We start from the raw sequence: 224,729 nt of genomic DNA, 5'->3' as shown, positions 1-224,729 counted from the left end.
GCTTGCTGACCGGGGTCTGCTCGATCGCTTCCAGCTGCCACAGCGAATGCACCACGCACCACAGGTCATGCTCGCTGATCAGGGCCAGTTCGCTGGCCTCGAAGAACCCTTCGAGCAATAGCACCGGGGCCTTGATGCCCGCCGCACGCAGCTCCAGGGCTTCCTCGATGCAGGCCACGGCAAAGCCATCAGCCTCGGCCTCAAGCGCCAGGGCACAACGTACCGCGCCATGACCATAGGCATCGGCCTTGATCACGGCAAGGGCCTTGGCGCCGGATAACTCACGGGCCAGACGGTAGTTGTGACGCAGGGCTTGAAGATCGATCAGGGCACGGGCGGGACGCATGGCGGCAGCCTTTTGGCAGTTCTGGTTTGAATAAATCCCCGGCACGGCAGACGGGGGTAGGTGCCACCGCGCCGGGGTGAGGGAACGGGTTACGGCAGTGCGGCGACTACCGACAGCTCAACGAGGATTTCCGGCTCGCACAGCTTGGCTTCAACCGTGGCACGGGCCGGGGCGACGCCTTCTGGCAGCCACTGGTCCCACACTGCGTTCATGCCGGCGAAGTGCGCATCGATGTCCTTCAGGTAGATGGTCACCGACAGCAGGCGAGTCTTGTCGGTGCCCGCCTGATCCAGCAGCTTCTCGATGCTGGCCAGGGTTTCGCGGGTCTGCTGTTCGATGCCGACGCTCATGTCGTCAGCCACTTGGCCCGCCAGGTAAACGGTGCCGTTGTGGGTGACGATCTGGCTCATGCGCTTATTGGTGAGCTGGCGCTGGATTGCCATGCTTGGCGATCTCCTTGTTGTTGCCGTAACGGGAAATATCGAGGCCTTCGGCACTGATTTGCGGCTTGCGCCGGGCAATCAGGTCGGCCAGCAAACGGCCGGAGCCGCAGGCCATGGTCCAGCCCAAGGTGCCGTGACCGGTGTTGAGGAACAGGTTACGGAACGGCGTGGCACCGACGATCGGCGTGCCGTCCGGAGTCGCCGGACGCAGGCCGGTCCAGAAGCTGGCCTGGCTCAGGTCGCCGCCGCGAGGATAAAGGTCGTTGACGATCATCTCCAGCGTTTCGCGTCGACGCGGGTTCAGCGACAGGTCAAAACCGGCGATTTCAGCCATGCCGCCGACGCGGATGCGGTTGTCGAAACGGGTGATGGCGACCTTGTAGGTTTCGTCGAGAATGGTCGAGGTCGGGGCCATCGCCGGGTCGGTGATCGGCACGGTCAGCGAGTAGCCTTTGAGCGGGTAGACCGGCGCCTTGATGCCCAGCGGCTTGAGCATCTGCGGCGAGTAGCTGCCCAGCGCCAGCACGTAGCGGTCGGCGGTTTCCAGCTTGCCGTCGATCCACACACCGTTGATCCGGTCGCCAGCGAAGTCCAGGCGCTGGATGTCCTGGCCGAAGCGGAATTCGACGCCCAGCTTGATCGCCATCTCAGCCAGCTTGGTGGTGAACAGCTGGCAGTCGCCGGTCTGGTCGTTGGGCAGGCGCAGGGCGCCAGCGAGGATATCCTTCACCCCGGCCAGGGCCGGTTCGACGCGGGCGATGCCGTCGCGGTCGAGCAGTTCGTAGGGCACGCCGGATTGTTCGAGCACGGCGATGTCTTTAGCGGCGGCGTCTACCTGGGCCTGGGTGCGGAACAGCTGGGTGGTGCCCAGCGCGCGGTTTTCATAGCTCAGGCCGGTTTCGGCGCGCAGCTCGTCGAGGCAGTCGCGGCTGTATTCGGACAGACGCACCATGCGCTCCTTGTTCACCGCATAACGGCTGGCGGTGCAGTTGCGCAGCATCTGCGCCATCCACAGGTACTGATCGACGTCGCCAGTCAGCTTGATGGCCAGCGGGGCGTGGCGTTCGAGCAGCCACTTGATGGCCTTGAGCGGCACGCCTGGTGCAGCCCAGGGCGAGGCATAGCCGGGCGAGATCTGGCCGGCGTTGGCAAAGCTGGTTTCCATGGCCACCGCTGGCTGGCGGTCGACCACCGTGACTTCGAAACCTTGCCGGGCCAGATAGTAGGCACTGGCGGTTCCGATTACACCGCTACCAAGTACCAGAACTCGCATCGTTTATCCCTCGCACGCGGCGCACCGCAGTCTTTTGTTGATATGGCATGGATGCGCGCAGTATAAGAAGGACAAGCCAGTGCATTTCACTATATAAAAGCCTATATTTGGCGACAATTCTTGGCAAAGTGGCCTTTTACGGAGGGGCATCCCCTATGAGAACCCAGCATCAGAGCAAGCGTGAACTGGACAAGATCGACCGCAACATCCTGCGGATCCTGCAGAATGACGGGCGTATTTCCTTCACCGAACTGGGCGAAAAAGTAGGGCTTTCCACGACCCCTTGCACAGAACGCGTGCGCCGTCTGGAGCGCGAGGGGATCATCATGGGCTACAACGCCCGGCTCAATCCGCAGCACCTTAAAGGCAGCCTGCTGGTGTTCGTCGAAATCAGCCTGGACTACAAGTCGGGCGACACCTTCGAGGAGTTCCGCCGCGCCGTGCTCAAGCTGCCGCATGTACTCGAATGCCACTTGGTTTCGGGCGACTTCGACTACCTGGTGAAGGCACGGATTTCCGAGATGGCCTCGTACCGCAAGCTGCTGGGCGACATCCTGCTCAAGCTGCCGCATGTGCGCGAGTCGAAGAGCTATATCGTCATGGAAGAAGTCAAAGAGAGCCTGTGCCTGCCGATTCCCGACTGAGGCTGCTCAGACCAGGACCTGGCGCGTACTGGCGATGAACTGGTGGACCAATTGCTCGGCCTGCGGGTCGATGGGCTGCTGCGGCCCACGCCCACGTGGGCAGGCCATGCGCGGGGTGGTGCCGAACAGGCGGCAGATCATTGGCCGATCTTCGTAGACCGTGCAGCCTTGCGGGCCTAGGTGCACGCAGTCCAGGCGCTCGAGAGCGGCGTCCTGCTCGGCCTGGGACTTGCGCGGTAGCTGGGCCATTTCTTCTGCTGAAGTGGTGACCGGACCGCAGCAGTCGTGGCAGCCGGGCTCGCATTCGAACGAAGGAATGAGCTCGCGCAGGAAGTGGATCTTGTGGCGATTGCAGGACATGGCGGCGCTAGAATCAAGAGGATGTGCTCAATTATAGGCCCATTCGCGGGGCAAGCCCGCACGTAGCGTATACCTTGGTAGCCTACACCTGTGGTCACGTAGGAGCGGGCTTGCCCCGCGATAGCGCCGGTTGCCGCACCACCCACCCCAGCTTATCCTCGCATCCCTCAACAAACACCCAGGGCCGAGCCAATGATCCACAGCGCGCAGCACGCCGCCTCCTATTACGCCGCCAGCAGCGCGCCACAGCCTGACTACCCGGCCTTGGAAGGCGACCACAGCGCAGACGTGTGCATCGTCGGCGGCGGCTACTCGGGCCTGAACACCGCCATCGAACTGGCCGAGCGCGGCCTCTCGGTGATCCTTCTCGAAGCGCACAAGATCGGCTGGGGCGCCAGCGGGCGCAATGGCGGGCAACTGATCCGCGGCGTTGGCCATGGCGTCGAGCAGTTCCTCCCGATCATCGGCGAGCAAGGCGTGCGCAGCCTGAAACTGATGGGCCTGGAAGCGGTGGACATCGTTCGCCAGCGGGTCGAACGCCACGCGATCGACTGCGACTTGACCTGGGGCTACTGCGATTTGGCCAACAAGCCGGGCGAGCTGCAAGGTTTCGCCGAAGACGCCGAAGAGCTGCGCAGCCTGGGCTATGCCCATGAGCTAAAACTGGTGTCGGCTGAACAGATCCATACCGTGGTGGGGTCCGAACGCTATGTCGGCGGCCTGATCGACATGGGCTCGGGCCATCTGCATCCGCTCAACCTGGCGTTGGGTGAGGCGGCCGTGGCCAGCCAATTGGGCGTGAAGCTGCATGAGCAGTCGGCGGTGACTCGCATCGACTACGGGCCGCAGGTGCAAGTGCACACTGCCGGCGGCCGGGTTCGGGCCAATACCCTGGTGCTGTGCTGCAACGCCTATCACAACGATCTGAACCGCGAGCTGGGCGGCAAAGTGTTGCCCGCTGGCAGCTACATCATCGCCACCGAGCCCCTGGGTGAGGAACGTGCGCGCTCGTTGCTGCCGCAGAACATGGCGGTGTGCGATCAGCGGGTGGCGCTGGACTACTATCGGCTTTCGGCCGACAAGCGCCTGTTGTTCGGCGGCGCCTGCCACTATTCCGGGCGTGACCCGAAAGACATCGCCGCCTATATGCGGCCAAAGATGCTCAAGGTGTTCCCGCAGCTGACGGATGTGCGAATCGACTTTCAGTGGGGCGGGATGATCGGCATCGGCGCCAACCGCCTGCCGCAGATCGGCCGCCTGGCCAGCCAGCCGAATGTCTATTACGCCCAGGCCTACTCCGGGCATGGGCTGAATGCCACGCACTTGGCTGGGCGCTTGCTGGGTGAGGCGATCAGTGGCCAGCAGAGCGGGCGCTTCGATCTGTTTGCGCAGGTGCCGCACGTGACCTTCCCGGGGGGTAGGCATCTGCGTTCGCCGTTGTTGGCGTTGGGGATGCTTTGGCATCGGTTGAAAGAGTTGGTTTGATCCTGGGGCTTTGTTGCCAGAGCTATTTTTGGGGCTGCTTTGCAGCCCATCGCAGGCAAGCCAGCTCCTACAGGGACCGCGCCAGCCTGTAGGAGCTGGCTTGCCTGCGATGGGCCGCAAAGCGGCCCCAAGAATCCCAACCGTCAATCAATCCTTCCAGAACGGCTTGCGCCCTTCAGTGCGCGCCTGCTCCCAGGTCAACCCAACATCGCGCAACTGCGACTGATCAAGCTGCAACAGCGCCTTGCGGGTATTCCAGCGATGCAGCATCAAGCCCAGTCGCCCAAGCCCAGCTGGGGCACTGTAGACCCGCTGCTGCTGCCCCTCTTCAAGCGCTTTGCCCAACAGTTGCAAGCGCACATCGCTCAAGCCACCCATCGCTGCTTCCTCCCGATCAGCTCATACCGTGCAGAAAGCATGCGCGTGCGCAAGCATGACAATACAGACCCAATACAGGCTTATTATTCCCATACAGAATTAGCTGAATAACCGCTGAATGCTGTATTTTTCAGCGATCTGTACTGGTCGTTCAGAACCCTGAGCGCAGGAGTATGCCGTGACCCTTTACCTGAACCTCGCCGAGCTACTCGGGGCCCGTATCGAACAGGGCCTGTACCGTCCTGGCCAACGCTTGCCATCGGTACGCTCGTTGAGCCTGGAACACGGCGTGAGCCTGAGCACCGTACAGCAGGCCTATCGCATGCTCGAAGACAACGGCCTGGTCGCGCCACGGCCCAAATCTGGCTATTTCGTCACTGACCACCGCAGCCTCCCTGCCCTGCCCGCCATCAGCCGGCCGGCGCAGCGGCCTGTGGATATCTCGCAGTGGGAACAGGTACTGGAGCTGGTACGCAGCACCCCGCAAGCAGACGTGATCCAGCTCGGCCGTGGCATGCCCGACGTCAACAGCCCGACCCTCAAGCCGCTGCTGCGCAGCCTTGCGCAGATCAGCCGGCGGCAGGACATGCCCGGCCTGTATTACGACAACATCCACGGCAATCTCGCCCTGCGCGAGCAGATCGCCCGGCTGATGCTCGATTCCGGCTGCCGGGTGAGCCCTGCCGATCTGGTGGTGACCACCGGTTGCCACGAGGCGTTGTCGACCAGCATCCGCGCGGTCTGCGAGACCGGCGATATCGTCGCGGTGGACTCACCCAGCTTTCACGGCGCCATGCAGACGCTCAAGGGCCTGGGCATGAAGGCGTTGGAGATCCCCACCGACCCGATCACCGGGATCAGCCTGGAGGCGCTGGAACTGGCCCTGGAACAGTGGCCGATCAAGCTCATCCAGATCACGCCCAGCTGTAACAACCCAATGGGCTACATCATGCCCGAAGCGCGCAAGAAGGCCTTGCTGACCCTGGCCCAGCGCTATGATGTGGCAATCCTCGAAGACGATGTGTATGGCGACCTGGCCTACACCTACCCGCGCCCACGCACGGTCAAGTCGTTCGATGAAGATGGCCGGGTGCTGCTGTGCAGCTCCTTCTCCAAGACCTTGGCGCCAGGCCTGCGCATCGGCTGGGTCGCGCCCGGGCGCTACCTGGAGCGGGTGCTGCACATGAAGTACATCAGCACCGGCAGCACCTCAGCCCAGCCACAGCTGGCCATCGCCGACTTCATCGAGGCGGGCCACTATCACCCGCATGTGCGGCGCATGCGCAGCCAGTACCAGCGCGGCCGCGAGCAGATGATCGATTGGGTTACCCGCTACTTCCCGCCTGGCACCCGCGCCAGCCGGCCGCAGGGCGGCTTCATGCTGTGGGTCGAATTGCCGGAAAGTTTCGATACGCTGCGGCTGAACCGCGCTTTACTGGAGCAAGGGGTGCAGATTGCAGTGGGCAGTATCTTCTCGGCCTCAGGCAAGTACCGGCACTGCCTGCGGATGAATTACGCCGCGCGGCCCACCCCGCAAATCGAGGCAGCGGTGCGCAAGGTGGGTGAAACCGCCCTTCGTCTACTGGTCGAAGAACACAGCCCAGCGTAACTTTGCGCCGCCCTCCATGGTCCATAGCTCATAGGCCTTTGCTGTACAGGACGACCCTTACTTGAGACTCCAGCGAGCTCTGCCTCTCTTGCTGGCGCTAACGCTCGGCCTTGCCGGGTGCGCCAGCGTCGGAACCCCGCGTGAAGTCAGCCAGGCGCTGCCGGCCAACGACTCGGCCTTCGGCCGCTCGGTGCTGCGCCAGGCGGCGCCTTATGAAGGCCGCTCGGGTTTTCGCCTGCTGCCCAACAGCAACGAGGCCTTCCGCGCCCGGGCCGAGCTGATTCGCAACGCCCAGGCCAGCATCGACCTGCAGTACTACATCGTCCATGACGGCCTGAGCACGCGGGCGCTGGTCCACGAACTGCTGCGTGCCGCCGACCGCGGCGTGCGCGTGCGCATCCTGCTCGACGACACCACCAGCGACGGCCTCGATACCCTGATGGGCACCCTCGCCGCCCACCCGAACATCCATATCCGCGTATTCAACCCACTGCACCTGGGGCGCAGTACCGGCGTCACCCGCGCCATGGGCCGGCTGTTCAACCTGTCGCGCCAGCACCGACGCATGCACAACAAGCTATTCCTGGTCGACAACAGCATGGCCATCGTCGGCGGGCGCAACCTGGGCGATGAGTATTTCGACGCCGAGCCCAATCTCAATTTCACCGACATCGACCTGCTCGGCGTCGGCCCGGTGGCCGAGCAGCTTGGGCACGGTTTCGACCAATACTGGAACAGCGCCCTGAGCCGGCCTATCGGCGATTTTCTCTGGCGCGAGCCGGATGCCGACGACCTGCGCGCCAGCCGCCATCGCCTGGAAGTGTCCCTGGCCGAAGCGCGGATCAAGCGCAAGGCGCTGTATGACCGGCTGATGGCTTACCAGTCCCAGCCGCGCCTGGATGTCTGGCGCAATGAGCTGATCTGGGCGCACAGCCAGGCCCTGTGGGATGCGCCAAGCAAGGTCCTGGCTCAGGACGAGCCAGATCCGCAGCTGCTGATGAGCCAGCAACTGGCGCCGGACCTGAACAATGTCGATCACGAGCTGATTCTGGTGTCGGCCTATTTCGTCCCCGGTGAGGACGGATTGCTGTACCTGACCAGCCATGCCGACGCGGGCATTTCAGTCAAATTGCTGACCAACTCGCTGGAAGCCACTGACGTACCGGCCGTGCATGGCGGCTATGCGCCCTACCGCCGCGCCCTGCTGGAGCATGGCGTGCAGCTGTATGAGCTGCGCCGCCAGCCGGGCGACCCGAGTGCCAGTCGTGGCATCAACTTCCATGGCAGTTCGGATTCCAGCCTGCACAGCAAGGCGATCGTGTTCGATCGGCGCAAGACCTTTATCGGCTCGTTCAACTTCGACCCGCGGTCAGTGCTGTGGAATACCGAGGTCGGGGTGTTGGTCGACAGCCCGGAGCTGGCCGAGTACACCCGCGACCTGGCGGTGCAGGGCATGGCACCAGCGCTCAGTTACCAGCCGACGCTGGTGGCTGGCAAGTTGGTGTGGGTAACCGAGGACAATGGCAAACGGCACATGCTCACCACTGAGCCAGGCGGCATGTGGCGCAGGTTCAATGCCTGGATCAGCAAAGCCGTGGGGCTGGAGAAAATGCTCTAGGGCCAATCGCGGGGCAAGCCCGCTGCCACGCTTGCCAGTACCTAAACATTCGGCGTGGGAGCGGGCTTGCCCCGCGATAGCATCGGCTCAGACCGACGCCGGCTCAAAGGCGCCCCGCCGCCGCGTCAATAGCACCAACCCAGCAGCCCCCACGGCCATCAACAGCGGCAACGCATGGCCACTGATCCACTGGCTCCCCGCCCCCGCCAACAGCGGCCCGAGCAGGCAACCGATGCCCCATAGCTGCGCCACGTGCGCATTGGCCCGCACCAGCGCATCATCTCGATAACGCTCGCCGATCAAAATCAGCGATAGCGTGAACAAGCCCCCGGCACTGGCGCCAAACAGCACCCACACCGGCCAGATCAGCGCAGTATCCAGCAGCAGCGGAATCGCCAGGCTGGAGACCAGCAAGGTCAGCGCACAACCACTGAACAGCGTCTGTCGCGACATCTTGTCGGCCAAGGCGCCAATCGGCAGCTGCAACACCGCATCCCCCACCACCACGGTGCTGACCATGAACAGCGCCACTTCCGCTGTGAACCCCTGTTGCAAGCAGTACACCGGCAGCAAGGTCAGGATCATCGCCTCGAAGGCAGCGAACAGAGCAATGGCCCAGGCAATTACCGGCAGGCGTCGGCAGAAGGCGAACAGGTCCCTGAAGGTGACGCTGTAGGCTTCGGTGGTCGGCGCGCCGCCACGCCCCAATAGCACCAGCGGCGCCACGATCAACAGGGCGGTCGCCGCCCAGAAACCGAAATCGTCATCCGAACCCAGAAAGCCCAGTACCAGCGGCCCGGCCAGCTGGCTCAAGGCGTAGCTGCTGCCATACAGCGCTACCAGCCGGCCACGCCACTGCTCGACGACCAACTGATTGATCCAGCTTTCACCGAGGATGAACACCACGGTCAGCGACATGCCGATCAGCAAGCGCAGGGCCAGCCACAGTGGATAGCTTGGCAACAGCGCTAGCAGCCCGATCGACAGCGCCCCGCCCCACAGGCACAGGCGCATGGCCGCAGGCACCCCGACCCAACCGGCCAGGCGGCTGGCCAGGCTGGCACCGAGCAGCACGCCAATAGCGGGCATCGCCGCCATCACGCCGATGGCAAACCCGCCGTAGCCCCAGCCTTCCAGGCGCAGGGACACCAGCGGCATGCTCACGCCGAGCGCAAGCCCGACGCTGAGCACCGACGCCAGTACGGCAAAGTAGGTTCCCCAACGCATGACAGCCTCCTAGGCAAAATTTGTGAATCGCAGAGACGACACAGCCGGGACGGCATAGCGCCGGCCCGGCTGGTTCAGGATCGATCGCGGGGCAAGCCCGCTACCACGTCAACCCGGGCATTACGCTGGCTGCGTGGGAGCGGGCTGGCCCCGCGATGTCTACCTGGGATTACAGCTTGATCCAGGTCGCCTTCAGCTCGGTGTACTTCTCCAGCGCATGCAGCGACTTGTCACGGCCGTTGCCCGACTGCTTGAAGCCGCCGAACGGTGCGGTCATGTCGCCGCCGTCGTACTGGTTGACCCAGACGCTACCGGCGCGCACGGCACGGGCAGTTTTGTGCGCCTTGGAGATGTCGGCAGTCCAGATACCTGCGGCCAGGCCGTACGGCGTGTCGTTGGCGATGGCCACGGCTTCTTCGGCGGTGTCGAAGGTAATCACCGACAGCACTGGGCCAAAGATCTCTTCCTGGGCGATCTTCATGGCATTGGTCACGCCGTCGAAGATGGTCGGCTCGACGTAGGTGCCGCCAGTCTCTTCGAGGATGCGCTTGCCACCGGCCAGCAGCTTGGCGCCGTCCTGATGACCTGCGTCGATGTACGACAGCACGGTGTTCATCTGCTGGGTATCGACCAGCGCACCCACGGTGGTCGCCGGATCCAGTGGGTTGCCTGGCTTCCAGGCTTTCAGCGCCTCGACTACCAGCGGCAGGAACTTGTCTTTGATCGAGCGCTCGACCAGCAGGCGCGAACCTGCGGTGCAGACTTCGCCCTGGTTGAAGGCGATGGCGCTGGCAGCGGCTTCGGCAGCGGCCTGCAGGTCAGGCGCGTCGGCGAAGACGATGTTCGGGCTCTTGCCGCCAGCTTCCAGCCAGATGCGCTTCATGTTCGATTCGCCAGCGTAGATCATCAGTTGCTTGGCGATCTTGGTCGAACCGGTGAACACCAGGGTGTCGACGTCCATATGCAGGGCCAGGGCCTTGCCGACGGTGTGGCCGTAGCCTGGCAGCACGTTGAGCACGCCAGCCGGGATGCCGGCTTCGATCGCCAGTTGGGCGATACGGATGGCGGTCAGTGGCGATTTTTCGGACGGCTTGAGCACCACCGAGTTACCGGTGGCCAGGGCCGGGCCGAGTTTCCAGCAGGCCATCAGCAGCGGGAAGTTCCACGGCACGATGGCGCCAACCACACCCACTGGCTCGCGGGTCACCAGGCCGAGCTGGTCGTGCGGAGTCGGCGCGACCTCGTCGTAGACCTTGTCGATGGCTTCGGCATTCCAGTGCAGGGCTTGCGCCGCGCCTGGTACGTCGATGCTCGAGGAGTCGCCAATCGGCTTGCCCATGTCCAGGGTTTCCAGCAGCGCCAGCTCTTCTACGTTCTTACGCAGCAGCTCGGCGAAGCGGATCAGTTTGGCTTTACGCTTGGCCGGAGCCAGGCGCGACCAAACGCCGGAGTCAAAGGTGGCGCGGGCGTTTTCCACAGCGCGGTTGGCGTCGGCCAGGTCGCAGCTGGCGACCTTGGCCAGGAAGCGTCCGTCCACCGGGCTCAGGCAGTCGAAGGTTTCAGCGGATGCGGCGTCGGTGTACTCACCGTTGATGAAGGCGCGGCCTTCGATCTTCAATTGCTGGGCACGCTGTTCCCAGTCCGCACGAGTCAGGGTGGTCATACGAAACTCCTCCTCTTGTTAAGGTGCAACGCCGCACTGGAGACTCACGGGCGCTGTCAGAAATTCTGGCCGGGCGACAAGCGCACACTGGCACCCGTCACCCTAAACCAGCCAGTGTAAACTATCAATATATTTGACACGGAAGGCTCAAAAGCCTACTGATGTGCATTTTATTAAACAACAAGAGGGGAGAACCATGACTATCACCGGCATTATCGACTTCGCCCAAGTGCTGACCGAGGCTGAACGCTATCGCCCGGCGGCGGAGAAAATCCTCAAGGGTGAGCCGGACCAGGCTGTCTACAACCACTACTCCAGCCCCTGCGGCCAGTTCGCCGCGGGCGTGTGGGAAGGCGAGGTCGGGCAGTGGACCGTCAACTACACCGAACATGAGTACTGCGAGATCGTGCAGGGTGTCTCGGTGCTGCGTGATGAGGCCGGGGGCGCCAAGACCCTGCGTGCCGGTGATCGGTTCGTTATCCCGGCTGGCTTCAAAGGCACCTGGGAAGTGCTGGAGCCGTGCCGCAAGATCTACGTGATGTTCGAGCAGAAATAACAGCCGAGCTCGCTATCACGATCGGCGTGGGAGCGGGCTTGCCCCGCGATGAATTTCCCAGGCATAAAAAAACCCGCTTCCGTGAGGAGGCGGGTTTTTTCAGGTTGCCGATCAATTACTTGATCTTGGCTTCCTTGTAGGTCACGTGCTTACGGACGACCGGATCGTATTTCTTGATCTCGATCTTGTCCGGGGTGGTGCGCTTGTTCTTGTCGGTGGTGTAGAAGTGGCCAGTGCCAGCACTCGATACCAGACGGATCAATTCACGCATGATGCTCTCCCTTAAACCTTGGCGCCGGCACGGCGGATGTCAACCAGAACGGCATCGATGCCGCGCTTGTCGATGATACGCATGCCCTTGGCGGAAACGCGCAGACGCACGAAACGCTTCTCGGATTCAACCCAGAAACGGTGGTGCTGCAGGTTTGGCAGGAAACGACGACGGGTTTTGTTGTTTGCGTGGGAAATGTTATTCCCAGTTACCGGACCCTTACCGGTAACTTGACAGACTCTCGACATGCCTCAGCCCTCTAAAACCACATGCCCAACCCGGCATGGGTTGGCCGCTTAATCTCTCAGTCTATGGCGCCAGGCGCCGTGTTTCCGGGGGTCTTATCGACCGTATCCGCTTTCGCGACAGAGCGAGCCCCTAGAAAAGAGCGCTGCTTTATACCAGAAAGACTCGGCTGCAACAACAGAAGATGCGTTTCTGCAGTCGGCCAAGTGAGTGCGGCCAGCATAGCGACAAGGCCGGCGGGCTGTCGACCGCTCGTCGCAGGGTTTGTAAAAAAGGGTGTGGTCATTTATCAACGCTCGCACTAGGGTAGAACGTTTCCAGACTGCACTGGCAGATGGGCCACTGATCTCGCCAAGGAGCTTCGATGCGTGCCGCCGCGCTTTACCTGCTGTTCTCTTCCAGCCTTTTGTTCGCCGGCCTCGCCCAGGCGGCGCCACTCGCTATCTGCACCGAGGCCAGCCCCGAAGGCTTCGACGTGGTGCAGTACAACTCGCTGACCACCACCAACGCCTCGGCCGATGTGCTGATGAACCGCCTGGTGGAGTTCGACTCAGGCCAGGGCAAGGTCGTGCCTAGCCTGGCCGAAAGCTGGACGGTCTCGGCCGACGGCCTGATCTACGACTTCAAGCTGCGTAGCGCGGTGAAGTTCCACACCACGCCCTACTTCAAGCCCACCCGCGAGCTGGATGCCGACGACGTGCTGTTCAGCTTCCAGCGCATGCTCTACCCGGCCCATGCCTGGCACAAGACTGCGTCCGGCGGCTATCCGCACGCCCAGTCGCTGCAGCTGGGCAGCCTGATCAAGTCGATCGATGCCCCAGAGCCGCACACCGTGCGCTTCACCCTGACCCACGCCGACGCCACCTTCCTGGCCACCCTGAGCATGGGCTTCGCCTCGATCTATTCTGCCGAATACGCCGACAAGCTGCTCAAGGCCGGCACCCCGGAGAAGCTCAACAGCCAGCCGATCGGCACCGGTCCGTTCGTGTTCCAGCGCTTCCAGAAGGACGCCGTGGTGCGCTATCGCGCCAATGCCGACTACTTTGCCGGCAAGCCTGCGGTCGATCCGCTGATCTATGCGATCACCCCGGACGCCAACGTGCGCCTGCAAAAGCTCAAGCGGGGCGAGTGCCAGATGGCCCTGTCGCCCAAGCCACTGGACATTGCCGAGGCCGGCAAGGATGGCAACCTCGAGGTCGCCACCACGCCTGCCTTCATGACGGCTTTCGTCGCCATCAACAGCCAGCACCCACCGCTGGACAAGCCTGAAGTGCGCCAGGCGATCAACCTCGCCTTCGACAAAACCAGCTACCTCAAGGCCGTGTTCGAAGACACCGCTATTGCGGCCAACGGCCCCTACCCGCCCAATACCTGGAGCTACGCCAAGGACCTGCCGGGTTATCCGACAGACCTGAAAAAAGCCAAGGCCCTGCTGACCAAGGCTGGCCTTGCAGATGGCTTCAGCACCACGATCTGGACCCGCCCTTCCGGCAGCCTGCTCAACCCCAACCCAAGCCTAGGCGCGCAGATGCTACAGGCCGACCTGGCCAAGGTGGGCATCAAGGCCGAGATCAAGGTGATCGAATGGGGTGAACTGATCCGCCGTGCCAAGGCCGGCGAGCATGACCTGCTGTTCATGGGCTGGGCCGGTGACAACGGTGACCCGGACAACTTCCTCAGCCCGCAGTTTTCCTGCGCGGCGGTCAAGTCCGGGACCAATTTTGCGCGGTTCTGCGACAGCCGCCTGGATCAGCTGATCAGTGCCGGCCGCACCACCAATGACCAAAGCGTGCGCAGCCGGCTGTACCAGCAGGCACAGGCGCTGATCCAGCAGCAGGCGCTGTGGTTGCCACTGGCGCACCCCACTGCCGCCACATTGCTGCGCCAGGGGGTCGAGGGGTATCAGGTGAACCCGTTTGGTCGGTTGGATTTCAGCAAGGTTTCGGTGACTCGCTGAGGCTCGGGGTCATAGCCATATCGACCAGCGTGGGAGCGGGCTTGCCCCGCGATAGCGTCTCAAGCTCTGACGCTATCGCGGGGCAAGCCCGCTCCTACGAGAGCTGAATCAGCCCGCTATCCACCCTTGCTCGACCATCGACAACGGCTCGCCATCGCCGACGATGACATGATCGAGCACCCGCACATCGATCATCGCCAACCCGCGCTTGAGCGACAGGGTCATGTGCACGTCATCCTGGCTCGGCTCGCAGTTGCCCGAAGGGTGGTTGTGACACAGGATCAACGCCGCTGCGTTGTGCAGCAGCGAGCGCCGCACCACCTCGCGGGGATAGATGCTGGCGCGGTCGATGGTGCCGCGAAACAGGATCTCGAAGGCCAATGGCCGGTGTTTGGAGTCGAGAAACAGGCAGCCAAACACCTCGCTGGGCTCATGGCGCAACATCGATTTCAGATACCGGCGAACTGCCTGCGGACTTTCCACGGCGGACTCACGCTCAATCGACATCTCCAGGTTCCTACGACCGATCTCCAGTAACGCCTGCAATTGGCTGTATTTGACCGGCCCAAGCCCTAGTTCAGCCAGAAAATCAGCCCTGTCGGCTTCCAATAACTGTCGCAAACTGCCGTACTTCGCCAATAGCCCGCGCGCCAGCTCCACGACATTGCAACCTCGCACGCCAGAGCCGAGGAACACGGCCAGCAACTCGGCATCCGACAGGCTAGCGGCGCCCTTGTGTAGCAGCTTCTCTCTTGGCCGTTCGTTTATCGGCCACTCCCTGATGTTCATCCCTGCTCCTTGCCTCATACTGCGGCGCGTTTAAGCCCTGTGTTAATCTATTTCGCCTCGTTTAATGCGACGTTCTGCCGCAGGCAGTTTTCATGCGTCGCCGCCCGCTCTCACTGGAAAAAGGCAAGCCTATGCAGCGGCTGTATCGCAAGCGCATCGTTCTCGGCGTGGGTGGCGGCATCGCCGCCTACAAGAGCGCCGAGCTGATTCGCCGACTCCTGGAACACGGCGCGCAGGTGCGCGTCGTCATGACCCGCGGCGGTGCCGAGTTCATCACTCCACTGACCTTGCAGGCCCTGTCCGGCCATCCGGTGCACATGGACTTGCTCGACCCCGCCGCCGAAGCGGCGATGGGGCATATCGAACTGGCCAAATGGGCCGACCTGGTGCTGATCGCCCCAGCCACCGCCGACCTGATGGCGCGCATGGCCCAAGGCATGGCCGATGACCTGCTGACCACCCTGGTGCTGGCCACCGACGCGACCGTGGCCGTAGCCCCGGCGATGAACCAGGCAATGTGGCGCGACCCAGCTACCCAGGCCAACCTTGAGCTGCTGCAAAGCCGCGGCATCCAGGTGTTCGGCCCAGCCTCCGGCAGCCAGGCCTGTGGCGACGTGGGCCTGGGGCGCATGCTCGAAGCCAGCGACCTGGCCTGGTGCGCGGCAGAAAGCTTCAAGCGCCAGGCGCTGACCGGAAAACACGTGCTGATCACAGCCGGCCCGACCCAGGAAAACATCGACCCGGTGCGTTACATCACCAATCATAGCTCCGGCAAGATGGGCTTTGCCCTGGCCGAAGCGGCCGCAGAAGCGGGGGCTAGGGTGACCCTCGTCACGGGGCCTGTGCACCTGCAGACCCCGGATCGGGTCAACCGGATCGACGTGGTCAGCGCACGGGACATGCTCGCGGCCTGCGAAGCGGCGATGCCATGCGACCTGTTCATCGCCTCGGCGGCGGTCGCGGACTACCGTCCGGAAGTGGTCGCCGCGCAAAAACTCAAGAAGGATCCTACGACCGGCGACGGCATGCTGCTGCAGATGGTGCGTAATCCGGATATCCTTGCGACCATTGCTGGCCGGGCCGACCGTCCGTTCAGCGTCGGCTTTGCCGCCGAGACCGAACACTTGCTCGATTACGCCACGCGCAAGCTCAAGGACAAGAACCTCGACCTGATCGTCGCCAATGATGTGGCCAACCCCAGCATCGGCTTCAACAGCGAGGAGAACGCCTTGACCGTGATCGATCGCCAGCAGCACCAGACCCTCTTCGCGCAGACCAGCAAGGGCAAGATCGCCCGTCAGCTGGTTGCCTTCATCGCCGAACGACTCAATCAGGTTCAATAAGTTACATGCACGCTCTTCAAGCCAAGATCCTCGACCCGCGCATTGGCGCCGAATTCCCCCTGCCGCAGTACGCCACCCCTGGCTCTGCTGGCCTGGACCTGCGCGCCATGCTCCAGCAAGACACCGTGCTTGAGCCCGGCCAGACCCTGCTGATCCCAACCGGCCTGTCGATCTACATCGGCGACCCGGGCCTGGCGGCGATGATCCTGCCGCGCTCGGGCCTGGGCCATAAGCACGGCATCGTGCTGGGCAATCTGGTCGGCTTGATCGACTCGGATTACCAGGGCGAGCTGATGGTGTCGTGCTGGAACCGCGGCAACACGCCGTTCACCATCGCCATTGGCGAGCGCATCGCGCAGCTGGTGCTGGTGCCTGTGGTGCAAGCGCATTTCGACATCGTCGAGGCCTTCGACGAGAGCCAGCGCGGCGCCGGTGGCTTTGGCCACTCCGGCAGCCACTGAGCCGATAGCACCGCGTTGACGCCAAGGATGGCGAACTCTCTGGCGAAAGAGCCGTCCAAGCGTTCAGTTTGCGTCTACCCACAAGCCTTTGAAGATTGGAGCTCCCAGAGATGAATGACATGGCCCAGCGGGTACCCGCACTGCCCGAAAGCATCTTCCGCGCCTACGACATTCGTGGCGTGGTCGGCAAAACCCTGCATGCCGAAACCGCCTACTGGATCGGCCGCGCCATCGGTGCGCAGACCCTGGCCCAGGGCGAACCGAACATCTCGGTTGGCCGCGACGGTCGACTGTCCGGGCCGATGCTGGTCGAGCAACTGATCCAGGGCCTGGTCGACGCCGGTTGCCAGGTCAGCGACGTCGGCCTGGTGCCGACTCCGGCGCTGTACTACGCCGCCAACGTGCTGGCGGGCAAGTCCGGTGTCATGCTCACCGGCAGCCACAACCCCTCCGACTACAACGGCTTCAAGATCGTCATTGCCGGCGACACCTTGGCCAATGAGCAGATCCAGGCCCTGCTGACTCGTCTGAAGACCAACGACTTGAGCCGCGGCGAAGGCCGTGTGGAAAAGGTCGAGATCCTCGGCCGCTACTTCGACCAGGTCACCGCCGACATCCAGCTTAAGAAAAAGCTCAAGGTGGTGGTCGACTGCGGTAATGGCGCAGCTGGGGTGATCGCCCCGCAGCTGATCGAAGCCCTGGGCTGCGAAGTGATCCCGCTGTTCTGCGAGGTCGACGGCAACTTCCCTAACCATCATCCAGATCCGGGCAAGCCTGAGAACCTGGAAGACCTGATCGCCAAGGTCAAGGAAGTCAGCGCCGATATCGGCCTGGCCTTCGACGGTGACGGCGACCGCGTAGGCGTGGTGACCAACACGGGCAACATCGTCTACCCCGACCGCCTGCTGATGCTATTCGCCCTGGATGTCCTGGAACGCAACCCAGGCGCCGAGATCATCTTCGACGTCAAATGCACCCGCCGCCTGACCCCGCTGATCGAACAGCACGGCGGTCGCGCGCTAATGTGGAAGACCGGTCACTCGTTGATCAAGAAGAAGATGAAACTGACCGGCTCCTTGCTCGCAGGCGAGATGAGCGGGCACATCTTCATCAAGGAGCGCTGGTACGGGTTTGACGATGGTATCTACAGTGCCGCGCGCCTGCTGGAGATCCTCAGCAAGGCCGGGCAAGACGCCGAAAGCCTGTTCGCTGCGTTCCCGAACGACATTTCCACGCCGGAAATCAATATTGATGTGACCGACGAGGGTAAATTCAGCATCATTGATGCACTGCAACGCGACGCTGACTGGGGCGACGCCAACCTGACCACCATCGATGGTGTGCGGGTCGACTACGCCCACGGCTGGGGCCTGGTACGCGCTTCCAACACAACGCCTGTGCTGGTGCTGCGCTTCGAAGCCGACAGCGACGCCGAATTGCAACGTATCAAAGATGTTTTCCGCGCCCAGTTGCTGCGGGTTGCCCCTGAGCTGCAACTGCCGTTCTGACCGACTATCTGTTCCTTACAGGAGCCCTGCATGACCCTCGATCGCGATGCCGCTTCCCATGTAGCCGAGGTTTTGTCCGAAGCGCTGCCCTACATTCGCCGCTTTGTCGGCAAGACCTTGGTGATCAAGTACGGCGGCAACGCGATGGAGAGCGAAGAGCTCAAAACCGGTTTTGCCCGCGACATCGTGTTGATGAAAGCAGTTGGCATCAACCCGGTGGTGGTGCACGGCGGCGGCCCGCAGATCGGTGATCTGCTCAAGCGCCTGTCGATCGAGAGCCACTTCATCGACGGCATGCGCGTCACCGACTCGGCGACCATGGACGTGGTCGAGATGGTCCTCGGTGGCCAGGTCAACAAGGACATCGTCAACCTGATCAACCGCCACGGCGGCAGCGCCATCGGCCTGACCGGCAAGGACGCGGAGCTGATCCGCGCCAAGAAGCTCACCGTGTCGCGCCAGACGCCCGAGATGACCACTCCGGAAATCATCGACATCGGCCACGTCGGCGAAGTCGTTGGGGTCAACACCGATCTGTTGAACATGCTGGTCAAGGGCGATTTCATTCCGGTGATTGCGCCAATCGGCGTGGGTGCCAACGGTGAGTCGTACAACATCAACGCCGACCTGGTGGCCGGTAAGGTGGCGGAGGCGCTGAAGGCTGAGAAGCTGATGCTGCTGACCAACATCGCAGGCCTGATGGACAAGAAAGGCGAGGTACTGACCGGCCTGAATACCGAGCAGGTCAACGAGCTGATCGCCGACGGCACCATCTACGGCGGCATGCTGCCGAAGATCAAATGCGCCCTGGATGCGGTGCAAGGTGGCGTACAGAGCTCGCACATCATCGACGGTCGCGTGCCGAACGCGGTGCTGCTGGAGATCTTCACCGACAGCGGCGTGGGCACCCTGATCACCAACCGCAAGCGTCATTACTGATAGCCCGGGGCCGCTTTGCGGCCCATCGCGGGGCAAGCCCGCTCCCACGCCAACGCCTGCGTTACTGCGCCTGCGTGGGAGCGGGCTTGCCCCGCGATGAGGCCGGTACAGGCAAAAAAAGGCGACCTGCAAAGGTCGCCTTTTTCATTTCAGGACGGTCAGATCCCGTATTGCGCCCGATACGCCTCGACAGCCGGCAGATGCTGCTTGAGCTGCGGGTCATCGGCGAGGAATTCCAGCACCTGGGTCAGCGAAACGATGCTGACCACCGGAATACCGAAGTCGCGCTCCACTTCCTGGATCGCCGACAGCTCGCCATTACCGCGCTCTTCGCGGTTCAGGGCAATCAGCACACCGGCGGCAGTGGCCTGCTGGGCGCTGATGATCTGCATGACTTCACGAATGGCAGTACCCGCAGTGATCACGTCATCGATGATCAGTACCTTGCCTTCCAGCGGGGCGCCTACCAGGCTGCCGCCCTCGCCGTGGGCCTTGGCTTCCTTGCGGTTGAAGCACCATGGCACGTCGCGCTGGTGGTGATCGGCCAGGGCCACCGCAGTGGCCGAAGCCAGTGGGATGCCTTTGTAGGCCGGGCCAAACAGTACGTCGAAGGGGATCTTGCTGTCGACGATCGCCGCCGCGTAGCAACGCCCCAGTTCAGCCAGGGCAGACCCTGTGTTGAACAGGCCGGCATTGAAGAAGTACGGGCTGGTACGCCCCGATTTCAGGGTGAATTCACCGAAGCGCAAAACGCCCCGATCGATGGCAAAACGAATGAAGTCGCGCTGATACGGCTGCATGAAGAGTCCCAGACACCACGGATTTAGCTAAATGAGTTGAGCTCGGGTATCATACACGCACGAGATTTTTGGGGCCATTTATGCGGATCATCAGTGTGAACGTAAATGGCATTCAGGCTGCCGCCGAGCGTGGATTGCTCAGCTGGCTACAAGCCCAGAATGCCGACGTCATCTGCCTTCAGGATACCCGCGCCTCGGCCTTTGAACTCGACGACCCAGCTTTCCAGCTCGATGGCTATTTCCTTTATGCCTGCGATGCGGAGGTGCCTGCCCAAGGTGGCGTGGCGCTCTATTCGCGGATGCAGCCCAAGGCAGTCATCACCGGCCTGGGCTTCGAGACAGCCGACCGCTACGGACGTTACCTGCAAGCAGACTTCGACAAAGTCAGTATTGCCAGCCTGTTGCTGCCTTCGGGCATGAACGGCGACGAAGACTTGAACCAGAAATTCAAGTTGATGGACGATTTCGGCAAGTATCTGGACAAGCAGCGCCGCAAGCGCCGCGAGTACATCTACTGCGGGTCGTTCTACGTTGCGCAGCAGAAGCTCGACATCAAGAACTGGCGCGACAGCCAGCAATCGCCAGGCTTCCTGCCGCCCGAGCGCGCGTGGATGGACTCGATTGTCGGCGACATGGGCTATGTCGATGCCCTGCGCGAAGTCAGCCGTGAAGGCGACCAGTACAGCTGGTGGCCGGATAACGAGCAGGCCGAAATGCTCAACCTGGGTTACCGGTTCGACTACCAGATCCTCACCCCAGGCCTGCGCCGCTTCGTGCGCAACGCCCGCCTGCCGCGTCAGCCGCGGTTCTCCCAGCATGCGCCGCTGATCGTCGATTACGACTGGACGCTGACCATCTGATACACGTTGGGGCCGCTTCGCGCCCCATCACAGGCAAGCCCGCGTCTACATGAATCGTGTTGATCTGTAGGAACTGGCTTGCCTGCGATGGGGCGCGAAGCGGCCCCAACTCGTTCTACTTGATCGGCCGCCAGATGAAGGGATAGCGATACGCCTGCCCTTCATTAGCCTTGACCCCCGCCAGAATGATCAGGATCAGCACCGCCACCGCCAGAATGGCGAACAGCACCAGCCCGATCAGCACGAACGTCAGCAGGAAGCAGATAAACCCGGCAATGGTCACGCTGATCTGAAAATTCAGCGCTTCCTTGCCCTGGGCATCGATGAACGGATCAAGCTCGCGCTTCCAGATCCACATCACCAACGGCCCCAGCAAATGCCCAAGGGGCACTGCCAGGCCGAGCAGTGCCGAGAGGTGACAGAACATCGCCCATTGGCGGATCTCGGAATTGGGCAGATTGACCGGTACATTCGGATCACTCATGTTCCGCACCTCCTTGGCATTGCGCTCAGTCGGCCAGTGCGGCGTTCTGCAGTTCGTAGATTTCGTTCATGCCCTTCTGCGCCAGCGCCAGCATGGCGTTGAAGTCTTCAGGCTGGAACGGTGCGCCTTCAGCGGTGCCCTGCACTTCGATGAAACCACCGGCGCTGGTCATGACCACGTTCAGGTCGGTCTCGGCAGCGGAGTCTTCCAGGTAGTCCAGGTCGAGCACTGCTTCGCCTTGGTACATGCCGACCGATACGGCAGCGATCATGTGCTTGAGCGGGTCACCGCCCTTGAGGCCGCCGCGCTTCTTGATAACGCGCAGGGCATCGACCAGGGCGACCATGGCACCGGTGATCGATGCTGTGCGGGTGCCGCCATCGGCCTGGATCACGTCGCAGTCGACGTACAGGGTGACCTCACCGAGCTTTTTCATGTCCAGCGCAGCGCGCAGGGCACGACCGATCAGGCGCTGGATTTCCAGGGTGCGACCACCCTGCTTGCCACGGCTGGCTTCACGCTGGTTACGCTCACCGGTCGAACGCGGCAGCATGCCGTATTCGGCGGTCAGCCAACCTTGGCCCTGGCCTTTGAGGAAGCGGGGAACACCATTCTCGACGCTGACCGTGCAGATGACTTTGGTGTCACCGAACTCGACCAGTACCGACCCCTCGGCGTGCTTGGTGTAGTTGCGGGTAATGCGGATCGAGCGGAGCTGATCGGCGGCGCGACCACTTGGACGTTTCATCTGGGATACCTGTACTGGGACTTGAATCTGCCGAGCATTATAGAGCCCGTAGCCCGGCAGGGACATGCCTATTGTCGCGCCCCGGGCAGCCTGTCGCCTTTTCCCACTTGCCGCGTAGGCTGTCGATAGGATGGGTGGATTGGGCGCCCGGGCCGCACTGCGCTACAATCCTGCGCCTTGCAGCCGAAAGGCTTCCCTGTTTCCCATCTTTTGCGAGGTACTCCCCCATGGTGCACAGCATGACCGCTTTTGCTCGCGTCGAGCGCGCCGGCAGCCAAGGCACTCTGGCGTGGGAGCTGCGCTCGGTCAATCATCGTTACCTGGAACCGCACCTGCGCCTGCCAGAAGCCCTGCGCGACCTCGAAGGCGCTGTGCGCGAAGGCCTGCGCCAAGGCTTGTCGCGCGGCAAGGTGGAATGCACCCTGCGCCTGAGTGAAGAGAGCACCGGCAAACCCTTGCAGGTCGATCGCGAGCGCGCCGCGCAGCTGGTTGCCGCTGCCGAAACCATCGCCAGCCTGATCAAGCAGCCGGCAGCGCTCAACCCGCTGGAAGTACTGGCCTGGCCTGGCGTGCTGGTGGGTGATGCCAGCGATCCGCAGGCGCTCAACGCCGAAGCCATCGCCCTGTTCGACGAAGCCCTCAAGGAGCTCAAGGCCGGTCGCCAACGCGAAGGCCAGGAACTGGCCCGACTGATCAACGAACGCCTGGACGGCATGGCGACCGAGGTCACCACCTTGCGTGCCCAGGTGCCACAGATGCTCGCTGCGCAGCGGCAGAAAATCCTCGACCGCTTCCACGACATGCAGGCCGAGCTCGACCCGCAGCGCCTGGAGCAGGAGATGGTGCTGCTGGCGCAGAAGAGCGATGTTGCCGAAGAGCTGGATCGGCTCAATACCCACATCACCGAAGTGCGCCGGGTGCTGAAGTCCGGCGGCGCTGCGGGCCGGCGCCTGGACTTCCTGATGCAGGAACTCAATCGCGAAGCCAACACCCTCGGCTCCAAGGCCTTCGACCCGCGCAGTACGCAGGCGGCGGTCAACCTGAAGGTGTTGATCGAACAGATGCGTGAACAAGTACAGAACATCGAGTAAGGCCACCCCTACCATGAATCACAGCAGCGGCACCCTTTATATCGTCTCGGCGCCCTCCGGCGCTGGCAAGACCAGCCTGGTTACAGCATTGACCCAGGCCGACAAGAACATCCGCGTCTCGGTTTCGCACACTACCCGCGCCAAGCGTCAGGGCGAGGAGCACGGGGTGAACTACCACTTCGTGGCGCATGAAGAGTTCCAGGCGCTGATCGCCAAGGGTGACTTCCTTGAGCATGCCGAGGTGTTCGGCAATTTCTACGGAACGTCGCGCAGCGCATTGCAGCAGACCCTGGATCAAGGCATCGACCTGATCCTGGAGATCGACTGGCAAGGTGCGCAGCAGGTTCGCGAGCTGATGCCGCAGGCACTGTCGATCTTCATTCTGCCGCCAAGCCAGGAAGCGCTGCGTGAGCGCCTGACCGGGCGCGGGCAGGATAGCGAGGAGATCATCGAGGGGCGCATGAAGGAAGCGGTCAGCGAGATGATCCACTATGCCGAGTACGACTACGTCATCATCAATGATGACTTCCAAAATGCACTGGAAGATCTGAAGGCGGTGTTCTGCTCGAATCGTGCCGATGACTCGCAAGCTGCGGCGCGAGCAGAAGAGCTCAAGTTGGAGAGACAGCAAAAACGCCATGAGGCGCTGCTCAAACAACTGGTTGGCTGATCGATTTTTGGGGCCTCTTTGAGGCCCATCGCAGGCAAGCCAGCTCCTACAGGTACCGCGCGAACCCTGTAGGAGCTGGCTTGCCTGCGATGGGCTGCGAAGCAGCCCCAACTACATCAATCTTGCAGCTGCAGAGTGGCTTGCTGCTGCAAGGTAGCCCCAAGGAAGAACGCCGGCAGCCGTAGCCGCGACAGCATCATCAGGCAAATCCCCAGCAGCGAGATGATCGCCGCGATCACGAACACCAGCCCCAAGCCCCCTACATGCGAGCCGCTGCCAAAGTCTGGCGAAGCGCTGTCGATTGCCGTGCGCACGAAGATCACCGACAAAATCACACCACCGAGCAACGGGCACACGCCGCGCATGAAGAAGTGGCGCAGGCTGTCGAACAGGCTGTGGCGGAAGTACCAGACGCAGGCAAACGCCGTCAGCGAATAGTAGAAGCAGATCATCATGCCCAAGGCAGTGATGGTGTCGGCCAGTACGTTTTCGCTCAGGGTCCGCATGGTCACGTAGAACAGCGCCGCAGCGATACCAGCGCAGATCGTGGCGTACTGGGGCGTCTGCGACCGTGGGCAAACCTTGGCGAAACGCTGTGGCACAGCGCCGTAGTAACCCATCGCCAACAAGGTCCGCGCAGGCGAAACGAAGGTCGACTGCAAGGAGGCAGCGGTACTGGCCAATACCGCAATCGACATCAGGATCGCCAGCGGCCCCATCACTGGACCGGCCAGGTGGGCGAACACGTTTTCTTGAATGCGCGGGTTACCCAGGCCCAAGCCGACGTCACTGATACCGGCAAACTGCAAGGTGGCAATCGCAGTGAACAGGTACAGGGCGAGGATCAGCAGCACGGTCCAGGTTGCCGCTTTGCCCGGCACCTCATCGCTACCGACCGACTCTTCGCTGACCGTCAGGCACACGTCCCAACCCCAGAAAATGAAGATCGACAGCGACAGGCCTGCGGCAAATGCCGAGAACGATTCGACGCCAAACGGGTTGAACCAGGCGAAATCGAACTCAAGCGGCGGCGGCGCGGCGGTTTCACCGAACGCGGCAAAGCCAAAGCCGATCAACACCAGCAGTTGTAAGGCCACCAGGCCGTATTGCACGGTCATGGTCGTGCCCATGCCCCGGCAGCAGATCCACACTGCCAGGGCGATGAACACGCAACAGGTGCTGATATTGACCAATAAATTATCAGCCAACGCCGCCAACGACTGGTCGCCGGTAATCTGGCCAAGGAACAAATAGAAGAAGTCGACGGCAACCCCGGCCAGGTTGGACAGTACGATGGTGGTAGCCACCACCAAGCCCCAGCCGCCGATCCAGCCGATCATCGGGCCAAAGGCACGTGCCGACCAGGTAAAGGATGTGCCGCTGTCCGGCTCTGCCGCGTTCAGCTCGCGGTAGCCGAGGGCAACCAGCAGCATCGGCAGGAAACCAACGATGAATACGGCGGGAAGGTGGGCACCCACCTCGCGTACGGTAGGGCCGAGGGCTCCGGTCAGGGTGTAGACCGGGGCAATGGTGGAAATGCCCAGCACCACGCTGGCCAACAGGCCCAGGCGGCCTTTGGCCAAGCCTTTGCTGACGCGCGTGCCGCTGTTGCCTGCATCGGTCGCCACATCGGGTGGGCGGCCGGATTCAGTGTAATTGCTCATGAGTATTCGCCGTCGATATTGGTATTGTTTTCACAGACCATCCGAAGAGGGTCCGCTTTCACTCATTGAAAGCTGCTGCGTGGGGGCGAGTCATCCGAGACCTTCGGGTGACGTCAGAATGCCTTCTGGCGCGAACCCTCCCGTGCAGCGTGGGCGATGCAGGCCTCGCGAAACGCCTGGAATAGACGCAGCGAGACCGGGTTTTCGGCGAAACGCCATTCCGGGTGCCATTGCACGCCGAGCACAAAGCCCGGCGCGTCCAGCATGGACACCGCTTCAATCAGGCCATCCGGTGCCTTAGCCTCGACGCGCAGGCCTGGGGCCAAGCGGTCGATTCCCTGGCTGTGCAGCGAGTTGACCTCAAACTGCTCAGCCAGACCAAAGCGCTCGAACATCCCGCCCGCTTCGATGCGGACAGCATGACGAGGGCCGTATTGCACCGCCAAGGGTGCGTCCTCAGGTTCGCGGTGGTCCAGGTAGCCCGGCAGCTCCTGCACCCGCTGGTGCAAGCTGCCGCCAAGGGCGACGTTCAATTCCTGGAAACCACGGCAGATGCACAGCACCGGCACGCCAGCGGCAATCGCCGCCTGCAGCAACGGCAAGGTCAGTCGGTCACGCGCCTGGTCATGCCGGGTGCCCTCGGCGCTGGGGGCGCCATTGTAATGATGCGGCTCGACATTTGAAGGCGAACCGGTAAAAACAATGCCGTCGAGAATGGCCAGCAACGCCCGTGGGTCGCTGGCGACATCGCGGGCCGGGAGAATTAGCGGGGTCCCGGCAAAGCCGGCCGCCTCCACATACTTATCGCCTACCGTGTGCGACGAGTTCTTCCCCACCTGCTGGCGGCAGGCGCTGACACCGATCAGAGGGACCGCATTTGCGCTCATGGGCTTACACCGTGTGCAGGTACCAGTTGTACTCAAGGTCGGAAATCGACACTTCGAACTCGGCCAGCTCGCTTTCCTTGCAGGCGACGAAGATATCGATGTAGTCCGGGCTGATGTATTGGTTGAGGATCTCGCTGTCATCCAGCGCACGCAGGGCGTCACGCAGGTTGTTCGGCAGGCTCTGCTCCAACTGCTCGTACGAGTTGCCTTCGATCGGCTCACCCGGTTCGAGCTTGTTGACCAGGCCGTGATGGATGCCGGCAAGAATGGCCGCCATCATCAGGTAGGGGTTGGCATCGGCACCCGCCACGCGGTGCTCGATGCGCACGGCGTCGCTGCTGCCAGTCGGCACGCGCACGGCCACGGTACGGTTGTCCAGGCCCCAGCTCGGCGCGTTGGGCACGTAGAACTGGGCGCCGAAGCGGCGGTAGGAGTTGATGTTCGGGCAGAGGAAGGCCATCGAAGCTGGCATGGTTTCCAGCACTCCGGCGACCGCATGGCGCAGCTGCTCGCTTTCGAGCGGGTCGTCACTGGTGAAGATGTTCTTGCCGGTCTTCTTGTCGAGCAGCGAGATGTGTACGTGCAGGCCGTTGCCCGCCTGGCCCGGGTAGGGCTTGGCCATGAAGGTGGTGTCCATCTCATGGTCGTAGGCAACGTTCTTGATCAGGCGCTTGAGCAGGATCGCGTAGTCGCAAGCCTTCATCGCATCGGCGACGTGGTGCAGGTTGACCTCGAACTGTGCCGGGGCGCTTTCCTTGACGATGGCATCCGCTGGAATGCCCTGCTCCTTAGCGGCTTCGAGCATGTCTTGCAGGCAGTCGGCGTATTCGTCGAGGTCGTCGATCAGGTACACCTGGGTCGACTGCGGGCGCTTGCCGGAGATGGGCGAGCGCGGCGGCTGCGGGCGACCGTTGAGGTTGTCCTGATCGATCAGGTAGAACTCCAGCTCGAACGCCGCGCAGATGTCCAGGCCCAGGTCATCGAACTTGCTCACCACCTGACGCAGTACTTCACGCGGATCAGCGAAGAACGGCTCGCCCTCGAGCTCGTGCATGGTCATCAGCAACTGCGCGGTAGGGCGCTTTTGCCAGGGTTCGTCGCACAGGGTGCCAGGGATCGGGTAGCAGATCCGGTCAGCATCGCCGATGTCCAGGCCGAGGCCTGTGCTCTCCACGGTCGAGCCGTTGATGTCCAGGGCGAACAACGAGGCCGGCAGATTGATGCCTTTCTCGTAGACCTTGTGCAGGCTGGCGCGCTCGATGCGCTTGCCACGCACCACGCCATTCATGTCGGAGATCAGCAGATCGACGTATTGGGTGTCTGGATGAGCCTGGAGGAAGTCTTTCATCTCGCTGGAAGAACTGGCGCACGGGGTGACCGACGTCATGGCTGTACATCCTTTGATGTGGAGCGGCGATGTGGGGAGATACGGCTGGCGCCTCACGGGCGACGATGGTTGCTGCTGTTGTTCTTTTCACTGTCCCATCGTGGGGATTTATCGACCCGACCGAGTGCATTGATTCGGGCGGGCCGTTTCACTATAAAATGGCCCCAACGCAACAGACATTGGCATTTCGGCAAGCAGAGCGTGCACCAATGCAATATCAAATCTCCCACGCCGACCTTTCCCTGGTCCTGGCCCTGGAGCGGGGGCGGTCGCTGGCCAAGGCCGCCGAGCTACTCAAGGTCGACGTTTCGACGGTGTTCCGCTCGATTCGCCGACTGGAATCGGCGCTCGGCACCGCGCTGTTCGTCAAAAGCCGCAAGGGCTACCTGCCCACCGACACTGCCCAAGCCCTGGCCGAGCAGGCCGAGCGCGCCGAACTTGCACTGGAGGCAGCGCGGATTGCCCTGACCAGCGGTGAACAAGTGGTCAGCGGCACGGTGCGCCTGACCTGCACCGAGGCGGTGCTGCACAGCCTGTTGCTGCCGGCGCTGGCGACCTTCATGCCCAACTACCCGGCGCTGTCGCTGGAGTTGGGCACCTCGAATACCTTCGCCAACCTCAGCCGACGCGACGCCGACATCGCCCTGCGCCTGACCAATACGCCGCCCGAGCATCTGGTTGGCCGCTGCCTGGGTTCGACCTCCTATGTCATCTGCGGCCACCCCAGCCTGCGCGAGCGCCTGGCCGAGTCGGCCAACAGCGTGCCGTGGATCGCCCCGGACGACTCGATGCAAGACCACCCCACCGTGGTCTGGCGCAACCAGCAGTACCCCGACTTGATCCCGCGCTACCAGTGCAGCGGCATGTCGACCATTGCCCAGCTGGTCAGCACTGGCCTGGGCGTGGCGGCGCTGCCGGACTACATGGTGCATGGCATGGCCGACGTCGAGGCGCTGAGTGCGCCGCTACCGGGTTGCGACACTCAGCTGTGGCTGCTGACCCGCCCAGATTGCCGCGCCCTGCGTTCGGTGCAGACACTGTTCGAGGAGCTGACGCCGCATCTGCGTGGCGCGTTGTTGCGCTAAGGCGTTAACGACTGTTGTGTTCTGGCCTGTGAAGCCGTTATCGTCAGAGGCATAGAGGTGTCTGTGGCGGCCCTTTCGCGGGGCAAGCCCGCTCCCACGCATGCGCACATGGAGGAGTGGACTTACCCCAAGATGAAGTCGGCCGACAAAACAGCCCTTCCCTATTGGCTGGTGATTTTTTAAACTACACAGTCCGCCTGCCCATTCTGGGCTGTACGCCTACCGCATTGCTACTGAGGAAGACCATGGCCCGCGTAACTGTTGAAGACTGCCTGGAACACGTGGATAACCGCTTTGAGCTGGTCATGCTCTCCACCAAGCGCGCCCGTCAGCTGGCCACCGGTGGTAAAGAGCCACGCGTTGCATGGGAAAACGACAAGCCGACCGTAGTCGCCCTGCGCGAAATCGCCGAAGGCATCGTCACCAATGAATTCATCGCAGCCGAAGAGATCGTCACCGAGGATCCGGTGTTCGCCGCGTTCGAGGACGAGTCCAACGAGGCTGTCTGATTGATGCCCGGTCGACGTCGTGCGGCAACAGGACCTCTTCCTCGGCAGGAGGTAAACCCATGCCGAGCATAGACACCCTCGCCGAACGGCTGTCGACCTACCTCGGTCCGGAGCAGGTCAACCTGGTCCGCCGAGCCTACTTCTACGCCGAACAGGCGCACGATGGGCAACGCCGCCGCAGTGGCGAACCCTACGTGACTCATCCGCTGGCAGTCGCCGGCATCCTCGCCGACATGCACATGGACCATCAGAGCCTGATGGCGGCCATGCTGCACGACGTGATCGAAGACACCGGCATCGCCAAGGAAGCCCTCAGCCAGCAGTTTGGCGAGACGGTTGCCGAACTGGTCGATGGGGTCAGCAAACTGACCCAGATGAACTTCGAGACCAAGGCCGAGGCGCAGGCGGAAAACTTCCAGAAGATGGCCATGGCCATGGCCCGCGATATCCGCGTGATCCTGGTCAAGCTGGCCGACCGCCTGCACAACATGCGCACCCTGGAAGTGCTGTCGGGCGAAAAACGCCGACGCATCGCCAAGGAAACCCTCGAGATCTACGCCCCGATCGCCAACCGCTTGGGCATGCACACCGTGCGCGTAGAGTTCGAGGACCTGGGCTTCAAGGCCATGCACCCGATGCGCTCGTCGCGCATCCACCAGGCGGTCAAGCGCGCCCGCGGCAACCGCAAAGAGATCGTCGCCAAGATCGAACAGTCGCTGGCCAACTGCCTGGCCACCGATGGTATCGAAGGCGAAGTCAGCGGCCGCCAGAAGCACCTCTATGGCATCTACAAGAAGATGCGCGGCAAACGCCGCGCCTTCAACGAGATCATGGATGTCTACGCGTTTCGCATCATCGTCGACAAGGTCGACACCTGCTACCGCGTGCTCGGCGCCGTGCACAACCTGTACAAGCCGCTACCTGGGCGCTTCAAGGATTACATCGCGATCCCCAAGGCCAACGGCTACCAGTCGTTGCACACCACGCTGTTCGGCATGCATGGCGTGCCCATCGAGATCCAGATTCGCACCCGCGAGATGGAAGAGATGGCCAACAACGGCATCGCCGCGCACTGGCTGTACAAATCCAACGACGATGAACAGCCCAAAGGCAGCCATGCCCGCGCCCGTCAGTGGGTCAAGGGCATCCTCGAGTTGCAGCAGCGCGCTGGCAACTCGCTGGAATTCATCGAGAGCGTGAAGATCGACCTGTTCCCGGACGAGGTCTATGTGTTCACGCCCAAAGGGCGGATCATGGAGCTGCCCAAAGGCTCCACCGCTGTCGACTTCGCCTACGCGGTGCATACCGATGTCGGCAACAGCTGCATCGCCTGTCGCATCAACCGCCGCCTGGCGCCGCTGTCCGAGCCACTGCAAAGCGGCTCGACCGTGGAAATCGTCAGCGCCCCGGGCGCCCGACCCAATCCTGCCTGGCTCAACTTCGTGGTGACCGGCAAGGCGCGCACGCACATCCGCCACGCGCTCAAGCAGCAACGCCGCTCCGAGTCGATCAGCCTTGGCGAGCGCTTGCTGAACAAGGTGCTGACCGGTTTCGACAGCAGCCTGGACAAGATCCCTCACGAACGCATCCAGCCGATCCTTACCGAGTACCGCCTGGAAGTCGTCGAAGACCTGCTCGAAGACATCGGCCTGGGCAACCGCATGGCCTATGTGGTCGCTCGCCGCCTGCTGTCTGCCGAAGGCGAACAGCTGCCAGCGCCGGAAGGCCCGCTGGCGATCCGCGGCACCGAGGGCCTGGTGCTCAGCTACGCCAAGTGCTGCACGCCGATCCCGGGCGACCCGATCGTCGGCCACCTGTCGGCGGGCAAGGGCATGGTCGTGCACCTGGAAGACTGCCGCAACATCAGTGAAATCCGCCATAACCCGGAGAAGTGCCTGCAACTCTCCTGGGCCAAGGACGTCACTGGCGAGTTCAACGTCGAGCTGCGTGTCGAGCTTGAGCATCAGCGCGGCCTGATCGCCCTGCTGGCCAGCAGCGTCAACGCTGCCGACGGCAACATCGAGAAGATCAGCATGGACGAACGCGACGGCCGTATCAGCGTGGTCCAGCTGGTGGTCAGCGTGCACGACCGTGTGCACCTGGCTCGTGTGATCAAGAAGTTGCGCACCCTGACCGGCGTGGTCCGCATCACCCGCATGCGTGCGTAGTCCGCCAACCGCAAGGAGTCATCATGACCAAGACCGTCATCAACAGCGACAAGGCCCCAGCCGCCATCGGCACCTACTCCCAGGCGATCAAGGCCGGTAACACCGTGTACATGTCTGGCCAGATCCCCCTGGACCCGAAAACCATGGAACTGGTCGAAGGCTTCGAAGCCCAGACCGTGCAGGTGTTCGAGAACCTCAAGTCGGTGGCCGAGGCTGCTGGCGGTTCGTTCAAGGACATCGTCAAGCTGAACATCTTCCTCACCGACCTGAGCCACTTCGCCAAGGTCAACGAGATCATGGGCCGCTACTTCGAGCAGCCCTACCCAGCCCGCGCCGCCATTGGCGTGGCCGCCCTGCCAAAGGGCGCACAGGTCGAGATGGACGCGATCCTGGTCATCGAGTGATGCCCCTGGTGACGGGCGCCCTGCCCGTCACCTTCCCTGCCTCAAGGTTTTCATCATGCTTAAAGCCCTGCCTCTCGCGCTGGCGGCCCTGCTCCTGGGCGGCTGCGCCAGCCATAAACCCGAAGATTACAACGGCACCTGGATCAACCAGGCCGCCATCGATGCCGCCGCAGAAGGTGGCAGCCTGCGCCAGGCCCTCAGAGCGCATGGCCCAGTGTTCGAATGGAAGCTCGACGTTGCCCGCCAGCAGGCCAGCTTCAGCAATGGCTTCGAAGCTGGGGACGGCCAACTGAGCGCTGTGGGGGACGAGTGGGAAGCCAGGTTCGAGCGCAACTACATCGAGCGCATAAAGCTGTCCGGGAAGGCGTTACAGGTCACCGACCCGAACGGCAAACAGCAGGATTTTGTAAAGCCCGAGCAACCCGCACCTGCTGATGCCCCTTTAGGCGGCAGCTTCGAGAAGGCCCTCTATAAAGCGTACCTGGGCGGCGAATGGAAGATCGTCGAGGGTCAAGGTAGCGGCGGCGTGGTGCGCTTCGCCGACAACGGCAGCGTGACCGGCCTACCAGGGCCTGATCGTTACGCGCTGTGCCTGGAAGGTGATTGCGCGACCATGGGGGGAGAGAACGATACCCTGTGGCTGGAACGCAATCAGCGTGGCGGTCCGTTCATCTTCAAACGTGAGGGTGACAAGCTGGAGATCTTCCGCGCAGTCAACACTGCATTGCCCGATGAGATTCCGCAGCTGACGCCGGGCCCGCGGCAGTGGGTGCTGGAACGTAGCTGATCACTGCGAGGCCATCGCGGGGCAAGCCCGCTCCTACACCAGATGCGTCGCCATCTGGATCAACGCGAATCTGTAGGAGCGGTCTTGTCCCGCGATAAGGCCGGCAAGGCCCAGAGCAATAGCTGTATCACTCGCGCCCTTCAAGAATCGCTGCATAGCCCTCTTTATAACTCGGGTACTGCGGCACCCAGCCCAACGCACGCGCCCGTGCATTGCTGCAGCGCTTGCTGCCGGTGCGCCGCACGCGCTGCTCATCCGACCACTCGGTAACCCCCATATAGCCGCGCAGCCAGGCGACCACATCGGCCAGCGGCGCCGGATCGTCATCCACACCGATGTAGCAGTCGTCCAACGCAACCCCGCGCGCATCCGCCTGCAGCAGGTACGCCAGCAAGCTCGCCGCATCCTCAGCATGGATTCGATTGCCATACAGCGGCGGCTGTTCAGCGACGCGATAGCCCTGACGCACCTGGCTAAGCAGCCACTCACGACCCGGACCATAAATACCGGTCAAACGCACCAGGCTGGTCGGGATACCGCTGTGCAGCGCCAATTGCTCTGCCTCAAGCATCACCCTTCCTGAATAGCCTTCAGGCTCGGTCGCAGCGGTTTCATCGATCCACTCGCCATTCTGCTGGGCGAATACGCTGCTACTGGACACAAACAGCAGCCGCCGCGGACGCTGGCCACGCGTTTGCAACCATTCCAGAACATTGCGCAAGCCTTCGACGTAGGCTGCCTGATAGCCCGCCTCGTCATGCTGGCTGGCAGCCACGCAGTACACCAGATAGTCAGGTGACTGTTCTGGCCAGGCAGCGGGAATGCTGCTGTCGGCCAGGTCCGCAGCAACTGGCCTCACGCCTTCAGGCAACTGCTCGACCGACCGGCGCAGGCCGCTGACCTGCCAGCCACAAGCCAGTAACTGACGGGCTAGACGACCGCCTACATCCCCGCAGCCGACGATCAAAGCAGATAAATCCGACATCTCTAAACTCCATTTCTCAAAGGGTCAGGCTAGCCGGATTACGCGATCAGCGGCTAGACAAAGGTGAAAAAAAGCAACCTTATTACTTTTGTTAACAAGAATTACTTGCAATAATGGCGCCCTATCTGTTCTCGGCCTGCCTCGAGGCCGTGGTGAACGTCAACTCATTTTCTTCATCAGGTCCGGCCAGCATGACTCGTACTCAACCTTCCGCTTCGCCAACCACGTCGCGCGCATGGCGCGCCATTGCCGCGCTGATGTTCAGCCTGGTACTGGCCCCGGTCGCCATGGCCGATGAGCCTGTCGCCACGGCGGCCAGCACTCCGGCCGCCGCCGCTGCTCCTGCAGACGCCAGCGCACCTGCCGCAGGCGCAGCTGCCCAGGCCCCTGCCGATGGCGCCGCCACTCAAGCCAGCGTGGCTGATGGCCAAGCCCCAGCAGGCGAGAACGTCGAAGCGCTGGTCGAGGATACCTCGCTGGGTATGGCCCATGACCTGTCCCCTTGGGGCATGTACAAGAACGCCGACATCGTCGTGAAGATCGTCATGATCGGCCTGGCCATCGCCTCGATCATCACCTGGACCATCTGGATCGCCAAGGGCTTCGAGCTGATGGGCGCCAAGCGTCGTCTGCGCGGTGAAGTCGAAGTGCTGAAGAAGGTCGTTAGCCTCAAGGAAGCCAGCGAAGCCTCCAACAAGGAAGGCACCCTGGCCCATACCCTGGTTCACGATGCGCTGGAAGAAATGCGCCTGTCGGCCAACGCCCGCGAGAAAGAAGGCATCAAGGAGCGCGTCAGCTTCCGTCTGGAGCGCCTGGTTGCCGCCAGTGGTCGTAACATGAGCAGCGGCACTGGTGTGCTGGCTACCATCGGCTCCACCGCGCCGTTCGTCGGTCTGTTCGGTACCGTATGGGGCATCATGAACAGCTTCATCGGCATCGCCAAGACCCAGACCACCAACCTGGCGGTGGTTGCTCCCGGTATCGCCGAAGCCCTGCTGGCCACGGCCCTGGGCCTGGTCGCCGCAATCCCGGCGGTCGTCATCTACAACGTCTTCGCCCGCTCCATTGCCGGCTACAAGGCTCAGGTGTCCGATGCTTCGGCACAGGTTCTGCTGCTGGTCAGCCGTGACCTGGACCACCAAGGTGGCGAGCGCGCCGCCCCGCACATGGTGAAAGTGGGGTAAGCCATGGGCCTGCATCTCAACGAAGGTGGCGACGACCTCGCCGAAAACCACGAAATCAACGTCACGCCGTTCATCGACGTGATGTTGGTCCTGCTGATCATCTTCATGGTCGCCGCGCCCCTGGCCACCGTCGACATCAAGGTCGACCTGCCCGCCTCCACCGCCAAGCCGGCGCCGAGGCCGGAGAAACCGGTGTTCGTCAGCGTCAAGGCCGACCAGAAGCTCTACGTCGGCGACGATCAGGTTGCCCAACCCGACCAGCTTGGCCCGATGCTCGACGCCAAGACCAAGGGCGACAAGGAAACCACCATCTTCTTCCAGGCCGACAAAGGCGTGGATTATGGTGACCTGATGGAAGTGATGAACAACATGCGCGCGGCCGGCTACCTCAAAGTCGGTCTGGTAGGTCTCGAGACGGCAGCCAAAAAATGACCAAGACGCGGCACAATCTGGCGCGTTACAGCGGCAGCTTGGCGATCGTGCTGGGTCTCCATGCCGTCGCTGTGCTGCTGACGCTCAATTGGTCGGTGCCCCAAGCCATCGAGCTGCCTCCGGCAGCGATGATGGTCGAACTGGCACCGCTGCCTGAGCCAGCGCCGCCACCACCCCCGAAAGTCGCACCGCAACCACCGGCGCCGGTTGAAGAACCGCCGCTGCCGAAACTGGTAGAAGCGCCTAAACCGAAGATCGCCATCGCCAAGCCGCCCAAGCCCAAGGCCAAGCCACAGCCGCCCAAGCCTGAGAAAAAGCCTGAGCCGCCGAAAGATGAACCTCCGGTTGACCAAGAGGTTGCCGATACGCCGCCGAGCAATGCGCCACCGCAGAAATCGGCAGCGCCAGCACCGAGCATCGCGTCCAACAGCAAGGCCTTGCCGACCTGGCAAAGCGACCTGCTGCGCCACTTGGCGAAGTACAAGCGCTATCCGGAAGACGCTCGCCGTCGCGGTTTGCAGGGCATCAACCGCCTGCGCTTCGTAGTCGATGCCGAAGGCAAGGTCGTGTCCTACTCGCTGGCCGGTGGCTCTGGCAGCGCAGCCCTGGACCGGGCCACCCTGGAGATGATCCGTCGAGCCGGCACTGTGCCTAAGCCGCCGGCAGAATTGCTGAACAATGGCTCGATCGAAGTGGTAGCACCTTTCGTCTACTCGCTGGACAAACGCTGATACTTTGTTTCTGTCACAAAACGGCAAGTCTGATAACGTGCGTCTATCGATTGCACCCGCTATGCTGGGGCCGCAACTTCATGGACGCACGTTATGACCCTCACAGAACTCCGCTATATCGTCACCCTCGCCCAGGAGCAGCACTTCGGTCACGCCGCCGAGCGTTGCCATGTCAGCCAGCCGACCCTGTCCGTCGGTGTCAAGAAGCTTGAGGACGAGCTGGGCGTACTGATCTTCGAGCGCAGCAAGAGCGCGGTGCGCCTGACCCCGGTCGGCGAAAGCATCGTTGCCCAGGCGCAGAAGGTCCTGGAGCAAGCCCAAGGAATTCGCGAACTGGCCCAGGCGGGTAAGAACCAGCTGACCGCTCCGCTGAAAGTCGGTGCTATCTATACCGTTGGCCCGTACTTGTTCCCGCACCTGATTCCGCAGCTGCACCGGGTCGCCCCGCAGATGCCGCTGTACATCGAAGAGAACTTCACCCACGTCCTGCGCGAGAAGCTGCGCAACGGCGAACTGGACGCGGTGATCATCGCCCTGCCGTTCAATGAAGCCGACGTGCTGACCCTGCCGCTGTACGACGAGCCGTTCTGCGCGCTGATGCCGGCCGACCACCCGTGGACCGCGAAAAAGACCATCGACACCGCCATGCTCAATGACAAGAGCCTGCTGCTGCTGGGCGAAGGTCACTGCTTCCGCGACCAGGTCCTGGAAGCCTGCCCGACCCTGAACAAGGGTGGCGAAGGCTCCAAGCACACCACTGTGGAGTCCAGCTCGCTGGAAACCATCCGCCACATGGTCGCCTCCGGCCTGGGCATATCGATCCTGCCGTTGTCGGCGGTACACAGCCACCATTACGCGCCAGGCGTGATCGAAGTACGCCCACTGACTGCCCCGGCGCCGTTCCGCACCGTGGCGATTGCCTGGCGCGCCAGCTTCCCGCGGCCGAAAGCGATCGAGATCCTGGCTGACTCGATCCGCCTGTGCTCGGTAGCCAAGCCGGCCGCCGTGGAACAACCGGCCTGACCCATGAGCGAGCTGTCGAAGGTCCCGGTCACCGAACTCAAAGGCGTCGGCGAGGCGATGGCGGAGAAGCTCGCCAAGGTCGGCCTTGAGAACCTGCAGGATGTGCTGTTCCACTTGCCCCTGCGCTACCAGGACCGTACCCGCGTAGTTCCCATCGGCCAGCTAAGGCCTGGCCAGGATGCAGTCATCGAAGGCGTGGTCAGCGGCACCGATGTGACCATGGGCAAGCGCCGCAGCCTGGTGGTGCGCCTGGGTGACGGCACGGGCGTGCTGAGCCTGCGCTTCTACCACTTCAGCAACGCCCAGAAAGAAGGCCTCAAGCGCGGCACGCACCTGCGCTGCTACGGCGAGGCCCGTCCGGGCGCTTCGGGCCTGGAGATCTATCACCCGGAATATCGCGCGCTCAATGGCAGCGAGCCGGCGCCGCCGGTAGAGCAGACCTTGACGCCGATCTACCCGACCACCGAGGGTCTGACCCAGCAACGCCTGCGCCAGCTCTGCCAGCAGAGCCTGACCCTGCTCGGCCCTCGTAGCCTGCCCGACTGGCTGCCGCATGAACTGGCCAACGACTATCACCTGGCACCGCTGGATGATGCCATTCGCTACCTGCACAACCCGCCCGCCGACGCCGACCTCGAAGAGCTCGCCCTGGGCCATCATTGGGCCCAACACCGGCTGGCCTTCGAAGAACTGCTGACCCATCAGCTGTCTCAGCAGCGCCTGCGCGAAAGCCTGCGCGCGTTACGTGCACCGGTCTTGCCCAAGCCCAGCCGCCTGCCCGCGCAGTACCTGGCCAACCTCGGCTTCGCCCCCACCGGAGCCCAGCAACGGGTCGGCAACGAGATCGCCTACGACCTCAGCCAGGGTGAGCCGATGATGCGCCTGGTTCAGGGCGATGTCGGTGCCGGCAAGACGGTGGTTGCCGCCCTTGCCGCCTTGCAGGCCTTGGAAGCCGGGTATCAGGTGGCCCTGATGGCACCGACCGAGATCCTCGCCGAACAGCATTTCATCACCTTCAAGCGCTGGCTGGAGCCGCTGGGCATCGAAGTTGCCTGGCTGGCAGGCAAGCTCAAGGGCAAGGCCCGCGCCAGCGCCCTGGAGCAGATTGCCGGTGGCGCACCGATGGTGGTCGGCACCCATGCGCTGTTCCAGGACGAGGTTCAGTTCAAGCACCTGGCCCTGGCGATCATCGACGAACAGCACCGCTTCGGCGTCCAGCAGCGCCTGGCCCTGCGCAAGAAAGGCGTCGCCGGCGAGCTCTGCCCGCACCAGCTGATCATGACCGCCACACCGATCCCGCGAACCCTGGCGATGAGCGCCTACGCCGACCTGGACACCTCGATCCTCGACGAGCTGCCGCCCGGTCGAACGCCGGTCAATACCGTGCTGGTCGCCGACAGCCGCCGCTTCGAAGTGGTTGAGCGGGTCCGCGCCGCCTGCGCTGAAGGCCGACAGGCATACTGGGTGTGCACGCTGATCGAAGAATCCGAAGAGCTCACCTGCCAAGCGGCTGAGAGCACCTACGAAGACCTCGGCAGCGCCTTGGGCGAGCTGCGCGTAGGGCTGATCCACGGCCGTATGAAGCCTGCCGAGAAAGCCGCTGTGATGGCCGAGTTCAAGGCCGGCAACTTGCAGTTGCTGGTGGCGACCACGGTGATCGAGGTGGGCGTGGATGTCCCTAACGCCAGCCTGATGATCATCGAGAACCCTGAACGGCTGGGCCTGGCCCAGCTGCACCAGCTGCGCGGACGGGTCGGCCGAGGCAGTGCGGCCAGCCACTGCGTATTGCTCTATCACCCGCCCCTGTCGCAGATCGGCCGCGAACGTCTGGGCATCATGCGGGAAACCAACGACGGCTTCATCATCGCCGAAAAGGACTTGGAACTGCGCGGCCCCGGCGAGATGCTCGGAACCCGCCAGACCGGCCTGCTACAGTTCAAGGTCGCCGACCTGATGCGCGATGCCGACCTGCTGCCGTCGGTGCGCGACGCCGCCCAGGCGCTGTTGGCGCGCTGGCCGGATCATGTCAGCCCGCTGCTCGACCGTTGGTTGCGCCACGGCCAGCAATATGGCCAGGTGTGACGCAGCTCTCGGAATGGATCCAGTCTGTCGGTCAGGCTGGTTATACTTTGCGTTTAAAGAATTTCTTGGATACAGACCATGACTGAAGTTGCCCTGGACACCGCAACCCTACACGCACCGTCTGTCATCCGGCTGTTGCTCGAAAAACTCGGCGTAGCCTACCGCGAAGTGCCTGAGCACCCGTCGTTGCCCGCCGCCTCACGCGTTCAGGCGGTATTGCTCGACGATGAGATCGGCGCCTTGATGGTGCTGTTCCCGCAGAGCCAGCTGCTGGACCTGAATCGCCTGACCGAGCTGACTGGCCGCAAACTCACCGCCGTTCCGGTTGAGCGGCTCAAGCACATGCTCGACAAGCATCAGCTCAAGACCCTGCCAGCCATCCCGGCATTGACCAGTTCGCCATGCCAGTACGAAAAGAGCCTGCTGGATGCCGAAACCGTGCGGATTCACTCCGGGGAAGCGGGCCTGTTGCTGGAGATCGAACAAAAAGACTTCAAGAGGTTACTCGCCAAAGCCAGCGCCAGCAGCTTTGGCCAGGAGCTCAAAGACATTCGGCCAAACCTCGATCGCCCGGACGATGACCGCCATGAGATCACCCAGGCTGTGGAGAACTTCACCGCCCGGCGGATCCAGAAACGTCTCGAAGAGACCATCGAGATCCCTCCGCTGGCCGACACCGCACAGAAGATCATCAAGCTGCGCGTCGACCCCAATGCCAGCATCGATGACATCACCGGCGTGGTCGAGACCGATCCAGCCCTGGCCGCCCAGGTCGTCAGCTGGGCGGCATCGCCCTACTACGCCTCGCCTGGCAAGATCCGCTCGGTGGAAGACGCCATCGTGCGCGTGTTGGGCTTTGACCTGGTGATCAACCTTGCCCTGGGCCTGGCCCTGGGCAAGACCTTGAGCCTGCCGAAAGACCATCCGCAACAGGCAACCCCGTACTGGCAGCAGTCGATCTACACCGCTGCCGTCATCGAGGGCCTGACCCGCGCCATGCCCCGCGCCGAGCGCCCCGAAAGCGGCCTGACCTACCTGGCCGGCCTGCTACACAACTTTGGCTACCTGCTGCTGGCGCATGTATTCCCGCCGCACTTCTCGCTGATCTGCCGCCATCTGGAGGTCAATCCGCACCTGTGCCATACCTACGTCGAGCAGCATCTGCTGGGCATCAGCCGTGAGCAGATCGGCGCCTGGTTGATGAAGCTGTGGGATATGCCAGATGAGCTGCGCACCGCCCTGCGTTTCCAGCACGACCCATTCTACGATGGCGAGTTGTCGGCCTATCCGAATCTGGTTTGCCTGGCTACGCGCCTGCTGCGCTCGCGCGGGATTGGCTCGGGGCCGCAGGAGGAGATTCCGGATGCGCTGTTCGAGCGTCTGGGGCTGAGCCGGGACAAGGCTGAAGATGTGGTCAGCAAGGTGCTGGAGGCAGAGGCGCTGTTGCGCGAATTGGCTTCGCAGTTCCAGACGCCGCACTGAGTTGATAATTGGGGCCGCTTGGACGGCCCATACTCTCAGGCCTTGTTCTTTTTCGGCTTCAGGTACTTCATCAAGCCCTGGAACCAGATCACCAGCGCCGGGTTGCCCTTGATCTGGATGCTCTTGTCCTGAATGCCCTGCATGAACGCCAATTGCTTATTGCTCGCCTGCAGGGTGGCAAAGCCATACGCGGCGTCTTTGAAGGCAATGGCAAACGCCGGCTGCGGGTGCTGGCCGCCCTTGCTGCTGATCCGCTCGTTACTGACCAGGAAATGCCGAGCGACCTTGCCATCGAGCGTCTGCATCTGGAACACCAGCTCCTTGTCGCGCAATTGCTGCTGGAACGCCGGGTTATTGCGACTGGCCCGAGCCATCAGCAGCCCCATGGCCCAGAGAAGAAAACGAAACTTCATCAACGCGCCTCGATTGAAAAATGACTGAGTCGCGCAGTTTATCCTTATCCCGACCTGTTTATGCAAGTTCGCCACAGTTACCGTGTGTAAAGCACAACGGGCGCCACATGGGCGCCCGTTCGGATCACAGTTGAAGCATTAACCAGTGATTACTTTTTCTTTGCGGATTTGGCCGCAGCAGCAGGCGGATTGACGCTGTCTTTCAGGTTCTTGCCGGGTTTGAAGGCAACAGTGTTGCTGGCTTTGATCTTGACCGGCTGACCGGTCTGCGGGTTCTTGCCGGTGCGGGCACCACGATGACGCTTCTCGAAAGTGCCAAAGCCGACCAAGGTGACGGTGTCCTTGTCGAGGGCACCCGTGATGCTGTCTAGGATCGCATTCAGCACCTGATTGGCCTTTTCCTTGGTCAAATCGGTCTTTTCTGCGATGACGGCGGCGAGTTCTGGTTTACGCATAGTGAAGCCTCTTGGACGGGAATTCTTGTTGTTATTGCCGTGCTGCTTGGCAAAGCAGCGCTCAAGGCGCCGCAGGCTCTAAACTGCGGCAGACGCGACTGAGAATGGCACGCCGATAGGGACCGCGCCAGTGTCTGGGCGGCCAATGTGCCTTCAACAACAAGGTAAACCCGACAGAACGCCCGCCGTTTACGCCATGAGTGGCGGTAACTGCCGATTTAGCGCCAGCTTTTCCATCACGGCCGTGCCGGTCAAGGCGTAGCCCAAGAGGTTGCCCTGCGCATCGCGGCACAGCACTTTGAGATCAGCGCCCTGCCCTTCGACCTGCCAGTTACCCTCACGGCCTTGTGGTGGTGGCGAGACTACCAACGGGCAAACCGGGGTCTTCACGGTGACCGGCATTGGCCCATAGGCGACTGCCGTAGGTTTGCCGGACAGGGTTTGCGCTAGAGCACGCGCACAGGTCATCAATGGCATCACGTACAACAGGTTGATCCCCGCGACTTCGGCGCAGTCTCCCAAGGCGAAGATGTTGGCGTGTGAAGTGCGCAGCTCGCGATCCACCACCACCCCGCGATTGACCTGCAACCCGGCAGCGGCGGCCAGGTCGGTGCGTGGACGCAGGCCGATGGCCGAGACCACCAGATCGCAAGCAATTACACCGCCGTCCGACAGGTGCGCCTCCAGGCCATCAGCCACACGCTGCAAACGAGTCAATACCGGGCCCAAGTGCAAACGCACACCCAAGCGCTCAAGGCCAGCCTGGACCGCGCCAGCGGCCGCCGGGTGCAGCAAGGTCGGCATCACCTGCTCGCAGGGTGCGACCAGGTCGACCTGAAATCCGCCCAGGCTCATGTCATTGGCGAACTCGCAGCCGATCAGGCCAGCGCCCAGGATCAGCACCCGACGCTTGCCTGCGGCCGCGGCGCGAAAGCGCGCATAGTCCTCCAGGTCGTTGATCGGGAACACCCACTCGCCAGCATCGCCTTCGATCGGCACCTGTACGGTCTGCGCGCCCCAGGCCAGGATCAGGTCGCGGTACTCGACCGCTTCCTCACCGATCCACAAACGCTTGTGGCCAGGGTCGATGCCGCTGATGCGGGTGTGGGTGCGGATCTCGGCCTTGAGCTGCTCGGCCATGGCGCCAGGTTCGGCCATGACCAGGCCCTCGGCGTCCTTGTCCTTGGCAAAGCCGGTGGACAACATCGGCTTGGAGTAAGAACGACCGTCGTCGGCAGTGATCAGCAACAGCGGCGTTTCGCCATCGAGCTTGCGAAACTCCCGGGCCAGGTTGTAGCCCGCAAGGCCGGTACCAATGATCACCACAGGGGACGTCATGTCGTGCTTCCTCGTTCGTTGAATAGGGTTGCGATCAGCCGATGGCGATCATTTCGAAGTCCATCTTGCCCACGCCGCAGTCTGGGCACAGCCAATCTTCGGGTACATCTTCCCAGCGCGTGCCTGGAGCGATGCCGTCATCCGGCCAACCTTCGGCTTCGTCGTAGATCAGGCCACAGACAATACATTGCCACTTCTTCATCAATACCTCCTCGTCAGGCTCAGGCTTGGCGCCGCCGCTTTGTAGGGCCATCGCGGGGCAAGCCCGCTGCCACGTTGTCCCGAACCACAAGGCAAGCGTGTAGCAGGCTTGCCCGCGACTGCAGATTCTTGGCGTGCGCGGCAGCCAGGGGGCTTTGTACTGGCCCTGCCAGCAGTATGCAAGCAGCACGGGCAAACATGCTAAGCTCGCCGCCTCTCTGGCTGTAACAAGCATACCGACGTGTCGTACGAATCCTCGCAAGCAGCCGCTGTCGCGTGGCTGGCGTATTCACAGCTGGCTGCCGACATCGACCAGCCTACCCTCGACTGGCTCTTCGACGAGGGTTCTCTGACCCGCCGTCTGACCGCCCTGTCCCACGATCACTTCTGCGTCACCCCACTGTTCGAGGGCTGGCAGCCCCTGCGTGACGATGAATGCCAGGCCCTGAACCTTGAGCCAGGCGCGCAAGGCTGGGTGCGCGAGGTGTACCTGCGCGGCCACGGCCAGCCGTGGGTATTCGCCCGCAGCGTGGCCGCACGCAGCGCCTTGGAGCGTGGTGGCCTGGATCTGGAAACGCTCGGCAGTCGCTCGCTCGGCGAGCTGCTGTTCTGCGACCAGGCGTTCGTGCGCCACCCCCTGCAAGTGTGTACTTATCCACAGGCCTGGCTGCCGCCTGAAACTGCCGAGAACGGCCTGTGGGGCCGGCGCTCGCGCTTTGAGCGCGATGGCCTCGACCTGCTGGTGGCCGAAGTGTTCCTACCGGCGCTGTGGCAAGCGGACAAGGAGGACAACCGCTGATGTACCTGCAACTGCTCAAGTCGCTCAACCGCCTGCACCCACGCGCCTGGGACTTCGTCCAACTGAGCCGCATGGACCGCCCCATTGGCATCTACCTGCTGTTATGGCCGACCCTGGCTGCGGTGTGGATCGCCGGCAATGGCTCGCCTAGCGTTGCCAACGTACTGATCTTCGGCCTTGGCGTGGTCCTGATGCGCGCGGCGGGTTGCTGCATCAATGATTTTGCCGATCGCAAGGTCGATGGCCACGTCAAACGCACCGCCGACCGCCCCCTTGCCAGCGGCCGAGTGAAATCGCGAGAGGCGCTGGTGCTGTTCGCGATCCTGGTGGGGGTGAGCTTCCTGCTGGTGCTGTGCACCAATGCGCGCACGGTGTGGCTGTCGTTCGGCGCGGTGGCCTTGGCGTTCTGCTACCCGTTCATGAAGCGCTATACCTATTACCCGCAGGTGGTGCTGGGCGCGGCGTACTCCTGGGGTATCCCGATGGCCTTCACCGCAGCGGGCGGCGAGCTGCCGGCCAGCGCCTGGCTGTTGTACATCGCCAACCTGCTGTGGACGGTGGGTTACGACACCTATTACGCGATGGTCGATCGTGATGACGACCTCAAGATCGGCGTGAAATCCACCGCCATCCTGTTTGGCGAAGCGGACCGGGCGATCATCCTGACCTTGCAGATGCTGTCGCTGGGCTGCTTGCTGTTGGCGGGTAACCAGTTCGAGCTGGGCGGTTGGTTCCACCTGGGGCTGCTAGGTGCGGCGTTGTGCTTTGCCTGGGAGTTCTGGTCAACGCGCAAGCTCGATCGCGACTCGTGCTTCAAGGCGTTCCTGCACAATCACTGGGCGGGGTTGCTGGTGTTCATTGGGGTGCTGCTGGATTACGCGTTGCGCTGAATCCACAGTCCGCGTCTAGGCGTAATGCGTGGGAGCGGGCTTGCCCCGCGATGACGACGCCGGGTTCACCGCCGTTATCGGGCAAGCCCGCTCCCACGCAGCTAAATCGCCAGAAAACGCGCTTCAGGGTTTGGCAACGTGCCAAACGTCCTTCATGCCATCACCCGTGGTCTCCCCTGCCTTCTTGTCCTTGACGAAGGTATACAGCGGCTTGCCGTCATAGGCCCACTGCATGCTGCCATCGTCGCGGGTGACGTGGGTCCACTTGCCTTTGGCCGCTTCATCATCCGGCTTGACCATCAACGGCGGCCAGTTCTTGGCACAATCGCCGTTGCACATGGACTTGCCGCCGGCATCCTTGTCGAACGTGTACAGCGTCATGCCGTCATGGTCGACCCACATGCCATCTTTCTCCATGGCATGGTGGGCAGATGCCACGCCCGGCAGTGCCAGCACAGCGAAAAGGGCCATCCAGTTCAGCGTTTTTCGTGTCATTGGATTTCACCGTTTTTGTTCGGGTGTGGGATTTAAAGCCTAGCTCAGTCATCAATACTTGCCGCAACGGCCCACGACATGTCACACGACTGCAATAATTCCGTTATCTAATGCGGGCCAAGACACCGTATCCAGGAGAGGTTTTGAGCATGGTTGGCAGGAACATTCTGATCGTCGACGACGAGGCACCGATTCGCGAGATGATCGCCGTTGCGTTGGAAATGGCCGGCTACGACTGCCTGGAAGCGGAGAATTCGCAACAGGCCCACGCCATCATCGTCGACCGCAAGCCAGACCTGATCCTGCTCGACTGGATGCTCCCGGGCACCTCCGGCATCGAGCTGGCCCGCCGCCTCAAGCGCGACGAGCTGACGGGCGACATCCCGATCATCATGCTGACCGCCAAGGGTGAAGAGGACAACAAGATCCAGGGCCTGGAAGTCGGCGCCGACGACTACATCACCAAGCCCTTCTCGCCGCGCGAGCTGGTGGCCCGGCTCAAGGCCGTGCTGCGTCGTACCGGCCCCAGCGACAGCGAAGCGCCAATCGAAGTCGGTGGCCTGCTGCTCGACCCGATCAGCCACCGCGTGACCATCGATGGCAAGCCGGCCGAGATGGGCCCCACCGAATACCGCCTGCTGCAGTTCTTCATGACCCACCAGGAGCGCGCCTATACCCGTGGCCAGTTGCTCGACCAGGTCTGGGGCGGCAACGTCTATGTCGAGGAGCGCACCGTCGACGTGCACATCCGTCGCCTGCGCAAAGCGCTGGGTGAGGCCTACGAAAATCTGGTACAAACCGTCCGGGGCACCGGCTATCGCTTCTCGACCAAGAGCTGATCGAAGCCCGAGCGCCTAGCTGCACGCTGCTGTACAAGGACCGTCAATTGAACCAGAACTGGCACGCGACCCTGATTCGTCACCTGCTGCTGTTGATCACCGTCTGCCTGATCGGCGGGTTGATCAGCGGCTATTACGGCTGGAGCCTGGCCCTTGGCCTGGCGCTCTACCTGGGTTGGACCCTCAAGCAGTTGCTGCGCCTGCACGACTGGCTGCGCAACCATCAACCCGACGAAGCACCACCCGACGGCTACGGCTTGTGGGGTGAAGTGTTCGACAGCATCTATCACCTGCAACGGCGCGACCAACGTGTGCGCGGTCGGCTGCAGGCCGTGATCGACCGGGTCCAGGAGTCCACCGCCGCGCTGCGCGATGCGGTGATCATGCTCGACAGCGATGGCAACCTGGAGTGGTGGAACCGCGCCGCCGAGACCCTGCTGGGCTTCAAGACCCCGCAGGACGGCGGCCAGCAGGTGACCAACCTGGTCCGTCACCCGCGCTTCAAGGAATACTTCGAAGCGGAGAACTACCTCGAACCGCTGGAAATCCCCTCGCCGATCAACGACCGCATGCGGGTCCAGCTGCATATCACCCGGTATGGCAACAACGAGCATCTGATGCTGGTGCGCGATGTCACGCGCATCCATCAGCTCGAACAGATGCGCAAAGACTTCGTCGCCAACGTCTCCCATGAGTTGCGCACGCCACTGACGGTGATCACCGGCTACCTGGAGACGCTGCTGGACAACGTCGAAGACGTCAACCCGCGTTGGAGCCGGGCGCTGCAGCAGATGAGCCAGCAAGGCTCACGCATGCAGACCCTGCTCAACGACCTGCTGCTGTTGGCCAAGCTCGAAGCCACCGACTACCCCTCGGACAACCAGCCAGTGGCGGTGGATGCCCTGCTCAACGCGATCAAGAGCGATGCACAGGCATTGTCCGGGCCGCGTAACCAGCGGATCAGCCTGGAGGCGGCGCCCGGGGTTCATCTCAAGGGCAGCGAGTCGGAGCTGCGTAGCGCGTTTTCCAACCTGGTGTTCAATGCGGTCAAGTACACCCAGGATGAAGGCCACATCCGTATTCGCTGGTGGGCGGACGAGCAAGGCGCGCATCTGTCGGTACAAGACTCGGGGATGGGCATCGATGCCAAGCATTTGCCGCGCCTGACCGAGCGTTTCTACCGGGTCGACTCGAGCCGCAACTCCAACACTGGCGGCACCGGGCTGGGCTTGGCGATCGTCAAGCATGTGCTGTTGCGCCATCGTGGCCGGTTGGAGATCAGCAGTGTACTGGGGCATGGCAGTACCTTCACCTGCCACTTTGCGCCGGGACAGCTGGTGTCCAACAAAGCATAAGCGCCAAGCATCGCTGGGGCCGCTACGCGGTCCATCCCAGCGCTTCGGCGCCCCGACCAGCCAGCTCCACCGCAGCATACCCTTTGCTTTTGCGGCCTCAGCCGCTACATTGGCTGTCCTGTGCCAGCCTCTGCTGGCACTTGTTTTTCATCCTTTTTGAAGACGGACCCCGTAAAACCCCATCATGGACCCTTCCCCTGGTATCAGCTTCACCTCTCTGTTTGCCGACTTCGGCATGATTCTTTTTGCGCTGTTCCTGGTCTTGCTCAACGGCTTTTTCGTTGCCGCCGAGTTCGCCATGGTCAAGCTGCGCTCCACCCGCGTCGAGTCGATCGCCGAACTGCATGGCTGGCGTGGCAGCATCCTGCGCAAGGTGCACAACCAACTGGACGCCTACCTGTCGGCCTGCCAGCTGGGTATCACCCTGGCCTCGCTGGGCTTGGGCTGGGTCGGTGAACCTGCGTTCGCCCACTTGCTCGAACCGCTGTTGGCCTACCTTGGCGTCGATACGCCAGAGTTGATCAAGGGCATCTCGTTCTTCGTCGCCTTCTTCGTCATCTCCTACCTGCATATCGTGGTCGGCGAGCTGGCGCCCAAGTCGTGGGCGATCCGCAAACCCGAGCTGCTGTCGCTGTGGACGGCAGTGCCGCTGTACGTGTTCTACTGGGCGATGTACCCGGCCATCTACCTGCTCAACGCCAGCGCCAACACCATCTTGCGCATTGCTGGCCAGGGCGAGCCTGGGCCGCACCATGAGCATCACTACAGCCGCGAAGAGCTCAAGCTGATCCTGCACTCCAGCCGCGGCCAGGACCCTAGCGACCAAGGCATGCGCGTGCTGGCCTCGGCCGTGGAGATGGGCGAGCTGGAAGTGGTCGACTGGGCCAACTCCCGCGAAGACATGATCAGCCTCGATGCCAAGGCGCCGCTGAAGGAAATCCTGGCGATGTTCCGCCGGCACAAGTTCAGCCGTTACCCGGTGTACGACGCCGAGCGTGAGGAGTTCACCGGCCTCTTGCACATCAAGGACCTGTTGCTGGAGCTGGCCGACCTGGACCACATCCCCGGCACCATCGACCTGGAAGACTTGTGCCGGCCGCTGGAGCGTGTGTCCCGCCACATGCCGCTGTCGCAGCTGCTGGAGCAGTTCCGCAAGGGCGGTGCACACTTCGTGCTGGTCGAGGAAGCCGATGGCAAGGTGATCGGTTACCTGACCATGGAGGACGTACTGGAAGTGCTGGTTGGCGACATTCAGGACGAGCACCGCAAGACCGAGCGCGGCATCCTCGCTTACCAGCCAGGCAAATTGCTGGTGCGTGGTGATACACCGCTGTTCAAGGTCGAGCGTTTGCTCGGCGTGGACCTTGACCACATCGAGGCGGAGACCCTGGCAGGCTTGGTGTACGAGACGCTCAAGCGGGTGCCTGAGGAAGAAGAACTGCTCGAGGTCGAAGGGCTGCGGATCATCATCAAGAAGATGAAAGGGCCGAAGATCGTGCTGGCCAAGGTGCTCAAGCTCGACTGACCCGTTGGGGCCGCTTTTTTGCGGCCCATCGCAGCGGTTCGGCGCCCCGACAAGCCAGCTCCTACAGGCAGCCCAGATACCTCGCTGCCTTGCACCAAATGGGGCTGTAAAGCGGCCCCCCATTCTCAGGGGTTACCGGCAGTGAAATTCGGTAGCCCGCCAAGCGGCCGGTCGAACTGATACGGAATCGACTCCAGCGACAACCCGACATTACGCTGCACGACAAAATGCAGGTGCGGCCCGCTGCTGTTACCGGTATTGCCCGACTTGGCCAGGACCTCGCCCTGCCCCACCCGCTGACCTTCCCCCACCACCACCGATCCGCGCATCAGGTGCAGGTACACCCCCATGGTGCCGTCCGGGTGCAGGATGCGCACAAAATTGCCGGAAGGATGGGTGCCGCGTCCGCTCTGGCTGTTCTCAATCTTCACCACCACCCCGCCACGCGCCGCGACGATAGGCGTACCTTCAGGCATGGCAATGTCCATGGCGTAGCGGCCTTTGGCGCCAAAATGGCTGTAGCGACCGTTCGGCCCTTGGGTCAGACGGAATGGCCCACCCCGCCAGGGGAACGGGTAGCGAAACGCCTGGGGGCGCTGCACCGGGTCGCCCATGGCATAGTTCAACTTGCTCTGATAGCCCAGCTTCGCGCCTGGCCGCACCTTCACCACGCTTAGCACCTGGGTCGAGCGCGGCGGTAGCACGCGCCGGACAATACGCGGTGCATTGCCGCCAAGGGCATTGCTCAGGCGCAGCAGTCGTAACTCGACCTCAACAGGTGCGAATAGCTCGTTACGCGCCGAAAACCGAACGCCTCCTGCGAAGGCCTCAGTGTTTAGGCGTACCTGGCCTTCCAAACGTTCGACCATCGGTTCGCGGAAAATCAGAGGTTTGGCGCCCGCGCTCGGCCGCTCGGAATAGGACACCACTCCGAATTCGTCAGTGGTCTTGTAGATGGTCATGCCCAGGCTCGACGCTGAGGCCAGGAGCAAGGCACAAAACAGCAGCAGGCGGCTGGGCATGATAGTGGCTTTTTGACAGGTTAGATCTGTCGAAGCCTAGCAGCCCAGTACCGGGGTGTAGGTGCAGTTGGTCGCCTGGATCAGGCAGTGCGCGCCTCATCGCGGGGCAAGCTCGCTGCCACGAGCTGGGCTTGCCCCGCGATGAGTCCTGAACCGGCGCTCAAGCGCCCGGGGTGAAGTGCTTCTGGGTAGTCCCGCGGGCAATCAGCCGCGACAGGTAGTCGAGCTTCTGCGCATCCTGGTCGACGAACTTGAACGTCAGCTGCAACCAGTCGCTCTCTGGCTTGGGCTCCAGCGCTGCTACGGCATGCAGATAGCCGTTGAGCCGCGCCACCTCGGCGTTCTCACCCTGCTCCAGGTCCAGCACCGCGCCTTCCAACACTTGTGGCAGATTGGCGCTACGACGCACGACCAGCAGCGCCTCCTTGAGGCTCAACGCCTTGATCACGCATTGCTGGGTGCCGCTGGACAAACGCAACTGGCCTTGGCCGCGCCCGCTCTGCGCAGCGGCAGCCGCCGTACGCGGTGTCGGGGCATTGATCAGCGGTTTGGCAGCTGCTGGAGCCGGCGCTGGCGCGACTTTGGCCGCTTCAGGCCGTCCACCGGTCAGGGCGCTGAGCGAATCGTTGGCGAACGCCGAATTGACCCGCGCCGGCCCACCTGCCAGCAGGCTGTCCAGCTTGCCGATCTTGCTCAGCGACTTCTTCACCTTGGTCAGCAGCTGCTCGTTGGTGAACGGTTTGCCGACGAAGTCGGAAACGCCGGCCTGAATCGCCTGAATAACGTTTTCCTTGTCACCGCGGCTGGTCACCATGATGAACTGCAGGGCTTTCATTTCAGGCTGCTGGCGGCACCAGGTGAGCAGTTCGAGGCCAGACATCTCCGGCATCTCCCAGTCGCACAGGACCAGGTCGTAGGTTTCCTTGCTCAGCATCGCCATGGCCTTGCGACCGTTGACCGCGTCTTCGATGACCATGCCGGGGAAGGCATTGCGCAGGCACTTCTTTACCAGGTCACGGATGAACGGCGCGTCATCCACAACCAGCACATTGACTTTACTCATCAACACTCCTCTTGATCCCGACTAGCATACCGCTGACTGATGGCCATTTGCCAAACCACTGGTCACGCCGGGAGTTCTCACATTGTTCGCGGGTGCCTGCTGGCTGCTCGACCGCAAACGAAAACGCCCGGCACAGGCCGGGCGTTCATGCTCGGGAGCAATCCTATTTATCGTCCGATTCAGCCGGAACATTAGCGATTTCAACCTCGACCCCGGCGTTGCCTTCGACTTCCGCCTTCATCCGCTTGAGGCCCAGGTGGCGCACGTCAGTGCCGCGCACCAGGTAGATCACCAGCTCGGCGATGTTGCGTGCGTGGTCGCCGATCCGCTCCAGCGAACGCAGGGCCCAGATCACGCTGAGGACACGCGAGATCGAACGCGGGTCTTCCATCATGTAGGTGACCAGCTCGCGCAGGGCAGTCTTGTATTCGCGGTCGATGGTCTTGTCGTACTGGGCCACCGACAGGGCCAGCTCGGCATCGAAGCGGGCGAACGCGTCCAGCGCGTCACGGACCATGTTGCGCACCTGATCGCCAATGTGGCGCACCTCGACGTAGCCGCGCGGCGACTCGCCTTCCTCGCACAGCTGGATGGCGCGACGGGCGATCTTGGTCGACTCGTCACCGATGCGTTCCAGGTCGATCACCGACTTGGAGATGCTGATGATCAAGCGCAGGTCGGACGCCGCAGGCTGGCGACGAGCGAGGATGCGCACGCATTCCTCGTCGATGTTGCGCTCCATCTGGTTGATCTGTTCATCGACTTCACGCACCTGCTGAGCCAGGCCAGAGTCGGCTTCGATCAGCGCAGTGACCGCGTCGTTGACCTGCTTCTCGACCAGCCCACCCATCGCCAGGAGGTGGCTGCGAACCTCTTCAAGCTCGGCGTTGAACTGCTGGGAGATGTGATGGGTAAGGCTTTCTTTGTTGATCATGCGTTCGCTCCGCGAGCTGCAAGCTTCAAGTGTGTTCGTGTGGGAGCGGGCTTGCCCGCAAAGCAGGCGCCTACGGCGCATGGCATGGGCTTCGCCCTTGTTCGCGGGCCAGCCCGCTCCCACAGGGTCCGAGTCGTTCCTGCGGCCTCTAGCCGTAACGACCGGTGATGTAGTCTTCGGTCTGTTTCTTCGCCGGGTTGGTGAACAGCGTATCGGTATCACCGAACTCGATCAGTTTGCCCATGTACATGAACGCGGTGTAGTCCGAGACACGCGCCGCCTGTTGCATGTTGTGGGTAACGATGACGATGGTGTACTTGGATTTCAATTCGTAGATCAGCTCTTCGACCTTCAAGGTCGAGATCGGGTCGAGTGCCGAGCACGGCTCATCGAGCAGCAGCACTTCAGGCTCGACGGCAATGGTACGGGCGATGACCAAACGTTGCTGCTGACCACCGGACAGGCCCAGCGCCGACTCGTGCAGGCGGTCCTTGACCTCATCCCACAGGGCCGCGCCCTTGAGTGCCCACTCAACGGCCTCATCGAGGGTGCGTTTCTTGTTGATGCCCTGGATGCGCAGGCCGTAGACCACGTTTTCATAAATGGTCTTGGGGAACGGGTTAGGCTTCTGGAACACCATGCCGACCCGCCGACGCAGCTCGGCGACGTCTTCGCCCTTGCGGTAGATGTTGTTGCCGTACAGGTTGATCTCGCCTTCGACGCGGCAGCCATCGACCAAGTCGTTCATGCGGTTGAACGTGCGCAGCAGGGTCGACTTACCGCAGCCGGACGGGCCGATGAAGGCGGTCACGCGCTGCTTGGGGATGTTCATGCTGACGTCGAACAACGCCTGCTTGTCGCCGTAGTACAGGGACAGACCGGGCACTTCGATGGCCACGGTCTCTTCGGCCAGGCGCAGGCTCTGCTTGTCGCGACCCAGGGCCGACATGTCGATGCCGTGGGTGTGGGATTCTTGCTGCATGGTCAACTCCATACGCTATCAATTCGTTTCAAAGCGCCGCCCGGCTCGCGGGCGGCATGCTTGCTAATCAGACTCAGTGGTCGAGCGCCTTGTACTTCTCGCGCAGGTGGTTACGGATCCACACCGCCGAAAGGTTGAGGGTGGCGATCACCAGCACCAGCAACAGCGCAGTGGCGTACACCAGCGGTCGCGCGGCCTCGACGTTCGGGCTCTGGAAGCCGACGTCATAGATGTGGAAGCCCAGGTGCATGATCTTCTGGTCCAGGTGCAGGTAAGGGTAGTTACCGTCCACTGGCAGCGATGGCGCCAGCTTGACCACACCCACCAGCATCAGCGGCGCCACTTCACCGGCGGCACGTGCCACGGCGAGGATCATGCCGGTCATCATCGCCGGGCTGGCCATTGGCAGAACAATCTTCCACAGCGTCTCGGCCTTGGTCGCGCCGAGGGCCAGCGAGCCCTCGCGCACGGTCCGCGGGATCCGCGCCAGACCTTCTTCGGTGGCCACGATCACCACCGGCACGGCCAGCAGGGCCAGGGTCAACGAAGCCCACAGCAGACCTGGAGTCCCCAGGGTTGGCGCCGGCAGGGCTTCAGGGAAGAACAGCCGGTCGATCGAACCACCCAGCACGTAGACGAAGAAGCCCAGGCCGAACACGCCGTAGACGATCGCCGGAACACCCGCCAGGTTGTTCACCGCGATGCGGATCAGCCGCGTTACCGGGCCCTGGCGGGCATATTCACGCAGGTACACCGCAGCCAGCACGCCGAACGGGGTGACGATCACGGCCATGATCAGGGTCATCATCACCGTACCGAAGATGGCCGGGAAGATACCGCCCTCGGTGTTGGCTTCACGCGGGTCGTCGCTCAAGAACTCCCAGACCTTGGCAAAGTAGGTGCCCAGCTTGGTGAAGGTACCCATGCCGTTTGGCTGATAGGCATGCACCACCTTGTCCAGGTTGATCTCGACTTCGCGGCCATTGCCATCACGGGCAACCAGGCTGTCACGGCTGAACTCGCTGTGCAGCGCGCCCAGGCGGTCTTCGATGGCCTTGTAGCGGCTGTTCAGCTCGGCGCGCTCGGCGTCCATGTCCGCCTGAGCAGCGGCGTCCAGCTTGCCGTCGAGCTCAAGCTTACGGCTGTGCAGGCGCAGGCGCTCCAGGCCATGGTTGATCGCGCCGATGTCTTTCTTCTCAAGGGTCTGCAGCTCGCCGGCCAGTTTGCTGGCACGCTTGAGGCGCGCTTGCAGTTCGGTCCAGGCCGCTTGGCCTTCGGCGACGACCTTGCCGTTCTCCTTGACGCTGACCAGGTAGCCGTAGAAGTTGCCCCATTCGCGACGCTCCAGGGCGATCAGTTCGGCGGGGGTGGTTTGATCCACCAGCCAGTCACCGACCACCCAGGTGAAGTCGCTGCCATTGAGGTCGCGGTTGCCGACCTTGATCAGCTCGCGGGTCATGAACTCCGGGCCGTTATCCGGCACCGGCAGACCGGCGCCCTTCAAGCGCGCCAGCGGTACTTCTTCCTTCTGTACCACTTCACCGATGACTACATGATCAGCCTGGCCCGGCACCTTATAGGTGGCCTGGATCAGGTCGGCCGGCCAGAAGTGGCCCAGGCCACGCACGGCGATCACCGCCAGCAGGCCCACGGTCATGATCACTGCGATGGCGACCGCGCCACCGCTGATCCAGACGCCGGGGGCGCCGCTCTTGAACCAGCCTTTGAGGGAATCCTTTTTCACGGATCTCTACCTTTCTATCAAAGCGACGAGTATTTCTTGCGCAGACGCTGACGAATCAGCTCGGCCAGGGTGTTCATCACGAAGGTGAACATCAGCAGTACCAGCGCGGCGAGGAACAGCACGCGGTAGTGGCTGCCGCCGACTTCCGACTCGGGCATCTCCACCGCGACGTTGGCGGCCAGGGTACGCATGCCTTCAAACAGGTTCATTTCCATGACCGGGGTGTTACCGGTGGCCATCAACACGATCATGGTCTCGCCCACTGCACGGCCCATGCCGATCATCAGCGCCGAGAAGATACCCGGGCTGGCCGTGAGGATGACCACGCGGGTCAGGGTTTGCCAGGGCGTGGCACCCAGCGCCAGCGAACCCAGGGTCAGGCTGCGTGGCACGCTGAACACGGCGTCTTCGGCGATCGAGTAGATGTTCGGGATCACCGCGAAGCCCATGGCGATACCGACTACCAGGGCGTTGCGCTGGTCGTAGGTGATGCCCAGGTCGTTGCTGATCCACAGGCGCATGTCGCCGCCGAACCACCAGGTTTCAATGAACGGGCTCATGTACAGGGCGAACCAGCCGGTGAATAGGATCACCGGGATCAAAATCGCGGCTTCCCAGCCATCCGGCACACGCAGGCGCAGCGATTCCGGCAGGCGGCTCCAGGTGAAGCCGGCCAGCAAGATACCGATCGGCATCAACAGGAACAGGCTGAACACACCCGGCAGGTGGCCTTCAAGGTACGGTGCGAGGAACAGGCCGGCGAAGAAGCCGAGGATCACCGTCGGCATCGCTTCCATCAGCTCGATCACCGGCTTGACCTTGCGGCGCATGCCAGGGGCCATGAAGTAGGCCGTGTAGATCGCTGCGGCAATGGCCAGCGGCGCCGCCAGGATCATCGCGTAGAACGCGGCCTTGAGGGTACCGAAGGTCAGTGGCGAAAGGCTCAGCTTAGGCTCGAAGTCGGTGTTCGATGCAGTCGACTGCCAAACGTACTTGGGCTCGTCGTAGTTCTCGTACCAGACCTTGCTCCACAGTGCGCTCCAGGACACTTCCGGGTGCGGGTTCTTCAGGCTCAAGGGCAGCAGCTTGCCGCCTTCTTCGATGAAGATACGGTTGGCGCGTGGCGACAGCGCGAGGATACCCGCACCTTCGGCGGCAGGCTCGACCAGCAGGGTACGATGCGCGGTGCTGTGGAACACGCCGAGCTTGCCGGCGCTGTCCAGGGCGATGAAACCTTTGCGGCGCTCTTCGGCGTCGATCTGCACCACCGGGGCGTTGCCCATCTGGAAGCTGCGAATCAGCTTGAAGCGCTGCTCGCCATCCGAGTCGCGGGCCATGAACCACTGGCTCAGGCCACCTTTGGAATCACCGAAGATCAGCGAGATACCGCCGACCAGCTGGGCACTGGCGGTGATCTCGGCCTGGCCGTCGTCGAGCAGCTTGTAGCGACCGTTGAGGCTCTTGTCGCGCAGGCTGAACACGTCGGCCTGGGCGCGACCGTTAACCACATACAGCCATTGTTGGCGCGGGTCGATGAAGATCGCCTTCACCGGCTCGGTCATTTGCGGCAGGTCGATGCGGTTCTGCTCGCTGGTGACCTCGCCGGTCATCATGTTCTCTTCGCGAGTCAGCTGGGTCACCAGCAGTTGCGAACCGTGCGAACCGGCTACCGTCACGGTTTCGCCGTTGACGTTGACGCTGACGTGCTCAAGCGCGCGGCCCTGCTCGTCGAGCACGAACGGTTCCTGGCCATACGGGAAATCGATGCCAGGGGTAATGGTCTTCTTGTTGTCCGGGTAGGTGATCTTGTAGGTGTGGTGGAACACCACCGCCTGACCATTGGACAAGCCCAGCACGATTAGCGGGCTACCCGGCTGGTCGGTACTGATCGACGTCACCTGGGCACCTGCCGGAACGGGCAGGTTCACGCGATTGATTTCAGCACCGCTCTTGGTGTCGAAAAACAGCGCCTGGCCTTTATCGGACACACGCATGCCGACCAGGTTTTGCTCCTCGAGGGCGATCATCAGCGGTTTGCCGGCATCCTGCTGCAGCCAGGTCGGCTCCAGGGCCTTCTTGCTGGTCAGTTCGGCGCCCTGGAACAGTGGCAGCACGACATAGGCCAGATAGAAGAAGATCAGGGTGATTGCCGCCAGCACGGCAAGCCCGCCCACCAGTACATACCAGCGGGTCAGGCGATCCTTGAACGCACGCATTTTGCGCTTGCGTTGCAACTCGGGCGTATTGAAATCAATCCGCACGGGGGGAGAATTTTGGGTCATGGTGGAGTTGGCCAGATCATTCATGCGCACACCCTAGCGGTCCCGTATTACAAAAACATGACAGTGCATTGACGCAAAAAAGCCCGCCGCTCAGGAGTTCTGGCTTCGGACCGAGAATGGGTGGGAGGGCTAGCCGCAGGCCAGCCCTCACCGGGGTCTCACTTACTTCTTGGCAACGTTACCGTTGTGCGACAGACCGAGGTCCGCCATGGCCTTGTCGACCACTTTCTTCGGCAATGGGATGTAGCCATCCTTGACCACGACCTGCTGGCCAGCTTGCGACAGGACCAGCTTGATGAACTCGGCGTCCAGCGGGGCCAGAGGCTTGTTCGGCGCCTTGTTGACGTAGACGTAGAGGAAGCGCGACAGCGGGTAGGTGCCGTTCAGGGCGTTGCTTTCGTTGTCTTCAACGAACTCGCCGCCTTCTTTCTTGGCCAGGGCTACAGTCTTGACGCTGGCGGTCTTGTAACCGATGCCCGAGTAGCCGATGCCGTTCAGCGAGCTGCTGATCGACTGCACGACCGAAGCCGAGCCAGGCTGTTCATTGACGTTAGGCTTGAAGTCGCCTTTGCACAGTGCTTCTTCCTTGAAGTAGCCGTAGGTGCCGGATACCGAGTTACGGCCGAACAGCTGCACTGGCTTGTTGGCCAGGTCGCCAGTCACGCCCAGGTCGCCCCAGGTTTTCACGTCGGCTTTGCCGCCGCACAGGCGAGTCGAGGAGAAGATCGCATCGACCTGCGCCATGGTCAGGCCCTTGATCGGGTTGTCCTTGTGCACGAATACGGCCAGGGCGTCGACGGCAACCGGGATGGCGGTTGGCTTGTAGCCGTACTTCTGCTCGAAGGCCTGCAGCTCGACGTCCTTCATCTTGCGGCTCATCGGGCCGAGGTTGGCGGTGCCTTCGGTCAGCGCGGGTGGCGCGGTGGAGGAGCCGGCCGCCTGGATCTGGATGTTTACGTTCGGATATTCCTTCTTGTAGGCCTCGGCCCACAGCGTCATCAGGTTGGCGAGGGTGTCGGAACCTACGCTGGAGAGGTTGCCCGAAACACCGGTGGTCTTGGTGTAGGTCGGGATTGCTGGGTCGACAGCGGCTACCGCATTGGCGGTGGCAACGCCAGCGGCGGCGAAGGTAAGGGCCGCCATCAAACGCTTCAGTTTCATGCCTTGCTCCTAGCAGGAATATTTGGGGTGTTGGATGGATCGGGCCCAAGTATCTGCAGGCCGCATGAACACGATATGACTCCAATGTGACAATTGGATGAAAGGCCATCACCGCGAATGCGGGATGGCCTTTCAGGATGTTTCAAGGCTATGCGGTGGTTGGGGCCGCTTTGCGGCCCATCGCAGGCAAGCCAGCTCCTACAGGGGCCGCGCAAGCCATGAGGTTGGCTCAATGCCTGTAGGAGCTGGCTTGCCTGCGATGGGCTGCAAAGCAGCCCCAAATCCTCAAGCCTTACCGATTACTCAGCGCTTGTTCGCCAACAGGTAAAGCCCCACCAACAGACCAACGGCACACAACCCCGCCACATAGTAAGCAGGCGCCATCGGGCTAAGCTTGAGCAACGCAGTCACCACCATCGGCGTCAGGCCACCGAAAATGGCGTAGGCGACGTTGTAGGAGAACGACAACCCACTGAACCGCACCACCGCCGGGAACGCCTTGACCATCACATAAGGCACAGCGCCAATTACCCCGACGCACAGGCCCGTCAGCGCGTACAGCGGGAACAGCAGGTCCGGCCGAGTCGGCAGGCTGTGGTAGAACGTCCACGAGGTCACCAGCAACGCCAGGCTGCCGATCACGAAGACCCGCCCAGCACCAAAGCGATCCGCCAGGCTGCCGGAACCAATGCAGCCCAGGCTGAGCAGCACGATCGCCAGGCTGTTGGCCTTGAGCGAGTCGGTCGGGCTGATGTGATAGAGACTCTGCAGCAGTGCCGGGGTCATCAGGATCACCACCACGACGCCAGCCGACAGCAGCCAGGTCAGCAGCATCGACAGGATGATCGCCCCGCGGTGATCACGCAGCACCGCGCGCAGTGGCAGCTCTTCAGCCAGCGCCTTGCGCTGCTGCATCTCGGCGAACACTGGGGTCTCGTGCAACCAGCGGCGCAGGTAGACCGCGAACAGGCCGAACACACCACCGAGCAGGAACGGAATCCGCCAGGCGTAATCCGCCACTTCCTCGACGGTATAAACCGTGTTGATCAGCGTCGCTACCAGCGAGCCCAGCAAAATCCCGGCGGTAAGCCCGGCAGTCAGCGTGCCGCAGGCGTAGCCGGTGTTGCGCGCCGGCACATGCTCGGAGACGAACACCCAGGCGCCCGGCACCTCTCCACCAATCGCCGCGCCCTGAATGACCCGCATCAACAGCAGCAGGATCGGCGCCCACAGGCCGATCTGCGCGTAGGTTGGCAGCAGGCCCATGATCAGCGTCGGCAGGGCCATCATGAAGATGCTCAAGGTGAACATCTTCTTGCGCCCCAGCAGGTCGCCGAAGTGCGCCATGACGATGCCGCCGAGCGGGCGCGCCAGGTAACCGGCAGCAAAGATGCCGAAGGTCTGCATCAGGCGTAGCCATTCGGGCATGTCCGGCGGGAAGAACAGCTTGCCCACCACCGTGGCGAAGAACACGAAGATGATGAAGTCGTAGAACTCCAGCGCGCCGCCCAGGGCGGACAATGAGAGCGTCTTGTAGTCACTGCGGGTCAGCGGCCGCGAGGGCTGCTCGATACTGCTGGGCACGGAGGTCATCGATTATCTCTTGTAGGTCGTGCAGGCCGCTTGGCACGCGGCTTCTGGATTGGTGAGCAGCGAAGATAGCAAATTGGCGCGCTACGCTCATAGCGATACAAAAACACTACAGATATTCATGAATGCGCGGTCGTCGCTGGCTGTGAGGCTCTATATACTGCCCATTCGTAGCAAAAGGTTGCTCCCGATGTGGGATGTTGTGCGAAAACGCCGGTCACTATGCTCAGGCGGTTTCGCAGAGTTTCCCTTCGGCCGCCCTGCGAAGCGAAATCAGCGTAGTATGTTTTTAGCTGAATCGATTTCTCGGCGTCCTTCATTGCGCCAACCAACGAAGCGTCACGGGTCAGAGGCCCCACGGCATGATTGAGCTCGAACAAGAAGATCCTATCCCGCAGGGCGACCTGGCCTTGCAAATTACTGCGTTACCCCGCGAAACCAACGGCTTTGGTGACATCTTCGGTGGCTGGCTGGTCGCGCAGATGGACCTGGCCGGCACCGCCATGGCCAGCCGTGTCGCAGGCGGCCGGGTGGCCACCGTGGCGATCGACCGCATGGCCTTCCTGGTCCCGGTAGCGGTAGGCGCACAACTGTCCTTCTATACCCAGACTCTGGAAATCGGCCGCAGCTCGATCCAGATGATGGTCGAAGTGTGGAGCGACGATCCGCTGTCCAGCGAATGGCGCAAGGTCACCGAAGCGGTGTTCGTGTTCGTCGCCATCGATGGCAGTGGCCGTACCCGTTCTGTGCCTCGTCGCTGAGCCTGGCTGGCGGTAAACTCGTTGCAAGGCAAAAGGTCCAAGGCCTACATGCAATCAACGAGACAAGCGTATGGCTAATTTCAAGGTCGAAACCGAGCTCCACGGCGAGCTCAATTGCTGGCGTATCAGCAGCGCTCATGCCGAACTACTGATCGCCCAGCAAGGCGCGCAGATCCTCAGCTATCAGCGAATCGGCGAGCCGCCGTTGCTGTGGCTGAGCGACCAGGCAATCTTCCGCCAGGGTAAATCCGTGCGCGCCGGGGTACCGGTGTGCTGGCCGTGGTTTGGCAACTTGCAGCGCAACCCCGAATCCGTCCAAGCCATGTATAAAGGCGACCAGGCTCCGGCCCACGGGTTGGCGCGCGGACGCGACTGGCAATTGCGCAGGGTCGAAGAGGTCGGCGCCAACCTTCAGATCGAGTTCGAACTGCCCGAGGCGCAAGGCGATCTGCCCGGCTGGGCGCATGAGGTCGAGTTGAAGCTGCTGATCGAACTGGGTGAGCAATTGCGCGTGACCCTGACCAGCTACAACCTGGGCAACGACAGCGTGACCATCAGCCAGGCCCTGCACAGCTACTTCGCCGTCAGCGACGTACGCCAGGCGCGCGTTGAGGGTGTGCAGGGGCTGGACTACATCGAGACCCTGGCCGATTGGCAGCAGCGCACGCAAACCGGCGCGCTGGGCTTTGCCGGGGAGACCGACCGGATCTATCTGCACACCCCTGAGCGCTTGAGCATTGTCGACCCGCACTGGAATCGACGGATTACCCTGGCCAGCAGCGGCTCGCGCTCGGCAGTGATCTGGAACCCGTGGACCGAGCGAGCCAAGGAGCTGGCGGACATGGCCGATGATGGCTGGCAGCGGATGCTGTGCATCGAGACGGCGAATGTCTGGGATGATGTGGTGGTGCTCAGGCCTGGGGCGAGTCATGCCCTAAGCGTGGTGATTGGCAGCGAGGCGCTCTGATCTGACCGACCTCATCGCGGGGCAAGCCCTCTCCCACGCCAGCCTCCTGATGACGTGGGCTGCGTGGGAGAGGGCTTGCCCCGCGATGAGGCCGGCCCAGATACCATCAGAGGTCGGCATCCTCCACCACCCTCACCTGCCCTGCATCCAGCGCATACGCCGCATCCGCTAGGTCATTGCTGACGGTTTCCACCTTCAACGTCCCGCTGACCCACAGCGGCGTATAGATGTCATCGATCTTCAACCCGTGCGGATAGCGCACCAGCACCAGCTGGTTGGGCGGCGGCGGCGGCACGTGGATGCAGGCCCCTGGATACGGCACCAGGAAGAACAATGTGCTGTTGCCCTTGGCATCGCTCTCCAGCGGCACCGGATACCCACCCAGGCGAATCTGTTTACCATTCATCGCCGCTACGGTCTTGGTCGAGTACATCACCGCCGGCAAGCCTTTGCTCTGCTTGAGGCCGCCCTTGTCGGTGAAGGTGCCCATAGCTTCCGGCGAGTTGTGATCGATTTCCGGCATCAGCTCCAGCGCCTTCTGGTCCGACTTGGGCATCAGTTCGAGCCAGTCGGTTTCAGGCAGTTCGGCGTGAGCCAGGCTAGCTACCAGCAACATCGGGATAAGGAAAAACGCACGCATAAAAAATGCCCGGCAACTCAGGTGGAATTGCCGGGCATTCTATCTGGAATCAGCGTTTCTTGATCAGACCGTAGATCACCAGGAGCACGACGGCGCCAACCAGTGCGCCGAAGAAGCCTGCCGCTTGCCCGGCCTGGTAGATGCCCAATGCCTGGCCGCCATAGGTGGCCAGCAGGGAGCCGGCGATACCCAGCAGGATGGTCATGATCCAGCCCATGCTGTCGTCCCCAGGCTTGAGGAAGCGGGCCAGCAGGCCGACGATCAGGCCGATGAAGATGGTTCCAATGATGCCCATGGCAATCCCTCTGATATGAAGATGAAACAAGCCAAAGCCTAGTCAGCGCTTTGGCTTGTTGCCATTTCAGAGGCCTTGCTGGCCACAGAGGTTCAATCAGCCGGCGATCAACGCCTCAACTTCGGCGATCTTGTCTTGCAGGGTGGCCATGTCCGAGCAACGCAGGGTGGCGTGACCGACCTTGCGGCCAACCTTGAAGGCCTTGCCATAGTGGTGCAGGTGGCAGTCGTCGAGGGCGACGATCTTGTCCACTGCCGGCACTTCGCCGATGAAGTTGAGCATGGCGCTCTCGCCGACCTTGGCAGTCGAGCCCAGCGGCAAGCCGGCAATGGCGCGCAGGTGGTTCTGGAACTGGCTGCACTCGGCGCCTTCGATGGTCCAGTGCCCCGAGTTGTGCACGCGTGGGGCGATTTCGTTGGCTTTCAGGCCACCGTCGACCTCGAAGAACTCGAATGCCATCACGCCAACATAGTCGAGCTGCTTGAGCACACGACCGACGTAGTCTTCAGCCAGCGACTGCAGCGGGTGGTCTTCGCTGGCCACCGACAAGCGCAGGATGCCGCTCTCGTGGGTGTTGTGCACCAACGGGTAGAAGCGGGTTTCGCCATCGCGGCCACGCACGGCCACCAGCGACACTTCGCCCGTGAACGGCACGAAGCCTTCCAGCAGGCATGGCACGCTGCCCAGTTCGGCAAAAGTGCCGACCACGTCTTCAGCGCTGCGCAGCACCTTCTGGCCCTTGCCGTCGTAACCCAGGGTGCGGGTCTTGAGCACAGCTGGCAGGCCAATGCTGGCGACTGCCGCATCGAGGTCCGCCTGGGACAGGATGTCGGCGAACGCCGGGGTGGGGATGCCCAGGTCGCGGAACATGCTCTTTTCGAACAGGCGGTCACGGGCGATGCGCAGCGCTTCGGCGCTCGGGTACACCGGGACGAACTGCGAGAGGAAGGCCACGGTCTCGGCCGGGACGCTTTCGAACTCGAAGGTGACCAGGTCGACTTCGTCGGCCAACTGGCGCAGATGGTCCTGGTCGCCGTAGTCGGCACGCAGGTGCTCGCCCAATGGCGCGGCGCAAGCGTCCGGCGCCGGGTCGAGGAAAGCGAAGTTCATGCCCAGCGGAGTGCCCGCCAGGGCCAGCATGCGGCCCAACTGGCCGCCACCGATTACACCGATCTTCATGTCGTAAGCCTCAAGCCTGACGCGGGTCAGGATTGTCCAGGACGGTTTCGGTCTGCTCCGTGCGGAACTGCTTGAGCGCCGCGTGGAACTGCGGGTGCTTGGCACCGAGAATGCTCGCCGACAGCAGTGCGGCATTGATCGCGCCAGCCTTGCCGATGGCCAGGGTGGCAACCGGAATACCGGCTGGCATCTGTACGATCGACAGCAGCGAGTCGACGCCCGACAGCATCGACGACTGCACTGGCACGCCGAGCACCGGCAGGTGAGTCTTGGCGGCGCACATGCCTGGCAGGTGGGCGGCGCCACCGGCACCGGCGATGATCACCTCGATGCCGCGGCCTTCGGCCTCATCGGCATACTGGAACAGCAGATCCGGGGTGCGGTGGGCGGAAACCACCTTCACTTCGTAGGGAATGCCGAGTTTTTCCAGCATATCGGCGGTGTGGCTAAGGGTGGACCAATCGGACTTGGAGCCCATGATCACGCCAACCAGTGCACTCATCGTCGAGCCTCTTCGCTTGTGCGCCCGCAGGCGCGTCAAAAAACAACAAGCCACGCGGGACGACCGGCGTGGCTTGTTTGCTGATCATGACCGGAATCTATCCGGTCGAGGGGCCGCGCAGTATAACGTAACGCGATAGCATCCCGGCACCCCTGGCGACCAACTGTCGGCCTTATTTTTCGGGGGTTTGGCTGACTTTTGGGTCAACTGCGCCACCTTCGAGCTTGCGCCACAGCAAGCGCACGTTGGCCTTGCGCACCAGGGCGCAGCGGTACAGGCGAATTTCCAGCGGCACGTGCCAGGCGCTGCTGCCGCAAACGGCCAGCTCACCGCGGGCCAGTTCGCCCTGCATCGACAGCCGTGGCACCCAGGCCACGCCCATACCCTCGAGGGCCATGCTTTTAAGGCTGTCGGCCATCGCCGTTTCATAGACAGTGGTATAGCGCAGGTTGCGCTGGCGCAGCAGTAGGCTCACCGAACGCCCAAGGAATGCTCCAGCGCTGTAGGCCAGCAGCGGCACGCTGGCGTCACCCTCCAGATCGAACAACGGCTTGCCGTCAGGGCCAACGGCGCACACCGGCAGCATCTCGGTAGTGCCCATGTGCAATGACGGGAAGATCTCGGCATCCATCTGCAACGCCGCATCGGGGTCATAGAAGGCCAGCATCAAATCGCAGCCGCCTTCGCGCAAGGCATGCACGGCATCACCGACGTTGGTCGCGACCAGGCGCGTGGCAATGTTCAAACCATCGTTGCGCAACTGCGCCACCCAGCGGGGGAAAAACCCCGACGCCAGCGAGTGCGCCGCCGCTACCTGGATAACCTCGCCCTGGCCACCTTCGAGGTGATGCAAATGGCGTAGAACTTCGCTCAACTGGTCGACAACCGTACGCGCCGTGACGAGAAACAGCTGCCCCGCCTCGGTCAGTTCGATTGGCGTGCGGGAACGATTCACCAAGGTCAGCCCGAGTGCCGCCTCCAGGCTGCGTATGCGTCGACTGAAGGCTGGCTGGGTGACGAAACGTCGCTCCGCCGCCTGGGAAAAACTACGCGTTGAGGCCAGCGCGCTGAAATCTTCCAGCCATTTGCTTTCGAGGTTCATGAAGCCATCTCCCGGCGTGCACCAAAATGGAACACGCTCGAATGTCAATTGACGTCACATCAATCACTATGCCGTTTGTGCATAGGTTAGCGTCTAACAGCATTGGCCGACAAATCTGCCCCGGCCTAGGATTGGCGCCATTCCGGCAGGTGCCGGGTCAAACTCGAGATGATATCCATCATGTCCTCCGCTGCATCGTTCCGCGTCGAAAAAGATCTGCTTGGTACCCTTGAAGTCCCTGCCGATGCCTACTACGGCATCCAGACTCTGCGCGCTGCCAACAACTTCCACCTCTCCGGTGTTCCGCTGTCGCACTACCCGAAACTGGTAGTCGGCCTGGCGATGGTCAAGCAGGCAGCTGCTGACGCCAACCGTGAGCTGGGGCACTTGAGCGATGCCAAGCACGCCGCCATCAGCGAGGCTTGCGCCCGTCTGATCCGCGGTGACTACCATGAGCAGTTCGTGGTGGACATGATTCAAGGCGGTGCTGGTACTTCTACCAACATGAACGCCAACGAAGTGATCGCCAACATCGCGCTGGAGGCCATGGGCCACCAGAAGGGTGAGTACCAGTACCTGCACCCCAACAACGACGTGAACATGGCGCAGTCGACCAACGACGCCTACCCGACCGCGATCCGCCTGGGTCTGCTGCTGGGTCACGACGCCCTGCTGGCCAGCCTCGACAGCCTGATCCAAGCCTTCGCGGCCAAGGGTAAAGAGTTCGACCACGTCCTGAAGATGGGTCGTACCCAGCTGCAAGACGCCGTGCCGATGACCCTCGGCCAGGAATTCCGCGCCTTCGCTACCACCATGACCGAAGACCTCAACCGTCTGCGTTCGCTGGCGCCGGAACTGCTCACCGAAATCAACCTGGGTGGCACCGCCATCGGTACCGGCATCAACGCCGACCCGGGCTACCAGATGCTGGCAGTACAGCGCCTGGCGACCATCAGCGGCCAGCCACTGGTTCCGGCTGCCGACCTGATCGAAGCCACCTCCGACATGGGCGCCTTCGTGCTGTTCTCCGGCATGCTCAAGCGTACCGCGGTCAAGCTGTCGAAGATCTGCAACGACTTGCGCCTGCTGTCCAGCGGCCCACGCACCGGCATCAACGAAATCAACCTGCCAGCGCGTCAGCCAGGCAGCTCGATCATGCCAGGCAAGGTCAACCCGGTAATCCCGGAAGCGGTCAACCAAGTGGCCTTCGCCATCATGGGCAACGACCTGGCACTGACCGTCGCCGCCGAAGGTGGCCAGCTGCAGCTGAACGTGATGGAGCCGCTGATCGCCTACAAGATCTTCGACTCGATCCGCCTGCTGCAACGCGCCATGGACATGCTGCGCGAGCACTGCATCGTCGGCATCACTGCCAACGAACAGCGCTGCCGTGAACTGGTCGAGCACTCGATCGGCCTGGTCACCGCCCTGAACCCGTACATCGGCTACGAAAACGCCACCCGTATCGCCCGCGTTGCCCTGGAAACCGGCCGCGGCGTACTGGAACTGGTGCGCGAAGAGAAGCTGCTGGACGAAGCGATGCTCAACGACATCCTGCGTCCGGAAAACATGATCGCTCCACGTCTGGTGCCGCTGAAGGCGTAACCGACGACTGCAACCTGTCTCACCAGGTTTGAGGGACTAGACACCTCTCGACCTTTCAAGGGCCCGAGCGCACGCTCAGGGCCCTTTTTTTATCCCGGCCCTGAACAGACGCCCGGCACACAACTTGCTCCATAATGCTTCCCAACCCACGGGATTGCCGAGCATGCTGCACAGCCACCTGACCACCCTCAACGCCGTTTCGCTGATTCTCAAGGTTTTCCAAGAGAGCGGCTGCGATGCGTCGAGCCTGCTAGCCGGCAGCGGCATTGGCCCGGCGGACCTGGGTCATGCCGATGCGCGCATCACCACCCAGCAAGAATTGCAGGTGTGCGCCAACGCCGTGGCGCGGCGCGAGGAGATCGGCCTGGAGCTGGGCCGGCGCATGCATGTGTCGTGCTACGGCATGCTCGGTTACGCCTTGCTCTCCAGTGCCACTTTGGGTGACGCCCTGCGCCTGGCCCTGCGCTATCCGGCACTACTGGGAACAGTCTTCGAGCTTCGCCTGATCGACGATGGCCAGCGAATCTGGTTCAGCGCCAGCGATTACCGCGACAGCCCAGCGCTGGCGACCTTCAATGCCGAGTTCTGCCTGGTGTCGCTGAAAACCATCTGCGACGACCTGCTCGGCCGCCCGCTGCCGTTGCTGGCAGCACGCTTCGAACATGCCCAGCCCAGCTATCACGCGCTTTATAGCGGTGCATTCCCTTGCCCGTTGGGGTTTGCCGCCGGCGACAACGCCTTTGCCTTCGAACGGCGCTGGTTGGACATGCCGCTGCCGTTGGCCGACCCGGTGACCCACAAAGCCATGAGCGAGCGCTGCCGACAGTTGAACCTTGAGTTCACCGGGCGCCAGGCCTGGCTGGGGCGGATTCGCCAGTTGCTGATCCAGCAGTTGGACGCAGCGCCTGGGCTGGAAGGTTTGGCGCGACAGATGAACTGCTCGTCGCGCACCCTGCGCCGCCATCTGCAAGCGCTGGGCAGTAGTTATCAACAGCTGCTGGATGAGCTGCGCTTCGAGCGGGCCAAGCAGCTGCTGGCCGAGGACCAAATGCCGATTTATCGGATTGCCGAGACCTTGGGCTTCAGCGAGACCGCCAGTTTCCGCCATGCCTTCCAGCGCTGGAGCGGCGTGGCGCCCAGTCATTTTCGCGGTTGATCGGCAGCGACCCCATCGCGGGGCAAGCCCGCTCCCACGCAGTAGCGTTCACGCGTTGAATCCTCGTTGGAAATCCTCATGTGGAATTCACGTGAGGAATGCTCGTGTGGAATTCACGTGGGAGCGGGCTTGCCCCGCGATAGCGAAAGCACAAACGACAACGGCCATCGAACCTGGCCACATCGATCCCCTTTTGGCCACCACCATCGTTCTCCACCACCGGCCAGCCACTGACAATGGACCAACGCCAGTAACCCTCGGAGAACAACAAATGCTGACGATCTATTCCGATGATCACCGCCTGCACCACGGCCGTTGCGAGCTGATCGATGGCAAGCTGATGCCTTGCTTCGAGATGCCCTCGCGCGCCGATCATGTCCTTGATCAAGTCAAAAAGCGCAACCTGGGCCCAGTCCAAGGCCCGACCGATTTCGGCCGTTCACCGCTGCAGCGGATCCACAGCGCCGACTACCTGAACTTCTTCGAAGGCGCCTGGGCGCGCTGGGCCGCACTGGGCCATGACGGCGACTTGCTGCCGTTCACCTGGCCGGCACGCACCCTGCGCCAGGTCAAACCCACCGGGCTGCACGGCGAGCTGGGCTACTACAGCTTCGATGCCGGCGCGCCAATCACTGCTGGCACCTGGCAAGCAGCCTACAGCGCCGCGCAAGTCGCGCTGACTGCCCAGGCGGCTATCCAGCAAGGCGCCCATTCGGCGTTCGCCCTGTGCCGACCACCCGGGCACCACGCCGCTGGCGAAGTCATGGGCGGCTACTGCTACCTGAACAACGCCGCCATCGCCGCCCAAGCGTTTCTCGACCAGGGCCACAGCAAGGTGGCGATCCTCGACGTCGACTACCACCACGGCAACGGCACCCAGGACATCTTCTACAGCCGCAACGATGTGTTCTTCGCCTCGATCCACGGCGATCCGGTCGATGAGTTCCCGTTCTTCCTCGGCTATGCCGACGAGACTGGCGAGGGCGCTGGTGAAGGCTGCAACATCAATTATCCGTTGCCCGCCGGTAGCGACTGGGCGGCCTGGAGCCAGGCCCTGGAAGACGCCTGCCAGCGCATCGATGCCTATGCAGCGGACGTGCTGGTGATATCCCTGGGCGTGGACACCTTCAAGGATGACCCGATCTCGCAGTTCAAACTCGACAGCCCCGACTACCTGCAAATGGGCGAGCGCATCGCACGCCTCGGCAAGCCGACCTTGTTCGTGATGGAAGGCGGCTACGCTGTTGAGGAAATCGGCATCAACGCGGTCAATGTGCTGGAGGGCTTCCAGCGCGCCCAACCAGGAGCCAGGCCATGAAACGACTCAAGCGACTGTTTGCCCCCTTGCTGGTCGCCGGCCTTGCCGCTGGCGCCCTGCAAGCCCATGCCGAACAGCGCACCCTGCGCGTCTACAACTGGTTCGACTACATCACCCCGCAGACCCTGACCGACTTCCAGAAGGACAGCCAGGTCAAGCTGGTCTACGACATCTTCGACACCAACGAGGCGCTGGAAGCCAAGCTGCTCACCGGCAACTCCGGGTATGACGTGGTGGTGCCGTCCAACGTGTTCCTGGCCAAGCAGATCGAGGCTGGCGTGTTCCAGCCGCTGGAGCGCAGCAAGCTGCCGAACTGGCAGCACCTGGACCCGGCACTGATGAAGCTGATCGAAGCCAACGATCCCGGTAACAAGTTCGCCGTGCCCTACATGTACGGCACCGTGCTGATCGGCTTCAACCCAGACAAGGTCAAGGCCGTGCTCGGCGCCGATGCCCCGGTGGACAGCTGGGACCTGATCTTCAAGGAAGAGAACATCGCCAAGCTCAAGCAGTGTGGTGTGGCCCTGCTCGATTCGCCGTCCGAGATCCTGCCACTGGCGTTGAAGTACCTGGGCCTGGACCCTAATAGCGGCAAGCCGGATGACTACAAGAAAGCCGAAGCACTGTTGCTGAAGATTCGCCCGCACATCACCTACTTCCACTCCTCCAAGTACATGGCGGACATCGCCAATGGCGATATCTGTGTGGCCGTAGGCTACTCCGGCAGTTTCTCCCAAGCCGCCAACCGCGCGCGCGATGCCAAGAATGGCGTGGTGGTGGATATGCGCCTGCCCAAGGAAGGTGCGCCGATCTGGTTCGATATGCTGGCGATTCCGAAAGGCGCGGCCAATCCTGAGGATGCGCATGTGTTCATCAACTACCTGCTGCGCCCGGAGGTAATTGCGCCGATCAGCGACTTTGTCGGGTATCCGAATCCGAACAAGGATGCGACCCAGAAGGTCAGCCCAGCGATTCGGAATAACCCGAATCTGTATCCGACCGAGGAAGCTATGGCCAAGCTGTACACGCTCAAGCCGCTGCCACGGGATGCCGAACGGGCGCGGACTCGGGCTTGGACGCGAATCAAGTCCGGGACCTGATTGGAGATTTTGGGGCTGCGACGCAGCCCATCGCGGGGCAAGCCCGCTCCCACGATTCAAGCGCTCTAGGGATCATTGCGTGGGAGCGGGCTTGCCCCGCGATAGGCCGCAAAGTAGCCCCGGCTACCTCCAGGCCTTACGCAAGCGCATCAACGCATCGGCAATCTGCGCCTGCGGCACCGCCGCAAACCCCAGCACCAGGCCTGCCCGCTTATCCACAGGCACCTCGCTGTCCTCCAACCAATAACTACTCAGCGGATTCACCTCCACCCCTACCGCCTCGGCCTGTGCGACCAATTCACGCTCGCGGGCAAGGTTATCCACAGCCACTTTCACATGCAGCCCCGCCGACACCTCCGGCATCGCCCCCAAGCCGGCAACCCCCTCCGGCCACCCGGCCTTGAGCACATTGCGCCGGCTCAACGCCGCCCGGCGCATGCGACGGATATGCCGCAGAAAATGTCCCTGGGCCATGAACTGGGCCATCACACACTGGGTACCCACTTCCGAATGCCGCACCGCCAAGGCCCGGGCCTGACTGAACGCCTCGACCAAACGCTGCGGCAACACCAGGTAACCCAAGCGCAGCGCGGGAAAGGCAATCTTGCCGAAGGTGCCGACGTACAGCACCCGCCCCTGCCGATCGAGTGCCGCCAACGGCGCCAGCGGCGCGCCGCTGTAGCGGTACTCACCGTCGTAGTCGTCCTCGATGATCCAGCCATCCTGGCGCTCGGCCCAGGCCAGCAGCGACAAACGCCGGGCCAGGCTCATGGTCACCCCTGTGGGGTACTGATGAGCCGGCGTTACATAGGCCAAACGACAATCAGCCAGTTGTGCGAGCTTGGCGCAATCGAGCCCCTCGTCATCCACTGGCACCCCACGCACTCGCCCACCGGCGATGGCAAAGGCGTGCCCAGCGGCGCGATACCCTGGGTTTTCCACAGCCACCGCCTCGCCAGGCTGCAATAGCAGCTGTGCACAAAGGCTGATGGCCTCCTGTGCGCCACTGGTGATCACAATTTGTCCAGCGCTGCACGACATGCCCCTGGAGCGGCGCAGGTAGGCGGCAATCAGTTCACGCAGCTGAGGCTCTCCTGCCGGGTCGCCATAGCCTAGCTGCGCAGGCTCTGGATTTCGCCAGAAACCCGCTTGCAGCTTGGCCCACACGTCGAATGGGAATAGATCGAAGGCAGGGATACCCACCCGAAACGCCCGCGGTGGACCGCTTCTGGGCGCAGGCAAATGATGATTTTTCAGACGCTCAAGAGGCTCGCTGGAGCGGTCACTGCTGGACAAATCCACAGTATCAGACACAGGAAATGTGGATAAACCTGTTGATAACCCACGGGATAACCCTGTGGACAGTTGTGTGGATAGTTTTGGCAGCTGGCTTACATAGGTGCCGTCCCCTACCCGGCTTTCGATGTACCCCTCGGCATACAACTGGTCGTAGGCACGCACTACGCTGTTGCGCGAAAGCGCCAACATACTGGCCAGATCGCGGGTGGCCGGCAGCCGTGTGCCGCTGCTCAGGCGCCCATCCAGCACCCGCGCGCGCAAAGCCTGGTAGAGCTGCTGGCTCAGGCCGCGACGCTGGTCGAGGACGATCCCAGCAGGGTCGAAGGGCAACACGATGGGGCGATCGCTCATGGGATTGGACCTATCAAATCTGCCTTGAATGGCTCTTAACCTAGACCAATAGCCTGCCTAGGATGGGGCAATTCGACAAGGAACCTGCCATGTACAACAGCAAACCCCATCAGGAGCACGACCTTGGGCGCCTGCACCAGCAGATGCTGGAAACCCGCCTGGCCGTGCTGGTGACGCATGGCGAGCAAGGCTTGCTCGCCAGCCACCTGCCGGTGCTGATCGACACAGGCGAAGGCGAGTTCGGCACCGTCTACGGCCACTTGGCCAAGGCCAACACGCAATGGCAGGCGCTGGAGCAAGGCGGCGAAGCGCTAGTGGTGTTCGCCGGCCCCGACGCCTACGTCAGCCCGAGCTTCTACCCAAGCAAGGCCGAGCACCACAAGGTGGTCCCCACCTGGAACTACCTGGCCGTGCATGCCTATGGCTGCGCTCAAGTGATCCACGATGCAGCCGGCCTGCTGGAGATCGTCAGCCGCCTGAGCGACCTGCATGAGCAAGGGCGCAGCGAGCCGTGGAGTGTCAGTGACGCGCCCAGTGACTACATCGACGGCATGCTGCGCGCGATTGTCGGTTTCCGCTTGCCCATCACCCGCCTGCAAGGTGCGCGCAAGCTCAGTCAGAACCGCTCGGCCGAGGACATCGCAGGCGTGCGCGAAGGCTTGGCCAGCAGCGCCGATCATCAGGACCAACAACTTGCCGCGCACATGCGCCCACTCTGAAGGAATAGCCCCATGCCCACCGTCACCATCCGCCCGGTCAACGCCAACGACCACGCTGCCTGGCTGCCTCTGTGGCAAGCCTATCTGCGCTTCTACCAGACCGAGCTGCCCGCCGAGGTCAGCGCGGTAACCTGGCAACGCCTGCTCGACCCGCAGGAGCCCACCCATTCAGCGCTGGCCTGGGTCGATGGCAAGGCGGTGGGCATGGTCAACTGGATCTATCATCGTTCCAACTGGAGCATCGAAAATTCCTGCTACCTGCAGGATCTGTACGTAGACGCAGATCAGCGTGGCCTAGGTGTGGGCCGCCAGTTGATCGAACAGGTCTATGCCACAGCCAAGGCCGCTGGCTGCATCAAGGTGCACTGGCTGACTCACGAGACCAACGCTACCGCCATCAGCCTCTACGAGCAGGTCGCGGAACGTCCGGGCTTCATCCAATTTCGCAAAGCGCTGTAAGACAGGAGCCACATATGAGTCAGCTGTCGCAATGGAAGCCCGCTATCGTTCCTCAGGCCGAGCCCATCGAGGGGCGGTTCATTCGCCTGGAAAAGCTTGATCCGACACGCCATGGCGAAGACCTGTGGGAAGTGCTGCAAGGCCCCGAGTCTGACCCGGTGCTATGGAACTACCTGCCATACGGTCCATTTGCCGAGCGCGCCGCCTTCGATCGTTGGCTGGAGGGCAACGCGGCCAGCCGCGACCCGCTGTTCTATAGCGTCATCGACCGCACCAACGGCCAGGTACAGGGCATTCTCAGCCTGATGTCGATCGTGCCCGAGCATGGCCGCATCGAGATCGGCCACATCGCCTTTGGTGCAGCCATGCAGCGCACACCGAAGGGTACTGAAGCGGTGTATTTGCTGGGCAAGCTGGGTTTTGAGTTGGGCAATCGTCGCCTGGAGTGGAAGTGCAACAACGCCAACGCCCGTTCCAAGCGGGCAGCAGAGCGCTTTGGCTTTACCTACGAGGGGGTGTTCCGCAATCACATGGTGATCAAGGGGCAGAACCGCGATACGGCCTGGTATTCGATTACCGATCAAGAGTGGCCGGCGGTGGCGGCGGGGTTTGAACGGTGGTTGAGCGAGGACAACCAACCGGCCCAAGGGCAGGTGGAATCACTGCAAGCGTGTCGTGCACAGGTGAAGTGAGGCTGTCAGTACCACCGCTATCGCGGGGAAAGCCCACTCCCACGGGTAGGCTTGCCCCGCGATAGCGGTCAAGCACACAAAAAAAGGGGAGCTATCGCTCCCCAATGAGGTTAACCGCTTGTAGATGAAGGCTGGGCTCAGCCTTCGATCTCGATCAGGATCTCGCCCGGGGTTACCCGGTCACCTTTAGCCACATGAATGGCGACGACTTTGCCTGCGATGGCCGCTTGCACTTCGGTCTCCATCTTCATCGCTTCGGTGATCAGTACCGCCTGACCCGCCTTGACCACATCACCTTCCTTGACCAGCACATCGACGATGTTGCCTGGCATGGTGGTGCTGACGTGGCCCGGACCACTCGCCTGCTTGCGCTTGCTGCCGCCACCGCCAACGAAGTCGTTGAGCGGTTCGAACACCACTTCTTCCGGCATGCCATCGATCGACAGATAGAAGTGCCGCTTGCCTTCGGCCTTGACGCCGACACCAGTGATGTCGACGCGGTAGGTCTCGCCGTGTACGTCGATGACGAACTCGGTCGGTACGCCCTCGCCGCCCACCGACGCAGCAGCGCCCGCTTCAGGGATTGGCAGCAGCTCTTCAGGCTTGAGGCTGCCGGCTTCACGCTCTTCGAGGAACTTGCGGCCAATGTCCGGGAACATGGCGAAGGTCAGTACGTCCTCTTCGCTATGGGCCAGGGCACCGATGTCGGCACGCAGCTTGGTCATTTCTGGTTTGAGCAGATCGGCTGGGCGGACGTCGATCACCTCTTCGCTGCCGATCGCCTGACGGCGCAGCTGCTCGTTGACCACGCCTGGCGCTTTGCCGTAACCGCCTTGCAGGTACAGCTTCACCTCGTTGGTGATGGTCTTGTAGCGCTCGCCGGCCAGCACGTTGAAGAACGCCTGGGTACCGACGATCTGCGAAGTCGGGGTGACCAGCGGCGGGAAGCCGAGGTCTTCACGCACCCGTGGGATTTCCGCCAGCACTTCGTTCATGCGGTTGAGGGCGCCCTGCTCCTTGAGCTGGTTGGCCAGGTTGGAAATCATCCCACCAGGCACCTGGTTGACCTGCACGCGAGTGTCCACCGCAGTGAATTCGCTCTCGAACTGGTGGTACTTCTTACGCACCGCGTAGAAGTACAGGCCGATTTCCTGCAGCAGTTCCAGATCCAGACCGGTATCGAACTCGCTGCCCTTGAGCGCGGCGACCATCGACTCGGTGCCTGGGTGGCTGGTGCCCCAGGCGAAGCTGGAGATGGCGGTGTCGATGTGGTCGGCGCCGTTTTCTACCGCCTTGAGCTGGCACATGGCTGCCAGGCCGGCGGTGTCGTGCGAGTGGATGAACACCGGCAGCGACTGCTCGGCCTTCAGCGCCTTGACCAGCTCGCCGGTGGCGTATGGGGTCAGCAGGCCGGCCATGTCCTTGATTGCCACCGAGTCGCAACCCATGGCTTCCATCTGCTTGGCCTGGGCAACGAAGGCATCGATGGTGTGCACCGGGCTGGTGGTGTAGGCGATGGTGCCCTGGGCGTGCTTGCCGGCAGCCTTGACCGCTTCGATGGCCACGCGCAGGTTACGCACGTCGTTCATCGCATCGAAGATGCGGAATACGTCGATGCCGTTGACCGCCGCCTTGGCCACGAAGGCTTTGACCACATCATCGCTGTAGTGGCGATAGCCGAGCAGGTTCTGCCCGCGCAGGAGCATCTGCAGGCGGGTGTTGGGCAGTGCCGCACGCAGTTTGCGCAGGCGCTCCCACGGGTCTTCCTTGAGGAAGCGCACGCAGGCGTCGAAGGTGGCGCCGCCCCACACTTCCAGCGACCAGTAGCCGACCTTGTCGAGCTTTTCGCAGATCGGCAGCATGTCTTCGGTGCGCATGCGGGTGGCCAGCAGGGACTGGTGGGCGTCGCGCAGGATCGTGTCGGTTACGTGAATTTTCTTGGACATTATGGGGTTCCTCACAGGCCTGCGTGGGCGGCGATGGCGGCGGCGATGGCCAGGGCCAGCTCTTCGGGTTTGCGCTTGATCGAGTAGTTGGTCAGTTCTGGGTGGCTTTCAACGAAGCTGGTATTGAACTGGCCGCTACGGAATTCCGGATTACGCAGGATTTCCTGGTAGTACGCGGCGGTGGTCTTGACCCCCTGTACGCGCATGTCGTCCAGGGCCCGCAGGCCGCGGTCCATGGCCTCTTCCCAGGTCAACGCCCAGACCACCAGTTTCAGGCACATCGAGTCGTAGAACGGCGGAATGGTGTAGCCGGTATAGATCGCCGTGTCGGTACGCACGCCTGGGCCGCCCGGTGCGTAGTAACGGGTGATCTTGCCGAAGCTGGGGAGGAAGTTGTTTTTCGGGTCTTCGGCATTGATGCGGAACTGCAATGCATAGCCGCGATGCTGGATGTCTTCCTGCTTGACCGACAGTGGCAGGCCGGAGGCGATGCGAATCTGCTCACGGACCACGTCGATGCCGGTGATTTCTTCAGTGATGGTGTGTTCCACCTGAACCCGGGTGTTCATCTCCATGAAGTACACCTCGCCATCGGCGAGCAGGAATTCCACGGTACCGGCGTTCTCGTAGTCCACCGCCTTGGCCGCACGTACCGCCAGGTCGCCGATGTAGGCGCGCTGCTCAGGAGTCAGCTGTGGGCTTGGGGCGATCTCGATGAGCTTCTGGTTGCGGCGCTGGATCGAGCAATCACGCTCGAACAGGTGCACCACATTGCCAAAGCTGTCACCCAGGATCTGCGCCTCGATGTGCTTGGGATTGACGATGCACTTTTCCAGGAACACTTCGGCCGAGCCGAACGCCTTGGTCGCTTCGGAGATCACCCGGGGGAAGGCTTGCTCCAGCTCCTCACGGCTGTTGCAGCGACGAATACCACGGCCGCCGCCACCGGAGGTGGCCTTGAGCATGACCGGGTAGCCAATACGCTCGCCTTCACTCAAGGCTTCGTGGATATCCGCCACGTTGCCTTCGGTACCTGGGGTCACGGGCACCCCGGCCTGGATCATGGTGCGGCGCGCTTCGGTCTTGTCGCCCATGCGGCGAATGACGTCGGCGGACGGGCCGATGAACTTGATCCCGCGCTCGGCGCAGATTTCTGCCAGTTCGGCGTTTTCCGAAAGGAAACCGTAGCCAGGATGCAAGGCATCACAGCCGGTTTCCACAGCCAGGTTGACCAGCTTGCGCGGGTTCAAATAGCCGGCCAGTGGCTCGGCACCAATGCTGTAGGCCTCGTCGGCGCGCTTGACGTGCAAGGCATGCCGGTCGGCGTCGGAAAAGATCGCCACCGAGCGAATGCCCATTTCAGCGCAGGCACGCACGATCCGAACTGCGATTTCACCCCGGTTGGCGATCAGGATTTTTTTTATCACTGGAGTCTTCCCAAAGCCGATGGAACATACGATCCGGTTCTACCGGTCGGCGCGTGACCAGATGCAGTTGGCCAGTCGCATATTCACCCTAGCGCTGAAGGACGATAAACAAAAATCAATATTTATTAGGGGCAGCATTAGCAAAAGCTTATAGTCACGTAACAAGGTTTTGCCGGAGCCCGTAGAAAAATGCGTAAGTCATTGATGCGTATGACATTGCGTCAATTGCAGATTTTCAATGAGGTGTGCGATTTGCGTTCTTACAGCCGGGCCGCCGAGGAGATGGCGCTGACGCAACCCGCCGTTAGTCTACAGATCCGCCAGCTTGAAGAGCTGGTCGGTCAGCCACTGTTCGAATATGTCGGCAAGAAACTCTACCTCACCGAAGCGGCCGAGGCCTTGCAGCGCGCCAGCCGGGATATCTTCGGACGGCTGGAGAACCTCGATATGCAGCTGTCGGACATGCAGGGTTCACTGCAAGGGCAGCTGAAGCTGGCGATCGAGTCCAGCGCCAAGTACTTCGTGCCACACCTGTTCGCCGCCTTCAAGCAGCGTCACCCGGAGGTCAACCTGACCCTGACGGTGGTCAACCGCGCCCAGGCCATTCGGCGCCTTTCGGATAACCGCGACGACCTGATCATCATGTCCATGGTGCCGCAGGACATGGGCCTGGAGTTCTTGCCATTCCTGAACAATCCGATCATTGCCGTGGCGCCGCCGGATCATCCGCTGTGCAAACTTGAACAGCTGCGCCTGCAGGACCTGGAACCTCATACCCTGCTGATCCGTGAACAGGGTTCGGGTACGCGCAAGGCCTGCGAGGAGTACTTCAAGGACAAGCGCGTGCACTTCACCCAGACCCTCGAAGTGGCCTCCGCCGATGCCCAGCGCGAGTGCGTGATCGCAGGCTTGGGAGTTGCCCTGCTGACGCGACACGCGGTGAACATGGAATTGGCCACCGGAGTGCTCAAGGAGTTGCCGGTCGAGGAACTGCCGCTGTACCGCAGCTGGTGCGTGGTGCAGTCCAAGGCCAAGCGGCAGTCGCCGGTGGCCTTGGCATTTCTGGCGTTCATTCGCAGCGAACGTGCGATGATCAGCGCGCTTGTGGAGCGTTTTTCGGGGAAGCTGCCGCCGATACCTGCCACACGGTGATCTCCCTCAGTTCGGGATAATCGGCGATTTCGCGCAGCAATTGACGTTGCTCGGAGTAGCTTTCGATCGCGCGGCGAAACTCCATCCGGCGCTGATCTTTCTCAGCTTGCTTGCGAGCCTTGGCGTTGGGTTGGTACGAGCCATCGAAGTCACGAGCCATTGCCTGTCTCCCTGATCGAGTGCGGGAGTTTCAGACTGGCTCGAAGATTTTACGATTTCGCTGCCAAAGGGTGACAGATCGATGAAATTTGCAGTGTCAGTGCCGGTCTCACGTGGGAGCGGGCTTGCCCCGCGATGAAACCGCCACCGGCACCCTGAATCAATCGTCCATGGCCTTGATCGACTTGGGCGACAACCTCAGGCTGCGCAAGCTGCGCTTGACGCTCTTGAGGTGATTGACCAGGCTCGGCCCACGCGCCATGGCCACGCCCATGGCCAGCACGTCGATGACCACCAGGTGAGCGATGCGCGAAGTCAGCGGGGTGTAGATCTCGGTGTCTTCATGCACATCGATCGCCAGATTTACCGTGGACAACTCGGCCAACGGCGTCTGGCTCGGGCACAGGGTAATCAGGTTTGCGCCGCTCTCACGCACCAGGTTGGCCGTGATCAACAGATCCTTGGAACGCCCCGACTGAGAGATACACACCGCCACATCGCCAGGCTTCAAGGTCACCGCCGACATCGCCTGCATGTGCGGGTCGGAATAGGCCGCCGCGCTGAGCAGCAGGCGGAAGAACTTGTGCTGGGCATCGGCAGCCACCGCACCCGACGCGCCAAAACCATAGAACTCCACGCGCTGGGCATGGGCCATGGCCGTTACCGCCTGCTGCAGCGCGTGCGGATCGAGATGCTCGCGCACTTCCATCAAGGTGTGCAGGGTGGTGTCGAAGATCTTCAGGCTGTAGTCGGCGACCGAGTCGTCTTCATGGATCGCGAATTGGCCGAAGCTGGCGCCAGCGGCCAGGCTTTGCGCCAGCTTGAGCTTGAGGTCCTGAAACCCAGAGCAGCCAATCGCCCGGCAGAAACGCACGATGGTCGGCTCGCTGATACCGACGTTATGCGCCAGATCCGCCATGGAACTGTGCATGACGGCAGCCGGATCAAGTAGCACATGGTCAGCCACTTTCAGTTCCGATTTGCGCAGCAGATGGCGCGATTGGGCGATATGTTGCAACAGATTCACGGGCTGGACTCGGTTATGATCGGCTGGCCGGGATGTAGCTTTCTTGTAGTTATACTACATGACCGGCGACCCGCCCAGTTAAACGAACGTGGAGAGTGGTGGCTTGACTATTCCTTGCGACATTCTGGTCTTCGGCGGCACGGGCGACCTGGCCCTGCACAAATTGCTGCCGGCGCTCTACCACCTGTATCGCGAGGCACGTCTGCACAATGCGGTGCGGATCATCTCCCTGGCCCGGCGCAACCTGAGCCGTGACGACTACCTGAAACTCGCCGAGCGCCATTGCCGGGCACAGATCGCCCGCCACGATTTCGAAGAAGACGTCTGGTGGCGCTTCAGCGCCAGGCTCGACTACTTCCCCATGGACGCCTCGCAAAGCGCCGACTTCGGCCGTCTGGCGCGCTATCTCGGCGAGCCGGGAGGACTGGCGCGGATCTACTACCTGGCGACCGCGCCCAACCTGTTCGTACCCATTGCCAACCACCTGCGCATCGCCGGGCTGGCCGATCACGAAGCCCGTATCGTGCTGGAAAAGCCCATCGGCCATTCGCTGGAGTCGGCCACCGCGATCAACGAAGCGATCGGCGCGGTGTTCGATGAATCGCAGGTGTTTCGTATCGACCACTACCTGGGCAAGGAAACCGTACAGAACCTGATGGCGCTGCGCTTTGCCAATGCCCTGCTGGAGCCGGTGTGGCGCAATGGCCAGGTCGATCACGTGCAGATCAGCGTCTGTGAAACCCTGGGGGTGGAGAATCGCGGCGGCTACTACGACCGCGCTGGCGCCACCCGCGACATGCTGCAAAACCACCTGCTGCAGTTGCTGTGCCTGGTGGCGATGGAGCCCCCGGCTCAGTTCGACGCCGAAGCGGTGCGCGACGAGAAGGTGAAGATTTTGCGAGCGCTCAAGCCGATCACCGGCCAGGATGTGCAGGACAAGACCGTACGCGGCCAATACAGTGCCGGGCGGATCGGTGGCCAGGAAGTGCCGGCCTACTACTTCGAAAAAGACGTCGACAATGACAGCGACACCGAGACCTTCGTTGCCGTCCAGGCGCAGATCGACAACTGGCGCTGGGCCGGCGTGCCGTTCTACCTGCGCACCGGCAAACGCATGGCACGCCGCACCTCGCAGATCGTCATCCAGTTCAAACCGGTGCCGCATGAGCTGTTCAGCGGCGGCCAGGTCAACCAACTGCTGATCCAACTACAACCCGACGAGCGCATCAGCCTGCGCATGATGACCAAAAGCCCAGGCAAGGGCATGCGCCTGGAACCGGTAGAACTTGACCTGAACCTGGCCCAGGTATTCGGCCAGACCCGCCGTTGGGAAGCCTACGAGCGGCTGCTGCTGGATGTGCTCGACGGCGACTCGACCTTGTTCATGCGCCGCGACGAGGTCGAGGCGGCTTGGGCCTGGATCGACCCGATGCTCAAGGGTTGGGAAGAACACTTCCAGGCACCGCGCCCCTATCACGCGGGCAGCAATGGTCCTGAGCAAGCCAATACCCTGCTCACTCGCCAGGGTAGAACCTGGCACAGCTGAGCCATTACTCCACAATCACCGGCGAGCGGGTCAGCAAGGCCTTGAACGCACAGGCGTCGATAGGCCGACTGATCAGATAGCCCTGCGCTTCGTCGCAGCCTTGCTCGCGTAGGAAGTTCAGTTGCTCCTGGGTTTCCACCCCTTCGGCCACCACGCCCAACCCCAGGCTCTGGGCCATGACGATGATCGCGCGGGTGATGGCGGCATCCTGACTGCCCTCGTGCAGCCCGCGGATGAACGCCTGGTCGATCTTCACGTAGTCCACCGGGAAGCGCTTGAGGTAGCTCAGTGACGAGTAGCCGGTGCCGAAATCATCGATGGCCAACTTCACCCCCAGCTCATGCAGTTGCTCGAAGGTGGCGATGATGTGCTCGACGCTGTCGAGCAATTGGCTCTCGGTCAGTTCCAACTCCAGCAGATGGGGCGCCAGCCCGGTTTCCTCCAGCACCCGGCGCACCAGGCTGACTAGCTTGCCTTGACGCAGCTGATAGACCGACAGGTTCACCGACACACGAATCTGCAACCCTTCGCGCAACCACTCACAGGCTTGCCAGCAGGCTTGGCGCAGGACGAATTCGCCCATGGGTGCGATCAAGCCGGTCTCCTCGGCTAGACCAATGAATTCGCCTGGCGGGACCATGCCCCACTGTGGATGCTGCCAGCGCACCAGGGCTTCGGCCGCGTGCAGGCGGCCAGTGCGCAGGCATAACTTGGGCTGGTAATAGACCAGCAGTTGGCCTTCATCGATGGCCTTGCGCAGTTGGTTCTCCAACTGCAGGCGCTCGACTGTACTGGCGCGCAGGCTTTCGGTATAGAACTGGAAGTTATCCCCGCCCAGATGCTTGGCATGCTGCTTGGCCATGTCGGCCTGGCTGATCAGGGTATTGCCATCGAAGCTGGCATCGGCCAGCACACTGATGCCTACCGAGGCGCTGATGACCACCTCGTGGCCATCCAGGCGCTGCGGTACACGCAGTTTGTCCAACAGGCGGGTAGTCACCCGCACCAGGCTGGAAAGGTTGCTGTAGCCATCGAACAATACGGCGAATTCGTCACCAGACAGCCGCGCCACGGTATCGGCCTCCGGCACGGCATTGGCGATGCGCTGGGCGATTTTCTTGATCAGTTGGTCGGCCAGTTCATGACCGAGGCTTTCGTTGAGCAGCTTGAAGCGATCCAGGTCGATGTGCAGCAACGCCAGGCTACGGCCATTGACCCGCACCCGTTGGCAGGCCTCATGCAAACGCAGGCGAAATAGCGCGCGGTTGGCCAGACCGCTCAATTCGTCATAGTGGGCCAAGTAACGCAGACGCTCTTCCGCTGCTCGCCGCGCCGACAGATCGGTGAAGAAGCCGACCACATTGCTCAGATTGCCGTGGGCATCGCGCACCCCAGTGAGCTGCAACCATTGTGGGTACAGCTCACCGTTCTTGCGGGCCTCCACCAGTTCGCCCTGCCAGTGGCCGTGTTGGCGCAGGGCTTGATCGATGGCCAGGTTGTGACGACGCACATCGCTGCTACAAGGCAGCTCGAGCAGGTCACGCGCCAGCAGTTCGGCACGCGCGTAGCCGGTCATCTGGCAAAACGCCTGGTTGACCGCTAGCAGTGAGAATTCGGCGTTGAGGATAACGATGCCTTCATTGCACGCCTCGAACACCGTCGAGGCGAGGCGCTGCTGCTCTTCGAGGGCTTTTTGCGCATAGATGCGCTGCAGGTCCTCGCTCAGCGCCTGGTTCTGGAAACGTCGCACCAGGCTGCGGTCGATCAACCGGTTGACCTGCCAGGCCACCACCATCAGCGCTGCCAGCAAGATCAGGCCAAGCCAGCCCCAGCCACGCTGGTGACCGGCCTCGAAATAGAACAAGTAGGCAATCGGCGGCAGCAGACAGGGCAAGGCAAAACTGAGAAACGCCGGCAGGCTGACGGCATAGGCGACGCTGGCCGACAACGCCGCCATCCCCAGCAAACCGAAGATCCACGCCTGTTCGGCGAAATTGTCCACAGGCACCCAAGCGATTGCGGCGCAGGCCAGGGTCAGGCCACTGAAGGCAGAGCCTGCCAGGAACATGCGCCACCAGTTAGGGCTGGCTTGGCGCTCAGCCGAGGCCCTGTCGAACGCGGCGACCTGGATCACCCGCAGGGCCACCAGCGCCAACAGCCAGACCAGCCATACGGCAACCAGCAGATAGCGCCCAGGGCTCCACAACAGCCAGGCGCAGAGCAAACCGTTGAGCAGCATGAACAGTGTTGGCAGCAGCGAGCCTTGGTAGAGCAGGCGGGTGCGCTCGATGGAGAGCTGGGTGGCAAATTGCCGTCGCACGCTCCTGGTCTGCGACGATGCGCCGATCGTCGTGCAATCCTGGGTCATAGGGCTGGTTCTTGTTGTGTTCTTGTTGGGGATGACCGCAAACGTGCTGGGAGAATACACAAACGCTGCTTGCGGCCAAACTGCTCTAAGTCATGCCAGGCACACTGACGCATCGGTCAGCCCGATGAATGGCCAGTCTGCCAGGTGAATATTTATACAGTAGAGGTTTGCCCGTTCCCCGACGCCGCCCTAGAATGGCCGGATGCGCACAGATGACCTCTCCCTCCTGCTGAACTCTCTCAACGATGCCCAACGCCAGGCCGTAGCAGCCTCGGTGGGGCGTCAACTGGTGCTTGCCGGCGCCGGTTCCGGAAAAACCCGCGTGCTGGTGCACCGTATCGCCTGGCTGATCCAGGTCGAACAGGCCTCACCGCACTCGATCCTGTCGGTGACCTTCACCAACAAGGCCGCCGCCGAAATGCGCCAGCGGATCGAGCAGCTGATGGGGATCAACCCCGCCGGCATGTGGGTGGGCACCTTCCACGGCCTGGCGCACCGCCTGCTGCGGGCGCACTGGCAGGAAGCGCGGCTGGCGCAGAACTTCCAGATCCTCGACAGCGATGATCAGCAACGGCTGGTCAAACGGGTGATCCGTGAACTGGGCCTGGACGAACAACGCTGGCCAGTCCGCCAAGCGCAGTGGTTCATCAACGGGCAGAAGGATGAAGGCCTGCGCCCGCAGCATATTCAGCCGGGTGGCGACCTGTTCCTGGGCACCATGCGCAGCATCTATGTGGCCTACGAGCAGGCCTGTGAGCGCGCCGGGGTCATCGACTTCTCCGAGCTGCTGCTGCGCGCGCTGGACTTGTGGCGCGACAACCCAGGTCTGCTCGAGCACTACCAGCGGCGCTTCCGCCACCTGCTGGTAGACGAGTTCCAGGATACCAACGCCGTCCAGTACGCCTGGTTGCGCCTGCTGGCCAAAGGCGGCGACAGCCTGATGGTGGTGGGCGATGACGACCAGTCGATCTATGGCTGGCGCGGCGCCAAGATCGAGAACATCCATCAGTACACCGACGACTTCCCCGACGCCGAGATGATCCGCCTGGAGCAGAACTACCGCTCCACCGGCGGCATCCTCAAGGCCGCCAACGCCCTGATCGCCAACAACAGCGATCGCCTGGGCAAGGAGCTGTGGACCGACGTCGGTGAAGGCGAGCCGCTGACGCTTTACGCCGCCTACAACGAACACGATGAAGCGCGCTACGTGGTCGAGTCGATCGAAAGCGTGATCAAGCAAGGCAGCGCACGGAGCGACATTGCCATCCTCTATCGCTCCAACGCCCAATCGCGGGTGCTCGAAGAGGCGTTGCTGCGCGAGCGTATTCCGTATCGTATCTATGGCGGCCAGCGCTTCTTCGAGCGCGCCGAGATCAAGAACGCGATGGCCTACCTGCGCCTACTCGAAGGCCGTGGTAACGATGCAGCGTTGGAACGGGTGATCAACGTGCCGCCGCGTGGCATTGGCGAGAAAACCGTCGAGGCTATCCGCGACCACGCCCGCCACAGTCAACTGTCGATGTGGGAGGCGATGTGCCAGCTACTCGCCGCCAAAGCTCTCAAGGGTCGCGCTGCCAGCGCCCTGGGCGCGTTCATCGAACTGATCGAGAACCTCGCCGCCAAAGCTGCTGAGATGCCACTGCACCTGATGACTCAAACCGTTATCGAGCAGTCCGGGCTGATCATCTATCACCAGGAAGAGAAAGGTGAAAAAGGCCAGGCGCGGGTAGAAAACCTTGAGGAACTGGTCAGCGCCGCGCGTAACTTCGAAAGCAGCGAAGAAGACGCCGAGCTGTCCCCGCTGTCGGCGTTTCTTGGCCACGCTTCGCTGGAAGCCGGTGAATCGCAGGCGGACGAGCACGAAGACAGCATCCAGCTGATGACCTTGCACAGCGCCAAGGGCCTGGAATTCCCCTACGTGTTCCTGGTGGGCATGGAAGAAGGGCTGTTCCCGCACAAGATGAGCCTGGAGGAGCCCGGTCGTCTGGCCGAAGAGCGCCGCCTGGCCTATGTGGGGATCACCCGCGCCATGCGCCAGCTGTACATGACCTACGCCGAAACCCGGCGCCTGTATGGCAGCGAGACCTACAACAAGGTGTCGCGCTTCGTCCGAGAGATCCCGCCGGGGCTGGTACAGGAAGTACGCCTGTCCAACTCGGTGAGCCGCCCGTTCGGCGGTGCGCAGACACAATCGAGCAGCATCTTCGCCAATGCCAGCATTCCGCAGACAGCCTTCTCCCTCGGCCAGCGCGTGCAGCACTCGGTGTTTGGCGAGGGTGTAATCCTCAACTTCGAAGGCTCCGGCGCGCAGGCGCGAGTGCAGGTGAACTTCGCCGAGGGCAGCAAGTGGTTGATGCTGGGGTATGCCAAGCTCGAGGCAATCTGAAGCCGTACTGGCCTCATCGCAGGACGGATTTTCCCTTTCCCTGTAGGAGCGGGCTTGCCCGCGATGAGGCCAGAACTGACATGGCACGATTTCTCTTACAACCACGAAGCAAAAGCCCTACAACTTGTTTTCCTCTTTCCGTAGAACCATTCAGGCAAAAGCTGGAAACATTATGGCGCTAGCCATGTCTGCTCCATCGTGTGCACCATGACGCGCGTGCAATCCACAATCAGGGGATATCCCACTTATGCAACGTTTTCTTAGCATCGCCCTGGCGCTGTGCGTCGGCCTGACGCTGAGCCTGGACGCCAACGCCAAACGCTTCGGCGGCGGCAAGAGCTCGGGCTCCGCGCCTATCCACCAGACTCGCCAGGCTACGCCAACCACGCCTGCTGCCGCACCGACCGCTCCAGGTCGCGCGCCGGCCGCCGCCAGCGGTGCTTCGCGCTGGCTGGGCCCACTTGCCGGCCTGGCCGCCGGTGGCCTGCTGGCCTCCATGTTCATGGGTGACGGCTTCCAGGGCATGCAGATCATGGACTTCCTGATCATGGGCCTGATCGCCTTCCTGGTGTTCCGCTTCATCGCAGCCCGCCGTCGCCAGCAACAGGCTCACGCTGCGCCTGCCGGCCACGCGCCGTTCCAGCGCGAAGCACACACCCAGCAACCGGCTCAACCGTCGATCTTCGGTGGCGCCGCCGCACCTGCCGCCGCCGCGCCGGTGATCAACGCCCCGGCCTGGTTCAACGAGCAAAGCTTCCTGGCCGCCGCGCGCAACCACTTCCAGTCGCTGCAGCAGCACTGGGATGCCAACGAGATGGACAAGATCGCCGAGTTCGTCACCCCGCAACTGCTCGAGTTCCTCAAGCGCGAGCGTGCTGACCTGGGTGATGGCTTCCAGTCCACCTACATCGATAACCTCGATGTGCAGCTGGAAGGCGTCGATGATCGCGCCGACAAGACCATCGCCACCCTGACCTTCCGTGGTCAGTCGAAGACCTCGCGCTTCGACCAGGGCGAAGCCTTCAGCGAAAGCTGGCACATGGAGCGCGCTCAGGGCGAAAACCAGCCTTGGCTGCTCGCCGGTATCCGCCAGAACGGCTGATCCTGACACGTTGCAACAAAAAAACCCCGGGCTTGCCCGGGGTTTTTGCTTTTGCCTCAGCGGGCTACTAGGGTATAACGCGCAGCGTTGTCATCAAGGTAGAGGATGTGAACCGTGGAAGAAGTGATCGAACAACTGCGTGAAGCCAATGAGCCGGTACCGGTACCCCTGGAGCTTCCTGATGAAGATCAGCTGGTTGAGGTCGAGGAGCAGCTGTTCATCAACATTCCGTTCGTGTTCAAGGAATACCTGCTGACCGTCAGCGACGTGGTCTATGGCAGCCTTGAGCCCGTGACCGCGACCGATCCGCAGTCGCACACCTACCTGCCGGAAGTGGCGGCCAATGCCTGGGACGCTGGCGTCCCACGGGAATTGATCCCGATCTGCCAGGATGGCGACGACTACTACTGCGTCGAAGAGGACGGCACCGTGGTGCTGTGGTCCGGCGAAGAAGAGATCGTCACCGAAGAGAGCTGGGAATCGGTCTGGCATTGGGCGCGTGACGTCTGGCTGGAAAGCTGAACGAGAGTTATCCGCACAAACTAATGGCTCTTAGCCATTAATGGCCGTAAAATCGCCAGGCTTTCTGCGCCTGGCGACTCGCTACCGTGTCATCCCCTCGGACTTCGATGAAATCTCGCGCAGAGAGCATTTCTCTGTCAGTGCGAGTGATCACGGTTGTTTTCCAGGGTCTCCAGCAACGCGATCTGCATGCGCGTATGCACCCGAATCAACCAGCGCCACAGCAGCGCCACGACCACTGCCGCTACCACCACTATCACCAGCAGCAACTCATTGGTCGGCAAAATGCTCGCCGACAACGCCGACAGCAGCAGGAAGATCACCAGCAGCGACAGCAGCGGGATTACCTCGGCGATCACCCGACGCACACGCTGGGTATGCCGCCCGGCCATCTCAGGCTTCACGCCCATCTCCGCCAACAGCATCGATAGCGCCTTGAGCTTGCGATAGGCGGCAATCAGGAATGGCAACGACAACAGCAGTGCCGCGCCCCAGATCAGCGCCTTCTGCTGGCCAATGTCGCCCACCCACTCGCTCAACCAACTACCGAGCCGTTCGGCGAAGTAACCGCCACTGAAGAAGATCGCGATCACCAGCGCCAGATTGACCCCGACCTGCAGCAAGATGCGCCGGATCATCGCCGCCAGCATTGCCCCCTCGCCTTGCGGCTGAATACTGCGCAACCATTCGCCATACAGCGACAGTACCCGCGAAAGGCGGCTCGGGACAATTTTGCCAAGCTTGATCGACAGCGGATCGGCCGCACGAATCAAGTAAGGCGTGAGCAGCGTGGTGATCGCCGAGACGGCCACGGCGACCGGATAGAGGAAGTCGCTGGTGACCTGCAACGTCATGCCCAGCGCGGCAATGATGAAAGAGAACTCGCCGATCTGCGAAAGGCCCATGCCCACCCGAAGTGAAGTGCGACCGTCATTACCGGCGATAAAAGCACCCATGCCGCAAGAGAGCATCTTGCCCAGCACCACCGCCAGGGTGATCACCACGATTGGCCAGGCGTAATCGATCAGGACCTGAGGGTCGATCATCAGGCCGATGGCAACGAAGAAAATCGCACTGAACAGGTCGCGAACCGGCTCGATCAGCCGCTCGATCTTCAGCAGTTGGCGCGACTCGGCCATGATCGCACCGATCAGGAAGGCGCCCAGCACCATGCTGTACTCAAGCTTGACCACCAGCAGGCAGAAGCCGAAACACAAGCCCAGCACGGTAATCAGCAGCATTTCGTTGCTTTCGAACTTGGCCACATAGGCCAACAGCCGTGGCACCAGCAAGATACCAATGACCAGCGCGACGATCATGAACAGCGACAGCTTGCCGACGGTGGAGAACACTTCGCCGGAGCTGACCGAACCGCTGACTGCGATACCCGACAACAGGGCAATGATGCCAATGCCCAAGATGTCTTCAACGATGAGCACGCCGAAGATCAGCTGGGCGAAGCGCTCGTTCTTCATCTTCAGGTCGTTGAGCGCCTTGACGATGATGGTGGTCGAGGAAATCGCCAGGATCGCGCCGAGGAACAGCGAATCCATGGTGCTCCAGCCGAACCAGCGACCGATTTCGAAACCGATCCAGATCATCAGGACGATTTCCAGGAACGCCGCGATAAATGCCGTCGCGCCGACCTTGAATAACTTGCGTAGGCTGAATTCCAGGCCCAGGCAGAACATCAGGAAGATTACCCCCAGCTCGGCCAGGGTCTTGATCGTGTCTTCGTCGTGAATCAGGCCAAACGGTGGGGTGTGCGGGCCAATGATGAAGCCGGCAACGATATAGCCAAGCACCACGGGTTGCTTGAAGCGATGGAACAGGATGGTGACCACCCCCGCCACCAGCATGATCACTGCCAGGTCCTGAATAAAGCTGATGGCATGCATGGCGTGGTACTCCTTTTCACGTTGCCCGGGCAGACCGCTCCTCTGCCGAGGTCATCCTCAGCGAGCAGCAGATACATACTGTGTTTAATGCAGGAAAGCCCATGTTGCATGGGCTTGCTCAGGTTAACATCGCGCTTCTGCGCAAAACGTTGGTGCAATATGCAGAAACATGTCGGCCGCTTCGCCTCAGCTAATGGCGCGAACCGCGTGACGATGGAGCGTCTGCCGACGTCCCGTACCAGGATGGGAAATTTCAACAGGGGACGAAGAAGTGTCCGAAGATGCCCGCCCCGTTTCAGCGCAACCTCACCGTGAGCACACTATGGAACCTGGAAACGCCCAGCTGACTATGACCGTCCTGATGACTCCGGACATGGCCAACTTCTCCGGCAACGTACACGGCGGCACCTTGCTCAAGTACCTCGATGAGGTGGCCTATGCGTGCGCCAGCCGCTATGCCGGCACTTACGTGGTGACCCTGTCGGTCGATCAAGTGGTATTCCGCGAGCCGGTCCACGTCGGCGAGCTGGTCACCTTCCTGGCCTCGGTCAACTACACCGGCAACACCTCGATGGAGGTGGGCATCAAAGTGGTGACCGAGAACATTCGCGAGCGCTCGGTGCGCCACTCCAACAGCTGCTTCTTCACCATGGTTGCAGTCGATGACAATCGCCGTCCGGTCCCGGTGCCTGCGCGCCTACCGCAGAGCAGCGAAGAGAAACGCCGCTTCCTGCAAGGCAAGCAGCGCCGGCAGATCCGTCAGGAACTAGAAAAGCGCTACCAGGACCTGAAGACCGACGCCATTTAAACCGTCAGGCGCTGTGCTTCGAAGCGCACGCGCGGATGGGCAATACGATCCTGGGCCCGTACCAGCTGCAATTCGTAGCTGGCGCTGGCCTGAGTTTCGAGCAGAACCTCGTGCACGGCGGCAGCGGTGAACTCGAACGCCTGTACCCAGCTGTCACCCAACAGCACCCGGGCCAGGAACAGCCCAGAGGTGAGGTCGCCGACGCCTACCGGTTGACGCGGGAAGCACAGCAGCGGCCGACGCAGGTGCCAGCTTTCCTCGCGGGTCACCAACAGCATTTCAAAGGCGTCTTCAGCGCGGCCCGGGTAGCTCAGGTGCTTGACCAGGACCACTTGCGGCCCACGCTCGAGCAGGCCGCGCGCCATCGCCACACAATCTTCCAACGATTGCGCCCGACGCCCACTGAAGCTGTCCAGCTCAAGCTGATTGGGGCAGAGGATATCGGCCTTTGAAGCCGCTTGTTCGAGCAGGAACTCACTGACTTCCTCGGGGACGATGCAGCCCTTCTCGGCATGGCCCATGACCGGATCGCACAGGTACAGCGCCTTGGGGTTGACCGCCTTGATCCGCTCGACGCCAGCGAGAATAGCCCGTCCTTGCTCGGCACTGCCCAGGTAGCCGGACAACACCGCATCGCAGTGGCCCAGCTCGCCAATGTTGCAAATGCCTTCTACCAACGCAGGAATTTGCGCTGAAGCAAGCACTTCTCCCGCCCACTGGCCATACTGAGTGTGATTGGAGAATTGCACGGTATTGAGTGGCCAGACGTTGACCCCGATCCGCTGCATGGGAAACACCGCGGCGCTGTTTCCGGCGTGGCCAAAGACCACATGGGACTGGATAGCGAGCAGATGCGGTGTACGTTTCATGCGGAGTTTTCCAAAGACGATTCAGGATGAGAGCGTCGCGCAGTATGAACTCGATTGCCACCTGTACGACAGACCAGGGACGCAGTTAAGCTGGATCTACTTGTTTGGAGCCTACGCAAATGTTGACCCTGGAGAACCTCTTCGTCCTGATGCTGCTCGCCACGGTCGGCGCCTGGCTGTGGCACAACCATGGCCTGCGCGAGAAGGCCCTGGCACGGGTCAAGCAGCATTGCGCCAAACTCGATCTGGAGCTTTTGGACGACGCCGTCGCGCTCAAGCGCATTGCGTTCGTGCGTGACGCCAACGGCCGCAAGCGCCTGGCGCGGATCTACAACTTCGAATTCACCGTCACCGGCGAACAGCGTCACCCGGGCACTGTCACCCAGTTCGGTGCACACACCATGCAGATCGAGCTGGCGCCCTACCCGTTCGAGATCAAGACCCCGCCACGCAGCGATAACGTCATCGAGATGCAGCAGTGGCGCCAGGAGCACAATCGCTGGCGCAACGATCAGCGCTAAAGGCGGCAGGCGGCCAGGGCGCTCTGCAGGGCTGGCGTGGGCTGCGGCTGAGCGAAGATCAGCTCGATGCGTGAATCCTTGCGCCATTCGCTTGAGTGCCAAGCCACGGCACTGGCCTGCAGGCCATTGAAGGATTGCCAGCCCTCTGCGCTGTGGATAACTCCCTTGGCCCTACGCCAGGGCCAAGCGCGGAGAAACGCCTGTAATCGCGACACATCGAACCGCTGGCTGGGATGCCAGCGCCAGCCGATACTCCAACCCCCTTCACCTTGTTGCGCCAGGCAAATCGGCTGGGATGGATCTGTCCACAGGGCTGCAAGCGGCGCAGATGTGTTTTCCACAGGCAGCTCAATCTCCGCAGAATTGGCTATATCGCATGTGGAAAACATTGGCAGCTGCGCCAGGGGAAACTCGCCGTGCTCGGTCCAGTAACTGGGAAGGCCAGGCAGCTGTTGAGTTATCAACAACCTCCGCTGTTCATCCACAGCTTCAGATTTGTTAAATATCAACAAGTTAGCTGCCGACAACGCCAGCTTTTGCGTCTCCGGTAATGGCTCTCCTCGAGCCAGCGCAAGGGCATCGAGCACCATGATCATGGGCTGCACATTGAGCACTCCCGTCCACGGTGCCTGCCCCAGCTGCTTGAGCAGCTGGAGTGGATGACCCAAACCAGACGGCTCTATGAACAAGCGATCAGGACGGGCTTTGCGCAGCAAGCGAGCCAAGCCGACCTGAAACGGCATGCCGTTGACGCAACACAGGCATCCTCCCGCCACTTCGCCAATCGCCACGCCATCCTCGTCGCGGCTGAGCAGGGCAGCATCGAGGCCGATCTGGCCGAATTCATTGACCAGTACCGCCCAACGCTCGGTGGCCGGACGTTGAGCGAGCAGCTGCCGGATCAGGCTGGTCTTGCCAGCGCCCAGTGGGCCAGCGATAACGTGGGTAGGAATGTTCTGCAACATGGTTGGGCATCGAGACGGAATCAACCTTCACTATGCCCCGTCATGCCAACCAGTCAAGGCTAAGCAGCAGGCGGCGCTCGCCGGGTGCGGTCATCGGTGAGCGGTGCACCAGCCCTGCCCCTTCATTGCCCAGCCACTTCTCGCCCTTGAGTATTGCAACTTCACCGGCCTGCAAGCGCTGAATGTTATCCACAGCCGGCTGAGCGTTGTGAAGATGTCCACGGTCTATTGCCTCTTCCTTGAGCCACTCGCTGCCGGCACCGGTATAGGTAGTCAACAGTCGCAAAGGGACTTTATCCACATGGAAGCGCGGACACATGGCGCCCTCCAGCACCCGCAAGCGCAGGCCAATCCGGCGCGCGCCCAGCAGGCAGGTGTAAGCGGCCACCAGCCAGGCCACGTCGGCGACGAAGCTCTCATAGCCATGCAGATCAGCCGCTCCCGGCAGCAGGCCTGGTAACTGCGGCGGGTGACGTTCATCCACATCGATCACCCGTTCATCTGCCAATAGCGGGTCAAGGCTGAGCAGCACTGTGGAAAAGTCTTCGACCTGCGCTGGCAAGCGTCGCTGCCAAGCCGCGAGGTTAACGCCATCCTGCAGTATTTCAGCCAACACCTGCGGCGATTGGCCGAACACCTGGGAGATATCCACAGTGCGAGTGGTACTCATGCCGCCATCTCGTCATGCCAAGCACCGAACGGATCGGGTAAACGTAGCCAAGCCATTGGACCCGTCTCCATCTCTTCATCAGTCAACAAGCAGGCGTCCAGCTCTGTGGATAACCTGGCAAAGTCGATGTTCTGACCAATGAATACCAGCTCCTGCCGGCAATCGCCTACCTCTGCTGTCCACTGCTTGAGAATCGCCGCAGTATTGTCTTCATCCTGTGGCCATTGCTCGCGCGGCACGAAGCGCCACCAGCGCCCGGCCAAACCATGGCGCATCATGCCGCCTGCCTGGGACCAGCTGCCGGCTTCCTGGTACTTGCTGGCCAGCCAGAAGAAGCCCTTGGAGCGCAGCAAGCGGCCATTGCTCCACGGCTTGTGGATAAAGTCGAAGAAACGCTGCGGGTGTAGCGGACGACGCGCCTGCCAGCTGCTGGCAGCGATGCCATACTCCTCGGTCTCGGGCACGTGCTCGCCACGCAGCTCTTGCAGCCAACCCGGCGCCTGCGCCGCCTGATCGAAGTCGAACAAGCCGGTATCGAGAATTCGCGTCAGCGGCACTTGGCCCATCACCATCGGCACGATCTGCGCCCGGGCATTGAGGCTACGCAGGATCGCCGTGAGCTCTTCACGCAGGTCCCGGCTGATCAGGTCGATCTTGCTCAGCAGCAGCACGTCGGCGAACTCGATCTGCTCGATCAGCAAGTCGCTGATCGAACGCTCATCCTCTTCGCCCAAGGTTTCGCCGCGGCTGGCCAAGCTCTCGGCCGCTTGGTAATCGCGCAAAAAATTCAAACCGTCGACCACGGTGACCATGGTATCCAAGCGCGCCATATCGGACAGGCTACGGCCTTGTTCATCTCGGAACGTGAACGTCTCGGCCACCGGCAGGGGTTCGGAAATACCAGTCGACTCGATCAGCAGGTAATCGAAACGCCCTTCCTCGGCGAGCCGCGCCACTTCCTCAAGCAGGTCTTCGCGCAAGGTGCAGCAGATGCAGCCATTGCTCATCTCGACCAGTTTTTCTTCAGCGCGGTTGAGGCTCACGTTGCGCTGCACCTCACTGGCGTCGATGTTGATTTCGCTCATGTCGTTGACGATCACAGCGACGCGCAAGCCATCACGGTTGCGCAGGATGTGATTGAGCAAGGTACTTTTGCCCGCGCCTAGAAAGCCGGACAACACGGTGACAGGGAGACGGTTGGACATGGTGGACCTCTTCAGGCGGACGCATTCGAAACGATGCATTGCACAATGTTATAATATAACAATACAATTTCGCCAAGCCGTGCTGCCCAATGGCATCCGTGGAGAAGCCTATGAAACTGCCCTGTGCCTTGGCGCTATTGCTGATTGTGACGCCGGCACACCTGCTGGCGCTGCCGCAAACCAATCTGGCGCTATGTACGCGAAGCGCCACGCTGCTCGCCTGCAAGGATGGCAACGGCAATTACTACAGTGTGCGCAGCGAAGGTAGCTCTCTGTATCTGCGCGGCTTCGAAGCGGCGAGCAAAAGACTGTGGGCGCAAACCAACACCGGTTACGGCCCGACGACCTTCTATACCGGTCTGGCGAGCGATGGAGAGGCTTGGTTCGGCTACAGCCGTCGAGTTGGTTGGACCACCTTGAACCGAGTGTCCAGCTCCAGCGGACAACGCTTCAACTTGCACTGCAGCCTGATTGGCGGATGCCGCTGACGATATTTTTGATGGGTACCCTGATGACCAGCTTGAAACTCCCCGATGTGGCAACGCAAACCACTCAACGCACCCAGCCTTTGGATTGGGTCGGCATGCAGGGCATCGCCTTGCCCGTACAGTTTGAAGGGCGAACGCTAAGTGCTCGTGCCAGTGCAGGGGTTAACCTGGATGACGGCAAGTCGCGGGGTATTCATATGTCGCGGCTGTATCTGGCTTTGGAGAGCCTGGAGCATAGCGAACTGAGCCCGCAGGTATTACGGCACTTGCTGGCGACCTTTCTCGACAGCCATGCAGGGCTTTCTTCTGCCGCTTACCTGAGCCTCACCTTCGAGCATCTGCTGAAAAGGCCAGCGCTGGTCAGCCCACTCTCCGGTTGGAAAAGCTACCCGGTGACGGTTGATGCCAGCATCAAAAATGAGATGTTCCACGTGGAACTATTTGTGCAAATTCCCTATTCATCCACTTGCCCTTGCTCGGGGGCGCTGGCTCGGCAGCTTATTCAGCAGCAGTTTCTAGCTGACTTCAGCCATGCTGACTTGAATCGCGAGGCGCTTTTGCAATGGTTGGGTAGCAGTCAGGGAATCGTAGCCACGCCTCACAGCCAGCGCAGCGATGCACAAGTAAAAGTGCGCCTGCGTGATGCTATGCAAACGTTGCCGATTACAGGCCTGATCGATCGAGTAGAAGGCGCCTTGGGCACGGCAGTACAAACTGCGGTCAAGCGCGCCGATGAACAGGCCTTCGCATTGGCCAACGGACAAAATCTCATGTTCTGCGAGGACGCCGCCAGGCGGGTCCACCTCGCGCTGCGGGAAGTGGAATGGTCGAGCGGATTTAACGTGCGCGTGGAACATGCCGAAAGCCTGCATGCCCATGACGCTGTGGCGGTCAGCGAGTGGCAGTGGTAATTGCCGAGGGGCCGCGCTGCGACCCCAAATGACTTAACTTCAAGAACGTGGTTTGACTGTTCCACAGTCGTTGCCCAACCACACCGCTCGCGTATTCATGCTGCCCTGCTGTTGAACACCCGAAGCATTGAACGTGCCGTTGACCTTGGTGGTGAACTCCCGATCGCTAAGAAAAGTCGCCTCCCCGGTACCCTGCGCCTTTGGGCAGCTAAACTGAAACTTCCAGACATTGCCGCTGCGGTCGGTGATCTTTTGCGTACAGCCCGACTGCGGATCCTGCAACGGGATGTCATCAGTCTTGACCTGCTCCGGCGTCAGGCACGAACGCACACCATTACCTGCCACGGTAATCCCCTGTTTTGCCAACACACCTTCCATCATGGCGCGCTGCTCGAGCGGTAGGTTCTTCAACTGACCGAGCATGAAGCCCATGTCGGGCAACGGCTTGCCGTCGACCTGCATATTGCTGGTGGTCAGCTCCCACAGGCCGGGTTGCAACATCTGCGCATTGACCAGCGGGCTGGCCAGGCCCACGACCAAGGCGAAAAGTGGCAGACGAATCTTCATCGATGGATGCTCCTTAGCATTACCGGCAATCTGGCCGGACAGAGCTTAGACGTCATTTTCGTGATTGGGTTGCAAGCCAGCCCATTAACGTGGTCTGTTAGCTGAAGTGATTTCGGCAAGCAGGATGCGTATGGATTACCACAGCCCCTACTTCTTCGGTTACGTGCTCGGCCTCATCCATTTGCTCGGCATCATTGCCGCGCTCCATGCAGTATTCACCGTGCGCACTGCCCAAGGTGCAATCGCCTGGGCGATGCCGCTGTTCTTCATTCCCTACCTGACCTTGATCCCCTATCTGGTTTTCGGCGCCCGCTCCTTCAATGCCTACATCCAGGCCAGGCGCCAGGCCAACCAGGAAATGCACGTGGCGATGGCCAACCTCAACTGGCGGCCATGGGTCGAGGAAGCACTCACCGCGCGCGAGTCCGACAGTTATGCGGCGCTGCGGGCAATGCCCAAGTTGGGTCGCATGCCGTGCCTGGCCAACAACGACGTCAAACTGTTGATCGATGGACAAGCCACTTTCGATGCCATCTTCGCTGCCATCGCTCAAGCGCGGCGGGTGGTGTTGGTGCAGTTCTTCATCATCCACGACGATGCTATTGGCCGTGAGCTGCAACAGCTGCTGTTGCGCAAGGCGGCTGAAGGTGTGCAGATTTTCGTCTTGTATGACCGGGTGGGCAGCCACGCCCTACCCGCCAGCTACAGCCAGGTATTGCGCGATGGCGGAGTACAGATCAAGGCGTTCGCAACTCGCAGTGGCTGGTTCAATCGCTTCCAGGTCAACTTCCGCAACCATCGCAAGATCGTCGTGGTCGACGGGCTGGAGGGTTTTGTCGGCGGGCATAACGTCGGCGACGAATACCTGGGGGGCCACCCTCGGCTGTCGCCCTGGCGCGATACCCATGTGCAAATCAGTGGGCCGGTGGTGGCGTGCCTGCAAGAGTCATTCGCCGAAGATTGGTACTGGGCCACCCGCGAGCTCCCCCCTCTGATCCTTCCCGACACCTATCCGGACAACGGTGTGCTGTGCCAATTGCTCGCCAGCGGTCCGGCCGACCCGCAGGAAACCTGTTCACTGTTCTTCGTCGAGGCCATTCAATCCGCCACCCACCGGGTGTGGATCACTACCCCCTACTTCATCCCCGACGAAGCCGTGTTCGCCGCCTTGCGCCTGGCGGTCATGCGCGGAGTGGATGTGCGCATCCTGATCCCCGCTCGGCCTGACCATCGGATTGTCTATGCCGCTTCCAGCCTGTTTGCCTTCGAAGCGGTGCGTGCTGGGGTGCGTATGTTCCGCTATCAGCCGGGCTTCCTGCACCAGAAGGTGGTGCTGGTGGATGACGAAGTCAGCGCGATCGGTAGTGCCAACTTGGACAACCGTTCGTTTCGCTTGAACTTCGAAATCACCCTGCTGACCGTAGACCGGACCTTCGCCGATCAGGTGCAAGCGATGCTGCTCAACGACTTTGACCAAGCCAAGGAGATCACTGCCGAGGACAGCCGCGATACCCATCGCCTGCAACAACTGGGGATGCGTATAGCGCGGCTGATCTCGCCGATCCTTTGAGGTCAATTAGCGGTAGAGGTCTTCGCGGGTCCAGGGCAGGTCATGGTGACCATCCGCGTAAGGCTTCACCGCAAGAATCTGGTGCAGGTTGATCCAGCCCTTGCTGAAGGCATAGGCGCAGCCTGCCAGGTACAGACGCCAAATGCGCAGGGTCTTCTCCGGCACCAGGGCCGCCGCCCGGTGCAACTGGTGCTCGAGGTTTTCGCTCCAGTGATGCAGGGTCTTGGCGTAGTGCAGGCGCAGGCTTTCGATATCCACTACTTCCATACCGGCCTGGCAAATGCTGCTGGTGATCATCGACAGGTGTGGCAGCTCACCGTTGGGGAATACATAGCGGTCGATGAACTCGCCCGCCCCTCGACCCACCGGACGCCCATCGACGTGTTTGGCGGTGATGCCGTGGTTCATCACCACGCCACCTTCGCGCACAGCGCCAAACAGCCTCTGGCAATACAGGTCGAGATTGGCGTGGCCGACATGTTCGAACATGCCAACGCTGACCACCTTGTCGAAACGTCCATCCTGCGGCAGGTCACGATAATCGAGAATCTGTAGGTCAACGCGCTTGGCCAGGCCTTCCTGTTTGACCCGCTCGCGCGCCAGCTTGAGTTGCTGCTTACTCAGGGTTATGCCAAAGACCTTGGCGCCATATTCACGCGCAGCGAACCGCGCCAGCCCTCCCCAGCCACAACCGACATCGAGCAGGTAGTCGTCCTGTTGCAGTCGAAGCTTGCGGCACAAGTGGTCGAACTTGTCCTGCTGGGCCTGATCGAGGGTGTTGTCCTGTTCCTTGAAGTAGGCGCAGGAGTAGGCCATGTCCTGGTCCAGCCAGAGCTGATAGAACGCATTGGAGACATCATAGTGATAGGCGATGGACTCGGCGTCGGTACTTTTGTCATGAGCGCTGCGTACTGGCGAGGCATCCTGTTCATCAGTCAGCAGGGCATCGCTGAGCTCATCGCAGACCCTTATCGCCTCACCGATATCGCCTTCCAGTTCCAGCTTGCCTTCAACAAACGCCGCTCCCAGTTGCCCCATGCTCGGATGGGTCAACTGACTGATCAGCTGAGGCTCCTTGACCAGTATCGTCACTTGCGGGCTTGGCCCCAGATCGAACTGGTTACCGTCCCAGAGCTTCAGGCGTAGTGGCAAATGCAGGCTCTGCAACGCAGGTGGAAGTTGCGCAAGCATGAAATGACCCTCCCTTTGAATTTCGGACGTCTGCGAAATAGGGTAGTTCATTCATGCGAAGTTTCCGTTTAACCCGACCTTGGTCTAAAACTTCCTGGCTGCCAGTAGCGCCCGAAGGATTGTATACAATCTTCGCTGCGACTAATCTTGTGCCCCTCTGCGCTTCCTCATCCTGGAGTAATCCCATGAAATCTTATGATGTCGTGATCATCGGTGGCGGCCCTGGTGGCTACAACGCAGCCATCCGCGCTGGCCAATTGGGCCTGAGCGTGGCCTGCGTCGAAGGTCGCAGTACCCTCGGTGGCACTTGCCTGAACGTCGGCTGCATGCCCTCCAAGGCATTGCTGCACGCCTCCGAGCTGTACGAAGCGGCCAGTGGTGAGGAGTTCGCTCACCTAGGCATCGAGGTCAAACCGACCTTGAACCTGGCGCAGATGATGAAGCAGAAAGACGAAAGCGTGACCGGCCTGACCAAGGGCATCGAGTACCTGTTTCGCAAGAATAAGGTCGACTGGATCAAGGGCTGGGGCCGTCTGGATGGCTTGGGCAAAGTCATCGTCAAAGCTGAGGATGGCAACGAAACCACCCTACAAGCCAAGGACATTGTCATTGCCACCGGCTCCGAGCCCACTCCCCTGCCCGGCGTGACCATCGACAACCAGCGCATTATCGACTCCACTGGCGCGCTATCGCTGCCACAGGTGCCCAAGCATCTGGTAGTGATCGGCGCTGGTGTGATCGGCCTGGAGCTCGGCTCGGTTTGGCGCCGATTGGGTAGTGAAGTCACCGTGATCGAGTACCTGGATCGAATCTGCCCCGGCACCGACGAAGAGACCGCCAAGACCCTGCAGAAGGCGTTGGCCAAACAAGGCATGCGCTTCAAGCTCGGCAGCAAAGTGACCCAGGCCACCCCTTCAGCTGATGGCGTCAGCCTGAGCCTGGAGCCGGCAGCAGGTGGCGCCGCTGAAACCCTGCAGGCTGACTACGTGCTGGTGGCTATCGGTCGTCGTCCCTACACCCAGGGCCTCAACCTGGAAAGCGTCGGCATTCAAACCGACAAGCGCGGCATGCTCACCAACGAACATCACCGCAGCAGCGTGCCAGGCATCTGGGTAATTGGCGATGTCACCTCCGGGCCAATGCTTGCGCACAAGGCTGAGGATGAAGCGGTGTCGTGTATCGAGCGAATCGCCGGCAAGGCTCATGAGGTGAACTACAACCTCATCCCTGGGGTGATCTACACCCGTCCGGAACTGGCCAGCGTCGGCAAGACCGAAGAGCAGCTCAAGGCCGAAGGCCGCGCCTACAAGGTCGGCAAGTTCCCCTTCACTGCCAACAGCCGGGCGAAGATCAACCATGAGACCGAAGGCTTCGCCAAGGTGCTGGCCGATGCCAATACCGATGAGGTCTTGGGCGTGCATCTGGTCGGCCCGAGCGTTAGTGAAATGATCGGCGAGTTCTGTGTGGCGATGGAGTTCTCAGCGTCGGCCGAGGATATCGCCCTCACCTGCCACCCGCATCCAACCCGCTCCGAGGCCTTGCGCCAGGCGGCGATGAATGTGGATGGGATGGCGATGCAGATCTGATAGTGCGCAGCCCAATCGCAGCGGCCCACCGCCGCTGCGATTTACCCGCGCGTTATCACGCTGGCAACACAGGCTGCTGAAAACGAGCCGCCAAAAACGGTGTGATATCGACCGGCGATGTCTCGTTGTGGATAACCTTGTCCAACATCACCCCGGTAATCGCCGATGTCAGAATCCCGGTACGGAAATGTCCACAGGCATTGAAGTATCCCTGCACCTCATCCACAGCCCCGAGGATCGGCAGCTCATCCGGTGACCCCGGCCGCAGCCCCGCCCAGGTCCGCTTGAGGTTCACCTGCGCCAGCTCCGGCACGCAGCGCACCGCGCCCTGCACCAGTCCACTGATTTCCGGGAAGGTGTTGTTGACATCAAAGCCCTTCTCTTCAGTAGTACTGCCAATCAGGATCTCGCCGTTGTCCTTTTGCGCCATGTAGCAATCGCTGGTGGTAATGCAGCCATCCAGCAGTTTCGGCAGGCGTTCGGTGAGCACGATCTGGCCCTTGACCGGCTTGACCGGAATAGCCGTTCCAGTCGCCCACTCGCTCAGCTCGGCAGCCCAGGCACCAGCCGCATTGAGCAGGGTATGGCAGTGGAAGTCTCCCGCTTGTTCGGTGCGCACACCCTTGATCCGCGCCCCTTGATGCATGACACCCGTAACCCGGGTATTCAGATACAAGTCGACGCCATTCTGCCGAGCCGCCTCCAGATAGGCATCGCCCAGGCGGAACGGGCTCACCTGGTGATCGCAGAGAAACTCGAGCGCTCCGGTTGCCTGCAAGGTCACTGCCGGCTCTGCTTCACGCAACGCCCTGCGATCAAGCCAACGTACCTGCTCGGCCAGGTGGGGGATCTGCTTGACGATGTGTTCGGCGTAGAGCTGGTCCTCTTCATCCTGAATCACGTACTTCAATCCGGTACGCTCGAACTTGAAGTCCATGCCATGGCGCTCGATCAGCTCCTGATGCAGCTGTGGATAAAGCGCGTTCGACTGCAGCGCCAGGTCGAAGAAGCACTGCGGGAGGATATGCGGCGTGCTCGAATCCACGGCCACCGCGGCCCCATGGGCTTCACGCTTGGCCCGCGAAGACAGCATGCGAAAGAAGATCACCCCGCAGCCCAGCCCCACCGATTCACCAATGGCCCACAAACCTCCAGCCGACGCGCGAGTGGCATTGCCGGGGCGCTTGTCATCGATCAAGGCAATGCGCAGGTTGCCGCGCTTGGACAGCTGATAGGCGCACGAAGCGCCGATAACGCCGCCGCCGGCAATCACGATATCGTATGTCTTGGTCATGCTCAGGCCTCCGTGGCCAGGTGCTGAAAGGCTGAGAAAGGCACCGGGTCTACCGGAAACCGGGGTCGCAGCCAGCCGACATCGGCCCGGCCGGTAGCCGCCCGCAGGCGATCAGTGCAATAGCCCACGCACATGCGCCCTTGGCAGTCGCCCATGCTCACCCGGGTGCGCATCTTCAAACTGGCCATGTCTTGCACGCCCTGTTCGAGCGCCAGGTCGATAGCGTCGCGGGTAACCTGCTCGCAGCGACATATCACCGTATCAGCCTGGGGCAACTCAATTTGCGCTGCGCCGCGTGCGGTAAAGCGCTCGACCCCGGAGCGAAAGCGTTGGATCGAAGCCAGCCTGCCCAAGTACAGCTCACGCCGCTCGATCGCCTGCTCGGCGCTGAGCACCGCCAACTGCTGCAATATCGATACGGCGGCTAGACGCCCGGTCAGCATTGCCGCCTCACCCCCGCGTATACCTGCCATGTCACCCGCCAAGTGGATATGCGGCAGGCTGCTTTGCTGCCATACATTAACCTCAGGCCGCAGGTAGCCGTCGTCGCTGAAACCATGCGCCAGCCCCAGTTGCTGGCTGATCTGAGTACGGGGAATGAAGCCGTAGCCGACGGCGAGCGTTTGCACCCGTTCCCGCTGCACGCGAGTCAAATCCGGCTGCCAGTCCTGGGTGTAAGGCGCGACGCTCACCTCATTCAGCTCGCCGTCGCCTTGGGCAGCGACCACGCCCCAGCCATAGTGCATGGGAATTCCATTGAGCTTCATGTAGGCCAGCATGCTCAGGCCGTCGAGAAATAGCTGAGGCTTGTTCAACAGCGCCAGGCTCTCGCGCGCTATGCGGTTGAACGCGCACGCTTCGTAAACCCCCGCAACTTTGGCTCCGGCAGCGTGCAACTGGCAGGCCACCAGTGGCAGCAGTGGCCCAGTACCGGCGATCAAAGTACTGCCCAGCGGCTTGACCACCCCACTCTTGATCTGCAGCTGCAGGCCGCCGAGCAGCATCACGCCGGGTAAAGTCCAGCCAGGGAAAGGCACGTTACGTTCATGACAACCGGCCGCCAGCAGCAGTTGGGCATAGTCGATTTCATGCAGGTGCTCGTCACCATCGAGCACCATCAAGCACTGCTCATTGCCTCCAACCACGCGGCTGTTCAGACGCAGGTCGATATGCTCGGCACACAGGGCGAAATCTTCGTGCAGCGTATTCAACGCCTTGGCATAGCGTGCCCCCAGATAGCCGAGGTCGACGCCCGCCCGCAGCGGACCGCGATAGACCACCCCGCCTGGGCGCGAAGCTTCGTCGAACAGCAGGCTGGCGACGCCATGCTCAGCCAGCTCGATAGCTGCCGCCATGCCTGCCGAACCACCACCAACGATCACCGGACGCAGGCTCATGAGTGCTCCTCCGGCGAGATGCGGTTGAACTGGGTTTCGATGTGCATGCCAGCGCGAACCACTGTCTGACAGGCGCGGCGTTTGGCTCGGCCATCAATGGCGACCAGGCAGCAATGGCAAACGCCCATGCCACAGAAAGCGCCACTGACGTGGCCATGATCATTACGCGCCACTTGGCGCAGGCCAACGGCGTTCAAGACACTGAGTACGGTTTCACCCGGAGCGGCGGCAACGGCAACGCCGTTGAGGTGGAGGGTCAGGTGATCTGCCGGAAGGGGCTGGATATCGAGGATTCTTTCCATTGGGTATTACCTTGTCGTCCATGTTCAACAGGGGACACAAGGTAATTCAACTTCGGGTAGGAAATATTGATCTATGCCGTATTAAGTCCGTGAGATATTTCCTATATATGTGAAGGAAAAAGTCACCTACACATGAAGGTTAGAGATATCTATGGAAGCCTGACGGTACAGAGCTCCTGTCGTCCCTTAAACGACCGAGTCTTTAATTATAACTGCTCCCGCACTACTTCGTTGACAGCAAAATAGAAGACTCGTATGCTCGAACAAGGGAATGAAAACCATTCCCAAGTAACGCCTTGCAATGAGTTTCCCGCTGGATTTTCTCAATCCACCGATCAAGTTATGGGATGCGGTAAGCACTTCTTAACATTCTATTACTGAATATTATTACAACTAACGAAAGGCCCTCAGTAATGAACTGTATTTTTTGCCAAATTGCCGAAGGGATTTCTCCATCCCATATTATCTGGGAGGACGAAAAACATTTATCGTTTTTATCAATCTACCCCAATACGCCAGGATTCACGGTCGTTATACCCAAGTCACACCATAGTAGTTACGCTTTTGAACAAACTGACTTGGTTATTTCCGAGCTGGTGCTAGCAGCCAAGAACACCGCACTGTTGATTGACCGCGCCCTGCCAAACGTGGCGAGAACCGGTATGATTTTGGAGGGCTATGGCGTTGATCACCTGCACGCGAAGTTATTCCCCATGCATGGGACGGGTGAGGACAGTAAATTTAGAAAAATCAGCTCATGCGTAGACACGTATTTTGACAAGTATGAAGGTTATATTTCTTCGCATGATTCAGCCAGAGCTGATGACAGTGCCCTGTCTGAACTTGCTGCGCATATAAAATCTTTTAGTTGAGCGATTTATAATCCAACATGATTTCCCTATCCCCCCTAAGGTTTACGTGGATCATGGTGGCTTTCACGTAGTTGGTTACGAGGTAAGGTAAGGCAGCTTCGGTTGAAAAAGATTGACCTATGCCGGATTAGGGCTGCGTTGCAGTCCATCGCGGGACAAGCCCGCTCCCACAGAGTGACGCTTTCTTTGGATAGGCGCCGTTTTTGTAGGAGTAGGCTTGCCCCGCGCTGGGCGGCACAACGGCCGCCAAATCTAGACTGCACAGTGCACTAGATCACTCCACGGTAACCGACTTAGCCAGGTTACGCGGCTGGTCTACGTCGGTGCCCTTGAGCACCGCAACGTAGTACGACAGCAGTTGCAGCGGGATGGTGTAGAGAATCGGCGACAGAGCATCGCTAACGTGCGGCACCTTGACCACGTGGGTGCCTTCGCCATTGCTCATGCCCGACTGTTCGTCAGCGAACACCACCAGCTCGCCACCGCGGGCACGAACTTCCTGCAGGTTGGACTTGAGCTTCTCCAGCAGTTCGTTGTTCGGGGCCACGGTAACCACCGGCATGTCGCTGTCGACCAGCGCCAGCGGGCCATGCTTGAGCTCGCCGGCCGGGTAGGCTTCGGCGTGGATGTAGGAGATTTCCTTGAGCTTGAGCGCGCCTTCCATTGCCACTGGGTACTGCGCGCCACGGCCGAGGAACAGGGTGTGGTGCTTGTCGGCAAACAGCTCGGCGATCTTCTCGACCGTGCCGTCCATGGCCAGGGCTTCACCCAGGCGAGTCGGCAAGCGACGCAGTTCTTCGACCAACTCAGCTTCGACGCCTGCCTCCAGGGTGCCGCGAACCTGGCCCAATGCCAGGGTTAGCAGCATCAGCGAGACCAGCTGGGTGGTGAAGGCTTTGGTCGAGGCCACGCCGATTTCTGGGCCGGCCAGGGTCAACAGGGTCAGATCGGATTCGCGAACCAGCGAGCTGATGCCCACGTTGCAGATCGCCAGGCTGCCGAGGAAGCCCAGCTCCTTGGCATTGCGCAGGGCGGCCAAGGTATCGGCGGTTTCACCCGACTGGGAGATCGAGACGAACAGAGTGTCTGGCTGCACCACTACCTTGCGATAGCGGAACTCGCTGGCCACTTCGACCTGGCACGGAATGCCAGCCAGGCCTTCGAGCCAGTAACGGGCGACCATACCGGCGTGGTAGCTGGTGCCGCAGGCGACGATCTGCACGTTACGCACTTTGCCAAACAGCTCGGCTGCCTGTGGGCCGAATGCTTGCACCAACACGTGATCACTGCCCAGGCGACCTTCCAGGGTGCGCTGAACGACGGTTGGCTGCTCGTGGATCTCTTTGAGCATGAAGTGGCGATAAGCGCCCTTGTCCGCCGCCTCGGCACCTTCGTGGTACTGCACTGCCTCGCGCTGGACTTTGTTGCCAGCCTGATCCCAGATGTTGATCTGGTCACGGCGGATCTCGGCGATATCGCCCTCTTCGAGGTACATGAAGCGGTCGGTGACCTGGCGCAGGGCCAACTGGTCGGAAGCGAGGAAGTTTTCCCCATGGCCCAGGCCGATTACCAGCGGGCTACCGCTACGCGCTGCAACCAGGCGGTCTGGCTGCTTGACGCTGATCAGCGCCAAGCCATAGGCGCCGTGCAGGCGTTTGACCGCTACCTTGAGGGCGTCGGCCAGATCTGGCGTGCTCTTGAGGGTGTGGTGAATCAGGTGGACGATCACTTCGGTGTCGGTTTGCGAAACAAACGGGTAGCCCAGCGCTTTGAGCTCTTCACGCAGGGCTTCGTGGTTTTCGATGATGCCGTTGTGCACCACTGCCACTTCGTGGCCGGAGAAATGCGGGTGAGCATTGGTCTCGGTAGGTGCACCGTGGGTAGCCCAACGGGTGTGGGCGATGCCCAGTTGGCCCGCCAGCGGCTCGGCGGCAACAGCGGCTTCCAATTCGCTGACCTTGCCGATCCGGCGACGACGCTCAAGGGTACCGTCTTGGGTATAGACGGCCAGCCCTGCGCTGTCATAGCCACGGTATTCCAGGCGCTTGAGGCCTTCGATCAGGATAGTAGTGATGTTGCGCTCGGCTACGGCACCGACGATTCCACACATAATTAATGCTCCTGGCTGATCGCGGCGCAGATCAGGTTAATGCCGCGGGCTTTGAATTCTTCGCGTGCCGCTGCAGGCAGGCGGTCATCTGTAATCAGGGTGTTGATGCTGCTCCAGGGCAGCTCAAGGTTGGGAATCTTGCGCCCGACCTTGTCTGACTCGACCATCACGATCACTTCGCGGGCCACCTCCGCCATCACCCGGCTCAGGCCGAGCAGTTCATTGAAGGTGGTGGTGCCACGTTCGAGGTCGATGCCATCGGCACCGATGAACAGCTGGTCGAAATCGTATGAGCGTAGTACCTGCTCGGCGACCTGGCCCTGGAACGACTCGGAGTGCGGATCCCAGGTGCCGCCCGTCATCAACAGTACTGGCTCATGTTCGAGCTCGCTGATGGCACGGGCGACGTTCAACGAGTTGGTCATTACTACCAGACCCGGCTGGCGGCCCAGTTCAGGGATCATGGCGGCGGTGGTGCTGCCACTGTCGATGATGATCCGCGCATGTTCGCGAATCCGGGCAACGGCGGCGCGGGCGATCGCTTGCTTGTAGCGCGACACCGGCTGCACGGCTTCGCCGAGCAACTCCTGGGGCACCGGGACAGCGCCGCCATAACGGCGCAATAGCAGGCCGTTGGCTTCAAGCGCAGCGAGGTCTTTGCGGATGGTCACTTCCGAAGTTTCGAAACGCTTGGCCAAGTTATCCACACTCACTTCACCCTGCTCGGTGAGCAAGGCCAGGATATTGTGACGGCGCTGGGGCGTATTTCGTTTCGACATGACAGGTTAAGTTTCGATTCGAAAGATAATGATTGCAATCAAAACCTAAGACGAAGGCTTCGTCAATGCCTAAATAGCTCTGTGGATAAAAAAATCGCGGGGCAAGCCCGCTCACACGCCTAGCTCCGGATGTGGAGTCCAACGTGGGAGCGGGCTTGCCCCGCGATGGGGTCTGTGGATAACCCTCGGTGAAGCAATCAGCTCTTCTTGATCTTCTCTGGACGTTTCCAGCCTTCAATGTTGCGTTGGCGAGCACGGCCCACGGCCAATTGCTTGTCTTCAACGGTCTGGGTGATGGTAGAACCCGCAGCCGTAGTAGCGCCGTCCTTGATTTCAACAGGGGCTACCAGCGAGTTGTTCGAGCCGATGAACACATCCTCGCCCATCACTGTCTTGAACTTGTTGGCGCCATCATAGTTGCAGGTAATGGTGCCGGCACCGATGTTGGTGCGGGCGCCGACCTCGGCGTCACCCAGGTAAGTCAGGTGACCGGCCTTGGCGCCCTCGCCCAAGTGGGCATTCTTCAGCTCGACGAAGTTACCCACATGGGCCTTGGCATCCAGCACGCTACCCGGACGCAGGCGCGCGAACGGGCCAGCATCACTGCCCTCGCCCAACACCGCACCATCAAGGTGGCTGTTGGCTTTGACTACTGCGCCTTTGCGCAGGGTGCTGTCCTTGATGACGCAGTTCGGACCGATCTGTACGTCGTCTTCGATCACTACCTTGCCTTCGAGGATCACGTTAACGTCGATCAGCACATCGCGACCAACGGTCACCTCACCACGGACATCGAAGCGCGCAGGATCGCGCAGGGTTACGCCCTGGGCCATCAACCGACGGCCCTCGCGCAGCTGGTAATGACGCTCAAGCTCAGACAGCTGCCGGCGATCATTGGCGCCCTGCACTTCCATCGGATCATGCGGCTGTTCGGTGGCGACCACCAGGCCATCGGCAACGGCCATGGCGATCACGTCGGTGAGGTAGTACTCACCCTGGGCGTTGTTGTTGGACAGCCGCCCCATCCAGTCGGCCAGGCGCGCGGCCGGCATGGCGAGGATGCCTGTGTTGCCTTCCTTGATCGCTTTCTGCGCGTCGCTGGCGTCCTTGTGCTCGACGATTGCCGCAACCTGGCCCTGGGCATCACGCACGATGCGGCCGTAGCCGGTCGGATCTTCAAGATTGACGGTGAGCAGGCCCAACTGCTGCTGGTTGGCCTTGGCCAGCAAGCGCTGCAGGGTTTCTACTTCAATCAGCGGCACGTCGCCGTACAGCACCAGCACGGTGTCGGCGGTGAGTGCTGGAATCGCCTGGGCGACGGCGTGGCCGGTGCCCAGCTGCTTGTCTTGCAGGACGAAGTTCAGGTCATCTGCGGCTAGCCGCTCGCGCACCAGCTCGGCACCATGGCCAATGACCACATGGATACCGCTAGGCTTCAGCTGGCGCGCGCTGTGGATAACGTGACCGAGCATGGAGTTGCCAGCCACCGGATGCAGCACCTTGGGCAATGCCGAACGCATGCGGGTGCCTTGGCCGGCGGCGAGAATAACGATATCGAGGGACATTGACTGGCTACCAATCCTGGGCGGTCAGCAATGTGACCGATGAGGGAAATTCGGAAAAAGAAAAAGGGTAGCCGAGGCTACCCTTTTACTCAATCGCAACAGCAGTGATCTGGCCGGGGCCGGATTACTTGCCTCTGCGCATTTGCTGGACGGTACGCAGCTGAGCTGCGGCCTCGGCCAGACGTGCGGCAGCGGCGCCGTAGTCGAAATCAGCGCTTTTGCTGTGCAGGGCGTTCTCAGCAGCCTTGAGGGCTTCCTGAGCCTGAGCCTCGTCCAGGTCAGCAGCACGTTGCACGGTATCGGCAAGCACCTTGACCATGTTCGGCTGAACCTCGAGGAAACCACCAGAGATGTAGAACACCTCTTGGGCGCCACCCTGCTTGGTCAGCGTGATCGGACCAGGCTTGAGATTGGTGATCAGCGGCGCGTGGCCTGGAGCGATACCAAGATCACCCAGGTTACCGTGCGCAACTACCATCTCGACCAGGCCGGAGAAAATCTCTCCTTCCGCGCTGACGATATCGCAATGGACTGTCATAGCCATCTGCTTGCCTCAACCTGATAGCGCCCCTTGCGGGGCGCAGGAATTACAGTTTCTTGGCTTTCTCGATCGCTTCGTCGATGCTGCCGACCATGTAGAACGCTTGTTCTGGCAGGTGGTCGTAGTCACCTTTGAGGATGCCGCTGAAGCCAGCGATGGTGTCTTTCAGGGAAACGTACTTGCCTGGCGAACCGGTGAAGACTTCGGCCACGAAGAACGGCTGCGACAGGAAGCGCTGGATCTTACGAGCGCGGGCTACCAGTTGCTTGTCGGTCTCGGACAGTTCGTCCATACCCAGGATCGCGATGATGTCCTTCAGCTCTTTGTAGCGCTGCAGAACATACTGAACGCCACGAGCGGTGTCGTAGTGCTCGTTGCCGATCACGTTCGGGTCCAGCTGACGCGAAGTCGAGTCCAGTGGATCGACTGCTGGGTAGATACCCAGGGAGGCGATGTCACGGGACAGAACGACGGTGGCGTCCAAGTGGGCGAAGGTGGTCGCTGGCGACGGGTCGGTCAAGTCGTCCGCAGGTACGTATACGGCCTGGACGGAGGTGATCGAACCTTCCTTGGTGGAGGTGATGCGCTCTTGCAGAACGCCCATCTCTTCAGCCAGGGTCGGCTGGTAACCTACTGCCGAAGGCATACGGCCCAGCAGTGCAGATACTTCGGTACCGGCCAGGGTGTAACGATAGATGTTGTCGACGAACAGCAGAACGTCGTTACCTTCGTCACGGAACTTCTCAGCCATGGTCAGGCCGGTCAGCGCTACGCGCAGACGGTTTCCTGGTGGCTCGTTCATCTGACCGTAGACCAAGGCTACTTTGTCGAGAACGTTGGAGTCCTTCATCTCGTGGTAGAAGTCGTTACCCTCACGAGTACGCTCACCCACACCAGCGAACACGGAGTAACCGCTGTGTTCCATGGCGATGTTACGGATCAGTTCCATCATGTTTACGGTCTTGCCGACACCGGCACCACCGAACAGACCAACCTTACCACCCTTGGCGAACGGGCAAACCAGGTCGATAACCTTGATGCCGGTTTCCAGCAGGTCGTTGCCGCCTGCCTGGTCAGCGAACGAAGGCGCTGGCTGGTGGATACCGCGACGCTCTTCCTCGCCGATCGGGCCGGCTTCGTCGATTGGGTTGCCCAGTACGTCCATGATACGGCCCAGGGTGGCCTTACCAACAGGAACGGAAATGGCAGCGCCGGAGTCAACGACTTCCAGACCGCGCTTCAGGCCTTCGGTGGAGCCCATCGCAATGGTACGAACCACGCCGTCGCCCAGCTGCTGCTGGACTTCCAGGGTGGTTTCCGCGCCTTGTACTTTCAGCGCGTTGTATACACTCGGCACGACGTCACGTGGGAATTCCACGTCGATGACGGCGCCGATGATTTGAACGATACGTCCGCTACTCATAGCTGGATCCTCTGAATTTTTGAACCGTTAAACCGCGGCAGCGCCGCCGACGATTTCCGAGATCTCCTGGGTGATCGCAGCCTGACGCGCCTTGTTGTAGATCAACTGAAGCTCTTTGATCAAATCACCGGCGTTGTCTGTGGCGTTCTTCATGGCGATCATCCGGGCCGCTTGTTCAGCAGCGTTGTTCTCGACCACCGCCTGGTATACCTGCGACTCCACGTAACGCACCATCAAGCCGTCCAGCAGCTCTTTTGCGTCGGGTTCGTACAGGTAATCCCAGTGATGCTTGAGATCCTGATCCGGGGTTGCCACCAACGGTACCAATTGCTCGACCGTCGGTTTTTGGGTCATGGTGTTGATGAACTTGTTCGAAACCACCGAAAGGCGATCGATACGGCCATCCAGGTAGGCGTCCAGCATCACTTTGACAGAGCCGATCAGATCGTTGATCGATGGCTCTTCGCCCAAGTGGCTGATCGCTGCTACGACGTTGCCGCCAAAGATGCGGAAGAAAGTTGCACCCTTGCTGCCGATCACGCACAGGTCGATTTCCACGCCCTGTTCGCGGTTTGCGTTCATGTCCTTGACCAGGGCCTTGAACAGGTTGGTGTTCAAGCCACCGCACAGACCACGGTCACTGCTCACCACGATATAACCGGTGCGCTTTACAGGGCGCTCGATCATGAATGGGTGGCGGTATTCCGGGTTGGCGTTGGCCAGATGACCGATCACCTGGCGGATACGCTCCGCGTAAGGACGGCTAGCAGCCATGCGCATTTGTGCCTTGCGCATCTTGCTTACCGCCACTTTCTCCATGGCGCTGGTAATTTTTTGCGTGCTTTTGATGCTCGCAATCTTACTGCGAATCTCTTTTGCGCCTGCCATGTATCACCTATCAGGTTAGCAAGCGGGGGCCTGGGCCCCCGCTGCGGCTTACCAGGTCTGGGTGGCCTTGAACTTCTCGATGCCGGCTTTCAGGCCTGCGTCGATTTCGTCGTTGAAGTCACCCTTCACGTTGATCTTCGCCATCAGTTCAGCGTGATCACGGTTGAAGAAGGCGATCAGTGCTTGCTCGAAGCTGCCGATCTTGGAGACTTCTACGTCAGTCAGGAAGCCACGCTCAGCGGCATACAGCGACAGGGCCATGTCCGCGATGGACATCGGCGCGTACTGCTTCTGCTTCATCAGCTCGGTAACGCGCTGACCATGCTCCAGCTGCTTGCGGGTCGCTTCGTCCAGATCGGAAGCGAACTGGGCGAATGCAGCCAGCTCACGGTACTGAGCCAGAGCGGTACGGATACCACCGGACAGCTTCTTGATGATCTTGGTCTGAGCGGCACCACCTACGCGGGATACCGAAACACCGGCGTTCACTGCTGGGCGGATGCCCGAGTTGAACATGGCCGATTCCAGGAAGATCTGACCGTCGGTGATCGAGATCACGTTGGTCGGAACGAACGCGGAAACGTCGCCAGCCTGGGTTTCGATGATCGGCAGCGCGGTCAGGGAACCGGTTTTGCCAGTCACAGCACCGTTGGTGAACTTCTCGACGTACTCTTCGGAAACGCGCGATGCACGCTCCAGCAGACGGGAGTGGAGATAGAACACGTCGCCTGGGTACGCTTCACGTCCTGGTGGACGGCGCAGCAGCAGGGAGATCTGACGGTAGGCAACAGCCTGCTTGGACAGGTCATCGTAAACGATCAGTGCGTCTTCACCGCGGTCACGGAAGAACTCGCCCATGGTGCAACCGGCGTATGGCGCCAGGAATTGCAGTGCGGCGGATTCCGAGGCGCTGGCAACCACCACGATGGTGTTTTTCAGTGCGTCGTTTTCTTCCAGCTTGCGAACGATGTTGGCAACGGTGGAACGCTTCTGGCCGACAGCAACATAAACGCAGAAAATACCGGAGTCTTTCTGGTTGATGATGGCGTCGATGGCCATGGCGGTCTTGCCGATCTGACGGTCACCGATGATCAGCTCACGCTGGCCACGGCCGACAGGGATCATGGCGTCGACGGATTTGTAGCCAGTCTGTACAGGCTGGTCTACCGACTTACGCCAGATCACGCCTGGAGCAACTTTCTCGACCGCGTCGGTCTCGGTGTTGCCCAGCGGGCCTTTGCCGTCGATTGGGTTGCCCAGTGCGTCAACGACGCGACCCAGCAGTTCCTTACCAACTGGAACTTCCAGGATGCGGCCGGTGCACTTGGCGCTCATGCCTTCGGCGAGGGTGTCATAGGCACCCAGGATCACTGCACCTACGGAGTCTTGCTCCAGGTTCAGGGCCATGCCGTACACGCCACCCGGAAACTCGATCATTTCGCCGTACATAACGTCGGCCAGACCGTGAATCCGCACGATACCGTCAGAAACGCTGACGACGGTACCTTCGTTGCGGGCTTGAGAGGCTACATCGAGGTTATCGATGCGGCCCTTGATGATTTCACTAATTTCGGAAGGATTGAGTTGCTGCATTGCTCTGCTGCCCCTTCAAACTCAAGATTTCAATGCTTCGGCCAGTTTCGCGATCTTGCCGCGAACCGAGCCATCGATTACCAGGTCGCCTGCGCGGATGAGGACGCCGCCGATCAGGCTGGCATCCTCCGACGCGTGCAGGCGAACTTCCTGGCCGAGCCGTGCACTGAGAACCTTGGCGAGTTTGTCTTGCTGTTCTTGGTTCAACGCAAAAGCACTGGTGACTTCCACGTCCACGGATTTTTCCAGTTCGGCCTTGTACAGCTCGAACAGGTCGGCAATCTCCGGCAGGAGCAGGAGACGGCCATTTTCCGCAGCAACATGAATGAAATTCTGTGCCTGTGCATCGAACTTGTCACCGCACACTTCAATGAAAGTGGCGGCCTTTTGTGCGCTCGTCAGTCGCGGGGCCTTGAGCAGGCGCTGCATGGTGTCGTCTTGCGACACAGCAGCAGCCAGGCCGAGCATGGCTGACCAATTGGCCAGTTGCTGATGGGCCTGGGCGTGCTCAAAGGCAGCCTTAGCGTAAGGTCGGGCCAACGTGGTCAGTTCTGCCATGATCGCCCTCGCTTAAATTTCAGCGGCCAGTTTGTTAACCAGCTCCGCATGCGCGTTTTGATCGATTGTGGCGCCAAGGATCTTTTCAGCTCCGCCAACAGCCAGGGCACCCAGTTGGGCACGCAGGGCGTCTTTGACGCTGTTCAGTTCCTGTTCGATCTCGGCCTGAGCCTGAGCCTTCACACGGTCAGCTTCGACGCGGGCCTGATCACGGGCTTCCTCGACAAGCTGAGCAGCGCGTTTCTTGGCTTGCTCAATGATTTCGGCTGCCTGTGCTTTAGCTTCACGCAGTTGCTGACCCGCTTTCTCTTGGGCCAGCTCCAGGTCGCGAGCTGCGCGGTTGGCAGCGTCCAAGCCATCAGCAATCTTCTTTTGACGCTCTTGCAGGGCAGTGATGACCGGAGGCCATACGTACTTCATGCAGAAGACGACAAAAATCAGGAAAGCAACGGATTGGCCAATCAGGGTTGCATTAATGTTCACGCCAACACCTCGCTCGGTCTTTGTTCATCACAGCAATCAACTCGTGGGTACGAGTGATTAGCCGGCGATTTGACCAACGAACGGGTTTGCGAAGGTGAAGAACAGAGCAATACCAACACCGATCATGGTTACGGCGTCGAGCAGACCGGCAACGATGAACATTTTGACCTGCAGCATCGGAACCATCTCAGGCTGACGAGCAGCGCCTTCCAGGAACTTGCCGCCCAGCAGGCCGAAACCAATGGCGGTGCCCAGTGCGCCCAGACCGATCAGCAGAGCAACAGCGATAGCGGTAAGACCAACTACAGTTTCCATCTTTCCTCCCGACTTTTACGTCGTATTGGTTAGGTTTTTAGTTTGAAGCGGTAAAACAAATCGTTTGGTACAACTGCCCTTGCGGACTTTTTACAGCCCTCCCCCCAAACGGGCAGGGAAGGCTATCAGACACGCCAGGCGGTCTTAATGGTTATCTTCGTGAGCCATCGACAGGTAGACGATGGTAAGCATCATGAAGATGAAGGCTTGCAGGGTGATGATCAGGATGTGGAACACAGCCCACGCCCATTGCAGCACCACACCCAGGCCGCTGAGCCAGAGCAGGCCGCTGCCGAACATTACCGCGATCAGGATGAACACCAGTTCGCCGGCATACATGTTGCCGAACAGACGCAGTGCCAGCGAGATCGGCTTGGCGATCAGGGTGACGAATTCAAGCAGGAAGTTCACCGGGATCAGCAGGGCTTGAACGAAGATGTTCTTGCTGCCGAACGGGTGCAGGGTCAGCTCGCCGATGAAGCCGCCGATGCCCTTGACCTTGATGCTGTAGAAGATGATCAGCGCGAACACCGAGAAGGCCATGCCCAGGGTGGCGTTCGGGTCGGTGGTGGACACGGCTCGGAACGCAATGTGCGGATCACCCGAGATCTTGGCAGCCAGCACCGGGATCCAGTCGACCGGGATCAAGTCGATGGCGTTCATCAGGAACACCCAGACGAAGATGGTCAGGGCCAGCGGGGCGATGACCGGGCTACGGCCGTGGAACGAGTCCTTGACGCTGCCGTGGACGAAATCGACCATCACCTCGACGAAGTTCTGCAGGCCGCCAGGTTGGCCGGAAGTGGCCTTCTTAGCCGCCATGCGGAAGATGAAGAGGAAGATCAGACCCAGCGCAACCGACCAGCCCAGGGTATCCAGGTGGAAGGCCCAGAAGCCCATTGCCTTGGCTTCTGCAGCCGAATGGGCCAAGCCCCAGCTGCCGTCTGGTAGTTGACCGTAGGTCAGGTTCTGCAAGTGGTGCTGGATATAGCCCGAAGCGGTTTCTGCTGCCATGGTTGCCTCAAACGCCCTTAGGTCTCGAAAGTCTTTTATTCATTAGCAGGGGCGCGAACCAGCTGACCAATTGGGTCAGCACGAAGACGCCGAATACTGCTAACGGCGCCAATGGCTTCACTCCTGCGAAGGTCAGTGCAAACAGCACTGCCGTCAAAATCAATTTGCCTGCCTCGCCTGCGTAGAACGACTTGACGATGGCCTGCGCTGCCCGGGCTCCGCTAAAGCGAAAAGCCTTCCAGGCGAAGTACACATTCGGCAGCCAGGCAATCAGCCCTCCACAGAGGCCTGAATATCCACTGACTGCTCCTTTCCACTGCCACAACACCAAAGTTGCCAGCAGGACTACGACACATTGCGTCAGCAGTACTGGAAAAACTGCCCAGCGATGGAAAGGCAGGCGGTTTGGCGTGCGGATTTCCATCGCATCTACTCCTGGAAAGTCGACCATCAAGTCAGCAACGACTTGGCATAATTTGTGCCGACAAAATGCGCGCAGAGTATAGGGGGGGATTAACCCCTATTCAACTATTGGGTAGTGATTTCCGACTGCGCGCTACAACGGGAATTGTTTCAGCGGATGTGAGCAAGCACGCCTTGCAACTCGTCGAGCGAGTTATAGCGAATCACCAACTGACCTTTGCCCTTGTTGCCATGGCGGATCTGCACCGCCGAGCCCAGGCGCTCTGCCAGACGCTGTTCGAGGCGAGCGATATCAGGATCAGGTTTGCTCGGTTCGACCGGATCAGGTTTGCCGCTCAGCCACTGGCGCACCAGTGCCTCGGTTTGGCGCACAGTGAGCCCGCGTGCGACAACATGACGCGCCCCTTCTTCCTGGCGATCTTCTTCCAGGCCTAGCAAGGCGCGGGCGTGGCCCATCTCCAGGTCGCCGTGGGCGAGCATGGTCTTGATTGCCTCCGGCAGCGAGATCAAGCGCAGCAGGTTGGCCACGGTCACCCGTGACTTGCCGACGGCGTCTGCCACTTGCTGCTGGGTCAGTTCGAATTCCTGCTGCAGGCGTTGCAGGGCAATCGCCTCTTCCAGCGGGTTGAGATCCTCACGTTGGATGTTCTCGATCAGCGCCATGGCGATGGCGGCTTCATCGGGTACATCACGGACCATGGCCGGGATGGTGTCCAGGCCCGCCAGTTGAGTGGCGCGCCAGCGGCGTTCGCCGGCGATGATCTCGTAGCGCTGGTCACCGATCGGCCGAACCACGATCGGCTGCATGACGCCTTGGGTGCGAATCGAGGCAGCCAGTTCTTCCAGCGCCTCCGGGTCCATGTCCCGGCGTGGCTGGTACTTGCCACGCTGGATCAGCTCGACCGGCAGGTGTTGCAGTTCTTTCTGATCGATCTTGACAGCCTGCTCCTCGAGCGAGCTGACGGAAGGACCACTGAGCAGTGCATCCAACCCACGTCCGAGACCCCGTTTCTTAACGGCCATGCGGATTCCTTAAGTTGTTTGTGCAGTGCGTGATTGACGGCGTTGGCGGCGTACCAGTTCCCCGGCCAGGGCCAGATAGGCCAGTGCGCCACGCGATTGCTTGTCGTAGGCCAGGGCCGGCATGCCAAAGCTTGGCGCCTCGGCCAGGCGAATGTTGCGCGGGATCACCGTATCGTACAGCTGCTCGCCGAAGTGCTCTTTGAGCTGCGCCGAAACATCGTTGTTCAGGCTCAGGCGCGGATCGTACATGGTCCGCAGCAGGCCTTCGATCTTCAGCGCCGGGTTCAGCCGGGCTGCGATGCGCTTGATGTTATCCACAAGGTCGCTGAGACCTTCGAGTGCGTAGTACTCGCACTGCATCGGGATAATCACGCCATCGGAGGCGACCAGGGCGTTGAGGGTGAGCATCGACAGCGACGGTGGGCAGTCGATGAGGATGTAGTCGTAATTCTCGCGGATAGGCGCCAGCGCATTGCGCAGACGGCTCTCCTTGACCTGCATCTCCAGCAGCACCACTTCCGCGGCGGTGAGGTCGCGGTTGGCCGGCAGCAGTTGGAAACCGCCGTGCTCGGAGTAGTGCATCGCCTGGGCCAGGTCGCATTCGCCGATGAGCAGGTCGTAGACCGAATGCTCGAGCTCGTGCTTGTCCACCCCGCTGCCCATGGTCGCGTTGCCCTGCGGATCGAGGTCGATCAGCAGCACACGGCGCTTGGTCGCAGCCAGCGATGCGGCGAGATTGATACAGGTGGTAGTCTTGCCCACACCACCTTTCTGGTTCGCGATTGCGAATACCTTAGCCATTGTTGCGTGTAATCCCAGTCATGCCTTGCGGCGCAGTATCAGCAGATGGCGCTGGCCCTGGCAACCCGGAACGGTCAGGGCCTGCTCGCTTTCCACTGTGAAGTCTGCGGGCAATGCTACCAGTTCGTCGGCAGGATGCAGCCCTTTCATTGCAAGCCAAAGCGTCCGCGTGTCGCCCAGGTGGCGAGTCCAGCCGGTGAAGTTCTCCATGCTGCTGAATGCCCGCGAGATGATCCCGCTGAACGGCTGCGCCGGTTGATACTCTTCGACCCGGCTGTGGATAACCTGCAGGTTGTCCAGTTTCAGCTCCATCTTCACCTGGGTGAGGAAGCGGGTTTTCTTGCCATTGCTGTCGAGCAGCGTCACTTGCTTGTGCGGGTGCAGGATAGCCAAAGGAATTCCCGGCATGCCACCGCCGCTGCCGACATCCAGCCAACTTTGCGTGTCGCTGTGGATAAACGGCATGACGCTGAGGCTGTCGAGCAGATGGCGCGATACCATTTCGTTCGGGTCGCGCACTGCGGTCAGGTTGTAGGCCTTGTTCCATTTGATCAACAGGGCCAGGTAGCCCAGCAGTTGCTCGTGCTGCTGTGGGCTCAACTCGACACCGAGCTGGCGCGCGCCTGTGGACAACTCTTCTGCGTGTTGCGGGGTGACCAAGGAACTCAAGCGCTTTGCTCCAATTCGCGGCCTGCGCCGCGTTTTTTCAGATGAATCAGCAACAGGGAAATCGCCGCCGGGGTCACGCCGGGGATGCGCGAAGCCTGGCCGAGGGTCTCCGGGCGGGTCTGGCCGAGTTTGCCCTGGATCTCCTTGGACAGGCCGGAGATCGTCGTGTAGTCGATATCCACAGGCAGGCGGGTGTCTTCGCTGGCGCGCAGACGAGCGATCTCATCCTGTTGACGGTCGATGTATCCGGCGTACTTGGTCTTGATCTCGACCTGCTCAGCCACTTGCGGGTCAAGTGCCTCACCGCCAGTAGCCTCGATCAGGCCGGCATAGTCGATTTCCGGGCGAGCCAGCAGGTTGAGCAGGCTGTATTCGTGGCTCAGCGGCGTGCCGAACTTATCCACAACGGCTTGGCCCATTGGTGTGCCGGGACGAACCCAGGTCGACTTCAGGCGCTGCTCTTCACGCTCGATGCCTTCGCGCTTGGCGCAGAACGCAGCCCAACGCTGGTCATCGATCAAGCCCAGCTCGCGGCCCTTCTCGGTCAGACGCAGGTCGGCGTTGTCTTCACGCAGGATCAAGCGGTATTCGGCGCGCGACGTGAACATGCGGTACGGCTCCTGGGTCCCCAGGGTAATCAGGTCGTCGACCAGTACGCCGATGTACGCCTCGTCGCGACGCGGACACCAGCTCTCCCGACCCTGCGCACGCAGTGCGGCGTTGGTTCCGGCCAGCAGACCTTGAGCGCCAGCTTCTTCGTAGCCGGTGGTGCCGTTGATCTGGCCGGCGAAGAACAGGCCGCCAATCACTTTGGTTTCGAGGCTGTACTTCAGGTCACGCGGATCGAAGTAGTCGTACTCGATGGCATAGCCCGGGCGCACGATGTGGGCGTTTTCCATGCCGCGGATCGAGCGGACCAACTCCAGCTGCACGTCGAACGGCAGCGATGTGGAAATGCCGTTGGGGTACAGCTCATGGGTGGTCAGGCCTTCCGGCTCGATGAACACCTGGTGGCTTTCCTTGTCGGCGAAGCGGTGGATCTTGTCTTCGATCGACGGGCAGTAACGCGGGCCGACACCTTCGATAACCCCGGAATACATCGGCGAACGGTCGAGGTTCGAAGCGATGATTTCGTGGGTGCGGGCATTGGTGTGGGTGATCCAGCAGCTGACCTGGCGTGGGTGCATCTGCGCGTTGCCCATGAACGACATCACCGGAATCGGCGTATCGCCGGGCTGCTCGGTCATCACCGAGAAGTCCACAGAGCGGCCATCGATACGCGGCGGCGTACCGGTTTTCAGCCGGCCGACGCGCAGCGGCAGTTCACGCATGCGCTGGGCCAGGGCAATGGCGGGCGGATCACCGGCGCGGCCGCCGGTGTAATTCTGCAAGCCAATGTGAATAAGTCCGGCAAGGAAGGTGCCAGTGGTCAGTACCACCGAGTCGGCGAAGAACCGCAGACCCATTTGCGTGACCACGCCCTTGACCTGGTCCTGTTCGACGATCAGGTCGTCGCAGGACTGCTGGAATATCCACAGGTTCGGTTGGTTTTCCAGGATTTCACGGACCACCGCCTTGTAGATGGCGCGGTCAGCTTGGGCACGGGTCGCACGGACGGCCGGGCCTTTGCGGTTGTTCAACACGCGGAACTGAATGCCGCTCTTGTCAGTGGCCAACGCCATGGCGCCGCCGAGCGCATCGATCTCTTTGACCAGATGACTCTTGCCGATCCCACCAATTGCGGGGTTGCAACTCATGTGACCGAGGGTTTCCACGTTATGGGTCAGCAGCAGGGTTTTTACCCCCATGCGTGCAGACGCAAGCGCAGCCTCGGTACCGGCATGGCCGCCGCCGATGACGATCACTTCAAAACGGGAAGGGAAATCCACCACGCACCTCGTGCCTGTTTTTGCGAATAGAGAAGGTAAGCCGACAAGTATAGGGACTTCCTACCTGCTAAAGAAACCTTTTGAGCAAATTTTGACCAGGCTGTGGATGAACGGGGATAACAGAAATTAAAAAAGAAGAAATTAAAAAAGCTTTGTTTTTATGTTTATTCTTATGCACCACCTTTTCTGTGGATAAAGCTCTACACACCAATATTCATGGTATGTACAGAGAAATTAAACCCTGTGCTTGAGTGGCCATGAGGGCTATGGATAAGCGCATTTAGCCTGTGGATGAAATGCCTATTTACCCACAGGCGGATTTGTCCTCAGCTCTGAAGGGGGTTTATCAACTGAGCTGAAGGTGAGTTTTCCACAGGGCTTAGACGAACGAAAACTCGCCTGTTGATGAAATCAAAGGCGTGGGTCTTCAAAGGAAATTGGAAATAGATGGGGGTAGGCTGTGGAGGAGCGGTTTATCCACCGACGAAAGCGCAGCCCTCGCTATTCATCCTGGTGTGTTCTTCGCGGGGTGAACCCGCTCCCACAGGTACTACCTTGCTGATCGGCGGTAATTGGAGGGGAGCGGTTGTGGATTATTTACCGATGCAGAAGCTTGAGAAGATACGCCCCAGCAGATCATCGGAACTGAACGCGCCGGTAATCTCTCCCAACGCCTGCTGAGCTTGACGAAGATCTTCCGCCAGCAGCTCTCCCGCGCCGGCCAGGGTCAGCTGGTCACGACCATGCTCAAGGTGCGCGCTAGCCTGGTTCAAGGCCTCCAGGTGGCGTCGACGGGCGCTGAAGCTGCTCTCTGAGGTCTGTTCATAACCCATGCATGCTTTCAGGTGATCGCGCAGCAGCAGCAAGCCGCTGTCATCGCCCTTGGCGCTGAGGGTAATGGTCACATGGCCATCGTCACATTGCTCCATGGCCACCGCTTCCCCGCTCAGGTCTGCCTTGTTACGAATCAAGGTGACTTTGCCAGGATCTGGGCGCTGATCGAGAAACTCTGGCCACAAGGCAAAGGGATCGCTTGCTTCAGGCGCCGTGCTATCCACAACCAGCAACACCCGGTCAGCCTCGCTGATCGCTTTGAGCGCGCGTTCCACGCCGATCTTTTCCACATGGTCGTCTGTGTCACGCAGCCCTGCGGTATCGACCACGTGCAACGGCATGCCGTCGATGTGGATATGTTCCCGCAAGATATCCCGGGTAGTGCCAGCGATATCGGTGACGATGGCCGCCTCACGCCCAGCCAGGCGGTTGAGCAGGCTCGACTTGCCCGCATTGGGCCGTCCGGCAATCACCACGTTCATGCCATCGCGCAGCAGCGCGCCCTGGCCAGCTTCCTTCTGCACTGTGGACAACTCGGTGCGCACTGCATCGAGCATCGACAGCACATGACCATCGGCGAGAAAGTCGATTTCTTCCTCAGGGAAGTCGATCGCAGCTTCGACGTAGATCCGCAGCGCGATCAGTGCCTCGGTCAGCGAGTGAACGCGCTTGGAGAATTCGCCCTGCAACGAACGCAAGGCATTGCGTGCGGCCTGGGTCGAACTGGCCTCGATCAGGTCAGCGATCGCTTCGGCCTGGGCCAGGTCGAGTTTGTCGTTGAGGAATGCACGCTCGCTGAATTCACCAGGACGCGCCAGGCGGCAGCCCAGTTGCAGGCAGCGCTGCAGCAGCATGTCCATCACTACCGGGCCGCCATGACCTTGTAGTTCCAGGACGTCTTCACCGGTAAACGAATTCGGCCCCGGGAAGAACAGCACGATGCCCTCATCCAGTACCAGCCCGTCCTGATCGCGGAACGGCCCGTAGTGAGCATGCCGGGGCGTGAGAGTGCGCCCGGTAATAGCTTGCCCGGCCTGGCTCGCCAGGGGGCCAGACAGGCGGACGATGCCGACCCCGCCGCGGCCCTGAGCGGTAGCGATGGCGGCAATGGTTTCACGCACAGTGTTCATGCTCGAAAGCCTCTTACGACAAATTCAACAGACAGATAGCAAAAACGCCCCACGAGGGGGCGTTTTTATTCACAGGCTAGCTTAGCAGCCCGTCAAGCGGCAGCCTTCTTGGCCGCAGCTTCGATGCTACGAGTGATGTACCACTGCTGCGAAATCGACAAGCAGTTGTTCACAACCCAGTACAGCACCAGACCCGCTGGGAACCACAGGAAGAAGAAGGTGAAGATGATTGGCATCATTTTCATCACCTTGGCCTGCATCGGATCCGGCGGAGTCGGGTTCAGGCGCTGCTGGATGAACATGGTCGCGCCCATGATGATCGGCAGGATGAAGAACGGATCCTTGATCGACAGGTCGGTAATCCACAGCAGCCATGGGGCCTGGCGCATTTCTACGCTTTCCAGCAGTACCCAGTACAGGGCCAGGAACACTGGCATCTGCACCAGGATTGGCAAGCAGCCACCCAGCGGATTGATCTTCTCTTTCTTGTACAGCTCCATCATCGCCTGGGACATCTTCTGGCGATCGTCACCGAAGCGTTCCTTCAGCGCGGCCAGTTTTGGCGAAACGGCACGCATGCGCGCCATCGAGCGGTAGCTGGCAGCCGACAGCGGGAAGAACAGGCCCTTGATGAGCATGGTCAGGACGATGATCGACCAGCCCCAGTTACCCAGGATGCTGTGGATATGTTGCAGCAGCCAGAAGATCGGCTGAGCGATGAACCACAGGAAGCCATAGTCGACAGTCAGTTCCAGGCCTGGGGACAACTCTTTGAGCTTGGACTGAATCTTCGGACCTGCGTACAGCATGGCGCTGGTTTCGACTTTACCGCCGGCAGGTACGCTGAGCGCTGGGCCGGTGTAGCCGATGATGTAGTTGCCTTGGCTGTCCTTACGGGTCTGGATAACGTTGTTATCCGACTTGGCAGGAATCCAGGCAGTTACGAAGTAGTGTTGCAGCCAGGCAACCCAGCCGCCGGACACATTTTCTTTCAAACTGCCTTTGTCGATGTCTTTCATCGACACTTTCTTGTACGGCTCGGAAGGCGTCCACAGGGCAGCGCCCAGGTAGGTCGCGGTACCGGTAGCCGTGCTCGACGACGGATCGGAGCTGGCATCACGCTTGAGCTGGGCGAACATGTTGCCCGACCAGGCTTGAGCGCTTTGGTTGTCGATCAGGTAGCTGACGGTCAGGTCGTACTCACCGCGCTTGAAGCTGAAGCGCTTGATGTAGTTGACGCCGTTCTCGCTGAACTTCAGGTCAACGACCAGCTGCTCCTGGCCATCGGCCAGTTGGAAGCTCTTTTGTTCAGCGGCGTACAGCGGACGACCGGAAGAACGTGCATCCGGACCATTAACGCCAGTCAGACCACTCTGGGCCAGGTAAACACGCTCGCCACCGTTATCGAACAGCTGGAACGGAATGTCCGGATGGTCCTGGCGACGTGGGTACTTGGGCAGGTTCAGCTGGACGATGTCACCACCGACCGGATCGATAGCCAGTTCAAGGACGTCGGTCTTGACCCGGATCAGGTCCTTGCTGACTGCAACCGGAGCCAGTTCGGCTGGGCTGGATTCAGCATTGGCGCTCGGCACATCGGCGCTGGCGCCGTTGTTACTGCCGGCCGGCACGGTATCGGGCAGGGCCGGGGCAGCGTTGCTGGCAGCAGTATGCTGAGTCGGCAGTGCAGCCTGACCGTAGTCCTGGTTCCATTTGAGGACCAGCACGTAGGCCACGATTGCCAGGGCGACGATCAGGATCGTGCGTTTAATATCCATGATTACTCGGCTATCGAAGAAGTTCGGGAGGAAGGAGCGGGAGGGACGGGATCGAAACCGCCGTCGTTCCACGGATGACAACGCCCCAGGCGACGAACGGCTAGCCACCCACCACGCAACAGGCCATGGTTTTCTATGGCTTCGTAGGCGTAACAGGAGCAGCTGGGGTAGAAACGACAGTGGCTGGCCATCAGTGGACTAATGGCGTAACGGTAAAACTGGATCGGGACGAGGGCCAGTTTACGCATCGTGACTGTCTACCCCTGCAGAATCGGCATTAACCGCTGGAGAGGGCCGATTACGAGCGAGGCGCTTCCAGAGCTTGCCAAAGTGTTGGTGCAATTCTGGGTTTTCTACTTCGCCCAAGCCCTTGCGCGCGACGATCACGATGTCCAATCCAGCAAGACTCTGCTGATTCAGACGAAAGGAATCGCGCATCAAGCGTTTGAGGCGATTGCGTTGAACGGCGAGCTTGACGCTCTTCTTGCCGATCACCAAGCCAAGGCGCGGGTGATCGAGGCCGTTCTCGCGGGCAAGGATTAGCAGGCTTTTACCTGGAACCTTGCCGGTTGGCGAGTCGAAGACCGCTTTGAAATGCCGGGGTGTAAGCAGTCGCTTTTCCCGACTGAAGTCCTGACTCACCACCTGTGCCGAAAAATCAAACGGCCAGACGCTTACGGCCTTTGGCACGACGACGCGACAGAACAGCGCGGCCGTTCTTGGTGGCCATACGGGCACGGAAGCCGTGGGTGCGCGCGCGCTTGATGGTGCTTGGTTGGAAAGTACGTTTCATGGCGTGTTACCTGGGTTCGTCGACTACGGGCCGGAATGGCCCCCGTTTTAAGAGATCGGCGATTCTAGAGAAAGCAAGCCAATAGGTCAATTTCCAACCAACCTTTCCTTATGGATGGCATGGCTTCTACCTGACATCTCGCTGACTTCTAGAAGAAGGGATCGACAGGCTTGATCGAATCTCAAAGAGTGGACAACATGAAAAAATAAAAGAGACATATAAAAAGCTTTTTTGAATAACTTATAGATCTTAGGCAAGCCACTATCTGTGGATAACCATCTACAGGCCATGATTCACGCCATGTACAGAGTTTTGAAACCTTGTCCGCAACCGGTGCTCCGGCTGTGCTGCGCATGCGGACAAGCTGTGGATTAAAGTGGTCGTTATCCACAGCAGAGTTATCAACAGGCTTGAGCCCAGGGTTGTGCATAGACCTTAGGTGCGGTTATCCACAGAGCTTATTCACATGGCAGTGACGGCGTTTTGGCCATCATTTGACTGCTCTGTCATGGTTCAAGTCGCTGTCTCATGTGGATAAGTAACCGCTCGCCCGGTACAATGGCGGTTTGCTTTTGCCTCATCCGGCTTTCAACTCAGGGGATATCCGTGTCAGTGGAACTTTGGCAGCAGTGCGTGGAGCTTCTGCGCGATGAACTGCCTGCCCAGCAATTCAACACCTGGATCCGTCCGCTACAGGTCGAAGCCGAAGGCGACGAGTTGCGCGTTTATGCGCCCAACCGTTTCGTCCTCGATTGGGTCAATGAAAAATACCTGGGTCGTCTGCTCGAGCTGCTGGGCGAACACGGCAATGGCCTGGCGCCAGCGCTTTCCTTATTAATAGGCAGCCGCCGCAGCTCTGCGCCGCGCGCCGCTCCCAATGCTCCGGTCAGTGCTGCGGTCGCCGCCAAAGCTCAGCCCCAGCAGCCAGCGCCTGTACTCACGCAGAATGAGTCGGTTGCTGTGCAGGCGGTCGAGCCGCTTTTGACCAACGAAGTGGAACAGCCGTCGTCGCGCGACAGTTTCGACTCGATGGGCGATACGCCAGTTGTCCCGAGTGCTACCACGCGCACTGAGCAACGGACCGTGCAGGTAGAAGGTGCGCTCAAGCACACCAGCTACCTCAACAGAACCTTCACGTTCGATACCTTCGTTGAAGGTAAGTCCAACCAATTGGCTCGGGCAGCTGCCTGGCAGGTCGCCGATAACCCCAAGCATGGCTACAACCCGCTGTTCCTCTACGGTGGTGTGGGCCTGGGTAAGACGCACTTGATGCATGCTGTGGGTAACCACCTGCTCAAGAAGAATCCGAACGCCAAGGTGGTCTACCTGCACTCGGAGCGCTTCGTTGCCGACATGGTCAAGGCGTTGCAGCTCAATGCGATCAACGAGTTCAAGCGCTTCTATCGTTCGGTGGATGCGTTGCTGATCGATGACATCCAGTTCTTTGCCCGCAAAGAGCGCTCGCAGGAAGAGTTTTTCCACACCTTCAACGCCTTGCTCGAGGGTGGTCAGCAGGTAATTCTTACCAGCGACCGTTATCCAAAAGAGATCGAAGGCCTTGAAGAGCGTCTGAAGTCGCGCTTTGGTTGGGGCCTGACGGTTGCCGTCGAACCGCCAGAGCTGGAAACCCGCGTAGCGATCCTGATGAAGAAGGCCGACCAGGCGAAGGTGGAACTTCCTCACGATGCGGCGTTCTTTATCGCCCAGCGCATCCGCTCCAACGTGCGTGAGCTGGAAGGCGCGCTCAAGCGTGTCATCGCTCACTCGCACTTCATGGGGCGCGACATCACCATCGAGCTGATCCGTGAGTCGCTCAAGGATCTGCTGGCGCTGCAAGACAAGCTGGTGAGTGTGGATAACATTCAGCGCACCGTGGCCGAGTACTACAAGATCAAGATCTCCGACCTGCTGTCCAAGCGGCGTTCGCGATCGGTAGCTCGGCCGCGTCAGGTGGCCATGGCGTTGTCCAAAGAGCTGACCAACCACAGTCTGCCGGAAATCGGCGACATGTTTGGCGGCCGCGACCACACCACCGTGCTGCACGCCTGCCGCAAGATCAATGAATTGAAGGAATCCGACGCGGACATCCGCGAGGACTACAAGAACCTGCTGCGCACGCTGACGACCTGATGGCCGTCGGCGCAGCTATTTGAAGGCAAGGGACTAGACCATGCATTTCACCATTCAACGCGAAGCCCTGTTGAAACCCCTGCAACTGGTCGCAGGTGTCGTCGAGCGCCGCCAGACCTTGCCGGTCCTGTCCAACGTCCTGCTGGTCGTGCAAGGCCAGCAGCTGTCGTTGACCGGTACCGACCTGGAAGTCGAGCTGGTTGGCCGCGTACAACTGGAAGAGCCGGCTGAGCCGGGCGAAATCACTGTCCCAGCGCGTAAGCTGATGGACATCTGCAAAAGCCTGCCGAGCGATGTCCTGATCGACATTAAAGTGGACGAGCAGAAGCTGCTGGTCAAAGCTGGCCGTAGCCGCTTCACCCTCTCCACCTTGCCGGCCAATGACTTCCCGACTGTGGAAGAAGGCCCGGGCTCGCTGACCTGCAACCTGGAACAAAGCAAGCTGCGCCGTCTGATCGAGCGCACTAGCTTCGCCATGGCCCAGCAGGATGTACGCTACTACCTCAACGGCATGCTGCTGGAAGTGTCGACCGATACCCTGCGTGCGGTTGCCACCGACGGTCACCGTTTGGCCATGTGCTCCATGCAAGCCGCGATCGGCCAGGCGGAGCGCCACCAGGTCATCGTTCCACGCAAAGGTATCCTTGAACTGGCGCGCCTGCTCACCGATCCAGAAGGCATGGTCAGCATCGTCCTGGGCCAGCATCACATTCGTGCGACCACTGGCGAATTCACCTTCACCTCGAAACTGGTCGACGGTAAGTTCCCTGACTACGAGCGCGTTCTGCCCAAGGGTGGCGACAAGCTGGTCATCGGTGATCGTCAGGCCCTGCGCGAAGCGTTCAGCCGGACTGCGATCCTGTCCAACGAGAAGTACCGCGGTATTCGTCTGCAGTTGGCTGCTGGCCAGTTGAAGATTCAAGCCAACAACCCAGAGCAGGAAGAAGCCGAAGAAGAGATCAGCGTCGACTACAACGGTAGCTCGCTGGAAATCGGCTTCAACGTTAGCTATCTGCTGGATGTGCTGGGCGTCATGACTACGGAGCAAGTTCGTCTGATTCTGTCCGATTCCAACAGCAGCGCCTTGCTGCAGGAAGCCGGCAACGACGACTCGTCTTACGTTGTCATGCCGATGCGTCTGTAATCTGTAGCAGATAATGTCCCTAAGACGCATCATGGTCACTGCGGTGCGCAACCTGCACCCAGTGACCCTCTCTCCCTCCCCCCGCATCAACATTCTTTACGGCGCCAACGGCAGCGGCAAAACCAGTGTTCTGGAAGCCGTCTATCTATTGGGCCTGGCTCGCTCCTTCCGCAGTACTCGACTGAACCCTGTTATCCAATACGAGCAGCCAACCTGCACCGTGTTTGGCGAGGTTCAGTTGGCCGAAGGTGGTACCAGTAATCTAGGTGTTTCGCGTGAGCGACAGGGGGAGTTCTCCATCCGCATTGACGGGCAGAATGCCCGCAGTGCTGCTCAATTGGCAGAGCTGCTGCCGTTGCAGTTGATCAACCCAGACAGCTTCCGCTTGCTCGAAGGCGCACCGAAAATTCGGCGGCAGTTCCTCGATTGGGGTGTGTTCCACGTGGAACCACGCTTCATGGCGGCCTGGCAACGTCTGCAGAAGGCACTGCGACAGCGGAACTCATGGTTGCGGCATGGTACACTTGACGCTGCTTCGCAAGCCGCCTGGGACCGGGAATTGTGCCTGGCCAGCGCGGAGATAGATGAATACCGTCGCAACTATATCAAGGCCTTGAAGCCCGTCTTCGAGCGAACCCTGAGCGAACTGGTCGAGCTGGATGGATTGACCCTGAGCTATTACCGCGGCTGGGACAAGGACCGGGAACTCAACGAAGTACTCGCCTCTTCTCTTCACCGTGACCAGCAAATGGGCCATACCCAGGCCGGTCCTCAGCGTGCTGATTTACGTCTTCGTATTGGCGCAAACAACGCTGCGGATATCCTGTCCCGTGGGCAGCAAAAACTTGTGGTGTGTGCATTGCGCATCGCCCAAGGCCACTTGGTCAGCCAAGCCCGTCGCGGTCTCTGTATCTATCTCGTGGATGACTTGCCGTCCGAACTGGACGAGCAGCACCGCCGCGCATTATGCCGCTTGCTTGAAGAATTACGCTGCCAGGTTTTCATCACCTGTGTAGATCACGAATTACTGAGGGAAGGCTGGCAGACGGAAACGCCAGTTGCTTTGTTCCACGTGGAACAAGGCCGTATCACCCAGACCCACGACCATCGGGAGTGAAGGCATGAGCGAAAATCAAACGTACGATTCCTCCAGCATTAAAGTGCTGAAAGGGCTGGATGCCGTACGCAAACGTCCCGGCATGTACATTGGCGACACCGATGATGGTAGCGGCCTGCACCACATGGTCTTCGAAGTGGTCGACAACTCGATCGACGAAGCCCTCGCCGGTCACTGCGATGACATTACCGTCATCATTCACCCAGACGAATCCATCAGTGTCCGCGACAACGGTCGCGGCATTCCGGTCGACGTGCACAAAGAAGAAGGTGTATCGGCGGCTGAGGTCATCATGACCGTCCTGCACGCAGGCGGTAAGTTCGATGACAACTCCTACAAAGTTTCTGGCGGTCTGCACGGGGTTGGTGTTTCCGTTGTTAACGCCCTCTCTGAGCAGCTGATTCTTACTGTTCGCCGCAGCGGCAAGATCTGGGAGCAGACCTACGTGCATGGTGTGCCTCAGGCACCTATGGCCGTAGTCGGTGAAAGTGAAACCACCGGTACCCACATCCACTTCAAGCCGTCGGCTGAAACTTTCAAGAACATCCACTTCAGCTGGGACATCCTCGCCAAGCGTATCCGCGAGCTGTCCTTCCTCAACTCTGGTGTTGGCATCCTGCTCAAGGATGAACGCAGCGGTAAAGAAGAGTTCTTCAAATACGAAGGTGGTCTGCGCGCGTTCGTTGAATACCTCAACACCAACAAGACCCCGGTGAACACGCAGGTCTTCCACTTCAATGTCCAGCGTGACGATGGTGTCGGTGTCGAAGTCGCCCTGCAGTGGAACGACAGCTTCAACGAAAACCTGCTGTGCTTCACCAACAACATTCCGCAGCGCGACGGTGGTACTCACCTGGTCGGCTTCCGCTCTTCGCTGACCCGCAGCCTGAACGCTTACATCGAGCAAGAAGGCTTGGCCAAGAAGAACAAGGTCGCGACCACCGGTGACGATGCCCGTGAAGGTCTGACTGCGATCATCTCGGTCAAGGTGCCGGATCCGAAGTTCAGCTCGCAGACCAAGGACAAGTTGGTTTCCTCGGAGGTGAAGACCGCCGTGGAACAAGAGATGAACAAGTACTTCGCCGACTTCCTGTTGGAAAACCCCAACGAAGCCAAGGCGGTGGTCGGCAAGATGATCGATGCTGCCCGCGCGCGTGAAGCAGCACGTAAGGCACGCGAGATGACTCGCCGCAAAGGCGCATTGGATATCGCTGGCCTGCCGGGCAAATTGGCCGACTGCCAAGAGAAGGACCCTGCCCTCTCTGAACTGTACCTGGTGGAAGGTGATTCGGCAGGTGGTTCGGCCAAGCAAGGTCGTAACCGTCGCACCCAGGCGATCCTGCCGCTCAAGGGTAAGATCCTTAACGTCGAGAAAGCACGCTTCGACAAGATGATCTCGTCCCAGGAGGTCGGTACGCTGATCACCGCACTGGGCTGCGGCATTGGCCGCGAAGAGTACAACATCGACAAGCTGCGCTATCACAACATCATCATCATGACCGATGCTGACGTTGACGGTTCGCACATCCGTACCCTGCTGCTGACCTTCTTCTTCCGTCAGTTGCCGGAGCTGGTCGAGCGTGGCTACATCTATATCGCTCAGCCGCCGCTGTACAAGGTCAAGAAGGGCAAGCAAGAGCAATACATCAAAGACGACGACGCCATGGAAGAGTACATGACGCAGTCGGCCCTGGATGACGCCAGCCTGCACTTGGACGAATCGGCACCTGCGGTTTCCGGCGTACAGCTGGAAAGCCTGGTGAACGATTTCCGCGGTGTGATGAAAACCCTCAAGCGTCTGTCGCGCCTGTACCCACAAGAGCTGACGGAGCACTTCATCTACCTGGATGAAGTCACCCTTGAGCAGCTGGGCGATCACGCGCACATGGAAAACTGGTTGGCCAAGTTCCAGGCGCGCCTGAACAACAGCCAGAAGTCTGGCCTGGCCTACAAAGCTAGCTTGCGTGAAGACAAAGAGCGCAATGTCTGGCTGCCGGAGGTGGAGATTACTTCGCACGGTCTGGCCAGCTACATCACCTTCAACCGCGACTTCTTCGGCAGCAACGACTACCGCACCGTGGTCAACCTGGGTGGCAAGCTCAGCACCCTGCTCGGCGAAGGTGCGTATGTGCAGCGTGGCGAACGTCGCAAGGCGGTCACCGAGTTCAAGGAAGCCTTGGACTGGCTGATGAACGAAACCGCCAAGCGTCACACCATCCAGCGATACAAAGGTCTGGGTGAGATGAACCCGGAGCAGCTGTGGGAAACCACCATGGACCCAACCGTGCGCCGCATGCTCAAGGTCACCATCGAAGACGCGATCGCTGCCGATCAGATCTTCAACACCCTGATGGGTGATGCGGTGGAACCACGCCGCGACTTCATCGAAAGCAATGCCCTGTCGGTGTCCAACCTGGACTTCTGATCAGGTGTAGTTTCACCGACAAGCTGCATGAAAAAGCCCGCGTAAGCGGGCTTTTTCATGAGTGCCAGAGCCATCTGAGCGACAAGTATTGAACTGTCCAATTCAGCGCCCAGCCGCTTCATCCTTAATTTCGCTCCAACTGCTGTCGGGGTCGAAACGCGTTATCGCAGCCGCGCCCTTGGCACTGTCACGGCCGAGGTCTTTCTCGAACAATTCACCGTCGTGGCTGATCATAAAACTCATGACGCCAGTGTCCGCGTAGTTCGCCGGCCAGGCGATCACGGCAAAGCCGCGGGTCATGTGATCGCCGATCTTGTAGTCATAGGCGCCACCTGGTGCCGAAGGGCCTTGGGCGGTGAGAATCCGATAGTGATAGCCATGCCAGTCATCACGCTTGGCTGCATCACCGAATAGCGGCCCGAGTGGACTTTCTTCGACGCCGTCCACTTCCGGCCAGTACAGCCCGTCGAACGCCCCGTCGCTACTCATGAACTTCTGCGCGTACTCGAGCAGCCCATCGCCATTGCGATCAATTTCGGCGTAGTCCATCTGCGCGTCGTGATAGGCACGGGCTGCTTGAATGGTCGCCAATTCGTTGCGGCCGATGCGACGCTGGCGGATTTCCTCGGCACCTGCTTTGGTGTCGAAAGCCCAACCGCCAGCACTGTGTCTGATGGGAATTGGGAAAATCCAGGGTGTGTTGCCGACCACCAGATGTGCACGCTTCTGGCTATCGGACTGAACCTGGTGGGATTCCTTGTAGAGCGAGAGAAAGGCATCCACATCTTTACGATCGACGTCCTTGGTCGGGATATAAGTGTTCCAGTCGTTGCCGAGCAAGTTTGCCAACTGTTGGCTATCGGCCTTTTCACTACCCAGGGCCTGCACCAACGCTTCGCCTGCCGCCTCCGCGCTTGGGAAGTATTTCTGAGCGTAACTGCTGGACGTCCAGCAAAGGAGCAGCACCAGCGCAATCCGACTAGCAGTTTTCATGACTGACTCTCCTCTCAGCGGCGACGGCCGCCACCGCTGGATTGCATGCGCACGGGTCGTTGCATCTGATGACCGGCGGGCGCTGCGCTGGGGCGGCTGGCGCTACGTTGACTGATCTGTCCACGGTTGCTTGCCATGCGTGCCTGTGAAGGGTTGCGCACATCGGCCAAGGCGTTGTTGCGCGGCGCCTGGGCGCGAGCATGTTGCTGGCGGACTTGCTGGCGTGCTTGTTGATTACGCTCCGACGGCTGATGCTGGCGAGTTTTCAAAGGTGCCTGCGCGCCAGGCTTGTGCTGGCGGTCGGCGACCTGTGCGCGCTCGCGAGCGCTAGCGGGCTGGTTGATGCCCTGTTTTTCCAGGCTTTGTTGAGCGCGCTCACGCTCTGCACTCTGCACCCGTTGGCGGGCTTCGAGGTTGCTGGTTGCCGGTGCTTCGATGCCACGCTGGGCGAGACTTTCTCGGGCGCGCGCGCGATCTTCGACACGCGCCGGGGTGTCACCGCGATAGGCTGTGCGCTCTGCGCTGCCGGGCAAGCGCCGGTCGAACTGGGCTCGACTGGCTTGATCGCGGTAGGGGACGCCGTCACGATAGGTAGGATTATGGCGCCAGTTGTTCTGGTTGGTTTCGAGCCTGCGGTTGACGTTGTTGATGTTGTTGTAGCGATTGACGTTGATATCAACGTCATGATCGTCCCAGTCGCAATCCCCCCACAGAGAATTGACGATCGCTACGCCTGCACCGAAAGCCAGACCGGTCGCCAATGCCGTACCGATGGCATACCCCGGCGGTGGCGGATAGTACGCCGGTGGGTAGGACGCAGAGGACCAACTACCGTAGACCACAGAGGGGTTGTAGCTTGGGACGTATACGACCTGGGGGTTGGTCGGCTGGATAATGATGGTTTGTGCCGACGCGCCAGCTTGCCCCGCTGTAGTCGTGCCGCCTGCTTGAGCGTTTGAGGGTTGCACGATAACCCTCTGCTTATCGTTCGACTCCAGGTGGCCAGCAGCCTTTGCCTTAGCGCGCAAGCGCTGTACCGAATTCATCACCGCGTCGGGCTGGGCGAGAAAGGCATCGCCGACTCGCTGCACCCAGACTGGGTCCTGGCCAAGTGTGGCTAGCACCTGCGGGAAAGCCACCAACGATTGCACACTGGGGTCCCAAGGTTGCTCGGCGACCTGCTGGACGGCGGCATCGCCACTGACGTTCGGATGCGCCTTGGACCAGGCAACCGCGTCGGCGACATTGCCGGGATAGGTGGTTGCCATCAGCACCTGAGCCAGTAAAGCATCCGGGTACAAGGCCAACGGTGCAAGCATCTGATCAAGCTGTTCGGTGTTGAACACCTGCTCGCTGGGCGCGGCCGCAGTGGCAGGTACAGCTGCAGATACCGGCGCCGGGGCCGTTGCCTTAGGTGGCGCATCTTCTTCGGAACAGCCCAAGAGCGCGAGCATGGTGATGGTGAGCAGGATCGCCCTGTGAAGGCAGGCAGACATGACGATGCTCCTGTAGCTGAGGGACAGAGCGGAGCGTCAGGCGCCCAACGGGTTACCGGGTCGGCAATCGACGCATGGAAGGCTCAGAGCAGTATCAGCGTAGAAGAAAATTGCTCTGCCGGCGGTTCGGCGCCCGACAAGCCCGCTTCCACAAGGACCGCGCTGAACCCGCTTACAGACCCAGCTCACGCAAGCGCCGATAAAGCGTCCGCTCGCTCAACCCCAGATGTCGGGCCAACTCACTACGCGACCCTTGGAATTGCTCCAGCGCCAGCGCCAGCTCGCCCAGTTCGTTGCGGCTGCGGCGTGGTGTAGCTACGTTCTGCAGGGGGCCAATGTCGTGCGGCAAATGTTCTGGCCGAATCAAGCCGTCGTCGGCAAACAAGCGTGCCCGTTCGAGAATATTGCGCAGCTCGCGAATGTTGCCTGGGAACGGATGCAAGCTGAGCCGTTGTTGCGCTTGCGCAGTTAGCGTGGTGGATTGCGCGCCAGCCATGCGCTTCAACAAACTCTCGGCCAGCATGGGCAGATCCTCTACCCGTTCGCGCAGGGCAGGCAGCCGGATTGGAAAACCGCTGATGCGGTAGTACAAGTCTTCACGAAAGGTGCCCGCAGCGACCATTTCCTTGAGTGGTTTGTGGGTGGCAGAGACCAGGCGAAAATCCGAGTGCACCGTGCGCAGGCTGCCGACTGGGCGGAAACTGCCGGACTCGATCAGGCGCAGCAGCTTCACCTGCATGGCCAATGGAACCTCACCAATTTCATCGAGGAACAACGTGCCGCCATGCGCCGCTTCGGCCAAACCGATCTTGCGCTGGGTGGCTCCGGTGAAGGCGCCTTTTTCGTAGCCGAACAATTCACTCTCGAACAGGCTCTCGGTAAGACCAGTGCAGTCGACCACAACCAACGGCCCATTGGCGCGCAGGCTACCCAAATGCAGGGCGCGGGCAAAAAGCTCTTTGCCGGTTCCAGACTCACCCTGGAGCAACACTGGGATCTGCGCTGGGGCGGCTCTTTGCAAGCTTGCCAGGGCCGTCTTGAATGCCGGAGCACGGCCTACCAGGCCTTGCTGTTGCGGCTGGGCGGAGGCGAGCGTCACGGTGTTCAGACGCTCGACGAAGGCGACCACCCTACCCTGTTCATCCAGGATCGGCCGTAACTCGACGTCCACATGCTCAGGCCCACGGGGAGTGTGATGGATGTGCAGCACCCGCTCCGGCACTTTGCTGTCCCACGCCTTGCGCATCGGGCAGTGTTCGCCGGCCTGGTCGCAGGGGACGGCGTAGTGGTGGGATACCCGGTGACACTTCTCCCCCAGCGGCGCGTTGTCGTTGATGCCGAACTGGCGGCGGTAGGCAGCATTGGCGGCGAGGATGTTGTAGTCGGTATCGAGCACGATGGACGGATGCACGTCGTGTTCCAGATACGACACTAGCGCAAGGATCGCGGGTTGGTTGGCAGAAGCTGAAAACGCGGACATGACCAGGACCGGAAGAGAGTACATCGCGGAGGGTAGCAAGGACTGCCAATCACTGCCATTAGCTGCCAGTCGACTGCCAAGTCTGTCATTGGCAGTGGAGAGCACACGGATAGGAACAGGCTGCGCAGCGTGTTCTTCGCGGTAAACCCGCTGGCTAAAACCCTGATGCGTAGGGCTTGAACACTCACTCTATGTTTAATAGCAAAGCACACGTGGTTTCGGACCAATGCCCTGGCATGCATCTTGATAAAGCACCGTTTACTGCCTACGCCTCTAACAAGGCGCGGCGGATAAATCTGGAGAGTGCAATGATCATCGGCAGTAACATTTATGTGGAAGCCTTGTTCGACGAGGCCACCTCGACCATCAGTTACCTGGTCATGGATCGCCAGACCCAGGAGTGCGCGTTGATCGACAGCGTGCTCGACTATGACCCCAAGTCCGGGCGCACCAACACTGCCTCGGCGGACAAACTGATTGGCAGGGTCCAGGCGCTGGATGCCAAGGTGCACTGGATTCTTGAAACCCATGTGCATGCCGACCACCTTTCTGCGGCGGCCTACCTCAAGGAAAAGCTCGGTGGCCATATCGCCATCGGTGCACGTATTACTCAGGTACAGAAGACCTTCGGCGCCCTGTTCAATGCCGAGCCTGGCTTTGCCCGCGATGGCAGCCAGTTCGATGTATTGCTCGAAGATGAACAAGTGTTTCTGATCGGCACGCTGCGCGCGCGCGCCCTGCATACCCCAGGGCATACCCCGGCGTGCATGAGCTACGTGGTCGAGGATGCTGGCGAGATTGCGGTGTTCGTTGGCGACACCTTGTTCATGCCCGACTACGGCACAGCCCGCTGCGACTTCCCTGGCGCCGATGCACGCACGTTGTATCGCTCGATCCGCCGCCTGCTGGCCTTCCCCGATCAGACCCAGCTGTTCATGTGCCATGACTACCTGCCCAATGGCCGCGCACTGCGTTATGTCACCACCGTGGCCGAGCAGCGCGCCAACAATATCCACATTCATCAGGGCATCAGCGAGGACGAATTTGTGGCCATGCGCGAAGCGCGTGACGCGACGTTGGACATGCCGGTGCTGATCCTGCCCTCGGTACAGATCAACATGCGCAGCGGCCAGTTGCCTGAGCCGGAAGATAACGGCGTGCGCTACCTGAAGATCCCCCTCAACAAACTTTGAGCCCGCTATCGCAGGGCCCGCTCCCACGCAGAGACAGAGAGCTAACGTGGGAGCAGGCTTGCCCCGCGATAGAAAAAGAGCAGCTACCTCGATCAACAAGGAACATTTAAATGCCTGCCTCGCCGTCCACTTCCGCCAGCCCGCGCACCGATCACCACAAGGTGGTGATTATCGGTGCCGGGGCTTCGGGCATCGCCACCGCTTCGAGCCTGATCAGCCGTGATCCTTCGCTGGACATCGCCCTGATCGATCCTGCCGAGGTGCATTACTACCAACCAGGCTGGACCATGGTCGGCGCCGGTGTGTTCAACGCACCCAGCACCGCTCGGACCATGGCCTCGACCATTCCGCGTGGGGTGCGCTGGATCAAGGCCAGCGTGCAGGGGTTCGATCCGGTCGCGCAGCTGGTGATGCTCGAGGATGGTCGCGCGGTCAGTTACGAACAGCTGGTGGTATGCCCCGGCCTCAAGCTCGATTGGAACGCCATCGAAGGCCTGAGTGAGACCCTGGGGCGTAACGGCGTCACCTCCAACTACCGCTATGACCTGGCGCCCTATACCTGGGAGCTGGTGAAAAACCTCAAGCAAGGTCGCGCGCTGTTCACCCAGCCACCGATGCCGATCAAGTGCGCTGGCGCGCCACAGAAGGCGTTGTACCTGTCCTGTGATCACTGGTTGCGTCACGGCCATCTTGGCGCGATCAAAGCCAGCTTCTTCAATGCCGGCGCGGTGCTGTTCGGGGTAGCGGACTACGTACCGGCACTGATGAGCTACATCGACAAGTACAGTGTCGACCTCAACTACGCCCAGCGGCTGGTCGCCGTGGACGGCCCCGGCAAGCGCGCTACCTTCCTGCGCAGCTTGCCCGATGGCAGCACGCAGACACAGGTCGAACCCTTCGACCTGTTGCATGTGGTGCCGCCGCAAGTTGCCCCTGACTTCATCCGGAACAGTCTGCTGGCCGATGCGGGTGGCTGGGTCGATGTCGATCCGTACACCTTGCGCCATCGTCAATTCGCCAACATCCATGGTCTGGGCGATGTGATCAACACCAGCAACGCCAAGACCGCCGCCGCAGCGCGCAAGCAGGCGCCGGTGGTGGCGAACAATGTTTTGGTGGCGCTCGGCAGGCTGCCTGCCCTCGCCCACTATGACGGCTATGGCTCCTGCCCTCTGACCGTGGAGCGCGGCAAGATCGTCCTCGCTGAGTTCACCTATGGCGGTAAGGTCGCGCCGAGTTTTCCGCGCTGGTTGCTCGATGGTCGCCAGCCAACCCGATTGGCCTGGCTGCTCAAGGCACGGATCCTGCCGCCGCTGTACTGGCGTGGCATGCTCAAGGGACGGGAGTGGCTGGCCAAGCCGCAGCCGATGGTGATCGAGGGGCAGCAGTGATCGAGCATCAACTACTCGGCACGCTGCTGGGCACAATCATTGGCGCAGTGCTGGCGCTGACCGGCGCTGGCGGCGGCATCCTGGCTGTGCCGCTGCTGGTGTTCGGCCTGGGCCTGACGATGGTCGAGGCGGCCCCGGTCGGGTTGCTGGCGGTGGGCCTGGCGGCGGCGGTCGGGGCGGTGTTGGGTTTACGCCAGGGCTTGGTGCGCTATCGGGCGGCCCTGTTCATTGCGGTGATCGGCATCGTCGCTGCGCCGTTCGGCTTGATGCTCGCCCACAGTCTGCCCAACACGCCATTGGCGCTGGTGTTCGCTGTGGTGCTGGTTTACGCCTGCCTGCGCATCGGACGCAAGGCGGCGCGCGAACTGCGCGGTCAATCGCCATGCGGGGAACGGCAGATCATGCCCTGCGTGCTCAATCCGTTGCAGGGCCGACTGCGCTGGACCCTACCCTGCGCGCGTGCCCTGGCCTTCACCGGGGCGATGTCTGGATTGCTTTCAGGGTTACTGGGCGTTGGCGGTGGGTTCGTCATCATCCCTGCGTTGAACCGCTACACCAATCTGGACATGAAGAGCATCGTCGCCACCTCCCTGGCGGTGATTGCCCTGGTCTCCACCGGCAGTGTGGTCAGCGCCAGCATTGCTGGCGTCATGCACTGGCAGGTCGGTGCCCCGTTCGCAGTGGGCGCGGTACTTGGCCTGCTGCTGGCGCGGCCTTTGGCCGCCAAGCTTGCCGGGCCACGCCTGCAACAGTTGTTCGCCATCGTCGGCATCGGCGCTGCACTGCTGCTGGCGGGCAAGGCGCTACTCGGCTAGCAGGTCTGCCTGCTCGGCTGCGCACAGGGCGAGCAGGTAATCCCAGACCACCCGCAGGCGTACTGATTTGTGCAGCTCGCGCCGGGTGCAGATCCAGTAGCTGCGCTGGATTGTCTCACTCGGCAGCACGCGCACCAGGGTCGGGTCATGCCGGGCCATGAAATTGGGCAGCACGGCGATACCCAGGCCGGCACGCGCTGCGTGTTGCTGGGCGATCACGCTGGTGCTGCGGAACACCACATTCGGCGCCCGGCAAAAGCTGTTGAGAAACAGCAGCTCCTGGCTGAACAGCAGGTCGTCGACGTAGCCAATCCAGCTGTGCCGGGCCAGGTCCTCGCGGGTCTGCAGCGGTGGCGAGCGGTCGAGATACTCGCGACTGGCGTAGAGCGCCAGGCGGTAGTCGGTGAGTTTGCGGGTGATCAGCAAATCGGCGTTGGGCCGCTCCAGATGGATGCTGATTTCCGCTTCGCGGTTAAGGATGCTGACAAAGCGCGGCACCGCCACCAGCTCTACCTCCAACCCCGGGTAGCGCTCAAACAGATCGCTCATGCGCGGGGTGAAGAACATGATGCCAATGCCTTCGGTGACCCCTAGGCGAATCTTGCCCAGCGGCGTAATCGCCTGGGTGATTTCCTCCTGCGCCAGCAGCGCGACATTTTCCATCGCCTCGGCATGCTTGAGCAGGGCCTGACCGGAAGGCGTCAGTTCATAGCCCTGGGCATGCTGGACGAATAGTGCCGTACCCAAGCTTTTTTCGATGTTCTCGATATGCCGGGCGACGGTGCTGTGGGTGGTATTGAGCCGCTTGGCAGCGCTGAGCAGGCGACCGCTGCGCTGCAACTCGAGGAAAAACCGCAGATCATTCCAGTCGAACATGCTGATCCTTGTGCGTGATGGCGAGGGTTCTGAGCGCGGCCGTCGAGGCACTACGCAGGAGGATGCAGGACTCGTATGGCTCGTGGGACTTGCAGATCTCGTGGGACTCGTAGATCTCGTGGGACTCGTAGATCTCGTGGGAGCGGGCTTGCCCCGCGATAGCGATGGTGGCAGCACTACTGCTGTCGCGGGGCAAGCCCGCTCCCACGTGCATCCGTCAAATATCGCTCCCAGGTGCCTCGCATCCGCCAAACCCGCCCTACACTACCGACTCTCGCAGCTACCTGGGCTGTGCTAAAACGCACAGCCGTTGCGCAAAATCTCGTGTTTCCTCTGCGAAATTACTCACTAAGATGAAGGGCGACAAGAATAATAATCAGGCGCGAGGTTACACATGCCATCAGCCGATTCTGTCTACGACTACGTGGTCGTGGGCGCCGGTCCCGCCGGTTGCCTGCTGGCCAATCGTTTGTCCGCCGACCCTAGCTGCCGCGTGCTGCTACTCGAAGCGGGCGGGCGCGATAACTATCCGTGGATTCATGTTCCCGTCGGTTACCTCTATTGCATCGGCAATCCGCGCACCGACTGGTGCTTCAAAACCGAAGCGCAAGCCGGCCTGGCCGGTCGCAGCCTGGGTTATCCACGGGGCAAAGTGCTGGGTGGCTGTTCATCGATCAACGGCATGATCTACATGCGCGGCCAGGCGGCGGACTACGACCGCTGGGCTGAGCAAGGCAATGCCGGCTGGGCCTGGAGCGATGTGCTGCCGCTGTTCAAGGCCAGCGAGAATCACTTTGCCGGCAGCAGCGACAGCCACGGCGCCGAGGGCGAATGGCGGGTCGAGCAACAACGCTACAGCTGGCCGATTCTCGATGCCTTCCGCGACGCCGCCGAGCAAAGCGGGATCGCCAAGGTCGATGACTTCAACACCGGTGACAACCAAGGCTGTGGATACTTTCAGGTCAACCAGCGCAGCGGCGTACGCTGGAATGCGGCCAAGGCCTTTCTGCGGCCGATCCTCAAACGCCCCAATGTCACCATCCTGACTGATGTCCAGGTTGATCAGGTGCTGCTCGACAACACTCGTGCGACGGCGGTCAAGGCCCGTTGGCAAGGCGCCTGGCATGAGTTCAAGGCGCGCCGGGAAATCATCCTCTGCGCAGGATCTGTCGGCTCGCCTGGGATTCTCCAGCGTTCCGGAATCGGTCCACGCAAGCTCCTCGAAGGCCTGGGCATCGGCGTTCGGCATGACATGCCCGGCGTGGGCGGCAACCTGCAAGATCACCTGCAACTGCGCCTGATCTATCAAATCCGCAACACCCGCACCCTCAACCAGATGGCCAACAGCCTGTGGGGCAAGATGGGCATGGGCCTGCGTTATCTGTATGACCGCAGCGGCCCTTTGGCGATGGCCCCAAGTCAGCTCGGCGCGTTCGTACGCTCCAGCCCTGATCAGGCCACCGCCAACTTGCAGTACCACGTCCAGCCGCTATCGCTTGAACGCTTTGGCGAGCCGCTGCACCGCTTCCCTGCTTTTACCGCATCGGTCTGCAACCTGCGCCCGGCCAGCCGTGGACGCATCGATATCCGCTCTGCGGACATGAACGCCGAACCCTTGATCGACCCCAATTACCTCAGCGATCCGCACGACCTGCGCGTCGCCGCCGACGCTATCCGCCTGACCCGGCGTATCGTCCAGGCCCCTGCCCTGGCAGCCTTCGAGCCCCAGGAATATCTGCCAGGCCTCGCCCTGCAGAGCGAGCAACAACTGCACGAGGCGGCCAGCAAGATCGGCACCACGATCTTCCACCCGGTTGGCACTTGCCGCATGGGCAATGGGCCGCTGGACGTTGTGGATAACCAACTGCGCGTGCATGGCATTCCTGGTTTGCGCGTGGCTGATGCGTCGATCATGCCGCAGATCGTTTCCGGCAATACCTGTTCACCCACACTGATGATCGCCGAGAAGGCGGCACAACTGATCCTCAAGGGGGCTGCTACCCAGACCAACCTCAGCGACGCAAGCGCGATACCGACGCCCTGACCAGGCGCGTGCAACAACCGGCGGCTTGTGGTCAGGGGCTGCCGACAGTGGAACAACAAGAATAATCACTGTGGCCTGTAGGCCGAGGACAGCAACGATGTCGGATTACATCCAAGAGCAGGGTGCAGCGGCGAGCAGCTCCAGTCGTCGCGAGGAACGAAAGATCATTTTCGCGTCATCCCTCGGGACCGTTTTCGAGTGGTATGACTTTTTTCTTTATGGCGCGTTGGCGGCGGTCATCAGCAAGCAGTTCTTCGCTGGGGTCAACGACACCACCGCGTTCATCTTTGCCCTGATGGCGTTCGCCGCAGGCTTCCTGGTGCGGCCATTCGGGGCGTTGGTATTCGGCCGCTTGGGCGACATGATCGGGCGTAAATACACCTTCCTGATCACCATCGTGCTGATGGGCTTGTCCACCTTCGCCGTGGGCTTGCTGCCGACCTACGCCAGCATTGGCATTGCCGCGCCGATCATCCTGGTGATCTTGCGCATGCTCCAAGGCCTGGCGCTGGGCGGTGAGTATGGCGGTGCAGCCACGTATGTCGCCGAGCACGCCCCACCTGGCAAGCGCGGTTTCCACACCGGCTTCATCCAATCTACCGCGACCCTGGGCCTGCTGCTGTCGCTGCTGGTGGTGCTCGGCAGCCGCTACATCAGCGGCGATCAGTTCGAGACCTGGGGCTGGCGCCTGCCGTTCCTCTTGTCGATCGTGCTGCTGGGCATCTCCACCTGGATCCGCATGAGCATGCACGAGTCGCCAGCGTTCGTGAAAATGAAGGCCCAAGGCAAGGTGAGTAAATCGCCGATTCGTGAGTCGTTCACCAACTGGCCGAACCTCAAAGTGGTACTGACTGCCCTGTTCAGTATCAACGCCGGGCAAGCGGTGACCTTCTACACCGCGCAGTTCTATGTGCTGTTCTTCATGACCCAGATGCTCAAGATGGACCCGGCCCAGGCCAACACCCTGCTGATCATCAGCGTGGTGATCGGCGCGCCGTTCTTCGTGTTCTTTGGCTGGCTGTCGGATCGGGTCGGACGCAAGCCGATCCTGATGCTCGGCCTGCTGCTGGCGACAGTGCTGTACTTCCCGATGTTCAAAGCCCTGAGCCATTACGCCAACCCGCAGATCGACGCTGCCAGCCGTCAGGCACCGATCGTGGTGACGGCTGATCCGAACAGCTGCACCTTCCAGTTCGACCCAGTAGGCAAGGCGCGTTTCGACAGCCCGTGCGACAAGGTCAAGACCTTCCTGGTCAAACAGGGTCTGCCGTACAGCTCGGCTGCAGGGGCGAGCAGCGAAGTGGTGGTGAGCATTGGCGAGACCACCATCAATGGCTTCGACGAAGCGGCCATGCGTGCGGCCATCGAGCAGGCGGGCTATCCGGCCAAGGCCGATCCGTCGCAGGTCAACGAGTTCATGGTGGTGGTGCTGATTGTCGCGATGATCCTGATCGCGACCATGACCTATGGGCCGCTGGCGGCGGTGATGGTCGAGTTGTTCCCGACGCGGATCCGCTATACCTCGATGTCACTGCCCTACCACATCGGTAATGGCTGGTTTGGCGGGTTCCTGCCGACGGTGTCGTTCGCCTTGGTGGTGTACACCGGGGATATCTTCTACGGGCTGTGGTACCCGGTATTGATCACCGGGATCAGCTTGGTGGTGGGGATCTTCTGCTTGAAAGAGACCAAGGATGTGGATATCGACAAGGTTTGACCTGAAGAGCGAGACGCCTCTATAGCAGGCACAAAAAAACCGGCGTAAAAGCCGGTTTTTTTATCGCTCAAAAAAACTTATGCACGATTTTCAGAAAAACGTCATACAGAGAAATAAATAGCTAATTCAACAACTTAGATCATATCTCTGAGCGTTAATCCAAAAGTTGCTCACAAGTTATCCACAGAACGTCAGGCAGTGCGCTGCTCGGTGTTTTCTGCTGCTGGCGGCAGTGAACCCAAGGCCCGCTGGGTCGCCTCGTTCCACGCTTCGGCGCGGTTATTGAGGTCGGCAATCGCCCGTGGGCCGCTGCCTTCGGCATACATTGGCTGACCAATCACCACCTCGATCACCCCTGCCCGCTTGCCCCAGCCCGACTTGGGCCAGAACTTGCCAGCGTTGTGGGCAATTGGCAGGACTGGCAGGCCGGCATTGACTGCCAGCGCAGTGCCGCCACGGGAGAACTTGCCAATCTGGCCATGGGGCACGCGGGTGCCTTCCGGGAAGATCAACACCCAAACCCCTTGCTTGAGCAGCTCGTCGCCCTTCTTGGCGACATGACGCAAAGCTTCTTTCGGGTTGTCGCGATCAATTGCGATCGGCCGCAGCATGGCCATCGCCCAGCCAAAGAACGGCACATACAACAGCTCACGCTTGAGCACCTGGCTCAGCGGCTGGAAGTAGGCGGAGAGAAAGAACGTCTCCCAGGTGCTCTGGTGGTTGGAGAGGATCACGCACGGCGTATCCGGCACGTTCTCGGCGCCGGTGATTTTGTAGCGGATACCGAGGATCACCCGCGCCAGCAGCACGGCGAAACGGCACCAGTAGACGTTGATGAAGCGATAGCGTTGGCGAAACGGCAGAAACGGCGCAACGAAGAAGCTCAGGGTGCACCACAGCAACGAGCTGGTGCCCAGCAGCAGGTAAAAAAGAAAGATTCTGATCGCCTGCAGGATCGACATAGTGGCAAGTACCGTTGCGGGCATGCCCGCCTAATGAAAAAGTGCGCCAGCGTGGCGCACCCTCTTAAATAAGTGCTCTGGCCACAGCGGCCAGATCGTCAAAAATCAGGGTGTTTTGCGGGACGCCTTTACTCAGGGTCTTCTCACCCTTGCCGGTTTTCACCAGCACTGGTTGTGCTCCGACGGCCAGGGCGGCCTCCAGGTCACCTTTGCTGTCTCCGACAAACCAGATGCCGCTCAGGTCTGCCTGATAATGCTCGGCGATTGCCCGCAACATGCCAGGCTTGGGTTTGCGGCAGTCGCAGCCCTCGTCCGGTCCATGCGGGCAATAGACGATATGACCGACTTCACCACCCTGCTCGGCCACCAGCTCGCGCAGGCGCGCATGCATGGCCTCGAGGGTTTGCAGCGGGTAATAGCCACGGGCAATGCCGGACTGGTTGGTGGCGACCGCCACCGTCCAGCCGGCCTTGCTCAACTGCGCGATGGCCTCGATCGAGCCGGGAATGGGGATCCACTCCTGCAATGACTTGATGTAGGCGTCGGAGTCGAAGTTGATCACCCCGTCACGATCGAGAATCAGCAGTTTCAAGGCTTACCCCAGCAGCGAAATGTCGGCCACGCCCAGGAACAGACCGCGCAGGCGGCTGAGCAGGGCATAACGGTTGGCGCGCACCTTGGCGTCTTCGGCGTTGACCATCACCGCCTCGAAGAAGGCGTCGACCGGATCACGCAGGGCCGCCAGGCGAGCCAGCGACTCGCTGTACTGACGCGCAGCTGCCATCGGTTGCACGGCCTGGTCGGCCTGCTGGATGGCCGAGTACAGGGAGAACTCATTGGCATTGTCGAAGTACTTCGGCTCGACCTGTTCGGCGATAGCGCCTTCGGCTTTGCTCAGCAGGTTCGACACGCGCTTGTTCACCGCCGCCAGGGCTTCGGCTTCCGGCAGCTTGCGGAAGGCCTGCACGGCCTGTACGCGCTGGTCGAAGTCCAGGGCAGAACCCGGCTTCAGGGCACGCACCGACAGGTAGGTGCCAACGTCGATGCCTTCGTCTTCATAACGCGCACGCAGGCGGTCGAAGATGAACTCCAGGACTTGCTCGGACAGCCCAGCAGCCTTGACCTTGCTGCCGAACTGGGTGACGGCGAAGCTCACGGCGTCGGTCAGGTCCAGGTCCAGCTGCTTCTCGATCAGGATGCGCAGCACGCCCAGGGCGGCGCGACGCAGGGCGTACGGGTCTTTGCTGCCGGTTGGCAGCATGCCGATACCGAAGATGCCGACCAGGGTGTCGAGCTTGTCGGCGATGGCCACGGCAGCGCCGGTCAGGGTCTGTGGCAGTTCAGCGCCAGCACCGCGCGGCATGTACTGCTCGTTCAGGGCCTGGGCGACGTCTTCTGGCTCGCCATCGTTGACGGCGTAGTAGTAGCCTGCGATGCCCTGCATTTCAGGGAATTCGCCAACCATTTCGGTGGCCAGGTCGCACTTGGACAGCAGGCCAGCACGCGCGGCACGCTGGGCGTCGCCGCCAATGCGCGGGGCAATGAAAGCTGCCAGTTTCGAGACGCGCTCGGCTTTGTCGTAGACGCTGCCCAGCTGAGCCTGGAACACCACGTTCTTCAGGCGCTCGTTGAAGGTTGCCAGCGGCTGCTTCTTGTCTTGCTTGAAGAAGAACTCGGCGTCGGTCAGGCGCGGACGCACGACCTTCTCGTTGCCCTGGACGATCTGCTTCGGATCGCGGCTCTCGACGTTGGCCACGGTGATGAAGCGCGGCAGCAGCTTGCCTTCGCTGTCGAGCAGGCAGAAGTACTTCTGGTTGTCCTGCATGGTGGTGATCAGCGCTTCTTGTGGCACGTCGAGGAAACGCTCCTCGAACGAGCACACCAGCGGCACAGGCCACTCGACCAGCGCGGTCACTTCATCGAGCAGCGCTGGCGGCACGATGGCCGTGCCTTCCTGCTGCATGGCCAGTTCCGCGGTGCGCTTGGCGATCAGCTCGCGGCGCTCGGCGAAGTCGGCCAGCACGTAGGCCTTGCGCAGGTCTTCGACGTAGTTGGCCGGGGTGGTGATGACCACGTTTTCCGGGTGGTGGAAGCGGTGGCCACGCGACTCGCGCCCAGCCTGTTGCTTGAGGATGGTGCAGTCGACGACCTGGTCACCAAGCAGCATGACCAGCCACTGGGTTGGACGCACGAACTCTTCACGGCTGGCCGCCCAGCGCATGCGCTTAGGAATCGGCAGGTCGTTGAGCGAATCTTCGACGATGGTCGGCAGCAGGCTGGTGGTAGCCTTGCCCGGGATGTGCTGGGAGAAGCGCAGCTTGGCGCCGCTCTGGTCGATCTCAGACAGATCGACGCCACATTTCTTGGCAAAGCCCAGTGCTGCCTGGGTCGGTTTGCCTTCAGCATCGAACGCTGCCTGCACGGGCGGGCCGTCGACGTTGATGCTGCGGTCTGGCTGCTGCACGTCGAGCTGACGGATCAGCACGGCCAGACGGCGCGGCGCGGCATAGACCTGCTTGGCGGTGTAGTTCAGGCCAGCGGCCTGCAGGCCTTTCTCGATGCCTGCCAGGAAGGCGTCGCCGAGGCTGGCGAGGGCCTTGGGTGGCAGCTCTTCGGTGCCCAGTTCAACCAGGAAATCTTGAGCACTCATTGTGCAGCCTCCAGCTTAGCCAACACTTCATCACGCAGTTCAGGGGTCGCCATCGGGAAGCCCAGGCGTGCGCGAGCTTGCAGATAGCTTTGCGCCACGTCTCGGGCCAGGGTACGCACACGCAGGATGTAGCGCTGACGCTCGGTCACCGAGATGGCGCGGCGGGCGTCGAGCAGGTTGAAGGTGTGCGAAGCCTTCAGGACCATTTCATAGGTCGGCAGCGGCAGGTCGAGCTTGATCAGACGGTTCGCTTCGCTTTCGTAGAAGTCGAACAGCTCGAACAGTTTCTCGACGTTGGCGTGCTCGAAGTTGTAGGTCGACTGCTCCACTTCGTTCTGGTGGAACACATCGCCATAGGTCACGGTGCCGAACGGGCCATCGGCCCAGATCAGGTCGTAGACCGAGTCGACGCCCTGGATGTACATGGCCAGACGCTCCAGGCCATAGGTGATTTCACCGGTGACCGGGTAGCACTCGATGCCACCGACTTGCTGGAAGTAGGTGAACTGCGTCACTTCCATGCCGTTGAGCCAGATTTCCCAGCCCAGACCCCAGGCACCGAGGGTCGGCGACTCCCAGTTGTCTTCGACGAAGCGAATGTCGTGGACCAGCGGGTCCAGGCCGATCGCTTTCAGCGAGCCGAGGTACAGCTCCTGGAAGTTGGCCGGGTTGGGCTTGAGGACCACCTGGAACTGGTAGTAGTGCTGCAGGCGGTTAGGGTTCTCGCCATACCGTCCGTCGGCTGGACGACGGCTAGGCTGCACGTAGGCGGCGTTCCAGGTCTCTGGGCCGACGGCGCGCAGGAAAGTAGCGGTGTGGAAAGTGCCGGCGCCTACTTCCATATCGTAGGGCTGAAGTACCACACAACCTTGCTCCGCCCAGTATTGCTGCAGGGCGAGGATGAGGTCTTGGAAGGTACGCACGGCTGGCGTAGGCTGGCTCACGAAATTCACCTGTATCTGGGGATGCGGATGTAAAGAGCGGGAGTATAACCTGATTCGCCTCGCCCTCTACTCATTGGAGCCTTATGCCACGCTGCTTTTGGTGTACCGACGATCCGTTGTACCAGGCCTATCACGACCAGGAATGGGGAACGCCACAGCGCGACCCGGCGTTGCTGTTCGAGATGCTTTTGCTCGAAGGGTTCCAGGCGGGGCTGTCATGGATCACCGTGCTGCGCAAACGCGAGCGCTATCGCCAGGTGATGTATGGCTTTGACCCGGTGCAGCTGGCGCAAATGAGCGATGAGCGCATCGAGGAGCTGATGCTCGATGCCGGGATCATCCGCAACCGCCTCAAACTCAACGCCGCCCGGCGCAATGCCAAGGCCTGGCTGGCTGTGGATAACCCCGCGCAGTGGCTCTGGTCGTTCGTGGGTGGTGAGCCGAAGATCAACCACTTCAACGGCCGCAGCGAAGTCCCGGCAGTCACCGACGAAGCCAAGGCGATGAGCAAGGCGCTGCAAAAAGCCGGCTTCACGTTTGTCGGCCCGACCATCTGCTACGCCTTCATGCAAGCCACCGGCATGGTCATGGATCACACCACCGACTGCGATCGCTACGCCGCGTTGCTGCGCTGAGGGGTTACAATGCGCGCCTTGCAGAAATAAGGAATAGGGCTGTGGAAAAATTCAAAGGCGCCCTGATGGTCGGGGTGCTGCGACTGTTCGCCAAACTGCCCTGGGGGGCAGTGCAGCGAGTTGGCGCGGGTATCGGCTGGCTCATGTGGAAGATTCCTAACGGTTCGCGCAACGTGGTGCGGATCAACCTGGCCAAGTGCTTCCCGCAAATGGATCCTGCCGAGCGCGAGCAACTGGTGGGCCGCGCCCTGCGTGACATTGGCAAATCGTTCGTCGAAAGCGCCTGCGCCTGGATCTGGCCACCACAGCGCTCGCTCGAACTGGTCAAGGAAGTGCACGGCCTGGAAGTGCTGGAGCAGGCCCTGGCCTCGGGCAAGGGCGTGGTCGGTATCACCAGCCACCTGGGCAACTGGGAGGTGTTGAACCACTTCTATTGCAGCCAGTGCAAACCGATCATTTTCTACCGCCCGCCCAAGCTCAAGGCGGTGGATGACTTGCTGCGCGAACAGCGCGTGCAGATGGGTAACCGCGTGGCGCCGTCGACCAAGGAAGGCATCCTTAGCGTGATCAAGGAAGTGCGCCGTGGTGGCCAGGTGGGGATCCCCGCTGACCCGGAGCCGGCTGAGTCGGCGGGGGTGTTCGTACCGTTCCTGGGTACGCAGGCGCTGACCAGCAAGTTCGTGCCGAACATGCTCGCCGGTGGCAAGGCGGTGGGGGTGTTCCTGCATGCCCTGCGGCTGCCGGATGGCTCGGGGTTCCGGGTGATTCTGGAAGCGGCGCCGCAAGAGATGTACAGCGACGATGTGACCGTATCGGCGGCGGCCATGAGCAAGGTGGTCGAGCGTTATGTGCGTGAGTATCCGAGCCAGTACATGTGGAGCATGAAACGCTTCAAGAAGCGCCCGGCGGGCGAGGCGCGCTGGTACTGACATCGAATGCTAGTCAGTTAAGAGAGGGGACTGCCTGAGCCATCGCAATCGCGGGGCAAGCCCGCTCCCACGAGGTCTCTGCAAGGCCCACATTTTGGGCTCGGCTCGGACTACGTGGGAGCGGGCTTGCCCCGCGATTGCGGTGGCTCAGGCAAAACGCATTAAGGTCTGTCAGCTTTATCCAGCTTTTTGAGAAACACCGTCATCTCTTTCTCGGCCTGCTTGTCGCCATGCGCCTGCGCGGCGGCAATGCCCTCCTCCCAGGCCTTGCGCGCCGCCTCCAGGTTGCCGTCCAGCTGATACGCCTTACCTAAAAGCTTCCAAGCCGCCGAATACTTCGGATCCTGCTCGACACACCGCGCCAGGTGCACCGCCGCCTCAGCGCCGTTGCCTTCATCCAGCCAAGCCTTGCCCAGACCAAAGCGCAACAGCGCGTTATCCACACCCTTGGCGAGCATTTTTTCCAGCGATTCGCGCATGCCGTTTCTCCTTAGAAGAAGCTCAAGCCCACGTGGAACAGCTTCTCCACGTCACGGATATGCTTTTTATCCACAACGAACAGAATCACATGGTCGCCGGCCTCGATCACCGTATCGTCGTGGGCAATCAGCACTTGCTCGTCGCGAATGATCGCGCCGATGGTGGTGCCGGGCGGCAGGGCGATGTCTTCGATGGCCTTGCCAATCACCTTGCTCGACTTCGAATCGCCGTGCGCCACCGCTTCGATAGCTTCAGCCGCGCCCCGACGCAGCGAGTGCACGCTGACGATATCGCCGCGGCGCACGTGCGCCAGCAAGGTGCCGATGGTCGCCAGCTGCGGGCTGATGGCGATATCGATATCGCCGCCTTGGACCAGGTCGACATAGGCCGGGTTGTTGATAAGTGTCATGACCTTGCTCGCGCCCAGGCGCTTGGCCAGCAGCGAGGACATGATGTTGGCCTCGTCATCGTTGGTCAGGGCCAGGAAGATATCGGCGTCGGCGATGTTCTCTTCGAGCATCAGGTCCTTGTCCGAAGCGCTGCCTTGCAACACCACAGTGCTTTCCAGGGTGTCGGACAGATAGCGGCAACGCGCCGGGCTCATCTCGATGATCTTGACCTGATAGCGGCTCTCGATGGCCTCGGCCAGACGCTCGCCGATCTGCCCGCCACCGGCGATGACCACACGCTTGTTGGTTTCGTCGATGCGCCGCAGCTCGCCCATCACCGCCCGGATGTGGGCCCTGGCGGCGATGAAGAACACTTCGTCGTCGGCTTCGATCACGGTATCGCCATGCGGCTTGATCGGCCGGTCGCGACGGAAGATCGCCGCCACCCGGGTGTCGACGTTGGGCATGTGCGCGCGGATCTGGCGTAGCTGCTGGCCGACCAGGGGGCCGCCATAATAGGCCTTGACCGCTACCAGCTGCGCCTTGCCTTCGGCGAAGTCGATCACCTGCAGCGCGCCGGGGTGCTCGATCAGGCGCTTGATGTAGTTGGTCACCACCTGCTCGGGGCTGATCAGCACGTCGACCGGAATGTGGTCGTTGTGGAACAGCTCTTCGCGGGTGAGGTAGGCCGACTCACGCACCCGGGCGATCTTGGTCGGGGTATGGAACAGCGAATAGGCGACCTGGCAGGCGACCATGTTGGTCTCGTCGCTGTTGGTGACCGCTACCAACATGTCGGCGTCATCGGCGCCGGCCTGGCGCAGCACTGTCGGCAACGAGCCGCGGCCTTGTACGGTGCGGATATCGAGGCGATCGCCGAGGTCGCGCAGGCGTTCGCCGTCGGTGTCGACCACCGTGATGTCGTTGGCTTCGCTGGCCAAGTGTTCCGCCAGCGTGCCGCCTACCTGGCCTGCGCCGAGGATGATGATCTTCATCCGCTACTCCTAACCTTTATTTTTATCCGCGCGAAGCGGCAATCTTGATCAGCTTGGCATAGTAGAAGCCGTCGTGGCCGCCTTCCTGGGCCAACAGCTGGCGACCATGCGCCTGGCGCAGGCCGGCTGCGGTGGCCAGGTCCAGCTCGCGAGCCCCAGGGGTGCGGGCCAGGAAGGCATCGATCACTTCGGTGTTTTCCGTCGGCAGGCTCGAGCAAGTGGCGTAGAGCAGCATGCCGCCGACTTCCAGGGTCGGCCACAGGGCATCGAGCAATTCGCCTTGCAGGCTGGCCAAGGCCGGGATGTCGTCGGCTTGGCGAGTCAGCTTGATGTCGGGGTGACGGCGGATCACGCCGGTGGCCGAGCATGGGGCGTCGAGCAGGATCCGCTGGAACTGCTTGCCGTCCCACCAGGCGGCGGTTTCGCGAGCGTCACAGGCGATCAGCTTGGCGTCCAGCTGCAAACGGTCGAGGTTCTCGCGCACACGGGTCAGGCGTTTGGCTTCCAGGTCGATGGCGACCACTTCGCTCAGGCCCTGTTCGGCTTCGAGCAGGTGGCAGGTCTTGCCGCCCGGCGCGCAGCATGCGTCGAGCACGCGCTGGCCGGGCGCCAGATCGAGCAGATCGGCAGCCAGTTGCGCGGCCTCGTCCTGAACGCTGACCCAACCGTCGGCAAAGCCCGGCAGGCCGCGCACGTCGCAGGCGGCTTCGAGCACGATGCCGTCACGGCTGTATTGGCAAGCGCTGGCAGCGATGCCCGCTCCAGCCAGCAACGCCAGGTAGGCATCGCGGCTGTGATGACGGCGGTTGACCCGCAGGATCATCGGCGGGTGGGCGTTGTTGGCCGCGCAAATCGCTTCCCACTGCTCGGGCCAGAAGGCCTTGAGCGACTTCTGCAGCCAGCGCGGATGGGCAGTGCGCACCACCGGATCGCGCTCCATACCGGCGAGGATCTCTTCCCCTTCCCGCTGGGCGCGGCGCAGCACGGCATTGAGCAGGGCCTTGGCCCAGGGTTTTTTCAGCTTGTCGGCGCAGCCCACGGTCTCGCCAATGGCGGCATGGGCCGGAATGCGCGTGTAGAACAGCTGGTACAGGCCGACCAGCAACAACGCCTGCACATCGCAGTCGGCGGCTTTGAAAGGCTTCTGCAAGAGCTTCTCGGCCAACAGGTCCAGGCGTGGCTGCCAACGGGCGGTGCCGAACGCCAAGTCTTGGGTCAGGGCACGGTCGCGCTCGTCGACCTTGTCCAGTTGAGTTGGCAGCGAGCTGTTCAGCGAAGCCTTGCCGCTAAGCACGGCGGCCAGGGCGCGGGCGGCGGCCAGACGTGGGTTCATTGGCCAAGCACCTTACCGCTGGCGAATTTCTCGCGACGGCTGTTGAACAGGTCGCTGAAATTCAGCGCCTTGCCACCTGGCAGTTGCAGGCGGGTCAGGCTCAGTGCCTGGTCACCGCAGGCGACCACCAGGCCGTCTTTGCTGGCGCTGAGGATCTCGCCAGGTGCGCCCTTGCCTGTGGACAAGTTGGCGGCGAGTACCTTGACGCTCTCGCCATCGAGGGTGCTGTGGCACACCGGCCAAGGGTTGAAGGCGCGCACCAGGCGCTCCAGTTCCACCGCCGGGCGGTTCCAGTCGATGCGTGCTTCGTCTTTGTTCAGCTTGTGCGCATAGGTGGCCAGGGCATCGTCCTGCACTTCACCTTGCAGGCTGCCATCGGCCAGGCCGGCGATGGCCTGGACCACGGCTGGCGGGCCCATCTCGGCGAGGCGATCATGCAGGCTGCCGCCGGTATCGTCGGCGCTGATCGGGGTGACCACCTTGAGCAGCATCGGCCCGGTATCCAGGCCTGCTTCCATGCGCATCACGGTGACGCCGCTCTGGGCATCGCCGGCTTCCACGGCGCGTTGGATCGGCGCCGCACCGCGCCAGCGTGGCAGCAGCGAGGCATGGCTGTTGATGCAGCCCAGGCGCGGGATGTCGAGCACCGCCTGCGGCAGGATCAGGCCGTAGGCAACCACCACCATCAGGTCGGGCTTGAGCGCGGCCAGCTCCGCCTGAGCCTCGGCATTGCGCAAGGTTGGCGGCTGCAACACCGGGATGTCATGGGCCACGGCCAATTGCTTGACCGGGCTCGGCATGAGCTTCTGCCCACGGCCCGCCGGGCGATCCGGCTGGGTGTATACCGCCACCACTTGGTAGGGGCTGTCGAGCAGGGCTTTGAGGTGTTCGGCGGCAAACTCTGGGGTGCCTGCGAAGACGATGCGCATGGAGTTCTCGCTTTAAAAAAGAAAAAGGCTTGCCGGAGCAAGCCTTCTGCAAGGTGGGAATCAGGCTTGCTGGCGGTGCTGCTTTTCCAGCTTCTTCTTGATCCGGTCACGTTTGAGCTGCGACAGGTAGTCGACGAACAGCTTGCCGTTGAGGTGATCCAGCTCGTGCTGGATGCACACCGCCAGCAGGCCCTCGGCCTCCAGCTCGTACGGTTTGCCATCGCGATCCTGGGCCTTGACCCGGACCCGCAACGGGCGGTCGACGTTCTCGTAGAAGCCCGGCACCGACAGGCAGCCTTCCTGGTACTGGCCCATGTCGTGGGTCAGCTCTTCGACCTCGGGGTTGATGAACACCCGTGGCTCGCTGCGATCTTCGCTCAGGTCCATCACCACCAGGCGCAGGTGTACGTTGACCTGGGTCGCGGCCAGGCCGATGCCAGGGGCTTCGTACATGGTTTCAAACATGTCGTCGATCAGCTGGCGCAGGGCGTCGTCGAACTCCGTCACCGGTTTGGCGATGGTGCGCAGGCGCGGGTCAGGGAATTCGAGAATGTTCAAAATGGCCATAGGGGTCAGGCAGTCACTGTGCGGTCGGTTGAAAACTGAGCACACATAATAAAGGGAAACGGGGGATTCAGCACCTGGCAAAGCTCGTCTAGGGTTTCAAAGGACGCCTTATAGCCCATTCGACTGACAGGTTGTCAAAGTATTATCAACACAGTTATCCACAGGTTGTGCCAGGTGGATGACCCTCTGTCGATCAAGGATGATCTGCCATGCCTGAACACCATTCGTCTGCTTGTCCGCCTGCCGAGCTTGAGGCGCGTTTGCGTCTGCATCGGCTGCCCGAGGTGGGTCTGCGGCGCTTTCAAACGCTGATCGAAGCTTTCGGCAGTGCCTCTTCGGCACTCAGTGCGCCGGCCACCGCGTGGCGTACGTTGGGCATTCCCGCAGCCGCCTGCGAAGCGCGCCGCAGCCCTGAGGTGCGCGATGGTGCAAGTGCCGCAATGGCCTGGCTAGAGCGGCCTGGCCAGCATTTACTGATGTGGGACCAGCCGGGTTATCCACCGCTGCTGGGCGAAATCGATGATGCGCCGCCGCTGCTTTTTGTCGCCGGTAACCCAGCCCTGCTCGAGCGCCCGCAGCTGGCGATCGTCGGCAGTCGCAGGGCGACACCGCCTGCGCTGGATAACGCGGCGATGTTCTCGCGCTACCTGGCCAAGGCCGGATTTACCATCACCAGCGGCTTGGCGGTGGGCGTCGACGGTGCCGCTCATCGGGCCGCATTGGAGGCAGGCGGGAGCACGATTGGGGTGCTGGGCACGGGCTTGGAAAAACTTTATCCACAGCGCCACCAGTCGCTCGCCCAGGCGATGATCGAGCGCGGTAGTGCGGTGGTTTCCGAGTTCCCACTGGACGCCGGCCCGTTGCCTGCCAACTTCCCTCGCCGCAACCGGATCATCAGCGGCCTGTCGTTGGGCGTGCTGGTGGTTGAGGCGAGCCTGGCCAGTGGCTCGTTGATCAGCGCGCGGCTGGCAGCTGAGCAAGGCCGTGAGGTGTACGCGCTGCCTGGCTCCATCCACCACCCTGGCGCCAAGGGCTGTCACCAACTGATTCGCGACGGCGCCTTGTTGGTAGAGAGCGTGGAACAGATCCTCGACAGTCTGCGCGGTTGGCAGAACCTGCCTCCTGCGCCTGTGGATAAGCCTGCCCATCCCCTGCTCGCCTTGTTGCATGCCCAACCGCAGACCAGCGAGGGCCTGGCGCGCAGCAGCGGCCAGCCCATGGCGCAGGTGTTGGCCAGCCTCACCGAGCTTGAGCTTGAAGGGCGGGTCAGCAATCAAGCTGGGCGTTGGTTTGCGCGGTCCGGCTAAGTAAACTGCAGATCAGCTTTATATGCGGAGAGACAGCAATGGTGAGCAGTTGGCGTGTGCAACAAGCCGCACGGGAGATTCGGGCGGGCGCGGTGATTGCCTATCCGACGGAAGCGGTCTGGGGCCTGGGCTGCGACCCGTGGAACGAAGACGCGGTGTATCGCCTGCTGGCGCTCAAGTCGCGGCCTGTGGATAAAGGCCTGATTCTGATTGCCGACAACATTCACCAGTTCGACTTCCTGTTCGAAGACTTCCCCGAAGACTGGATCGAGCGCATGAGCAGCACCTGGCCCGGGCCTAATACCTGGCTGGTGCCGCATCAAGGCTTGTTGCCCGAGTGGGTGACCGGGCAGCACGATACGGTGGCGTTGCGGGTCAGCGATCATCCGCTGGTGCGCGAGTTGTGTGCGCTGGTCGGGCCGTTGATCTCGACATCCGCCAACCCGGGGGGGCGGCCAGCGGCCAAGAGCCGGTTGCGCGTCGAGCAGTATTTCCGCGGCCAGCTGGACCTGGTGCTGGGCGGGGCGCTGGGGGGGCGGAAGAATCCGAGTGTGATTCGTGATCTGGCCACCGGTGAAGTGGTTCGCGCGGGCTGAAATCGGCATTCTGGGGCCAATGCAGTCAGGTAAGGAATTGCCGTTGCGTGGAGCCTTATCGCGGGGCAAGCCCGCTCCCACGTGGATTCTAAATGGCGCGAATTCGTGAGGGTTGCGGCTATGACGTGGGAGCTATCACGTGGGAGCGGGCTTGCCCCGCGATAGTGTCTGTGTGAACAACGAAACAGTGCTAGCGCAGCGCCCAGATTTTTCTGAATTTGTCTTATATGGCTGTCCCAACGGCATTCAGAGAAATATCCTACGCACGCTGTCGAACGCCGTTACCTTCTCAGTGGGAACTCGTACCTCTAGGCTTCATTTCGTCGCTGAATAACTCGGCGATCGGGTGTGGTAGCCCGGGTGCGTTTCTCCATGACAGTCTATGGCGGCTGTGCGTGGGAGGCTTTCGAGCCTGCCTGGATTGGAAAATGCCCGGGTCTACCACCTCGCGTACAGTCGCCACCCAATTCACGTGGTAGTGATTGGCGGCGGCATTGAGGAGCATTTTCCAATGGCTAAAAAAATCGTTCCCGACCCACCTCTTCCTTGCACCACCGCTCACCCCTTCGGCCGCTGCGATGCCGGCCACCCGCCGCTGTATTCGGTAAACCCCAACATCCCCATCGAAGACGCCTTGGTCCACGTAGCCCTGCACCTGCGCTGTGCCTACGAAACAGGCATGCAGGCCATTGATCATCTGCGCGAAGAAGGCCGCGGCATGTTCTGGGCGAACCTGCATGCGGTCGAGGCGGCTGAGGGGGTGGTTGAAGCGTTGCTCGACAGCTTCGAGTCCGGGACATTGAGCAAGCGATTGGCGGTCTGAGTTGACGCTATCGCGGGGCAAGCCCGCTCCCACGTGGACCATGAGTACCGCGAAAATCCTCGGGGTCACACTTATAACGTGGGAGCGGGCTTGCCCCGCGATTGGGCCGCTAAGCGGCCCCACTGGCTTCAGGGCAGAAGCACCGTCGAACCCACCGTGCGCCGCGCCGACAATTCAGTCTGCGCCTTGGCCGCTTCACTCAGCGGATAACGCTGCTGGATATCCACGGTCAGCTTGCCACTGGCAATCATCGCGAACAGGTCATCGGCCATGGCCTGGGTGTTCTCGGCATTGTTGGCATAGCTAGCCAACGTCGGGCGGGTCACATACAGCGAGCCCTTCTGCGACAGGATTCCCAGGTTCACCCCGCTGACCGCGCCCGAGGCATTACCAAAGCTCACCATCAGGCCGCGCGGTTGCAGGCAATCCAGCGAGGTCAGCCAGGTATCGGCGCCAACCCCGTCGTACACCACTGGCACTTTCTTGCCGTCAGTCAGCTCCAGCACGCGCTTGGCGACGTCTTCGCGGCTGTAGTCGATCGTCTCCCAGGCGCCCAGCGCCTTGGCCCGTTCGGCCTTCTCGGCCGAGCTGACGGTGCCAATCAACTTGGCTCCCAGAGCTGCCGCCCACTGGCAAGCCAGCGAACCGACCCCACCGGCAGCGGCGTGGAACAGAATCACATCGCCCGGCTGCACGGCGTAGGTCTGCTTGAGCAGGTACTGCACGGTCAGGCCCTTGAGCATCACCGCAGCGGCCTGCTCGAAGCTGATGCTGTCGGGCAGCTTGACCAGATTCGCTGCTGGCAGGGTGTGCACATCGCTGTAGGCACCCAGCGGGCCGCCGGCATAGGCCACGCGGTCGCCGACCTTCAGGCGGGTGACGCCCTCGCCCACGGCATCGACCACGCCGGCGCCTTCGGTGCCCAGGCCCGAGGGCAGCGACGGTGGTGCATACAGGCCACTGCGAAAATAGGTGTCGATGAAGTTCAGGCCGACTGCCTGGTTACGTACGCGCACTTGCTGTGGGCCGGGTGGGGCCGGGTCGAACTCGACCAGCTGCAGGACTTCTGGGCCGCCATGCTGGCTGAACTGGATACGCTGGGCCATCTCGCACTCCTGTTGTCGGGATTGAAGCAGGCCTTCTATCGGACGCCTTTGCTTGATCGCCGTCAACTGCGGCGGGCCAGTTGCCGGTGGTATGCTACGCGGCGAATTCTTCCCCTGCCCCTCCCAGGTGACCCGATGACCAGCCGCACCGAGGCCGTGAAGGCCTATCTGCTCGACCTGCAAGACCGCATCTGCTCTGCCCTTGAAACCGAAGACGGCGGCGCCCGCTTCGTCGAGGACGCCTGGGTGCGCGAAGCCGGTGGTGGCGGGCGCACGCGGGTGATCGGTGAGGGCAAGGTGATCGAAAAAGGGGGAGTCAATTTCTCCCACGTATTCGGTTCAGGCCTGCCGCCTTCGGCCAGCGCTCACCGGCCGGAGCTGGCCGGACGCGGCTTCGAGGCGCTGGGCGTGTCGCTGGTGATCCACCCGCACAACCCGCATGTCCCTACTTCGCACGCCAATGTGCGCTTTTTCATCGCCGAGAAAGAAGGCGAGGAAGCGGTCTGGTGGTTCGGCGGTGGCTTCGACCTGACGCCCTACTATGGCAACGAGGAAGACTGCGTGCATTGGCACCGCGTCGCCGAGCAGGCCTGCGCGCCGTTTGGCGCTGATGTCTATCCGCGCTACAAGGCCTGGTGCGACCGCTACTTCCACCTCAAGCACCGCGGCGAGCCGCGTGGTATTGGCGGGTTGTTCTTCGATGACTTGAACGAGTGGGACTTCGACACCTGCTTTGCCTTCATCCGCGCCATCGGCGATGCCTATGTTCAGGCCTACCTGCCAATCGTCCAGCGCCGCAAGGACACGCCCTATACCGCTGAGCAGCGCGAGTTCCAGGAATACCGCCGGGGGCGCTATGTTGAGTTCAACCTGGTCTATGACCGCGGCACCCTGTTCGGCCTGCAGTCGGGTGGCCGTACCGAGTCGATCCTCATGTCGCTGCCGCCGCAAGTGCGTTGGGGCTACGATTGGAAGGCCGCGCCGGGCAGCGAAGAAGCGCGCCTGACCGAGTACTTCCTGCAGGATCGCGACTGGCTCGGCCAGTGAGCCCTGTGGATAACCGAGGAGCCCTCATGGACCAGTACGTCGTTTTCGGCAACCCGATCGGCCACAGCAAGTCGCCGTTGATCCATCGCCTGTTCGCCGACCAGACCGGCCAGGACATCGAGTACAACACGCTGCTGGCGCCACTGGATGACTTCAGCGACTGCGCCCGGGGCTTCTTCAAGCAGGGCAGCGGCGCCAACGTCACGGTGCCGTTCAAGGAAGAGGCCTATCGCCTGTGCGACAGCCTGACCCCACGAGCCCAGCGTGCTGGCGCGGTGAATACGCTGAGCAAGCTGGCCGATGGCACGTTGCAGGGCGATAACACCGACGGTGCGGGCCTGGTGCGTGACCTGACAGTGAATGCAGGGGTCGAGCTGACGGGCAAGCGCATCCTCATCCTCGGTGCCGGCGGCGCCGTGCGTGGGGTGTTGGAGCCGCTTCTGGCGCATAACCCGCAGTCGGTGGTGATCGCAAACCGCACGGTGGAAAAGGCTGAACAGCTGGCGCAGGAGTTCGATGAACTTGGGCCCGTGGTCGCCAGTGGTTTTGCCTGGTTGCAGGAGCCGGTCGACCTGATCATCAATGCAACTTCCGCGAGCCTGGCGGGCGAGATGCCAGCGATTGCCGAGAGCTTGGTCGAGGCGGGGCGCACGGTGTGCTACGACATGATGTATGGCAAGGAGCCAACCCCGTTTTGCCAATGGGCCAGCCGGTTAGGCGCCGCGCAGGTATTGGATGGGTTGGGGATGCTGGCGGAGCAGGCGGCTGAGGCGTTTTTCATCTGGCGCGGGGTTCGTCCAGAGACCGGGCCGGTGCTCGACGAGCTGCGTCGGCAGTTGGCGCGCGGCTGAATTTGAGATTTTAGGGCCGCTTTGCGGCCCCTCGCGGGGGTTCACGTTGTCCCTGTGCGAGCGGGCTTACCCCGCGATGTGGGTCTCACTCTTCAAAGCGGATCGGACACAACTCAGCCCCTTCCAGCTTCTGCAACTCTTCAACCACCTGCGGCCGCGCCCTTTGCAGGGTCAGGCTGCCGCCATTACGGCCTAATCTCCGCGCCTCGCGGTGCAGCATGTCGACCCCTGAGTAATCGATGAAGTTGACCTGCCGCGCATCGATCACCACATGCGGCCCCTGGCAGCGCTGCAAGCGCACCTGCAGGTAATGCGCGGCACCGAAGAAGATCGACCCGCCCACCCGCAGCACATCCGCCTGCCCTTCTCGACTCTGCTGCACCCGTGGCCGCGAGGTGCGCTTGAGGTAGAAGAACAGCGACGCCAGCACCCCTGCATAGATCGCTGTCTGCAATTCCAGGAGCAGCGTGGCGGCAGCTGTCAGCGCCATTACCAGAAACTCGGCACGGCTGACCCGGAACAACGCACGAATGCCGCGATGATCCACCAAGCCCCAGCAGATCAACAAAATGCTCCCGGCCATGGCCGGAATCGGCAAATGCGCGATCAACCCGGCGCCGGTTACCGCGAACAGCGCCACCCACAGTGCCGAGAACACCCCGGCCATGGGCGAGCGGGCGCCGGCCTCGTAGCTCAGGCCGGAACGGGTGAAAGACCCGGACGACAGGTAGCCGGAGAACACCGCCCCGACCATGTTCGACAGGCCTTGGGCGCGGATCTCTTGGTTGGCGTCGATCAGTTGTTCGGAGCGCGCCGATAGCGAGCGGGCGATGGACAGGCTGGTCACCAGGCCGAGCATGCCGATCGCCACGGCGCTGGGGAGCAGGCGCAGGATCAGTTCCAGGTCCAGCAGTGGCAGCGGGCTCAGTGGCGGCAGTTGGCCAATGAACGCCGGCACCCGTGGCACGTGGCCGAACACGCTGGGCATCAGCCAAGCAGCCAGGCTGACCACGATCAGACTTATCAACAGGCTGGGCCAACGCGGGCGCAACAGCTTGATCACGATGCCTATCAACAATGTGGCCAGGCCCAGGCTCAGCGATGGCAGGTCGACCTCCCCGGCATGGGCAAGCAGATCCTGGAGGGTTTTTAGCGCTGTAGCCTGGCTGGGCAGGTCCATGCCCAGCAGGTTTGGCAGTTGGCCCAGGGCGATGACGATAGCCGCGCCGAGGGTGAAGCCGAGGACCACCGAATGCGAGACGAAGTTGACCAGCGCACCGAAGCGCAGCAGCCCGAGTAATAGCTGAAAGGCGCCGCCCAGGAAGGTCAGCAGCAGGATCAGGGTGACGTAGTCGGCGCTGCCGCTGACGGCCAGGGGGCTGATGCTGGTGTAGAGGACGATCGAGATAGCCGCGGTGGGGCCGCAGATCAGGTGCCAGGATGAGCCCCACAGGCAGGCGATCAGCACCGGCACGATGGCGGCGTACAGGCCGTATTCGGCGGGCAGGCCGGCGATCAGGGCGTAGGCGATCGACTGCGGCAAGGCCAGGATCGCGCCGCTGAGGCCGACCAGCAGGTCCTGGCGCAGGCTACGGCGCGATTGCCGGGGGAGCCAGGCGAGGAACGGCAGCAGGTGGGTCAGGCGGGGCATGGCGATCTATCCAAGGTTTGCAGTGTTTGAGCGGGCGCTATCGCGGGGCAAGTCCGCTGCCACGAATTACCCCTAGGTAAAGGGATGTTGCGTGGGAGCGGGCTTGCCCCGCGTTGAAAGCGCCACTATAGCTTGGCTTTGACCGCCGTCAGCGCATCACCCCCCTCTTTTGCCGTTACCCCAGCCAACCACCCCTGCAGCCGCTTGGGATGCGCCTTCAGCCAGTCCTTGGCCGCCACATCGAAGCTCACTTTGTTATCCACAACCTGCGCCATGATGCTGTTCTCCATGTCCAGATCGAAGCTCAGGTTCGCCAGTAGCTTCGCTGCGTTGGGGCAGGCTTGTGGATAACCCTTGCGCACCAAGGTGTACACCTCGCCTTTACTGCCAAACCACTGCTCGCCGCCGGTGAGGTAATGCATCTTCAACTTCACATTCATCGGATGCGGGGTCCAGCCGAGGAAGGTGATGAACTGGTGCTTCTTCACTGCCCGCTCAACCTGGGTGAGCATTGCTTGTTCACTGGACTCGACCAGTTTCCATTTGCCCAGGTCGAACTGGTTTTTATCGATGATTTCTTTGAGCGACAGGTTAGCCGGCGCGCCAGAGCCGATCCCATACAACTTGTTGTCGAACTGTGCGGCATGTTTTTGCAGGTCGGCGAAGTCCTTGACCCCGGCATTCCACACGTAATCAGGTACCGCCAGGGTGAACTCGGTGCCTTGCAGGTTGCGGCTGAGTTTCTGCACATCGCCGTTGGCGATGAACTTGTCATGAAAGCCCTGCTGCGCGGGCATCCAGTTGCCGAGGAAGGCGTCGACCTTGCCGTCCTTGAGGCCGCCATAGATGATCGGCACCGCCAGGCTGTCGATCTTCACCTGGTAACCCAGGCTTTCCAGGAGCAAGCGGGCGACGGCGTTGGTCGAGGCGATATCGCTCCAGCCAGGGTCGGCCAGTTTGACCGTGCTGCACTGTGCGTCGCTGTCGCTGTCGGCGTTGGCGGTGACGGCGCCCAGGCTCAGGGCCAGGCTGATCACGGCGGTAGGGAATTTGTTCATGGCGGCCTCTTTACTCAATCGATAGGTGCGGGCTGTGGATAACGTGCCTTGCGCTCGAGGTCGTCGAGATCGATGTGATTGCGCATGTACTGTTGGCTGGCGTCGACCATCGGTTGGTGGTCCCAGCTGTTCAGCTTGCCGATGGCCAACGCCTGCGCCACCAAGCGGCGGCGGCGCTGGCTGGCCAGCACTTGCTGGCGCAGGCTGGGGATATCCCAGCGTTGGCGGGCCTGATCGACAAATGCCTGCAGCAGCGCCTGGTGATCCGGGCTGCTGGTGAGGTTCTCCCGCTCGTGCGGGTCGCGGCTCAGGTCATAGAGTAAACAGGGGTCGTCTTCGCTGTACACGAACTTGTACGGGCCGCGGCGAATCATCATCAGTGGGCCGATCGTGCCTTCGGCCATGTACTCGCCGATCACTTCGTCATGGCCGCCCTGCCCTTGCAGATGGCCCAGCAGCGAGCGGCCGTCCAGGTGCAGATCGGCCTGCACCTGGCCACCGGCCAGTTCGACCAGGGTTGGCAACAGGTCACAGGTAGACACCGCTGCGCTGACTCGCCCGGCAGCGAACCGCTTGGGTGCATGCACCAGCAGGGGGACGCGCGCCGACATCTCGAACCAGTGCATCTTGTACCAAAGGCCACGCTCGCCAAGCATGTCGCCATGATCGCCGGAGAACACGATCAGGGTGTCATCGCTCAGCCCGCATTCCTCCAGGGTTTGCAGCAGCTTGCCGATGTTGTCGTCGATGTAGCTGCAAGCACCGAAGTAGGCACGGCGGGCGTCGCGGACCTTATCCACAGGCAGCGGTTTGTCCCACAGGTCGTAGACCTTGAGCAGACGTTGCGAATGCGGGTCTTGCTCGTGCTGCGCCAGCACCTCGTCCGGCATCGGGATATCCACAGCCTGGTACAGATCCCAATAGTGCTGGGCAATGGTGTACGGATCGTGCGGGTGGGTCATCGACACGGTCAGGCAGAACGGCTTGTCGTCGCCTGCACGGACATGGTCATAGAGGTATTGGCGGGCCTTGAACACCACCTCTTCATCGAAATCCAACTGGTTGGTGCGCACGCACGGCCCGGCTTGCAGCACCGAGGACATGTTGTGGTACCAGCTGGGGCGCTGCTCGGGCGCGTCCCAGTTCACCGCCCAGCCGTAGTCGGCCGGGTAGATGTCGCTGGTCAGGCGTTCTTCGTAGCCATGCAACTGGTCCGGCCCACAGAAGTGCATCTTGCCTGACAGCGCCGTGCGGTAGCCGAGGCGGCGCAGGTAGTGGGCGTAGGTAGGAACGTCGGCGGGGAAATCGGCCGCGTTGTCGTAGGCGCCAATGCGGCTGGGCAGCTGGCCGCTGACCAGGGTGAAGCGCGAGGGCGCACACAGTGGGCTGTTGCAGTAGGCGGCGTCGAACACCACCGCCTGCTCTGCCAGGCGGCTGAGGTTCGGCATCTTGATCGGCGAAGGGGCGTAGATCGGCAGCATGGGCGCGGCCATCTGGTCGGCCATGATGAACAGGATATTGGGTCGTTTCATGGTGGCTTCCATCGTCGAGAGTTATGCGAGCGGCTTGCGATCGAGGATGCGACTGTGGATAACATGGGTAAAGCCCATGGCGGGCAATGACTGGGATTAGCTGAGCTTATGTTTGAGCACCTTGCCGAGTTGTCGCTGGATACCTTGCGGGTGTTCGAGGCCGCTGCCCGTTTGCGCAGCTTCACTGCGGCGGCGCTGGAGTTGGGTACAACCCAGCCGGCGGTGAGCCAGCAGGTCAAGCGCCTGGAGGCGCAGCTAGGCGCGCGGCTGTTCGACCGGATCTACCGGGGCATTACCCTGACTGAAGCGGGGCAGCTTCTGTTCGAGCAGGTGCATCAAGGTTTGCAGGCGATGGATGAAGGTGTGGCCCAGGCCAGCGGCCACAGCCAGCGTGAAGTGCTGCAGGTGGCGACTGACTTTGCCTTCGCCGCGTTTTGGCTGATGCCACGTTTGCAACGTTTCCATGAGGCCTATCCACAGGTGGATGTGAGCCTGGTGACCGGCGAACGCAGCCAGGGCATGTTGCGCCCGGATATCGATGTGGCTGTGTTGTTTGGAGATGGGCGCTTTCATCAGGGCGAGAGTCGCTGGCTGTTCAATGAAGAGGTTTTTCCGGTTTGCAGCCCACGGCTGATTCATGGCAAACCCTTGTCAGCCGTGGCTTTGCAACGATTGCCATTGCTGCATTTGCGCGGTGAGCAGGCCAGCCGCTGGTTTGATTGGGCGGGGGTATTTCGCGGCTTGGGTTTGTCCAGCCCGCCGCCGGCTGGGCAGCTGCGGTTCGACAATTACACCTTGCTGATCCAGGCGGCGATTGCTGGGCAGGGGGTGGCGATTGGCTGGGCGCATCTGGTCGATGGGCTGGTGGAACAGGGCTTGCTGTGTCGGCCATTGGAGGGCAGTTTGCGCTCGGAGCGTGGCTATTACGTGGTGCTGCCGCCGCGTAAGCGGCGTGGGGCGTTGATCGAGCGGTTTGTCGATTGGTTGGAAAGTGAGCGGCGCATTTGAGGTTTTGGGGCTGCTGCGCAGCCCTTCGCGGGCAAGCCCGCTCCTACAGGTTTTTGGCGCCGAACCGCCGCGAAGGGCTGCACAGCAGCCCCAGAAGCTATGACACGAAGTTCACATGCTCGCCCCGATGCAGATCCAGCTCCAGGCAATCGACCATCCCCGCCGCGACCCCGGCCAACCGCCGCAAAGGCCCAGCGAGCCCCGGCTCCAGCGTTCCATCGGCACTGCGAAAATGCTCGATACCCAGCCCTGAGACGTCTTGCGGCGCGTTGATCAACGTCCAATGCAGCCCACTGCGTTGCAGCACATCGACGATCTGATTGGCCTCCTCGACCTGCTGCCCCGGCGTATCCAGCACAGCAAAATCGCCCACCAGCAACAGCCGGCGTATAGTCGTGCGCTCAAGCCCAGCCACCAGTGCCTGGCTCATCTGCCGCTGCGCCGGCCAATCGCCGGGTGCCAGCGCCGAGAGCAAGACGATCACCGCTGACCCTCCAGCCACGCTTTGTTGCGCCTGGTCAGCACTGCCCAGCCCGCCTATCTTGAAGTGCAGGCCCGGGCGCGGCGCCTGGCGGTTGAGGTCGTCGACCACTGCGGTAACCTCGTGCTGGCGCGACAGCAACTCGACCGCCAGTGCACTGCCAAGGCTGCTCTGGATCCCGAACAGGACCAGTTTGAAGACTGGGGTTTCGGCATTTTTCACCTGATCGCTCCCTGTGCCGGTGGGGGTGATCGTTGGACCGCATTCAGGAGTTATCGTGCAAAGGATCAAGGGCTATCACGCCCATATTTACTACGATGCGCAGACCATGGAGCAGGCCCGGGCGCTGTGCGAGGAGGCTGCGCGGCTGTTTGGGGTGAGCATGGGGCGTATGCACCAGAAGCCGGTCGGGCCGCATCCGGACTGGAGCTGCCAGCTGGCCTTCGAGCCGGAACTGGTGGGGGTGGTGCTGCCGTGGTTGGCGCTGTATCGCAAGGGACTGGTGGTGTTTCTGCATCCACTGACGGGGGATGAGTTGGCCGATCATCGCGATCATGCGATCTGGATGGGGGCGATCAGGCCACTGGATCTGGCCATCTTCGAAGATTAATCGTGGCCTTTTCGCCGGCAAGCGCGCCGCCACAGCGATAGCGCTAATTATCACAGCTGCGCATTCCCTGTGGGAGCGGGCTTGCCCGCGAACGAGGGCGAAGCCCTCGCAAGACAGGCGACTCAGTTACGCGCCGAGCGCACCCCTTCAGCCAGCGCCGAGCACAGGCTCAACACATCGCTGACGGCCTGATCGGCATCTTTGGCCTGGGCAATCTTGTCGACCAGCGCCGACCCTACCACTACCCCTTCCGCCAGGCGGGCGATCGCAGCCGCTTGTTCTGGAGTACGGATACCAAAACCAACGCTGACCGGCAGATCGGTATGCCGACGCAGACGAGCGATAGCCTCGCTGACGTGCTCGGTAGTCGCCGAACCTGCGCCGGTCACACCCGCTACCGAGACGTAGTAGACGAACCCGGAGCTACGCTCCAGCACGCGCGGCAGGCGCGCATCGTCGGTAGTCGGCGTGGTCAGGCGGATGAAGTCGATGCCCGCCGCCTGGGCCGGGGTGGCCAGCTCGGCATCGTGCTCTGGCGGCAGGTCGACGATGATCAGGCCATCGACACCGGCTTCTTTCGCTTGGGCGACGAATTGCTCCACGCCGAAACGGTGGATGGGGTTGTAGTAGCCCATCAGCACGATTGGCGTGGTCTGGTTGCCGACGCGGAACTCACGGACCATCTGCAGGGTTTTTGCCAGGGTCTGACCGGCTTCCAGGGCGCGCAGGGTGGCGAGCTGGATGGCCACGCCATCGGCCATGGGATCGGTGAACGGCATGCCCAGCTCGATCACGTCGGCGCCAGCGCCAGGCAGGCCCTTGAGGATCGCCAGCGAGGCGTCGTAGCCGGGGTCGCCAGCGGTGATGAAGGTGACCAGCGCCGAGCGGCCTTCGGCCTTCAGGTCGGCGAAGCGTTGTTCAAGACGGCTCATGCCTGTTTCTCCTGGGCGGCCATGTGGTTCATCACGGTTTGCATGTCTTTGTCGCCACGGCCGGACAAGCACACGACCATCAGGTGGTCCTTGGGCAGGGTCGGCGCGCGCTTGATCGCTTCGGCCAGGGCGTGGGAGCTCTCCAGGGCCGGGATGATGCCTTCCAGGCGGCAAGTGGCGTGGAAGGCGTCGAGGGCTTCGTCGTCGGTGATGCTGACGTACTCGACCCGCTTCACTTCATGCAGGTAGGCGTGCTCCGGGCCGATGCCTGGGTAGTCCAGGCCCGCCGAGATCGAGTGGGCGTCGGTGATCTGGCCATCGGCGTCCTGCAGCAGGTAGGTGCGGTTGCCGTGCAGCACGCCGGGTACGCCGCCGTTGAGGCTAGCGGCGTGTTTGTCGGTGTCGACGCCGTGGCCACCGGCTTCAACGCCGATGATCTGTACGCTGGCGTCATCGAGGAAGTCGTGGAACAGGCCCATGGCATTGGAGCCGCCGCCTACGCAGGCAACCAGGCTGTCAGGCAGACGACCTTCTTTTTCTTGCAGCTGGGCGCGGGTTTCCTTGCCGATGATCGACTGGAAGTCACGGACCATCGCTGGGTACGGGTGCGGGCCGGCAACGGTGCCGATCAGGTAGAAGGTGTCGTCGACGTTGGTCACCCAGTCGCGTAGCGCTTCGTTCATGGCGTCCTTGAGGGTGCCGGTGCCGGCAGTGACCGGAACGATTTCGGCGCCGAGCAGCTTCATGCGGAACACGTTGGCTTGCTGGCGCTCGATGTCGGTGGCGCCCATGTAGATCACGCAAGGCAGGCCGAAGCGTGCGGCGACGGTGGCGGTGGCCACGCCGTGCATGCCAGCGCCGGTTTCAGCGATCAGGCGTTTTTTGCCCATGCGCTTGGCCAGCAGCACTTGGCCGATGCAGTTGTTCACCTTGTGCGCGCCGGTGTGGTTGAGCTCTTCACGCTTGAAGAAGATCTTCGCGCCGCCGCAGTGCTCGGTCAGGCGCTCGGCGAAGTACAGGGGATTGGGGCGGCCGATGTAGTCGCGCTGGAAGTAGGCCAGCTCTTCGAGAAATTTCGGGTCGGCCTTGGCCGCTTCGTACTCGCGGGCCAGGTCCAGCACCAGCGGCATCAGGGTTTCTGCCACGTAGCGGCCACCGAACGAGCCGAACAGGCCGTTGGCGTCGGGGCCGGCGCGGAATTGGGTCTGGGTCATGGGGCGCTCCAGGGCGTTATGAATGAGTGATGGGCTTTACTCTAACCACGACAGGCTCGGCTGAAAACCGATAAGATTGCTACAACTTGTCAGGAAATCTCACACGTCCCATGCGCCAGGATCTGCCTCCTCTCAATGCCTTGCGGGCCTTTGAAGCAACCGCCCGGCTCAACAGCGTCAGTCAGGCCGCCGAAGTGCTGCACGTGACTCATGGGGCCGTGAGTCGGCAGATCAAGGTGCTTGAGGAGCATCTAGGGGTGGCACTTTTCGTCAAGGACGGGCGTGGCGTCAAACTCACAGATGCCGGCGTGCGCCTGCGCGATGCCAGCGTTGATGCGTTTGACCGGCTGCGTGGGGTTTGCGCCGAATTGAGCCGGGATGTCAGTGAGGCGCCGTTCGTCCTGGGTTGCTCGGGCAGCCTGCTGGCGCGCTGGTTCATCCCCCGCCTGGGGCGGCTCAAGGCAGATTTGCCGGAGTTGCGTTTGCACTTGTCGGCGGGCGAAGGCGACCTTGACCCGCGCCGTCCCGGGCTGGATGCCTTGCTGGTGTATGCCGAGCCGCCGTGGCCGGCAGATATGCAGGTGCATGTACTGGCCGAGGAGCGTATTGGACCGGTGCTCAGCCCGCACTTCGCAGGCTCCGAGCGTTTACGTAATGCGCCCGCGCAGGCGTTGCTCGGCGAAGCCTTGCTGCATACCACCTCGCGTCCGCAGGCATGGCCGGCATGGGCGACGCAGCACGGTCTGGACGCTGGCGCGTTGCACTTCGGCCAGGCCTTCGAGCATTTGTATTACTTGTTGGAGGCGGCAGTTGCAGGCTTGGGCGTGGCCATCGCGCCGCAACCGCTGGTGGCGGACGACCTGCGCGCGGGGCGTTTGATCGCCCCGTGGGGCTTCTCGCCCACCCAGGCTGCGTTGGCGCTGTGGGTGCCGCGGCGCGCCGCAGACGGGCGCGCCGAGCAGTTGGCGCAGTGGCTGCGCCGTGAGTTGGACCAGCAGGCGGTTTAGTTGCGCTTGGTCAACAGATAGGCGGCCAGCAGGCCCAGGGCGCCGACGGCAACGCCAGCGGCGGTCCAAGGGTGTTCCTGGGCATAGTCTCGGGTGGCGATACCGGTCTGGCGCGTGCGGGTCTTGACCTCGTCATACGCATCGCTGAGCACGCTGCGCGAGTGCTTGAGCGCGTTTTCCGCATTGCCACGGATCGCCTTGATGGTCTTGTGCGACTCCTCGGATGCGTCGTGCTTGAGGGTCTCCAGGGTCTTGAGCAGGCTCTCGATCTCGGCTTCCATGTTTTCCAGTGAGGTTTTACGCAGGGCGTTGCGGGCCATGTTGACTCTCCTTCGCAGTGGATTGGCTGTTAGGGTTGCGACTGCGCGGTGTGGCGAAAGTGCGATCGAACTTTCATCGGTGGCGATGGCTCGCAGGTAAACCAGGCCTGCACTGCTAGGCTCAATCCGACACTTCACTCAAGGAGAGCGCTCATGTCCGATCACCACACCTACAAGAAGATCGAACTGGTCGGGTCGTCGCCCACCAGCATCGAAGACGCGATCAACAATGCCCTTGCCGAAGCCGGCAAGAGCATCAAGCATCTGGAATGGTTCGAGGTAGTGGATACTCGTGGGCACATTCGCGATGGCAAGGCCGCGCATTTTCAGGTGACCCTGAAAGTCGGTTTCCGCATCGCCAATAGCTGAAACAGTGCCGGGCTAGCGTGTCCCGGCGCGATGGGGTAATACAGATACAGGGCGCCCAGCCGGCGCCCTTTTCGACTTTGATCTGAACAAGGAAAGCGATCGATGAAGAAACTGCTATTAGCGATGGGTTTGCTGGCGGTGGCAGGTGGCGCGATGGCGGCGGGTAAGCCGTGCGAGGAGCTCAAGGCTGAGATTGCGGCGAAGCTGGATGCCAAAGGGGTTACTGGCTACACGCTGGAGATCGTCAACAAGGGTGAGCCGGCGGGCAAGGTGGTTGGGAGCTGTGAAGGTGGGACCAAGGAAATTGTCTACCGCCGGGGTTGAGGCCATCGCGGGGCAAGCCCGCTCCCACGGCAAATTGAGCTGCGCCCCAGATGTTGGACACCCATCCATCATCTGGGGCGCAGCTCAAATCACTGGCGTGGGAGCGGGCTTGCCCCGCGATGGGTCTCACTCAGTCTTCAAGGCCTGAGCCAGCAGCTCATAAGACCTGACTCGGTCGGCATGTTCATACAGATCACAGGTAAAGATCAGCTCATCCGCCCCGGTCTGCTCCAGCAGCACCTCGACTTGGGCCCGCACCTTCTGCGGGCTACCTATCATCGCCAGCCCCAGGAAGCTCATGACCGACTCGCGCTCATGCGGCAGCCACAACCCATTCATGCTCTCGACCGGTGGCCGCTGCATCAGGCTCTGGCCACGCATCAGGGCAAGAATGCGCTGATACACCGAGGTGGCGAGGTATTGAGCGTGTTCGTCGGTCTCGGCCACCACCATCGGCACGCCCAGCATCACGTAGGGCTTGTCGAGCACCGTCGAGGGCTTGAAGTGATCGCGGTAAATCCGAATCGCCTCGTGCATCAGGCGTGGCGCGAAATGTGAGGCGAACGCGTAGGGTAAACCACGCATCCCCGCCAATTGTGCGCTGAACAGGCTGGAGCCCAAGAGCCAGATCGGCACTTCGGTGTCATGCCCTGGCACGGCGATTACACGCTGGTCCGGCGTGCGTGGACCCAAATAGCGCACCAGCTCCTCGACGTCATCCGGGAAGTCATCAGCGCTGCCTGAGCGCTCACGGCGCAGCGCGCGGGCTGTCATCTGGTCGGAACCGGGGGCGCGGCCCAGGCCCAGGTCGATGCGGCCCGGATACAGGCTGGCCAGGGTGCCGAACTGTTCAGCGATGACCAGCGGCGCATGGTTGGGCAGCATCACCCCGCCTGCGCCCAGACGAATGGACGAAGTGCCGCCGGCCAAATAACCGATCAGCACCGACGTTGCAGAGCTGGCGATACCGTCCATGTTGTGGTGTTCGGCCACCCAGAAGCGGTTGTAGCCGAAACGCTCGACGTTGCGCGCCAGATCCAGCGAGTTGCGCAGCGACTGGGCGGGGCCGGCATCAGCGCGCACGGGTACCAGGTCGAGGGTGGATATCTTCAGGTCTCGCAGGTGCGTCATTGGAGCCTCCGCAGAAGTGGTTGGCCAAGGGCCTTTTAGACTCTGTATGGGCAGATTCGGCGGATTCAATCCAAGGCCTGCGATTGTTCTGAACTTGCCGTAGGCACAGTCCTCTCAACCTTAGGCACACGAACCCATGCCCAGGAGGCAACAATGAAAAAGACAGCATCGGCGGTTTGGCAAGGTGGTCTCAAGGATGGCAAGGGCCTGCTGTCTACCGAGAGCGGCGCCCTCAAGCAGAACCCGTATGGCTTCAATACCCGCTTCGAAGGGACCCCAGGCACTAATCCGGAAGAGCTGATTGGCGCGGCCCATGCCGGCTGCTTTTCGATGGCGCTGTCGATGATGCTCGGTGAGGCGGGGCTGACCCCGGAGCGGATCGATACCATCGCTGAGGTGACCTTGGACAAGCAGCCCGACGGCTTCGCCATCACGGCGGTGCACCTGATTCTCAAGGCGAAGGTGCCCGGCGCCAACGACGCGCAGTTCCAGGAAATTGCCAACAAGGCCAAGGCCGGTTGCCCGGTATCCAAGGTACTCAACGCGCAGATCAGCCTGGACGCCACCTTGGTACCGTAGGCGGCGCAACGGCGGACGTTTGCTGTAGTCTAAAGGGCGTTGGCAGTTTGCCTGCCCTTTCAGGAGCCGTTCCATGATCCGCGTTGCAATCGCCGTGCTGGCTTCCCTGCTCGCAACGTCCGCGTTGGCGGCGGTCAAGCCGTGTGAGGAACTCAAGGCTGAGATCGAAGCGAAGATTCAAGCGCGAGGGGTAGCCTCATACACGCTGGAGATCGTCCCTAATAGCGAGGTCAAGGATCAGAACATGGTCGTTGGCAGCTGTGATGCTGGAACCAAGAAGATCATTTACCAGAAGAATGATCAGTAGTGTCTGAGCCAAGGGCCGCTTGGCGGCCCTTGGCGAGTAGGCTTGTCGTTCCAGCGGGCTGCCTGAACAGCGCTAGGGAATGCAGAAGATGTCGCTAGGCTCATCGACCAACACCTTGCGGCTGTTGTCGTACAGGTACACCTGCGGCTGCATCGCTGGCGCCCGGGCTTCCAGGCGATAACGCTGGCCAGCCTCGAAATTATCGAAGCGCACGGTCAGGTAGCAGGTGCGTTCGGTGGGGTCGGTGGTAAACAGCCCGCTGGTCACTTCGTAGTCAAAGCGCACGACCAACTCGTGTTTGCCAGGGGTGACCTGGAAGTAGCGCCCATCGTTGAGTCGCTTGCCATCCAGGCGATCGGCCATGATCACTCGACCTGGCGTGATGGTGTACAGGTCGATCCAGGCTTGCTTGGGGTCGGCGGGGGGCAAGGGGCTGGCGCAAGCCCCCAGTGCACTGAGGGCGATCAGCATCATGGGCTGGCGCATGGTGAAACTCCCACTTGCACGTTCACAAGGCACAAGCATAGCGCCAATCAGCACGTTCAGGTGCGTTGGCAGCCTGCCGGTTCGCCCTGCCCCACCAGTTTTTGCTGCTGATCATACAGCTTGATCCACGGGCGGAAGCCAATGCTGCCCGCTTGCAGGCGATAGCGCTGGCCAGCGTTGAAGTCCTTGAAGCTGACATTGAGCTGGCAATCGCGCCACAGCGGCTCGGCGACGGGGCCGATATTGCTCGGGGCGACAGGAAATTGGTAGCGCACGGTCAGCTCATGGTTGCCGGGGGCGACTTCGAAATAGCGGTTATCGGCCCAGTCGCGCTCATCCACCTGCACGGCGTGCAATGAGGTGTCATCGTGAGGGGCCAGGTCGATCCAGGCCTGGTTCGGGTCGGGATCTGGCAGGGTGGAGCAACCTGACAACAGCAGCAATGTGCCGATGGCTAACTGTGAACGCATGGCGATACTCCCCCTTGGCGAGATAATCTTTGACTGGCACCGGCCTTGAGCGAGATAGACAGCTGCAATGTTTCGAATTTTTCTTTTCCAGCGCTCAGGCCCTGGGGCACTCGACCGCGTTTTAACCGCTTTTGTTCCCGTACTTGCCGCGCTTCTGCTCAGCGGTTGCAGCAGTGTCAGCTATTACAGCCAGCTGGCCGAGGGCCAATGGCAGTTGTTGCGCGCCCGTCAACCGGTGGAGCGCTTGCTTGCGGATCCGGCGACTGAGCCGACGCTGCGCCAGCGCCTGTTGCACGCCGAGCAGGCGCGGGTATTTGCCAGTGAACAGTTGAAACTGCCCGATAACCGCAGTTACCGGGTCTACGCCGATCTGGGCCGGCCCTATGTGGTGTGGAACGTGTTCGCCACGCCGGAGCTATCGCTGCAACCGGTCACTCATTGCTTCCCCATCGCCGGTTGCGTGGCTTATCGCGGCTACTACCGCCAAGCTGCCGCACGCGGCGCGGCGGCGCTGATGCGCCAGCAAGGCATGGATGTCTACGTGGGCGGGGTGGAGGCCTACTCGACGTTGGGCTGGTTCGACGACCCGTTGCTGTCGTCGATGGTCGGCTGGGGTGATGAGCGACTGGCCTCGCTGATCTTCCATGAGCTGGCACACCAGCGCTTCTATGTGCAGGACGACACTGAATTCAACGAGTCATTCGCCACCTTTGTCGAGCAGCAGGGAACGCGGCAATGGCGCGCCAGCCGTGGGCTTCCAGCGATTGCAGAGGGCGCTGGGCGCCAGCGGGAGCAGTTTATCGGGCTGGTGCTCGCCAGCCGTGAGCGCTTGCAGGAGATTTATGCCGGGCCGTTGAACGATGCAGGCAAACGGGCGGCGAAGCAGGCTGAATTCGAGCGCCTGCGGCGCGAGTATCGGCAGTTGCGCGATGGCGCTTGGGCGGGGGATGGGCGTTATGACGCGTGGATGTATGCGCCGATGAACAATGCCAAGTTGCTGCCGTTTGGGCTGTATGACCAGTGGGTGCCAGCGTTTGCGGCGTTGTTTGCCGAGGTGGGTGGGGATTGGGCGCGGTTTTATCAGCGGGTTGAGCAGTTGGGGCGGATGCCGGTGGATCAGCGCAAGGCAGCGCTGGCGGCGCTCATCGCGGGGCAAGCCCGCTCTCACGCCATAGCTCCCACGCCATAGATGCGTTCGAAGGCCTGCGTGGGAGCGGGCTTGCCCCGCGATGAGGGCGGACGGTTCAGCCGTTGATGAAGGCCTGATGCAACTCAGCCAGCGTCTCAAAGTGGAACGCCGGCTGCTCAGCCACCAACTCTTCGCGACTACCAAACCCATACCCTACCGCCACCGCCTGCAAGCCATTGCTGCGGGCGCCGATCAGGTCATGCTTGCGATCGCCGATCATCAGTGTCTGCGCCGGGTCCAGACCTTCCTGCTCCAGCAGGTGGCCGATCAATTCGACCTTGTTGGTGCGGGTGCCATCCAGCTCGCTGCCGTAGATCACCTTGAAGTGATGGGCGAAGTCAAAATGCCGGGCGATCTCGCGGGCAAATTCCCACGGCTTGGAGGTCGCGACATACAAGGTCCGGCCCTGGCCGTTGAGCGCTTGGAGCAACTCCGGCACGCCGTCGAACACCAGGTTTTCGTACAGACCGGTGACTTTGAAGCGTTCCCGGTAGAAATTCACCGCCTCCCAGGCCTTGGCCTCGTCGAAGCGATAGAACTGCATGAACGCCTGCAACAGCGGCGGGCCGATGAAGTGTTCCAGGCGGGTCAGGTCGGGTTCGTCGATGCCCAGCTTGGCTAGCGCGTACTGGATCGAGCGGGTGATGCCCAGGCGTGGGTCGGTCAGGGTGCCGTCGAGGTCGAAGAGGATATTCTGCTGGTGCATGCGGTGCGGTCCACTGGGGTTGTTCTTGAGGGCCTCATCGCGGGGCAAGCCCGCTCCCACGATAGCCCAGTAGTTGTAGGGCTGTGGAGCGCTCGTGGGAGCGGGCTTGCCCCGCGATAGCGTCATTCGGGTTGGTCGTAGCCTTCGGCCAGATGCTGGTCCTTGAGCTTGACGTAATTGCTGGCACTGTACGGGAAAAACGCCCGCTCCTTGTCAGTCAGCGCCCGCGCCTGCTTCACCGGGCTGCCCACGTACAAGTAACCACTCTCCAGGCGCTTGCCGGGCGGCACCAAGCTGCCGGCACCGATGATCACCTCATCCTCGACCACCGCGCCATCCATGATGGTGCTGCCCATGCCAACCAGAATCCGGCTACCCAGGGTACAGCCATGCAGCATGACCTTGTGACCGATGGTCACTTCGTCACCTATGATCAGTGGAAAGCCATCGGGGTTGAACGGCCCGGCATGGGTGATGTGCAGCACGCTGCCATCCTGCACGCTGGTGCGCGCGCCAATGCGTATGCGGTGCATGTCGCCGCGGATCACCGTCAACGGCCAGACCGAGCTGTCTTCACCGATCTCCACATCCCCCAGCACCACCGCCGAACGGTCGACAAAAGCGCGTGGTCCAACTTTCGGAGTGTGTTGCTGGAAGTTTCGAATGGCCATGATAGCGCCTCTCTTGATTGCCAATAGGCGGGCTGCCTGCTGCGGACGGCGTCGATTGTAATTAAGATGGTCCCGTGTTTCTCCTGCCAAGGTATCTAAACCGTGAGTGCGAACAACCCACTTCTGCAGTCCTACGATCTGCCGCCCTTCTCGGCGATCCGTGCCGAACATGTGCTGCCGGCGATCGAACAGATCCTGGCCGACAACCGCAAAGCCATCGCCCAGATCCTCGCCGAGCAAGGCAAAGCCCCGACCTGGGCGGGCCTGGTGCTGGCGATGGACGAACTCAACGACCGCCTCGGCGCTGCCTGGAGCCCGGTCAGCCACCTCAATGCGGTGTGCAACAGCCAAGAGCTGCGCGAGGCTTATGAGTCGTGCCTGCCAGCGTTGAGCGCCTATTCCACCGAACTTGGCCAGAACCGCGCGCTGTTCGAAGCCTACCAGGCGTTGGCCAACAGCGCGGAAGCGGCAGGTTTCGACGTGGCGCAAAAAACCATTCTCGAACACGCCCTGCGCGACTTCCGCCTGTCGGGTATCGACCTGCCGGCAGACCAGCAGCAGCGCTATGCCCAAGTGCAGAGCAAGCTCAGCGAACTGGGTAGCCGTTTCTCCAACCAATTGCTCGATGCCACCCAGGCCTGGACCAAGCACGTTACCGATGAAACCGCCCTGGCCGGCCTGACGGATTCGGCCAAGGCACAGATGGCCGCCGCTGCCCAGGCCAAGGGCCTCGACGGCTGGCTGATTACCCTCGAATTCCCCAGCTACTACGCGGTAATGACCTACGCCAGCGACCGCGCCCTGCGCGAAGAGCTGTACGCCGCCTACTGCACCCGCGCTTCGGATCAAGGCCCGAACGCTGGCCAGTTCGACAACGGCCCGGTGATGGGCGAGATCCTCGACCTGCGCCAAGAGCTGGCCCAACTGCTGGGTTACGCCAATTACGCCGAGTTGAGCCTGGCGACCAAGATGGCCGAATCCAGCGACCAGGTACTGAGTTTCCTGCGTGACCTGGCCAAGCGCAGCAAGCCATTTGCCGCCCAGGACCTGGCCCAGCTCAAGGCCTACGCTGCCGAGCAGGGTTGCCCGGAGCTGGCCAGCTGGGATGCTGGCTACTTCGGCGAGAAGCTGCGTGAGCAGCGCTACAGCGTCTCGCAGGAAACCCTGCGCGCCTACTTCCCGATCGACAAGGTGCTGTCTGGCCTGTTCGCCATCGTCCAGCGCCTGTACGGCATCGAAATCGCTGAACTCAAGGGCTTCGATGCCTGGCACCCGGACGTGCGCCTGTTCGAGATCAAAGAAAACGGCCAGCATGTCGGACGCTTCTTCTTCGACCTGTATGCCCGCGCCAACAAGCGTGGCGGCGCCTGGATGGACGGCGCCCGCGACCGTCGTCGTACCGAGGCGGGCAGTCTGCAGAGCCCAGTGGCCAACCTGGTGTGCAACTTCACCCCGGCCGCCCCTGGCAAGCCTGCGCTGCTGACCCACGATGAAGTCACCACCCTGTTCCACGAGTTCGGCCACGGCCTGCACCACCTGCTGACCCGCATCGAGCACGCGGGAGTGTCGGGTATCAATGGTGTGGCCTGGGACGCGGTCGAGCTGCCGAGCCAGTTCATGGAAAACTGGTGCTGGGAGCCGCAAGGCCTGGCGCTGATTTCCGGCCATTACGAGAGCGGCGAGCCACTGCCTCAGGACCTGTTGGACAAAATGCTGGCGGCGAAGAACTTCCAGTCCGGCATGATGATGGTGCGCCAGCTGGAGTTTTCGCTGTTCGACTTCGAGCTGCACGCCAGCCATGGCGATGGCCGCAGCGTGCTGCAAGTGCTCGAAGGCGTGCGAGACGAGGTGTCGGTCATGCGTCCGCCAGCCTACAACCGCTTCCCCAACAGCTTCGCGCACATCTTTGCCGGTGGTTACGCGGCGGGCTACTACAGCTACAAGTGGGCCGAAGTGCTGTCGGCCGATGCCTTCTCGCGCTTCGAGGAAGAAGGCGTGCTTAACGCCGAGACCGGCCGCGCCTTCCGTGAGGCAATCCTGGCCCGTGGCGGTTCGCGTGAGCCCATGGTGCTGTTCGTCGACTTCCGCGGCCGTGAGCCTTCCATCGATGCCTTGCTGCGCCATTGTGGCCTGAGCGAGGACGCGGCGGCATGAGTGAGGTGTCTGTGATCAAGACCAAGAAGCGCTTCATCGCCGGGGCGGTCTGCCCGGCGTGCAGCGAGCCAGACCGGTTGATGATGTGGAACGAGGATGGCGTGCCGCACCGCGAGTGCGTCGCCTGTGGCTTTACCGACACCCTCAATGAGCAGGGTTTGTCGGTGCCCAAAGAACTGGGCACCCGGGTCAATCAGCAGGCGGTCAAAGCCGAGCCGGTCAAGGTGCAGACTGTGCAGTTCTTCCCCAATCCGAAGCTGAAGAAGCCTGCGGAGTAAATTCACCCACCGCTCAGGCGTCTGCCTGGGCAGTGCGGTGTTAGCTATTTAGCACCTGTATTGCCGGTGGGTGGCCCACATTCGGACCTTTCTCCAAAGGTCCGAGGATGCCCCATGCCTAACCCAAACCCCTTGCTGCGTGGCGATCGGTTGATTGCCTACGACCAGGTCACCCTGGAACACCTGAAGTCAGCAGTGGAGCATGCGCTGGCGAGTACCGAAGAAGCGGTGCTTGAACAGATCATCGAACGCCAGCAACAGCTGCCGACCTGGGATGACCTGGTGCTGGCCGTGGATCAATTGGAGGCACGCCTGCAGGGCGCTGCTTATAGCGTCATGCCTCTGCACACTCGTGGCCCTGACTGGTCTGATTTGGTGATTGAGCTGTTGGGCAAAGTGGACAGTTGGTTCAAGCAAAAGGACAGAAACCTGCGCTTGTACCAGCTGTATCAGCGCTTGGCCGAGGGCGAAATTGGCCGTGGTCTCTCTGCGGACAAGCAGCTGACCTTGCAGAAGCGTTTGCGCGAATTTCGTCTGGCGGGCGTGCTGCTGGATGAGTCGGCGCGGCAACGATTGGGTGAGCTAGACACGACGATTGCCCGTCTACAGCGTGAATTTGGCGACAATCTGGATCGCTCGGTGAGCGATCGAAAAATACATGTCCAAGATCAGCAGCGTCTGCGCGGCCTGCCTGCGCGCAATCTTGCAGAGCTGGCTGCTCATGCCCACGCCGCAGGCCTTCAAGGCTGGTTGGTGCCCTGTGAAGAACAGCCCTGCAAGGCGGTCCTCAAGTACGCCCAGGATCGCTTGCTGCGCGAGCAAGTGTATCGGGCCTACCACACCCGCGGCTCGCACGATGACCCCACGCTCGATAACGGCCCGGTGCTACAGGCGTTGGCCGAGGTCAGACAGGAAAGAGCGGAGTTGCTTGGCTTTTCAGATGCCGTGGCGCTCAGCCTGGAGGAGAAAAACCTGGGGGCCTGGAGTGAAGTCCAGGGTTTTCTTCAGAACCTGCAAGCAAGGGTCACCCGCGGGATGCGGGGGCACTGGCGCACATTGCTGGAACAGGCCAAGGAGCAAGGCCTTGATCAGCTCAAACCTTGGGATGTCGCCTACCTGCAGCACTCGCTGCAAGGCAGGCTAACGGCACTTGATGAAGAACAGGTACGCGCATTTTTCCCCTACGACAAGGTTATCGCGGCGCTTGTAGAGCTGACTCGGGAGCTGTTCGGTATCGCCTTGGTACCGGTGACCTCGGTGCAGGCTTGGCATCCTGAGGTGCTGACTTTCGAGCTGGTTGAACATCACGCAACCATCGGTCACCTCTACGTGGATGGCGTTGCCCGGGAGGGTAAGGAGCCTGGAAGTGTCTACACCAGCTATTCCTTCAATCGCCGGGTCGATGCCGAGGGTGTCTATCACGGGCCTGTGGCAATGGTCTTTAGTGATGTGCCCGAGGGCGTCGACGGCGCACCGCCACTGCTGGACCACTTGGCATTGCGCAAACTGTTCCATGAGTTCGGCCATGCCCTGCAGCATCTTTTGCTGCGAACCCACAATCATTTGCTGTCCGATACCCGCCGGTTGGGCAGGGTTGGCAATGAGGTGTGCAGCAAGTTGTTCGAGCGTTGGGTCTGGTCGGCAGAGTTTCTGGCCAGCATTTCAGCGGATTACCGAACTGGGGGCAGGCTGCCCGTTTCGACACTGCAACCTGTGCTCAAGCGCTTGCAGCGGGATGCTTTAGGTGAAGTTGCCATGGGGGTGGTGCTTTCCCTGTTGGACCTGGATCTGCATCGCAATGTGAAGGACGGTCGAGCCCTACAGGTGCGTGTAGAGGACAGTTATCGCCAGGTATTTGGCAGGCCACTGGCTGATTTCGAGCGGCCAGCCCAGGCGTTCGAGCATCTGGTGGGTGGCTACGATGCGAGCTATTTTTCCTATCTTTGGTCGGATGCCCACGCCGTCGATCTATTTACCCGCTTCGAGCAAGTGGGCTTGCGCGACGGGGCAACGGGGCATGCTTTGCGCGAGAAATTCATTGCGCATGGAGCATCGCGAACCCTGGCTGATAGCGTCGCAGACTTCCTGGATCGCCCATTGAACCTTGATGCCTACTTGCGCTGGAATAGGTTGGAGGCCGCGCCGGAATAATGCCCAACGGTGCTGGAGCAAATGCATGTGCTCGTATACTGTATATAAAAACAGTATCAGGGCACAGCCATGCACACTCCAGCACCGGTTCGAGGTCGTGGTACGACCCACAACCCCGACAACCGCTTTGCCGCTAACCGTTCGGTGGCCGAGGACGATGGCTGGTACCAGGAAGTCCCGCCTACCCAAGGCACAGAGGTGCGGATCGAGACGGCCAAGACCATCATCACCCGCAACACCTCGCCCGACCTGCCCTTTGATCGCTCGATCAACCCCTATCGCGGCTGCGAGCATGGCTGCATCTACTGTTATGCCCGCCCCAGCCACGCCTATTGGGATCTGTCCCCAGGCCTGGACTTTGAAACCAAGTTGATCGCCAAGACCAACGCTGCCGATGTGCTCGAGCAACAACTGAGCAAACCTGGCTACATCTGCGCGCCGATCAATCTGGGCTCCAATACCGATCCCTACCAGCCCATCGAGCGTGAACAGCAGCTCACCCGACGCCTGCTGCAAGTGCTGTTGCGCTATCGCCATCCGGTGACCATCGTCACCAAGGGCTCGTTGATCCTGCGCGATCTTGACGTGCTTGCTGAGCTGGCGAGACAGCGCCTGGCGCGGGTGATGATCAGCCTGACCACGCTGGACGATGAGCTCAAGCGTGTACTCGAGCCTCGGGCGGCTGCGCCAAAGGCGCGCTTGCGAGCAATTAAGGTGTTGAGCGAGGCAGGTGTGCCCGTGGGCGTGCTGTGCTCGCCGATGATTCCGATGATCAATGACAGCGAGTTGGAGCATCTGCTGGAGGCTGCCAAGCAAGCTGGCGCGCAAAGCGCGGCCTACATGATGCTGCGTCTGCCGTTGGAGGTGGCGCCATTGTTCGAGCAGTGGCTACAGGATCACTACCCACAGCGGGCGGCGCATGTGCTGAGCTTGATTCGCCAAAGCCGAGGCGGCGAGTTGTATGACAGCCGTTTTGGCTCGCGGATGCGCGGTGAAGGCGTGTTTGCCGAGTTGCTGGCGCAGCGGTTTGCCCGGGCGATGCGCAGGTTGCAGTTCGAGGGGCGAGAGGCGCAGGTGTTGGACTGCTCGGCGTTTTGTCCACCGGGTGGGCAGATGGCGTTGTTCTAGTCAGTGAGCAGGCTGCTCTAAGGTCGATACGGGCCGCGTGGGAGCGGGCTTGCCCCGCGATGCACACAGTGGCCGACCCTCTCGCGGGGCAAGCTCCCACGTGATGAGGCCATATCGCCTTTTACATAGAACTAGTCCAACTAATACTTCACACTATTTTTACTAATGGGTCTTGGCGTTTGATGTTTTTTTGCTATTATCAAAGTCCCGCCTCATGAAGCTGGAACGCCCGTTCTAGAGCCTTCAAATTCAGTTTCAATTAAGTTTTCTCCCGTAGCGTATGAAATCAGTCCACACCGACTGTGATTAATGGCCCCTGCGTGTCATCTAATTCCACGCATAGCCATAATCTTTAACCGGTAAAATGGAACTTACCTACACACCGTCAAGAGGATGAATCATGCCCATCAAGGACCCATCCAAGGCCACTCCGGCTGATGCTCCCGCCGAGAGCGCCGATGCCGCCCTCAAGCATATCGTCGACGGCTTCCTGCGCTTCCACCATGACGTGTTTCCGGAGCAGCAGGAGCTGTTCAAGAAGCTCGCCACCGCGCAGAAGCCGCGCGCCATGTTCATCACTTGCGCCGATTCGCGCATCGTCCCTGAGCTGATCACCCAGAGCTCGCCTGGCGATCTGTTCGTGACTCGTAACGTCGGTAACGTTGTGCCGCCGTACGGCCAGATGAACGGCGGCGTGTCCACCGCCATCGAATACGCCGTATTGGCCTTGGGCGTGCACCACATCATCGTATGTGGCCACTCTGACTGCGGCGCCATGCGTGCGGTACTCAACCCCAATTCGTTGGAGAAGATGCCAACGGTCAAAGCCTGGCTGCGCCATGCCGAGGTCGCGCGCACGGTGGTCGAGGACAACTGCTCGTGTGGCAGTGAGCACGAGACCATGCAAGTGGTCACCAAAGAAAACGTCATCGCCCAGCTGCATCACTTGCGCACTCACCCCTCTGTGGCCTCGCGCCTGGCTGCCGGCCAGCTGTATATCCATGGTTGGATCTACGACATCGAGACCAGCAAGATTGAAGCCTATGATGCCGCCAGCGACCGCTTCCTGCCGTTGACCGCAGGCGAGCCGATCCCCAGCGCCACCCCGAGAGGCCGCTACTAAGCGACCCTGACACCTTAAGACCTTGATAGCCGGCTACACCCCTAGGGGTGTGGTACGGCCTTCGGCTGCCTTGAATTTCCCTGACTGCCTTGCCGGCATAGCTGCTGGCGGCCCGCGCCTGGGCGCGAGTCAGGGGTCCCACGTGCCCACGGCCAGCGGAATGGCCGTGTGATAGAGAAAGGAGAAGTAGGGTGAACAAGACACAGATCAAAGCGGCCCTGCCGCGTGAGTTGCTGGCGTCGGTAGTGGTCTTTCTGGTGGCCCTGCCCTTGTGCATGGGCATCGCGATTGCCTCGGGCATGCCGCCGGCCAAGGGCCTGATCACCGGCATCATCGGTGGCATCGTCGTGGGCTTTATCGCAGGCTCGCCGCTGCAAGTCAGCGGCCCTGCCGCAGGCTTGGCGGTACTGGTGTTCGAGCTGGTGCGCCAGCATGGCATGGCCATGCTCGGGCCGATCCTGCTGTTGGCCGGTCTGCTGCAACTGCTGGCCGGGCGCTTTCGCCTAGGTTGCTGGTTCCGGGTCACCGCGCCTGCCGTGGTGTACGGCATGCTCGCCGGTATTGGCGTGCTGATCGTGCTGTCCCAAGTGCATGTGATGTTCGACACCGCACCGCAGCCTTCCGGGATGCAAAACCTGCTGGAATTCCCAGCAACGTTAATGGCGGCGATGCAGCTGGAAAACGCGGGCAGTGGCTGGCAGGCGGGGGCATTAGGGCTGGGCACCATCGCCATGATGTGGGCCTGGGAGCGCTGGCGTCCGCAGCGTCTGCGTTTTGTTCCCGGTGCGCTGTTGGGCGTGGCGACGATGACGATGATCAGCATGTGGTTGGCGCTGCCAGTCAATCGCGTGGTGGTGCCGGCGGATTTGTCCGAGGCGATCGACTGGCTACGGCCTGATGACTTGCTGAAACTGGCCGATCCGACCTTGCTGGTAGCCGCTTTTGCCCTGGCCTTCATCGCCAGTGCCGAAACCCTGCTGTCGGCGGCAGCGGTAGACCGCATGCACAGTGGCCAACGTTCGGACTTCGACAAGGAACTGTCGGCCCAGGGTATCGGCAACATGCTCTGCGGCATCCTTGGCGCACTGCCGATGACGGGGGTGATCGTGCGCAGCTCGGCCAACGTCCAGGCCGGTGCACAGACCCGCGCCTCGGCGATCCTGCATGGCCTCTGGCTGCTGGCATTCGTGGTGGTGCTGAGCAGCGTGCTGCAACAGATTCCGGTGGCGAGCCTGGCCGGTGTGTTGGTTTACACCGGAGTCAAACTGGTCGATTTCAAGGCCTTCCGCGGCCTTGGTCGATATGGGCGGATGCCGATGTTCACCTACGCGGCGACCGCGCTGGCGATTATCTTCACTGACCTGCTGACCGGGGTGCTGTTGGGCTTTGCCCTGACCCTGTTGAAGCTGGCGTTCAAAGCTGCACGGCTGAAGATCAATCTGGTCACGCTCGACAAGCCTGGGCATATGGAGCTGCGTTTGAGCGGTGCGGCCACTTTCCTCAAGGTGCCGGCGTTGACCCAGGTACTCGAAGCGGTACCGGCCGGGACGACCTTGCATGTGCCGTTGGGTAATCTCAGCTATATCGACCACTCGTGCCTGGAATTGCTCGAGGACTGGGGACGCAGTAATGCCGCCAAGGGGTCGAGGTTGAAGATCGAGCAGCGGCGGTTGAAGCGCAGGATCGAGGGCAGGATTCGGACTACGGCTGGCGTGGGGGTTTAAAACCCGTAAAACGCCATCGCGGGGCAAGCCCGCTCCCACGCAGCCTGCGTAATGCCTGGCGTGGGAGCGGGCTTGCCCCGCGATGGCGTTAGATCAAAACACTTCAGGCCGGCTGGCCTAGCTCGACTCCGAGTTGGCGCGACAGGCACGGCCAACGCTTCCACGCAGCGCCCGTCTCAGGGCTGCTCAGCTTGGCCCGATAGGCTTCCACCGATTCCAGCGCAAAGCTCTCATCATTCAACATCTCATCCACCGAATGATGCACCACCTCATCCAGCTGATTGGCAAACGTCTCGCCGATCAGTTGATGGGCAATCAGGTTGGCCACGGTGGTATCCACCGGAATCAACGGCTGCTGGAAGTGGCGGATGTACAGGTCATTGACCTCCTCTACCAAACGATGAGCCAAGTACGCCTCATCCAGCAGGCAATCCAGGCCAACATGCCCGGCCATCACGCTCGGCGGCTGCAGGAAGTAGGCCTCGGCGATCTTCAACACCGGTTTGATCTGCGATTCGATTCCGGCCTCACGCGCCACCTCATGGGCAGCCTCCAGCAATTCCGGAACCTCGTCGATGTAGGCGCCGACGAAGCGCGCCATGGTGCCCTGGGCATCCTGCTCGGGGAGTTGGATCGAAGGATGCAGGTGAGGCAGCTGCGCCTCGAGTCGTTGTTTCAGTTGGCCGGTCAGGCTCTCATGTTGATGGGCTTGTTTGATCTGCTCGCGTACAGCAGCGATGTTCATGACAACTCCAGGGACAAGGGATGACAAACGGAAGACATATTTTACGGAAGACTCTAAGTTAGCTCGGTATACGGAATGCCTAAGACGCATTTGTTATAAAACAGGCAAACGTGTGCGCGCTGCGATATATCACGGTGCCACTATTGTGCCAGAGCCCAGCATTCATGCGGCTTTCAAGTGTTTTTGTGGATTCGTGACGATCATTTCATAGGCTGCATTGCGCGCCATTGGTCGCTGTCTATACTCGGGTTGAACGTGATTCGTTGATGAGGCCCGCCTGCAGTTTGCAGAGGAGCTCGGTCGTCGAAGTAGGCTGTCTTGACTGCCGCCCCCCCTTGCCCAAGGTCTACGCCTCCGGGACTACAAGAACGATAAGGGGAACCCGCAATGATGCGACATCCACATGTCTGGATGGGCCTTCTGTTGTGGTCGGTTTTCGGTCAGGCGCACGGCGCATGGACCGTCAACATGGCGCCGGGGGCTACGGAAGTCTCCCACGCTGTGTTCGACCTACACATGACCATCTTCTGGATCTGCGTGGTCATCGGCATCGTGGTATTCGGCGCGATGTTCTGGTCGATGGTCATCCACCGCCGCTCCACCGGCCAGCAGCCGGCGCATTTCCACGAACATACCTGGGTGGAAATTCTCTGGACCGTGGTCCCCTTCCTGATTCTGGTGGTGATGGCCATCCCGGCCACCAAGACCCTGATCGACATCTATGACGCCAGCGAGTCGGACATCGACATCCAGGTCACCGGCTACCAGTGGAAATGGCACTACAAGTACCTGGGCCAGGACGTCGAGTTCTTCAGCAACCTGGCCACCCCCGCCGAGCAAATCCAGAACAAGGCCCCCAAGGACGAGCATTACCTGCTCGAAGTCGATCAGCCGCTGGTACTGCCGGTGGGCGCCAAAGTGCGCTTCCTGGTCACTGCCGCCGATGTCATCCACTCCTGGTGGGTGCCGGCTTTCGCGGTCAAGCGTGACGCCATCCCTGGTTTCGTCAACGAGGCCTGGACCCGAATCGAGAAGCCCGGCATCTACCGCGGCCAGTGCACCGAGTTGTGCGGCAAAGACCACGGGTTCATGCCGGTGGTGGTCGAGGTCAAGTCCAAGGCCGACTACGACACCTGGCTTGGCGAGCGCAAGGCAGAAGCGGCCAAGCTCAAGGAGCTGACCAGCAAGGAATGGACCCTTGAAGAGCTGGTCGAGCGTGGCGACAAGGTCTACCACACCACTTGCGTGGCCTGTCACCAGGCCGAGGGCCAGGGCTTGCCGCCGATGTTCCCGGCGCTCAAGGGCTCGAAGATCGCCACCGGGCCGAAGGATGAGCACCTGGGGATTGTCTTCCACGGCAAGCCGGGCACCGCCATGGCGGCTTTCGGCAAGCAGCTTTCGGAAGTCGATATCGCCGCCGTGGTGACCTACGAGCGCAACGCCTGGGGCAACAACAAGGGCGACATGGTCACGCCGAAGGATGTACTGGCGCTCAAGCAGGCAGAAGGCCAATGAACCGCTATCCCCGCCGCAGCCAGTGGATTGCAGGAGACAGGACATGAGTGCAGTGATCGACGACCACGCCCACGGCCATGAGCACGCCCACGGTCCGGCCAAGGGCCTGATGCGCTGGGTGCTGACCACCAACCACAAGGACATCGGCACGATGTACCTGTGGTTCAGCTTCATCATGTTCCTGCTGGGCGGCTCGTTCGCCATGGTGATCCGCGCCGAGCTGTTCCAGCCGGGCTTGCAGATCGTGGAGCCGGCGTTCTTCAACCAGATGACCACCATGCATGGCCTGATCATGGTGTTCGGTGCGGTGATGCCGGCCTTCGTCGGTTTGGCCAACTGGATGATCCCACTGATGATCGGCGCGCCCGACATGGCCCTGCCGCGGATGAACAACTTCAGCTTCTGGCTGTTGCCAGCGGCCTTCCTGCTGCTGGTCTCGACCCTGTTCAGCCCCGGCGGTGGGCCGAACTTCGGCTGGACGTTCTACGCGCCGTTGTCCACCACTTACGCGCCAGCCAGCGTGACCTTCTTCATCTTCGCCATTCACCTGATGGGGGTCAGTTCGATCATGGGCGCGATCAACGTGATCGCCACCATCCTCAACCTGCGCGCGCCCGGCATGACCTTGATGAAAATGCCGCTGTTCGTCTGGACCTGGCTGATCACCGCGTTCCTGCTGATCGCGGTAATGCCGGTGCTGGCGGGCGTGGTGACCATGATGCTGATGGACATCCACTTCGGCACCAGCTTCTTCAGCGCCGCCGGCGGCGGTGACCCGGTGTTGTTCCAGCACGTGTTCTGGTTCTTCGGCCATCCCGAGGTGTACATCATGATCCTGCCGGCCTTCGGCGCGGTCAGCTCGATCATCCCGGCGTTCTCGCGCAAGCCGCTGTTCGGCTACACCTCGATGGTCTATGCCACTGGGGCGATCGCCTTCCTGTCGTTCATCGTCTGGGCCCACCACATGTTCGTGGTCGGCATCCCGGTAGTCGGTGAGCTGTTCTTCATGTACGCCACCATGCTCATCGCAGTGCCCACCGGGGTGAAGGTGTTCAACTGGGTCAGCACCATGTGGGAGGGCGCGCTGACCTTCGAGACGCCGATGCTGTTTGCCATCGCCTTCGTCATTCTGTTCACCATTGGTGGCTTCTCCGGGCTGATGCTGGCGATTGCCCCGGCGGACTTCCAGTACCACGACACCTACTTCGTGGTCGCGCATTTCCACTATGTGCTGGTGCCGGGGGCGATCTTTGGCATCTTCGCCTCGGCCTACTACTGGCTGCCCAAATGGACCGGCCACATGTACGACGAAACTCTCGGCAAGCTGCATTTCTGGCTGTCGTTCGTTGGTATGAACCTGGCCTTCTTCCCCATGCACTTCGTTGGCCTGGCCGGCATGCCGCGACGGATTCCCGACTACAACCTGCAATTTGCCGACTTCAACATGGTCTCGTCGGTTGGCGCATTCATGTTTGGCGCCACGCAGATCTTCTTCCTGTTCATCGTCATCAAGTGCATTCGTGGCGGCGCCCCGGCACCGGCCAAGCCTTGGGACGGTGCCGAGGGGCTGGAGTGGTCGGTGCCTTCGCCGGCGCCGTACCACACCTTCCAGACCCCACCGCAAGTGGAGTAGGAGCGCCTCGATGACCAGCCTGCCGCTCAAACGCCTGGTGCGACGCCTGCTGCTGCTGACGGTGGTGATGTTCGCCTTCGGCTTTGCCCTGGTGCCGATCTATGACGTGATGTGCAAGGCGTTCGGCATCAATGGCAAGACTGGCGGGCAGTACGCGGGCAGCCAGGTCAGCGACCCCTCGCGCACGGTGCGCGTGCAGTTCATGTCGACCAATGCCAGCGACATGGTCTGGGATTTCTACTCCACCGCTGACCAGATCGAGGTCAACCCGGGGGCGGTGAACCAGATGGTCTTCGTTGCCCACAACCCGACCGACAAACCCATGAGCGCCCAGGCCATCCCCAGCATCACCCCGGCCGAGGCGGCAGCGTATTTCCACAAGACCGAGTGCTTCTGCTTTACCCAGCAGGTGCTGCAGCCCGGTGAACGCATCGAGATGCCGGTGCGCTTCATTGTTGACCGCGACCTGCCGGGCAACGTGAAGCACCTGACACTGGCCTACACCTTGTTCGACATCACCGCTCGCCACCCGCCGGTTGCGCATGTCGCCGCCGAGGACGTCCAGCGCGCCCGCTGAGGGAAGGAGAACAGCAATGGCAAGTCATGATCACTACTACGTCCCGGCGCAGAGCAAATGGCCGATCATCGCCACGGTCGGCATGTTCATCACCGTGTTCGGCCTGGGTACCTGGTTCAATGATATGAAGGCTGGCCACCCGGATTCCCTCGGGCCGCTGATCTTCTTCGTTGGTGCCTTGTGCCTGGCTTACATGCTGTTCGGTTGGTTTGGCGCGGTGATCAAGGAGAGCAAGGCGGGGTTGTACAGCCCGCAGATGGACCGTTCGTTCCGTTGGGGCATGAGCTGGTTCATCTTCAGCGAGGTGATGTTCTTCCTGGCCTTCTTTGGCGCGCTGTTCTACGTGCGGGTGCTGGCCGGGCCATGGCTGGGCGGCGAGGGTGACAAGGGCGTGGCGCACATGCTCTGGCCGAGCTTCGAGTTTGCCTGGCCGCTGCTACATACGCCGGACCCGAAACTATTCCCGCCGCCCAAGGACATCATCGACCCGTGGCACTTGCCGCTGATCAACACCATCTTGCTGGTCAGCTCCAGTGTGACCATCACCATCGCCCACCATGCGCTGCGCAAGGATCACCGTGGCCCGCTGAAACTGTGGCTGGGGCTGACCATTGTCTTGGGGCTGTCGTTTTTGGCGTTGCAAGCCTATGAGTATTACGAGGCCTACACCCATCTGGGCCTGACCCTGGGGTCGGGGATCTACGGGGCGACGTTCTTCATGCTTACCGGTTTCCACGGCGCGCATGTGACCTTGGGTACGTTGATCTTGATCGTGATTTTCTGCCGGGTATTGCGCGGGCATTTCAATGCCGACAAGCACTTTGGTTTCGAGGCGGCCAGTTGGTATTGGCACTTCGTCGATGTGGTTTGGGTGGGGCTGTTTATTTTTGTCTATGTGCTTTGAGTTTGGCTGGGGGGGTTGGGGGCTGCCTTGCAGCCCATCGCAGGCAAGCCAGCTCCTACAGGTACTGCGCAATGCATGAAAACTCAATACCTGTAGGAGCTGGCTTGCCTGCGATGGGTCGCAAAGCGGCCCCAAAATTCAGAAGGGCGCATGAGACACCAGCTGGCCGCTCATCAAGCCCCAGGTGACCAGCGCAAGCGTCAGGGCGGCCAAGCTCACCCGCACCGTCAGCGCCTTGAGCAAGCGGGTCGAGTTCTCATCGTCCTTGACCAGAAATACCAGGCCACTGAACAGGCTGGCGATGGTGGCCAACAGCAACAGGACAATCGCGGCCTTGAGCATGGCGGCACTCCGGGGGGATGCAGTGATGACTTTGAGTATAGCGCTCGACCTGACGAGGCCCCGGTGAAGCCGTTTCGCCCAGGCGTGGTACCCACCTTGGTAGTGCTAGCGCTGCTGCCGGGCTTGATCGCGCTCGGCTGCTGGCAATTGCGCCGGGCCGATGAAAAACGCGTGCTGCTCGATACCTATGCCGAACGCCGCGTCGAGGCGCCGCTGGCCATGGCGCAAATCGAGCAATTGCCCGATCCGGCGTTTTACCGAGTACACCTGCATGGCCGTTTCGATAGCGAGCACAGCCTGCTGCTGGATAACCGCCTGCGTGATGGCCGCGCTGGCGTCGAGTTGCTGCAACCGTTCCACGATCAGGCCAGCGGCCTGTGGTTGCTGATCAATCGAGGCTGGTTGCCGTGGCCGGATCGGCGCGTGCCAGTGGCCTTCGACACCCCTGCACAAGCGCTGACCCTGCAAGCCTCGGTCTACGTGACGCCGGGCAGTGCCTTCCAATTACACGCCGACCCAGTCGGCGAGCAATGGCCGCAGCTGTTGACCGCCATCGACGCCGGCCAGCTGTGGCAGCAGCTAGGCCGCGACGGCTTTGCCCATGAACTGCGCCTGGAGCCTGGCCCTGCCAGCTATCGGCTGGACTGGCCGGTAGTCGCCATGGGTCCGGAAAAGCACCTGGGCTATGCCGTGCAGTGGTTCGCCCTGTCGGCGGCGCTGGTATTGCTCTACCTGTACTTCGGCTGGCACCACACAAAGGAGAACGACCATGAGCACCGCCACGAGTCCACTGGACGTGCCTGAAGGCCGCAAACCTAGAGCCCGCGGGCGTTTGCAGCTGCTGCTGATTCTTTTGGTGGCAGTCGGCCCGATGATCCTGGCCACCAGCATGTACAAGTTCAAGTTCTGGGTGCCTGAGGGGCGCAGCTATCACGGCGCAATGATCGGCAATGGCCAGACTCGGGCCGATATCGGTATCGATGCGCAGGGTGAGCGCTGGCAGCTGTTGGTCAGCGCACCTGCCGCTTGCGCGGAGGATTGCCAGCAACTGGTGTACCTGGCCCGGCAGATCCAGGTCGGCCTGGGTCGCGACGCCAGCCGTGCCAGCCATGCGTTGGCCAGCGCCCAGCCATTGGCCGCTGATTACCAAGCGTTGCTCGGCCGCGAGTACCCGCAACTACAGCGTTATCCCCTCGACCTGCAACGCTACGGCCACAAGGTCAGCGAGCCTGGCCCGCAGCTGTGGATCGTCGATCCGCACGGCAACCTGGTGCTGCGCTACGACGCCAAGGTCAAGGGCAAGCACGTGCTCGACGATCTGCGTCACCTGCTCAAGCTGTCCAACATCGGATAGGAGCCAAACCATGGCCAGACCCGGATACCGCCTCGCCGTGTTCGCCACCCTGCTGGCACTTGTGGTCGTTCTGCTCGGTGCCTATACCCGCCTCACCCATGCAGGCCTGGGTTGCCCCGACTGGCCGGGCTGCTACGGTTTTATCAGCGTGCCCAAGTCCGACGCGCAGCTGGCCCACGCCGAGCTGCACTTCCCGGAACACCCGGTGGAAGCGGCCAAAGGCTGGGCGGAGATGGTCCACCGCTACTTTGCCGGGGCCCTGGCACTGGTGATTGCCCTGCTCGCTTTCCAGGCCGTGCGCCGCCATGCGCGTGACGGTCAGCCCTATCGCTTGCCGGTGTTGTTGCTAGGGGTGGTGTTGGCGCAAGCGGCGTTCGGAATGTGGACGGTAACCCTGAAACTCTGGCCGCAGGTGGTCACCGCGCACTTGCTTGGTGGCTTTACCACCTTGAGCCTGCTGTTCCTGCTATCCCTGCGTCTATCCCGGGCCTTTGCGCCCCTGCCAAAACTGCCGCTGAGCGTGCGCCGGGTAGCGGCGTTGGCGCTGTTGGTGGTGATCGGCCAGATCGCCTTGGGCGGCTGGGTCAGCGCCAACTACGCCGCAGTTGCTTGTATAGACCTGCCGACCTGCCATGGCCAATGGTGGCCGCCGGCGGACTTCAGCAACGGCTTCCATCTGACCCAGCACGTCGGCCCAAACTACCTTGGCGGGCAGCTGGACAGTGACGCCCGCACGGCCATTCATATCAGCCACCGGTTGGGCGCCCTGCTGGTCACGGCGGTTTTGCTGCTGCTCAGCTGGAAGCTCTATCGCAACGGCCTGGCCGGCCTGGCGCGCTTGGTGTTGCTGGCCTTGGCGGTACAGATTGGCCTGGGTATCAGCAATGTGCTGTTGCACCTGCCGCTGGCGGTGGCCGTGGCGCATAACGCTGGCGGCGCCGCGTTGCTGTTGACGATGATGCTGGTGAACTACCGCATTCGGGTCGTCGATAAGGTTCGCCTGGGCCATGGCTGGCGCTTCACCCGCGTGGCGGGTGCGCATGTACCGATGAGGAATGACACGTGGCGACGGTTCTGAGTGAACGCCGGCAGCAGGCCGGCTGGCGCGATTACCTGGAGCTGACCAAGCCCAAGGTGGTGGTACTGATGCTGATCACCTCGCTGGCGGGGATGTTCCTCGCCACCCGCGCGGGTGTGCCGTGGGCTGTGCTGGTGTTCGGCAACCTGGGAATTGGCTTGTGCGCGGGCGCTGCGGCAGTGGTCAATCATGTGGTCGACCGGCGTATCGATGCCTTGATGGCGCGTACACATAAGCGGCCGTTGGCTGAGGGGCGAATCGCGCCGGTGCTGGCGCTGAGCTTTGCCCTGGTCTTGGCGCTGCTGGGCATGGCCCTGCTACTGACCTTTACCAATCCCCTCACTGCCTGGCTAACGCTGGCCTCGCTGCTCGGTTACGCCGTGATCTACACCGGCTTTCTCAAGCGCGCCACGCCGCAGAACATTGTCATCGGTGGGTTGGCCGGAGCTGCCCCGCCGTTACTCGGCTGGGTCGCGGTGACTGGGCATATCAGTGCTGAACCCTTGTTGCTGGTACTGATCATCTTCGCCTGGACCCCTCCGCATTTCTGGGCCCTGGCTATTCACCGCCGCGAGGAGTACGCCAAGGCCAAGATCCCCATGCTGCCGGTAACCCACGGCGAGCGTTACACCAAGCTTCATATCCTGCTGTATACCTGGGTGCTGCTGGCGGTCAGTCTGCTGCCTTACGCCATTCACATGAGCGGGCCGCTCTACCTGGGCTGTGCGCTGCTGCTGGGCCTGCGCTTTGTCCAGTGGGCCTGGGTGTTGTACCGTGGCACCCGGCCGCACGCGGCGATCAAGACCTTCAAGTACTCTATCGGGTACCTGTTCGCCCTGTTCATCGCGCTGCTCGTTGATCACTACTTGTTGCTGAATCTATGACCCGAACCCAGAAAACCGTCTTCATCCTCGTCGCCGTGGTCGCGTTGATCCTCGGCCTGACCGTCAACAAGGTGCTCAATGGTCGCGGCGAGGCCAACCCCACCGAACTGATCGATGCCGGCATCATCCTGCTGCCGCAAAGCCGCACTGTGCCGGATGTGACCATGCATGATCAGAACGGCCAGCCGGTGGTGCTCGATGAGCTCAAGGGCAAGTGGTCGTTGCTGTTCTTTGGCTATACCTACTGCCCGGACATCTGCCCAACTACCCTGGCCCAGCTGCGCCAGGTCAAGAGCGAGCTGCCCAAGCAAGCGCTGGAGCGTTTTCAGGTGGTGTTGGTCAGCGTCGATCCAAACCGCGATACGGCCAATCAACTCAAGCAGTACCTGGGCTACTTCGACAAGGATTTCGTAGGCTTGGCGGGGTCGATCGAGGATACCCAGAAACTGGCCAATGCCTTGAGCATTCCGTTCATCCCGGCCGACACCAGCAAGCCTGGGTATACCGTGGATCATAGCGGCAACCTGGCGATTGTCGGGCCGGATGGGCGTCAGCGCGGGTTCATTCGGGCGCCGTTCAATAACCAGAAGCTGGTGGCGCAGTTGCCTGGGCTGGTTAAGCGCGACTGAATCGTCCTAAAAACATCGCGGGGCAATCCCGCTCTCACGCCATTGCTCTAAGTAGGACATTGGCGTGGGAGCGGGCTTGCCCCGCGATTAGCGTTCCAGGCGGCTTAGAACGCCGGAATCACTGCACCTTTGTACTTCTCGGTAATGAAGGCTTTCACCTCAGGCGAATGCAGGGCTGCGGCCAGCTTCTTCATGTCGTCCGATTCCTTGTTATCCGGACGCGCCACCAGGATGTTCACGTAAGGCGAGTCGCTGCCTTCGATCACCAGGGCATCCTTCTCAGGATTGAGCTTGGCTTCCAGCGCATAGTTGGTGTTGATCAGCGCCAGGTCGACCTGGGTCAGCACACGCGGGATGGTCGCAGCTTCCAGTTCACGGAATTTCAGGTTCTTGCTGTTGCCGGTAATGTCTTTCACGGTGGACAGGATATTGGTCTTGTCCTTGAGGCTGATCACCCCTGCCTTGTCCAGCAGCAACAGGGCACGGCCGCCGTTGGTGGCGTCGTTAGGGATGACCACGGTAGCGCCGGAGGACAGCTCGTCGAGCTTCTTCAGCTTGCTCGAGTAAGCGCCCAGCGGCTCCAGGTGCACGCCAGCCACGCTGACCAGGTTGGTGCCCTTGGCCTTGTTGAACTCATCCAGGTACGGCTGGTGCTGGAAGAAGTTGGCGTCCAGGCGCTTCTCGGCGACCTGCACGTTTGGCTGGATGTAGTCAGTGAACACCTTGACCTTAAGATCGACACCTTCTTTGGCCAATTGCGGCTTCACGAACTCGAGGATCTCGGCGTGCGGCACCGGGGTGGCGGCAACGGTCAGGGTGTCGGCATTGGCCGAGAAGGCCGCAGCGGCGGCGACGACAGCAAGCAGTTTTTTCATCAATCACTCCTTGTGAGGGCCGCGACGGCCCCCGAACGGGTCGGCTGGGCCGACCCCATTGGGGTTACTTACGGGAAAAGTGCACGACCAGTTTGTCGCCGACGCTTTGCAGAACTTGAACCAGGATCAGCAGCAGCACCACGGTCACGATCATGACGTCAGTCTGGAACCGCTGGTAGCCGAAGCGGATCGCCAGGTCACCCAGCCCGCCGGCACCGACCACGCCGGCCATCGCGGTGTACGACACCAGGGTAATGGCCGTCACGGTGATCGCGGCAAAGATACCCGGACGGGCCTCTGGCAGCAGTGCGTTGGTGATGATCTGGCGGGTAGTGGCGCCCATCGACTGGGTCGCTTCGATGATGCCGCGGTCCACTTCACGCAGGGCGGTTTCCACCAGACGAGCGAAGAACGGCGTGGCCCCGACCACCAGTGGCGGGATAGCCCCGGCGACGCCCAGCGAGGTGCCGGTGATCAGCACGGTGATCGGGATCATCACGATCAGCAGGATGATGAACGGCAGCGAGCGCAGGATGTTGACCACCAGCGACAGCAGCGCGTACACACCCTTCTGCTCGAACATCTGCCGCGGTCCGCACAGGAACAGCAGCACGCCCAGCGGCAGGCCCAGCAGCACGGTGAAGAACAGCGAGCCGAACAGCATGATCATGGTGTCGATGGTGGCGAGCCAGATTTCGGCCCAGTCGACGTTAGCGAAGAAATTCAGGGCGTCCATCAACGCAGTACCTCCATATGTACATCAGCTGCCTTGAAGCGGTCGAACGCCGCCTCCATGTCGCCGCCAGTCACGGCCAGGGTCAGCTGCCCATAGGGGACATCCTTGATGCGGTCGATACGCCCGGCCAGGATGCTGTAGTCGACACCGGTTTCGCGGGCCACAGTGCCCAGCAGCGGCGCGTAGGTGGCTTCACCCTGGAAGGTCAGGCGCACGATGCGCCCTGGCACGTGGGCGAAGTCGTCGCGTTGCTCGCCCTCATCGACTTGCTCGTCTTCCTGGACGAAGCGCTTGGTGGTCGGGTGCTGTGGGTGCAGGAACACCTCGGCCACCGGCCCTTGTTCGACGATCTGGCCGGCGTCCATCACCGCCACGCGGTCGCAGACCCGGCGGATCACGTCCATTTCATGGGTGATCAGGACGATGGTCAGCTTCAGTTCGCGGTTGATCTCCGCCAGCAGCTGCAGCACCGAGGCGGTGGTTTGCGGGTCGAGGGCACTGGTGGCCTCGTCGCACAGCAGGATCTTCGGCCGGGTCGACAGGGCGCGGGCGATACCGACGCGCTGCTTCTGCCCGCCAGACAACTGGGCGGGGTACTTCTTGGCGTGGTCTTGCAGGCCAACGCGGGCGAGCAATTCAGTCACGCGCTTGTCGATCTCGGCACGCGACAGCTCGCCGGCGAGCAGCAGCGGCAAGGCGACGTTGTCGGCAACGGTCTTGGAGGCCAGCAGGTTGAAGTGCTGGAAGATCATCCCGACCTGCTGGCGGAAGCCGCGCAGCTGGTTGGCGTCGAACGCGGTGACGTCTTCGCCATCGACGATGATCTTGCCGCCGCTTGGCGCTTCAAGGCGGTTGATCAGGCGCAGCAAGGTGCTCTTGCCGGCGCCGGAGTGGCCGATCAGGCCGAACACTTGGCCATTTTCAATGGTCAGGCTGGTCGGATTGAGGGCGGGGATGTCCCTACCGGCGACGCGGTAGGTCTTGTGCACATGTTGAAACTCGATCACGTAGCGAACCTTGTGGGGCGCATGGAAGTTGGGTCAGCGGTAAGCCGGGCGCGCATTTTAGCCTTTTCCCATAGCTGTTCTTAGCATTTATTTCGTAACCGACCAATCGCGCGGATATAACGCGACAGCCGGTAAACCTGATTGAACGCCTGTCGCCACCCTCCAGTCACTACTAGAACAAGCCCGTAAGGGCAGCCTGAAGACTGATGAGGAGAGCCGAAGATGCCCAGCAAGAACCCCGACGCCCCCCGTGAAAGCCAGCTCGCCGGCACCCAGACCCCCGACCGCGCCAACACCAATGCCAAGCTGCAGAGCCTGGAAAACTTCCGTGGCGATGCTACCGGCGAAGCGTTGCGCACCAATCAGGGGGTGAAGATAGCCGACAACCAGAACTCTCTCAAAGCCGGTGCGCGCGGGCCTTCGCTGCTCGAAGACTTCATCATGCGCGAGAAGATCACCCACTTCGACCATGAGCGCATTCCCGAGCGTATCGTCCACGCCCGTGGCACCGGTGCGCATGGTTACTTTCAGAGCTATGGCGACCATGCCGAGCTGACTAAGGCTGGGTTCCTGCGCGATCCAGAGAAAATCACCCCGGTGTTCGTGCGCTTTTCCACAGTGCAGGGGCCGCGTGGCTCTGGCGACACGGTGCGCGATGTGCGCGGTTTTGCCGTGAAGTTCTACACCGATGAGGGCAATTTCGACCTGGTTGGCAACAACATGCCGGTGTTCTTTATCCAGGATGCGATCAAGTTTCCCGACTTTGTCCATGCGGTGAAGCCCGAACCGCACAACGAGATCCCCACTGGAGGCTCGGCCCACGACACCTTCTGGGACTTCGTCTCGCTGGTGCCGGAGTCGGCGCACATGGTCATCTGGGCCATGTCTGACCGCGCCATTCCGCGCAGCCTGCGGATGATGGAAGGCTTTGGAGTGCATACCTTCCGCCTGATCAACGCCGAGGGCGTTGCCAGCTTCGTCAAATTCCACTGGAAGCCGCGTCAGGGTGTGCACTCGGTATTGTGGGACGAAGCGCAAAAACTGGCAGGCAAAGACACCGACTACCATCGCCGTGACCTGTGGGAGGCGATCGAAACGGGTGACTATCCGGAGTGGGAGCTGGGCGTACAGATCGTGCCGGAGGCGGATGAGCACAAATTCGACTTCGACCTGCTCGACCCGACCAAGATCATCCCCGAAGAGCTGGTGCCGGTGACCCCGCTGGGCAAGATGGTGCTCAACCGCAACCCGGACAACTTCTTTGCCGAGGTCGAGCAGATCGCCTTCTGCCCCGGACACATCGTGCCGGGTATCGACTTCACCAACGACCCGCTCTTGCAGGGTCGGCTGTTCTCCTACACCGATACCCAGATCAGCCGCCTAGGTGGGCCGAACTTCCATGAAATCCCGATCAACCGTCCGGTTGCGCCCAATCACAACGGTCAGCGCGATGCCTTGCACCGCATGACCATCGACAAGGGGCGCGCCTCCTACGAGCCCAACAGTATCGACGGCGGCTGGCCTAAGGAAACCCCACCTGCCCCGCAAGATGGCGGCTTCGAGAGCTATCAGGAGCGTATCGACGCCAACAAGATCCGCCAACGCAGTGACTCGTTCAGCGACCACTTCTCGCAGGCGCGGTTGTTCTTCCAGAGCATGAGCGCGCATGAGCAACAGCACATCATCAAGGCCTACAGCTTTGAGTTGGGCAAAGTTGAGCGCGAGCATATTCGAGCGCGCGAGGTGAACGAGATTCTCGCCAACATCGATCTGAAGTTGGCTGCGGCAGTGGCGGCCAACCTGGGTTTGCCGGCGCCGAAGAAGGGCACGGTGCAGGTCAAGGGTTCGAAACTGGCCAAATCGCCGGCGTTGAGCCAGATGAATCACCCCGGCAGTGTGGGGATCAAGGGGCGCAAGATCGCCCTGCTGGTGGCCGATGGGGTCGATGGCGCGGATGTCGACAGGTTGGTCAAGGCGCTGGAAGCGCAAAGTGCCCGGCCGTTGCTGTTGGGGCCGAGTTCGGCGCCAGTGAAGACTGCCGATGGCCAGGCGCTAGCGGTGGATGCGTCGATGGAGGGGATGCCGTCGGTGCTGGTCGATGGGGTTTTGGTTCCGGCTGGCAAGGCTTCGCTGCAGGCGCTGGGTGAAAGTGGCCTGGCCAAGCATTACTTGCTTGAGGCCTTTAAGCACCTGAAGGCGATAGGCGTGGCTAAGGACGCCAAGGCATTGCTGGACAAGCTGGGGCTCAAGGAAGACAAGGGGTTGCTGGTCGGAGATGATCAGAAAGCAGTCGATGCCTTCGTCAAGGCAGTGGAAGGGCATCGAGTCTGGGAGCGCGAGGCGGCCGCTGAATCTGTTCCGGCGTGAGATTTTTGGGGCTGCACAGCAGCCCCAAAATCTTTAACCCTGATGCGGTACCAGAACCACCTGCGCTGGCAGCGAGCGCTGAATTTCATGCTTCTGCTTCAGCTCAAAGCCACTGTCGAGCTTGCGCACGCGCTTTTCCAGCAAGGTTTTCAACCATGGCGCATCGTCAGTGCGCGGCACCTGGAAGACCACGTCGCACTGATAATTCACCACATCCGCGGCAATATCATCGAGCTGGCGGCGCATGGCGCGGCTGTCGGTGGTCTTCAGCGCCACCACAGTGCTCGGCGCAGACGGATCGATCACTCGCGCCTTGGGCTTGGCCTCAGCCGCCTTGAGCGCAGCCTCCGCGCGCTCAAGCTCAGCCTTGCGTGCCTGGGCCACGGCATCACCGCCGGTGATGGCAGGTGCACGCGGCATCAGTGCCCGCGCCCGCGCCAGGGCAGTGGCGGCAGCATTGACATCGCCCTTTTGCAGCACGATCTGGCTACGGCGCAGATAGGCTTCGGCCAATTGCCGCTGATACTGCTCAACACGGGCATCGTCAGGCGATTGCGCCTGCAAGGCGGTCAACTGATCTTCGGCTGTGGCCAGCTCGTTGCTGGCAATGCTCTGCTCCAGTTGCCCCCAGGCATCAGGCTGGGCAGGCGCGGTCGATTGTTCGACCGGGGCGCTGGAACACGCGGCCAGGAACAACGAAAACACGGCAACAAGCAGATAACGGGAGGCGAACGGCTTCATTCCTGCGACTCTCTATTTGCGCAAAAAGCGAGCAAGTCTACACCCAGGTGCGCACGCTCGAAAACAAGTCTTACAGACCCTTTACCCGCGAAAAGGTTGCAGGATGCGCCTGCGCGCACCCAGATTTTTCAGCGCTTCGGCACCGCCAGGCTCAGCAAGAATAGCACCGCCGCGCAGACCACGATCGATGGGCCGGCTGGGGTGTCCTTGAACCAGGACATCGCCAGGCCGCCGCATACCGCCGTGACCCCCAGCAGGCTGGCGCCCAGCGCCATCTGCTCGGGCGAGCGGGCGTGACGCTGCGCCGCAGCCGCCGGAATGATCAGCAACGAGGTGATCAGCAGCACGCCTACGATCTTCATCGCCACGGCAATCACGACCGCGATCAACAGCATCAGCGCCATGCGCAAGGCCGCCACCGGCAAGCCTTCGACCATCGCCAGCTCTTCGTGCACGGTGATCGCCAGCAGTGGCCGCCACAGTGCACCGAGCAGCAGCAGGACCAGCGCACTGCCGCCGAGGATCCAGCCCAGGTCAGTCGGGCTGATCGCCAGCAGGTCGCCGAACAGGTAGGCCATCAGGTCGATGCGCACATCGTGCATGAAGCTCAGCACCACCAGGCCCAGCGACAAGGTGCTGGGTGCGAGGATGCCGAGCAAGGTGTCGGAGGCCAGCGGCTGACGTTGTTGCAGGGTCACCAGCAGGATCGCCAGCAACAGGCAGCCAACCGTCACCGCCAACGCTGGGCTCACGTCCAGCACGAAACCCAGTGCTACCCCGAGTAAAGCGGCGTGGGACAGGGTATCGCCGAAGTAGGCCATCCGCCGCCAGACCACGAAAGACCCCAGGGGGCCGGCCACCACAGCCAAGGACAGTCCCGCGAGCAGGGCGTAGAGAAGAAAATCAGCCATGCTTGCAGTGCTCTCCGTGAACATGGGTGCCAGGGGCGACCACCGAGCCATGCAGGTCGTGGCTGTGATCGTGATGGTGGTGGTAGATCGCCAGGCTAGGTGCGTTCTGGCCGAACAGCTCGACGAAGGCTGGGTCGCCACTGACCTGCTCCGGATGGCCCGAGCAGCACACATGGCGGTTCAGGCAGACCACCTGGTCGGTGGTGCTCATCACCAGGTGCAGGTCGTGCGAGACCATCAGCACGCCGCAGCCGTGGCGGTCGCGCAGGCGGGTGATCAGGTTGTACAGCTCGGTCTGGCCGACCACGTCGACGCCCTGCACCGGCTCGTCGAGCACCAGCAGTTGCGGTTCGCGCAGCAGCGCCCGGGCCAGCAGCACACGCTGCATCTCACCACCGGAGATGTTCTGGATCGGGTTGTCGATGACCTGTTCGGCGCCCACTTCCTGCAACGCTGAAACGGCTGCCGCGCGGTCTACACCAGGCACCAGGCGCAAGAAGCGCAGTACCGACAGCGGCAGCGTCGGGTCGACCTGGATCTTCTGCGGCATGTAGCCGATGCGCAGCTTGGGCTTGCGCCAGACCTTGCCCCGATGGGGCTTGAGCAGGCCCAGCACGGCACGCACCAGGGTGGTCTTGCCGGCGCCATTGGGGCCGATCAGGGTGACGATCTGGCCAGGCGCCACCGCCAGGTCAATGTTGTCCAGAACCGCTTCGCCTGCGAACGTGACCCCGACCTGTTCGAGGCGGATCAGTGCATCGCTCATGCCGCGCCTCGGCAGTTGCCGCACAGGCCCACCACTTCCACGGTCTGGGTTTCGACGCTGAAACCGACCGCCTTGGCGCTGGCGACGATGGCGCCGCTGATGCTGTCTTGCTCAAGCTCGATGGCCACGTGGCATGCGCGGCAGATCAAGAACTGACCCTGGTGCGCGTGCTCAGGATGGCTGCAGCCGATAAACGCGTTGAGCGAGGCGATGCGGTGCACCAGGCCGTTTTCCAAAAGGAAATCCAGCGCCCGGTACACGGTTGGCGGCGCCGCGCGGCGGCCGTCCTGCTCACTGAGCACTGCGAGGATGTCGTAGGCGCCCAGCGGCTTGTGGCTCTGCCAGACCAGCTCCAGCACCCGGCGGCGCAAGGCGGTCAGGCGCAGGCCTTGGCGGATGCAGATGGCATCGGCTTCGGCCAGGGCGCTGTGCACGCAATGGGAATGGTCGTGGGGACGGTGAGCCAGCGGCGTGATGGACATGAGCGGCGACGGTTCTGAATGGAGACGTTATTATGTTACCTGTTTCTGACAAGTCGAGTATTCACCGTGCCCCGTTTCCTTGTCCTTTTTGTCGCTTTTATCGCCTGTTCTGCCCAGGCTGACGTCCGCGTGCTGACCAGCATCAAGCCCTTGCAGCAGATTGCCGCGGCGGTGCAGGACGGCGTTGGCAGCCCTGACGTGCTGCTGCCGCCTGGTGCCTCGCCGCACCACTACGCCTTGCGCCCTTCCGACGTACGGCGCGTGGGCGATGCGGACCTGTTGTACTGGATCGGCCCGGACATGGAAAACTTCCTGCCGCGCGTCCTCAACGCCCGCAGCAAGCCAAGCGTTGCCGTGCAGTCGCTGCCCGGCATGCAACTGCGCCACTTTGGCGAGGACAGCCATTCGCACGATGAAGGTGGGCACGACGACCATGACGATCACGACCATGATCACCGCCCAGGCAGCCTGGATGCGCATTTGTGGTTGTCGTCGGTCAATGCGCGGGTGATTGCCGCGAAGATGGCCGCAGACCTGGCCAAGGTCGATCCAGCCAATGCGGCGCGTTACCAGGGCAATCTCAAAGCCTTCGACGAGCGGCTGGACGCGTTGGACCAGCGTATCAAGGCACGCGTGGCTGGGGTGGCCAACAAGCCGTACTTCGTGTTCCACGAGGCCTTCGACTACTTCGAGGCCAACTATGGCCTCAAGCACACTGGGGTATTTAGCGTTGCCTCGGAAGTGCAGCCAGGGGCGCAGCACGTGGCGGCGATGCGCAAGCGCCTGCAGGAAGTGGGCAAGACGTGTGTATTCAGCGAGCCGCCGCTGCGCCCGCGTTTGGCTGAGACGCTGACTGCCGGGTTACCGGTGCGCCTGGCCGAGCTGGATGCCTTGGGTGGCACGGACCCTGTGGATGGCAAGGGCTATGAGCGCTTGCTGGAGAAGCTGGGCAGCGATCTGGCGGGGTGCCTGGAGCAGTTGTGATGTACTGCTGACGTTATCGCGGGGGCAAGCCCGCTCCCACGCCTGGGAGCGGGCTTGCCCCCGCGATAGGCCACTGGCTTTACAGCGCGAACGGCAATTTCAACGCCACCTGCTGACGCTGCGCCAGTCGCACCTCAAACTCGCTCGGGTCGTGGATCATCACATCCATCCCGGCAAACGACTCGGCTGCGATCAGGCGCGACAGCCAGAAGCGCACGCAGGCCACCCGCAGCATCACCGGCCAAAGCTCGGCTTCCGCCGCAGTGAACGGCCGCAGCCCGGCGTAGGCCCCCAGCAGCGCCTGCGCGCGTGGCAGGTCGATGCCGGACTTATCATCCAGGCACCAGTCATTCACGGTAATGGCGATGTCATACAGCATCGGCCCCGAGCAGGCGTTGTAGAAGTCGATCAGCCCCGTCAGGTGGGTGCCTTCGAACATCACGTTGTCGCGGAACAGGTCAGCGTGCAGGTTGGCCCGTGGTAGCGCGAGAAGCTGCGCCTTGTGTGCGGCGATCTCATCCAGTGCAGGCTGCAACAGGCGCTGTTGCGCCTCGCTCAGGTGCGAAATCAACTCGGCGCCAGACTCCAGCATCCAGTCCAGACCTCGGTCGGTCTTGCGCTCCAGGGTGTTGTCGCGCGTGGCCAGGTGAATGTGCGCCAACAATTCGCCAACTTGAGCACAGTGCTGATTGTTCGGCACCTTGATGTGCTTACCCGACAGTCGTGGCTGCAACAGTGCCGGCTTGCCGTTGAGCTCTCGCAGGCCATTACCCTCGCGATCACGCACGGCGTAAGGCACTGGCATGTCGGCTTGGTGCAGCACATCGAGCAGGTCGATGAAGAACGGCATGTCTTCGGCAGGGCCGCGTTCGATCAGCGTCAGCACGAACTCACCCTGTTCGAGGCTGACGAAGAAATTGCTGTTCTCGGTACCGGCGGCAATGCCCTGGAAGTCGAGCAGACGGCCCAGCTCATACGGCGCCAGAAAGGTTTCCAGCTCGGGCCGGGACACAGGGGTGAAAACTGACATGATGAAAAGTTGCCCATGCGGGCACTTCCGCCGGGAAGTGCCAGGTTGATGTGAACGGTACGCGTCAGATTACCACTCGAAGATCTTCCACGACGGAATCAGCATGTCCGGCTGGTCGGATCGAATGAAATTGCCGTCGGAGCCGTCGGCGCGTACCAGGAAATAAGGTTTGCCGTTTTTCGGCGTGATTTTGATCGCATACAGGAAGCCGTTTTGACGGTACTCCTGAATGGTTCGATCGCCTTCCGTGCGAATGGTCACATCGGGATCTGCCGATGGGGCGTCGTCCGCCGCCTGGGTGACGATAGGCGTGGTTGCCAGAAGGCCGAGCAGTAACAGGCGATTGAGTGTCCGCATGATAACCTTGTCCCTTTGTCGTCAATGACTCCGGCTATTCTAGCGCCGGACCCGCCGAAAAGGTTGATTCTCCTCATGAGCCAAGCGCCTCTCGTCCTGGTGGACGGTTCTTCATACCTCTACCGCGCCTTTCACGCGCTGCCGCCGCTGACCACGTCCAAAGGTCTGCCGACCGGCGCGGTCAAGGGCGTGCTGAACATGCTCAAGAGCCTGCGCAAGCAATACCCTGACAGCTTGTTCGCGGTGGTCTTCGACGCCAAGGGCGGGACCTTCCGCGACGCCATGTTCGCCGAATACAAGGCCAACCGCCCAAGCATGCCGGATGACCTGCGCGTGCAGGTCGAGCCCCTGCACGCCAGCGTCAAGGCGCTGGGCTATCCACTGCTGTGCGTAGAAGGCGTCGAGGCCGATGACGTGATCGGCACCCTGGCCCGCAGCAGTGCGGCAGCCGGCCGTCCGGTGATCATTTCGACCGGCGACAAGGACATGGCCCAATTGGTGGACGGGCACATTACCCTGGTCAACACCATGACCGGTAGCGTGCTGGATATTGCTGGCGTGCACGAGAAATTCGGCGTCGGCCCGGAACATATCATCGACTTCCTGGCGCTGATGGGCGACAAGGTCGACAACATTCCTGGCGTGCCAGGCGTCGGCGAGAAGACCGCCGTGGGCCTGCTGACCGGGATCGGCGGTGGCCTGCGCGAGGTCTACGACAACCTCGACAAGGTCCCTGCCCTGCCGATTCGCGGCGCCAAGGGCCTGCCGGCCAAGCTGGAGGAGCATCGCGACGCGGCGTTCCTGTCGTACGAACTGGCGACCATCAAGGTCGACGTGCCGCTTGATATCGAAGTCGATGCGCTGGTGTGTGGCGAACCGGACCGGGAAGCCTTGCTGGCGCTATACACCGAGATGGAGTTCAAAAGCTGGATCGCCGAAGTTCAGCGCGATGCAGTCAAGGTTGGCGAAGTGATTACGCCAGTTGAAGAACCGCAGGCCAAGGTCGAGCCGCAATACGAAACCATCCTCGACCAGGCGCGTTTCGACCTGTGGTTGGAGAAACTGCGCCAGGCATCGCTGTTTGCCTTCGACACGGAAACCACCAGCCTCGATGCCCAGCAGGCCAAGTTGGTCGGCCTGTCGTTCGCGGTGGAACCGCACGTGGCCGCGTATGTGCCGCTGGCCCATGACTACGAAGGCGCCCCGGTCCAACTGGATCGCGACGCTGTACTGCTGGCGCTCAAGCCGCTGCTGGAAGACCCGACCAAGGGCAAGATCGGCCAGAACGCCAAGTACGACATCAATATCCTGGCCAACTGCGCGATTGGTGGCGACCAGGCGCACGGCATCGACATGCGCGGTGTGGCTTACGACACCATGCTCGAATCCTACGTGCTCAACTCCACCGCTACCCGGCACGACATGGATAGCCTGGCGCAGAAGTATCTGGACCACACCACCATTGCCTTCGAAGACATCGCCGGCAAGGGCGCCAAGCAGCTGACCTTCAACCAGATTCACCTGGACAAGGCCGGGCCTTACGCCGCCGAAGATGCCGACATCACCTTGCGCCTGCACCAGGCGTTGCAGGCACGCCTGGCCAAGACGCCCAGCGTGCAGCCGGTATTGATGGACATTGAAATGCCGCTGGTGCCGGTCTTGGCCAAGATCGAGCGCCAAGGCGCGCTGGTCGATGCCAACTTGCTGGCGATCCAGAGTGGCGAGCTCGGCGTGAAGATGGCTGAGCTGGAGCGCGAAGCCTTTGCCTTGGCCGGTGAAGAGTTCAACCTGGGCTCGCCCAAGCAGCTGGGCGTGATCCTGTATGACAAGCTGGGCATGCCGGTGCTGAGCAAGACCACCAAGGGCCAGGCTTCGACCGCCGAAGCGGTGCTGGCCGAGCTGGCCGAGCAGGATTACCCGCTGCCCAAGGTGCTGATGCAGTACCGCAGCCTGAGCAAGCTGAAGAACACCTACACCGACAAGCTGCCGCACCAGATCAACCCGCGCACTGGGCGCATCCACACCTCCTATCAGCAGGCGGTGGCGGCCACGGGGCGGTTGTCGTCGAACGACCCGAACCTGCAGAACATCCCGATTCGGACTGCCGAAGGCCGGCGTATTCGCCAGGCGTTCGTGGCCAGCCCCGGCTACAAGCTGTTGGCTGCCGACTATTCGCAGATCGAGCTGCGCATCATGGCCCACCTGGCCAAGGACGAAGGCCTGTTGCATGCCTTCCGCAATGACCTTGACGTGCACCGGGCGACGGCTGCGGAAGTGTTTGGCGTGGATCTGGCGGCTGTTACCACCGACCAGCGTCGCAGCGCCAAGGCGATCAACTTCGGCCTGATCTATGGCATGAGCGCCTTCGGCCTGGCCAAGCAGATTGGCGTCGATCGCAAACAGTCGCAGGACTACATCGACCGTTACTTCGCCCGCTACCCTGGGGTGCTGGCCTACATGGAGCGCACTCGTGCCCAGGCCGCCGAACAGGGCTTCGTCGAAACCCTGTTCGGCCGTCGCCTGTACCTGCCGGACATCAACGCGAAAAACCCGGCGCTGCGCAAAGGTGCCGAGCGCACGGCGATCAACGCGCCGATGCAGGGCACGGCGGCAGATATCATCAAGCGCGCCATGGTCGCGGTGGATGGTTGGTTGAGTGGCAGCGGCCTGGATGCTCGAGTGATCCTGCAGGTGCACGATGAACTGGTGCTGGAAGTGCGCGAAGACCTGGTCGAGCAGGTGAAGGAGCAAATTCGCCCGTACATGAGCAATGCCGCGCAGCTCGACGTGCCGTTGCTGGTCGAAGTAGGTGTTGGCTCGAATTGGGACGAAGCTCACTAAACTGCGTAGGAAAGGTGTGTAGGATCTGCGCTGTAGTGTCGCGGATCCGACGCTGGCCTGGTGCCATTAGAACGGGAGTTTCATGAAACTATCGCAAATAGTTTCCAGAGCTTCGGAACTAAACCGGTGAAGCGGAACTCAGAGTAACTGAATGGCTGGTGAAGCCTTTCGATGCTCCTATGTTGTGTTAAGTGTTGGCAGATACCTGGACCCCGCCCTAGCGGTCCAGACTTGAACCCCAGACTTCCCCCTCCCCATATGAAGTCCGGGGTTTTTTTTGCCTGCGATTCAGGATTTCACAGCGTGGGGGCCGCTTCGCAGCCCCAAAAGTCTAAATCACTCCGCCGGCTTGTCTTCCAGCTCCATCCACCCTGCCAATACAGCATAGGCCTCTTCCAGCCCCTGGCGCTTGGGTGCCGAGAACAACTGGATGGTCGCCGCGTCGCCCCAGCCCTTGCGAATCTCGGCTTGCACCTTGAGCAGCGTGTTCTTCGCCGCACCAAAGGTCAGCTTGTCGGCCTTGGTCAGCAGAATGTGCATGGGCATGCCGCTGGCCTTGGCCCAGTCGAGCATCATCTTGTCAAAGTCGGTCATCGGATGGCGCACGTCCATCATCAGGATGATCCCTTTCAGACACTCACGTCCGCCCAGGTAAGCTTCAAGGTGACGCTGCCAGTGCTGCTTGAGCGGAATCGGTACTTTTGCATAACCGTAGCCCGGCAAGTCGACCAATCGCCGTTCATCGTCCAGACTGAAGAAATTCAACAGCTGGGTGCGCCCTGGGGTTTTCGAGGTACGCGCCAGGCTGGCATGGGTCAGGGTGTTGAGGGCGCTGGATTTACCGGCGTTGGAACGGCCGGCGAAAGCCACCTCGTAACCCTGGTCTTCCGGGCATTGTTCGACCTTGGCAGCGCTAAGGGCGAATGTGGCTTTCTGGCAGAGGCCGAGGATGGGGTTCTTGACTTGCATGGGATATCCGATGTGGGTGTTGCCTAATCCAGGCAGTGTCGTTTCCGTTTGGAGGACGGAAGTATATAATGCCCCAGTTTTTGTGTGTGCATTCTCCCAGCGAAGGAGAGCGCACATGGGGTGTCGAACATTAGCTCGCGCAATAGAACGCAGCGCGGCCCCCAACCCTGAAAGGTCGTTGCGCAAGGCGAAATGGCTATTGGCTGTCGGTATGTTCCTACCGTTTTTCAGCGCACAGGCTACACAGGATCCCGAGGCGTTGTACAACCGCAGCTGCGCTGCCTGTCACGCCGGACAACTGCCTCAGGCACCCAAGAAGGGTGACTCGGCAGCTTGGGAGCCAAGGCTGGCGCAGGGTATGGAGGTACTGGTAGCGAATGTTACTCGGGGTTTCAAGGCTATGCCGCCGCGTGGATTGTGCATGGACTGCAGTGCCGAGGACTACCGTTTGGTCATCCTCTGGATGACCGGTAGTCCCGATACATAACATTTCACCCTTAGCCGTGTTGGATTAGCTGATGAACAAACTATTCGTGAGTCTGCTGTTGACCATGGGGGTTGCAGGTGCGGCCAATGCTGCGGACCCTATCAAAGGCGATGCCGCCGCCGGTCAGGCGAAAACTGCCGTCTGTGGTGCCTGCCACAACCCTGACGGCAACAGCCTGGCGCCGAACTTCCCCAAACTCGCCGGCCAAGGCCAGCGATACCTTGAGAAGCAACTGCACGACATCAAGTCTGGCAAGCGTACGGTGCTGGAGATGACCGGCATGCTCGAGCCCTTCAACGAGCAGGATCTTGCCGACATCGCCGCTTATTTCGCCAGCCAGAAGGGCAGTGTCGGCGCTGCCGATCCGAAACTGGTCGAACGCGGTCGTGCGCTGTTCAATGGCGGCGATCTGGAAAAAGGCATGCCTGCCTGCACTGGCTGCCACTCGCCGAACGGCGCCGGCATCGCCTTGGCCGGCTTCCCCCACCTGAGCGGCCAGCATGCCCAGTACGTGACCAAGCAGCTCACAGATTTCCGTGAGGGCAACCGCACCAACGATGGCGACGCGATGACCATGCGTTCTATCGCCGGCAAGCTGAGCAACAAGGACATCGACGCCTTGGCCAGCTATATCCAAGGGTTGCACTGAGGCAATGTCCTTAGGCCTGCTTTGCAGTCCGTCGTGCATCGCGGACCCTGTGCGGGTTCACCCGCGAAGGGCCGCAACGCGGCCCCGGCAACCTAAGTGTTTAACACTCAGTTAATGGTCGATGGCTAAAGATGAAAGGGCGGCCCACACCGCCCTTTTTTTTGTCCGTAGCCGTTACACTACAGAACTCAAGCCCTTCCCGACCTGTCACAGCACCGGTCGCGTCGAGGCGACCAATGACTGCTCAGGAGTAAAGCATGCGTAAACTGATTCTCAGCGCTGCGCTGGTCGCCGCCAGCGTATTCGGTATGACCGCCGTCCAGGCCGCCGAGCCTGCAACAGCGGGCAAGGAATATATCGAGCTGAGCAACCCTGTTCCGGTTTCCCAGCCAGGCAAGATCGAAGTCGTCGAGCTGTTCTGGTACGGCTGCCCGCACTGCTACCACTTCGAACCGACCGTCAATCCGTGGGCTGAAAAACTGCCGGCGGACGTCAACTTCAAGCGCGTTCCAGCCATGTTCGGCGGCCCTTGGGACGCCCACGGCCAGATGTTCCTGACCCTTGAAGCCATGGGCGTCGAGCACAAGGTGCACGCCGCTGTCTTCGACGCGATCCAGAACCAGCGCAAGCAACTGGTCAAGCCTGAGGACATGGCCGAGTTCCTCGCCACCCAGGGCGTGGACAAGGACAAGTTCCTCGCCACCTTCAACTCCTTCGCGATCAAGGGCCAAGTGAACCAGGCCAAGGAACTGGCGAAGAAGTACGAAATCACCGGCGTACCGAGCATGGTGGTCAACGGTAAATACCGCTTCGATTTGGGTACTGCCGGCGGTCCGGAAGGCGTGCTGAACGTCGCCGACCAGCTGATCGCCAAGGAGCGCGCCGCTAAGTAAGCGGCGAACTCATGGCTCGCTTGCGCTCCACCCGGGGTGTTGGCCTGCACCAGCCGCAGGTCAACGAGCATCACCTGCAGGCCCCTGGCTTGCCTGAGGATGGTCGACTGCGGCTGCTCAGTTTCAATATCCAGGTGGGCATCAGCACCGAACGCTACCGGCACTACCTGACCCGCAGCTGGCAGCATCTGCTGCCGCACAACGGGCGTGCCGGCAACTTGCAGAAGATCGGTGCGCTGCTCAGCGACTTCGACCTGGTCGCCCTTCAGGAAGCCGATGGCGGCAGCCTGCGCTCGGGCTACGTCAACCAGGTCGAGCACCTGGCCCAGTTGGGGGCGTTCCCCTACTGGTATCAGCAGCTCAATCGCAACCTCGGGCGTTTCGCCCAACACAGCAACGGCGTACTCAGCCGCCTCAAGCCCCAGCACCTGGAAGACCATCCCCTGCCCGGCCCTGCCGGTCGAGGTGCGATCCTGGTGCAATTCGGCGAGGGCAAGGACGCGCTGATCGTGGTGATGATGCACCTGGCGCTGGGTGCCAAGACCCGCGCCCTGCAATTGAGCTACATCCGCGAGCTGATTGGCGGCTACCGTCATCAGGTGCTGATGGGTGACATGAACACCCATGCCAACGACTTGCTCGAACACTCGCCGCTGCGCGATCTGGGCCTGATTGCACCGCAAGTCGAGGCCACCTTCCCAAGTTGGCGCCCGCAGCGCTGCCTGGACCACATCCTGCTCAGCCCAAGCCTGACCTTGGAGCGGGTCGAGGTGCTGGCGCAGCCGATTTCCGATCACCTTCCCGTTGCCGTCGAGATTCGATTGCCTGACGCATTGACTGTGGATACGCTGCCGGTCTTGAGCTAATTGCCATCACCCCGCAGTGGACCCAGGCATGACCGAAGACGCCGAGCGCTGGAAAGAAAAATACTTAAAAAGCATCGAACAGCAGGAAAAACTCGAGCGCCGTTGGGATGCCCGTCTCGACTTGCTGCGTCGTGGCCTGGTGCGCAGTACCTTGGCCGCCGAGGGCAGCGACAAGGCGGTGGACCAGTGCATGAAGGAAATGCGCGAGGTCATCCGTAGCGACAACATGGACGCGGGGCTTGCCAACCTGATTCCGCGTCTGGAAAAGGCGGTACTCGACTCCGAGCAGCGTCGCGAAACCCGCATGAACCAGGTTAGCGATGCGCTGACCGCGCTAGTCACTCAGCTCCAGGCCCTGCCGCTGTCCGGTGATGTCGCTCGGCCACTGAAAAAACTGGCGAAGAAACTCGATGGTGGTGTCAGCCAATCGCGCGAGTTGCCGCCCCTGCTTGGTGAGCTCAGTGGTTTGCAGGGCCGAGCCCTGACCCTGCTGCAGAGCCCGGAAGAAGAGGCCCGCCCCGGCTTTTTGCAGCGGCTTTTCGGTAAAGCTGAACAAGAGTCTCGGCCGGAACACGCAGAATCGCCGCAGCCTGCACCGGTTCCAACGCCAGCTTTGGCAAAGCCTGCTGTCGAGAGCGAATCTGCTCGGCAGCCCGTCAAAGACGAAGTGCTTCAGCCCTCGACACCTGCAATCATGGCCGCTGCGCCAGAGCCAGTGGAACCGATTGCAGCCAAACCACTGATCACTGAGGAGCAAACAGAGGCGCCTGCGGCAGAAGTGGCGCAGGCGTTGCTGCTGGAGCCCTCGCAGCCGGCGCTGATTGATGCGCCTGAGGCTGAGCCCGCTCCAGTCATTGCCAGTCAGGAGCCAAACGAGCCAGAGCAAGCGATACTTGCTCAAGCAGAGCCTGACGAACTTAGCGCGATAGAGCCAGAGCCAGAGGCGGCGCCGGAGCAGGTCGAACTGCTCGACGGTGAGGATGGCCCTTATGCCCTGCCTAACGCCGTCGAGCCACCCTACAGCCAAGTCGCTGCGCATATCGAGCAAACCTTGATCGGCTTGCTCGATGACCTGAGCCTGCCCGAGCGGCACAAGGCCCAGGCGCTGGAAATGCGCGAGCGCGTGGCGCGAGGGCTGAACTGGTACGAACTGATCCCGGTGCTGGATGATCTGGCGGTACTCATGCTGGCCATCACCGACAGCGGCCAGCATGAGTTCGAGGCCTACTTGCAGCAGCTCAACGAGCGCCTCGAGACCTTCCAGAGCCATCTGCACGAAGCCAGCGCCGGGCATGCCGACAACAGTACTGCGGCGCGTGAGCTGGACAGCCAATTGCGCGAACAGGTCGATGGTCTGCAAAGCAGCGTCCAGGGCGCCGCTGACCTCGATAGCCTCAAGCACATTCTGGACAATCGCCTCGAAGGCCTGCTGGTGACCATCGACGATCACCAGCACGAGCGTGACCGCCGCGAGCAGGAACTGGCCGGACGCCTGCATGGCTTGGCCGAGCGGGTGGCGAACATGGAACAGGAAGCCCTGGGGTATCGCGAGCACCTTGAGGAGCAACGCCAGAAAGCCCTGATCGATCCCCTAACCGGGCTGCCCAACCGCGCCGCGTGGTCAGAACAGGTCGAGCGCGAAGTGCAGGATTGGCAGGAAAACGGCGGCCACTTGCTGATGGCGATCCTTGACCTTGACCACTTCAAACGCATCAACGACGGCTATGGCCACCTGGCCGGCGACAAGGTGTTGAAGATCGTCGCCGACCAGTTACGCAAGCGCCTGCGTGGCCGCGACTTCATCGCACGCTTTGGCGGTGAAGAGTTTGTCCTGCTATTGCCGCAAACCTCACCGGCTGCTGGCGCGCAAGTGGCTGAAACCCTGCGCGCCGCCATCGAAGCATGCCCTTTCCATTTCAAGGGCGAGCGGGTGGTGATTACCGCCTCCATCGGCATCAGCGCATTCCGCACCGGCGAGCGTGGCGATCAGGTGCTCAAGCGTGCCGACGAAGCCTTGTATCGAGCCAAGGATCTGGGACGCAATCGGGTGGAACTGGCCTAACTATCTACCGCATTCCTGATGCCACGGTTGCTCATGATGATTTCGCCGAAATGCAGAGACCTTCGGCATTTCGAGGCTTGAGTAACTCTAATCAGGAGCGACGCGATGAAGATGATGAAATGGGTACTACTGCTGGTCATGAGTATCGCCTATCAGACGAGTGCCATGGCCAAGGACACCTACTGGACTGCGCATGTTGGCAAAGATGGGACGGTCTTGCGGCAGTGGCCGAAATGGATCGAAAATGTAGAGCTTTCAGAGAATGCTAACTATTTCAGTCAGTACAAGCTGATATTCAACAACCGCATCGTGCATCAAGACCCAGGCTTTTGCACGGTTTCGCCCATTGATGGCAGCACCGAGGATCGTCTGTTGCATGGGCAGGCCAAAGTCATTGGTAAGCCGAAAGCTGAAGGCGTCACGGTGCTGACCCAGTTGGTCGATGTTAAAGGCGCAAGTGGTGACAATTCGTTGGAATTCCTGGTGATGTGTATGCGCTAAGGCGTTGTTTCCTACAAGCGCCTGAGAGAGAGCACGTTATACTGTAGCGACTTGTCACTTCTTCATGATGTGCTCTCTTTCGATGAAAACTGTAATTTCAGCATTTCTCCTTGTAATGCTTGCTGGCTGTGCCAGCGGCCTGCGCATCGACCGCAGCCATGTCTCGGCGAACCAGGACGAGCGCATCCAGTTCGTCGTCCTGCATTACACCAATGCCTCACTCGAACGCTCGTTGGCCTTGTTGACCCACGGCGAGGTCAGCAGCCACTACCTGATCGGCGATGGTCCGGCCACGGTTTATCAGTTGGTCGACGAGAGCAAACGTGCCTGGCATGCCGGCGATAGCCAATGGGACGGTCGCACCTGGCTCAATTCCAGCTCCATCGGCATCGAGATCGTCAACCCGGGGTTCACCGACACACCCAATGGTCGGGTCTGGCACCCCTACAGCGAAGCGCAGATCCAGGCGCTCATCGCGTTGCTCCAGGATATCGTCAAGCGTAACCACATCCAGCCGCGCTACATCATCGGGCACAGCGACATCGCGCCCTTGCGCAAGCTCGATCCTGGGCCGCTGTTCCCATGGAAACGCTTGGCAGATGCAGGCTTGGGCATTTGGCCTGAAGCCAATGCAGTCGCGCGGCAGCGGGCGTACTTCGAGGTCAATCCGCCATCAATTACCTGGTATCAGCAACAGTTGCTGCGCTTTGGTTACTCCATCGAACAGACCGGCGAACTGGATGTAGCGACTCGGCATGTGCTGGCGGCCTTCCAGATGCGCTTCCGCCCGCAGCGGTTCGATGGCATGCCGGATGCGCAAACTGCGGCGATGTTGCAGGTGCTCAACCAAAAGCGTTGAACCCCGCGCGCCCAACGGCCGTGCCGACTGACCATTCCGTTGCTATACCTCTTGGTAATCAACTGGATATATCCGATGTCAGCCTTCCTCGTTGGGTTGCGCCAAATTCTCCACCGCCCCTGGCTGCTGGCAGCGCTCGCTGCCCTCGCTAGCGCCGTGCTGTTGCTGGCAGGCAGCGTGGGTGTGGCGCTGCAACAGATGAAGGAAAGCGAGAGCGCGCAGATGAACGCCCAGGGCGAGCGTTTTCTGGAGCGTCTAGAGCAAGTCTTCGGTCAGTTGCGTCAAGGTGTCGATCAATTGCACTCCCTGCCTTTGCGTGGGTGCGATTCGACAACCTTGGCGGCACTACAGCAAGTCGGCCTGAGTTCGCGGTTCATTTACGAAGCGGCCTACGTGCAGGGTAATGTCGCCTGCTCTAGCCGTGGTGGGGTGAGTAACATCGAGCCTTTTCGACCGCCGGATATTCGCGGTCCGACCTACAGCTACTGGCTCAATACCACTGCCGAGCCCGACGAGAACCTCGCTGCGCTCATGCTTGGGCGCGGTAATTTTTTGGTTTCTACTTCGCGTGGTCACCTCACCGATGTGGTTGACCTGCCGCCCGGCGGTAGCCTGCTGGTGGTATTGGATCATGGACGCCGCGCTATTCCGGTGCTGGGCCCGGCGCAACCCTGGCCGCCAGTCGCCGATTGGCCGCCGCCCTCGGACAAGGCTTTGTCTGAGTTCAGTGACCGGCTGATCTACCGCATGCCGACCAAGTCACCCGATTACCAGTTAGTGCTGATTGCCCCTCGCGCCAGTTTACCTCTGAAGATGAACGGCGTGCTCTGGCTATTGTTCCCTGGCAGCGTACTGGTGGCGTGCTGTATTGGCTGGCTGGTGCTGCAGTTGATCCTGCAACGCCGCTCGATGAGCTCCGAGCTGCAGAATGCGCTGCGCAAAGGCGAGCTGCAGGTGCTCTACCAGCCAATCTTCGAGCTGGACAGTCGGCGCTGTGTCGGCGCCGAGGCCCTGGTGCGCTGGCGCAGGCCCGATGGCACCCTGACCAGCCCGGATCTGTTCATCCCGCTGGCGGAGAATACTGGGCAGATCCGCCAGATCACCGACTTCGTCCTGCAGCGGGTATTGGAGCAACTGGGGCAGTTACTGCGGGCCAACCGCAACTTATATATCTCGGTGAACCTGGCTGCCTGCGATGTGATGGTGCCGCGTATTGGTGGGGTGGCAGCCCGGCTGTTGGCTCATCACCGAGTACCCGCCAGTCAGATCGCTTTCGAGGTGACCGAGCGGGGCCTGATCGATGTGGTGGTGGCGCGGGACAATTTGCAGGCCTTGCGCGCCGTTGGGCATCAGGTACTGATTGACGATTTTGGCACTGGCTACTGCAGCCTTGCCTACCTGCAGACCTTGCCGGTGGATTGTTTGAAGATCGACAAGGCCTTTATCGATGCGCTGGGCCATGATGCGGCGAGCAGCGGCGTGGCGCCGCATATCATCCGCATGGCCCATGACCTGCATTTGCGGGTGATCGCCGAAGGTATCGAATGTGAGGACCAGGCGGTACTGCTCAACAGTGAAGGGGTCAATTATGGGCAGGGGTGGTTGTTTGCCCATCCGCTCAATGCTCGGCAGTTTGCCGAGTTGATAACTCGCGGGCGGCGGGTCAGTGCTCGGCGGATTGATGATGAGCCTTGATCTGTGGGTGGCCTTGTAGCGATTCGCAGACTGCACCGGCCTCTTCGCGGGGCAACCCCGCTCCCACGCTTTCTTCGGTGTCCGGAATAACGTGGGAGCGGGCTTGCCCCGCGAAGACAGTGCTGATTGATAACTGCGAATTTCAAACCGGTAACGCCATATAGAACTGCGTCCCCTGCCCTGGCCGCGAAAACACTCCCATGCGGCCACCATGCAGCTGGACGATCTCTTTGCACAGCGCCAGGCCCAGCCCCGCGCCACCTTTCTTGCGTCCCACCTGAACGAATGGCTCGAAGATCCGACCTTGCTGGCCATAGGCAATACCCTCGCCATTATCCTCGACACTGACAATCACCCGCTCGCCATGTCGCCGCGCATGCAAGCGGATGCGCCCCCCGCTGGGCGTATGGCGCACGGCGTTGTGCAACAGATTATCCAGCACCCGATCGAGCTGGGCGGCATCGGCCTGGATACGTGGCAGGGGCTGCTCGAGCTCGATCAGCAAGTCGATCTGCTTATCCGCTGCTTGCGGTGCGATACGCCCTTGGGCACGTTCGAGCAGATCGTCGACCGCACAGTGAGCCAGCTCCAGTTTTTGCAGCCCGCTCTGGTAGCGAGAGAAATTCAGCAGGTCGTTGATCAACTGGGTCAGACGCTGCATTTCTTCGCCGATGGTGTCGAGCAGGTCGTTCTCGCGGGCTTCAGGCGGGAACTTGACCCGTTCGCGCAGCAGGCCAAAGGCCATATGCATACCGGTGACCGGGGTGCGCAGCTCGTGCGAGGCACGCAAGACGAATTCACTGCGCACCCGCTCAAAAGCACGCTGTTCGGTGACATCGTGCAGCACCATCACTGCACCGAGGATTGGCCCCTGAGGGTGGCTGACCGGGGTCAGGCTGTAAGTCAGCAGGCGGGTTTCTTCCTCGATATCGATGCTCAAGTCATCGGGCGGGCGATCCAGGCTGCCGCCACGCAGGACCTGGCGCAGTTGCTGCTCCAGTTCTGGACGTTGCAACGCCTCGGCCAGACCCGTGCCGAGCCGGCTGCTGTCCCAGCCCAGCTGCCGTTGGGCAACTGGGTTGAGGTGCTCCAGGCGGCCTTGGCGATCGATGATCAGCAGGCCGTCATCGATACTGTCGAGTACCGCCTGCAAGCGTTGCTGGCCAGCCAGCACCTCATCGATGTTGGTGGCCTGATGCTTGCGCAAGGCATCGGCCATCATCCCGAAACGGCGGGTCAGCTGGTTGAGTTCAGTGGCCTGGGTAACCGGCAGGGTGACATCGAAATTCCCTTGGCCGACCTCATCGGCAGCCTTGGCCAAGGCTTCGATCGGCTGGCCGAAGCGGCGGGCGATATTGTGCGCGGTGACGAAGCCCAGGACCAGCACCGCCAAGCCCATCAGGCCCAGCAGGCCGCTGACCAGCAGGGCGCGGTCGCGGGTATGCTCCTCGCTGCGGGTGATGTGCTCCAAGGCCTGTTTGTGCGAGTCGATCAGATCGACGCGCACCTGGCTGAAAGCCGCGCCCAATGGCTGATCGGTACCCATGCTGCGCGAGGGTGCCGGGCTATCGCGGTAGGCCTGCAAGAAGGTCTGGTAATTACTGCTGGCCTTACTGAAACCGGTGCGCTCGCCACCCTGCTCCAACCCTTGGTTGAGCAAGCTCTGGAACTGCTCCTGCAAGGTCACCAGGCTATTGGGAGCGGTGTCCTCATCGAGGATCAGGGTCAGTTGCTCACCCAGGTTTTGCCTGAGCTTGAGCCCGACCTCGAGGGTGTGGGTGGTGTCGCGCACCAAGCGCTGCTGCACCGTGGCCATCTGCAATACGCTGACCAACCCCAGCAGCAGCCCAAGCAAAGCCACCGTGACCAATGCCGAGATGCTCAGGAAAAGCCGCGTGCGCAGCTTCATCGGCCACTTCATAGGTTGAATTGCTTGCGCTTGCGGTACAGCGTCGAGGCGTCGATGCCGAGCGTCTTCGCTGCTTGGTCGAGGGTGTCACTGGATGCCAGCACTGCACCGATGTGCGCCCGCTCCAGCTCATCCAGGCTCAACGCGGCGCCAATACGCGGGGCATTGTTGGTGGTGGGTTCGGCCATGCCCAGGTGGCTGATCTCGACCCGCTCTTGCGGGCAGATGATGCTGGCCCGCTCGACCACGTTGCGCAGCTCGCGGATGTTGCCCGGCCAGCGGTAGTTGAGCAGCGCCGCACGTGCTTCGTCACTGAACACCCGGGCCGGTCGCGAGTACTCCTTGACGAAGCGGGCAAGGAAACGCTCGGCCAGCGTCAGGATGTCATCGCTGCGTTCACGCAGTGGCGGCAGGTGCAGGGTGATGACGTTGAGGCGGTACAGCAGGTCTTCACGGAAGCGCCCATCACGGACCATGTCATCAAGGTTGAGGTTGGTCGCGGCGAGGATGCGTACATCTGCGCGGCGGGTGACCGGATCGCCGACCCGCTCGTATTCCTTGTCTTGAATGAAGCGCAGCAGTTTTGGCTGCAAAGTCAGCGGAAAATCGCCGATCTCGTCGAGAAACAGCGTTCCGCCGTCGGCTTGGCTGACTCGGCCCAAGGTGCTCTCGCTGGCGCCGGTGAAGGCACCGCGGGTGTGACCGAACAACTCGCTTTCCATCAGTTCGGCGTTCAGCGACGGGCAGTTGATGGTCACGCAAGCCTTGCGTGCACGCTTGCTCCAGCCGTGAATGGCGCGGGCCAGCTCGCCTTTACCGGTGCCGGATTCGCCGAGGATGAGAATGTTGGCATCGGTGGTCGCTACCTGCCGCGCGGTTTCCAGCACCGCCATCATGGCTGGGCTGTGCGAGTCGAGGCCGTCTTTGGGTTTGCGCACTTCGCCTTCGAGCGCTTCGAGGCGAGCAGACAACTGGCGCACTTCAAGCTGCTTGGCGGTGGCCAGGCGCAGTTGGTCCGGGCTGCAAGGTTTGACCAGGTAATCGGCGGCGCCGGCCTGGATAGCATCGACCGCGGTGTCCACCGCCGAATGGGCGGTGACAATGACCACCCGCATCCACGGCGCCTGGATACGCATCTGGGCCAGTACGTCGAGACCGTTGTCCTCGCCCAAGCGCAAATCGAGGAAGCACAAGTCGAACACCTGCCGCTGCAACAGCGCCTCAGCCTGCACGGCGCTGTTGGCCGTGGCTACGCTGTAGCCTTCATCTTCAAGGCAATAACGGAAGGTTCGCAGGATGGCGGACTCGTCGTCCACCAGCAGGATGCGGCCTTGGTTGTCCTGGGCAGATTCCATTTTCCTACGCTCCTTTAGGATTGATCTCAATTAGTGTCGGAAAGATCGGGCAAGTTGCATGGTCAATTCTGAAGGATTCTGTCCTTTGCATGCTAGCTGCTGGCCGCTTCTTTATCTAACTAACTGAAAATATTGAGTTTTTAGGCGATAAACCAGCTGGCACGCGGGTTGCGAAGATCTTTAGCTTTGTCACAAAAGGAGGTGCAGTCATGCGCTTTTCCCCTCGTATGGCCGTTTTCGCGGCCAGTCTGGTGTCGGTTATCACGCCGGCCTTGGCCGATCCGATCCAGGACGCGCGTCTGCAAGGAGGGCTGCAAACCGCCCTGTCACTGAACCGCTTGCTCAATCCCTTTCGTATTGAAGTCGATGTAGAAGGCGCGCGCGCTCGCTTGACGGGCGAGGTCGAGAGCGAGGTGGAGCGCCAATTGGCTGAACACCTGGCGCTGGCCACCCGCGGTATCGAGCAGGTCGATAACCAATTGCTGGTCAATGCCGAGCTGGTCGAGCGCCCCTTGGAGCTGCGTGCCTACGCGCAGCGGCTTGAGGATGCCACGCTTGCGGCCATTGTGCGCTCGCGCCTGGCATGGAGCCGGGTCACGCAAAAGGCCCCGATCGAGGTGGAAAGTCGCGAGGGTGTAGTGACTTTGCGCGGACGGGTCGACAGCGTCGAAGCCAAGGAGCTTGCCGGTGTCCTGGCGCGGACCACTGATGGCATTCATTTGGTCAACAACCTGGTGAGCCTGGATACCGCCGCCATGGCCAAGGCTCGTGAGACACCTGTGGGCGCGCCAACGGGGCCGCAGCCCAGCGATAGCTGGATCCACGACAAGATCCAAAGCAGCTACCGCTTCAGCCGCAATCTGGATGGGCTGAACATCAAGGTTGCCAGCGAGCAAGGAATGGTCCGGCTATCGGGCGAGGTGGTCAGCAGCGAGCAGAAAACCATCGCCGTGGAGATCGCCCGGCAGATCATCGGTGTACGTGGCGTAGATGCTGACCTGTTGAAGATCGCGACCAAGGTGGAGGGCTGAAGTCGTGCAAATCGCACGACGGCAAAAGGGTCATCGTGCAGGATACGTCCTTGCAGACCCTCTCTCATCTTGTTAAGTAATTGATTTATAAGGATATTTATTAATTTGTAAGGCTGGCATGCAGGCTGCAATTACCTGTTCAGAGTTTTAATAAGAACACAGCAGGAGGAGCCGGCATGAACCGCCAATCCGTCAACCGCTTACAGTCCACCGCTTTGCCGCTGCGCCAGTTCCTGTTCCTCGGTCTGGCACTGCTGGTGACCCTGGCCGCCGGCCAGTTCTATTACAGCTGGCAGACCGCCCGGCTCGCCGAGCAAGTAGCGGCGCACACGGCATTGTTGACGCAGATTCAGGCGACCCGTGCCAACACCTTGGTGAGGGCAGCTGACCCGCTGCCGACCGCCAAGGCGAGCTCTCCGGCCACTCTGGAAAACGTAGTACCGCAGGACCGCTGGGTGTTCTAAGCGACCTGCCGGATCGATTTCAAAAAAGAAAGGAGAACCACCATGCTTAGTTGGGCTATCACTTTCCTGATTATCGCCATTGTCGCTGCCGTGCTGGGCTTCGGTGGTATCGCCGGTGCTGCCACGGGGATTGCGAAGATCCTGTTCATCGTCTTCCTGGTGTTGTTCGTGGCTTCCTTCTTCTTCGGACGCGGCAGGGGCTAGACCATGAGCCGGATGCTTTGCAAAGCCCTGGCTACCGCCCTGCTTCTGGGCGGTAGCGCGGCGGCGATGGCGGCCAATGACGGCCAGGTTCGTGTCAGCCAGTTGCTTGGCACGGACCCCGAATTCCGTGAGACCTGGCAGGACACCCTCAAAGACGAGGAGCGTTTACCCGAGTGGGTCATCAACCTCAGCGGCAGTTCGCAAGAACAGATGTCGGCAGTGACTGAGGATGGCGACAAGTACTTGGTCGGGCCTCTGTGTGAATCGGACGACAACTGCACCTATAAACGCCTGATCGTGGCGTTCAGCTGGGACAAGGACGATGCCTACGGGATGCTGGTAGAGGTGCCAGAAGGATTGCCGACCGACAAGTCGCCCACCCGCCATGCGCAGTACCGTTGGCTGGGCAAGCCGGATGACGGCATGAAGGCGATGCTGCAAGAGCAGCTCAAGCGTGATCCGAAGTGGTACTAGGGTCTGTATGAAAAGTCTTGAGACGCCGGTCAGGCAAGGCGAAAACAGCCGAGGAACGGTCGGAGTCGCGCTCGACTGTACTGGAGTAAATGAGCATTCCGAGGCTGTTTTCAACGCAGCATGACCAAGTATCAAGGCTTTTCGTACAGAGCCTAGGCGTCAGCGTACGCATAAGGTTCACGTCACTGTAACGCTATAGAAGCTGAACCTTTCTAAGGTTCTGGCTTCTATGATGCGCAGCCCCGAGGAGGGGCGGCACATGACCAAGGGGCCGGGCTGTTCTGATTGTTGCAGGATCGGAGTGGCCTAGGGGTACAGGGAGTACCTCCGAGCACGGGCCGGGTCAGGCAAGGTGGCATCGGAAGTATCAGGTTGCTCGGGGCTGCCAAGCACCGAAGCCGACCTGACTTCCGAAGCACCTATATATAGAAGGCTTTGTGTAGCTTGTAGGAATTTGCCTTCAAGACACATTTTGTCTCGACCGTACATCGAATTATTTTAGGGTCTGGCACTACCCGCCCGATGTACCATTTAGACCATTCGGATTGTCGAACAAGGCATCCGATCCCTCCTTTTAGTGCCGCCAAATCGGCCGAAAAATGGCGCTTTGGTCTTGTTCGGAAATCCGAACGGCGTATATCCAGCCCCTTCGGGTGTGACTTTTTGTCCCTTGATCTCATGCCGAATCGGTATAGGGTAGTCGTTTCCGGCATTAGACTGCCTCCCTCTCCATCGCAATAGTTGCGGCCTTTTTCGCTAGCCAGAGCGCCGACACGCTCGCTTGCGCTGACCTTCGATGGAGCCGTCGTACGGATTAAATTCGCTGCCCAGCATGCTTCTAAAGGCTCTGGAACGCGCGTTTCCGCTCGACGACCATGACCACTAGAAGAAAAGGTAACGACATGAAGAAGGCAAAACTAAGCCTCGCCTGGCAGATCCTCATCGGACTCGTCCTGGGCGTTGCAATCGGCGCGCTGCTGAACCATTTCAGTGCAGAAAAGGCATGGTGGATCAGTAATGTTCTGCAGCCAGCCGGTGACATCTTCATTCGCCTGATCAAGATGATCGTCGTCCCGATCGTGATATCGTCGCTGATCGTGGGCATCGCCGGGGTTGGCGACGCGAAGAAACTGGGCAGCATTGGCCTGAAGACCATCATCTACTTCGAGGTGGTGACCACCATCGCCATCGTCGTCGGCCTGGGCCTGGCCAACCTGTTCCACCCAGGTGTCGGTATCGACATGAGCACCCTGGGTACTGTGGACATCTCCAAGTACCAGGCCACTGCGGCCGAGGTGCAGCATGAGCACGCGTTCATCGAGACCCTGCTCAACCTGATCCCATCGAACATCTTCGCAGCCGTGGCGCGTGGCGAGATGCTGCCGATCATCTTCTTCTCGGTACTGTTCGGCCTGGGCCTGTCGAGCCTGCAGGCAGACCTGCGCGAGCCGCTGGTACGCACCTTCCAGGGCGTATCGGAAACCATGTTCAAGGTCACCCACATGATCATGAACTACGCGCCGATCGGTGTATTCGCCCTGATCGCGGTGACTGTCGCCAACTTCGGCTTCTCGTCCCTGCTGCCGCTGGCCAAGCTGGTGGTGCTGGTGTACTTCGCTATCGCCTTCTTCGCCTTCATGGTGCTGGGCCTGGTGGCGCGGATGTTCGGCTTCTCGATCATCAAGATCATGCGCATCATGAAAGACGAGATGATCCTCGCCTACTCCACCTCTAGCTCCGAGACCGTGCTGCCACGGGTGATCGAGAAGATGGAGAAGTACGGTGCGCCGAAGTCGATCTGCAGCTTCGTGGTGCCGACCGGTTACTCGTTCAACCTCGACGGTTCGACCTTGTACCAGAGCATCGCGGCGATCTTCATTGCCCAGCTGTACGGCATCGACTTGTCCTGGAGCCAACAGCTGTTGCTGGTCCTGACCCTGATGGTCACCTCCAAGGGTATCGCGGGTGTGCCGGGCGTTTCCTTCGTGGTGCTGCTGGCGACCCTGGGCAGTGTTGGTATCCCGCTGGAAGGCCTGGCGTTCATCGCCGGTGTCGACCGCATCATGGACATGGCGCGGACTGCCCTGAACGTGATCGGCAACGCCTTGGCCGCCCTGGTTATCGCACGCTGGGAAGGCATGTACGACGCGGTCAAAGGCGAGCAGTACTACAACTCGCTGCCGCACATGGCCGGTACCAAAGCGGCCGCTTCCGTTGCGGGCAAGACTGCCAAGCAGTAAGCCTTCAGCGTTGAACAAAAAGCCCCGACTTGTCGGGGCTTTTTGTTGTCTTGAGATCGGCAGGCGGTGTCGTGTGGGAGAAAGGCGTCGGTAGCGTGGGAGCGGGCTTGCCCCGCGATAGCGTCAGCGCGGCTAAGCAATTTGGCCAAGTAGACGCTATCGCGGGGCAAGCCCGC

The 224,729-nt window shown here is 61.4% G+C and carries 216 protein-coding genes and 1 pseudogene (1 of these 217 running past the window's edge); 105 read left to right on the top strand and 112 right to left on the bottom strand.

Translation table 11 applies throughout. The features are described 5' to 3' along the window. From alr to dadA, 3 genes are all read right to left on the bottom strand, one after another. On the bottom strand, positions 1–346 hold the 5' portion of the coding sequence (gene alr, locus ACF8K2_RS21455; RefSeq protein WP_392467482.1) for an alanine racemase. 728 nt of this gene lie to the left of the window's left edge; only the first 346 of its 1,074 coding nucleotides appear in the window; it begins with the start codon at positions 344–346; its stop codon lies beyond the left edge, outside the window. 89 nt (positions 347–435) lie between these two features. After that, positions 436–789 (bottom strand): RidA family protein, encoded by a 354-nt coding sequence (locus tag ACF8K2_RS21450; RefSeq protein ID WP_392467480.1) that lies wholly within the window; start codon positions 787–789, stop codon positions 436–438. Beyond that, positions 761–2,062 carry a D-amino acid dehydrogenase gene (gene dadA, locus ACF8K2_RS21445; RefSeq protein ID WP_186553006.1) on the bottom strand — a complete coding sequence of 434 codons (1,302 nt, stop codon included), beginning with the start codon at positions 2,060–2,062 and terminating at the stop codon, positions 761–763. Before dadA ends, ACF8K2_RS21450 begins: the two co-directional genes overlap by 29 nt. 155 nt (positions 2,063–2,217) lie before the next feature. On the opposite strand from dadA, the gene dadR reads away from it, so the two are divergent. After that, the gene (gene dadR / locus ACF8K2_RS21440; protein ID WP_003258963.1) at positions 2,218–2,706 is read left to right on the top strand and encodes a transcriptional regulator DadR; all 489 of its coding nucleotides are present in this window, start codon (positions 2,218–2,220) and stop codon (positions 2,704–2,706) included. Between the two features lie 6 nt (positions 2,707–2,712). Here dadR and ACF8K2_RS21435 read toward each other — a convergent pair whose 3' ends face one another. Continuing rightward, positions 2,713–3,066: a YkgJ family cysteine cluster protein gene (locus ACF8K2_RS21435; RefSeq protein ID WP_186553007.1), complete on the bottom strand. Its 354-nt coding sequence runs from the start codon at positions 3,064–3,066 to the stop codon at positions 2,713–2,715. A 192-nt stretch (positions 3,067–3,258) separates the two neighbouring features. Here ACF8K2_RS21435 and ACF8K2_RS21430 point away from each other — a divergent pair, with 192 nt between their 5' ends. After that, positions 3,259–4,551, top strand: a complete 1,293-nt coding sequence (locus tag ACF8K2_RS21430) for an NAD(P)/FAD-dependent oxidoreductase (RefSeq protein WP_392467476.1) — start codon at positions 3,259–3,261, stop codon at positions 4,549–4,551. 147 nt (positions 4,552–4,698) lie between these two features. Here ACF8K2_RS21430 and ACF8K2_RS21425 read toward each other — a convergent pair whose 3' ends face one another. Further along, positions 4,699–4,929, bottom strand: a complete 231-nt coding sequence (locus tag ACF8K2_RS21425; RefSeq protein WP_392467474.1) for a DUF1127 domain-containing protein — start codon at positions 4,927–4,929, stop codon at positions 4,699–4,701. Positions 4,930–5,107: 178 nt separating this feature from the next. Here ACF8K2_RS21425 and ACF8K2_RS21420 point away from each other — a divergent pair, with 178 nt between their 5' ends. Both ACF8K2_RS21420 and ACF8K2_RS21415 read left to right on the top strand, forming a co-directional pair. Continuing rightward, positions 5,108–6,538: a PLP-dependent aminotransferase family protein gene (locus tag ACF8K2_RS21420; RefSeq protein ID WP_186553010.1), complete on the top strand. Its 1,431-nt coding sequence runs from the start codon at positions 5,108–5,110 to the stop codon at positions 6,536–6,538. A gap of 61 nt (positions 6,539–6,599) precedes the next feature. Continuing rightward, entirely contained in the window at positions 6,600–8,156 is a 1,557-nt protein-coding gene (locus ACF8K2_RS21415) for a phospholipase D family protein (RefSeq protein ID WP_392467471.1), read from the top strand. Positions 8,157–8,243: 87 nt separating this feature from the next. On the opposite strand, the gene ACF8K2_RS21410 is transcribed toward ACF8K2_RS21415, so the two are convergent. Both ACF8K2_RS21410 and ACF8K2_RS21405 read right to left on the bottom strand, forming a co-directional pair. After that, positions 8,244–9,383, bottom strand: a complete 1,140-nt coding sequence (locus ACF8K2_RS21410) for an MFS transporter (RefSeq protein WP_186553012.1) — start codon at positions 9,381–9,383, stop codon at positions 8,244–8,246. Positions 9,384–9,552: 169 nt separating this feature from the next. Next, the gene (locus ACF8K2_RS21405) at positions 9,553–11,046 is read right to left on the bottom strand and encodes an aldehyde dehydrogenase (protein ID WP_264233984.1); all 1,494 of its coding nucleotides are present in this window, start codon (positions 11,044–11,046) and stop codon (positions 9,553–9,555) included. Between the two features lie 196 nt (positions 11,047–11,242). On the opposite strand from ACF8K2_RS21405, the gene ACF8K2_RS21400 reads away from it, so the two are divergent. Beyond that, positions 11,243–11,602 carry a cupin domain-containing protein gene (locus tag ACF8K2_RS21400; RefSeq protein ID WP_186553014.1) on the top strand — a complete coding sequence of 120 codons (360 nt, stop codon included), beginning with the start codon at positions 11,243–11,245 and terminating at the stop codon, positions 11,600–11,602. A gap of 115 nt (positions 11,603–11,717) precedes the next feature. On the opposite strand, the gene rpmG is transcribed toward ACF8K2_RS21400, so the two are convergent. Both rpmG and rpmB read right to left on the bottom strand, forming a co-directional pair. Next, a complete protein-coding gene (gene rpmG / locus ACF8K2_RS21395; RefSeq protein WP_021702025.1) occupies positions 11,718–11,873 on the bottom strand; it encodes a 50S ribosomal protein L33 in 156 nt (51 codons plus the stop codon). 11 nt (positions 11,874–11,884) lie between these two features. After that, positions 11,885–12,121: a 50S ribosomal protein L28 gene (gene rpmB, locus ACF8K2_RS21390; RefSeq protein ID WP_023629974.1), complete on the bottom strand. Its 237-nt coding sequence runs from the start codon at positions 12,119–12,121 to the stop codon at positions 11,885–11,887. A 362-nt stretch (positions 12,122–12,483) separates the two neighbouring features. On the opposite strand from rpmB, the gene ACF8K2_RS21385 reads away from it, so the two are divergent. After that, the gene (locus tag ACF8K2_RS21385) at positions 12,484–14,076 is read left to right on the top strand and encodes an ABC transporter substrate-binding protein (RefSeq protein WP_392467466.1); all 1,593 of its coding nucleotides are present in this window, start codon (positions 12,484–12,486) and stop codon (positions 14,074–14,076) included. Between the two features lie 108 nt (positions 14,077–14,184). Here the strand turns inward: ACF8K2_RS21385 and radC are convergent, their stop codons facing one another. Further along, positions 14,185–14,865 (bottom strand): DNA repair protein RadC, encoded by a 681-nt coding sequence (gene radC / locus ACF8K2_RS21380; protein WP_392467464.1) that lies wholly within the window; start codon positions 14,863–14,865, stop codon positions 14,185–14,187. Between the two features lie 131 nt (positions 14,866–14,996). Between radC and coaBC the strand changes: the two genes are divergently transcribed. From coaBC to argB, 4 genes and pseudogenes are all read left to right on the top strand, one after another. Then, positions 14,997–16,208 carry a bifunctional phosphopantothenoylcysteine decarboxylase/phosphopantothenate--cysteine ligase CoaBC gene (coaBC, locus tag ACF8K2_RS21375; RefSeq protein WP_186553237.1) on the top strand — a complete coding sequence of 404 codons (1,212 nt, stop codon included), beginning with the start codon at positions 14,997–14,999 and terminating at the stop codon, positions 16,206–16,208. A 5-nt stretch (positions 16,209–16,213) separates the two neighbouring features. Continuing rightward, a complete protein-coding gene (gene dut / locus ACF8K2_RS21370) occupies positions 16,214–16,669 on the top strand; it encodes a dUTP diphosphatase (protein ID WP_186553017.1) in 456 nt (151 codons plus the stop codon). 128 nt (positions 16,670–16,797) lie between these two features. Continuing rightward, positions 16,798–18,177: pseudogene (locus tag ACF8K2_RS21365) on the top strand (phosphomannomutase/phosphoglucomutase); the annotation flags it as partial. A 30-nt stretch (positions 18,178–18,207) separates the two neighbouring features. Then, a complete protein-coding gene (argB, locus tag ACF8K2_RS21360; RefSeq protein WP_186553019.1) occupies positions 18,208–19,116 on the top strand; it encodes an acetylglutamate kinase in 909 nt (302 codons plus the stop codon). A gap of 158 nt (positions 19,117–19,274) precedes the next feature. Here the strand turns inward: argB and pyrE are convergent, their stop codons facing one another. Next, positions 19,275–19,916 carry an orotate phosphoribosyltransferase gene (gene pyrE, locus ACF8K2_RS21355; RefSeq protein ID WP_392467461.1) on the bottom strand — a complete coding sequence of 214 codons (642 nt, stop codon included), beginning with the start codon at positions 19,914–19,916 and terminating at the stop codon, positions 19,275–19,277. Between the two features lie 80 nt (positions 19,917–19,996). On the opposite strand from pyrE, the gene ACF8K2_RS21350 reads away from it, so the two are divergent. Continuing rightward, complete coding sequence (locus ACF8K2_RS21350) at positions 19,997–20,776, top strand: exodeoxyribonuclease III (protein ID WP_186553020.1); 780 nt, start codon at positions 19,997–19,999, stop codon at positions 20,774–20,776. A gap of 115 nt (positions 20,777–20,891) precedes the next feature. Here ACF8K2_RS21350 and ACF8K2_RS21345 read toward each other — a convergent pair whose 3' ends face one another. Both ACF8K2_RS21345 and rph read right to left on the bottom strand, forming a co-directional pair. Continuing rightward, on the bottom strand, positions 20,892–21,260 hold the full coding sequence (locus tag ACF8K2_RS21345) for a DUF4870 domain-containing protein (protein ID WP_186553021.1): 369 nt from the start codon (positions 21,258–21,260) through the stop codon (positions 20,892–20,894). Between the two features lie 25 nt (positions 21,261–21,285). After that, entirely contained in the window at positions 21,286–22,008 is a 723-nt protein-coding gene (gene rph, locus ACF8K2_RS21340) for a ribonuclease PH (protein WP_186553022.1), read from the bottom strand. A 227-nt stretch (positions 22,009–22,235) separates the two neighbouring features. Between rph and ACF8K2_RS21335 the strand changes: the two genes are divergently transcribed. Continuing rightward, positions 22,236–23,099 (top strand): YicC/YloC family endoribonuclease, encoded by an 864-nt coding sequence (locus ACF8K2_RS21335; RefSeq protein ID WP_186553023.1) that lies wholly within the window; start codon positions 22,236–22,238, stop codon positions 23,097–23,099. 13 nt (positions 23,100–23,112) lie between these two features. Beyond that, positions 23,113–23,769, top strand: a complete 657-nt coding sequence (gmk, locus tag ACF8K2_RS21330; RefSeq protein ID WP_392467457.1) for a guanylate kinase — start codon at positions 23,113–23,115, stop codon at positions 23,767–23,769. A gap of 116 nt (positions 23,770–23,885) precedes the next feature. On the opposite strand, the gene ACF8K2_RS21325 is transcribed toward gmk, so the two are convergent. The 3 genes from ACF8K2_RS21325 to ACF8K2_RS21315 form a co-directional block, all read right to left on the bottom strand. After that, complete coding sequence (locus ACF8K2_RS21325; RefSeq protein ID WP_368973405.1) at positions 23,886–25,433, bottom strand: APC family permease; 1,548 nt, start codon at positions 25,431–25,433, stop codon at positions 23,886–23,888. Between the two features lie 113 nt (positions 25,434–25,546). Continuing rightward, positions 25,547–26,320, bottom strand: a complete 774-nt coding sequence (locus tag ACF8K2_RS21320) for a gamma-glutamyl-gamma-aminobutyrate hydrolase family protein (protein WP_392467454.1) — start codon at positions 26,318–26,320, stop codon at positions 25,547–25,549. A gap of 4 nt (positions 26,321–26,324) precedes the next feature. After that, positions 26,325–27,668, bottom strand: coding sequence for a glutamine synthetase family protein (locus ACF8K2_RS21315; RefSeq protein WP_372353292.1), 1,344 nt, complete (start codon positions 27,666–27,668; stop codon positions 26,325–26,327). 248 nt (positions 27,669–27,916) lie between these two features. Between ACF8K2_RS21315 and ACF8K2_RS21310 the strand changes: the two genes are divergently transcribed. The 5 genes from ACF8K2_RS21310 to ACF8K2_RS21290 all read left to right on the top strand — a co-directional run bounded on the left by ACF8K2_RS21310 (position 27,917) and on the right by ACF8K2_RS21290 (position 32,660). Beyond that, a complete protein-coding gene (locus ACF8K2_RS21310) occupies positions 27,917–28,792 on the top strand; it encodes a LysR family transcriptional regulator (RefSeq protein ID WP_186553028.1) in 876 nt (291 codons plus the stop codon). Between the two features lie 245 nt (positions 28,793–29,037). Beyond that, complete coding sequence (rpoZ, locus tag ACF8K2_RS21305) at positions 29,038–29,301, top strand: DNA-directed RNA polymerase subunit omega (RefSeq protein WP_012312123.1); 264 nt, start codon at positions 29,038–29,040, stop codon at positions 29,299–29,301. Between the two features lie 59 nt (positions 29,302–29,360). Further along, positions 29,361–31,469, top strand: coding sequence for a bifunctional GTP diphosphokinase/guanosine-3',5'-bis pyrophosphate 3'-pyrophosphohydrolase (spoT, locus tag ACF8K2_RS21300; protein ID WP_264234008.1), 2,109 nt, complete (start codon positions 29,361–29,363; stop codon positions 31,467–31,469). Between the two features lie 23 nt (positions 31,470–31,492). After that, the gene (locus ACF8K2_RS21295) at positions 31,493–31,873 is read left to right on the top strand and encodes a RidA family protein (protein WP_186553030.1); all 381 of its coding nucleotides are present in this window, start codon (positions 31,493–31,495) and stop codon (positions 31,871–31,873) included. Positions 31,874–31,928: 55 nt separating this feature from the next. Continuing rightward, a complete protein-coding gene (locus ACF8K2_RS21290; RefSeq protein WP_392467451.1) occupies positions 31,929–32,660 on the top strand; it encodes a hypothetical protein in 732 nt (243 codons plus the stop codon). Between the two features lie 127 nt (positions 32,661–32,787). Here the strand turns inward: ACF8K2_RS21290 and ACF8K2_RS21285 are convergent, their stop codons facing one another. Continuing rightward, positions 32,788–33,645, bottom strand: coding sequence for an SDR family oxidoreductase (locus ACF8K2_RS21285; RefSeq protein ID WP_392467449.1), 858 nt, complete (start codon positions 33,643–33,645; stop codon positions 32,788–32,790). A 191-nt stretch (positions 33,646–33,836) separates the two neighbouring features. On the opposite strand from ACF8K2_RS21285, the gene exbB reads away from it, so the two are divergent. The 6 genes from exbB to ACF8K2_RS21255 all read left to right on the top strand — a co-directional run bounded on the left by exbB (position 33,837) and on the right by ACF8K2_RS21255 (position 40,579). After that, positions 33,837–34,829, top strand: coding sequence for a tonB-system energizer ExbB (exbB, locus tag ACF8K2_RS21280; protein WP_392467447.1), 993 nt, complete (start codon positions 33,837–33,839; stop codon positions 34,827–34,829). A gap of 3 nt (positions 34,830–34,832) precedes the next feature. After that, positions 34,833–35,261: a TonB system transport protein ExbD gene (gene exbD, locus ACF8K2_RS21275; protein ID WP_186553034.1), complete on the top strand. Its 429-nt coding sequence runs from the start codon at positions 34,833–34,835 to the stop codon at positions 35,259–35,261. Further along, entirely contained in the window at positions 35,258–35,992 is a 735-nt protein-coding gene (locus tag ACF8K2_RS21270; protein ID WP_264234019.1) for an energy transducer TonB, read from the top strand. Before exbD ends, ACF8K2_RS21270 begins: the two co-directional genes overlap by 4 nt. A gap of 93 nt (positions 35,993–36,085) precedes the next feature. Further along, entirely contained in the window at positions 36,086–37,015 is a 930-nt protein-coding gene (locus tag ACF8K2_RS21265; RefSeq protein WP_186553036.1) for a hydrogen peroxide-inducible genes activator, read from the top strand. 3 nt (positions 37,016–37,018) lie between these two features. Next, a complete protein-coding gene (gene recG / locus ACF8K2_RS21260) occupies positions 37,019–39,097 on the top strand; it encodes an ATP-dependent DNA helicase RecG (protein WP_312152101.1) in 2,079 nt (692 codons plus the stop codon). Between the two features lie 78 nt (positions 39,098–39,175). Continuing rightward, on the top strand, positions 39,176–40,579 hold the full coding sequence (locus tag ACF8K2_RS21255) for an aminoacyl-tRNA deacylase and HDOD domain-containing protein (protein WP_186553038.1): 1,404 nt from the start codon (positions 39,176–39,178) through the stop codon (positions 40,577–40,579). Between the two features lie 35 nt (positions 40,580–40,614). On the opposite strand, the gene ACF8K2_RS21250 is transcribed toward ACF8K2_RS21255, so the two are convergent. The 4 genes from ACF8K2_RS21250 to ACF8K2_RS21235 form a co-directional block, all read right to left on the bottom strand. After that, a complete protein-coding gene (locus tag ACF8K2_RS21250; RefSeq protein WP_186553039.1) occupies positions 40,615–40,992 on the bottom strand; it encodes a helicase in 378 nt (125 codons plus the stop codon). Between the two features lie 149 nt (positions 40,993–41,141). After that, a complete protein-coding gene (locus ACF8K2_RS21245; protein WP_186553040.1) occupies positions 41,142–41,447 on the bottom strand; it encodes an HU family DNA-binding protein in 306 nt (101 codons plus the stop codon). Positions 41,448–41,636: 189 nt separating this feature from the next. After that, entirely contained in the window at positions 41,637–42,785 is a 1,149-nt protein-coding gene (locus ACF8K2_RS21240) for an NAD(P)/FAD-dependent oxidoreductase (protein ID WP_186553041.1), read from the bottom strand. Between the two features lie 34 nt (positions 42,786–42,819). After that, positions 42,820–42,987 carry a rubredoxin gene (locus tag ACF8K2_RS21235; protein WP_186553042.1) on the bottom strand — a complete coding sequence of 56 codons (168 nt, stop codon included), beginning with the start codon at positions 42,985–42,987 and terminating at the stop codon, positions 42,820–42,822. Between the two features lie 240 nt (positions 42,988–43,227). Between ACF8K2_RS21235 and ACF8K2_RS21230 the strand changes: the two genes are divergently transcribed. Together ACF8K2_RS21230 and ubiA are read left to right on the top strand one after the other, a co-directional pair. Continuing rightward, a complete protein-coding gene (locus ACF8K2_RS21230; protein WP_186553043.1) occupies positions 43,228–43,785 on the top strand; it encodes a chorismate lyase in 558 nt (185 codons plus the stop codon). Then, entirely contained in the window at positions 43,785–44,675 is an 891-nt protein-coding gene (gene ubiA, locus ACF8K2_RS21225) for a 4-hydroxybenzoate octaprenyltransferase (protein ID WP_392467442.1), read from the top strand. The genes ACF8K2_RS21230 and ubiA overlap by 1 nt, the downstream gene beginning before the upstream one ends. Positions 44,676–44,798: 123 nt before the next feature. Here the strand turns inward: ubiA and ACF8K2_RS21220 are convergent, their stop codons facing one another. Continuing rightward, on the bottom strand, positions 44,799–45,170 hold the full coding sequence (locus ACF8K2_RS21220; protein ID WP_392467440.1) for a hypothetical protein: 372 nt from the start codon (positions 45,168–45,170) through the stop codon (positions 44,799–44,801). A gap of 149 nt (positions 45,171–45,319) precedes the next feature. Between ACF8K2_RS21220 and phoB the strand changes: the two genes are divergently transcribed. The 3 genes from phoB (at position 45,320) to ACF8K2_RS21205 (ending at position 48,889) form a co-directional block, all read left to right on the top strand. After that, positions 45,320–46,009, top strand: a complete 690-nt coding sequence (gene phoB, locus ACF8K2_RS21215; protein WP_003253341.1) for a phosphate regulon transcriptional regulator PhoB — start codon at positions 45,320–45,322, stop codon at positions 46,007–46,009. A 47-nt stretch (positions 46,010–46,056) separates the two neighbouring features. Next, positions 46,057–47,364 carry a phosphate regulon sensor histidine kinase PhoR gene (phoR, locus tag ACF8K2_RS21210; RefSeq protein WP_186553046.1) on the top strand — a complete coding sequence of 436 codons (1,308 nt, stop codon included), beginning with the start codon at positions 46,057–46,059 and terminating at the stop codon, positions 47,362–47,364. Positions 47,365–47,548: 184 nt separating this feature from the next. Beyond that, positions 47,549–48,889: a hemolysin family protein gene (locus tag ACF8K2_RS21205; protein WP_186553047.1), complete on the top strand. Its 1,341-nt coding sequence runs from the start codon at positions 47,549–47,551 to the stop codon at positions 48,887–48,889. 125 nt (positions 48,890–49,014) lie between these two features. Here the strand turns inward: ACF8K2_RS21205 and ACF8K2_RS21200 are convergent, their stop codons facing one another. The 8 genes from ACF8K2_RS21200 to ACF8K2_RS21165 all read right to left on the bottom strand — a co-directional run bounded on the left by ACF8K2_RS21200 (position 49,015) and on the right by ACF8K2_RS21165 (position 59,670). Beyond that, positions 49,015–49,911, bottom strand: coding sequence for a M23 family metallopeptidase (locus ACF8K2_RS21200; protein ID WP_392467437.1), 897 nt, complete (start codon positions 49,909–49,911; stop codon positions 49,015–49,017). Between the two features lie 160 nt (positions 49,912–50,071). Next, complete coding sequence (locus ACF8K2_RS21195) at positions 50,072–50,974, bottom strand: response regulator (protein ID WP_186553049.1); 903 nt, start codon at positions 50,972–50,974, stop codon at positions 50,072–50,074. Positions 50,975–51,137: 163 nt separating this feature from the next. After that, the gene (phoU, locus tag ACF8K2_RS21190; protein WP_186553050.1) at positions 51,138–51,908 is read right to left on the bottom strand and encodes a phosphate signaling complex protein PhoU; all 771 of its coding nucleotides are present in this window, start codon (positions 51,906–51,908) and stop codon (positions 51,138–51,140) included. A 148-nt stretch (positions 51,909–52,056) separates the two neighbouring features. After that, on the bottom strand, positions 52,057–52,890 hold the full coding sequence (gene pstB, locus ACF8K2_RS21185; protein WP_186553051.1) for a phosphate ABC transporter ATP-binding protein PstB: 834 nt from the start codon (positions 52,888–52,890) through the stop codon (positions 52,057–52,059). A 73-nt stretch (positions 52,891–52,963) separates the two neighbouring features. Continuing rightward, the gene (gene pstA, locus ACF8K2_RS21180; RefSeq protein WP_264234051.1) at positions 52,964–54,634 is read right to left on the bottom strand and encodes a phosphate ABC transporter permease PstA; all 1,671 of its coding nucleotides are present in this window, start codon (positions 54,632–54,634) and stop codon (positions 52,964–52,966) included. A 17-nt stretch (positions 54,635–54,651) separates the two neighbouring features. After that, positions 54,652–56,940, bottom strand: coding sequence for a phosphate ABC transporter permease (locus ACF8K2_RS21175; protein ID WP_392467434.1), 2,289 nt, complete (start codon positions 56,938–56,940; stop codon positions 54,652–54,654). 138 nt (positions 56,941–57,078) lie between these two features. Next, a complete protein-coding gene (locus ACF8K2_RS21170; protein WP_186553054.1) occupies positions 57,079–58,077 on the bottom strand; it encodes a phosphate ABC transporter substrate-binding protein PstS in 999 nt (332 codons plus the stop codon). Positions 58,078–58,380: 303 nt separating this feature from the next. Further along, positions 58,381–59,670: an MFS transporter gene (locus tag ACF8K2_RS21165; protein ID WP_186553055.1), complete on the bottom strand. Its 1,290-nt coding sequence runs from the start codon at positions 59,668–59,670 to the stop codon at positions 58,381–58,383. A 359-nt stretch (positions 59,671–60,029) separates the two neighbouring features. Here ACF8K2_RS21165 and ACF8K2_RS21160 point away from each other — a divergent pair, with 359 nt between their 5' ends. Both ACF8K2_RS21160 and ACF8K2_RS21155 read left to right on the top strand, forming a co-directional pair. Beyond that, positions 60,030–60,428, top strand: coding sequence for an acyl-CoA thioesterase (locus tag ACF8K2_RS21160; RefSeq protein ID WP_003253317.1), 399 nt, complete (start codon positions 60,030–60,032; stop codon positions 60,426–60,428). 70 nt (positions 60,429–60,498) lie between these two features. After that, on the top strand, positions 60,499–61,395 hold the full coding sequence (locus ACF8K2_RS21155; RefSeq protein ID WP_186553056.1) for a D-hexose-6-phosphate mutarotase: 897 nt from the start codon (positions 60,499–60,501) through the stop codon (positions 61,393–61,395). Between the two features lie 106 nt (positions 61,396–61,501). Here the strand turns inward: ACF8K2_RS21155 and ACF8K2_RS21150 are convergent, their stop codons facing one another. The 5 genes from ACF8K2_RS21150 to ACF8K2_RS21130 form a co-directional block, all read right to left on the bottom strand. Continuing rightward, positions 61,502–62,035, bottom strand: coding sequence for a DUF3299 domain-containing protein (locus ACF8K2_RS21150; RefSeq protein ID WP_392467431.1), 534 nt, complete (start codon positions 62,033–62,035; stop codon positions 61,502–61,504). Between the two features lie 49 nt (positions 62,036–62,084). Then, positions 62,085–62,330 (bottom strand): GlsB/YeaQ/YmgE family stress response membrane protein, encoded by a 246-nt coding sequence (locus ACF8K2_RS21145; RefSeq protein ID WP_119137131.1) that lies wholly within the window; start codon positions 62,328–62,330, stop codon positions 62,085–62,087. A 96-nt stretch (positions 62,331–62,426) separates the two neighbouring features. Then, positions 62,427–63,509: a 5-(carboxyamino)imidazole ribonucleotide synthase gene (locus ACF8K2_RS21140; RefSeq protein ID WP_186553058.1), complete on the bottom strand. Its 1,083-nt coding sequence runs from the start codon at positions 63,507–63,509 to the stop codon at positions 62,427–62,429. 10 nt (positions 63,510–63,519) lie between these two features. Beyond that, positions 63,520–64,011, bottom strand: a complete 492-nt coding sequence (gene purE / locus ACF8K2_RS21135) for a 5-(carboxyamino)imidazole ribonucleotide mutase (RefSeq protein ID WP_264234062.1) — start codon at positions 64,009–64,011, stop codon at positions 63,520–63,522. Positions 64,012–64,183: 172 nt separating this feature from the next. Continuing rightward, positions 64,184–65,113, bottom strand: a complete 930-nt coding sequence (locus ACF8K2_RS21130; RefSeq protein ID WP_186553060.1) for a LysR substrate-binding domain-containing protein — start codon at positions 65,111–65,113, stop codon at positions 64,184–64,186. Between the two features lie 180 nt (positions 65,114–65,293). On the opposite strand from ACF8K2_RS21130, the gene aspA reads away from it, so the two are divergent. From aspA to ACF8K2_RS21110, 4 genes are all read left to right on the top strand, one after another. Then, complete coding sequence (gene aspA / locus ACF8K2_RS21125; RefSeq protein ID WP_186553061.1) at positions 65,294–66,718, top strand: aspartate ammonia-lyase; 1,425 nt, start codon at positions 65,294–65,296, stop codon at positions 66,716–66,718. A gap of 163 nt (positions 66,719–66,881) precedes the next feature. Next, positions 66,882–67,874 (top strand): AraC family transcriptional regulator, encoded by a 993-nt coding sequence (locus ACF8K2_RS21120; RefSeq protein WP_186553062.1) that lies wholly within the window; start codon positions 66,882–66,884, stop codon positions 67,872–67,874. Between the two features lie 271 nt (positions 67,875–68,145). Further along, entirely contained in the window at positions 68,146–69,192 is a 1,047-nt protein-coding gene (locus ACF8K2_RS21115; protein WP_312151839.1) for a histone deacetylase family protein, read from the top strand. Continuing rightward, positions 69,189–70,292 (top strand): polyamine ABC transporter substrate-binding protein, encoded by a 1,104-nt coding sequence (locus ACF8K2_RS21110; RefSeq protein WP_186553064.1) that lies wholly within the window; start codon positions 69,189–69,191, stop codon positions 70,290–70,292. Before ACF8K2_RS21115 ends, ACF8K2_RS21110 begins: the two co-directional genes overlap by 4 nt. Positions 70,293–70,415: 123 nt before the next feature. Here ACF8K2_RS21110 and ACF8K2_RS21105 read toward each other — a convergent pair whose 3' ends face one another. Continuing rightward, positions 70,416–71,942 carry a PLP-dependent aminotransferase family protein gene (locus ACF8K2_RS21105; RefSeq protein ID WP_392467427.1) on the bottom strand — a complete coding sequence of 509 codons (1,527 nt, stop codon included), beginning with the start codon at positions 71,940–71,942 and terminating at the stop codon, positions 70,416–70,418. A gap of 89 nt (positions 71,943–72,031) precedes the next feature. Here ACF8K2_RS21105 and ACF8K2_RS21100 point away from each other — a divergent pair, with 89 nt between their 5' ends. From ACF8K2_RS21100 to ACF8K2_RS21090, 3 genes are read left to right on the top strand one after another with little or no spacing between them, the layout of a single operon-like run. After that, entirely contained in the window at positions 72,032–72,661 is a 630-nt protein-coding gene (locus ACF8K2_RS21100; protein ID WP_392467425.1) for an FMN-binding negative transcriptional regulator, read from the top strand. 12 nt (positions 72,662–72,673) lie between these two features. Then, a complete protein-coding gene (locus ACF8K2_RS21095) occupies positions 72,674–73,120 on the top strand; it encodes a GNAT family N-acetyltransferase (protein ID WP_312151844.1) in 447 nt (148 codons plus the stop codon). 14 nt (positions 73,121–73,134) lie between these two features. Continuing rightward, a complete protein-coding gene (locus tag ACF8K2_RS21090; RefSeq protein WP_312151846.1) occupies positions 73,135–73,812 on the top strand; it encodes a GNAT family protein in 678 nt (225 codons plus the stop codon). Positions 73,813–73,949: 137 nt separating this feature from the next. On the opposite strand, the gene oadA is transcribed toward ACF8K2_RS21090, so the two are convergent. Both oadA and ACF8K2_RS21080 read right to left on the bottom strand, forming a co-directional pair. Continuing rightward, positions 73,950–75,758 (bottom strand): sodium-extruding oxaloacetate decarboxylase subunit alpha, encoded by a 1,809-nt coding sequence (gene oadA, locus ACF8K2_RS21085; protein WP_186553069.1) that lies wholly within the window; start codon positions 75,756–75,758, stop codon positions 73,950–73,952. A gap of 11 nt (positions 75,759–75,769) precedes the next feature. Next, the gene (locus tag ACF8K2_RS21080) at positions 75,770–77,185 is read right to left on the bottom strand and encodes an acetyl-CoA carboxylase biotin carboxylase subunit (RefSeq protein WP_186553070.1); all 1,416 of its coding nucleotides are present in this window, start codon (positions 77,183–77,185) and stop codon (positions 75,770–75,772) included. Positions 77,186–77,374: 189 nt separating this feature from the next. Here ACF8K2_RS21080 and ACF8K2_RS21075 point away from each other — a divergent pair, with 189 nt between their 5' ends. Further along, complete coding sequence (locus ACF8K2_RS21075) at positions 77,375–78,337, top strand: LysR family transcriptional regulator (protein ID WP_186553071.1); 963 nt, start codon at positions 77,375–77,377, stop codon at positions 78,335–78,337. Here the strand turns inward: ACF8K2_RS21075 and ACF8K2_RS21070 are convergent. After that, the gene (locus tag ACF8K2_RS21070) at positions 78,279–78,497 is read right to left on the bottom strand and encodes a PA3496 family putative envelope integrity protein (protein WP_186553072.1); all 219 of its coding nucleotides are present in this window, start codon (positions 78,495–78,497) and stop codon (positions 78,279–78,281) included. The two genes, ACF8K2_RS21075 and ACF8K2_RS21070, sit on opposite strands and share 59 nt — an antisense overlap. 159 nt (positions 78,498–78,656) lie before the next feature. Continuing rightward, entirely contained in the window at positions 78,657–79,523 is an 867-nt protein-coding gene (gene hexR / locus ACF8K2_RS21065; RefSeq protein WP_186553073.1) for a transcriptional regulator HexR, read from the bottom strand. Between the two features lie 103 nt (positions 79,524–79,626). Here hexR and zwf point away from each other — a divergent pair, with 103 nt between their 5' ends. Continuing rightward, complete coding sequence (gene zwf / locus ACF8K2_RS21060; RefSeq protein ID WP_392467421.1) at positions 79,627–81,069, top strand: glucose-6-phosphate dehydrogenase; 1,443 nt, start codon at positions 79,627–79,629, stop codon at positions 81,067–81,069. 4 nt (positions 81,070–81,073) lie between these two features. Here zwf and ACF8K2_RS21055 read toward each other — a convergent pair whose 3' ends face one another. Next, the gene (locus tag ACF8K2_RS21055; protein WP_392467419.1) at positions 81,074–83,389 is read right to left on the bottom strand and encodes a putative bifunctional diguanylate cyclase/phosphodiesterase; all 2,316 of its coding nucleotides are present in this window, start codon (positions 83,387–83,389) and stop codon (positions 81,074–81,076) included. Positions 83,390–83,639: 250 nt separating this feature from the next. Between ACF8K2_RS21055 and uvrD the strand changes: the two genes are divergently transcribed. The 3 genes from uvrD (at position 83,640) to ACF8K2_RS21040 (ending at position 87,447) form a co-directional block, all read left to right on the top strand. Then, positions 83,640–85,823, top strand: a complete 2,184-nt coding sequence (uvrD, locus tag ACF8K2_RS21050) for a DNA helicase II (RefSeq protein WP_392467417.1) — start codon at positions 83,640–83,642, stop codon at positions 85,821–85,823. 247 nt (positions 85,824–86,070) lie between these two features. Beyond that, entirely contained in the window at positions 86,071–86,925 is an 855-nt protein-coding gene (locus tag ACF8K2_RS21045; RefSeq protein WP_186553077.1) for a Tim44 domain-containing protein, read from the top strand. Positions 86,926–87,039: 114 nt separating this feature from the next. Then, entirely contained in the window at positions 87,040–87,447 is a 408-nt protein-coding gene (locus tag ACF8K2_RS21040; RefSeq protein WP_312156650.1) for an SMI1/KNR4 family protein, read from the top strand. Between the two features lie 137 nt (positions 87,448–87,584). Here ACF8K2_RS21040 and ACF8K2_RS21035 read toward each other — a convergent pair whose 3' ends face one another. After that, on the bottom strand, positions 87,585–89,345 hold the full coding sequence (locus tag ACF8K2_RS21035) for a cation:proton antiporter (protein ID WP_186553079.1): 1,761 nt from the start codon (positions 89,343–89,345) through the stop codon (positions 87,585–87,587). A 322-nt stretch (positions 89,346–89,667) separates the two neighbouring features. On the opposite strand from ACF8K2_RS21035, the gene ACF8K2_RS21030 reads away from it, so the two are divergent. Beyond that, positions 89,668–90,153 (top strand): acyl-CoA thioesterase, encoded by a 486-nt coding sequence (locus ACF8K2_RS21030; RefSeq protein WP_186553080.1) that lies wholly within the window; start codon positions 89,668–89,670, stop codon positions 90,151–90,153. On the opposite strand, the gene pdxY is transcribed toward ACF8K2_RS21030, so the two are convergent. Further along, on the bottom strand, positions 90,150–91,022 hold the full coding sequence (gene pdxY, locus ACF8K2_RS21025; RefSeq protein WP_392467413.1) for a pyridoxal kinase PdxY: 873 nt from the start codon (positions 91,020–91,022) through the stop codon (positions 90,150–90,152). The two genes, ACF8K2_RS21030 and pdxY, sit on opposite strands and share 4 nt — an antisense overlap. A 119-nt stretch (positions 91,023–91,141) precedes the next feature. On the opposite strand from pdxY, the gene ACF8K2_RS21020 reads away from it, so the two are divergent. After that, the gene (locus tag ACF8K2_RS21020; protein WP_392467411.1) at positions 91,142–91,543 is read left to right on the top strand and encodes a DUF3301 domain-containing protein; all 402 of its coding nucleotides are present in this window, start codon (positions 91,142–91,144) and stop codon (positions 91,541–91,543) included. Here the strand turns inward: ACF8K2_RS21020 and ACF8K2_RS21015 are convergent. From ACF8K2_RS21015 to zigA, 3 genes are read right to left on the bottom strand one after another with little or no spacing between them, the layout of a single operon-like run. After that, the gene (locus tag ACF8K2_RS21015) at positions 91,540–92,508 is read right to left on the bottom strand and encodes a CobW family GTP-binding protein (RefSeq protein WP_392467409.1); all 969 of its coding nucleotides are present in this window, start codon (positions 92,506–92,508) and stop codon (positions 91,540–91,542) included. The two genes, ACF8K2_RS21020 and ACF8K2_RS21015, sit on opposite strands and share 4 nt — an antisense overlap. Positions 92,509–92,548: 40 nt before the next feature. After that, positions 92,549–93,178 (bottom strand): DUF1826 domain-containing protein, encoded by a 630-nt coding sequence (locus ACF8K2_RS21010; RefSeq protein ID WP_392467407.1) that lies wholly within the window; start codon positions 93,176–93,178, stop codon positions 92,549–92,551. After that, on the bottom strand, positions 93,175–94,383 hold the full coding sequence (gene zigA, locus ACF8K2_RS21005) for a zinc metallochaperone GTPase ZigA (protein ID WP_392467405.1): 1,209 nt from the start codon (positions 94,381–94,383) through the stop codon (positions 93,175–93,177). Before zigA ends, ACF8K2_RS21010 begins: the two co-directional genes overlap by 4 nt. Before the next feature lie 110 nt (positions 94,384–94,493). On the opposite strand from zigA, the gene ACF8K2_RS21000 reads away from it, so the two are divergent. Then, a complete protein-coding gene (locus tag ACF8K2_RS21000) occupies positions 94,494–94,871 on the top strand; it encodes a glutamine synthetase (protein WP_186553086.1) in 378 nt (125 codons plus the stop codon). A gap of 23 nt (positions 94,872–94,894) precedes the next feature. Next, positions 94,895–95,782, top strand: a complete 888-nt coding sequence (folE2, locus tag ACF8K2_RS20995; RefSeq protein WP_392467487.1) for a GTP cyclohydrolase FolE2 — start codon at positions 94,895–94,897, stop codon at positions 95,780–95,782. 39 nt (positions 95,783–95,821) lie between these two features. On the opposite strand, the gene ACF8K2_RS20990 is transcribed toward folE2, so the two are convergent. Beyond that, complete coding sequence (locus tag ACF8K2_RS20990) at positions 95,822–96,349, bottom strand: DUF3617 domain-containing protein (protein ID WP_392467403.1); 528 nt, start codon at positions 96,347–96,349, stop codon at positions 95,822–95,824. A 130-nt stretch (positions 96,350–96,479) separates the two neighbouring features. Here ACF8K2_RS20990 and cls point away from each other — a divergent pair, with 130 nt between their 5' ends. After that, entirely contained in the window at positions 96,480–97,919 is a 1,440-nt protein-coding gene (gene cls, locus ACF8K2_RS20985; RefSeq protein WP_186553088.1) for a cardiolipin synthase, read from the top strand. A gap of 6 nt (positions 97,920–97,925) precedes the next feature. Here the strand turns inward: cls and cfaB are convergent, their stop codons facing one another. Then, positions 97,926–99,110, bottom strand: a complete 1,185-nt coding sequence (cfaB, locus tag ACF8K2_RS20980) for a C17 cyclopropane fatty acid synthase CfaB (RefSeq protein WP_312156669.1) — start codon at positions 99,108–99,110, stop codon at positions 97,926–97,928. 185 nt (positions 99,111–99,295) lie between these two features. Between cfaB and lpdA the strand changes: the two genes are divergently transcribed. Further along, the gene (gene lpdA, locus ACF8K2_RS20975; RefSeq protein WP_392467400.1) at positions 99,296–100,696 is read left to right on the top strand and encodes a dihydrolipoyl dehydrogenase; all 1,401 of its coding nucleotides are present in this window, start codon (positions 99,296–99,298) and stop codon (positions 100,694–100,696) included. A 55-nt stretch (positions 100,697–100,751) separates the two neighbouring features. Here lpdA and hcnC read toward each other — a convergent pair whose 3' ends face one another. From hcnC to hcnA, 3 genes are read right to left on the bottom strand one after another with little or no spacing between them, the layout of a single operon-like run. Beyond that, a complete protein-coding gene (gene hcnC, locus ACF8K2_RS20970; protein WP_392467399.1) occupies positions 100,752–101,990 on the bottom strand; it encodes a cyanide-forming glycine dehydrogenase subunit HcnC in 1,239 nt (412 codons plus the stop codon). Positions 101,991–101,992: 2 nt separating this feature from the next. After that, entirely contained in the window at positions 101,993–103,387 is a 1,395-nt protein-coding gene (hcnB, locus tag ACF8K2_RS20965; RefSeq protein WP_392467398.1) for a cyanide-forming glycine dehydrogenase subunit HcnB, read from the bottom strand. After that, positions 103,384–103,689 (bottom strand): cyanide-forming glycine dehydrogenase subunit HcnA, encoded by a 306-nt coding sequence (gene hcnA, locus ACF8K2_RS20960; protein ID WP_186553093.1) that lies wholly within the window; start codon positions 103,687–103,689, stop codon positions 103,384–103,386. Before hcnA ends, hcnB begins: the two co-directional genes overlap by 4 nt. 413 nt (positions 103,690–104,102) lie before the next feature. Here hcnA and ACF8K2_RS20955 point away from each other — a divergent pair, with 413 nt between their 5' ends. Beyond that, positions 104,103–104,561 (top strand): HIT family protein, encoded by a 459-nt coding sequence (locus tag ACF8K2_RS20955; protein WP_186553094.1) that lies wholly within the window; start codon positions 104,103–104,105, stop codon positions 104,559–104,561. A 274-nt stretch (positions 104,562–104,835) separates the two neighbouring features. On the opposite strand, the gene glmS is transcribed toward ACF8K2_RS20955, so the two are convergent. The 21 genes from glmS to rpmH all read right to left on the bottom strand — a co-directional run bounded on the left by glmS (position 104,836) and on the right by rpmH (position 125,170). Beyond that, positions 104,836–106,671: a glutamine--fructose-6-phosphate transaminase (isomerizing) gene (glmS, locus tag ACF8K2_RS20950; protein WP_186553109.1), complete on the bottom strand. Its 1,836-nt coding sequence runs from the start codon at positions 106,669–106,671 to the stop codon at positions 104,836–104,838. 2 nt (positions 106,672–106,673) lie between these two features. Next, positions 106,674–107,450 carry a DeoR/GlpR family DNA-binding transcription regulator gene (locus ACF8K2_RS20945; protein WP_186553110.1) on the bottom strand — a complete coding sequence of 259 codons (777 nt, stop codon included), beginning with the start codon at positions 107,448–107,450 and terminating at the stop codon, positions 106,674–106,676. 197 nt (positions 107,451–107,647) lie between these two features. Continuing rightward, positions 107,648–109,015, bottom strand: coding sequence for a bifunctional UDP-N-acetylglucosamine diphosphorylase/glucosamine-1-phosphate N-acetyltransferase GlmU (gene glmU, locus ACF8K2_RS20940; protein WP_186553111.1), 1,368 nt, complete (start codon positions 109,013–109,015; stop codon positions 107,648–107,650). A 124-nt stretch (positions 109,016–109,139) separates the two neighbouring features. Beyond that, complete coding sequence (locus ACF8K2_RS20935) at positions 109,140–109,559, bottom strand: F0F1 ATP synthase subunit epsilon (RefSeq protein ID WP_186553112.1); 420 nt, start codon at positions 109,557–109,559, stop codon at positions 109,140–109,142. A 43-nt stretch (positions 109,560–109,602) separates the two neighbouring features. Then, entirely contained in the window at positions 109,603–110,979 is a 1,377-nt protein-coding gene (atpD, locus tag ACF8K2_RS20930) for a F0F1 ATP synthase subunit beta (RefSeq protein ID WP_016502294.1), read from the bottom strand. A 27-nt stretch (positions 110,980–111,006) separates the two neighbouring features. Beyond that, positions 111,007–111,867, bottom strand: a complete 861-nt coding sequence (gene atpG / locus ACF8K2_RS20925; protein WP_016489911.1) for a F0F1 ATP synthase subunit gamma — start codon at positions 111,865–111,867, stop codon at positions 111,007–111,009. A gap of 48 nt (positions 111,868–111,915) precedes the next feature. Continuing rightward, on the bottom strand, positions 111,916–113,460 hold the full coding sequence (gene atpA / locus ACF8K2_RS20920) for a F0F1 ATP synthase subunit alpha (RefSeq protein WP_186553113.1): 1,545 nt from the start codon (positions 113,458–113,460) through the stop codon (positions 111,916–111,918). 21 nt (positions 113,461–113,481) lie between these two features. After that, positions 113,482–114,018 (bottom strand): F0F1 ATP synthase subunit delta, encoded by a 537-nt coding sequence (locus ACF8K2_RS20915; protein ID WP_186553114.1) that lies wholly within the window; start codon positions 114,016–114,018, stop codon positions 113,482–113,484. A gap of 12 nt (positions 114,019–114,030) precedes the next feature. Further along, a complete protein-coding gene (locus tag ACF8K2_RS20910; RefSeq protein WP_186553115.1) occupies positions 114,031–114,501 on the bottom strand; it encodes a F0F1 ATP synthase subunit B in 471 nt (156 codons plus the stop codon). A gap of 57 nt (positions 114,502–114,558) precedes the next feature. Beyond that, on the bottom strand, positions 114,559–114,816 hold the full coding sequence (gene atpE, locus ACF8K2_RS20905; RefSeq protein WP_003097235.1) for a F0F1 ATP synthase subunit C: 258 nt from the start codon (positions 114,814–114,816) through the stop codon (positions 114,559–114,561). A gap of 144 nt (positions 114,817–114,960) precedes the next feature. Continuing rightward, positions 114,961–115,830 (bottom strand): F0F1 ATP synthase subunit A, encoded by an 870-nt coding sequence (atpB, locus tag ACF8K2_RS20900; RefSeq protein ID WP_392467394.1) that lies wholly within the window; start codon positions 115,828–115,830, stop codon positions 114,961–114,963. Positions 115,831–115,837: 7 nt separating this feature from the next. Next, positions 115,838–116,254, bottom strand: coding sequence for a F0F1 ATP synthase subunit I (locus ACF8K2_RS20895; protein ID WP_186553117.1), 417 nt, complete (start codon positions 116,252–116,254; stop codon positions 115,838–115,840). Between the two features lie 149 nt (positions 116,255–116,403). Next, entirely contained in the window at positions 116,404–117,276 is an 873-nt protein-coding gene (locus tag ACF8K2_RS20890; RefSeq protein WP_186553118.1) for a ParB/RepB/Spo0J family partition protein, read from the bottom strand. A 9-nt stretch (positions 117,277–117,285) separates the two neighbouring features. Continuing rightward, a complete protein-coding gene (locus ACF8K2_RS20885) occupies positions 117,286–118,077 on the bottom strand; it encodes a ParA family protein (protein ID WP_186553119.1) in 792 nt (263 codons plus the stop codon). A gap of 18 nt (positions 118,078–118,095) precedes the next feature. After that, on the bottom strand, positions 118,096–118,746 hold the full coding sequence (gene rsmG, locus ACF8K2_RS20880; RefSeq protein ID WP_186553120.1) for a 16S rRNA (guanine(527)-N(7))-methyltransferase RsmG: 651 nt from the start codon (positions 118,744–118,746) through the stop codon (positions 118,096–118,098). Beyond that, the gene (mnmG, locus tag ACF8K2_RS20875) at positions 118,743–120,635 is read right to left on the bottom strand and encodes a tRNA uridine-5-carboxymethylaminomethyl(34) synthesis enzyme MnmG (RefSeq protein WP_392467391.1); all 1,893 of its coding nucleotides are present in this window, start codon (positions 120,633–120,635) and stop codon (positions 118,743–118,745) included. The genes rsmG and mnmG overlap by 4 nt, the downstream gene beginning before the upstream one ends. Before the next feature lie 593 nt (positions 120,636–121,228). After that, positions 121,229–122,599, bottom strand: a complete 1,371-nt coding sequence (gene mnmE, locus ACF8K2_RS20870; protein ID WP_392467389.1) for a tRNA uridine-5-carboxymethylaminomethyl(34) synthesis GTPase MnmE — start codon at positions 122,597–122,599, stop codon at positions 121,229–121,231. 92 nt (positions 122,600–122,691) lie between these two features. Then, positions 122,692–124,377 carry a membrane protein insertase YidC gene (gene yidC, locus ACF8K2_RS20865; RefSeq protein WP_186553123.1) on the bottom strand — a complete coding sequence of 562 codons (1,686 nt, stop codon included), beginning with the start codon at positions 124,375–124,377 and terminating at the stop codon, positions 122,692–122,694. A 2-nt stretch (positions 124,378–124,379) separates the two neighbouring features. After that, positions 124,380–124,625 (bottom strand): membrane protein insertion efficiency factor YidD, encoded by a 246-nt coding sequence (gene yidD, locus ACF8K2_RS20860; RefSeq protein ID WP_011536514.1) that lies wholly within the window; start codon positions 124,623–124,625, stop codon positions 124,380–124,382. Then, complete coding sequence (gene rnpA, locus ACF8K2_RS20855; RefSeq protein ID WP_186553240.1) at positions 124,618–125,022, bottom strand: ribonuclease P protein component; 405 nt, start codon at positions 125,020–125,022, stop codon at positions 124,618–124,620. The genes yidD and rnpA overlap by 8 nt, the downstream gene beginning before the upstream one ends. Before the next feature lie 13 nt (positions 125,023–125,035). Then, entirely contained in the window at positions 125,036–125,170 is a 135-nt protein-coding gene (rpmH, locus tag ACF8K2_RS20850; protein ID WP_002551315.1) for a 50S ribosomal protein L34, read from the bottom strand. 606 nt (positions 125,171–125,776) lie between these two features. On the opposite strand from rpmH, the gene dnaA reads away from it, so the two are divergent. The 4 genes from dnaA to gyrB are packed head-to-tail and all read left to right on the top strand — an operon-like array spanning position 125,777 to position 131,986. Further along, positions 125,777–127,300, top strand: coding sequence for a chromosomal replication initiator protein DnaA (gene dnaA / locus ACF8K2_RS20845; protein WP_186553124.1), 1,524 nt, complete (start codon positions 125,777–125,779; stop codon positions 127,298–127,300). Positions 127,301–127,340: 40 nt separating this feature from the next. Next, complete coding sequence (gene dnaN / locus ACF8K2_RS20840; RefSeq protein WP_186553125.1) at positions 127,341–128,444, top strand: DNA polymerase III subunit beta; 1,104 nt, start codon at positions 127,341–127,343, stop codon at positions 128,442–128,444. 13 nt (positions 128,445–128,457) lie between these two features. Then, positions 128,458–129,561, top strand: coding sequence for a DNA replication/repair protein RecF (gene recF, locus ACF8K2_RS20835; RefSeq protein ID WP_186553126.1), 1,104 nt, complete (start codon positions 128,458–128,460; stop codon positions 129,559–129,561). Positions 129,562–129,565: 4 nt separating this feature from the next. After that, entirely contained in the window at positions 129,566–131,986 is a 2,421-nt protein-coding gene (gyrB, locus tag ACF8K2_RS20830; RefSeq protein WP_186553127.1) for a DNA topoisomerase (ATP-hydrolyzing) subunit B, read from the top strand. 102 nt (positions 131,987–132,088) lie between these two features. Here the strand turns inward: gyrB and ACF8K2_RS20825 are convergent, their stop codons facing one another. The 3 genes from ACF8K2_RS20825 to ACF8K2_RS20815 all read right to left on the bottom strand — a co-directional run bounded on the left by ACF8K2_RS20825 (position 132,089) and on the right by ACF8K2_RS20815 (position 135,955). Continuing rightward, the gene (locus ACF8K2_RS20825; RefSeq protein ID WP_392467384.1) at positions 132,089–132,979 is read right to left on the bottom strand and encodes a DUF2950 domain-containing protein; all 891 of its coding nucleotides are present in this window, start codon (positions 132,977–132,979) and stop codon (positions 132,089–132,091) included. Positions 132,980–132,993: 14 nt separating this feature from the next. Continuing rightward, positions 132,994–134,475: a DUF3300 domain-containing protein gene (locus tag ACF8K2_RS20820; protein WP_392467382.1), complete on the bottom strand. Its 1,482-nt coding sequence runs from the start codon at positions 134,473–134,475 to the stop codon at positions 132,994–132,996. A 172-nt stretch (positions 134,476–134,647) separates the two neighbouring features. Next, complete coding sequence (locus ACF8K2_RS20815; RefSeq protein ID WP_392467381.1) at positions 134,648–135,955, bottom strand: sigma-54 interaction domain-containing protein; 1,308 nt, start codon at positions 135,953–135,955, stop codon at positions 134,648–134,650. A gap of 308 nt (positions 135,956–136,263) precedes the next feature. On the opposite strand from ACF8K2_RS20815, the gene ACF8K2_RS20810 reads away from it, so the two are divergent. The 3 genes from ACF8K2_RS20810 (at position 136,264) to ACF8K2_RS20800 (ending at position 139,354) form a co-directional block, all read left to right on the top strand. After that, complete coding sequence (locus tag ACF8K2_RS20810) at positions 136,264–137,148, top strand: MBL fold metallo-hydrolase (RefSeq protein ID WP_186553131.1); 885 nt, start codon at positions 136,264–136,266, stop codon at positions 137,146–137,148. Between the two features lie 110 nt (positions 137,149–137,258). Next, on the top strand, positions 137,259–138,539 hold the full coding sequence (locus tag ACF8K2_RS20805) for an FAD-dependent oxidoreductase (protein ID WP_392467378.1): 1,281 nt from the start codon (positions 137,259–137,261) through the stop codon (positions 138,537–138,539). Then, complete coding sequence (locus ACF8K2_RS20800; protein ID WP_392467377.1) at positions 138,536–139,354, top strand: sulfite exporter TauE/SafE family protein; 819 nt, start codon at positions 138,536–138,538, stop codon at positions 139,352–139,354. Before ACF8K2_RS20805 ends, ACF8K2_RS20800 begins: the two co-directional genes overlap by 4 nt. Here the strand turns inward: ACF8K2_RS20800 and ACF8K2_RS20795 are convergent. Continuing rightward, positions 139,343–140,230 (bottom strand): LysR family transcriptional regulator, encoded by an 888-nt coding sequence (locus tag ACF8K2_RS20795; protein WP_186553134.1) that lies wholly within the window; start codon positions 140,228–140,230, stop codon positions 139,343–139,345. The two genes, ACF8K2_RS20800 and ACF8K2_RS20795, sit on opposite strands and share 12 nt — an antisense overlap. 394 nt (positions 140,231–140,624) lie before the next feature. Here ACF8K2_RS20795 and ACF8K2_RS20790 point away from each other — a divergent pair, with 394 nt between their 5' ends. Further along, the gene (locus tag ACF8K2_RS20790) at positions 140,625–142,274 is read left to right on the top strand and encodes a GMC family oxidoreductase (RefSeq protein WP_392467373.1); all 1,650 of its coding nucleotides are present in this window, start codon (positions 140,625–140,627) and stop codon (positions 142,272–142,274) included. Between the two features lie 97 nt (positions 142,275–142,371). Continuing rightward, entirely contained in the window at positions 142,372–143,991 is a 1,620-nt protein-coding gene (locus tag ACF8K2_RS20785; protein ID WP_186553136.1) for an MFS transporter, read from the top strand. A gap of 191 nt (positions 143,992–144,182) precedes the next feature. On the opposite strand, the gene ACF8K2_RS20780 is transcribed toward ACF8K2_RS20785, so the two are convergent. The 4 genes from ACF8K2_RS20780 to glyQ all read right to left on the bottom strand — a co-directional run bounded on the left by ACF8K2_RS20780 (position 144,183) and on the right by glyQ (position 148,547). Continuing rightward, on the bottom strand, positions 144,183–144,953 hold the full coding sequence (locus ACF8K2_RS20780; protein ID WP_186553137.1) for a 1-acyl-sn-glycerol-3-phosphate acyltransferase: 771 nt from the start codon (positions 144,951–144,953) through the stop codon (positions 144,183–144,185). A gap of 64 nt (positions 144,954–145,017) precedes the next feature. Then, the gene (gene gmhB, locus ACF8K2_RS20775; protein WP_186553138.1) at positions 145,018–145,545 is read right to left on the bottom strand and encodes a D-glycero-beta-D-manno-heptose 1,7-bisphosphate 7-phosphatase; all 528 of its coding nucleotides are present in this window, start codon (positions 145,543–145,545) and stop codon (positions 145,018–145,020) included. 3 nt (positions 145,546–145,548) lie between these two features. Then, positions 145,549–147,603, bottom strand: a complete 2,055-nt coding sequence (gene glyS / locus ACF8K2_RS20770; protein ID WP_312152474.1) for a glycine--tRNA ligase subunit beta — start codon at positions 147,601–147,603, stop codon at positions 145,549–145,551. Then, positions 147,600–148,547 (bottom strand): glycine--tRNA ligase subunit alpha, encoded by a 948-nt coding sequence (gene glyQ / locus ACF8K2_RS20765; protein WP_186553140.1) that lies wholly within the window; start codon positions 148,545–148,547, stop codon positions 147,600–147,602. Before glyQ ends, glyS begins: the two co-directional genes overlap by 4 nt. An 83-nt stretch (positions 148,548–148,630) precedes the next feature. Here glyQ and ACF8K2_RS20760 point away from each other — a divergent pair, with 83 nt between their 5' ends. After that, the gene (locus ACF8K2_RS20760; RefSeq protein ID WP_392467370.1) at positions 148,631–149,182 is read left to right on the top strand and encodes a DNA-3-methyladenine glycosylase I; all 552 of its coding nucleotides are present in this window, start codon (positions 148,631–148,633) and stop codon (positions 149,180–149,182) included. A gap of 41 nt (positions 149,183–149,223) precedes the next feature. Next, a complete protein-coding gene (locus ACF8K2_RS20755; protein ID WP_186553142.1) occupies positions 149,224–150,111 on the top strand; it encodes a lysophospholipid acyltransferase in 888 nt (295 codons plus the stop codon). A gap of 161 nt (positions 150,112–150,272) precedes the next feature. Here the strand turns inward: ACF8K2_RS20755 and ACF8K2_RS20750 are convergent, their stop codons facing one another. Genes ACF8K2_RS20750 through def form a run of 5 tightly spaced genes read right to left on the bottom strand, consistent with a single transcriptional unit; the run spans position 150,273 to position 154,804 of the window. Beyond that, a complete protein-coding gene (locus ACF8K2_RS20750) occupies positions 150,273–150,590 on the bottom strand; it encodes a tetratricopeptide repeat protein (protein ID WP_392467368.1) in 318 nt (105 codons plus the stop codon). Positions 150,591–150,601: 11 nt separating this feature from the next. Next, entirely contained in the window at positions 150,602–151,975 is a 1,374-nt protein-coding gene (gene trkA / locus ACF8K2_RS20745; protein ID WP_392467366.1) for a Trk system potassium transporter TrkA, read from the bottom strand. Positions 151,976–151,997: 22 nt separating this feature from the next. Beyond that, a complete protein-coding gene (rsmB, locus tag ACF8K2_RS20740; RefSeq protein WP_392467364.1) occupies positions 151,998–153,308 on the bottom strand; it encodes a 16S rRNA (cytosine(967)-C(5))-methyltransferase RsmB in 1,311 nt (436 codons plus the stop codon). Beyond that, positions 153,305–154,237: a methionyl-tRNA formyltransferase gene (gene fmt, locus ACF8K2_RS20735; RefSeq protein WP_264234173.1), complete on the bottom strand. Its 933-nt coding sequence runs from the start codon at positions 154,235–154,237 to the stop codon at positions 153,305–153,307. The genes rsmB and fmt overlap by 4 nt, the downstream gene beginning before the upstream one ends. Positions 154,238–154,297: 60 nt before the next feature. Beyond that, complete coding sequence (gene def, locus ACF8K2_RS20730) at positions 154,298–154,804, bottom strand: peptide deformylase (protein ID WP_186553147.1); 507 nt, start codon at positions 154,802–154,804, stop codon at positions 154,298–154,300. A gap of 209 nt (positions 154,805–155,013) precedes the next feature. Here def and dprA point away from each other — a divergent pair, with 209 nt between their 5' ends. The 3 genes from dprA to ACF8K2_RS20715 all read left to right on the top strand — a co-directional run bounded on the left by dprA (position 155,014) and on the right by ACF8K2_RS20715 (position 157,530). Then, the gene (dprA, locus tag ACF8K2_RS20725) at positions 155,014–156,111 is read left to right on the top strand and encodes a DNA-processing protein DprA (protein WP_392467361.1); all 1,098 of its coding nucleotides are present in this window, start codon (positions 155,014–155,016) and stop codon (positions 156,109–156,111) included. Between the two features lie 38 nt (positions 156,112–156,149). After that, the gene (locus ACF8K2_RS20720; protein WP_392467359.1) at positions 156,150–156,707 is read left to right on the top strand and encodes an L-threonylcarbamoyladenylate synthase; all 558 of its coding nucleotides are present in this window, start codon (positions 156,150–156,152) and stop codon (positions 156,705–156,707) included. A gap of 511 nt (positions 156,708–157,218) precedes the next feature. Then, positions 157,219–157,530, top strand: a complete 312-nt coding sequence (locus tag ACF8K2_RS20715; protein ID WP_312151877.1) for a DUF3077 domain-containing protein — start codon at positions 157,219–157,221, stop codon at positions 157,528–157,530. 128 nt (positions 157,531–157,658) lie between these two features. Here the strand turns inward: ACF8K2_RS20715 and ACF8K2_RS20710 are convergent, their stop codons facing one another. After that, complete coding sequence (locus ACF8K2_RS20710) at positions 157,659–158,636, bottom strand: NADPH:quinone reductase (RefSeq protein ID WP_186553151.1); 978 nt, start codon at positions 158,634–158,636, stop codon at positions 157,659–157,661. Positions 158,637–158,771: 135 nt separating this feature from the next. On the opposite strand from ACF8K2_RS20710, the gene hemF reads away from it, so the two are divergent. Beyond that, on the top strand, positions 158,772–159,683 hold the full coding sequence (hemF, locus tag ACF8K2_RS20705; RefSeq protein ID WP_186553152.1) for an oxygen-dependent coproporphyrinogen oxidase: 912 nt from the start codon (positions 158,772–158,774) through the stop codon (positions 159,681–159,683). A 26-nt stretch (positions 159,684–159,709) separates the two neighbouring features. Further along, complete coding sequence (aroE, locus tag ACF8K2_RS20700; RefSeq protein WP_186553153.1) at positions 159,710–160,534, top strand: shikimate dehydrogenase; 825 nt, start codon at positions 159,710–159,712, stop codon at positions 160,532–160,534. A gap of 85 nt (positions 160,535–160,619) precedes the next feature. Here aroE and ACF8K2_RS20695 read toward each other — a convergent pair whose 3' ends face one another. The 3 genes from ACF8K2_RS20695 to betC form a co-directional block, all read right to left on the bottom strand. Further along, positions 160,620–162,185 (bottom strand): SulP family inorganic anion transporter, encoded by a 1,566-nt coding sequence (locus ACF8K2_RS20695; RefSeq protein WP_392467356.1) that lies wholly within the window; start codon positions 162,183–162,185, stop codon positions 160,620–160,622. Between the two features lie 125 nt (positions 162,186–162,310). Beyond that, positions 162,311–163,243: a choline ABC transporter substrate-binding protein gene (choX, locus tag ACF8K2_RS20690; RefSeq protein ID WP_392467354.1), complete on the bottom strand. Its 933-nt coding sequence runs from the start codon at positions 163,241–163,243 to the stop codon at positions 162,311–162,313. A 14-nt stretch (positions 163,244–163,257) separates the two neighbouring features. Further along, a complete protein-coding gene (gene betC / locus ACF8K2_RS20685) occupies positions 163,258–164,775 on the bottom strand; it encodes a choline-sulfatase (RefSeq protein ID WP_392467352.1) in 1,518 nt (505 codons plus the stop codon). Positions 164,776–164,883: 108 nt separating this feature from the next. On the opposite strand from betC, the gene ACF8K2_RS20680 reads away from it, so the two are divergent. Beyond that, entirely contained in the window at positions 164,884–165,783 is a 900-nt protein-coding gene (locus ACF8K2_RS20680) for a choline sulfate utilization transcriptional regulator (RefSeq protein WP_392467350.1), read from the top strand. Positions 165,784–165,880: 97 nt separating this feature from the next. Here the strand turns inward: ACF8K2_RS20680 and ACF8K2_RS20675 are convergent, their stop codons facing one another. Further along, positions 165,881–166,486 carry an NAD(P)-dependent oxidoreductase gene (locus ACF8K2_RS20675; protein WP_392467348.1) on the bottom strand — a complete coding sequence of 202 codons (606 nt, stop codon included), beginning with the start codon at positions 166,484–166,486 and terminating at the stop codon, positions 165,881–165,883. A 55-nt stretch (positions 166,487–166,541) separates the two neighbouring features. Here ACF8K2_RS20675 and ACF8K2_RS20670 point away from each other — a divergent pair, with 55 nt between their 5' ends. Beyond that, complete coding sequence (locus tag ACF8K2_RS20670) at positions 166,542–166,874, top strand: DOPA 4,5-dioxygenase family protein (protein WP_392467346.1); 333 nt, start codon at positions 166,542–166,544, stop codon at positions 166,872–166,874. 122 nt (positions 166,875–166,996) lie between these two features. Here the strand turns inward: ACF8K2_RS20670 and trpA are convergent, their stop codons facing one another. Together trpA and trpB are read right to left on the bottom strand one after the other, a co-directional pair. After that, the gene (trpA, locus tag ACF8K2_RS20665) at positions 166,997–167,806 is read right to left on the bottom strand and encodes a tryptophan synthase subunit alpha (protein WP_186553160.1); all 810 of its coding nucleotides are present in this window, start codon (positions 167,804–167,806) and stop codon (positions 166,997–166,999) included. Continuing rightward, complete coding sequence (trpB, locus tag ACF8K2_RS20660; RefSeq protein WP_186553161.1) at positions 167,803–169,020, bottom strand: tryptophan synthase subunit beta; 1,218 nt, start codon at positions 169,018–169,020, stop codon at positions 167,803–167,805. The genes trpA and trpB overlap by 4 nt, the downstream gene beginning before the upstream one ends. 110 nt (positions 169,021–169,130) lie before the next feature. Here trpB and ACF8K2_RS20655 point away from each other — a divergent pair, with 110 nt between their 5' ends. Continuing rightward, positions 169,131–170,027: a LysR family transcriptional regulator gene (locus tag ACF8K2_RS20655; RefSeq protein WP_392467343.1), complete on the top strand. Its 897-nt coding sequence runs from the start codon at positions 169,131–169,133 to the stop codon at positions 170,025–170,027. On the opposite strand, the gene ACF8K2_RS20650 is transcribed toward ACF8K2_RS20655, so the two are convergent. Beyond that, positions 170,024–170,347: a YqjD family protein gene (locus ACF8K2_RS20650; RefSeq protein ID WP_186553163.1), complete on the bottom strand. Its 324-nt coding sequence runs from the start codon at positions 170,345–170,347 to the stop codon at positions 170,024–170,026. The genes ACF8K2_RS20655 and ACF8K2_RS20650 overlap by 4 nt on opposite strands. A 153-nt stretch (positions 170,348–170,500) precedes the next feature. Here ACF8K2_RS20650 and ACF8K2_RS20645 point away from each other — a divergent pair, with 153 nt between their 5' ends. Then, positions 170,501–170,716: a dodecin gene (locus ACF8K2_RS20645; protein WP_392467341.1), complete on the top strand. Its 216-nt coding sequence runs from the start codon at positions 170,501–170,503 to the stop codon at positions 170,714–170,716. Positions 170,717–170,818: 102 nt separating this feature from the next. After that, positions 170,819–171,040, top strand: a complete 222-nt coding sequence (locus ACF8K2_RS20640) for a DUF1161 domain-containing protein (protein ID WP_186553165.1) — start codon at positions 170,819–170,821, stop codon at positions 171,038–171,040. A 126-nt stretch (positions 171,041–171,166) separates the two neighbouring features. Here ACF8K2_RS20640 and ACF8K2_RS20635 read toward each other — a convergent pair whose 3' ends face one another. After that, a complete protein-coding gene (locus tag ACF8K2_RS20635) occupies positions 171,167–172,171 on the bottom strand; it encodes an LLM class flavin-dependent oxidoreductase (RefSeq protein ID WP_392467339.1) in 1,005 nt (334 codons plus the stop codon). A gap of 153 nt (positions 172,172–172,324) precedes the next feature. On the opposite strand from ACF8K2_RS20635, the gene ACF8K2_RS20630 reads away from it, so the two are divergent. Next, positions 172,325–172,750 carry an OsmC family protein gene (locus ACF8K2_RS20630; protein WP_312155448.1) on the top strand — a complete coding sequence of 142 codons (426 nt, stop codon included), beginning with the start codon at positions 172,325–172,327 and terminating at the stop codon, positions 172,748–172,750. A 73-nt stretch (positions 172,751–172,823) separates the two neighbouring features. Next, a complete protein-coding gene (locus tag ACF8K2_RS20625) occupies positions 172,824–173,057 on the top strand; it encodes a DUF1161 domain-containing protein (RefSeq protein ID WP_186553168.1) in 234 nt (77 codons plus the stop codon). Positions 173,058–173,129: 72 nt separating this feature from the next. On the opposite strand, the gene ACF8K2_RS20620 is transcribed toward ACF8K2_RS20625, so the two are convergent. Together ACF8K2_RS20620 and ACF8K2_RS20615 are read right to left on the bottom strand one after the other, a co-directional pair. Then, positions 173,130–173,543 carry a hypothetical protein gene (locus tag ACF8K2_RS20620; protein ID WP_186553169.1) on the bottom strand — a complete coding sequence of 138 codons (414 nt, stop codon included), beginning with the start codon at positions 173,541–173,543 and terminating at the stop codon, positions 173,130–173,132. Between the two features lie 56 nt (positions 173,544–173,599). Next, positions 173,600–174,013: a hypothetical protein gene (locus ACF8K2_RS20615; RefSeq protein WP_264234215.1), complete on the bottom strand. Its 414-nt coding sequence runs from the start codon at positions 174,011–174,013 to the stop codon at positions 173,600–173,602. A 67-nt stretch (positions 174,014–174,080) separates the two neighbouring features. Here ACF8K2_RS20615 and ACF8K2_RS20610 point away from each other — a divergent pair, with 67 nt between their 5' ends. Further along, positions 174,081–175,202 (top strand): aminopeptidase, encoded by a 1,122-nt coding sequence (locus ACF8K2_RS20610; protein ID WP_392467336.1) that lies wholly within the window; start codon positions 174,081–174,083, stop codon positions 175,200–175,202. 55 nt (positions 175,203–175,257) lie between these two features. Here the strand turns inward: ACF8K2_RS20610 and ACF8K2_RS20605 are convergent, their stop codons facing one another. Both ACF8K2_RS20605 and ACF8K2_RS20600 read right to left on the bottom strand, forming a co-directional pair. Next, the gene (locus ACF8K2_RS20605) at positions 175,258–175,908 is read right to left on the bottom strand and encodes an HAD family hydrolase (RefSeq protein ID WP_392467335.1); all 651 of its coding nucleotides are present in this window, start codon (positions 175,906–175,908) and stop codon (positions 175,258–175,260) included. Positions 175,909–176,030: 122 nt separating this feature from the next. After that, positions 176,031–176,579, bottom strand: a complete 549-nt coding sequence (locus ACF8K2_RS20600; RefSeq protein ID WP_186553172.1) for a gamma carbonic anhydrase family protein — start codon at positions 176,577–176,579, stop codon at positions 176,031–176,033. Positions 176,580–176,681: 102 nt separating this feature from the next. Here ACF8K2_RS20600 and prlC point away from each other — a divergent pair, with 102 nt between their 5' ends. The 6 genes from prlC to ACF8K2_RS20570 all read left to right on the top strand — a co-directional run bounded on the left by prlC (position 176,682) and on the right by ACF8K2_RS20570 (position 185,137). After that, positions 176,682–178,733 carry an oligopeptidase A gene (gene prlC / locus ACF8K2_RS20595; protein WP_186553173.1) on the top strand — a complete coding sequence of 684 codons (2,052 nt, stop codon included), beginning with the start codon at positions 176,682–176,684 and terminating at the stop codon, positions 178,731–178,733. Then, a complete protein-coding gene (locus ACF8K2_RS20590; protein WP_189661663.1) occupies positions 178,730–179,011 on the top strand; it encodes a YheV family putative zinc ribbon protein in 282 nt (93 codons plus the stop codon). The genes prlC and ACF8K2_RS20590 overlap by 4 nt, the downstream gene beginning before the upstream one ends. Before the next feature lie 114 nt (positions 179,012–179,125). After that, positions 179,126–181,162, top strand: coding sequence for a M3 family metallopeptidase (locus ACF8K2_RS20585; RefSeq protein ID WP_392467331.1), 2,037 nt, complete (start codon positions 179,126–179,128; stop codon positions 181,160–181,162). Between the two features lie 69 nt (positions 181,163–181,231). Beyond that, positions 181,232–182,290 (top strand): PA0069 family radical SAM protein, encoded by a 1,059-nt coding sequence (locus tag ACF8K2_RS20580; protein ID WP_186553175.1) that lies wholly within the window; start codon positions 181,232–181,234, stop codon positions 182,288–182,290. 400 nt (positions 182,291–182,690) lie between these two features. Then, the gene (locus tag ACF8K2_RS20575; protein ID WP_186553176.1) at positions 182,691–183,413 is read left to right on the top strand and encodes a carbonic anhydrase; all 723 of its coding nucleotides are present in this window, start codon (positions 182,691–182,693) and stop codon (positions 183,411–183,413) included. Between the two features lie 191 nt (positions 183,414–183,604). Beyond that, a complete protein-coding gene (locus tag ACF8K2_RS20570; protein WP_392467329.1) occupies positions 183,605–185,137 on the top strand; it encodes a SulP family inorganic anion transporter in 1,533 nt (510 codons plus the stop codon). A gap of 103 nt (positions 185,138–185,240) precedes the next feature. Here the strand turns inward: ACF8K2_RS20570 and ACF8K2_RS20565 are convergent, their stop codons facing one another. Continuing rightward, positions 185,241–185,882: a hypothetical protein gene (locus ACF8K2_RS20565; protein ID WP_186553178.1), complete on the bottom strand. Its 642-nt coding sequence runs from the start codon at positions 185,880–185,882 to the stop codon at positions 185,241–185,243. A 387-nt stretch (positions 185,883–186,269) separates the two neighbouring features. Between ACF8K2_RS20565 and coxB the strand changes: the two genes are divergently transcribed. Genes coxB through ACF8K2_RS20545 form a run of 4 tightly spaced genes read left to right on the top strand, consistent with a single transcriptional unit; the run spans position 186,270 to position 190,511 of the window. After that, entirely contained in the window at positions 186,270–187,397 is a 1,128-nt protein-coding gene (gene coxB / locus ACF8K2_RS20560; protein WP_186553179.1) for a cytochrome c oxidase subunit II, read from the top strand. Positions 187,398–187,440: 43 nt separating this feature from the next. After that, positions 187,441–189,030 (top strand): cytochrome c oxidase subunit I, encoded by a 1,590-nt coding sequence (ctaD, locus tag ACF8K2_RS20555; RefSeq protein ID WP_392467327.1) that lies wholly within the window; start codon positions 187,441–187,443, stop codon positions 189,028–189,030. Positions 189,031–189,040: 10 nt separating this feature from the next. Beyond that, a complete protein-coding gene (locus ACF8K2_RS20550) occupies positions 189,041–189,607 on the top strand; it encodes a cytochrome c oxidase assembly protein (protein ID WP_186553181.1) in 567 nt (188 codons plus the stop codon). Positions 189,608–189,623: 16 nt separating this feature from the next. Beyond that, complete coding sequence (locus ACF8K2_RS20545; RefSeq protein WP_392467325.1) at positions 189,624–190,511, top strand: cytochrome c oxidase subunit 3; 888 nt, start codon at positions 189,624–189,626, stop codon at positions 190,509–190,511. A gap of 138 nt (positions 190,512–190,649) precedes the next feature. Here the strand turns inward: ACF8K2_RS20545 and ACF8K2_RS20540 are convergent, their stop codons facing one another. After that, entirely contained in the window at positions 190,650–190,853 is a 204-nt protein-coding gene (locus ACF8K2_RS20540; protein WP_392467323.1) for a twin transmembrane helix small protein, read from the bottom strand. Between the two features lie 63 nt (positions 190,854–190,916). On the opposite strand from ACF8K2_RS20540, the gene ACF8K2_RS20535 reads away from it, so the two are divergent. Genes ACF8K2_RS20535 through ACF8K2_RS20515 form a run of 5 tightly spaced genes read left to right on the top strand, consistent with a single transcriptional unit; the run spans position 190,917 to position 194,798 of the window. Continuing rightward, a complete protein-coding gene (locus ACF8K2_RS20535) occupies positions 190,917–191,657 on the top strand; it encodes an SURF1 family protein (protein WP_392467321.1) in 741 nt (246 codons plus the stop codon). After that, positions 191,623–192,207, top strand: coding sequence for a hypothetical protein (locus tag ACF8K2_RS20530; protein ID WP_368972638.1), 585 nt, complete (start codon positions 191,623–191,625; stop codon positions 192,205–192,207). The genes ACF8K2_RS20535 and ACF8K2_RS20530 overlap by 35 nt, the downstream gene beginning before the upstream one ends. Before the next feature lie 10 nt (positions 192,208–192,217). Then, positions 192,218–193,285: a heme A synthase gene (locus ACF8K2_RS20525; RefSeq protein WP_392467319.1), complete on the top strand. Its 1,068-nt coding sequence runs from the start codon at positions 192,218–192,220 to the stop codon at positions 193,283–193,285. Then, complete coding sequence (cyoE, locus tag ACF8K2_RS20520) at positions 193,270–194,169, top strand: heme o synthase (protein WP_392467317.1); 900 nt, start codon at positions 193,270–193,272, stop codon at positions 194,167–194,169. Before ACF8K2_RS20525 ends, cyoE begins: the two co-directional genes overlap by 16 nt. Continuing rightward, positions 194,166–194,798 carry an SCO family protein gene (locus ACF8K2_RS20515; RefSeq protein WP_392467314.1) on the top strand — a complete coding sequence of 211 codons (633 nt, stop codon included), beginning with the start codon at positions 194,166–194,168 and terminating at the stop codon, positions 194,796–194,798. The genes cyoE and ACF8K2_RS20515 overlap by 4 nt, the downstream gene beginning before the upstream one ends. A 104-nt stretch (positions 194,799–194,902) precedes the next feature. On the opposite strand, the gene ACF8K2_RS20510 is transcribed toward ACF8K2_RS20515, so the two are convergent. The 3 genes from ACF8K2_RS20510 to ACF8K2_RS20500 all read right to left on the bottom strand — a co-directional run bounded on the left by ACF8K2_RS20510 (position 194,903) and on the right by ACF8K2_RS20500 (position 197,416). Continuing rightward, positions 194,903–195,673, bottom strand: coding sequence for a MetQ/NlpA family ABC transporter substrate-binding protein (locus ACF8K2_RS20510; protein WP_186553189.1), 771 nt, complete (start codon positions 195,671–195,673; stop codon positions 194,903–194,905). A 64-nt stretch (positions 195,674–195,737) separates the two neighbouring features. Further along, positions 195,738–196,409: a methionine ABC transporter permease gene (locus ACF8K2_RS20505; RefSeq protein ID WP_186553190.1), complete on the bottom strand. Its 672-nt coding sequence runs from the start codon at positions 196,407–196,409 to the stop codon at positions 195,738–195,740. After that, complete coding sequence (locus ACF8K2_RS20500) at positions 196,409–197,416, bottom strand: methionine ABC transporter ATP-binding protein (protein WP_186553191.1); 1,008 nt, start codon at positions 197,414–197,416, stop codon at positions 196,409–196,411. Before ACF8K2_RS20500 ends, ACF8K2_RS20505 begins: the two co-directional genes overlap by 1 nt. Before the next feature lie 222 nt (positions 197,417–197,638). On the opposite strand from ACF8K2_RS20500, the gene katE reads away from it, so the two are divergent. Then, entirely contained in the window at positions 197,639–199,783 is a 2,145-nt protein-coding gene (katE, locus tag ACF8K2_RS20495; protein WP_392467312.1) for a catalase HPII, read from the top strand. Positions 199,784–199,816: 33 nt separating this feature from the next. On the opposite strand, the gene ACF8K2_RS20490 is transcribed toward katE, so the two are convergent. The 4 genes from ACF8K2_RS20490 to zur form a co-directional block, all read right to left on the bottom strand. Then, positions 199,817–200,524, bottom strand: coding sequence for a PA5502 family lipoprotein (locus tag ACF8K2_RS20490; protein WP_186553193.1), 708 nt, complete (start codon positions 200,522–200,524; stop codon positions 199,817–199,819). Positions 200,525–200,652: 128 nt separating this feature from the next. Then, positions 200,653–201,435 carry a zinc ABC transporter permease subunit ZnuB gene (znuB, locus tag ACF8K2_RS20485; RefSeq protein WP_312152423.1) on the bottom strand — a complete coding sequence of 261 codons (783 nt, stop codon included), beginning with the start codon at positions 201,433–201,435 and terminating at the stop codon, positions 200,653–200,655. Continuing rightward, on the bottom strand, positions 201,428–202,201 hold the full coding sequence (gene znuC, locus ACF8K2_RS20480) for a zinc ABC transporter ATP-binding protein ZnuC (protein WP_186553195.1): 774 nt from the start codon (positions 202,199–202,201) through the stop codon (positions 201,428–201,430). Before znuC ends, znuB begins: the two co-directional genes overlap by 8 nt. Then, positions 202,198–202,683 (bottom strand): zinc uptake transcriptional repressor Zur, encoded by a 486-nt coding sequence (gene zur, locus ACF8K2_RS20475; RefSeq protein ID WP_186553196.1) that lies wholly within the window; start codon positions 202,681–202,683, stop codon positions 202,198–202,200. Before zur ends, znuC begins: the two co-directional genes overlap by 4 nt. Positions 202,684–202,701: 18 nt before the next feature. Between zur and ACF8K2_RS20470 the strand changes: the two genes are divergently transcribed. Further along, on the top strand, positions 202,702–203,667 hold the full coding sequence (locus tag ACF8K2_RS20470; protein ID WP_312152427.1) for a metal ABC transporter solute-binding protein, Zn/Mn family: 966 nt from the start codon (positions 202,702–202,704) through the stop codon (positions 203,665–203,667). 79 nt (positions 203,668–203,746) lie between these two features. Here ACF8K2_RS20470 and ACF8K2_RS20465 read toward each other — a convergent pair whose 3' ends face one another. Together ACF8K2_RS20465 and ACF8K2_RS20460 are read right to left on the bottom strand one after the other, a co-directional pair. Continuing rightward, entirely contained in the window at positions 203,747–204,697 is a 951-nt protein-coding gene (locus tag ACF8K2_RS20465) for a homoserine kinase (RefSeq protein WP_186553198.1), read from the bottom strand. Between the two features lie 69 nt (positions 204,698–204,766). Then, positions 204,767–205,054, bottom strand: a complete 288-nt coding sequence (locus tag ACF8K2_RS20460) for a DUF2782 domain-containing protein (RefSeq protein WP_186553199.1) — start codon at positions 205,052–205,054, stop codon at positions 204,767–204,769. A 75-nt stretch (positions 205,055–205,129) separates the two neighbouring features. Between ACF8K2_RS20460 and polA the strand changes: the two genes are divergently transcribed. Then, the gene (gene polA / locus ACF8K2_RS20455) at positions 205,130–207,895 is read left to right on the top strand and encodes a DNA polymerase I (protein WP_264234263.1); all 2,766 of its coding nucleotides are present in this window, start codon (positions 205,130–205,132) and stop codon (positions 207,893–207,895) included. Between the two features lie 336 nt (positions 207,896–208,231). On the opposite strand, the gene yihA is transcribed toward polA, so the two are convergent. After that, positions 208,232–208,864 (bottom strand): ribosome biogenesis GTP-binding protein YihA/YsxC, encoded by a 633-nt coding sequence (yihA, locus tag ACF8K2_RS20450; protein WP_186553201.1) that lies wholly within the window; start codon positions 208,862–208,864, stop codon positions 208,232–208,234. A gap of 211 nt (positions 208,865–209,075) precedes the next feature. Here yihA and ACF8K2_RS20445 point away from each other — a divergent pair, with 211 nt between their 5' ends. The 8 genes from ACF8K2_RS20445 to ACF8K2_RS20410 all read left to right on the top strand — a co-directional run bounded on the left by ACF8K2_RS20445 (position 209,076) and on the right by ACF8K2_RS20410 (position 216,876). After that, positions 209,076–209,351, top strand: a complete 276-nt coding sequence (locus ACF8K2_RS20445) for a cytochrome c5 family protein (RefSeq protein ID WP_225915747.1) — start codon at positions 209,076–209,078, stop codon at positions 209,349–209,351. A 31-nt stretch (positions 209,352–209,382) separates the two neighbouring features. After that, a complete protein-coding gene (locus ACF8K2_RS20440; RefSeq protein ID WP_186553203.1) occupies positions 209,383–210,000 on the top strand; it encodes a cytochrome c in 618 nt (205 codons plus the stop codon). Positions 210,001–210,257: 257 nt separating this feature from the next. Beyond that, positions 210,258–210,893: a thiol:disulfide interchange protein DsbA gene (gene dsbA, locus ACF8K2_RS20435; protein WP_264234266.1), complete on the top strand. Its 636-nt coding sequence runs from the start codon at positions 210,258–210,260 to the stop codon at positions 210,891–210,893. A gap of 11 nt (positions 210,894–210,904) precedes the next feature. Beyond that, on the top strand, positions 210,905–211,759 hold the full coding sequence (locus ACF8K2_RS20430) for an endonuclease/exonuclease/phosphatase family protein (RefSeq protein WP_186553205.1): 855 nt from the start codon (positions 210,905–210,907) through the stop codon (positions 211,757–211,759). Between the two features lie 28 nt (positions 211,760–211,787). After that, positions 211,788–213,821, top strand: a complete 2,034-nt coding sequence (locus tag ACF8K2_RS20425) for a diguanylate cyclase (RefSeq protein WP_392467305.1) — start codon at positions 211,788–211,790, stop codon at positions 213,819–213,821. Between the two features lie 105 nt (positions 213,822–213,926). Next, entirely contained in the window at positions 213,927–214,322 is a 396-nt protein-coding gene (locus tag ACF8K2_RS20420) for a hypothetical protein (RefSeq protein WP_392467303.1), read from the top strand. A gap of 67 nt (positions 214,323–214,389) precedes the next feature. Beyond that, positions 214,390–215,181: an N-acetylmuramoyl-L-alanine amidase gene (locus tag ACF8K2_RS20415; protein ID WP_392467485.1), complete on the top strand. Its 792-nt coding sequence runs from the start codon at positions 214,390–214,392 to the stop codon at positions 215,179–215,181. 75 nt (positions 215,182–215,256) lie between these two features. Further along, on the top strand, positions 215,257–216,876 hold the full coding sequence (locus ACF8K2_RS20410; protein WP_392467302.1) for an EAL domain-containing protein: 1,620 nt from the start codon (positions 215,257–215,259) through the stop codon (positions 216,874–216,876). Between the two features lie 142 nt (positions 216,877–217,018). Here the strand turns inward: ACF8K2_RS20410 and ACF8K2_RS20405 are convergent, their stop codons facing one another. Together ACF8K2_RS20405 and algB are read right to left on the bottom strand one after the other, a co-directional pair. Further along, entirely contained in the window at positions 217,019–218,797 is a 1,779-nt protein-coding gene (locus tag ACF8K2_RS20405; protein ID WP_392467301.1) for a KinB sensor domain-containing domain, read from the bottom strand. Beyond that, positions 218,794–220,140 carry a sigma-54-dependent response regulator transcription factor AlgB gene (algB, locus tag ACF8K2_RS20400; protein WP_186553211.1) on the bottom strand — a complete coding sequence of 449 codons (1,347 nt, stop codon included), beginning with the start codon at positions 220,138–220,140 and terminating at the stop codon, positions 218,794–218,796. The genes ACF8K2_RS20405 and algB overlap by 4 nt, the downstream gene beginning before the upstream one ends. Positions 220,141–220,349: 209 nt before the next feature. Here algB and ACF8K2_RS20395 point away from each other — a divergent pair, with 209 nt between their 5' ends. The 5 genes from ACF8K2_RS20395 to gltP all read left to right on the top strand — a co-directional run bounded on the left by ACF8K2_RS20395 (position 220,350) and on the right by gltP (position 224,553). Continuing rightward, positions 220,350–221,171, top strand: a complete 822-nt coding sequence (locus ACF8K2_RS20395) for a BON domain-containing protein (RefSeq protein ID WP_392467300.1) — start codon at positions 220,350–220,352, stop codon at positions 221,169–221,171. 176 nt (positions 221,172–221,347) lie between these two features. Beyond that, positions 221,348–221,635 carry a hypothetical protein gene (locus ACF8K2_RS20390; protein ID WP_186553213.1) on the top strand — a complete coding sequence of 96 codons (288 nt, stop codon included), beginning with the start codon at positions 221,348–221,350 and terminating at the stop codon, positions 221,633–221,635. Between the two features lie 42 nt (positions 221,636–221,677). Next, positions 221,678–221,839 carry a DUF1328 domain-containing protein gene (locus ACF8K2_RS20385; protein WP_003252966.1) on the top strand — a complete coding sequence of 54 codons (162 nt, stop codon included), beginning with the start codon at positions 221,678–221,680 and terminating at the stop codon, positions 221,837–221,839. Positions 221,840–221,842: 3 nt separating this feature from the next. Further along, complete coding sequence (locus tag ACF8K2_RS20380; RefSeq protein WP_392467299.1) at positions 221,843–222,313, top strand: inhibitor of vertebrate lysozyme family protein; 471 nt, start codon at positions 221,843–221,845, stop codon at positions 222,311–222,313. A gap of 902 nt (positions 222,314–223,215) precedes the next feature. After that, positions 223,216–224,553 (top strand): glutamate/aspartate:proton symporter GltP, encoded by a 1,338-nt coding sequence (gene gltP, locus ACF8K2_RS20375; protein ID WP_392467298.1) that lies wholly within the window; start codon positions 223,216–223,218, stop codon positions 224,551–224,553. The last annotated feature ends 176 nt before the right edge of the window (positions 224,554–224,729 follow it).

The sequence above is a fragment of the Pseudomonas sp. xss_2 genome, from assembly GCF_043104195.1.
Taxonomy (GTDB): Bacteria; Pseudomonadota; Gammaproteobacteria; order Pseudomonadales; family Pseudomonadaceae; genus Aquipseudomonas; species Aquipseudomonas urmiensis.
The sequence above is the reverse complement of the archived record's forward strand: the minus strand, read 5'-3'. Positions and strand labels throughout refer to the sequence as shown.

What these genes read in the sequence shown, in the direction of transcription:
- ACF8K2_RS21100 (WP_392467425.1), top strand. Translation starts at nt 72,032, where the DNA reads ATGTACAACAGCAAACCCCATCAGGAGCACGACCTTGGGCGCCTGCAC.
- ACF8K2_RS21425 (WP_392467474.1), bottom strand. Translation starts at nt 4,929, where the DNA reads ATGGGTGGCTTGAGCGATGTGCGCTTGCAACTGTTGGGCAAAGCGCTT.
- ACF8K2_RS20575 (WP_186553176.1), top strand. Translation starts at nt 182,691, where the DNA reads ATGCCCATCAAGGACCCATCCAAGGCCACTCCGGCTGATGCTCCCGCC.
- ACF8K2_RS20525 (WP_392467319.1), top strand. Translation starts at nt 192,218, where the DNA reads ATGGCCAGACCCGGATACCGCCTCGCCGTGTTCGCCACCCTGCTGGCA.
- ACF8K2_RS21105 (WP_392467427.1), bottom strand. Translation starts at nt 71,942, where the DNA reads ATGAGCGATCGCCCCATCGTGTTGCCCTTCGACCCTGCTGGGATCGTC.
- ACF8K2_RS20815 (WP_392467381.1), bottom strand. Translation starts at nt 135,955, where the DNA reads ATGTCCGCGTTTTCAGCTTCTGCCAACCAACCCGCGATCCTTGCGCTA.
- ACF8K2_RS21325 (WP_368973405.1), bottom strand. Translation starts at nt 25,433, where the DNA reads ATGAGCAATTACACTGAATCCGGCCGCCCACCCGATGTGGCGACCGAT.
- ACF8K2_RS21400 (WP_186553014.1), top strand. Translation starts at nt 11,243, where the DNA reads ATGACTATCACCGGCATTATCGACTTCGCCCAAGTGCTGACCGAGGCT.
- ACF8K2_RS21195 (WP_186553049.1), bottom strand. Translation starts at nt 50,974, where the DNA reads ATGAGTAAAGTCAATGTGCTGGTTGTGGATGACGCGCCGTTCATCCGT.
- ACF8K2_RS20470 (WP_312152427.1), top strand. Translation starts at nt 202,702, where the DNA reads ATGGAGACGTTATTATGTTACCTGTTTCTGACAAGTCGAGTATTCACC.
- mnmE (WP_392467389.1), bottom strand. Translation starts at nt 122,599, where the DNA reads ATGAACACTGTGCGTGAAACCATTGCCGCCATCGCTACCGCTCAGGGC.
- ACF8K2_RS20395 (WP_392467300.1), top strand. Translation starts at nt 220,350, where the DNA reads ATGCGCTTTTCCCCTCGTATGGCCGTTTTCGCGGCCAGTCTGGTGTCG.
- ACF8K2_RS21290 (WP_392467451.1), top strand. Translation starts at nt 31,929, where the DNA reads ATGCTTAAAGCCCTGCCTCTCGCGCTGGCGGCCCTGCTCCTGGGCGGC.
- hcnC (WP_392467399.1), bottom strand. Translation starts at nt 101,990, where the DNA reads ATGACCAAGACATACGATATCGTGATTGCCGGCGGCGGCGTTATCGGC.
- ACF8K2_RS21295 (WP_186553030.1), top strand. Translation starts at nt 31,493, where the DNA reads ATGACCAAGACCGTCATCAACAGCGACAAGGCCCCAGCCGCCATCGGC.
- ACF8K2_RS21315 (WP_372353292.1), bottom strand. Translation starts at nt 27,668, where the DNA reads ATGAAAGACTTCCTCCAGGCTCATCCAGACACCCAATACGTCGATCTG.
- dprA (WP_392467361.1), top strand. Translation starts at nt 155,014, where the DNA reads ATGCCTGAACACCATTCGTCTGCTTGTCCGCCTGCCGAGCTTGAGGCG.
- lpdA (WP_392467400.1), top strand. Translation starts at nt 99,296, where the DNA reads ATGAAATCTTATGATGTCGTGATCATCGGTGGCGGCCCTGGTGGCTAC.
- ACF8K2_RS20955 (WP_186553094.1), top strand. Translation starts at nt 104,103, where the DNA reads ATGAACTGTATTTTTTGCCAAATTGCCGAAGGGATTTCTCCATCCCAT.
- gmk (WP_392467457.1), top strand. Translation starts at nt 23,113, where the DNA reads ATGAATCACAGCAGCGGCACCCTTTATATCGTCTCGGCGCCCTCCGGC.
- ACF8K2_RS21430 (WP_392467476.1), top strand. Translation starts at nt 3,259, where the DNA reads ATGATCCACAGCGCGCAGCACGCCGCCTCCTATTACGCCGCCAGCAGC.
- ACF8K2_RS20565 (WP_186553178.1), bottom strand. Translation starts at nt 185,882, where the DNA reads ATGAACATCGCTGCTGTACGCGAGCAGATCAAACAAGCCCATCAACAT.
- ACF8K2_RS21205 (WP_186553047.1), top strand. Translation starts at nt 47,549, where the DNA reads ATGGACCCTTCCCCTGGTATCAGCTTCACCTCTCTGTTTGCCGACTTC.
- ACF8K2_RS20695 (WP_392467356.1), bottom strand. Translation starts at nt 162,185, where the DNA reads ATGCCCCGCCTGACCCACCTGCTGCCGTTCCTCGCCTGGCTCCCCCGG.
- ACF8K2_RS21070 (WP_186553072.1), bottom strand. Translation starts at nt 78,497, where the DNA reads ATGGCTCGTGACTTCGATGGCTCGTACCAACCCAACGCCAAGGCTCGC.
- ACF8K2_RS21285 (WP_392467449.1), bottom strand. Translation starts at nt 33,645, where the DNA reads ATGTCGGATTTATCTGCTTTGATCGTCGGCTGCGGGGATGTAGGCGGT.
- algB (WP_186553211.1), bottom strand. Translation starts at nt 220,140, where the DNA reads ATGGAATCTGCCCAGGACAACCAAGGCCGCATCCTGCTGGTGGACGAC.
- ACF8K2_RS21240 (WP_186553041.1), bottom strand. Translation starts at nt 42,785, where the DNA reads ATGACGTCCCCTGTGGTGATCATTGGTACCGGCCTTGCGGGCTACAAC.
- ACF8K2_RS20415 (WP_392467485.1), top strand. Translation starts at nt 214,390, where the DNA reads ATGTGCTCTCTTTCGATGAAAACTGTAATTTCAGCATTTCTCCTTGTA.
- uvrD (WP_392467417.1), top strand. Translation starts at nt 83,640, where the DNA reads ATGCGCACAGATGACCTCTCCCTCCTGCTGAACTCTCTCAACGATGCC.
- pyrE (WP_392467461.1), bottom strand. Translation starts at nt 19,916, where the DNA reads ATGCAGCCGTATCAGCGCGACTTCATTCGTTTTGCCATCGATCGGGGC.
- ACF8K2_RS21160 (WP_003253317.1), top strand. Translation starts at nt 60,030, where the DNA reads ATGATTGAGCTCGAACAAGAAGATCCTATCCCGCAGGGCGACCTGGCC.
- glmS (WP_186553109.1), bottom strand. Translation starts at nt 106,671, where the DNA reads ATGTGTGGAATCGTCGGTGCCGTAGCCGAGCGCAACATCACTACTATC.
- ACF8K2_RS20580 (WP_186553175.1), top strand. Translation starts at nt 181,232, where the DNA reads ATGCACACTCCAGCACCGGTTCGAGGTCGTGGTACGACCCACAACCCC.
- ACF8K2_RS21045 (WP_186553077.1), top strand. Translation starts at nt 86,071, where the DNA reads ATGCAACGTTTTCTTAGCATCGCCCTGGCGCTGTGCGTCGGCCTGACG.
- trkA (WP_392467366.1), bottom strand. Translation starts at nt 151,975, where the DNA reads ATGAAGATCATCATCCTCGGCGCAGGCCAGGTAGGCGGCACGCTGGCG.
- znuC (WP_186553195.1), bottom strand. Translation starts at nt 202,201, where the DNA reads ATGAGCGATGCACTGATCCGCCTCGAACAGGTCGGGGTCACGTTCGCA.
- ACF8K2_RS21170 (WP_186553054.1), bottom strand. Translation starts at nt 58,077, where the DNA reads ATGAAACTGAAGCGTTTGATGGCGGCCCTTACCTTCGCCGCCGCTGGC.
- ACF8K2_RS21120 (WP_186553062.1), top strand. Translation starts at nt 66,882, where the DNA reads ATGCTGCACAGCCACCTGACCACCCTCAACGCCGTTTCGCTGATTCTC.
- cls (WP_186553088.1), top strand. Translation starts at nt 96,480, where the DNA reads ATGGATTACCACAGCCCCTACTTCTTCGGTTACGTGCTCGGCCTCATC.
- ACF8K2_RS21405 (WP_264233984.1), bottom strand. Translation starts at nt 11,046, where the DNA reads ATGACCACCCTGACTCGTGCGGACTGGGAACAGCGTGCCCAGCAATTG.
- ACF8K2_RS21150 (WP_392467431.1), bottom strand. Translation starts at nt 62,035, where the DNA reads ATGCGTGCGTTTTTCCTTATCCCGATGTTGCTGGTAGCTAGCCTGGCT.
- ACF8K2_RS21030 (WP_186553080.1), top strand. Translation starts at nt 89,668, where the DNA reads ATGGAACCTGGAAACGCCCAGCTGACTATGACCGTCCTGATGACTCCG.
- ACF8K2_RS20600 (WP_186553172.1), bottom strand. Translation starts at nt 176,579, where the DNA reads ATGGCCATTCGAAACTTCCAGCAACACACTCCGAAAGTTGGACCACGC.
- ubiA (WP_392467442.1), top strand. Translation starts at nt 43,785, where the DNA reads ATGTACCTGCAACTGCTCAAGTCGCTCAACCGCCTGCACCCACGCGCC.
- ACF8K2_RS21130 (WP_186553060.1), bottom strand. Translation starts at nt 65,113, where the DNA reads ATGAACCTCGAAAGCAAATGGCTGGAAGATTTCAGCGCGCTGGCCTCA.
- ACF8K2_RS20645 (WP_392467341.1), top strand. Translation starts at nt 170,501, where the DNA reads ATGTCCGATCACCACACCTACAAGAAGATCGAACTGGTCGGGTCGTCG.
- ACF8K2_RS21020 (WP_392467411.1), top strand. Translation starts at nt 91,142, where the DNA reads ATGTTGACCCTGGAGAACCTCTTCGTCCTGATGCTGCTCGCCACGGTC.
- recG (WP_312152101.1), top strand. Translation starts at nt 37,019, where the DNA reads ATGAGCGAGCTGTCGAAGGTCCCGGTCACCGAACTCAAAGGCGTCGGC.
- ACF8K2_RS20430 (WP_186553205.1), top strand. Translation starts at nt 210,905, where the DNA reads ATGGCTCGCTTGCGCTCCACCCGGGGTGTTGGCCTGCACCAGCCGCAG.
- ACF8K2_RS21010 (WP_392467407.1), bottom strand. Translation starts at nt 93,178, where the DNA reads ATGAGTACCACTCGCACTGTGGATATCTCCCAGGTGTTCGGCCAATCG.
- ACF8K2_RS21220 (WP_392467440.1), bottom strand. Translation starts at nt 45,170, where the DNA reads ATGACACGAAAAACGCTGAACTGGATGGCCCTTTTCGCTGTGCTGGCA.
- argB (WP_186553019.1), top strand. Translation starts at nt 18,208, where the DNA reads ATGACCCTCGATCGCGATGCCGCTTCCCATGTAGCCGAGGTTTTGTCC.
- ACF8K2_RS20620 (WP_186553169.1), bottom strand. Translation starts at nt 173,543, where the DNA reads ATGCGCCAGCCCATGATGCTGATCGCCCTCAGTGCACTGGGGGCTTGC.
- ACF8K2_RS20460 (WP_186553199.1), bottom strand. Translation starts at nt 205,054, where the DNA reads ATGCGGACACTCAATCGCCTGTTACTGCTCGGCCTTCTGGCAACCACG.
- rpmH (WP_002551315.1), bottom strand. Translation starts at nt 125,170, where the DNA reads ATGAAACGTACTTTCCAACCAAGCACCATCAAGCGCGCGCGCACCCAC.
- ACF8K2_RS21435 (WP_186553007.1), bottom strand. Translation starts at nt 3,066, where the DNA reads ATGTCCTGCAATCGCCACAAGATCCACTTCCTGCGCGAGCTCATTCCT.
- glmU (WP_186553111.1), bottom strand. Translation starts at nt 109,015, where the DNA reads ATGTCCCTCGATATCGTTATTCTCGCCGCCGGCCAAGGCACCCGCATG.
- gyrB (WP_186553127.1), top strand. Translation starts at nt 129,566, where the DNA reads ATGAGCGAAAATCAAACGTACGATTCCTCCAGCATTAAAGTGCTGAAA.
- ACF8K2_RS20640 (WP_186553165.1), top strand. Translation starts at nt 170,819, where the DNA reads ATGAAGAAACTGCTATTAGCGATGGGTTTGCTGGCGGTGGCAGGTGGC.
- ACF8K2_RS21090 (WP_312151846.1), top strand. Translation starts at nt 73,135, where the DNA reads ATGAGTCAGCTGTCGCAATGGAAGCCCGCTATCGTTCCTCAGGCCGAG.
- ACF8K2_RS21245 (WP_186553040.1), bottom strand. Translation starts at nt 41,447, where the DNA reads ATGCGTAAACCAGAACTCGCCGCCGTCATCGCAGAAAAGACCGATTTG.
- atpD (WP_016502294.1), bottom strand. Translation starts at nt 110,979, where the DNA reads ATGAGTAGCGGACGTATCGTTCAAATCATCGGCGCCGTCATCGACGTG.
- aspA (WP_186553061.1), top strand. Translation starts at nt 65,294, where the DNA reads ATGTCCTCCGCTGCATCGTTCCGCGTCGAAAAAGATCTGCTTGGTACC.
- ACF8K2_RS20820 (WP_392467382.1), bottom strand. Translation starts at nt 134,475, where the DNA reads ATGTCTGCCTGCCTTCACAGGGCGATCCTGCTCACCATCACCATGCTC.
- radC (WP_392467464.1), bottom strand. Translation starts at nt 14,865, where the DNA reads ATGAACATCAGGGAGTGGCCGATAAACGAACGGCCAAGAGAGAAGCTG.
- dut (WP_186553017.1), top strand. Translation starts at nt 16,214, where the DNA reads ATGCACGCTCTTCAAGCCAAGATCCTCGACCCGCGCATTGGCGCCGAA.
- ACF8K2_RS21385 (WP_392467466.1), top strand. Translation starts at nt 12,484, where the DNA reads ATGCGTGCCGCCGCGCTTTACCTGCTGTTCTCTTCCAGCCTTTTGTTC.
- atpA (WP_186553113.1), bottom strand. Translation starts at nt 113,460, where the DNA reads ATGCAGCAACTCAATCCTTCCGAAATTAGTGAAATCATCAAGGGCCGC.
- rph (WP_186553022.1), bottom strand. Translation starts at nt 22,008, where the DNA reads ATGAAACGTCCAAGTGGTCGCGCCGCCGATCAGCTCCGCTCGATCCGC.
- ACF8K2_RS20780 (WP_186553137.1), bottom strand. Translation starts at nt 144,953, where the DNA reads ATGTCGATCCTGCAGGCGATCAGAATCTTTCTTTTTTACCTGCTGCTG.
- ACF8K2_RS20625 (WP_186553168.1), top strand. Translation starts at nt 172,824, where the DNA reads ATGATCCGCGTTGCAATCGCCGTGCTGGCTTCCCTGCTCGCAACGTCC.
- ACF8K2_RS21095 (WP_312151844.1), top strand. Translation starts at nt 72,674, where the DNA reads ATGCCCACCGTCACCATCCGCCCGGTCAACGCCAACGACCACGCTGCC.
- yidC (WP_186553123.1), bottom strand. Translation starts at nt 124,377, where the DNA reads ATGGATATTAAACGCACGATCCTGATCGTCGCCCTGGCAATCGTGGCC.
- ACF8K2_RS21255 (WP_186553038.1), top strand. Translation starts at nt 39,176, where the DNA reads ATGACTGAAGTTGCCCTGGACACCGCAACCCTACACGCACCGTCTGTC.
- phoU (WP_186553050.1), bottom strand. Translation starts at nt 51,908, where the DNA reads ATGATCAACAAAGAAAGCCTTACCCATCACATCTCCCAGCAGTTCAAC.
- ACF8K2_RS20425 (WP_392467305.1), top strand. Translation starts at nt 211,788, where the DNA reads ATGACCGAAGACGCCGAGCGCTGGAAAGAAAAATACTTAAAAAGCATC.
- ACF8K2_RS20720 (WP_392467359.1), top strand. Translation starts at nt 156,150, where the DNA reads ATGGTGAGCAGTTGGCGTGTGCAACAAGCCGCACGGGAGATTCGGGCG.
- atpG (WP_016489911.1), bottom strand. Translation starts at nt 111,867, where the DNA reads ATGGCAGGCGCAAAAGAGATTCGCAGTAAGATTGCGAGCATCAAAAGC.
- ACF8K2_RS21015 (WP_392467409.1), bottom strand. Translation starts at nt 92,508, where the DNA reads ATGTTGCAGAACATTCCTACCCACGTTATCGCTGGCCCACTGGGCGCT.
- ACF8K2_RS20790 (WP_392467373.1), top strand. Translation starts at nt 140,625, where the DNA reads ATGCCATCAGCCGATTCTGTCTACGACTACGTGGTCGTGGGCGCCGGT.
- ACF8K2_RS20510 (WP_186553189.1), bottom strand. Translation starts at nt 195,673, where the DNA reads ATGAAAAAACTGCTTGCTGTCGTCGCCGCCGCTGCGGCCTTCTCGGCC.
- ACF8K2_RS20420 (WP_392467303.1), top strand. Translation starts at nt 213,927, where the DNA reads ATGAAGATGATGAAATGGGTACTACTGCTGGTCATGAGTATCGCCTAT.
- ACF8K2_RS20505 (WP_186553190.1), bottom strand. Translation starts at nt 196,409, where the DNA reads ATGGACGCCCTGAATTTCTTCGCTAACGTCGACTGGGCCGAAATCTGG.
- yihA (WP_186553201.1), bottom strand. Translation starts at nt 208,864, where the DNA reads ATGCAAGTCAAGAACCCCATCCTCGGCCTCTGCCAGAAAGCCACATTC.
- ACF8K2_RS20410 (WP_392467302.1), top strand. Translation starts at nt 215,257, where the DNA reads ATGTCAGCCTTCCTCGTTGGGTTGCGCCAAATTCTCCACCGCCCCTGG.
- ACF8K2_RS20750 (WP_392467368.1), bottom strand. Translation starts at nt 150,590, where the DNA reads ATGCGCGAATCGCTGGAAAAAATGCTCGCCAAGGGTGTGGATAACGCG.
- ACF8K2_RS20710 (WP_186553151.1), bottom strand. Translation starts at nt 158,636, where the DNA reads ATGGCCCAGCGTATCCAGTTCAGCCAGCATGGCGGCCCAGAAGTCCTG.
- ACF8K2_RS21350 (WP_186553020.1), top strand. Translation starts at nt 19,997, where the DNA reads ATGCGGATCATCAGTGTGAACGTAAATGGCATTCAGGCTGCCGCCGAG.
- ACF8K2_RS20615 (WP_264234215.1), bottom strand. Translation starts at nt 174,013, where the DNA reads ATGCGTTCACAGTTAGCCATCGGCACATTGCTGCTGTTGTCAGGTTGC.
- pdxY (WP_392467413.1), bottom strand. Translation starts at nt 91,022, where the DNA reads ATGAAACGTACACCGCATCTGCTCGCTATCCAGTCCCATGTGGTCTTT.
- ACF8K2_RS20650 (WP_186553163.1), bottom strand. Translation starts at nt 170,347, where the DNA reads ATGGCCCGCAACGCCCTGCGTAAAACCTCACTGGAAAACATGGAAGCC.
- ACF8K2_RS21265 (WP_186553036.1), top strand. Translation starts at nt 36,086, where the DNA reads ATGACCCTCACAGAACTCCGCTATATCGTCACCCTCGCCCAGGAGCAG.
- ACF8K2_RS20465 (WP_186553198.1), bottom strand. Translation starts at nt 204,697, where the DNA reads ATGTCAGTTTTCACCCCTGTGTCCCGGCCCGAGCTGGAAACCTTTCTG.
- ACF8K2_RS20405 (WP_392467301.1), bottom strand. Translation starts at nt 218,797, where the DNA reads ATGAAGTGGCCGATGAAGCTGCGCACGCGGCTTTTCCTGAGCATCTCG.
- rpmG (WP_021702025.1), bottom strand. Translation starts at nt 11,873, where the DNA reads ATGCGTGAATTGATCCGTCTGGTATCGAGTGCTGGCACTGGCCACTTC.
- ACF8K2_RS21145 (WP_119137131.1), bottom strand. Translation starts at nt 62,330, where the DNA reads ATGGGCATCATTGGAACCATCTTCATCGGCCTGATCGTCGGCCTGCTG.
- ACF8K2_RS20385 (WP_003252966.1), top strand. Translation starts at nt 221,678, where the DNA reads ATGCTTAGTTGGGCTATCACTTTCCTGATTATCGCCATTGTCGCTGCC.
- ACF8K2_RS21165 (WP_186553055.1), bottom strand. Translation starts at nt 59,670, where the DNA reads ATGACCTCCGTGCCCAGCAGTATCGAGCAGCCCTCGCGGCCGCTGACC.
- znuB (WP_312152423.1), bottom strand. Translation starts at nt 201,435, where the DNA reads ATGGCTGATTTTCTTCTCTACGCCCTGCTCGCGGGACTGTCCTTGGCT.
- polA (WP_264234263.1), top strand. Translation starts at nt 205,130, where the DNA reads ATGAGCCAAGCGCCTCTCGTCCTGGTGGACGGTTCTTCATACCTCTAC.
- ACF8K2_RS20605 (WP_392467335.1), bottom strand. Translation starts at nt 175,908, where the DNA reads ATGCACCAGCAGAATATCCTCTTCGACCTCGACGGCACCCTGACCGAC.
- ACF8K2_RS20380 (WP_392467299.1), top strand. Translation starts at nt 221,843, where the DNA reads ATGAGCCGGATGCTTTGCAAAGCCCTGGCTACCGCCCTGCTTCTGGGC.
- ACF8K2_RS20885 (WP_186553119.1), bottom strand. Translation starts at nt 118,077, where the DNA reads ATGGCTAAGGTATTCGCAATCGCGAACCAGAAAGGTGGTGTGGGCAAG.
- dadA (WP_186553006.1), bottom strand. Translation starts at nt 2,062, where the DNA reads ATGCGAGTTCTGGTACTTGGTAGCGGTGTAATCGGAACCGCCAGTGCC.
- ACF8K2_RS21035 (WP_186553079.1), bottom strand. Translation starts at nt 89,345, where the DNA reads ATGCATGCCATCAGCTTTATTCAGGACCTGGCAGTGATCATGCTGGTG.
- trpB (WP_186553161.1), bottom strand. Translation starts at nt 169,020, where the DNA reads ATGACCCAGACCCAATTCCGCGCCGGCCCCGACGCCAACGGCCTGTTC.
- fmt (WP_264234173.1), bottom strand. Translation starts at nt 154,237, where the DNA reads ATGCGCATCGTCTTCGCAGGCACCCCAGAGTTTGCCGCCGAACACCTC.
- ACF8K2_RS20805 (WP_392467378.1), top strand. Translation starts at nt 137,259, where the DNA reads ATGCCTGCCTCGCCGTCCACTTCCGCCAGCCCGCGCACCGATCACCAC.
- ACF8K2_RS20585 (WP_392467331.1), top strand. Translation starts at nt 179,126, where the DNA reads ATGCCTAACCCAAACCCCTTGCTGCGTGGCGATCGGTTGATTGCCTAC.
- coxB (WP_186553179.1), top strand. Translation starts at nt 186,270, where the DNA reads ATGATGCGACATCCACATGTCTGGATGGGCCTTCTGTTGTGGTCGGTT.
- katE (WP_392467312.1), top strand. Translation starts at nt 197,639, where the DNA reads ATGCCCAGCAAGAACCCCGACGCCCCCCGTGAAAGCCAGCTCGCCGGC.
- atpB (WP_392467394.1), bottom strand. Translation starts at nt 115,830, where the DNA reads ATGGCAGCAGAAACCGCTTCGGGCTATATCCAGCACCACTTGCAGAAC.
- ACF8K2_RS20810 (WP_186553131.1), top strand. Translation starts at nt 136,264, where the DNA reads ATGATCATCGGCAGTAACATTTATGTGGAAGCCTTGTTCGACGAGGCC.
- ACF8K2_RS21450 (WP_392467480.1), bottom strand. Translation starts at nt 789, where the DNA reads ATGGCAATCCAGCGCCAGCTCACCAATAAGCGCATGAGCCAGATCGTC.
- dadR (WP_003258963.1), top strand. Translation starts at nt 2,218, where the DNA reads ATGAGAACCCAGCATCAGAGCAAGCGTGAACTGGACAAGATCGACCGC.
- ACF8K2_RS21155 (WP_186553056.1), top strand. Translation starts at nt 60,499, where the DNA reads ATGGCTAATTTCAAGGTCGAAACCGAGCTCCACGGCGAGCTCAATTGC.
- hcnA (WP_186553093.1), bottom strand. Translation starts at nt 103,689, where the DNA reads ATGGAAAGAATCCTCGATATCCAGCCCCTTCCGGCAGATCACCTGACC.
- ACF8K2_RS21110 (WP_186553064.1), top strand. Translation starts at nt 69,189, where the DNA reads ATGAAACGACTCAAGCGACTGTTTGCCCCCTTGCTGGTCGCCGGCCTT.
- ACF8K2_RS21410 (WP_186553012.1), bottom strand. Translation starts at nt 9,383, where the DNA reads ATGCGTTGGGGAACCTACTTTGCCGTACTGGCGTCGGTGCTCAGCGTC.
- ACF8K2_RS20945 (WP_186553110.1), bottom strand. Translation starts at nt 107,450, where the DNA reads ATGTCGAAACGAAATACGCCCCAGCGCCGTCACAATATCCTGGCCTTG.
- betC (WP_392467352.1), bottom strand. Translation starts at nt 164,775, where the DNA reads ATGAAACGACCCAATATCCTGTTCATCATGGCCGACCAGATGGCCGCG.
- ACF8K2_RS20610 (WP_392467336.1), top strand. Translation starts at nt 174,081, where the DNA reads ATGTTTCGAATTTTTCTTTTCCAGCGCTCAGGCCCTGGGGCACTCGAC.
- ACF8K2_RS20825 (WP_392467384.1), bottom strand. Translation starts at nt 132,979, where the DNA reads ATGAAAACTGCTAGTCGGATTGCGCTGGTGCTGCTCCTTTGCTGGACG.
- ACF8K2_RS21200 (WP_392467437.1), bottom strand. Translation starts at nt 49,911, where the DNA reads ATGCCCAGCCGCCTGCTGCTGTTTTGTGCCTTGCTCCTGGCCTCAGCG.
- rpmB (WP_023629974.1), bottom strand. Translation starts at nt 12,121, where the DNA reads ATGTCGAGAGTCTGTCAAGTTACCGGTAAGGGTCCGGTAACTGGGAAT.
- ACF8K2_RS21335 (WP_186553023.1), top strand. Translation starts at nt 22,236, where the DNA reads ATGGTGCACAGCATGACCGCTTTTGCTCGCGTCGAGCGCGCCGGCAGC.
- ACF8K2_RS20715 (WP_312151877.1), top strand. Translation starts at nt 157,219, where the DNA reads ATGGCTAAAAAAATCGTTCCCGACCCACCTCTTCCTTGCACCACCGCT.
- rsmB (WP_392467364.1), bottom strand. Translation starts at nt 153,308, where the DNA reads ATGAACCCACGTCTGGCCGCCGCCCGCGCCCTGGCCGCCGTGCTTAGC.
- ACF8K2_RS20680 (WP_392467350.1), top strand. Translation starts at nt 164,884, where the DNA reads ATGTTTGAGCACCTTGCCGAGTTGTCGCTGGATACCTTGCGGGTGTTC.
- ACF8K2_RS20545 (WP_392467325.1), top strand. Translation starts at nt 189,624, where the DNA reads ATGGCAAGTCATGATCACTACTACGTCCCGGCGCAGAGCAAATGGCCG.
- exbB (WP_392467447.1), top strand. Translation starts at nt 33,837, where the DNA reads ATGACTCGTACTCAACCTTCCGCTTCGCCAACCACGTCGCGCGCATGG.
- zigA (WP_392467405.1), bottom strand. Translation starts at nt 94,383, where the DNA reads ATGTCCAACCGTCTCCCTGTCACCGTGTTGTCCGGCTTTCTAGGCGCG.
- ACF8K2_RS20550 (WP_186553181.1), top strand. Translation starts at nt 189,041, where the DNA reads ATGACCAGCCTGCCGCTCAAACGCCTGGTGCGACGCCTGCTGCTGCTG.
- ACF8K2_RS20935 (WP_186553112.1), bottom strand. Translation starts at nt 109,559, where the DNA reads ATGGCTATGACAGTCCATTGCGATATCGTCAGCGCGGAAGGAGAGATT.
- recF (WP_186553126.1), top strand. Translation starts at nt 128,458, where the DNA reads ATGTCCCTAAGACGCATCATGGTCACTGCGGTGCGCAACCTGCACCCA.
- ACF8K2_RS21140 (WP_186553058.1), bottom strand. Translation starts at nt 63,509, where the DNA reads ATGAAGATCGGTGTAATCGGTGGCGGCCAGTTGGGCCGCATGCTGGCC.
- atpE (WP_003097235.1), bottom strand. Translation starts at nt 114,816, where the DNA reads ATGGAAACTGTAGTTGGTCTTACCGCTATCGCTGTTGCTCTGCTGATC.
- dsbA (WP_264234266.1), top strand. Translation starts at nt 210,258, where the DNA reads ATGCGTAAACTGATTCTCAGCGCTGCGCTGGTCGCCGCCAGCGTATTC.
- phoB (WP_003253341.1), top strand. Translation starts at nt 45,320, where the DNA reads ATGGTTGGCAGGAACATTCTGATCGTCGACGACGAGGCACCGATTCGC.
- trpA (WP_186553160.1), bottom strand. Translation starts at nt 167,806, where the DNA reads ATGAGCCGTCTTGAACAACGCTTCGCCGACCTGAAGGCCGAAGGCCGC.
- ACF8K2_RS21250 (WP_186553039.1), bottom strand. Translation starts at nt 40,992, where the DNA reads ATGAAGTTTCGTTTTCTTCTCTGGGCCATGGGGCTGCTGATGGCTCGG.
- ctaD (WP_392467327.1), top strand. Translation starts at nt 187,441, where the DNA reads ATGAGTGCAGTGATCGACGACCACGCCCACGGCCATGAGCACGCCCAC.
- ACF8K2_RS20530 (WP_368972638.1), top strand. Translation starts at nt 191,623, where the DNA reads ATGAGCACCGCCACGAGTCCACTGGACGTGCCTGAAGGCCGCAAACCT.
- cfaB (WP_312156669.1), bottom strand. Translation starts at nt 99,110, where the DNA reads ATGCTTGCGCAACTTCCACCTGCGTTGCAGAGCCTGCATTTGCCACTA.
- folE2 (WP_392467487.1), top strand. Translation starts at nt 94,895, where the DNA reads ATGACCAGCTTGAAACTCCCCGATGTGGCAACGCAAACCACTCAACGC.
- ACF8K2_RS20515 (WP_392467314.1), top strand. Translation starts at nt 194,166, where the DNA reads ATGACCCGAACCCAGAAAACCGTCTTCATCCTCGTCGCCGTGGTCGCG.
- spoT (WP_264234008.1), top strand. Translation starts at nt 29,361, where the DNA reads ATGCCGAGCATAGACACCCTCGCCGAACGGCTGTCGACCTACCTCGGT.
- dnaN (WP_186553125.1), top strand. Translation starts at nt 127,341, where the DNA reads ATGCATTTCACCATTCAACGCGAAGCCCTGTTGAAACCCCTGCAACTG.
- ACF8K2_RS21310 (WP_186553028.1), top strand. Translation starts at nt 27,917, where the DNA reads ATGCAATATCAAATCTCCCACGCCGACCTTTCCCTGGTCCTGGCCCTG.
- ACF8K2_RS20390 (WP_186553213.1), top strand. Translation starts at nt 221,348, where the DNA reads ATGAACCGCCAATCCGTCAACCGCTTACAGTCCACCGCTTTGCCGCTG.
- ACF8K2_RS20490 (WP_186553193.1), bottom strand. Translation starts at nt 200,524, where the DNA reads ATGAAGCCGTTCGCCTCCCGTTATCTGCTTGTTGCCGTGTTTTCGTTG.
- ACF8K2_RS21345 (WP_186553021.1), bottom strand. Translation starts at nt 21,260, where the DNA reads ATGAGTGATCCGAATGTACCGGTCAATCTGCCCAATTCCGAGATCCGC.
- ACF8K2_RS20590 (WP_189661663.1), top strand. Translation starts at nt 178,730, where the DNA reads ATGAGTGAGGTGTCTGTGATCAAGACCAAGAAGCGCTTCATCGCCGGG.
- ACF8K2_RS21000 (WP_186553086.1), top strand. Translation starts at nt 94,494, where the DNA reads ATGAAACTGCCCTGTGCCTTGGCGCTATTGCTGATTGTGACGCCGGCA.
- ACF8K2_RS20890 (WP_186553118.1), bottom strand. Translation starts at nt 117,276, where the DNA reads ATGGCCGTTAAGAAACGGGGTCTCGGACGTGGGTTGGATGCACTGCTC.
- ACF8K2_RS20655 (WP_392467343.1), top strand. Translation starts at nt 169,131, where the DNA reads ATGCGCCAGGATCTGCCTCCTCTCAATGCCTTGCGGGCCTTTGAAGCA.
- ACF8K2_RS20785 (WP_186553136.1), top strand. Translation starts at nt 142,372, where the DNA reads ATGTCGGATTACATCCAAGAGCAGGGTGCAGCGGCGAGCAGCTCCAGT.
- hcnB (WP_392467398.1), bottom strand. Translation starts at nt 103,387, where the DNA reads ATGAGCCTGCGTCCGGTGATCGTTGGTGGTGGTTCGGCAGGCATGGCG.
- ACF8K2_RS20540 (WP_392467323.1), bottom strand. Translation starts at nt 190,853, where the DNA reads ATGCTCAAGGCCGCGATTGTCCTGTTGCTGTTGGCCACCATCGCCAGC.
- ACF8K2_RS20760 (WP_392467370.1), top strand. Translation starts at nt 148,631, where the DNA reads ATGCCACGCTGCTTTTGGTGTACCGACGATCCGTTGTACCAGGCCTAT.
- oadA (WP_186553069.1), bottom strand. Translation starts at nt 75,758, where the DNA reads ATGTCCAAGAAAATTCACGTAACCGACACGATCCTGCGCGACGCCCAC.
- purE (WP_264234062.1), bottom strand. Translation starts at nt 64,011, where the DNA reads ATGAGTGCACTGGTTGGCGTGATCATGGGCTCCAAGTCCGATTGGTCC.
- ACF8K2_RS20795 (WP_186553134.1), bottom strand. Translation starts at nt 140,230, where the DNA reads ATGTTCGACTGGAATGATCTGCGGTTTTTCCTCGAGTTGCAGCGCAGC.
- coaBC (WP_186553237.1), top strand. Translation starts at nt 14,997, where the DNA reads ATGCAGCGGCTGTATCGCAAGCGCATCGTTCTCGGCGTGGGTGGCGGC.
- ACF8K2_RS20915 (WP_186553114.1), bottom strand. Translation starts at nt 114,018, where the DNA reads ATGGCAGAACTGACCACGTTGGCCCGACCTTACGCTAAGGCTGCCTTT.
- zur (WP_186553196.1), bottom strand. Translation starts at nt 202,683, where the DNA reads ATGTCCATCACGCCGCTGGCTCACCGTCCCCACGACCATTCCCATTGC.
- hemF (WP_186553152.1), top strand. Translation starts at nt 158,772, where the DNA reads ATGACCAGCCGCACCGAGGCCGTGAAGGCCTATCTGCTCGACCTGCAA.
- ACF8K2_RS20445 (WP_225915747.1), top strand. Translation starts at nt 209,076, where the DNA reads ATGTTCCTACCGTTTTTCAGCGCACAGGCTACACAGGATCCCGAGGCG.
- ACF8K2_RS21115 (WP_312151839.1), top strand. Translation starts at nt 68,146, where the DNA reads ATGCTGACGATCTATTCCGATGATCACCGCCTGCACCACGGCCGTTGC.
- glyS (WP_312152474.1), bottom strand. Translation starts at nt 147,603, where the DNA reads ATGAGTGCTCAAGATTTCCTGGTTGAACTGGGCACCGAAGAGCTGCCA.
- gltP (WP_392467298.1), top strand. Translation starts at nt 223,216, where the DNA reads ATGAAGAAGGCAAAACTAAGCCTCGCCTGGCAGATCCTCATCGGACTC.
- yidD (WP_011536514.1), bottom strand. Translation starts at nt 124,625, where the DNA reads ATGCGTAAACTGGCCCTCGTCCCGATCCAGTTTTACCGTTACGCCATT.
- rpoZ (WP_012312123.1), top strand. Translation starts at nt 29,038, where the DNA reads ATGGCCCGCGTAACTGTTGAAGACTGCCTGGAACACGTGGATAACCGC.
- choX (WP_392467354.1), bottom strand. Translation starts at nt 163,243, where the DNA reads ATGAACAAATTCCCTACCGCCGTGATCAGCCTGGCCCTGAGCCTGGGC.
- ACF8K2_RS20990 (WP_392467403.1), bottom strand. Translation starts at nt 96,349, where the DNA reads ATGAAGATTCGTCTGCCACTTTTCGCCTTGGTCGTGGGCCTGGCCAGC.
- ACF8K2_RS21235 (WP_186553042.1), bottom strand. Translation starts at nt 42,987, where the DNA reads ATGAAGAAGTGGCAATGTATTGTCTGTGGCCTGATCTACGACGAAGCC.
- ACF8K2_RS21175 (WP_392467434.1), bottom strand. Translation starts at nt 56,940, where the DNA reads ATGAATGATCTGGCCAACTCCACCATGACCCAAAATTCTCCCCCCGTG.
- def (WP_186553147.1), bottom strand. Translation starts at nt 154,804, where the DNA reads ATGGCCATTTTGAACATTCTCGAATTCCCTGACCCGCGCCTGCGCACC.
- ACF8K2_RS20440 (WP_186553203.1), top strand. Translation starts at nt 209,383, where the DNA reads ATGAACAAACTATTCGTGAGTCTGCTGTTGACCATGGGGGTTGCAGGT.
- pstB (WP_186553051.1), bottom strand. Translation starts at nt 52,890, where the DNA reads ATGCAGCAAGAATCCCACACCCACGGCATCGACATGTCGGCCCTGGGT.
- ACF8K2_RS20635 (WP_392467339.1), bottom strand. Translation starts at nt 172,171, where the DNA reads ATGACGCACCTGCGAGACCTGAAGATATCCACCCTCGACCTGGTACCC.
- ACF8K2_RS20630 (WP_312155448.1), top strand. Translation starts at nt 172,325, where the DNA reads ATGAAAAAGACAGCATCGGCGGTTTGGCAAGGTGGTCTCAAGGATGGC.
- exbD (WP_186553034.1), top strand. Translation starts at nt 34,833, where the DNA reads ATGGGCCTGCATCTCAACGAAGGTGGCGACGACCTCGCCGAAAACCAC.
- aroE (WP_186553153.1), top strand. Translation starts at nt 159,710, where the DNA reads ATGGACCAGTACGTCGTTTTCGGCAACCCGATCGGCCACAGCAAGTCG.
- ACF8K2_RS21320 (WP_392467454.1), bottom strand. Translation starts at nt 26,320, where the DNA reads ATGAGCGCAAATGCGGTCCCTCTGATCGGTGTCAGCGCCTGCCGCCAG.
- ACF8K2_RS21075 (WP_186553071.1), top strand. Translation starts at nt 77,375, where the DNA reads ATGCGTAAGTCATTGATGCGTATGACATTGCGTCAATTGCAGATTTTC.
- ACF8K2_RS21270 (WP_264234019.1), top strand. Translation starts at nt 35,258, where the DNA reads ATGACCAAGACGCGGCACAATCTGGCGCGTTACAGCGGCAGCTTGGCG.
- ACF8K2_RS20895 (WP_186553117.1), bottom strand. Translation starts at nt 116,254, where the DNA reads ATGGAAATCCGCACGCCAAACCGCCTGCCTTTCCATCGCTGGGCAGTT.